The organism is Mesorhizobium sp. C372A, from assembly GCF_030323245.1.
Taxonomy (GTDB): Bacteria; Pseudomonadota; Alphaproteobacteria; order Rhizobiales; family Rhizobiaceae; genus Mesorhizobium.
On record NZ_CP100475.1, the window covers coordinates 690,576 to 915,110 of the forward strand.

The following is a 224,535-nucleotide window of genomic DNA, read 5'->3' on the forward strand; positions in this document are numbered from 1 at the left end:
TGGCGGCCGCCCATGCGGTCGTGGAAGGCGAAAGCGCCAAAGCCTCCAGTCCATCCCTCGCGACCAGATGGACCGGCAAGGCAGTGCTTAGTGTCTCGATGAGTTCGACAGGCATTCGATGGTCTCCGGGAGGCTTGCAGGCCGTCCTCAGTCAAGTGACAGGGACGTCGGATGATTTCAACATCTATGCACAGAGGCCGGACATTGGACATGCCAGGCCAAAGGCTTCCGGCGGGCCGTTCACCGATCCGACGGCTCGCTTTTTAACTGTCCGTTAGGGTTAACAGAATATTTCTGCGGGGATGAAGATGGCCACGTGAATGGCCACGCGCAGGAATGGAGAGCCCCGTGCCGATGCCCACCAACCGCAGGATGAACGTCACGGGCAAACGGTTGGTCACCACGGCACTGCTGATGGCGCTGGCGGCCGGTGTTGCCGGGTGCGGAACCAGCAAGCTCACGACCGGCTCGATCGGGCGCACCAGCGGCAAACCGCTGGAAACCATGTCGGCCAGCGAGTTGCACGGGGCGACCGGGCGGCTGGGCGAATCCTACGCAAAGAACCCCAACGACAAGCGGCTGGCGACAAATTTTGCGGCGGCGCTCCAGATGGACGGCGATGCCGACCAGTCGCTTGCCGTGATGCGCAAGCTGGCGATCGCCTACCCCAAGGACCGCGACGTGCTTGCCGCCTACGGCAAGGCGCTGGCCGCCAACGGCCAGTTCGAGCCGGCGCTCGACGCCGTGCGCCGGGCGCAGACACCGGAATATCCGGACTGGCGGCTGATGTCCGCCGAGGCCGCCATTCTCGACCAGCTCGGGCAGAAGGATGAAGCGCGCCAGAACTACCGCAAGGCGCTGGACCTCAAGCCGAACGAACCCTCGATCCTTTCCAATCTCGGCATGTCCTATGTGCTGGAAGGCGATCTGCGCACCGCCGAGACCTATATGCGCTCGGCAGCCCGGCAACCGAATGCCGACAGCCGGGTGCGCCAGAACCTTGCGCTGGTCGTGGGACTGCAGGGCCGCTTCGACGAGGCCGAGAAGATCGCGTCGCAGGAGCTTTCACCCGAACAGGCGCAAGCCAATGTAGCCTATCTTCGCCAGATGCTTGCCCAGCAGAACGCCTGGAGTCAGCTCAAGGATCAGGACAAGGCAAAGCCGGCGACCAACTGAGCGCCGCATGGGCGCCGGCTCCGCACAGCGCAAATCCGTCCACGCATCAACGCTGAAAACCAAGAGCCGCACTGCATTGGCAGTGCGGCTCTTTTGTACGGCTGCAACCGAGGCCTACTGGCTTGAGGAATTGTGCTGGTCGCCGAAGATGCCGCGCTGACTGACCTGAATGCCGGCTGGGCCTAGAATGATGGCGAACAAAACCGGCAGGAAGAACAGGATCATCGGCACGGTAAGCTTCGGCGGCAGGGCGGCGGCCTTCTTCTCGGCGGCATTCATGCGCATGTCACGGCTTTCCGAGGCCAGCACGCGCAATGCGTGCGCCACGGGTGTGCCGTAGCGTTCGGCCTGGACCAGCGCCTGGGACACTGACTTCACCGACTCCAGGCCGGTACGAGCCGAGAGGTTTTCATAAGCCTGCTTGCGCTCCTGCAGATAAGAGAGTTCGGCGTTGGTCAGCACGAATTCCTCCGCCAGCGCCACCGACTGCGAACCGATCTCCTCGGAGACCTTGCGCAAGGCGGCCTCGACCGACATGCCCGATTCGACGCAGATCAGCATCAGGTCGAGCGCATCCGGCCACGCCGCCTGGATCGACTGCTTGCGCTTGGCGGCACGATTGTTGACGTAAAGGATTGGCGCGTAGAAACCGGCGTAGGCGACAAGGATGCAGACGAACAGTTTCACGAAGGCCGGCCGGTCAGGCAGTCCGCCGAGCACGAACAGATAGATCGCTGCCAGCGCGAAACCGACAAAAGGCAGGATCAGGCGGAAGAACAGGAAGCGGGTCAGCGGGTTCTGGCCACGAAAGCCCGCCACCTTGAGCTTCTGCAACGTGCCTTCATCGGCCAACGCACGCCGCAGGTCCAGCCTGTCGACGATGTTGCGCATGCCGATCGACTGCTCTTCGCGCAGCCCCTTGCGGCGACGATCGGCTTCATTGGCAAGCCGCGCGCGCTGCTTGGCGCGCAATTCGTCACGCTCCAGCGCCACCGATCTCATGCGAGTCTTGAGCTGATTGCCACCAAGGGCCGGCAGCACCGTGAAGACGGTCGCGAACACCGCAATGCCAACCAGCAACGCTATCAGGAAGGCAGGATCGGTCAGCGATTTTACGACTTGGTCGGTCATTCGTTTTCAGTCTTTTCGTTTCGAGCTTTCCAAGGTCGGCCTAAACTTCAAAGTTCATCATCTTGCGCATCACCAGAATGCCGATCGACATCCAGACGCCGGAACAGCCGAGGATCAGATTGCCGGTGCTGGTGGTGAACAGCGGCATGATGTAGTTCGGGCTCGACAGATAGACGAGAAGGGCGACGACAAAAGGCAGCGCGCCGATGATGACGGCCGACGCCTTGGCTTCCATGGAAAGCGCCTGGACCTTGGCCTTCATCTTCTTGCGATCGCGAAGCACGCGCGACAGGTTGCCAAGCGCCTCGGAGAGATTACCGCCGGCCTGTGACTGGATCTGGATAACGATGCCGAAGAAGCTTGCCTCGCTGCACGGCATGGTTTCAGCCATGCGCAAGGTGGCATCGGGGATGGACATGCCAATCTGCTGTGAATCGACGATCCGGCGGAACTCGGTCTTGACCGGCTCCGGCGATTCACTGGCGATCAGGCGAATGGCGTCGTTGAGCGGCAGGCCGGATTTGACGGCGCGCACGATGATGTCGAGGGCGTTGGGAAATTCGTTGAGGAACGCCTTGACCCGGCGCGCGCGGCGAAACGAGACGAACCAGCGCGGCAGGCCGAGCGCCCCCGCCAGCAGCGCGCCCGGCAGGACCAGAAGCGGCGCGCCGGCGAGATAGGCAAGCACCGTCAGCGCGATGCCGCAAATGACGGAGTAGATATAGAAACGCTCGATCGAGACCTGCATGCCGGCCTGACGAATCTGGGCCTTTAACGGCGGCTTCTTGACGGCGAGTTCGTTGGTTTTCTGCTTTTCGTCGAGCTGTTTCAGCGTGTCCTGGACAGATTTACGCCGCTTGACCGCCTCCGCGACACGGTCGCGCGAAGCCTTGACGACCGAACGATCGGTCTCGGCGGCCTTGATCGTCTCGAGCCGCTTGCCGGCCTGCTTCTCGTTGCTCATCTTGGTGAACAGGAAGGCATAGGCGACCGCACCGGCGCTGAAGCCGGCGAGCACGATGAACGCCAGTACGGTGGTGTCAATTCCGAACATCGACCTCGGTCCCCAGCGCATATCGCCGTTTCAAGGAAACGGCGATATGCGCTATCGCTTTGTTTTGACGCAATTCCCAAGGGAAAGCGCTACGCGCTTTTCCCGGGAAAACCGCTTCACACTTTTCCTGGAATTGCTTCCAACCTCGATATGCGTCAGTCAGCGCGTTTCTCCATCGATTCCAGCGCATTGGCGAGGCGCTGTTCCTCGCCATAGTAGCGGGCGCGATCCCAGAAATGCGGACGGCCGATGCCGGTCGACACGTGCTCGCCAAGCAGCCTTCCATTCGAGTCCTCGCCCTTGATGTTGTAGAGCACAATATCCTGCGTGATGATGACGTCGCCTTCCATGCCGATCACCTCGGTGATGTGGGTGATGCGGCGCGAGCCGTCGCGAAGGCGTGCTGCCTGGATGATGACATCGATGGAGCCGACGACGATTTCACGCACGGTCTTCTGCGGCAGCGAATAGCCGCCCATGGCGATCATCGATTCGATACGGTTCAGGCATTCGCGCGGGCTGTTGGAGTGGATCGTTCCCATCGACCCGTCATGGCCGGTGTTCATCGCCTGCAGCAGGTCGAAAACCTCCGGTCCGCGCACTTCGCCGACGATGATGCGTTCGGGCCGCATGCGCAGGCAGTTCTTGACCAGGTCGCGCATGGTCACCTCGCCTTCGCCCTCGAGATTGGGCGGGCGGGTTTCGAGACGCACCACGTGCGGCTGCTGCAGTTGCAGTTCGGCCGAGTCCTCGCAGGTGATGACGCGTTCCTCGCGGTCGATATAGTTGGTCAGGCAGTTGAGCAGCGTCGTCTTGCCAGAGCCGGTACCGCCGGAGATGACGATGTTGCAGCGGACGCGGCCGATGATCTTGAGGATCTCGGCGCCCTGCGGCGAGATGGCGCCGAACTTGACCAGCTGATCGAGCGTCAGCTTGTCCTTCTTGAACTTGCGGATGGTGAGCGCGGTGCCGTCGATGGAGAGCGGCGGGGCGATGACGTTGACGCGGGAGCCGTCGGGTAAGCGGGCGTCGCAGATCGGACTCGATTCGTCGACGCGGCGGCCAACCTGGCTGACGATGCGCTGGCAGATGTTGAGCAGTTGCTGATTGTCGCGGAAGCGGATGCCGGTCTGTTCGACCTTGCCATTGACTTCGATGTAGACGTTCTTGGAGCCGTTGACCATGATGTCGGCGATATCGTCGCGGGCGAGCAGCGGCTCCAGCGGGCCGTAGCCCAGCACATCGTTGCAGATGTCCTCGAGCAACTCTTCCTGCTCGGCGATCGACATTGCGAAATTTTTGATGGCGATGATGTCGTTGACGATATCCCGGATTTCCTCGCGCGCGCTCTCAGGGTCGAGCTTGGCGAGTTGCGACAGGTCAATGGTGTCGATGAGCGCGGAGAAGACCTGGCTCTTGGTGTCGTAGTAGGTTTCACTTTTTTCGCGCTGGATCTTTTTTGGCGGCTCCGGCGCCATCGACGGCGCCTCAACGGCACGGCGAGTTGGCGGGGTTCCCGGCGCTCCAGGCGGCGCTGCCGCGGGCCGGGCAAGTACCGCCATGTCCGCAGGCGTTGCAGTGGCCGGCGCCGCTGGCGCCGGTGCTGGCTGACGGAACTCCGGGGTGAACCGGCCGCCGTCGTCGGAGCCTCTTTTACCAAACATGATCGACTACCAATTCCGTCCAGAACATGATGCCGAAGCGGTTTTCGAACGACATCATGCTCTACTTCTTGATTTGGAGGGGAGCGTCATTTCTTGTTACGCGAGAGCTTGCCGAGCAGGCCGCCAAGGCCTGCCTTCTTCCTGGCCTTGATTTCGCTGCGACCGGTCAGGACATGCGCGATTTCGTTGATCATGCCGACGACCGGGCTCCTGGCATCCATCTCGCCCAGCATGCGGCCGTTGTTGGCGGCATTTCCAAACAACAACGGGTCGAAGGCGATGACCGACATCGGCGTGAGGCTGAGCGGCTCGGCGAAGTCGGAAGCGGAAATCTCGGGCCGTTTCGGCACGCCGGCCTGGTTGATGATCAGCTTCGGCGGCGGATCGTTCGGGCGAAGCCTCGTCAGCATATCGACCAGGTTCTTGGTGTTGCGCAGATTGGCCAGTTCCGGCGTCGCCGTGATGACGATCTCGTCGGCCTTGATCAGTGTGTTCTTGGTCCAGCCCGTCCAGATATGGGGGACGTCGAGCACCAGCAGCGGCACGCTGCGCTGGGCGGTATCGATGAGTTGCGTGAAGGCATCGGGATCGAAATCATAGACACGTTCCAGTGTGGAGGGCGCGGCGAGCAGCGACAGATGTTCGGCGCACTGGGCAAGCAGACGGTCGAGATAGACCTCGTCGACGCGTTCGGGCGAAAATACGGCTTCGGCGATGCCTTGCGCAGGGTCCTGGTCGAAATTTATGTTGGCCGTCCCGAAAGCCAGGTCGAGATCGGCGACGACCACTTCCGACTTGAACAGCGATGACATCGCCCACGCTACATTGTGGGCGATGGTCGAGGAGCCGACGCCGCCCTTGGCGCCGATGAAGGCGATCGAGCGGCCGATCGGCTCGGCTTCCGGATCGACGAAGATCGATGACACCACGGAGACGATATCGGCCATCGACACCGGTGCGATGACATATTCGGAAATACCGAAGCGAATGAGTTCGCGGTAGAGACCGACATCGTTGTAGTGGCCGATCACCACGACTTTGGAGGAGGGATCGCAATATTCTGAAAGCTGCGCAAGCTGCTCCAGCAATTGCTTCGGTTCGCTGCGCGATTCCAGCAGGATGAGGTTCGGCGTCGGCGCCGATTGATAGAATTCGATCGCCGTGGCGATGCCGCCCATATGCACTTTCAGATGCGCCTTGGCCATGCGGCGATCCTCGCCGGCCCGCTCCACCGGATGCGCGACACCTTCCGTCTCGCAAAATGCCTGGATAGAAATACGCGGCACCGGCCGCAGCGCCTGCATCGCTGCAACATCCGATTGGGAGCTGTCGCCGCCGTCTCCGGGCGTGTCGTAGGCAAGATTGCTCATCGTCATGCTCTTTTCCGTGACTTCTCGTTCCGGTCTCTACGCGGGACCGGCGCTCCTAATACGTCACTTCCGAACTGCCGAGGAACTCGTCCGAAATACCTCTGCCGCGATAGACGTCGATCACCGCGCCGCGGTTCTCGGCGTCGATATCGGACGACTTTCTTGGCCCGAGCAGATCGGCCGGATTGGCGAGTTGCGCAGCGAGGTTGTTTTGAGAGGAGCAGCCGTAATCGGCGTAGTGTTTGTTTTCGGAGGTTGCGAGGATGTCTTCGGGCCAGCGCCCGCATTTGTCGGTCTGGGCTCTCACCGAAATATAGGAAACGCGGATAGGCGCCGAGGCTTCCGGGGAAACCGACTGGTAGGAGGTCACCACGATCCGGTTTCGCTTGATGCCGCCGGCAACCGCCAGCCTGGCGAAATCGCGCGCCGCGGCAGTCGCCGCCACCTCATTGGCCGAGCCGATCGGGATTGCGATCGTCAGCGCCGGGGCAGCGCTCCTGTCGTAGCCGTCAAGGAAGCCCAGAAGCGTGTCGCGCTGCGAGCCGGTCATGCCACGATCGCCGGCGCCGACCGGGAGGTCCAGCTTCTGGTTCTTCTCGGCAATCACGATCGGATGCGTGGTGCGATAATCATCGGGAATCGCCCCAACCGTGATGCTGTCGCGCTTGGCGCAACCGGCGAGCGAGGCGGCGATCGTGATCGCCAGGATCGGCATTGCCGATCGGCTGATCCGGGCACGGCCGGACCGCACTGTCGCGGCGACCGCCATTGCCTTCGATGCTGACTGAGACATGTCCGCTCCCCGCTTACTTGTAGATGAAGCCGACAACGCCGTGGTAGCGGCCGTTGGGCTTGTCTGTCTGCATGGTGCCGTAGACGCGGTTGACGCGGCCAAGGAACATGGCCGGGCCATCGCCGGCGGCGTTGAAATTGTCATCCGGCTTGGCCAGGTCGTTGCGCGCCACGGGCCGCGCCAGATAGGGCGTGATGATGATGACCAGCTCGCTTTCGTTGCGGACGAAATCGCGGCTGCGGAACAGCGTGCCGAGCACCGGGATCTTGGTCAGTCCGGGCAAGCCGTTTACGGCCTGCCTGACGTCGTCGCGGACGAGGCCGGCTATCATCATCGATCCACCCGAAGGCAGTTCCACGGTCGTGTCGGCCAAACGTTTGCGCAGCGATATGACGTTGGTGTCTCCGAAAGAGACCGCGCCTTCGGTGGTCGGTTCGGAAACCGACGTCCTGACCTTCAGGCTGATGCGACCGGGCGACAGCACCACAGGCTGAAATTCCAGGCCGATGCCGTATTCGATTTTCTGAGCCGTCCAAACCCTGTCGGCATTCTGATTGGCATCCGACTTGGCATTTGTAACGGCGCTGACCATATTGTACTCGCCGCCGACCTTGAAGGTCGCCTTCTCACCGGAGACGGCCGTCAAAGTAGGCTCGGCCAGCGTTTTCATGACGCCGGACTGCTCCATCGCAGTGATGTAGCCCTGCAGAGCAGAGGTGGCGAAATTGACCCCCGAACTCGACAACGGCTTGCCTAGGCCGGGGAAGGTGTCACTGGTCGCATTGAAGCTGATGCCGTTGGAGCTGCCTTTGCCAACCATGTTGACGCCGAGCTGCTTCATCACCGAGCGGCTGACTTCGGCCACGGTCACCTTCAGCGTCACCTGGTCGTCGCCGATGATCTGCAGCAGGTTGACGACCTTCGAGACCCGGCGTTCGGCATCCGGATTGTTGATGTCGACGCCGCCATTGGCATTGCCGCCTGCCGCGGTCTGCGAATACTGACCGGTCGTCGCTTCACCGCCGGACACGAAGATGGTTGCCAGATCGACGGCGCGCTTGGCATCGAGCGGCGTGTCCACCGTCCCGGTCAGGACGACGTTGTCGTTCAGCAACTCGACCTTGATCTCGGCATTCGGAAGGAAGCGCTTGAGATAATCTTCCAATCCGGCGACGTCGCGTTCGACGGCCAGATCCAGGCTGGCGATCTGCTCGCCATTGGGACCGAAGACGAAGATGTTGGTTTCGCCCACCGACTTGCCGAACAGATAGATCCGCCTTGCGGTGCGGGTCACCGCATCGGCGACCGCGGGGTTGGCGACCAGGATGTCGTAGGCGTCGCTCGGCAGATCGATGACCACCGATTTGTTGAGGCCAAGCTTGACACGTTGCGTGGCCGACGAGGCCGTGACCCCGACGCTCTTTCCGGCGGCCTTGGCGTCGACAAGGCCACTTGCATGGGCTCCGAGAAAAAGAAGGCCGATGGCCGCAGCCGTGGTGACCGGCAGTCTAGCGACTAACCTCATTTCCTTGCCCCTACTTCGGAAACTTCGCCCGATTTGATCAACCGCACCGTTCCGCGCCGCCCATTGCCGGAAACGAGGTAGTCGGCTTCATCGGTACCCTTTTCCTTGTTGTCGGTGATCGAGCGCAGCGCCAGCGTCAGGCGATCGGCCATCTGCTGGGCGACGGTGATGATCTCGGCCTGCTGCGGCGTCAGCTCCAGCGTCGCCGTCTGTCCGACCCTGGTCTTCTTGCCTTCCTCGTCCTCCTGGATGGTCTGATCGATCGCCAGGACGCGGATGTTCTTGAGGATGGTCTCGGTGGTGAATCCGCTACCGGCGTTGCCGGTGTCGGATCTGCGGGTCATGATGACGTCGACAAAATCGTTAGGCAGGATAAAGCCGCCTGCCGACGTGTCGGCCGAGATCGCGGTGGCGACGGCACGCATGCCGGTGGGCAGGATCGAAGACATGAAGCTCTGCCCCTCGCCGATCAGCTTGGAGCGCCGCAGCGGCTCACCGGTGTACATCGCCATGCGGGCGACGGAGCCCTTCAGCTTCTCCCGCGCTTCGGGTTCGGCGGCACGGGTGATGAAATTCGCATTGATGCCATCGGACGGCCAGGACTCCCAGCTGAGATTGTTCTCAAGCGGGCTTCCCATCGGCACGTCGCCGGAAAGCACGAGCACATCCTGCAAGGCGATGGCCGGTGCCTGCGGGGCATCGACGACGACCTGCTGGGGCGGGACCGCCACCATATTCTTGGCAACATAACCTGCACCACCCGCCGCAGCCACCGCCACGCCCAGAATGATCAGTCGGGATGCTGGCATCTGTCCGAACCCTCGCCTTTAGGCAACCACCTAGCCAGGCCGGACTTTGCAGCGGCAATCGTCAAAACAAGGTTAATACAATGCTTACGATCGTGATTAATTCAAGGTTTACATAATTACACGACCATGCTCCGACAAATGAAAAAGGCGGCCAAGCCGCCTCTTTTCAGGATCGATGCCGGAAGGGCAGAGGAGGTTCGCTACATCAGGTCGCCAACCTTGCCAATGCCCATTCCATCAAGGGCGAATCCGGATAGGTCAGCAGCCCGCCAATGCCGAGTGCGATGCCATAGGGAACGCCATTCATCTCGTCGGCGAAATGGCGCAGGACCGGATTGTGACTGGTGTAGGTCGCCAGCGGCGATTTCCGATAGAGGAGAATGGCGAGCGTCAGCAGGCCACCGATGAACGTCGAAGCCACGAGGTAATTGACAAGGTGAATGTTGAGTCCCATCCAGATGGACGTGGCTGCCAAAAGCTTGGCATCGCCGCCGCCCATGCCGCCGAGCGCAAACAGACCGAAAGTCACGGCCAGCACCAGGCCGCCGGCGGCGAAATGCCAGCCATAAGTTGCCCAGTCCATACCCGTCAGTGGCGCAACCACGGCAAAGACGGCCACAAGCAGCACCGGCACCCGATTGGAGATTGTCATCGACAGCGCGTCGGAGATCGCCGCAAAAAGCATGCAAAACGGAAAGACAACGAAGATCAGTGCGTTGAGCATCGGTCTCTCATGGAAAGGCAACGATGGCTGCAGGTTAGGCGGCTTGGGTTAAGGATTGGTGAGTTCTGCTCATCCGGGTCAAATCCCGGGAAATGTCAGCGCGCTAAGCGGCGCAGCAAGACCAAAGCCAAACGATCTTCAAAAGACAAAAGGGCCGCCAGCGAGGCGGCCCTTCCAGTCTACCGGTCGAAACAGGATGCTAGATCATTACTTACAAGCAGCGTTCGTCGGATCGTTCACGCAATCCGCGATGGTCGTGAACTTGGCGTTCAGGGCATTGCCGAGCTGACCAGCGCCAACCATGATGGCAAGCGCGATGAGAGCGGCGATCAGACCGTATTCGATAGCGGTCGCGCCGGATTCGTCCTTCGCGAAACGTGCGATGAGATTAGACATTCGAGAGCTCCTACTCCACGTGTTACAGCACTTCCGTCAACTTCTGTGGTGGTTGATCGGATGCTGCCAATCTACGGAGAAGCTCTTTCAATCGGCTTAATAAACAGCCTTACCGATTCCTTTCCCGCTTCGAACAGCTTGCGTGGTTAACCGTAAACTAAACGCTGGACAGTAGCTCGCCTGCCCGTGAAGAGCTGTAATTTCACGGCTATCGGCAGGATGCATTGTTATATTAGCTGGCAGCAGGATTGGTGCGAATACCCCGGCGCCGGTCAAGGGTTTAACCGTTGGTTCACCAATCTCCTTCATGTTTCTTTGAACAAGTTTTGCCGCTGTGGAGCGCCTTGATGACTGCCATGAAATCGTCATTCCTGCTTGTCGCGCTTCTCGCCGTCCCGGCTTTTGTGCTGCCGGCCAAGGCCGGAGCCGGCATCGAAGTGACGATGAATCAGGCCAAGATCGTCAAACTGACACGCCCCGCCGACACCATAGTCGTCGGCAATCCGGCGATTGCCGACGCCTCCGTCCAGGATGCATCGACGATCGTACTGACCGGCAAGGGGTTCGGCGTCACCAATCTGGTTGTCCTCGACCACGATGGCAGCCCGATCGTCGACGAGCAGGTGACCGTGGTGCGCCAGGACGCGTCGTCCGTGCGTATCTACAGGCGCGCCTCGGTACAGACCATGTCCTGCACGCCCTATTGCGAAAGCTCGTACAAGAGCGACTCGGAAAAGTCGTCCGAAGCCGAGATGAGCGCTGGGCAGTAAGCGCCTCAGTTGGCTCGATTGTCTCGAGAAAGCCGCGTCGGTTAGCGGCCGGTTAATGTCGCCTGGTCGAATTTAACGGTCATTCAAACCGGAGCTAAATGGGTTCTTGATAGTGGTGCTGACGGTACCGCATCAGGATCGGCAGGAACGGGATATGGGCGACGTTTTGGACGAGGATTCAGAACGCGAGATCTGCAAAGCCAAGGCAGGGCGCGTGACGTTTGCCCGTCTTTTCCTTCGTGATCGGCGCGGCAGCACGGCGATAGAATTCGCGATGCTTGCGTTACCGTTTGCGGCTCTCGTCTTCGCCATCCTCGAGAGCTGCGTTTCATTTGCCGGACAAGAGGTGATGGCCAACATCACCGATGATATCGCCCGTCAGTTGCGTACTGGCCAGTTGAGGCAAGCCGATGTGACGGAAGAGAAGCTGAAGGGCTTGGTCTGCGCCAGACTCGAGATCATTGTCGCGAAGGGTTGCCCCGGTTTGCTGGTGGATCTGCGCCCGTTCAAGACCTTTGCCGGGGCAGCCAGTGCGGGTTTCACGATTTCCGGCTCGACCATCACGCTGACGGGCAAGGATCCGGATACAGGCAAGGACCCGGCTTTCGGGACCCCTACAATAGGTCCGGCAGAATCAAAGAACATGCTGCGGGTCTTTTACCCCTGGCCGGTCATGACCGATTTCATGGCTCAATACATGTCGAATATGGATGGCGGCAAGACTCTGCATTACGCCACGACAACGTGGCAAAACGAGCCATTCGACAACTGAAATTGCACGTGTAAGCAAAAGGAAAAGTGCATGTTTCGTGCGGGGGCACATCCGGGGATGTCGGTTGTCTGGAAGAGAGCGGCGTGGTTTTTTTCCGATCGGCGCGGCATAGCGGCCGTCGAGTTTGCCCTCATCGTGCCTGTCTTGCTGATCATGTATTTCATTACGATGGAGGCCTCGCAAGCCATCGAGGCCAGCAAGAAGGTCAGCCGCATCAGCTCCATGGTTGCCGACCTCGTCACGCAGCAAACGTCGGTGGTCAACGCAGATCTCACCGACATCATGAAGATCGGCAACTCCAGCCTTCAGCCTTACAACCGCTCGGTCGCCAATATCTCCATTACGGCAATCGACATCAGAACCGACCCGAACAATCCAATACCGCAAGCAAAGGTGGCGTGGTCCTGGAGCGTGCTGGATGGGAAGACTGGCCGCGACTCCAAACCGACAACTTCCACCACCGTTCCGGCGACGCTCAATGTTGCGGGGACTTTCCTCATTCGTGTCAAAACCACTCTAGCATACCAACCGATCATCTCCTGGTCGGAAGGCTCCGAAAAGCCGCTCGGATTTATCTCGGCCTTCAACGAAGGCAAGATAACGATGAGCGAAACCTACTATCTCAGGCCGCGCCGGGCCACGTCGATCCCCTGCAGCGATTGCTGAAGCAGTTCTACCCATTCAACCCGGTTCATTGCGCGCTGCTGTCGGTGCTGGCTGACACCAGGCGCACGATGGAAGCGGCCATCGCATAGTCACTCGCAGCGGCGAGCGTGAACCCTCCCGAATGTCTCGATTCCACGAAATCGTAGACTTCCGGCGACTGCGATCTGAGATTGGTGAGGAAGACGGTCAGTCGGCGTTTGGCTTCGGGGTCGAGATCGCTGCGTACGGCGTGAGGGCCGTATCTGAGCACGCCGGAAGTCCAGATGATCTGGAGCGCGGCTTCTGGAATCCCCGCCGCCTCCAGCCGCGCCGCCGTGCCGTCCGGATCAGCCGGCTGATCGCCAGCAATCGCCGTCCGGTTTTCCGCCGTGGCCCGCTCCCAGCCGAATACGGCATCGGCCTGGCCATCGGCCAGCATCGCTTCTGCGGCGGCAGCCGAGCCGGCATGAACGAGGAATGGCGCATTCTGGCTGATCTTGATGCCGTCGGCCGCCAGCCCGGCGAGCGGTAGAAGCGAACCGCCGACATTGCCGGACGGCGCCATGGCGATGCGGTGCGTTTCCAGGGCCGCGAGATCGGAAAGCCTGCCGTCGCGCGTCAAAAGCACGGAGCGGATGCCCGTGGCACCGTCGGCATCGACCGGCGCCACAAGAGGTTCGACGCAGGCGCAGCGCTCCGAGGCGGTGGCGTAGGCGGTCGCCGAATAGACCGCGTACTGAATCCGGCCATTGGCCTGTGCCTCTATCAGCGCCGCATAGTCATGCGCGACGACGAATTCCACCTTCATGCCGAGCGCCTTGCCGTAGGCGTCAGTCAGCAAGGCCAGACCCGGAACCGTGTTGCCGGCGCCCGGGTCGGCAACGATGCCGATGCGAAACGTGCCGATCTGGTCGCGCCAGTCGGCGTGCGCGGCGAGCTGCGAGGCCAGGAGCGCTACAGTGGTCGCCAGTGCACTCCAACCGAGGTCAGCCCGTCTCATCGATCCATGCCCCGCACACCGTTTCCTTGAAGCGCATCGCATGTCTCAAGGATGCGTACAGCGCGCCTGCCCGACCTCGCGACCATCGCGTCAGGCCGTTGCCGCCTGGTTTACGATTTGCCAATGCCGCGACGGGACCTTATGTCTGGTCAACCAGACTGGCAATGACGGCACCGATGTCACGCGCTTTCCTCTTCGTTCTCGATTCTTTCGGCATTGGCGGCGCCGCCGATGCCGAACGCTATGGCGACGCCGGCTCGAACACGTTCGGACATATCGCGCTGGCCTGCGCGGAAGCCCGCGCCGATCGCGAGGGCCTGCGCGAGGGACCGCTGAAGGTGCCCACCATGGTTTCGCTCGGTCTCGGCCGCGCAGCAGAAACCGCAACCGGCTTCCAATTCGACAGCAAAGCCGCCGTTTCAGCCTCCGCTTTCCACGGCGCCGCGCAGGAGATTTCGAGCGGCAAGGATACGCCGTCGGGTCACTGGGAAATCGCCGGGCTGCCCGTGCGGTTCGACTGGGGCTATTTCCCCGATAAGGTGCCCGCCTTCCCTGCCGAACTGACCGAAGCGATGATCCGCGAGGGCAAGGTGCCGGGCATTCTCGGCAACTGCCATGCGCCCGGCACCGAGATCATCGAGCGCTTCGGCGAGGAGCATATCCGCACCGGCCAGCCGATCTGCTACACCTCGGTCGATTCAGTCCTGCAGATAGCAGCGCACGAAGTTCATTTCGGCCTGGAGCGGCTCTACGAGTTCTGCAAGACGGTACGCCGGCTGGTCGATCCGCTGAAGATCGGACGGGTGATCGCACGGCCTTTCCTGGGCGAAACATCGGCCACCTTCGAGCGCACCTACAACCGCCATGACTACGCCGTGCCGCCGCCTGAGCCGACGCTGCTCGACCGCTTGACCGGGCGCGGCAGCCGGGTGATCGCGGTCGGCAAGATCGGCGACATCTTCGCCCACCGCGGTATCTCGGAAGTACGCAAGGCGCCCGGCAACATGGCAATGTTCGACAAGGCGCTGGGTGCGATGGACGATGCCGGCGACGGCGACCTGGTGTTCGCCAATTTCGTCGACTTCGACACCGATTTCGGCCATCGCCGCGACGTCGCCGGCTATGCTGCAGCGCTCGAAGCCTTCGACCGCCGGCTGCCCGAGGCACTGGCAAAGCTGAAGCCGGGCGATCTGCTCGTCCTCACCGCCGACCATGGCAACGATCCGACATGGCGAGGCACCGACCACACGCGCGAACGCGTCCCGGTCATCGGCACCGCACCGGGTCTCACGGGCGGCGACATCGGGCTCAGGACCACCTTCGCCGATATCGGCGAGACGGTCGCCGAACACCTCAAGCTGGCGCGCGGCCGCCACGGCGCTTCCTTCCATGCGGCGATAGGCGGCCATGCCTGAACTGCCCGAGGTCGAAACCGTCCGGCGCGGCCTGCAGCCGGTTCTGGAAAGCGCGCGGATCGTACGCGTCGAGGCGCGCCGGCCCGATCTCAGATTTCCGTTTCCGGCGAAATTTGCGCAGCGGCTGACCGGCAAGACGGTCATCGCGCTTGGCCGCCGCGCCAAATATCTCACCATACACCTGGACGATGGCCCGGTGCTGATCTGCCATCTCGGCATGTCGGGCTCGTTCCGCATCGAGACCGCCGATGAGAAAGAGACGCCCGGCACGTTCCATCAAGAGCGCTCGAAGGATGCCAAGCACGACCATGTGGTGTTCCATGTCGTGTCGCCTGTCGGCGTCCAGTCTCGCGTGGTCTTCAACGACCCGCGTCGCTTCGGCTTCATGCTGTTTGCGGAAGGCCTGGCCGACGCGCATCCGATGCTGGCGGGACTGGGCGTCGAGCCGACCGGCAATGCGCTGGAAGGCGCCCTGCTCGCCTCTCTGCTGAAGGGCCGCAGATCGCCGTTGAAGGCGGCGCTGCTCGACCAGAAGCTGATTGCCGGGCTCGGCAATATCTATGTGTCGGAAGCGCTGTGGCGCGCCGGCCTTTCGCCATTGCGCGAGGCAGGCACCATCGCCGGGACCAGCAAGAAGGCCAAGGAACAGAGCGAACGACTGGCCGGGGCAATCCGTTCGGTGATCGCCGATGCGATCGCCGCCGGCGGGTCTTCGCTGCGCGACTATGTGCACACAGACGGGTCGCTGGGCTATTTCCAGCATTCCTTCGCGGTCTACGATCGCGAAGGCGAGCCCTGTCCGACGCCCGGCTGTCGCGGCCACATCGAGCGCATCGTGCAAAGCGGCCGCTCGACCTTTTATTGCCGGACCTGCCAGCGGTAAGCTAGACGGTCCTTCAGTGCCGCAACCAGGAGGCCAGCCCATGAGCTATGAAACCATCATCGTCGAGACGCGCGGCAAGGTCGGCCTGATCACGTTGAACCGGCCTAAGGCGCTCAACGCGCTGAACGCGCAGGTGCTGGCGGATTTGCTGACGGCGGCAAAGGGGTTCGACGCCGATCCCGGCATCGGCGCCATGGTCATCACCGGTTCCGAGAAGGCTTTTGCGGCGGGCGCCGACATCAAGGAAATGCAGGCCGTCACCTACGCGGAGGCCTATGTGCAGGATTTCTTCGTCGGCTGGGAAGAGTTTACCCGTGCGCGCAAGCCGATGATCGCCGCTGTCGCGGGCTATGCGCTGGGCGGCGGCTGCGAACTGGCGATGATGTGCGATTTCATCATTGCCGCCGACACGGCCAAGTTCGGCCAACCCGAAATCACGCTTGGCGTCATTCCCGGCATGGGCGGCTCGCAACGGCTGACCCGCTTTGTCGGCAAGTCGAAGGCCATGGACATGTGCCTGACCGGTCGGATGATGGATGCCGCCGAAGCCGAGCGCAGCGGCCTGGCCTCGCGCGTCGTGCCGGCCGGCGAGTTGATCGAGGAGGCGATGAAGGCCGCGGCCAGGATATCAGAGTTTTCACTGCCATCGGTGATGATGGCCAAGGAGGCAGTCAACCGCGCCTACGAGACGACGCTGGCGGAGGGACTGCGCTTCGAACGCCGGCTGTTCCACTCGCTGTTTGCGCTCGACGACCAGAAGGAAGGGATGGCAGCCTTTGCCGAGAAGCGGAAGCCGAATTTCACCAATCGCTAGAGTGGCGGCGGCGAGGACCAAAAAGAAGCCAAAGCGGCGTTGACGCGCCGGAAAAGCTGAACTATAAGCCGCTCCAACCGAGGCGGCCGTTGGCTGCCCGTTTGTTTTTTGCGCCCTGCGGCATCCCGCATGCGCCCACCAGATCAGAAGAGAGGCATCATGGCCAATACCTCCTCGGCCAAAAAGGCAACGCGCAAGATCGCCCGCCGCGCAGCGATCAACAAGAACCGCCGCTCGCGCGTGCGTACATATGTCCGCCAGGTCGAAGAGGCACTGGCTGCCGGCGACAAGGCAGCCGCGCTGGAAGCCTTCAAGACCGCAGAGCCGGAATTGATGCGCGCCGCGACCAAGGGCGTGATCCATAAGAATACGGCATCGCGCAAGGTGTCGCGTCTGGCTCACCGCCTCAAGGTGCTGTCGGCCTGATTGACCGTTCCTGAACTGTCGTTCTTTCAAACCCGGCCAATCGTGCCGGGTTTTTTCGTTTGCCGGCAAGCACTTAAAAAGAACGGCCGCAAAGCACGCCCGAGCCGCATTCCAGAGTCTGGAATGCTTTGCCGGCACATACACTCCCACTGATATTCCAATCCGCCGAAACGGCCCACGCCAATAAATTTGGCTGTCACAAATTGCTGATATTTTTCAACGACTTGCTGGAAGTGATCCACAGCTTGTTCACATCGCCTGTGGGCGATAGGCAGCAAGTTGGTGTCAAGCGAATTATTTCAGAAAATTTCAAACCGCACAGCCATTTTCATATTCGCGGCAAAAGGGTTTGAATCCCAATGGCTTTGTCAAAATATGCGCTTCCAGCACGGAGCCCGAACCGTTGTTCACTAACCAGATTCCTTAAAAATCCGTTAGAGGTGGCCTTGCCCTATCCACAGCGATTTCGGTAATGTCGGTCTATCGAAAGGGACGGGCCATTAGCCCTTAACCCAGCCTGAATCGGCCAGCTAACAGTGGCAGAATTCATGACGTGGATCAATTCCGCGAACGGGTATGGCTTGCCTTTTCGATACGATAGGGGACTGGCGTAATTGTACATGGCAGCTTGATGGCGCACCGGCGTTTTCGCCGGGTAGCACCGCTTTGCCCGAACATGTCAGACGGACTGGCTTTAAGCAGCCGGGACCCATCCCATTCTGACGAGGCAACGTCATCCGCCGGCGGCGGCGGTGGTGTTGTAGCGAAGATACGGTCGCCGGAAACATGGGTGCAGGAGGCGCACTCCCGGCGGAAAAAAGGTACAAAGGAAAAGGGACGCACAATCATGCAGAGCGGCATCGAGCGGGAGCTTACGGGCGACCTGCCATTTCCCGGAACATTGGTCGGAGCGCACGATATGGCGGCTTCCAGCGACGCGGAACAGAAGTTCGACCGGGTCAAGGCCCAGTTGAAGGCGCGCCTGGGAACCGAGGTCTATTCGAGCTGGTTCGGCCGTATGAAGGTGGCTGAGGCTTCCCGGGGCATTGTACGCATCTCGGTGCCCACGGCCTTCCTGCGCTCGTGGATCAATGGCCATTATCTCGATCTCATCGCCGATCTGTGGAAGCACGAGGATCCCGAAATCCTCAAGATCGAGATGGTCGTGCGCACCGCGACCCGTCCTGCCCGCAATGGCGTCGAACCCGAGGCCGTGCCGGCGCGCAAGATGACCAAGCATACGCAGACCGCATTGGCGGCCGGCACGGTCGGCCCCGGCAGGGTGGAGCGGGCGCCCGCCCCTCGTCCCGGCACGCCGATCGAGAGCGAATTCCGGCACAATGTGCTGGGGTCGCCGCTCGACCCGCGCTACACGTTCGGCTCCTTCATCGAAGGCCCGTCGAACCGGGTGGCTTTCGCCGCAGCCAAAGCCGTGGCGGAATCGCAGTCGAGCGCGGTGCGCTTCAACCCGCTGTTCCTTCATGCGACCGTCGGGCTCGGCAAGACGCACCTTTTGCAGGCGATTGCGGCCGAATCCCTGAAACAGAACCCGAAATCGCGCGTCGTCTATCTGACGGCCGAATATTTCATGTGGCGCTTCGCCACCGCGATCCGCGACAACAATGCGCTGACGCTGAAGGAACAGCTGCGCGACATCGACCTCTTGATCATCGACGACATGCAGTTCCTGCAGGGCAAGTCGATCCAGCACGAATTCTGCCATCTCATCAACATGCTGCTCGACAGCGCCAAGCAAGTGGTGGTTGCCGCTGACAGGCCGCCGTCGGAACTGGAATCGCTGGAACCGCGGGTGCGCTCGCGCCTCAATGGCGGTGTCGCGCTGGAAATGTCGGCGCCGGACTTCGCCATGCGCATAGGCATGCTCAAACTTCGGCTTGCCACCGCCAAGGTTGACGATGCATCGCTCAATATTTCGGAGGAGATCCTCAACCATGTCGCCCGCACGGTGACCGGCAGCGGTCGTGAGCTGGAGGGCGCGTTCAACCAACTGCTGTTTCGTCAGTCGTTCGAGCCGGCGATCACCATCGACCGCATCGACGAGATCCTGGGGCACATCTATCGCTCTGGCGAGCCGAAGCGGGTGCGCATCGAGGACATCCAGCGCATCGTGGCGCGCCACTACAATGTGTCGAAGACCGAGTTGCTGTCCAACCGGCGCACGCGCACCATCGTGAAGCCCAGGCAGGTCGCCATGTACCTGTCGAAGGTATTGACGCCGCGCTCGCTGCCGGAGATCGGCCGGCGGTTCGGCGGGCGCGACCACACCACGGTGCTGCATGCGGTGCGCAAGATCGAGGACCTTTCCGGCGTCGACAACACGCTGGCGCAGGAACTGGAACTGTTGCGCAGGCTGATCAACGACCAAGCCTGATCGGCGCGGCAAACGGTCGTCGCGCTTTAAATTTTCTTGTTTTGATGCATGTCGTTGTCCCAAAACCGCTGCGCAGTTTTCGGCGACATGCATCGGTTGCCGGCCAACGTCCGCTTTATCCCCAGAAAGCCCGCTTAACCGGCGCGAACCGGTGGCCCGGACTTGCGTTTGCTGGCTTTTTCCTGTCAGTTTGCATAGATTCTGAGCCTGTTCAGACCTTTCGCGGGGCGCCGCCCACTGGTGACCCGTCCATTCATTCAAGCGAGCCTGTTTCGTCATGCGTGTTATCCTGGAACGGTCCAATCTCCTGAAGTCGCTCAACCACGTTCATCGCGTGGTCGAGCGGCGCAATACCATACCGATCCTGTCGAACGTGCTGCTCAGCGCCGAGGGCGCCAGCCTTGAAATGAAAGCCACCGACCTCGACCTCGAAGTGACCGAAGCGACGCCGGCAAAGGTCGAGCGCGGCGGGGCGACGACGGTTCCGGCGCACCTGCTCTACGACATCGTGCGCAAGCTGGCCGACGGCGCCGAAGTGATGCTGAAGACCGACGAGGACGGCAACGCCATGACGGTAACGTCGGGCCGCTCGAGCTTTCGCCTGCAATGCCTGCCGCAGTCCGATTTCCCGGAGCTTTCGGCGGGATCCTTCTCACACATCTTCCGGCTCGATTCCGTCGCCCTGAGAGGCCTTATCGAAAAGACCCAGTTCGCCATCTCCACCGAAGAGACGCGCTACTATCTCAACGGCATCTACCTGCACACGCATGAAACTGGCGGCAAGCTGAAGCTGCGTTCGGTGGCGACCGACGGCCACCGCCTGGCGCGCGCCGAGATCGACGCTCCGGCCGGGTCCGAAGGCATGCCGGGCATCATCATTCCGCGCAAGACGGTCAGCGAATTGCAGAAGCTGGTCGACGATCCCGATGTCGCGGTGACCACCGAATTGTCCGACACCAAGATCCGCTTCACCATCGGCAGCGTGGTTCTGACCTCGAAGCTGATCGACGGCACTTTCCCGGACTACCAGCGCGTCATTCCGACCGGCAACGACAAGAAGCTGATCATCGACCGCCAGAGCTTCGCCGCCGCCGTCGATCGCGTCTCGACCATTTCCTCCGAGCGCGGCCGCGCGGTGAAGCTTTCGATCACCGAAGGCCAGGTGACGCTTGCCGTCAACAATCCGGATTCGGGCAGCGCCACCGAGGAACTGGCCGCTGATTACTCCTCAGACCCGATCGAGATCGGCTTCAACGCCAAATATCTGCTCGACGTCGCTGCTCAACTGACCGGCACGGAAGCCAAGTTCATGCTGGCCGATGCCGGTTCGCCGACGCTGATCCACGACATGGCCGATGAGACCGCGCTCTACGTGCTGATGCCGATGCGGGTGTAGCAGCCGCACTGCGGCACACTGCAGCATAATTGATTGCGGCGACTTCTACAGGCGGATAGCGGTTGCCGGAACAAAGTCACATAAGGAAGCTAACACTTACGAATTTCCGCAACTATGCGGCGCTGTCGATCGGCTTTTCCCCCGGCCCTGTGGTGTTTTCCGGCGACAATGGCGCCGGCAAGACCAATCTTCTGGAAGCCATCTCCCTGCTGACGCCGGGCCGCGGCCTGCGCCGTGCGCCCTATGTCGACGTGGCCCGCGAAGGCGGCGATGGCGGCTTTGCGCTCCACGCAAGGCTCGACGGGCCGGAGGGACAGGTCGAGATCGGCACCGGCATCACCGGGGGTGAAGCGGCCGGCGAGGGCGGTCGCAAGGTGCGCATCAATGGCGCGCCGGCACGGTCGGCAGACGCCATGCTGGAATGGCTGCGCGTCGTCTGGCTGACGCCGGCCATGGACGGCCTGTTCCCCGGACCTGCCGCCGACCGGCGGCGCTTTCTCGACCGGCTGGTTTTGGCTGTCGATCCCGGCCACGGCCAGCGTGCGCTCGATTACGAGAAGGCGATGCGCGGACGTAACCGCTTGCTTACGGAAGGCTCGCGCGACGGCGCCTGGTTCGACGCCATCGAGATGCAGATGGCCGAAACCGGCGTGGCGATCGCGGCTGCGCGCGCCGAACTGGTACGCCTGCTTACCGCCATGATCGACAGGCTGCCTTCCAGCGGGCCGTTTCCGCAGGCCGACATCAGCCTCTCCGGCGACCTTGAAAGCGACGTCGCCACAGCACCCGCCGTGGATGTCGAGGAACGCTATCGCGCCGCCCTTGCCGACGGCCGCGAGCGCGACCGCGCCGCCGGACGCACGTTCGATGGCCCGCACCGTTCGGATCTGCTGGTGCGCCACCGCCCCAAGGCGATGCCGGCCGAACTCTGCTCGACCGGAGAGCAGAAGGCGCTGCTGGTCGGCATCGTGTTGTCGCACGCAAGGCTGACCGGCGAGATGTCGGGGATGACGCCGATCCTGTTGCTCGACGAGATTGCCGCGCATCTCGATGCCGGCCGGCGCGCCGCGCTGTTCTCGATCCTGGAAGAGCTGAGCTGCCAGGCCTTCATGACCGGAACCGACGCCGCGCTGTTTTCCAGCCTGAGGGGACGCGCGCAGTTCCTCAACGTCGACCACGGCACGGTTGGGCCAACCGAAGAGACCTGACAAGCTTTTTGCTCCGCTATATGGTCCGGCAATGACCCCTGCCGCCCTCACCGACGAAGAGCTCGAACGCTATGCCCGCCACATCGTGCTGCCCGAGATCGGCGGCGCCGGCCAGCAGAGGCTGAAGCGGGCGCGGGTACTGGTGATCGGCGCCGGCGGCCTCGGCGCGCCGGTGCTGGAATATCTCGCTGCCGCCGGCGTCGGCACGCTTGGAATCGTCGACGACGATATTGTCTCGCTGTCCAATCTGCAGCGGCAAGTGATCCACGCCACCCATACGGTCGGCACGGCGAAGACCGAGAGCGCCAAAGCAGCGATCGCCCGGATCAATCCCCATGTCGCGGTGGAATTGCACGATTTCAGGCTGACGGCCGACAATGCTGCCGTTCTCGTCGCGCGCTACGACGTGGTCGTCGACGGCTCCGACAATTTCGAGACGCGCTATGTGGTGGCGGATGCCTGCGCGGCGGAAAAGCGGCCGCTCGTGCATGCCGCCGTCGGCCGCTTCGACGGCTCGGTGACGGTGTTGATGCCGTTCGGGACCGGCGCCGACGGCAGACCGAACCCTGGATATCGCGACCTCTTTCCTGAAGCGCCGCCGGAAGGACTGGTGCCGTCCTGCGCGGTGGCCGGGGTCGTCGGTGCGCTGACCGGCGTCATCGGCACCTTGCAGGCAATGGAAGCCATCAAGCTGATCACCGGTATCGGCGAACCACTGGTCGGCCGGCTGCTGCTCTACGATGCGCTGTCGGCGCGCTTCGACACGATCCGCTACAAGAGAAGCTGACCGCATGGATCAGCCTGCCAGTGTTTTGGTCACGCAGTTCGCCCCCGGCTTCGACCGCTGGGACGAACTGCTCAGCCTGATCATGCGCGCCTTTGCACCGATGGACGGCGTCATCGACCCGCCCTCCTCTGCGCATCTGCTGTGCGTCGAAAGCCTGAGGGACAAGGCTGGGCGGGAAACGGTGTTCGTGGCTCTGCAGGGCGGCCAGATCGCAGGCTGCGTTTTTGCGCTGGAGAGACCCGATGATTTCTATATCGGCAAGTTCGCCGTCGAACTCGGGCTTCAGGGCCAAGGCATCGGCAGACGATTGATGCAGGCTGTCGAGGACCTTGCCCGCAACCGCAACAAACCCGCCATCGAACTGCAGACGCGGGTCGAGCTCACGGCAAATCACGCAACCTTTGCGCGTCTCGGCTTCCGCGAAACCGCGCGCACGGCGCATGACGGTTATGACCGGCCGACCTCGATCACCATGCGCAAGGAGTTCGCGTGAGCCTCGCCCTCAGCGCACAGGAGCAGACAATCGCCTCCGGCCATGACGGGGCGGCGATGGCGATGCGCATCGTTGCCGAAAGCGCTGCGCTGCTCGGCGCGCCGCGACTGATCCCGATCGCCTCGACGCATATAGACGGCGCGCTCTATCACGGCGATTCCGGCACGCTGTTTGCCGAAAGGCTGGTCGATGGCGGCGCCAGGGTCGCGGTGCGCTCGACGCTCAATGTCGGCGCGCTCGACCTGATGGGCTGCTCGCGCGTGCGCCTCGAAGAGCCGGCGCGCGGCATGGCGCGACGAATGATGGAGGCCTACCGCAAACTGGGCTGCGAGCAGAGCTGGACCTGCGCGCCCTATCAGGCCGGCCACAGGCCAGCGCTTGGCAGCGATGTCGCCTGGGGTGAATCCAACGCGGTGGTGTTCTGCAATTCGGTGCTGGGGGCACGCACCAACCGCTATGGCGACTTCCTCGACATCGCCTGCGCCATATCGGGCCGCGCGCCGGATTACGGCCTGCATCGCCCCGAGAACCGGCAGGCACGGCTGGTGTTCGATGTGTCCGGCCTCTCCGCCTCGTTCCTTGGTTCGGAGATCGCCTGGCCGGTGCTGGGCAACCTCTACGGCCGTGAGGTCGGCAACGCGGTCGGCGTCGTCACCGGCATATCCAGCCATCCCGGCGAGGATGCGCTGAAGGCCTTCGGCGCGGCGGCGGCATCGTCGGGCGCCGTCGGCCTGTTCCATATCGCTGGGGTAACGCCAGAAGCGCCCGACGCCGAGACCATCCTGGTGGGCGGCAGGCCGGAAACGATGATCCGCGTAACGCCGGAGATGGCCATGAAGGCCCGCGCCGGCCTGTCCACCGCAGCCACGCAGACCGCCATCGATGCCGTGGCGATCGGCAGTCCGCATCTGTCTTTGGCCGAATTCGATGCACTTGAGCGGCTGATTGGCGGGCGGCGGCTCAGCGTGCCGATTTACGCCTGCACCGGCCGCCACGTGCTCACCAGGCTGGAGCAGAACGGCAAGCGCAAGATGCTCGAAGCCAGCGGCGTCATCATCGTCGCCGACACCTGCGTGGTGGTGACGCCGATCCTGCCGAATCTGGCCGGCGGCGTGCTGATGACCAATTCGGGAAAATTCGCGCACTACGCGCCGGGCAATACCGGTTACGCCGTGCTTTACGGCTCGCTGGCCGACTGCGTGGAAAGCGCGGTTGCCGGTAAGCCCAGGTTTACGGATATCGCCGCATGAGCGCCATCGCTGAAATCCTGGTGCCGGGCAGCGGAGGCGAAGGGCTGGCCTTGGTGCTGATGGCGCCGATCAGCTTCTGGGGCGGCGTCGATCCGAAGAGCGGCCGCATCGCCGATGTCCGTCACCCGCAGCATGGCGAGACCATTTCCGGGCGTGTGCTGTTCCTGCCCGGCACGATCGGCTCGTCCTCAGCGTCAGCCGTGCTGTTGGAACTCGTCCACAATGGCCATGCGCCGACGGCACTCGTGCTGCACGAGCCGGACGCGATCCTGCTGCTTGGCTTGATTGTGGCCAGGGAAATGGGCTGGCCGACGCCGGTAGCGCTCAGGCTCAGGCGCGACGCTTTTGAGGCCTATCGCGGCAAGCGTGTGAGTGTCGCGGCGGATGGCGCCCTCACAACCGCATCCTGAACGCGGCCCGCTTCAAGTCCGTAGCGGCAGCACGCGGTCCGGCGGCCGGTGGCCGTCGAAGAAGGCGCGGATGTTGATGATCACCTTCTCGCCCATGTCGATGCGGCCCTCGATCGTCGCAGAACCCATATGCGGCAAAAGCACGACTTTGTTCTTGGCGGCAAGCTTCAGCAGTTTCGAGTTCAGCGCCGGTTCGTGCTCGTAGACGTCGAGGCCGGCGCCGGCGATCTTGCCGTCCTGGATCAGCTTGACCAGCGCTTCCTCGTCGATGATGTCGCCGCGCGCGGTGTTGACCACATAGGCGGTGGGCTGAAGCAGAGCTAGGCGCCGCGCCGAAAGCAGATGAAAGGTCGCCGGCGTCGACGGGCAGTTGATCGAGATGATGTCCATGCGGGCAAGCATCTGGTCGAGGCTTTCCCAATAGGTCGCCTCCAGCCCTTCCTCGACCGCCGGCAGCACGCGATGGCGGTTATGGTAGTGGATCGACAGGCCGAAAGCCTTGGCGCGCCTCGCAACCGCAGTGCCGATGCGGCCCATGCCGACGATACCGAGGCGCTTGCCCCAGATGCGCCGGCCGAGCATCCAGGTCGGCGACCAACCGGCCCATTTCTTGTCGCTGGTGAGCACATTGGCGCCTTCGGCCAGCCGCCGCGGCCCGGCCAGCATCAGCGCCATGGTCATGTCGGCCGTATCTTCGGTCAGCACGTTCGGCGTGTTGGTGACGGTAATGCCTTTCTTGGCCGCCGCCGCCACATCGATCTTGTCGACGCCATTGCCGAAATTGGCGATCAGCTTGAGATTGTCGCCGGCCTGGGCAATCAGCGCCGCATCGATCTGGTCGGTGATGGTCGGCACCAGCACATCGGCTTCCTTGATCGCCGCGACCAGCTCCGGCTGCGTCATCGGGCGGTCCTCGACATTCAGCCTGGCGTCGAAGAGTTCGCGCATGCGGGTCTCGACCGGATCGGGCAGCTTGCGCGTGATGACGACGAGAGGCCGTTTTTTGCCTGCCATTGTTTCCTCGAACCCGATCTCGTTGAGACCTCTTTAACCAAGACAGGCGAAACTGAATACCGGTCGCGGTGCCTGCCACTCCTGTAACAAGCGGTGCCGCCGAAGACAAAGAAAAAGGGGCGCCCGGACCAAAGGGCACGCGCCGAAAGGAATGAAAGTGTCTGGTTTCGCGTCGCTTCGCCTGATCCTCAGCGCAGCGCTTCTCGGCGCTCTCCTGCATTCCCCGCAAGCCGCGGCGCAAGGTGCCGCCGCACCTGTGCAGACGGTCACGCTCGGGCCGAGCGGCCTGCCGCTGCCGCGTTTCGTCAGCCTGAAATCGGCTCGCGTCAACTCGCGCGTTGGCCCCGGCGCCAACTATTCCGTCGACTGGATGTACACAAAGGCCGGCCTGCCGATGGAAATCATCCAGGAATTCGATACCTGGCGGCGGGTGCGCGATGCCGATGGCTCGGAGGGTTGGATCAACCAGTCGCTGCTGTCCGGCCGCCGGACCGCGATCGTCGCCCCTTGGCAACGCACCAAAGGTGGCCGAATCAATCTGCTCGACGATGCCGATAAGGACGCCAGCGTCATCGCCATCATCGAGCCGGGCGTTACGGGCACGATCAAAACCTGCGATGGCCAGTGGTGCGAAATGACCTTCGACGGCCACACCGGCTGGATCGCCCAGTCGCAGGTGTGGGGCGCCTATCCCGGCGAGCACGTCAAGAATTGAGATTGCTGGAGGCCTAACGGCCGATACGGCCGAGATGGGTGTCCTGAAAACCGGTCGACAGTTTGAGACCGTAGCCGAGCGCGCGGTCGACGGCGATGTGGATGATCCAGATCAGACCAATCGCGGTCGCCGTCGAATTGGCCAGAACATATCCGGCGAGGGCCAGCAACAGCGGGACGATCAGGATGTGCAACGCGTTGTAAGCGACAGCGCCGATCCGTGCCCCGGCGAGATAGCCCAGCATCGACAGGTCGGGCGCCAGAATAAGCAGGGCGAACAGCCACCAGGAAACGCCTGACGCGGCATAGGCGACTATAGCCACGACCGCGACCGCAACCCATTCGAGCCGGATTGCAAAATCGACAGGTTTCACGGGTTGGGGCTTAAACGCTGCGCTTCGGGCGCAGCCTCACCACGATGTCGACATTGGCGATCTCCATGCCTGCGGGTGGCTCCGGCAGGTTGGAGACGGTCACCGGACCGCTTTCTATATCGAAGATCCTGTTTTCGCCTTCGATGTAAAAATGATGGTGATCGGAGGTGTTGGTGTCGAAATAGGTCTTGGACCCCTCGACCGCCAGGATGCGCAGCAGGCCGGCCTGGGTGAACTGGTGAAGCGCGTTGTAGACGGTGGCGAGCGAGACCGGCACGCCGGCGGCGACCGCCTCTTCATGCAGTTCCTCGGCCGAAAGGTGGCGGTCGCCCTTGGCAAACAGCAGATCGGCCAGCGCAATGCGTTGGCGTGTCGGCCTAAGGCCGGCTTCGCGAACCCGCTTGTCCACAGCGACATTTTCCTTCCGGCCGCCCAGATCCATCTATCCGTCCAAGCCCACAGTTCTGCCTCAAGACACGCCCAGAGTGGCGAAAAAACGTCATCAACCGAAACTGGATACCTCCCGACATATATTCTGTTGGCGGAATACGATCAATAGAGCGACGTGCGTCCAGTTGGACGCACTAAGTGCGCTCTATCGCTTTTTTGGCGTCGCATCGTGCTTTCCGGAATCGAGATCGATTTCGGGCCGATGCGAGAGCGCGCATTGACCCGGGCAGACGGGCGGGTTAAGCGCAAACGCCGGTTTCCGGACCGAAAGGGATTGTGTTAGGAAACCAACGACAAGGGCGCCCCACCGCCCGGGACATTATGGGGACGAGACATATGGCGGGTTCGAAATCCAGCTACGGTTATGAGGAATTGCTTGCCTGCGCCCGCGGCGAGCTGTTTGGGCCCGGCAACGCCCAGCTGCCCTATCCGCCGATGCTGATGTTCGACCGCATCACCGAGATCAGCGAGACCGGCGGCGCCCACGACAAGGGCTTCATCCGCGCCGAATTCGACATCAAGCCGGACCTGTGGTTTTTCGCCTGCCATTTCATCGGCAATCCGATCATGCCGGGGTGCCTGGGCCTCGACGCCATGTGGCAATTGACGGGTTTCTACCTCGGCTGGCTCGGTGAGCCGGGCAAGGGCATGGCGCTGTCGACCGGCGAAGTGAAGTTCAAGGGGATGGTGACGCCTTCGGTCAAGAAAGTGGAATACGGCATCGATTTCAAGCGCGTCATGCGCGGACGCCTGGTTCTCGGCATCGCCGATGGCTGGCTTAAAGCCGACGGCGAACCCATATACGCGGCGACAGACCTCAAAGTGGGGCTGTCCAAGCAATCGGCCGCCTGACCGGCGCCACTGCAGCAGGGCGTTCCCGGACGCGCAACGACGCTGCGGCATTTTGGTTTTGCGTATGATCGCCGGCGAAAACCGACTAGGGTTTCGGGATCATCCGCTGGAAGGAGTTGCGAATGAGAAGGGTCGTCGTCACAGGCCTCGGCATCGTATCGTCGATCGGCAACAACGCCAACGAGGTGCAATCCTCGCTCCACGATGCCAAATCAGGCATCAGCTTCTCCGATTCCTTCGCCGAACACGGCTTCCGCTGCCAGGTCTGGGGCGCGCCGACGCTCGACCCGACCCCTATGATCGACCGGCGCGCCATGCGCTTCCTGAGCCAGGGCGCGGCCTGGAACCATGTCGCGATGGACCAGGCGATCGCCGACGCCGGGCTTGGCGAAAGCGACATCACCAATGAGCGCACCGGCATCGTCATGGGCTCGGGTGGCCCCTCGACCCGCACCATCGTCGAGGCGGCCGAGACCACGCTCAAGAACAACAGCCCCAAGCGCATCGGTCCGTTCGCGGTGCCGAAGGCGATGTCGTCGACCGCGTCGGCGACGCTCGCCACCTGGTTCAAGATCCACGGCGTCAACTATTCGATCTCGTCGGCCTGCTCGACCTCGGCGCATTGCATCGGCAACGCCTACGAACTGATCCAGTGGGGCAAGCAGGATGTGATGTTTGCCGGCGGCCATGAGGACCTCGACTGGACGATGTCGGACCTGTTCGATGCCATGGGGGCGATGTCGTCGAAGTATAACGACAAGGCGTCAACAGCTTCCCGCGCGTATGACGCCAATCGCGATGGCTTCGTCATCGCGGGCGGCGCGGGCGTCCTCATCCTGGAGGAGCTCGAACACGCCAAGGCGCGCGGCGCCAAGATCTACGCTGAGATCGTCGGCTATGGCGCGACGTCGGACGGTTACGACATGGTGGCGCCGTCGGGCGAAGGCGCGGTGCGCTGCATGCGCCAGGCTCTGGCGACGGTGTCCGCGCCGGTCGACTACATCAACACCCACGGCACCTCGACGCCGGTCGGCGATTCCCGGGAAATGGGCGCCATCCGAGAGGTGTTCGGCGACACGATGCCGTTCATCACCTCGACCAAGTCGCTGACCGGCCATTCCCTTGGTGCCGCCGGCGTACAGGAATCGATCTACTCGATCCTGATGATGCAAGGCGGCTTCATCGGCGAGAGCGCCCATATCGAAAACCTCGATCCCGAATTCGAGGGCATGCCGATCGTGCGCAAGCGCATCGACGACGCCAGGATCGACACGGTTTTGTCCAACTCGTTCGGCTTCGGTGGCACCAACGCAACGCTGATTTTCCAGCGCTATTCCGCATAAGGCTAGCGTTTTATTGTAGGGGGATTGCCGGCCATGGACGGACTGATGAAGGGCAAGCGCGGGCTTGTCATGGGCGTCGCCAACGATCATTCGATCGCCTGGGGCATCGCCAGGAAATTGTCCGAACACGGGGCGGAGCTTGCCTTCACCTATCAGGGCGACGCCTTCGGGCGCCGCGTCAAGCCGCTTGCCGAGAAACTTGGGGCGTCACTGGTGGTGCCGTGCGACGTCGAGGACAGCGCATCGGTCGCCGCCACCTTCGAGACGCTCGGCAAGGAATGGGGCGGGCTCGACTTCGTCGTCCACGCCATCGGCTTTTCCGACAAGAACGAGCTCAAAGGGCTCTACGCCGACACCAGCCGCGACAATTTCGTCCGCACCATGGTCATCTCCTGCTACTCCTTCACCGAGGTCGCCCGCCATGCCGCCCCGCTGATGAGCGAAGGCGGCGCGATGATCACGCTGACCTATGCCGGCTCTGTCCGCGTCATGCCGAACTACAACGTCATGGGCGTCGCCAAGGCCGGGCTGGAAGCCAGCGTGCGCTATCTCGCCAACGATTATGGCCCGCGCGGCATCCGGGTGAACGGCATATCGGCGGGACCGGTGCGTACTTTGGCCGGCGCCGGAATCTCGGACGCCCGCCACATGTACTCCTACCAGCAGCGCAACTCGCCGCTGCGCCGCACGGTGACCATCGACGAGGTCGGCGGCTCGGCGCTCTATCTTTTGTCCGACCTCTCGTCAGGCGTCACCGGCGAAATCCATTATGTGGATTCCGGCTATCACATCGTGTCGATGCCAACCCTGGATGAGTTGAAGCAGACCGACAGCGTACGCGATTAACTCACCAGTAAAATTAGATGCATCGGCGGAAACTCATTTTAAGGAGATATCCGCTAGAAGTCTTATGGGCTTGGGCTCTGCGCGTTCTTGCTGGGCGCAAAGGATGCTTTAGCCTTTATGAATTTGCGCTTGATATTTCCGAAAGTCGAGTTGATTTCGGGATCATGCGACAGGGACTGAGCAATGCCTGCTGTCAGCAACCCGAAGCGAACACCTGTGTTCCGGCTGCTCACCGTCGCCAGTTCGGGCCTTGGCAGTTTCATCCTTGGGCTTTGGGGCCTCCGGCATGGTTTCGGGGACGGCTTTGCCGGCATGCAGGCGGAAACCATGATCGGCATCGCGTCGGCGCTATGCGCGCTGGCCGCCGCCGGTGCTGCCTTGTCCTTCTTCGCCGGCGTAGATGAATCGGTGGACTACGTTTTCAACGAAACCCATTTCGACAAGCTGACCGGGCTTTTTGCGCGGCCGGCGATGGTCGGCAGGATTGCCGACGCGGCGTCCGCGACGATCAGGACCGGTGAGCCGGTGTTCCTCATCGACATCGACATCGACCGCTTCAAGCAGATCAACGACGCCATCGGCTACAGCCATGGCGACGAACTGATCCGCGGCTTCACCAAGCGGTTGAAGGCCTGCATGCCCGAAGGCGCGGTGATGGGGCGCATCGGCGCCGGCGAGTTCGCTATCCTTGTCTGGGAACACCAACTCCAAAGGTCCATGGAAAGCACCGTCGAAACCATGATCGAGGAGATGCTGAAGCCGTACCAGCTCGATTCCCACCTGCAGTCGGTCGGCCTGTCGGTCGGCATCGTGGCGATGCCAAAGGATGGCGTCGATCCGGTCCTCATCCTGCGCCGCTCCAACCTGGCGCTGCAGAATGCCCGCGCCGGCGGCGTGGGCAACTGGTCGGTCTTCCATTCCGACATGGGCCAGGTCGCCGACTACCGCCACTGGATCGAATCCGAACTGCACATCGCCTTCGTCCGTGGCGATTTCGACCTTCACTACCAGCCGCAGCTCGACCTGCCGACCGGCCGTATCGTCGGCTACGAGGCGCTGATCCGCTGGAAGCACCCGGAACGCGGCATGATCCCGCCGATGGAATTCATTCCGATCGCCGAAGAGACCGGCATGATCCACCCGATCGGCAATTGGGTGCTGAACAAGGCCTGCAGCGATGCCCGTCATTTGCCCGAGGACTGCTTCGTTGCCGTCAACATCTCGCCGGTCCAGTTCATGACCAAGGATTTCGTCGGCATCGTGCGCGATACGATGGCCAGCACCGGCATCAAGCCGTCGCGGCTGGAGCTCGAAGTGACCGAGACGGCGATGATGCAGGACCGCGACCGCGCCGCCACCATCCTGCAGCAGCTTGCCGACATGGGCATTTCGGTGGCCGTCGACGATTTCGGCACCGGCTATTCCAATCTCAGCTACCTGATCGACTTCGCCTTCGGCAAGCTGAAGATCGACCGCTCCTTCGTCAGCCGCATCGACACCGATTCGAATTCGGGCGCCGTCGTCTCTACCATCGTCGGCCTGTCGCGGGCGCTCGGCGTCGGCATCATCGCCGAAGGCGTCGAGACCGAGAACCAGGCGACGCTTTTGCGAGCAGCTGGTTGCGAGATGGTGCAGGGCTATCTGTTCGGCAGGCCGGCGCCGCTCAAGATCAAGCCTGGCGATATCAGACCGACCATTCCCGTCCACGAGCCGGCGCGCATCGTCAGCATGCATTGAGGCGACCGGCACCGTCCTATCGGCGCGCGGAGAAAACCTTGAACATGCCGTCGCGGGCGAGCTCGGCATGGCTGGAGAAGACGGCCTTCAGAACCGGTTCGTAAGGCAGCTGACGGTTCGCCACCATGAACAGCCGCCCGCCCGGCTTCAGCGCCTTGCCCGCCGCCTGGATCATGCCGGCGCCGATTTCCGGCTCGGCCGCCCGGCTGCGATGGAAGGGCGGGTTCATGACGATGGCATCATAGCGCCGCTCGACCGGCTCGCTCAGCAGATCGGTCCAAAAGAAGCCGGGCTCGAAGCCTGTCTGGCCGATATTGCCCTTGGCCGCCTCAAGCGCGTCGAAATCCGCTTCGTAAAGGTCGAGCCCCGTTATACCGGATGAACGTGCCGCGACCTCGGCGGCGACATAACCCCAGCCGGCGCAGAAATCAGCAATGTTGCCGCGCAGGTCTTTGGGCAGGTTGTCGACCAGAAGTTTCGAGCCGGCGTCGATCCGGTCGAAGGAGAACATGCCCGGCGCAGTGCGGAAGCGGTCCTCTACGACCAAGGCAGGATTGGCGACGCGCAGTTTTTCCGCAGGCGCCAGATCGACCGGACGGCGAAGCCAGAAGGCGATGCCGTGATATTTCGGCAGATGCCCTTCGATGGGGACAAGCTCGTCGATGCGCTTGCGCAGGCTGGCGATGCCTTCGTCCTTACCGCCGGCGACAATGATCAGACCGCCCGGCGTGACGCGTTCGATCGCCTCGGCAATACGCATCTCGTTTAGCCCACGATGGCGGCCGGCAAGCACGAGCGCTGCATCGAATGCATCGCCTTCCGAGCGGGGCGTTACCTTGTGACCGGCACGCTCCAGCGCTCGGAGATGCGGCCGGAAACCCTGTGCAAGATGGAGCTCTGCCTCGAAGCCTTCCGGCAAGCGGAAGCCGGGCTCCGCACCCAGGAACAACACACGCTCGCCCTTTTGCGGCAGAGGGAGCCCCTCGGCCTCGAAGGGATGGAACAGTGTCTTCAGCGGCTCAGCGGCCATTCTTCGATTCTCATGTCGTAGACGGGTATTAAACGAAAACGGGCGCGACATAAGCCGCGCCCGTTCAACTCTATTGTCAGACCACTCAGGCGGCGTTTTCTTCGCCTTCGGCCTTCTTGTCGCGGGCGATTTCCTTGCCGGTGGCCTGGTCGACGACCTTCATCGACAGGCGGACCTTGCCGCGCTCGTCGAAGCCCATCAGCTTGACCCAGACCTTGTCGCCTTCCTTGACGACGTCCGAGGTCTTGGCGACCCGGTCGTTGGCAAGCTGCGAGATGTGGACGAGGCCGTCACGCGGACCGAAGAAGTTGACGAAAGCGCCGAAGTCGGCGGTCTTGACGACCGTGCCTTCGTAGATTTCGCCGACTTCCGGCTCGGCGACGATGGTATGGATCCACTTCTTGGCCGCCTCGATCTCCTTGGCGTTCGACGAAGCGATCTTGACCGTGCCGTCGTCCTCGATGTTGATCTTTGCGCCGGTCTTCTCGACGATCTCACGGATAACCTTGCCGCCGGAGCCGATCACGTCGCGGATCTTGTCGGTCGGGATGTGCATGACCTCGATGCGCGGTGCGAACTCACCGAGTTCGGGGCGGGCGCCGGTCAGAGCATGCGCCATCTCGCTGAGGATATGCTGGCGGCCGTCCTTGGCCTGGTCCAGCGCGATCTTCATGATCTCCTCGGTGATGCCCTCGATCTTGATGTCCATCTGCAGCGAGGTGATGCCGCCTTCGGTACCGGCAACCTTGAAGTCCATGTCGCCGAGGTGATCTTCGTCACCCAGGATGTCGGACAGAACCGCGAAGCGCTCGCCTTCCTTGATCAGGCCCATCGCGATACCAGCAACCGGCTTGGCCAGCGGAACGCCGGCATCCATCAGCGCCAGCGATGTGCCGCAGACGGTGGCCATCGACGACGAACCGTTGGACTCGGTGATCTCCGAGACGACGCGCAGCGTGTAGGGGAACTGGTCCGCGCTCGGCAGCATCGGACGGATGGCGCGCCAGGCGAGCTTGCCGTGGCCGATTTCGCGGCGGCCCGGCGAACCCATGCGGCCGGTCTCGCCGACGGAGTAGGGAGGGAAGTTGTAGTGAAGGAGGAACTTCTCCTTGTACATACCGGTCAGCGAATCGACATACTGCTCGTCCTCGCCGGTGCCCAGCGTGGCAACGACCAGCGCCTGGGTCTCGCCGCGGGTGAACAGCGCCGAACCGTGCGTGCGCGGCAGGACGCCGACTTCCGAGACGATCTTGCGGACAGTCTTGAGGTCACGGCCATCGATGCGCGAACCGGTGTCGAGGATGTTCCAGCGCACGACCTTGGCCTGGAGTTCCTTGAACACCGAACCGATCTGCTCGGAGGTGTACTTGGCGTCTTCGCCTTCAGCCGGGGCAAACGCAGCCTTGACCTTCGCCTTGACGGCGTCGACGGCAGCGTAACGCTTCTGCTTGTCGACGTTCTTGTAGGCATTGCTGAGCTCGTCGCCGACGATCTTCAGCATTTCGGCTTCAAGCGCGGAGTAGTCCGGCGCCGTGAAATCGCGCGGCTCCTTGGCGGCAACTTCGGCCAGCTTGATAATGGCGTCGATCACCGGCTGGAAGCCCCTGTGGCCGAACATGACGGCGCCGAGCATCAGCTCTTCGCCGAGTTCCTTGGCTTCGGACTCGACCATCAGCACGGCGTCGGCGGTGCCGGCGACAATGAGGTCGAGCCTGGATTCCTGCATCTCATCGACATGCGGGTTGAGCACGTATTCGCCGTTGATGTAGCCGACTCGGGCGCCGCCGATCGGGCCCATGAAGGGAACGCCCGACAGCGTCAAAGCGGCCGAGGTGGCGACGATCGACAGGATATCGGGATCGTTCTCGAGGTCATGCTGGACGACGGTGACGACGATCTGGGTGTCGTTCTTGTAGCCGTCGGCGAAGAGCGGGCGGATCGGGCGGTCGATCAGGCGGGAAACCAGCGTTTCCTTTTCGCTCGGACGTCCCTCGCGCTTGAAGTAGCCGCCGGGGATCTTGCCGGCGGCGTAGGTCTTTTCCTGGTAGTTGACGGTCAGCGGGAAGAAATCGAGGCCTGGCTTCGGCTCCTTCATCGAAACGACGGTGGCGAGAACCTTGGTTTCGCCGTAGGTCGCAAGCACCGCGCCGTCAGCCTGACGTGCGATCTTGCCGGTTTCCAGGATGAGCGGACGGCCGCCCCATTCGATTTCCACTTTGTGGTAGTTGAACATATCTTGTCCTTAATAAGCGGAAAGGGCCGCGCCGTTTCACGGTGCGCGGATGCCCTTTCCCTTGCTTCCTTTCTCGGGCAGCCACGGGCAAGACAACGGGAAGCTCGGGTAGATTTCGGCACTGGTTAGCGCACGAGCGTCCTGCAATCCTGCCCCATGACCGTCCATGGGCGGTTTCGAGTGGCCTCTGCGCGCTCGAAACCGGGTCTAGCCAATCGATGCGACTGGCAGAATGCGCGACCGGCGGGCTCTCCTTCGAAAGCCCGCCGGTCAATTCGTCAACGGCGCAGACCGAGCTTCTCGATCAACGTCTGATAGCGCGCGTCATCCTTGCGCTTGAGATAATCAAGCAGGCTGCGGCGCTGGGAGACGAGAGCGAGCAGACCACGGCGGGAATGGTTATCCTTCTTGTGGTCCTTGAAGTGGTCGGTCAGGTTCTTGATGCGCTCGGAAAGGATGGCCACCTGGACTTCCGGAGACCCGGTATCGCCCTTGGCGGTTGCGAATTCACCCATCAATTCCTGTTTGCGCTCGGCAGTAATCGACATCGTGTTTTTCCTTATCTGTTTGAGGAAACGGGTCGCCCTCAGCCGGGATGTCGTCCAGCAGGGGCCGGTGCAAGCAAAGCGACATGGCGCGATGCTGCGGCGCATATAGGGCAATTCCCCGGAAAACACCAGCCCATTCATAAAGCCGGCTTGTCGCAGCCCTTTGCTCGGGAATCCAGGATTCCCCTGACACCGAAACCTTACAGCCACTTCTTGCTTTTGAAGAAGACGATCAGCCCGACAGCAACGGCCAGCATGAACAGCAGCGAAGCCGGGTAGCCATAGTAGGCTTTCAGTTCCGGCATGTTCCACGGCGAGCTCTCGGGATCGAAATTCATCCCCCAGATACCGACCAGGAAGGTTAGCGGCATGAAAATCACCGAGACGATGGTGAGATAAGAGATCACATCGTTGGTGCGTGCCTGGCTCAGCGACAAATGCATTTCGATCAAGCCGGTCAGCATATCACGCTGGTTCTCGACCAGCTCGATCAGCCGCAATGCGTGGTCGAGCGTGTCGTTGAAGAAGATTTTCGTCTCCGGCTTCACATAGGGCACGTCGTTGCGGATCAGCGTCGCCAGCGCGTCGCGCATCGGCCACAGCACGCCCTTGAGCACATTGGCGTCGCGCCGCAATTCGTGCAGCTGGCGCATCTGATGCTTGTGAGGCGTGTTGAGCATCTCGTCCTCGATGCCATCGACCTCCTCGCTAGCGGCCTCAATCGGCGGGAAATAGCTGTCGACGATGGAGTCGATGAGCGCATAGGCCAGATAGTCGGCGCCGCGCATCCGCAAGCGGTTGGGCAACGCTGCGGCGATGCGCTTGCGCACGGGGTCGAACGGATCGCCTTCGCGCTCCTGGAAGGTGACGACGAATTTCTTGCCGAAGAACACCGCGATCTGCTCATAGCGATGCACCTTGACGTCGTCGATCATGCGCATGACGACGAAGGCGTGGTCCTCGAAGAAGTCGACCTTCGGCCGCTGGCCGGTGTTGACGACATCTTCCAGAGCCAGTGGATGCAGGTTGAAGATCCGGCCGATCTCCTCGATCAGCTGGATGTTGGCGAGACCGGTGCAGTCCAGCCAGACGACCGGCCAGTTGTCGCAATGGGTGTTGAGATCGTCGATGCTGGCATCGTTGATGGTCTTGAATTTTTCAGGCGAAATCAGCGTCAGCCGCAGCTCGGACCGTCGCGCCGCCGGATCGGCGATCAGCGTGCCGGGCGAGGCGCCAACCGGCGGCCGGCGCGTTGTCACCGGCGCCCGCTTCTTCACCGCCTCAGCCTTTGCCATGTGCCCCTCGGATGTGACGTCGACGTAAGACTAGACGAGAGTGGTCAGCCGACAAAGACCCGCTTCGGCTTGAACATGCCTTGCTCGATGGCGCCGATGGCGACAAGCTTGCCGCGCGCGGTGGCGCAGGCTTCCTCGGCTTCCACGGGCGCGTCGCGGCCGCGGATGATGACGGGATTACCAAGGCGGATTTTCGTCGCCGCTTCGTCGCTGATGGCAATCTGCGGCAGGCAGTCGAGCGCGGCAGCCGTGTCGACGAGCAGCGCATCGATTGCGCCAAAGTCGATCGGCGCGTCGGCAACATCGGCGTCGCCCTCTTTGTCAGCTTCGCGCTGTTCGCCGAAACGGGCGGCTTCCAGTTCGGCGACGGTGACGAAATCCTCCTGGGTGAACGGCTCGACCTCGACCCTGCGCAATTCAGCGATGTGGCCGAAGCAGCCGAGGTCGCGGCCCATGTCGCGGGCCAGCGAGCGCACATAGGTGCCTTTGCCGCATTCGACCTCGAACAAGGTGTGGCCGGCAGCGTGCTCGACGATGTCCAGACGGCCGATCTCGATCTCGCGCGCGGGGATGTCGACTGTCTCGCCCCCACGGGCGAGATCGTAGGCGCGTTCGCCTGATATCTTGATGGCCGAGAATTGCGGCGGTGTCTGCATGATGACGCCGGTGTAGTTCGGCAGCAGCGCCCTGACATCGTTTTCCGCCGGACGGCGGTCGGAACTTTGCGTCACCAGGCCTTCGAGATCGTCGGTCGAACGCTCCTCGCCCCAGGCGACGGTGAACCGGTAGATTTTGGCGCCGTCCTGCACATAAGGCACGGTCTTGGTTGCCTCGCCGAGCGCGATCGGCAGCATGCCAGAGGCCAGCGGGTCGAGCGTGCCGGCATGGCCGGCCTTTTCGGCCTGGAAAAGCCATTTGATCTTGGAGACGGCTTCGGTCGAACCCATGCCAACCGGCTTATCCAGCACCACCCAGCCGGAGATCGGCCGGCCCTTCTTCTTGCCGCGGCGCCCCACTATTTCTCGTCCTTGTCGTTGTCTTCGCCATCGGCACCCAAGTCTCGCGCGACTTCGGGCGATTTCAGCAAATCGTTGATCCTGGCGAAATTGTCGAAGGACGTATCGAGCTTGAAGCGGAACTCCGGCATGAATTTCATCTGGCGGAGCGCGCCGGAGACGCGGCCACGGACGAACTTCGCATGCTTGTTGAGCGCGTCGATGACCGCACCCGTGTCCTTGGCGCCGAGCGGCGAAACGAAGGCCGTTGCGACCCTCAGATCAGTCGACATGCGCACTTCCGAGACCGAAACCACGGTGTTCTCGATCAGCGGGTCGATAATCTCGCCCCGCTGCAAGGTTTCCGACAGCGCATGGCGCACCTGTTCGGCGACGCGAAGCATGCGCTGGGATGGGCTGGAGGCGGTTGGACGGGGCATTTTTCTCAATCCGGAAAGCGTGAGGCGCGGGATGGGACGTGCCGCATGTCTCATACTTGTTTCTATGCATGTCGTTTATCCCGCACTTTTGGGCGACAGGCATTAAAGTTAGGGCGGCGGTCTTTCGACCACCGCCCGGTCGTATCGACAGTATACGAACTCAGAGCGTCCGGGTCACCATCTCGACGCGGAAGCACTCGATGATGTCGCCAACGCGCATGTCCTCGTAGTTCTGGAAGGCCATGCCGCACTCCTGGCCGCCCGGAACTTCCGCGACTTCGTCCTTGAAGCGCTTGAGGGTCTTCAGCGTGCCTTCATGGATGACGACGTTGTCGCGGATCAGGCGCACGCCCGCTCCACGCTCGACCTTGCCTTCGGTGACACGGCAGCCGGCGATCTTGCCGACCTTGGTGATGTCGAAGATCTCGAGGATCTCGGCATTGCCGATGAAGGTCTCGCGGCGTTCCGGCGACAGCAAGCCGGAAAGTGCTGCCTTCACATCATCGACAAGGTTGTAGATGATCGAGTAGTAGCGGATTTCGATGCCCGCGGCCGCCGCGGCCGCACGTGCCTGCACGTTGGCACGGACGTTGAAGCCGATGATCGCGGCCCCCGAGGTCTCCGCCAGCGACACGTCGCTTTCGGTGATGGCGCCGGCGCCGGCATGAACGATGCGCGCACGCACCTCGTCGGTGCCAAGCTTGTCGAGAGCGGCGTTGATCGCCTCGATCGAACCCTGCACGTCGCCCTTGATGACCAGCGGGAATTCCTTCAACCCGCTCGTCTGCAACTGCGACATCATCTGTTCAAGCGAGCCGCGCTGGCCGGCATGGCGAGCCACTGCCTTCTCGCGCGCCAGACGCTGGCGATATTCGGTGATCTCGCGGGCGCGGGCCTCGTTGTTGACGACAGCGAAGCGGTCGCCGGCTTGCGGCGTGCCTTGCAGGCCGAGCACCTCGACCGGCATTGCCGGCGGCGCCTCCTTGATCTGCTCGCCACGGTCGTTGACCAGCGCGCGCACCCGGCCCCATTCGTTGCCGGCGACGAGGATGTCGCCCGGCATCAAAGTGCCGGTCTGCACCAGTACGGTGGCGACGGGGCCACGGCCCTTGTCGAGCTGGGCTTCGATGACCACGCCCTCGGCGGTACGGTCCGGATTGGCCTTGAGGTCGAGGATTTCGGCCTGCAGCAGGATCGCCTCGAGCAGCTTGTCGAGGTTGGTGCCCTTGGTCGCCGACACTTCGACGTCCAGCACTTCACCGCCCATCGATTCGACGAACACCTCATGGCGCAGCAGTTCCGACCGCACCTTCTGCGGATCGGCATCATGCTTGTCGATCTTGTTGATCGCCACGATGATCGGAACGCCGGCCGCCTTGGCATGGCTGATCGATTCGATGGTCTGCGGCATGACGCTGTCGTCGGCCGCCACCACCAGGATGGCGATGTCGGTCGCCTGAGCGCCGCGGGCGCGCATCGCCGTGAAGGCGGCGTGACCGGGCGTGTCAATGAAGGTGATCTTCTGACCGTTCTTCTCGACCTGGTAGGCGCCGATATGCTGGGTGATGCCGCCGGCTTCGCCGGAGACGACATTGGCATTGCGGATGGCGTCGAGCAGCGAGGTCTTGCCGTGGTCGACATGGCCCATGATGGTCACGACAGGCGGCCGCGACACCAGGTCCTCGGGATTGTCGGCAATGTTGAACAGGCCTTCCTCGATGTCGGACTCGGCGACGCGGCGGACCGTGTGGCCGAATTCGGTGGCGACCAGCTCGGCCGTGTCGGCGTCGATGATGTCGCCCGGCTTCAGGATCTGGCCCTGCTTCATGAAGTACTTGACCACATCGACAGCGCGCTCGGACATGCGCTGCGCCAGTTCCTGGATGGTGATGGTTTCAGGCAGGATCACTTCGCGCATAACCTTCTCGCGCGGCTCATTATGCATCGCGCGCTTGAATTTTTCCTGGCGGCGACGCATCGACGACAGCGAGCGGGCGCGCGCGTCCTCGTCGGAAAGCGCCGTGTTGAGGGTCAGCTTGCCGCGACGACGGTCTTCCTCGGCCTTGGTCGGCTTGGCCGGGCGCGCCACTTCGGGCGTAACCGGACGGCGTACCGGGGCGCCGGCGGCGGTGCGCTTCGGCTTGACCTCTTCCTCGTCGTCCGATGCCACAAGCTCGGCAGCCTGCGGCGCGCGGCGGCGCGCTTCTTCCTCGGCGCGGCGGCGGGACTCGGCCTCGGTCTGCAGGCGGGCTTCTTCCTCGGCCTGACGGCGCGCGGATTCCTCGCGCTCGCGCTTGCGGCGTTCCTCATCCTCGTTGCGGCGCTTGGCCTCTTCGATGGCGCGTTGGCGGTCCTCGACGTCGCGAACCTTGGAGCCTTCGAGCGCCCTGCGGCGCGCTTCCATTTCATTGCGCGACAGTTCGTTCAGCACCATGCCGCCGCGTTCGGCCGGGGGCGGAGGCGGCGCCTTGGGCGCTTCCTGCACGACGGGGGCTGCCACTACCGCGGGCTTGGGCGTAAATACGGGTGCAGCCACCGGCTCCGGCTTGTCGCCGGGCATGGAGAATTTGCGCTTCTTGATCTCGACCTGGACCTGCTTGGTGCGGCCATGCGAGAAATTCTGTCGCACGACGCTCTGCTCGGTACCGGGGCGCTTCAGCGTCAAGGTCTTCTTCGGTGTAACACTCAACGTCTTGTCGTCGCCCGATTTCGTATCGCTCATTCCATATCCTCTGCAGCATCATCTTCGTCAGCAACGGCCGCAAGCATTGCCAGATCGTCGGGGGTTCCGCCCCGATATCGGTCGAGCGCAACCATGCGCCTCTCAACCGCCTTGCCCGCGTCTCCCGCGAGAACGGCAGCATGTATCACATTTGTACCCCCCAATGCCAAGCTCAACTCGGCCTCGGAGAAAAGTTTGTAGGCAAGGACTGCAGGCCCGCCGAGGTGGACAGTTGCCCGCCGCGCCTGACTGATCTTGCGCACGCCATCGTCGGATGCCTCGCTCGCGTGGAGCACGAAAAGCGCCAACCCCGAGCGCACCGCGCTCTCGACCTTGGTTGCGCCGAGTGCGATCGAGCCAGCCTTGCGGGCAAGGCCAAGCATACCCAAAGCGGATCGTGCAAGCAGTCCGTCGACCATGCCGCCGAGATCGGGCGGCACGACGACCTGCGCCTTGAAGGCGCGGGCAAACAGGTTCTTCGCCGCCGCCTTGTCGATATGTAGGCGGTCGGCGCTCACCCAACAACCACGGCCGGGCAGATTTCTCTTCAGGTCAGGAACGACGGCCGAATCCGGGCCGACGACGAAACGGATCAGCTCATCCGGCTCGGCTTGCTTGCGCGTGACGATGCAGGTGCGATCGTTCATCTCGTCCTGGGGCGGGTTGTGTGCGATGCGGTTTCACCTCACGCACCAACGGCTTCGTCAGCCGGGACCTGTTCGGCTGCAAGCTCGTCTTCGGTGATCCAGCCGGCCTTGAGGCGGGCTGCCAGAACCATCTGCTCGGCGTCGGCGCGCGACACGCCGTGATTGGCGAGCACACCCGGGAATACCTTGGTCTCGCCGTCCTTGCGTTCCTTCCAGCCGGTCAGGTCGTCGGCGGCATAGCCGGCGAAATCCTCGATCGTCTTCACGCCATCCTCGCCGAGCGTCACCATCATGGCGGTGGTGACCCCAGGGATCTCGCGCAGTTCGTCGGTGACGCCCAGCGCCTTGCGCTTGTCGTCATGCTCGGCTTCGATCTTCTCCAGATATTCGCGGGCGCGGGTCTGGATCTCCGAAGCGGTGTCTTCGTCGAAACCGTCGATCGAGGCGATCTCGCCCGAATCGACGTAGGCAACTTCCTCGACGCTGGTGAAGCCTTCGGAGGCCAACACCTGGCCGACCATCTCGTCGACATCAAGGGCTTCCATGAACAGCGACGAGCGTTCGACGAATTCCTTCTGGCGGCGCTCGGACTCCTCGGCCTCGGTCAGGATGTCGATGTCCCAGCCGGTGAGCTGCGAGGCAAGACGCACGTTCTGGCCGCGACGGCCGATGGCCAGCGACAGCTGGTCGTCGGGAACCACCACTTCGATGCGCTCGGCATCCTCGTCGAGCACCACCTTGGCGACTTCCGCCGGCTGCAGCGCGTTGACGATGAAGGAGGCGGCCGAAGGCGACCACGGAATGATGTCGATCTTTTCGCCCTGCAATTCGCCGACCACGGCCTGGACGCGGCTGCCGCGCATACCGACGCAGGCGCCGACCGGATCGATCGACGAGTCACGCGAAATGACGGCGATCTTGGCGCGCGAGCCCGGGTCGCGGGCGACCGACTTGATCTCGATGATGCCGTCATAGATTTCCGGCACTTCCATGGTGAAGAGCTTGGCCATGAACTGCGGATGGGTGCGCGACAGGAATATCTGCGGGCCGCGCTGTTCGCGGCGCACGTCGTAGACATAGGCGCGGACGCGGTCGCCGTACTTGTAGTTTTCACGCGGGATCAGCTCGTCGCGGCGGATAATCGCCTCGCCACGGCCGAGATCGACGATGACGTTGCCATATTCGACGCGCTTGACGGTGCCGTTGACGATCTCGCCGATGCGGTCCTTGTATTCGTCATACTGGCGGTCGCGCTCGGCCTCGCGCACTTTCTGCACGATGACCTGCTTGGCTGACTGGGCGGCGATGCGGCCGAAATCCATTGGCGGCAGCTGTTCGGCGATGAAGTCGCCAAGCTGGGCGTCCGGATTGCGCTCGCGGGCCGAGGAAATGGCGATCTGGGTGGCGTAGTCGTCGACCTTCTCGACCACTTCCATCAGCCGCTGCAGCTTCATCTCGCCGGTGTTGGCGTTGATGTCGGCGCGGATGTTGGTTTCCTGGCCGTAGCGCGAGCGCGCGGCCTTCTGGATCGCATCAGCCATGGCGGCAATGACGATCGACTTGTCGATCGACTTTTCACGCGCCACCGCGTCGGCGATCTGCAGCAGTTCAAGTCTGTTGGCGCTTACAACCATCTTATTTCTCCCGAGCTTGTTGCCGAGCTTTTAGGCCCGGCCGCTCATCATAGTTCCTGTTCGATTTCGTCTTCCGCGCCGCCTTCAGCACCTTCGGGTGCATCATCAGCTTCGCCGCGGCGTTTCTTGGCTTCCTTGCGTTCCCGGTTGTCCTTCGAAAGGGCATCGCGAATAAGGTCGTCGGTGAGGATCAGCCGCACATCGGCGATCGCGTCATAAGGAATGCGAACCGTCGGCTCTTCGCCGTAGGCGGCCTTGTCGCGCTCGAGCAGCATGTCGTCTTCGCCGGCTTCGGCGATCTTGCCCTTGAAGCGCTTGCGGTCGGCGACCGGCACCGAGGTTTCCATCTTCACCAGATGGCCGGTCCAGGTGACGAAATCCGACTTGCGTACCAGCGGCCGGTCGATGCCCGGCGACGACACTTCGAGATGATAGGCCTTCTCGATCGGGTCATCGACGTCGAGCGCCGGCGACACAGCGCGGCTGACCTCTTCGCAATCCTCGACGGTCATGGTGCCGTCCTCGCGTTCGGCCATGATCTGCAGCGTCAGGCCGTTCTGGCCCGACAGATGCACCCGCACGAGGCGGAAGCCAATGCCTCGCAACACCGGCTGAACGATCAGCGCGATGCGCGCATCGATACCGCTTTCGCGGATGATGCGGTCGTCGGCTTCGCTTGCCGTTGCAGTCATGCGGTTCCTGTCGTTCTCTGGATCAGGATGATCGTCGTCCCGAACCATCTCTTTGCTGATGGCTGACCGGCAGGTAATAAAAAAGAGCGGGACCGGGTGGACCCACTCTTCGTCATACCGACCAAGAATTTGAGGCTGATATAGACGATCCCGGCCGGTGTTTCAAGTCTGTTGACGGGCCGGGCAGAGTGCAGCCGGGGACGGCTGGCAGGATTGCGCGCGGCGCATGCCGGCTATGCGGTAACGGCCCTGTGATCCCGGATTTCACATCCCTATCTATGTTGCACTGCACAAATCAAAGATGAGCGCGCGGTGGCGCGCGAAAGGTCAAGACAATGAGCAACCGTACCGTGTTTTCCGCCATAGGCGACGCCTTTGCCCTGTTCGGCAGCGCCGTTGCCGCCTCGCGGGCCGTCGAAGCCGGCCGCAAGCCGCGCGCCAACGATCTGCGCCGGCTCGGCATGGACCCGACCGCTTTCGGCAAGATCGGCCGTTTCTGAAGCCAGACCGGCTGTCGATGCGGGACACTTTCCCGCATCGAACTATTTTCTGATGAAGGTGAGATAGGCCGGCCGTCGGCCCTCGCGAATGGCTTTTGCCTCGTAGCGTGTGCCCGGCCAGCCTTCATAGGGCCGATGCCAGTCGGCCCCATCTTGCACCTGCCAGAGGAGCCCGCCATGCGCCCGGCAGTGCAACAAGGTCCAGTTCACATAGGTGTCGATGTCGGAGGCGAAGCGGAAGCTTCCGCCCGGCTTCAGCACGCGCGCGAACCGATCGAGGTTGAGCGGGCTGACAAAGCGCCGCTTCCAGTGCTTTTTCTTCGGCCAGGGATCGGGATAGAGCAGATCGATGCCGTCGAGCGACGCCTGCGGCAGCCAATCGAGCAGGCGCGTGGCGTCGTCGTCATGGACGCGAAGATTGGCAAGCGGCTTTTCCCGCACCGCCATCATCAGCTTGGCCATGCCGTTGACGAACGGCTCGGCACCGATGAAGCCGGTCGCCGGTGCCTCCGTGGCACGGTACAGCAGATGCTCACCGCCGCCGAAGCCGATTTCCAGCCGAACCGTTGAAACATCCGCTGAGAATAGCGCGCGCAATTCTGCCGGTGCCTGGACGGAGAGGTCGAGGCCATACGCCCCAAGACCGCTTTCCAGCGCCGCCGCCTGCTGCGGGCGAATGGTCTTGCCGTGCCGGCGGCCGAAGAACCCTTCGGTCGCGCGGCTCCGCCTGTCCTGTGGATCCATGGCCTGGTCGCGCCGCGCTTAGATTGAGATGAGATTTGGGATTGAGATGAGATTTGGCTGAAATCTCATCTCAATCTAATCCTTTGTTGGAGCATGATCTTTTCCAAAAAACCGGTACCCACTTTTTGGAATCATGCCTAAGCAGCGATCGCGTCCTTGAGCGCCTTGGCCAGATCGGTCTTTTCCCAGGAGAAGGACCCGTCTCGGCCGGCCTTGCGGCCGAAATGGCCGTAGGACGAGGTCTTTGCGTAGATCGGCTTGTTGAGGTCGAGATGCCTGCGGATGCCGGATGGCGACAAATCCATCACCGTGCGCAGCGCTTCCTCGAGCTTGGCCTCGTCGACCTTGCCGGTGCCGTGCAGGTCGACATAGACCGACAGCGGCTGGGCAACGCCGATGGCGTAGGACAGCTGGATGGTGCAGCGGTCGGCGAGCTTGGCCGCCACCACATTTTTGGCGAGATAGCGCGCCGCGTAGGCGGCGGAGCGGTCGACCTTGGTGGTGTCCTTGCCGGAGAAGGCGCCGCCGCCGTGCGGGGCAGCACCACCGTAGGTGTCGACGATGATCTTGCGGCCGGTCAGGCCGGCGTCGCCGTCCGGCCCACCGATGACGAACTTGCCGGTCGGGTTGATGTACCACATGCAATCGTCGGCGATCTTGAGGTCGCCGAGCGCCTCACGGATGTAAGGCTCAACGACCTTGCGGACCTTCTTGGAATCCCAGGTCGCGTCGAGATGCTGCGTCGATAGCACGATCTGAGTCGCTTCGGCGGCCTTGCCATCGACATAGCGAACGGTGACCTGGCTCTTGGCGTCAGGCCCGAGCTTGCCGGCTTCGCCGTTGTTTTCGTGACGGGCAGCGGCGAGCAGTTCGAGAATCTTGTGGCTGTAATAGATCGGCGCCGGCATCAGGTCCGGGGTCTCGCGGCATGCATAGCCGAACATGATGCCCTGGTCGCCGGCACCCTCTTCGCCCTGGCGGTCGGCGGCGTTGTCGACTCCCTGGCCGATGTCGGGCGACTGGCCGTGCAGCAGAACCTCGATCTTTGCCGTCTTCCAGTGGAAGCCGGCCTGCTCGTAGCCGATTTCGCGGATCGCCTTGCGGGCGACCGACTTGAACTTGGCCGGGTTGACGACCGAATGCCCGGCGGCGTCCTTGAGGATGTTGCCGGCTTTGTCCCGCTTCAGCAGAGTATCGGGAACCCTTACTTCGCCGGCGATGACGACGCGGTTGGTGGTTGCGAGCGTCTCGCAGGCGACGCGGACTTTCCATGGGTCCATGCCGGTCTTCTTGGCTTCGCGATAGACCAGATCGACGATCTCGTCCGAGATGCGGTCACAGACTTTATCGGGATGACCCTCGGCCACGGATTCCGAGGTGAAGAAGTAGTTCTGCCGCGTCACGGGTGTCCCCTCTTGAAAAAACGATCGGCAGGGCTGCCGATTTTGGCGCGCCACGTGTTAACGGTGCCGGGCGCCGCTCGTCAAGCGGTGCCGCGGTTCTGGCATGAGTGCCGCAGCAATATATCTTGTACCACCGGCGGCTTGGCGCCGCCGGCAGTCGAGCCTCTGGGCTACTCGGGCCAGGGGATTACTGGGGCCAATGGGTCAATCGACCCACCGAATCACTCGGCATCTTCGGCAGAAAGGGACTTCACAAGGTCGATAATCCGGCGGCGCACCTTCACATCCGCGATCTTGACGAACGCGCGGTTGAGCTGAAGCCCTTCCGGACTGCCGCAGAATTCGACGGCGAAAGCCATCGAAGTGTCCTCGGCAAATCCTCTATTACCCACCGGCTCCTGCCCTGGCGCATCCTCGAAAAAGAAGGCGACAGGCACGCTGAGTATCGAGGCTATTGCCTGCAGACGGCTGGCGCCGACGCGGTTCGTTCCTTTTTCATATTTTTGGATCTGCTGAAACGTAATACCGAGATTTTCACCAAGCTTTTCCTGGCTCATTCCAAGCATATTGCGCCGAAGGCGGACGCGACTTCCGACATGGATGTCGATCGGATTCGGTTTCTTCTTGTTTTCTTCTGTCATTTTTTCCTCGCCGAATTTTTCCGGCCTTTTCTATTTTTCTCGCCCAAACGAAGCCGGAGCCAACTGCCCCAACAGAAACACCAACCGACTTCGAGAAAATTAGGCGGTAACAGTATGAGTTTCTAATGTGTCGACTGTCAATTCACCCGTAGCCGTTGCCTTACGTTCAAGCTGAAGGCGATTGCGGCAAACACCAACATGATCAGCATTCCGTTAATGCGCCGCCCCGCGGCGGAGATGAAGGCTTGGCCGGAGATCGGCACCCGCACGTCGATGGCGCCACGTGCATCGACCGCCAATGCGTCGACGATGCGTCCCCGCGTATCGACAACGGCGGAAATGCCGTTGTTGGCGGCGCGCAACAGCGGCAATCCGTTTTCCACCGCGCGAATCTGAGCCTGCCTGAAATGCTGGTACGGCCCAGGCGTGTCGCCGAACCATGCGTCGTTGGTGACGTTTACAATAAGCTGGGATGACGTTGCGTCAACAGCCACAAGATCAGGAAAGATCACCTCGTAGCAAATAAACGGCAAGGCGCTGATGCCGCCGGGCAGAGCGATCGGATGGCGCTCGTTGCCGGCGGCGAAGTTCATCGGCCCGGCGACGAGCTGTCCGATGCCGAAGCGGCTGAGCAGACCGGAAAACGGCAGATACTCGCCGAACGGCACCAGATGGACCTTGTCGACGGCATCAGCGATTTCGCCCTTGTCATCGATCGCCACCACCGAATTGTAGTAGCGGCTGTCGGCATCCGCCCCGGATCCGCGCTCCTCGCGCACGACGCCGGCAATCAGCATCTGACCAGGCTGCAGCATGTCGCCGAGCGCGGTCAGAGCGTCCGGACGCTCGGTGAACAGGAAGGGTACCGAGGTCTCCGGCCACAGGATCAACTGCGGTTTGTTATTGCCGGGATCGGGCGCTGCGGCCGACAGGCCCATCATCGTGGCGAAGATGCGGTCGCGCACCGAGGCGTCCCATTTTTCGCTGAGGTCGACATCCGGTTGTACGATACGGACATCGAGAGTGCGGGTTGCCGGCTTGTCGGGGGTCGCGAGCCTGACATAGCCGAAGCCAGCATGGGCGGCGACGAGAATGGCAAGCAGGACCACACCGAGACGGACATGCCGGCGTGCTGCAAGCAAGGCCGGCATGGCGAAGACAAATACCGCCAGCGCGTTCATGCCGACCATGCCGGTCACCGACACGCTTTGCATCAACAGCGGCACGGGCATCGCCGCATAACCGACGGCATTCCAGGGAAAGCCGGTGAACAGGAAGCCGCGCAGCCATTCCGTCAGGCCAAAAGCAAAGGCAAGGGCGGCAATGCGGCCAATGTCGTTGGTCCATAACAGCCGCGCGACGACGGTGGCGAGGCCGTAGAAAAATGCCAGCGCCAAGGGAATGCCGACGACCGCGAAGGGTAAGGCCCAGGCGAAACTGTCGGCCTCGACCAGAAGCGCCTCGCCTATCCACCACAGGCCGGCGAGGAAATAGCCGAAGCCGAACCACCAGCCAATGGCAAAGGCCGGCCGCAGGCGCCTGAGCCAGCCGTCGGAAGCCTCGCCGGTGGCGCCGTCGAGCAGCCAGACCAGCAGTGGAAACGAGACGAAACAGACGGCGAAGAAATCGTAAGGCGCCTGGGCGAGCACCGCCAGCGCCCCGGCAAGAAACGCCACCAGCGCGCGCCGCCAGCCCCAAAGCAGAATTATCCGGCCGGCAAGGCGCTCCATACAGACTTCCCAGGTCGCGCGAATCAAGAGCCAAGATTTATCAGATTTATTGAAACGCGAACCGGCCGATCGCTGCGCTATCGGTGCCATCCCTCGATGGTTAGCCCGCTCAGTTGCTCGGCCTCCTCGCGCGGCACGGTGCGCAAGGTCTGGGAGAAGGTCCAGACATGGCCTTCGGGGTCGCGCGCCCGATACTGCCGTTCGCCGTAGAAATGGTCGGCAGGCTCCTCGACGATTTGGGCTCCAGCCGCCATTGCCCGCTCACAATGCACGTCCAGGCCGTCTTTCAGACGCACACAGACCGACTGAGTGTTCTTGCCGCCGACGCTTACCGGACTGGCAATATGATCGGCCCATTCGGAATCGACGATGATGTAGCCGTCGCCAAAACGCATTTCGGCATGGACCAGCCGTCCGTCGGCATCGCTGACCACATGCTCGGCTCGAAGCCGAAGGCCGTTTCGAGCCATTTCAATGCGGCTCGCGGGTCCTTGTAGAAGACACCGGAGCCAAAGGTTGAGTGCTTGAAGGGATCGTCGATCGTCATGTACCGAGCGACGTTCTGCACTAGGCCTGCTCGGTGCGAGCGGTAGCGCGGCGGCGACGCTCGCCCTTCTGGTTCTGGACGATGCGCACCCGCTTGACGCGGCGCGGATCGGCGTCGAGCACGTGGAATTCGAAGCCGGGGATGGCTTGCACAACCTCACCACGCGCGGGCACGCGGCCCAGCGTGTTGAAGATCATGCCGCCGATCGTGTCGACATACTCGCCATGCTCGCCGGCGGTAAAGTCCTCGCCGATCATCTTGGCGACCTCGTCGATCTCGGCCTTGCCGTCGACGACGAACACGCCCTCGCCGGTCTGGGTGATCAGCGGCTCGTCCTCGTCATGCTCGTCCTCGATATCGCCGACGACCATCTCGACGATGTCTTCCAGCGAGGCGAGACCATCGGTGCCGCCATATTCGTCGATGACCAGCGCCATCTGGGTTCGCGTCGTCTGCATATGGCCCATCAGGTCGGAGGCAAGCATCGAGGGCGGCACGAAAAGCACCGGGCGGATCAGATTGAGGTCGCCGATGGTGCGGCCGAGATCGACCTGGGCGAGGTCGAGAAGCGTCGTTGCCGGCGTCTTCCTGGATGTTCTGCCCTTCTTGACGCGGGCAACCTTGGTGATGTGGGCTAGCACGTCGCGGATGTGAACCATGCCGCGCGGATCGTCGAGTGTCTCGGAATAGACCGGCATGCGGGAATGGCCGGACTGCTCGAACAGACCGAGCAGATCGCCCAACGTCGTGGTGATCTCGACGGCCTCAATATCGGCGCGCGGCACCATGACGTCCTCGACGCGTACCTCGCGCAGGCGCAATATGTTGTTGAGCATGGCGCGTTCGCCAGGCGAGAAAGACCCGGCATCGCTGGTCGTCTCGGCAAGCGCGCCGGCGATTTCCTCGCGCAGGCTGGTGCCGTTCCGCTGCCTGAAAAGGCCCAAGACGCGGTCGAACAGGGACGGACCGGCAGGCGATGGCTCGCTGGCAATACTACCAGAAGCGAGGCTGCCGGAACTGGGACTCGGACTCGATCCCTCTTCCGTCGTATCGGAAGGCTTTGTCGCACTGCCAGCCTCGGGGCGGGCGGCAGTTTCTGGTTTGTCGTTCATCGTCGTCCGGTCAATTGGTCTTTTGTCATTACGTGTAGGGATCGGGAATGGCAAGCCTTGCGAGCGCTGAGCGCTCGATGGCTTCCATCTCCTCGGCCTCTGCATCGGTCTCGTGATCGTAGCCCAGCAAATGCAGCAGGCCGTGGATGACGAGATGGGTGATATGGTTCTCGAAGGGCTTGTCTTCCAGGGCTGCTTCGCGCGCCACCGTCTCGGCGGCCAGCACGATGTCACCCAGCATGGGCGGCAGCTTGCCACCCCTGGGGAACGGAAAAGCCGGGAAAGACAAGACGTTGGTCGCCTTGTCCTTGCCGCGCCAGCCGACATTGAGGGTACGGATATGGGCATCGTCGGAAAAGACGATGCTGAGTTCGGAAGGACCGGCAGCAGCGGTTTCGGCAAAGGCAGCCGACACGGCGCGATCGACCAGACGCGTCAGCGCCGCCTCATCGGGCCAGTCGCCGGCCTCGACCGACATATCGATCTCGACGGGAACCGAACTGTCCCCGCCGCCAGGTCTTATGTCTTCAGGCATGAGCCCGCATCGTCACATCAGCTCTCGGCGCCGAGGCCGCGTGCCAGCTTGGCGTCGCGGTCATAGGCCCTGACGATTTCGGCCACCAGCGGGTGGCGCACAACGTCGACATCGTTGAAGCGCACGGTTACCGCGCCGGCCACGCCGTCAAGGACACGCAAGGCTTCGACGAGGCCCGACTTGGTGCTTGGAGGCAGATCGATCTGCGTCGGATCGCCGGTGACGATCATGCGCGAATTCTCGCCGAGGCGGGTCAAAAACATCTTCATCTGCATCGGCGTGGTGTTCTGCGCCTCGTCGAGGATGACGGCGGCATGCGCCAGCGTGCGGCCGCGCATGAAGGCCAGCGGCGCGATTTCGATGACCTCGGCAGCGATAGCACGTTCGACCTTGTCGGCCGGCATCATGTCGTAGAGCGCGTCATAGAGGGGCCGCAGGTACGGATCGACCTTTTCCTTCATATCGCCGGGCAGAAAACCCAGCCGCTCGCCGGCCTCGACCGCTGGGCGTGACAGGATGATGCGCTCGACCATGCCGCGTTCGAGCAGCATCGCCGCATGCGCCACCGCCAGATAGGTCTTGCCGGTGCCGGCGGGGCCAATGCCGAAGACAAGTTCCGAACGCTCCAGCGCCCGCATATAGGCGTCCTGGTTGAGCGAACGGGCATAGATCGTCTTCTTGCGGGTGGAGATCTGGGCGGCCGAAACCTTGCCCTTGCGTTCCAGCGTCGGCAGCGTCAGCTGGTCGTCGGCGGCAATCGCCATGCGCACGGCGCCATCGACGTCGGACTGGCCGATATCGGTGCCCTTCTGGAGAATGCCGTAGAGATTGTCGAGCGCGCGGCGCGCCTGCTCGGCCGCCGAGGCCGAGCCCTTGATGGTCAACTGGTTGCCGCGCGAGCGGATGTCGACGCCGAGCTTCTGCTCAAGCCGGGCCAAATTCTCGTCGAACTGACCGTACAGGGCGCTGGCAAGCTTGTTGTTGTCGAAAGTCAGAACGATGTGCGCCATGTCAGAGGCCCCGGATGTCTGGTTCTGGGGCAGAGTCTTCACTTCAGCAGCGCTCAACCGTCTCTCCTCATCTGCCGAGGCCATCAAGCCAACTCGGCGAACAGGCTATTGTAGCCCGTCTTCGTGATTCGCACCCGGATAATGTCACCGATTTCCCCGGCCTTTTCATCAACAATAACCGGCTGCAGCCAGGGCGAGCGGCCGACCTTCTGGCCGGCCTGACGTCCGGGCTTCTCGATCAGCGTGTCGATGGTGCTGCCGAGCAGGCTCAGGCCGAAATCCTGCTGTTGTTTCAGCAGCAGCGCCTGCAGGCGTTGCAGACGCTCGTCCTTGACCGCTTCCGGCACGTGATCGGGCATATCGGCGCCCGGCGTGCCGGGACGCGGCGAATATTTGAACGAGAAGGCCGAGGCGTAGTTCACCTGGCGCACCAGACCCATCGTCGCCTCGAAATCCGCCTCGGTTTCGCCGGGGAAGCCGACGATGAAGTCACCGGACAGCGCGATGTCGCCGCGGGCCGCGCGGATGCGCTCGAGCAGCGCCAGATAGTCCTTGGCCGTGTGCCTGCGGTTCATCGCCTTGAGGATGCGGTCTGACCCGGATTGCACCGGCAGGTGCAGATAAGGCATCAAAGCCGGGAGATCGCGATGGGCAGCGATCAATTCGTCGTCCATGTCGCGCGGATGGCTGGTGGTGTAGCGCAGCCGCGCCAGGCCAGGAATTTCGGCCAGCCGGAACAGCAGGCGACCAAGCCCCCATTCCATGCCATCCTCACCATTGCCGTGCCATGCATTGACGTTCTGCCCCAGCAGCGTCACCTCGCGCACACCGGCATCGGCCAGCCGCTCGGCTTCGGCGACGATCTGCGCCACCGGCCGCGACACTTCCGAGCCCCTGGTATAGGGCACGACGCAGAAGGTGCAGAATTTGTCGCAGCCTTCCTGCACCGTGAGGAAGGCGGTGACGCCGCGCTTGATCATTTCGGCGCGCTTCGGCTGCGGCAGATGCTCGAACTTGTCCTCGATGGCGTATTCGGTCTCGACGATCTTCTCGCCGCCACGCACCCGGGCCAGCACATCGGGCAGCCGGTGATAGGTCTGCGGGCCGATGACCAGATCGACAGCAGGCGAACGGCGGATGATTTCCGCGCCTTCGGCCTGCGCGACGCAACCGGCGACGCCGATCAGCATTTCGCGCCCAACTGCTGCGCGTTCAGCCTTCATGTCGCGGATGCGGCCGAGCTCGGAATAGACCTTTTCCGCCGCCTTCTCCCTGATATGGCAGGTGTTGAGCAGCACCAGATCCGCGTCGGCGATGACATCGGTCGCGGTGTAGCCGTCGGCGGCCAGCGCATCGGTCATGCGCTGTGAGTCATAGACATTCATCTGGCAGCCATAGGTCTTGACGAAGACCTTTTTGGCCGGGGCGGACGCCGCAGCAGCGCTTTGCAAGGCGCTGTCGGTTTCGTTCCGCTCTATCGTGTTCAAATCCATCCGGCGGCTTCTAACGCCTTTCCGTGACAAAAAACAGACGATTCTCCGGCATCGGCCTGTAGGCGCTCGGCCTGCGCTAGCGGCTCGGTCGGGGATCGGCGAGCGCGGCCTGCATCATGGCGCGCACCTTGCTTTCCATCATCCTCGACGTTTCCTTGCGGTTCGAGCCCTTGGAAAAGGCGATGGGCTCGCCGAAATGCACCTCGACGTCAATGGCGCCTTCGGCCATCAGCACCTTGAGATGCGGCATCAGGTCCTGATCGCCGATCCAGGCAGCGAGCGGCCGGTGGCGACGGCCGAGAGGCACGCCGTGCACCCGCGTGTAGGCAATCGCCAGCGGCTGGATGAAGACCTGCTCGGCCGCGCCTTCCGAAATCGCCATCGAGGCGGCGCCGAACAAGGTGCTCTTGAACGGCAGGATGGTGTTGCCGTCGCCGGTAGAGCCCTCGGCAAACAGCACCATGGCGTCGCCCTTGGCCATGCGGCTGGCGATCTCGCTGGCCTGGTCGCCAGCTGTCCGCTTACGCTCGCGTTCGATGAAGACCGTACGCTGCAGTTTCGACAGCCAGCCGATCAGCGGCCATCCCTCCATGTCCGCCCGAGCGATGAAGGTCACATCGGCAAAGGAGCCCAGCACCATGATGTCGGTCCAGGAGATATGGTTCGAGGCGACCAGCAGCGGGCGCTGGCTGGACAGCGCACCTTTGACATGGATGCGCAGGCCGAGCGTCCGGACGATGAGGCTGTGCCAGGCCTTCAGAATGACCGTCTCACGCCAGATTCCAGTCTTCATCGACAGCAGCTGCAAAGGCACAAGGACCAGCGAACCGATGACAACGAGGCTCAGCGCCAGGAAAATCCTGATTTTTCCGATCATGCAGCTTGGCCCTGCCCCAAAACTTTGGCTAGCGAAGATCGCGGCGCATGACAAGCGCGCCGGTAGGACCATGTTCGGTCGAGCGGTAATAATTGGCGCGGTGGCCGACCTGGCGGAAGCCCAGCCGCCGGTAGAGGGCGATGGCAGCGACATTGGTCTCGTCGACCTCAAGGAACAGCGCCTCGGCGCGCTGCGCATGCAATTCGCGCAGTACGGCGTCCATCAATTGCCAGCCGAGCCCCTGGCGGCGATGCGAGCGCGCCACCGCCACGGTCAGAATCTCGCCCTCGCCGGCTGCAAGCCTGGCCAGCACGAAGCCGACCGGCGGCTTGGCGCCCTGGCCGATTTCGCGCGCGGCATAGCCGAACACGGTTTCCTGTTCGAGCAACGCGGCGAACTCGCCATCGGTCCAGGGCCGGACGAAATCCTCGCGGTGCAGCACCGACGCTGCCGGGCTGTCGGCGATGGTCAGCGGCTCGAGCGCATAGTCCCTGCGGCGCGGCTGGAGGAAAGGGATGCGCATCACTTTTCCTGCCTCAACAGGATGAACCCGGCCTGCGCCTTGGCATCGGCGCCGCGCAGATAGAGTGGCTTCGGCTTGTCGCCCTCGCCTTTTGCAGCGGCGAGCCGGGCGTAGACGGCAATGTCGGCGGTGGCAGCCGTCGGGCCGATATCGAAATCGCGACCGGCCGCGGCTGCGATCTGCACGGCGGCCGTGCCGGCAAGCACCGGACGATTGTCCGCCGCCATTCCCGCGGCTTGCGCAAGTGTGGTCACCGCCGGACCATAGCGCAAAATCGCTTCCGCATCGGAAAGCGCGGCATGGATTTCCTCGCGGCCGGCATCGAGAGCGGCCAGGACCGGGCGGCCGGGAAATGCCGCCCTCGCCTCGGCCGCCAGCGCCTCCAGTGTCGTTACCCCGATCGCCGGGATCTTCAGCGCCAGCGCCAGGCCGCGCGCCGCCGAGACGCCCACCCGCAGGCCGGTGAAGGAACCCGGACCGATGGAAACCGCAACGGCGCCAAGGCCGGCATAATCGGTGCCGTCCGCTTTCAGCGCTTCGTCAATGACAGCCATCAGGTGTTCGGCATGGCCTTTGCCGAGATCGAGTACCGAGCGGCCAAGTTCTCTGCCGCCCGATGCGTCATAGACACAAGCGGCGCAGAGATTGGCGGCACAGTCGATGGCGAGCAGTTTCATGGGCGACCGGTTCGAAAAACAGTCTCCCTCTGCCCGCCACGGCGCGCCGCCGCAAGAGCCAGCGCGTAAATTGTTAAGCGGCTTCGCTTCGGTGCAGGCCGGACGGCTTACGCCGCCGGCGCGATGCGCAGCATGTGGTTGTCCCAGACATAGTCGGGCTCGGAGCGCGTCGCGCCGCTGCCTTCGATGATTTCGCCGGCACCCGTGGTTGCCATGAAGCCCGGGCCGTCGGGCGCCAGGCCGCAGACCTCGACCAGCGCCTTGGTGGCGACGATCTTGCCGCTGGCGGCGTCGATGACGGCCAGCGAATTGCCTTCCGGCGAAGACACCGCGACCGTGCCGGCAATCGGGTTGGCGGCGACCGAGCCGATGTAATTCCGGAAGCCGGATAGCACGTCCTGCGGCATGTCGAGCAGCTGCAGCCCCTTGCCGCGCGTGGCGCGGCCGACCAGCGGTGGCCGCTCGGTGCCCGGCCCGCGGTACTGGCAGCCGAACCAGATGGTGCCTGTGGGGTCGGCATCCATGTGGCGAATCGACAGCTGGTGCAGAGCCGGCGGCAGTTCGTGCTTTTCGATGAGATCGCCGGTTGTGCGATCGACCAGCACATAGGACGGCTTCATGGTGGCGATGTTGAGCTCGGCGCGGCCATAGTCGGGATGGGTCTCGATGCCGCCATTGGCGATGGCGATCGTCCGGCCGTCTCCGAGCAGCAAGAGCTCATGCGGCCCCATGCCATAGGTCGGAAACTCGCCGATGCGGCTGAACTTGGCCCGTGCGTCGTAGATCCCGACCACGCCGGCGGCATTGTCGAAATTGTTTTCGGTGGCGTAAAGCAGCGCGCCGTCGGTGGAAAACACACCGTGGCCGAAGAAATGCCGACCGGTGATGCTGGCGATGGTCAGCGGCGGCTCGCGGCCGGCATGGTCGAAGACCACGGCGAAGGTGCCGGGTTGCCGGGCGAAGACCACGGAGCGCTTCGAGACCGGATCGAAGGTGACGTCGTGGCCACGGTCGGGCAGGTCGATCGCATGCAATACTTTTCCGGCTTCCGACAACACAGCGGCGCCAAAGCTGCCGTCGCGCTTGACGAAGGCGGTGGCAAAGACGGCATCGGCGGCAAGCGTGTCCGCCCAGGCCCGCGGCGCCATTGACGCGACCAAGCCGGCGCCGGCAGCCCTGAGAAAATTGCGGCGGTCGATCAGTGGCGTCCTCATGATCAGTCTCCGTCGAGCGAGGAGAAGCCGGCGGTCAGGCCGAACTCGGCGGTCAGCCTGGTGCCGATCAGGCCCGACAGGCTGGAGGTGATCAGCGCGAAATGCTCGAGTTTTCCGCGCTCCGCGGGATCGGCCAGCGTCTTGTCGATCGGACCCTGGATGGATTTGGCAGTGGCAACGCCATTGATGAGCTGGATATGGATGGATTCCGCCATCCATCTGCTATCCTCGGGCAGCGCGTCGCCGAGCTTCGAGGCCTGGAACAGCGCATCAATGCCGGAGAGGTTGCCGGCTAATGACAGGCCGGTGTTTTGCGACCGCCAGTAGATCGCCTGCCTTGGCTTGTCAGCCTCCGGCTTGGCGCCGAAAAAACCTTTGAGGCGCACGTCGCGGACCATTTCCAGCTCGTTGATGAAGACGCCGACCAGTTCGGTCACCGCTTCGGTGCCGTCGCGGTAAAGCGCATTGTCGGGTCCGGGATTAGCCCACAAGGCTGCAAAACCGTCCGGTTTTTTCCAGGCCGCGTCGACATCGGCCGCCATGGTCTCGATGTTCTTGGCGACTGCCGCGCCATAGGCGCAGCGATAGGGCTCGTCCTTGCCGACGAGCGTCTCGGCGCCGTCGCCGTAAAGCACGAACTCCAGCGCCCCTAATCCCTGCATCGCGACACTCTTGCCCGCCAGCTGCGCCGGATCGGTGGCGGTCGGATCCTTGCCGGCCAGCGCCGCCTGCACCTGCTTCAGGCCGATGCTCTTTCGGTCCGGCCAGTAGAGCATGCGCTCCAGCCGGTTGTTCTCCTTGATTGGCCCGAAGCCGATGATTTCAGCCGACGACCAGGCTGCGACCGTGGCCGAGAATCCGGCATGCGCGGCATCGAGGTTGCCCTGCGACGGCGCCTGGCAGAGCGCGTCCATGGCCTTCGCCAAGGTGCCGGCATGGCCATGCAGGCTGGCATAGGCGGGGCGGACAAATCCGTCGATCGCTCTTTGAATGACATCGGAGGCTTTCACCGAGGCCGATGCCGGGGACGCACCGAACAGAGCCAATGGGAGGAGTAGAACAGGCAAAACCCGCTTGAGCATCAGAATGACTCCAGGAATTTGATGAGAGCATCGCGGTCGGCCGTATTGGCGGCGGCAAAGCGATCGCGCGCCTTCTGCCCCTCGCCGCCATGCCACAGGATCGCTTCGGTAAGCGTGCGCGCACGCCCGTCATGCAGGAAGAAAGCGTTGCCGTTGACGGTCTTTGTCAGGCCGATGCCCCATAGCGGCGGGGTGCGCCATTCACTGCCCGTGGCATCGCCCACCGCCTGGCCGTCGGCAAGGCCAGGCCCCATGTCGTGCAGCAGAAAGTCGGAATAGGGCCAGATCAGTTGGAACGCCTGCGCCTTGTTCCCGCGCATGGTGACGAATTTCGGCGTATGACAGGCAATGCAGCCCATCTCGTAGAACAGCTTCTTGCCGGCGAGCACGGCGGGTGCGCCGACATCGCGCCGCGCCGGCACGGCCAGGTTCTGCGAATAGAAGGTGACGAGGTCCATCACCGGTGGTGGCGCCTCGACCGGGCCGAGCCGCTTCTGCACGCCATTGGGCATGTCGAGGCAGGCCTTTTCTGCGGCGGTGCAATCGCCCCAGTGACTGGGCTCTTCCGGCGTCGAAATGCCGATGTCGCCGGCAAAGGCGTCCGCCGCCTGCTGGGGGATCGATGCGGTCTGCGCCTTCCAACCGAAGCGGCCAAGCGTCAGTTGCCCGCTGCTGAGGTCACGCACCATGTTGGGCTTGCCGGAAATGCCGTCGCGGTCGTCGGGATCGGCATGGGCAAGGATGTCGGCCGGCGCGATCTGTTCGATCAGGCCAAGGCCGATCATGGGCGGGGTCAGACGTGGCGACAGCGTGGTGCGCGGGTCAAGCGGGCCGTAGCCAAGCCCGTCGACCGAATAGCTCGGCTTGCGCAGCGAAACGATGCTACCGTCGCCGAGCGTGACCTTTTCCTCGCGATAATCGACATACATGCGGCCTTCGCCCTTGAGGCCGGGCACCGCCAGTTCCTGCAACTGCGCGCCGTAGACCGGATCGGGGAAGTTCAGCACCTTGTGCGCGGCGATCTCGGTCTTTTCCTCGGCCGTGCTCGCATCGCGCGCCAGCCGCAGGAACATCGACGTGGTGCGGCTGTCGGCGGCCGGCGGGCGGCCGCGGCCATCCTTCAAATGGCAATTCTGGCAGGCGCGCTCGTTGAACAGGGGTCCGAGACCGTCCGAGGCCTGGGTCGAGGATGGCGACGACACCCAGTTCTTGCGGAAAAGCGCATTGCCGAGCTTGAAATTGCCCTGTTCCTCGAAGGTGATGTTTTCAGACGGTTGCGAGAAGGCGTCGCGGTCGACCTGCTTGCGCGACGTGCCGGCGCCGCCTTGCATCGTTTCGAAGGATTCGGGCTTGGAGAAATCATGGGTTGGCCTGGTAACGGCAAGGACGCGGGACCGGTCCTTCGGCGTCAGGTCGGTGCGGCTCGTGGCGAGGCCGACCGGTTCCGACGATCCGGCCAGGGCCGGGGCCAAAATTGCCGCCAGGATTACAACCGAAAGCCCACGAAACGCCTGGCATCGCGGGTTTTTGAGGAGCAGCGGGCCGTTAGCCCGCCCCAAGCGGCGCAGAATATCTAGGGGGCGCCGCATTCCTGCATGGTCCTATTCCGCCTCGTCCGCCGATGCGGCGTTGAGCTGGCCGTATTTTTCCTCGCCGATCGAGGCAAGGAGGTCGAGCTGCGTCTCGAGGAAGTCGATGTGACCTTCCTCATCCGCCAGCAATTCCTCGAACAGCTTCATCGTCACGTAGTCGCCGGCTTCGTTGCAGATCTCGCGCGAACGCTTGTAGGCGGTGCGTGCGTCATATTCGCCGGCGAGATCGGATTCGAGCACTTCCTTGACGTTCTGGCCGATGCGCAACGGCGCCACGGACTGCAAATTGGGATGCCCTTCGAGGAAGATGATACGGGCCACCAGCCGGTCGGCATGGTGCATCTCCTCGATCGATTCGGCGCGTTCCTTCTTTGCCAGCTTGGCATATCCCCAATCTTCGAGCAGGCGGAAATGCACCCAGTATTGATTGACGGCGCCAAGCTCCAGGAACAGAGCCTCGTTAAGCCGCTCGATGATCTGCGGTTCGCCTTTCATGGATTCTGCTCCCATATTGGACGCGCAGGCCTCTGACGCGATCCAGGTGTGAAACGATGTCCACGCCGCTCGCCTCCGAACGGGTGTGGTAATTTTCGGTGACCCGAATGATCGTTTCGACCACATTTGGGAAGCAGCCGCAACAGCGACCGCGCTTTTGCATCGTGTGATAGACCTTCGCCGGCACGATCAGTTGCCAGGGGTCCTGATCCAGCAGATCGACGATCGTCTGCTCAATCTCCTTTTCGGTGATGATGTTGCAATGGCAGATCAGCATGGATTGGCTCTGGCTGACGGCGCCCCTCCGCGCCGTTTGGCTGGTGGTTGGTTGGGGTGCTACTTGAACACCTTGTCCGGTGCGTCGAGGCTGTCGGACCCCTCGAAGGCTATGTTGTTCAGCTTCAGCGCGCCGACGGCGCGTTCGATCGACTTGGTCTGGTCGACCAGCGCGTCGATTGCCGCCTGCACGGTAGCATTGCCTTCGGTGTTGCCCTCGGCGATCTGCTGGTCGTAGGCCTCGCCGGCCACTCCCCGCGCCTTGATCGCCTCCATCTTGGCGACCGAGACATCGAGCTTGTCGGACAGTTCCTTGTCGATCGCCGGATCGGCCGCCTTGACCATATCGTGCACCGACGGGCCTGAAACGACGGTGCCGTCGATGCGCGTGTAGCTGGCGAGATAGGCGGCGCGGATGCCGATAGCGTCATAGAGATGCGAGTTGTAGGTATTATCCGAGAAGCAGTCGTGCTCCTCTTCGGGATCGTGCAGCAGCAGGCCGAGTTTCATGCGCTCCCCGGCCAGTTCGCCGTAGGACAGCGAGCCCATGCCGGTGAAGATCACCGAGATAGCGGTGTTCGGCTGGCCATCGACGAGGTTCTTGCGGGCGGCGCCGTCTTCCTTCCAGTTGCCGACCATCTCCTGCAGGTCGGAGACCAGAAGATCGCTGGCCGACTTCAGATACTCGGCCCGGCGATCGCAATTGCCGCCGGTGCAGTTCTTGAGGTCGTAGTCGGTGTACGGACGCTCGCCGGCGCCCGGGCCGGTGCCGTGCAAATCCTGGCCCCAGAGCAGGAATTCGATGGCGTGATAACCGGTGGCGACATTGGCCTCGATGCCGCCGGCCTCCTGCAGCGTGCCGGAGAGGAATTCCGGCGTCAGCCTGGAGGCGTCGACCTTCTTGCCGTTGATGTCGATTTCCTTGTTGGCGATGACATTGGCGGTGTAGAGCGCGTTGGCGTCGGACTCGGTGCCGTAGCTCTTGGCGACGTAGTCGATCAGCCCTTCGTCCAGCGGCCAGGAGTTCACCTTGCCTTCCCAGTCGTCGACGATCTTGTTGCCGAAGCGGTAGACCTCGGTCTGCTGGTAGGGCACGCGCGACGCCTTCCAGGCATCGCGGGCGGCATTCAGCGTGTCCGCCGACGGGTTGGCAAGCAGCGCGTCGACAGCCTTGTCGAGCGCCTGCGCCGTGGTCAGCGAATCCTCGTACTTGGCCAGCGCGATGTCGGAATAGGTCTTGATGACCGCCTTGGCATCGATCTCCGCCGCCTTGGCCGGCAGAATGAAAACCGCCGCCGTCAACATTGCCGTGGCACCGATCGCAGCCAGCCTGCCGCCATATCGCGCTGTCATCATCATTCTCCAGTTCAAAGGGGATTCGGTAAAAGGCGCACGTGCCAAACGGTGCCGGGACATAGGCATGCCGTAGGACACCACAGATGCCGCGCCATTGCGCGGCTCACGGAAGAAAGACACCAAATGCCTCCAATCGAACGGGTTCAAGGCCCAAACATCAAAGGGGTGCGCTGACGCGCGAGCCTCCATAAAACGATGGCGAGGCCGGAAGTCAACTGGTCAACCCTAGAAAATTCAATTGAAACAACAGTTTAGAATTATTCTAAACTGGGACTGTCAACTTTCAATCGTATAGCCAGCAGCCAAGGTGAGAGACGCCGCGATTGACAAGCGACCGTTCCGGGTGCGACCCGGACCGGGGCTCTTGCGACGGCGGCAGACAATCGCCATCTGGCGGAACGGCTCACAATCAAAACATGATGTCGTCCGAAAACCGCTTCACACTTTTCGGCATCATGCTCCAGATTTGAAACAGGAATTCGGGTTGCGATGAAGAACGGGGTCGTCATTGTCGGTGCGGGTCATGCGGGCGTGCAAGCGGCCGCCAGCCTGCGCGAGGAAGGCTATGACGGGCCTGTCATACTGATCGGCGACGAAACCGATCTGCCCTATCACAAGCCACCGCTGTCGAAGACCTTCATCAAGGACGCCGATGCCAAGCCGCAACCCTTGCGCGGCGAGGCCTTTTACACCGGCAGCGCCATCGACTTCAGGCCGGGCGTCCGAATCGACAGCATCGATACGGCAGGCCGCAAGCTGGACATAGCAGGCGGCGGCGTGCTGCCGTTCGACCGGCTCATCCTGGCCACCGGTTCGCGGCCGCGGCTCCTGCCGCTGCCGGGCGCCGACCTCTCGGGCGTGCTGTCGCTGCGCTCGATCGCCGATGCGCGGCTGATCCGCCAGCTCAGCGCCCAAAGCGAAGACGTGGTCATCCTCGGCGGCGGCTTCATCGGGCTGGAGATCGCGGCTACGCTGAGGGCCGCCGGCCGCAACGTCACCCTGGTCGAGGCTGTCGACCGGCTGCTTGGCCGCGCCGTGGCGCCGGTGGTGGCGAGCCATGTCCGCCAACGGCTGGAGGCGATCGGCGTGCGTATCCTCACCGGCACCACCATTGCCAGGCTGGAAGGGGAAAACGGCCATGTCTGCGCTGCCATCACCTCCACCGGCGAAAGGCTGCCCGCGCGCATGGTCATCGTCGGCATCGGCGCCGTGCCGAATGTCGAACTTGCTCAGGCTGCCGGACTGACTGTCGCCAATGGCATCCGCGTCGACCAACAGATGCGCACCTCAGTGCCTGATATTCTGGCCATCGGCGACGCCGCTTCCTACCGCCACTGGTCGACCGGCGGCGACGTGCGGCTGGAATCGGTGCAGAACGCCACCGACCAGGCGCGGCTTGCCGCACGCACGATCACCGGCCATACGGACGCCTATGCGGCGGTGCCGTGGTTCTGGTCTGACATCGGCGACATGAAACTGCAGATGGTCGGGCTGACCTCGGGCGGCGACAGCCATGTCGTGCTGGGCGACCTCGCTGAGAACAAGTTCTCGATCTACCACTATGCTGGAAGCCGGCTGCTCGGCATCGAATCCGTCAACAGGCCGGGCGACCATATGCTGGGCCGCAAGATGCTCGGGGCCGGGTTTTCGCCGATGGCGCAGACTGTTGCGGAAGGGCCTGATGGGCTGAAGGCGGCGCTGGCCGCGTTCCAGCAGGATGAGCCGGCACGGGCTGCGGGCTAGACGCACTTACCCTCCCCCTTGTGGGGAGGGTCGCTGCGAAGCGGGGTTGGGGTCGGCGCGAGGCCCCCCACCCGGACCTGCGGTCCGACCTCCCCACAAGGGGGAGGTAGGGTTTGCGCTAGGCAGCGCAGACTTCGCGGATCGAGCTTTCCAGAATGTCCAGCGCCTCGTTCATGACATTGTCCTGGATGGTGATCGGGGCGAGGAAACGGATGACGTTGCCGTAGACGCCGCAGGTCAGCAGGATCAGTCCCTTGTCGAGCGCCTTCAGCCGGATCGCATTGGCGATCTCGGCCGACGGCAGGCCCTTCTTGACGTCGTTGAACTCGACCGCGTTCATGAAGCCGAGACCCCTGATGTCGACAATCTCGGGCACATCGTCGCGGATCGACTGCAGCCGCTGTTTCAGCCGGGCGCCCAGCGTATTGGCGCGGTCGCACAGCTTTTCTTCCTCGATTACGTCGAGCACGGCGTGTGCTGCGGCGACACCGATCGGGCTGCCGCCATAGGTGCCGCCGAGCCCGCCAGGACCGGGCGCATCCATGATCTCGGCGCGGCCGGTGACCGCCGCCAGCGGGAAGCCGCCGGCCAGGCTTTTCGCCATGGTGGTAATGTCGGCCGCGACCTCATGATGATCCATGGCGAACATCTTGCCGGTGCGGGCAAAGCCGGTCTGCACCTCATCGGCGATCAGCAGCATGCCGTGCTGGTCGCAGAGCTTGCGCAGCGCCGTCAGGAATTCGCGCGGCGCGTCGTAGAAGCCGCCCTCGCCCTGGACCGGCTCGATGATGATGGCGGCAACGCGAGCCGGATCGACATCGGCCTTGAACAGTTTGTCGAGTGCAGCCAGCGAATCGGCTGTAGACACGCCGTGCAGCGGCACCGGAAACGGCGCGTGGTAGACGTCGCCCGGCATGGCGCCGAAGCCGACCTTGTAGGGCACGACCTTGCCGGTCAGCGCCATGCCCATGAAGGTGCGGCCGTGGAAGCCGCCGGCAAAGGCGATGACGGCTTGGCGGCCAGTGGCGTTGCGGGCGATCTTGATGGCGTTCTCGACGGCTTCAGCGCCCGTGGTGACGAAGATGGTCTTCTTCTCGAACTTGCCGGGCAGCATGCCGTTCAGCCGTTCGGCCAGCCGCACATAGCTCTCATAGGGCACGACCTGGTGGCAGGTATGGGTGAAGCGGTCGAGCTGTGCCTTGACCGCCTCGATCACCCTGGGATGGCGGTGGCCGGTGTTGACGACGGCGATGCCCGAGGAGAAATCGATGTATCGGCGGCCTTCTACATCCCAGATCTCCGAATTCTCGGCGCGGTCGGCATAGATCTGCGTTGTCATGCCGACGCCGCGCGAGATCGACTGGTTCTTGCGCTCGGAAATGGCTGCGTTCTTCATTTCGTCCCTCATTGGGCCGACGCCCGTTCTCGTTAGATGAATGCCAAGGCCTCTTCTGACCTTATTTCACGTTTTCCTCAAGTTGGCACCGCCGCCGGGCGATTGGGCCTGTCGTCGATGCGGGCCACTTCGACAGACCGGTCTTAACCAGCCGACCGATACACGTACGGGGCAGTCCGTGACAGCTCACCCGTCACCGGGAACGGCGAAGCGATCCCGCTCGCGGCAGCGGCGACTTCCGCTACGACCTCGAACAGCCGACGGTGTGGTGGCGCAACCGCATCCCGACGATCACCGTTCGCGCGGGCCTCGTTGGCGACGTGCTGCCGGCCACCGTCGTCAACGAATTGATGAAGCCGTCGGTCGACGCCTTCATCGCCAAACTGCCGCCCGCTATTCCGTTGCAACCGCCGGCTCGGTCGAAGAAAGCGCAAAAAGCCAGGGACAGATCGCAGCGGTGGTGCCGCTGATGCTGTTCGTGATGGCGACCATCCTGATGATCCAGTTGCAAAGTTTTCAGCGCCTGTTCCTGGTGGTGGCGGTGGCGCCGCTCGGCCTGATCGGCGTGGTCGCGGCCCTGGTGCCGAGCGGCGCACCGCTCGGCTTCGTCGCCATTCTGGGCGTCCTGGCGCTGATCGGCATCCTGATCCGCAACTCGGTGATCCTGATCGTGCAGATCAAGGATCTGGTGGCCGAGGGCCAAGACCGCTGGGAAGCCGTATCGAAGCGACCGAGCACCGCATGCGGCCGATCGCGCTGACGGCCGCGGCCGCCAGCCTGGCGCTGATCCCGATCGCGCGCGAAGTGTTCTGGGGCCCGATGGCCTACGCCATGATGGGCGGCATCATCGCCGGCACGGCGATCACGCTGCTATTCCTGCCGGCGCTTTATGTGACGTGGTTCAGGATCAAGGAGCCTAAGCAGGGGGACGAACCATCTGTTCCGGAGAACGGCGAACTGGCGCAAAGCTCGACTTAGCCCTGCTGCATCACTCGTTGTCGTTGGAGGGTACAGGGAGTGATTTAGCGCGCTGCCAGGGGGACAATTTTGAATCGCGCCAAGCATGCCAGCCTTTTGGCAAATCGGCCAATTCCAGGATGCTCTCATCCCGCTGAACCACATTCTGGAGGCTGACGAGCATTATCTCGGGTTCATCTCGATTTTTCTTGTCGCTGCTATGAAATTGCCAACTGCCACCCTCATCGTTGTGGTTATCGTCGTCATCAGCTTCGTGCACAACGTATGCGATCCAGTCACCACGTTTAAATATGCTTGTGTCCGACAACACCGCGACGTTGGGTGGGTCTTCGAACTTCCATTCCGCCATAGGAAACCCCAGATTCAAGCGGTCCGCACAAACCCCTCGCTCGCCCTCAACAGATTGCGCGTATAATCCTTCTCCACCCGATGCCCGATCAGCTGGCCCGCGGTGAGATTTTCCACCGCTTCGCCATTCTGCATCACCATCAGGCGCTCGCACATATGGGTGATGATGGCGAGGTCGTGGCTGACCATCAGGAAGGTCAGCTTGCGCCGCCGGCGAATTTCTTCGAGCAGGTTGAGCACTTCGGCCTGCACCGAAGCGTCGAGCGCCGATGTCGGTTCGTCGAGCAGCAGTATCGACGGTTCGAGGATGAGCGCCCGCGCGATCGCCACGCGCTGACGCTGACCTCCGGAGAGCTGGTGCGCGTAGCGGAAACGGAAACCGTTGCCTAATCCGACCTCGTCAAGGGCGCGCTGGATGCGTTGCTCGCCATCGGCAAAGCCGTGAATGGCGAGCGGTTCCTGTAGCAGGCGGTCGACGGTCTGACGCGGGTGCAGCGAACCATACGGGTCCTGGAAGACCATCTGCACTTCGCGATAAAAAGCCTTGTCGCGGCGCGCTCCCAGCGTCTTGCCATTGACCGTGATAGTACCGGATGCGACAGGCACCAGGCCGGCAATGGCTTTGAGCAGCGTCGACTTGCCGGAACCGCTCTCGCCGACCAGGCCGAAGGATTCGCCAGACTTCACCTCGAGGTTCGCCCCTTTCAGCGCGCGAAAACGGTCGAACACCACCTCCAGCCCTTCAATCAAAATGGCTGGCGTCATGCCGCCCACTCCGGCTTGCGGTCGAGCACCGGCAGCGGGTGGCGTTCGTAACCGATCCTGGGCATGCAGTTGAGCAGGCCGCGCGTGTAGGGATGCTGGGCGTCGCGCAGCTCCGACGCCTTGAGCTGCTCGACCACCTTGCCGGCATACATGACGATGACGCGGTCGCAGAAGGAGGCGACCAGCCGCAGATCGTGCGAGATGAAGATCAGGCCCATGCCGCGCTCACTGACCAAGCGGTCGAGGATGCCGAGCACATCGAGCTGCACGGTGACGTCGAGCGCCGAGGTCGGCTCGTCGGCGATCATCAGTTCCGGTCCGGCGATCAGCATCATTGCGATCATGGCGCGCTGGCCCATCCCGCCGGACACCTCGTGCGGATGCAGGTCGAAGACACGCGAGGGATCGCGGATCTGCACAGCTTCCAGCATGGCCAGCGCCCGCTCGCGCGCTTCGGCCTTGGAGACCTTTTCATGCGTGCGCAGCGTCTCGACGATCTGGCGGCCGATGCTCATCACGGGGTCGAGCGAATATTTCGGATCCTGCAGGATCATGGCGATGCGTTTGCCGCGCAGCGCCCGGCGCTGACGGGCCGGTATGGCCAGAAGGTCGATGCCGTCGAGGGCGAGCTTCTTGGCCGACACTAGCGCCTGCGGCGGCGTCAGGCCCATGATGGCGCGGCCGGTCTGCGACTTGCCGGAGCCGCTTTCGCCGACAATGCCCAGCCGCTCTCGGCCAAGCGAAAAAGTGACGCCGCGCACCGCCTGGATGAGGCCGGTCCGAGTCGGGAAGGTGACGCGCAGGTCGTCGACATCGAGAAGTGCACCGCTCATTGGTCACCACTCATTGATCGCCACTCCGGGGATCGAGCGCATCGCGCAGGCCGTCGCCAAGCAGGTTGAAGCCGAGGCTGACGATGAGGATGGCGAAGCCCGGCGCGCCGGCCACCCACCATTGGTCGAGCACGAAGCGGCGGCCGGACGCGATCATCGTGCCCCATTCCGGCAGCGGCGGCTGGGCGCCCAGGCCGAGGAAGCCGAGGCCGGCGGCGGTGAGGATGATGCCGGCCATATCGAGCGTCACCCGGATGATGAGCGAAGAGATGCAGAGCGGCATGATGTGGCGCAGCACGATGCGGAACGGAGAGGCGCCCATCAATTGCACCGCCTTGATGTAATCCGAATTGCGCACGGTCATCGTCTCGGCCCGCGCAATTCGGGCGTAAGGCGGCCACGAGGTGATGGCGATGGCCAGCACCGCGTTTTCGATGCCGGGGCCAAGGGCCGCGACAAAGGCCAGTGCCAGGATCAGCTTGGGGAAGGCGAGGAAGATGTCGGTAATGCGCATCAGAATGGCATCGGTCCAGCCGCCGGCATAGCCGGCGACGGTGCCGACCAAAAGGCCGATGGGGGCTGCGATGACAGCGACAAGAATGACGACATAGAGGGTCCAGCGCGAGCCAAAAAGAATGCGCGAATAGATATCGCGGCCGAGATCGTCGGTGCCGAACCAATGCGCCGCACTCGGCGCCAAAAGCCGGGCATTCTTGAGTTCGCCGATAGTCGGCGAATAGGGCGCCAGCACATCGGCAAAGGCGGCGACCAGCAGCAGCGCGATGATGATGAGCAGGCCGAGAAACGCCAGCCGGTTGGCGGAAAAGCGCCGCCAGGCGACATAGGCGCGGCCGAGCCTTGCCTGCATGCGCGAGGCCGGCCGATCGCTGAGCAGCCAATCGCGGCGCGTTTGGATTGCTTCGGCGCTCATCCTGTCTTCGTCCTCGGATCGAGCACCTTGTAGAGAACATCGGACAGGAGATTGATGCCGATGAACACCGAACCGATGACGATGGTGCCGCCGAGCACGGCGTTCATGTCGGCGTTCTGCAGCGAATTGGTGATGTAGAGGCCGATGCCGGGCCAGGAGAACACCGTCTCGGTCAGCACCGAACCTTCGAGCAGCCCGGCATAGGACAGCGCGATCACCGTGACCATCGGCACCGCGGCGTTGCGCAGCGCATGGCCCCAGATGATTCGCGTTTCAGACAGGCCCTTGGCGCGCGCGGCGACGATGTATTCCTGCGACAGCTCGTTCAGCATGAAGGAGCGCGTCATTCGGCTGATATAGGCGAGCGAGAAATAGCCCAGCAGCCCTGCCGGCAGGATGATGTGGCGGTAAGCGTCGTAGAAGACATCCCACTGGCCCTGCAGCGCGGCGTCGAGCAGGTAGAAGCCGGTGATCGGTGTGAATGTGTACTCGTAGACGATGTCGAGGCGGCCGGGAAAAGCTACCCATTGGAGCTTGGCGTAGAACAGGACAAGCCCCAGAAGCCCGATCCAGAAGATAGGCACGGAATAGCCAATCAGGCCGACAATGCGAACGATCTGGTCGATGAGACTGCCGCGTTTTACCGCTGCCAGCACGCCGAGCGGCACGCCGATCAACGAGCCTATCAGAGTGCCCAGCGTCGCCAGTTCGATCGTTGCCGGAAAGGCGCGGCGGATGTCGGTCATCACCGGATTGGTGGTCAGCACCGAGGTGCCGAAATCACCGTTCAGCGCATGCTTGAGATAGATATAGAATTGCTCGATCAACGGAAGATCGAGCCCCATCTCGCGGCGGGTGCGCTCGACGACATTGGCCGGTGCGCGGTCGCCGAGCACCGCCAGCACCGGATCGATCGGGATGACGCGGCCGATGAAAAAGGTCACCGCGAGCAGGCCGAGATAGGTGGTGACGGCGATGACCAGGAAGCGGCCGATCGCCAACAAGATAGCGACGGCGCGGGCGCTTCCCTGCCCCGCCGTCGCCTGGTTTTCAATCGCGCTCATCAGGGCGCGTCCGCCGGCGCTATTCCTTGGAGACCGGGCCGACGAAGTTGGTGTCGAAGCTCGGACCGAGCGCAAAGCCTTTCAGGTTTTTGCGCAGGCCTGCCACTTCCAATTGCTGGTGGATGATGACGAAGGGGCTGGTGTCGAGGATCGTCTTTTCAAGGCTCTTGTACATATCGGCGCGCTTGCCGGCATCCTTCTCCAGCAAGGCTGCTTCGGTCTGCTTTGTCAGGTCCGGGATGTCCCAGGCATTGCGCCAGGCCAGCGTCTTGGTCTTGCCTTCATCCGAATTGTCCGGGTTTGAGGCAAAGGTCTGGGCGTTGGAGTTCGGATCGAAATAGTCCTGGCCCCACTGGCCGATATAGATGTCATGATTGCGGGCGCGGTATTTGGTCAGCGTCTGCTTGCCGTCGCCGGGGATAATTTCCAGCTTGATGCCGGCTTGGCCAAGCGTCTGCTGGATCGATTCCGCCATGCCGGTGGTCGGCTGTCCCGTGCGTACGTCCATGGTTACACTGAAGCCGTCGGCCAGGCCGGCCTTGGTCAGCAGTTCCTTGGCCTTGGCGACGTCGAACTTGAACGGATTTTCGTCCAGTTCGCCCAGAACGCCCTTGGGCAGGAAGGTCTGGTGAATCTCGCCAATGCCCTTGAGGATGGTCGTGCTCAGCGCATCGTAGTCGACCAGATATTTGAACGCCTGGCGAACCTCGGGCTTGGCGAGGTTCGGATTCTTCTGGTTGAGGCTGATATAATAGACCGTGCCCTTCGGCGCGCTGGTCGTGGTGAGATCGGCATTCTTGGCGATGGCGTCGAGATCGTTCGGCTCGAGGTTGCGGGCAACGTCGATGTCGCCTGCTTCGAGCGCCAGGCGCTGTGCCGAGCTTTCCTTCATGTTGCGGTAGATGACGCGGGCGAGCTTGGCCTTCTCGCCATTGTAATTGTCGTTGCGCTCGAGCACGACGACCTCATTGGCCCGCCATTCGCGCAGCTTGTAGGCGCCGGAGCCGGCATAACCGGTCTTCAGGAAGGCGTTGCCGAAATCGTTGTCCCATTTGTAGTCGGCACTCGGCGTCACCGCGGCGACATGTTCCTTGACCAGCTTTGCGTCGACGACCGAAGCGACCGTTGCCGACAGGCAGTTTAACACGAAGCTCGGCGCATAGGCCTTGTCGACGGTGAACTGGAAGGTGGTGTCGTCGACGGCCTTGGCCTTGTCGGCGACGTTGTCGCCGCTGATGCCGAACTGGTTGATGATGAATGCTGGCGGCTTGTCCAGCTTGATGGCGCGCTCGAAGGAATAGGCGACATCGCCGGCTGTCAGTGGATTGCCCGAAGCGAACTTTAGGCCGGGCTTGAGCTTGAACGTATAGACCAGGCCGTCGTCGGAGACGGTCCAGCTCTCGGCAAGGTCGCCCTTGACCTTGGAGGTGTCGCTGAGGTCGAGGCGGACCAGCAGATCATAGGTGTTGCCGGTGACTTCGGCGGTCGACAGTTCGAACGCCTCGCCCGGATCCATGGAGATGATGTCGTCGATGGCAAAACCTTCGACCAGCGTGTCGGCGGGGGTCACGGCAAAGGCCGGCGCGACGCCAATGAGCAGAGCGGACATGGCAGCACCTGCGAGCCAGACGCGCGAACGTAGAGCAAACTTTTCCATCATCATGATGATTGTTCCCTGTTTTGTTGATTGTTGACCCCGAGTTCCCGGCTCAGGGCTGCAGTAATCTTTTTCGCGGCCGGAGGACGACCGTTAGACCCCATACCGTGTTGATTTTTTTCCAGTTGGTCAACACCCTATCCGGCAGCCCTCCAACCGGCAACGGGCATTTTTGCGAGCCGGCATACTGGACCGGAATATGCTGTGCGCGTCGAAGCATGGGCGAGCCAATTGCAGCCGCCGATGGGGAAAAATCTGCTCTTTTCGGTGTTACTTGATGGCAGCAACCAGATCGGCGTCGGGGAAGCAGGTGGCGGGGCGGCCGTTCTTTTCCTGCCAGGAGCCGATCGAGCGGCGGGTCTTGAAGCCGGGCAGACCATCGGCGCTGCCGACATCGTAGCCCTTGGCCTCCAGCGCCCGTTGCAGCGCGGCGATGTCGGAACGTTGCAGGCCGCCGACCGCACCCCAGCTGCGGACAAAATCAGCATCGCCATGGGCGATGCGGTCAGCGCCATGGCCGATGAACAGGGCGTAGAGGTCGCTGGTGTTGTATTGCTTCAGCACGTAAAAATTCGGCGTGGCGATGAAGGCCGGACCGCTGCGTCCGGCCGGCATCAACAGGAACCCTTCCGCCTTCAGTTCGTTGGCCGGAAAGGCTTTGCCGCCGACGCGGCTGATTCCCATCGCCGCCCAGGTTGAGATCTTCTTGCCCTGGTCGGGACCTTCGAGCGAGCAGGAAACGCTTTCCGGAACCGTCACCTCGAAACCCCAGCCACGCCCCTTCACCCAGCCATAGTGGACGAGAAAATTGGCGATCGAGGCCAGCACGTCCGGCGTCGAATTCCAGATGTCCGGGTGCCCATCACCGTCGTAGTCGACGGCGTGCTTCAGGAACGAGGTCGGCATGAATTGCGGCTGGCCGAGCGCGCCGGCCCAGGACGATTTCATGGCGCCGACCGGCGCCAACCCATGCTCGACGATCTCGAGCGCCGCCAGCACCTCGGTGCGGAAGAAGTCCTTCTTGGTCGACATGAATGCCTTGGTGCCGAGCACCTCGAAGGCGTCGTAGGGCATTTTCGCCGCGCCGAAGCCGGTCTCGCGGCCCCAGATCGCCAACAGTATCTCGCCCGGGACACCGTAGCGCTTTTCGATCGCAGCCAGCGTCTTGGCGTTGGCCGCCTCGCGCGTGCGCGCACCTGACGTGACGGCGCGCACCGTCTTTTCGGCGAAATAGGCGCCGGGCGAACCGAACTCGGCCTGATGCTGTTTTTGCGGGGTTTTGGGTTTCTCGCCGGGCAGGACGAGGTCGGGCAATTTGAGGTTCGGCTTCACGCCGTCGAAAGCGGCGTCGAAAGTGGATTTGGAGATGCCTTTGGTCTGGGCTTGCGGCCAGAGATCGGTTTGCAGCCAGGCGCGGAACTGGTCATCGATTTTGGCAGCGGAGGCGGGGGCTACAAAAAGCAGGGCAACAAGGGATGCGAGGAGCGCAACGAGCGCCAATCCGAAAGATCCGCGTTCTGTCGCGCCCCCCTCTGTCCTGCCGGACATCTCCCCCTCAAGGGGGGAGATTGGCTGTCGCTTCGGTTTTCGCCAACCACCAGCGTTGAAAGAAGAATGCCGCCCGAGAAGCTGCTGATCTCCCCCCTTGAGGGGGAGATGTCCGGCAGGACAGAGGGGGGCCCGAAGGAATGCTGCCATCTCCGGAGCATCCCCGCCAATTGCGTCAAAACGCCGTCCGCGATCGCAACGCGGCTGCCAGCGTACCCTCATCCAGATAATCAAGCTCGCCGCCAACCGGCACGCCATGGGCAAGTCGTGTCACCTTGACCTCGAAGCCCGACAACTGGTCGGTGAGATAATGCGCCGTCGTCTGGCCCTCGACGGTGGCGTTGACGGCGAGGATCACCTCCTTCACCTCGCCGCCGGCGACGCGGTCGACCAGCGAGCGGACATTGAGCTGGTCGGGGCCGATGCCGTCGAGCGGCGACAGCGTGCCGCCGAGCACATGGTAGCGCACATTCATGGCCGCGGCCCGCTCCAGCGCCCAGAGGTCGGAGACATCCTCGACGACGATCAGCGTCGAGGCATCGCGGCGCGGATCGGTGCAGATCATGCAAGGGTCGGAGGTATCGACATTGCCGCAGGTCGTGCAGATGCGCACCTTGTCGGCGGCTTCAGCCATGGCGGCGGCGAGCGGCGACAAAAGCTGCTCCTTCTTCTTGATGAGGTGCAGTGCCGCACGCCTGGCCGAACGCGGCCCTAGCCCCGGGACCTTGGCCAGGAGCTGGATCAGGCGTTCGATCTCGGGACCGGCGATTCGCTTCGACATCGCACTGATCTAGGATTTTTCCGCGCGCTTTGAAACATGCGCATACGCACCGAGCCCGCCATGCTGCCATGGCGGGCTCGGAAACTGTTTTAGGCGTCAGTAGGCTGAGAGCGGCCGGGTTTGATCGACGATCATTGCGCCGATAGCGTCGGTGTTCTCAGGCGTCGACTGGAAGCCCATCGACGCTTCCTGCGTTGCCGATGGAACCGAGGTGATGTAGCGGGCGTTCAGCGTGCCGCCGAAACGCGAGGCATCGGGCTCGGCCATCGGCTCCTGCATCGCCACCTCCGTCTGCTTGGCGGCGACGCGGGCGCTCTTGGCGGGCGCCGCGGAAGCCGTCACATAGGTCTGCTCGGCCGGGGCACGTGTCGCCTTGGCTGCGCGAACCGCCGCGGCCTGCTTGGCCGGATCTGGACGGACAATGGTCTTCACCACCGGCTCGGCGTAGGCAACCTGCAACGGCGCTTCAGGCACAGGCGCGCGCGGCTGCGCCGAGGCAACCATGGTCGTGGATTCATCCGGCAGCGGCTGCCAGTTGCGACCGCGCTTCTCGTAGAAGGCGTTGCCGCCGGCAACCATGGTGTAATGCATGTTCTTGTAGGGGAACCTCAGTCCGGCGGTGTGGAAGTACATCGTGTTCTTCAGCTTGGCCTTGCGCTCGCCCTTGAGCACCGCATCGGCGGCCTCCTCGACATCGGGCATCGCTTTCGAATTCATCGCCCGCGTCATCACGCCGGGCGCGAACTGGCCCGGTTCGCCAACCACTTGGCAAATGGTGCTGCCATGATTGCCGGAGCGCAGCCGGTTCATCACCACCGTGCCGACGGCGATCATGCCGTCACGGCTCGAGCGGTTGGACTCGAAGAACATCGCCCGCTCCAGGCATTCCTTCTCCTTCGGCGTGTTGCGGTAGGCGCGCGTCGAAAGGAAGCTGGGCGTGATGGCGTCGGTCAGGCTGGCGACCGACAGGCCATGCGAAGACGTGGTCTGGCTGCAACCGGCCAGGAACACAGGAGAGAAGATAATGCCGAGCAGAAGCGGCGTCTTCCATCGCGTAGCGATCAACAAAAATGCCTCATTGTCCAGATGCCAGCTCGCCCCGAGATGTGGCAAGAATGAGACTCTTAAAGGCAAAAAGATGGCTAAAGGATTAGCTTTCGTGCAGCATAGGTAAAACTTTATAAATGCCCGGATATGTCCGTGAGCAAAGCCCGAGAAAGTCTTAACAACAGCCTCCGCAGCCGATTTCCCTTCATAATCAATTAACTGGTTGGGCCGGCTCAGAACGGCAATTTCATTCCGGGCGGGATCGGCAAGCCTGCCGTCAGCGCCTTGGTCTTCTCCTGCATAATCTGCTCGACCTTATTTTTGGCGTCATTGTGAGCGGCCAGCAGCAGGTCTTCGAGAATCTCGACCTCGTCCTCCTTGAACAGCGACGGATCGATCTTCAGCGACTTCATTTCGAACTTGCCGGTCAGCGTGACATTGACCAGCCCGCCGCCCGCCTGCCCGCTTGCTTCAATCGTCGCGATCTCGTCCTGCATGGCCTGGAACTTGGCCTGCATTTCCTTCGCCTTGCCCATCAGGCCGAGAAGATCTTTCATGGTCGGGTCCTTTGCGGATTCGTGGCTATGGTCAGGTTTCGTCGTCGTCGGATGGCGGCTCGACCGGCGCTTCGGCCTTGTCGGTGTCGACTTCCGGCGCGTCGGGAATGCGCACGTCGATAATCTTGGCGCCGGGAAAGCGCGCCAGGATGGCGGCCACAGCCGGATCGCTTTTCGCGTCGGAGAAAGCAGTCTCGCGCCTGGTCGATTCCATCTCGGCCAGCGTTTGGCCGCCCTCTTCCTTCGACAATGACACCAGCCAGTTGCGGCCGGTCCAGGCGCGCAGCTTCGTCGTCAAGTCGTTGAGCAGCATCTTGGGCGCATCGGCGGTCAGGCCGACGTCGATACGGCCGGGCTCGATGCGCACCAGGCGAATACAGCTCTTGACCAGCACCTTGAAGGCGATGTCACGCTGCGCGTCGGCAAGAGCGACAATATCGGCCAGCGATTTCAGCGGCGGCGATTGCGGCTCGACGACCGGCTGCGGAGGCGCGACAAAGGCGACCGGGGGCGCGTCGACCAATCGCATGGTTTGCGCACCGGCTGGCCCGGACGGCATCCGGGTCTGCGCTACCGCGCTGGCGCCGCCGCCATTGCCGGCATTTACCGGCGCATCATTCGGGCGTGATGCACCACCGGACGCCGGAGCGCCGCTCTCTAGAGATTTCAGCGCCTCGTCCAGCGTCGGCAGGTCGGCGGCATGCGCCAGCCGGATCAGCACCATCTCGCCGGCGCTGACCGGTCGGTTGGACGACTGCACCTCGGGAATGCCTTTCAAGAGCATCTGCCAGGTTCGCGACAGAACCTTGACCGACAGCGTGCTGGCGAAGTCGGCGCCGCGGCGGCGCTCATCCTCGGACAGGGAAGCGTCGTCAGCAGCCGTCGGCACGAAGCGCAGGCGGGTGACGAGGTGGTTGAATTCGGCCAGATCGGTCAGCACGGCAGCCGGATCGGCGCCGGTGTCGTACTGGTTGCGGAATTCGGCAAGGGCGGCCGCCACATCGCCCTTCATGACATGTTCGAACAGGTCGACGATGCGGGCGCGGTCGGCGAGACCCAGCATGGCGCGCACCGCTTCGGCGCTGACGGCGCCGCCGCCATGGGCGATTGCCTGGTCGAGGATGGAGAGCGAATCGCGGGCCGAGCCTTCGGCGGCGCGCGCGATCATCGCCAGCGCGTCGTCGTCGACCGATATGCCTTCCTTGCCGGCAATCGAGGAGAGGTGCGCGACCAGTGCGCCGGCATCGATGCGTCTCAGGTCGAAACGCTGGCAGCGCGACAGCACGGTGATCGGCACTTTGCGGATTTCGGTGGTGGCAAAGATGAATTTGACGTGCGGCGGCGGCTCTTCCAGCGTCTTCAACAGGCCGTTGAAGGCCTGGGTGGAGAGCATGTGCACTTCGTCGATGATGTAGACTTTGTAGCGCGCCGACACCGGGGCATAGCGCACGCGCTCGATAATGTCCCTGATGTCGTCGATGCCGGTATGCGACGCGGCGTCCATCTCGATGACGTCGACATGGCGGCCTTCCATGATCGCCTGGCAGTGCTCGCCCAGGAAGGCGAGGTCGACCGAGGGATGGTCGACCGTCGGCGTCTTGTAGTTGAGCGCCCGTGCCAGGATGCGCGCCGTCGTGGTCTTACCGACGCCGCGCACGCCGGTCAGCATCCAGGCCTGGGCGATGCGGCCTGTGGAGAAAGCGTTGGTCAAAGTGCGGACCATCGGCTCCTGGCCGATCAGTTCGGAGAAATTCGACGGACGATATTTGCGCGCCAGCACGCGATAGGCGACGGCCTTTTGCTTCTCCAGGTTTTCGGGGTTCGAATTTCCGGCTTCGCTCATTCGCCCGTAAAGCTCCAAAAGGCCGCGTCTCAGCGTAGCCGATTCCTGCTAGATCGTTTCACCGTCTTCTGAAACGGCAAACCGCTCTACCCTTTGCTTTAACGCAATTCCGGACGGGAAACCGCTCACACTTTCCCTGGAATTGCTCCAATAGTCTCGCCCGCGCTGCAATGCGTCGTCAATGTCGCGAGAGGGGCCGATGAGGTGGGAGGCTGGAACAATGACCCGTTCCGGGCTCGTTAGGGCTGCTTCCTTCCGGACCTGACCCGGTTGGCGAGTGGATCGTCCACCACCAACCTCCCGCGTTCCATATCGGCAATTCAGCGATCAAATGCAAGGGTGCATTGAGAATCGGATGCCCGTGAACTCCGCCGCTCAATGAATCGCTTGCAGCCCCCGTGCAGCCGCTCTAGCGTCATGAGTTTGGGAGTAATGTGAGAAGCGCAAGGGAAACGCCAATGCTACCGGGCCTCAAGGCCGGATTCACGCTCGACTCCAGGCTGGAGGCGGATAGCGAGCAGCTGATGTGGCTCGGCCTGTGCGAGCTCAGGGTGATGAACGATAGCCGCTGGCCATGGCTGGTCCTGGTGCCGCAGCGGCCGGGGGCCGAAGAAATCCACGACATGACGCCGCTCGACCAGGCGATGTTGACCTTCGAAACCAACATGGTGGCGCAGGCGCTGAAAAGAACCACGGGCTGCACCAAGATCAACACCGGCGCGCTCGGCAACATCGTTCGGCAATTGCATGTCCATGTCATCGCCCGCTCGGAAGGCGATCCGGGCTGGCCGGGGCCGGTGTGGGGGCACGGCATGCGCGAGCCCTATGAGCGTTCAGGCATCCGCCAGTTTGCGCAACAGATCAAGGCGGCGCTATAAGCCGCCTGTGTCCATTCCTAGACGTTCGAGCTTCCATGACCTTTCGCCTTTTTGACGCGCCCTTGCGCGAACCGAGCCAGTTCGTCGGCTTCGCCGGAAACACGATTGATCGGCAATCCGAGAACCGCGCCGACGATTCCGTCGAAAAGGCGTTGGCCGATCCCTCGGCACGTTTTTTGCCGATGCATGGCGGACGGCTGTATCTGAAATTGCACGATGGCAGCTTCGACCCTTGGTTCGATCTGGCTGAGGGCCAGAAGCTGCAGCCATCACTCGCACAAGGCGTGCTGCTTGGCTTTGCCGAGAGCGGCCCGGTACTTGCCGTGCCGGTCGGCCTCGATCCCGAACAGCTACCGGAGACCATGAAGGCGATCGATTATCGCTCGGTCTATATGCAGGGGCTGATCGACGAGGCGGCAGCGGGCGCGCTGGCGCAAGGCGCCGCCCTGCTTGCCTGGCATGCCACCCATCGCTTCTGCAGCAAATGCGGCCATGAATCGCACATGCGGGCCGGCGGCTACAAGCGCCATTGCCCAAATTGCGGCACCGAGCACTTTCCACGCACCGATCCGGTGGCGATTATGCTGACGGCGACGCGGGAAAAATGCCTGCTCGGCCGCGGCCGGCATTTCGGGCCCGGCATGTACTCGGCGCTTGCCGGCTTCATCGAGCCGGGCGAGACGATCGAGGCGGCGGTGCGCCGCGAAACGCTGGAGGAAGCCGGCATCCGGCTCGGCCGCGTCGTCTACCATGCCAGCCAACCCTGGCCGTTCCCCTATTCGCTGATGATCGGCTGTTTCGGCGAACCGCTCAATGACGACATCCAGGCCGATCTCAACGAGTTGGAAGATTGCCGCTGGTTTTTTCGCGACGAGGTGCGTTCCATGCTGGAGAGGACGCACAAGGACAATCTGGTCACGCCGCCGAAAGGCGCGATCGCGCATCATCTGATCCGCGCCTGGGTCGACAGCGAATAAGACTTGTTATTTTACGCAATTCCGGACGGAAAACCGCTTCACACTTTTCCTGGAATTGCTTAACGGGAGCAAAAAATGATCCGTCACACCGTGGTTTTCACCCTGAAGCACCCGCAGTACTCGCTGGAGGAAAAGCGGTTCCTCTCCGATGCCAAGCGCATTCTCAGCGCAATCAAGGGCGTCACCCATTTCGAGCCGCTGCGGCAAGTCAGCCCGAAGAACGACTACCACTTCGGCTTCTCGATGGAGTTCGTCGATCAGGCCGCCTACACCAGATATAACGAGCATCCCGACCACGTTGCCTTCGTGCGCGACCGCTGGATCCCGGAAGTCGAAACCTTCATGGAAATCGACTATGTGCCGCTGACCCTTCTGGTTTAGGGGAACCTTAGTCCGCGACCTTCCACTGCTCGCGCGACTCGCTGGCGGGATAGACACCCAGAATGCGCACTTCGCGCGAGAAGAAGCGCAGTTCGTCCAGCGCCAGCTTGACCAGTGGATCGTCGGGATGGCCCTCGATATCGGCGTAGAACAGCGTCGCGGTGAAGGCGCCCAGTTGATAGCTCTCCAGCTTCGTCATGTTGACGCCGTTGGTGGCGAAACCGCCCATTGCCTTGTAGAGCGCAGCCGGCACGTTGCGGACACGGAACATGAAGGTCGTCATCATCTTGGTGTCGGCCGAGGGCCGTTCGGCCAACCGCTTGTCCTTGGTCAGGACGACGAAGCGGGTGACATTCGAGTCCGTGTCCTCGACATTCTTCTCGATGATGTCGAGGCCATAGAGTTCTGCGGCGAGCGCAGGCGCCAGCGAGGCCATGCTGCGGTCCTTGAGCTCCGAGACCAGCTTCGCAGAGCCCGCCGTGTCGCCGGCGATCACCGGCTTCCAACCGTTCTTGCGGATGTATTTGCGGCACTGTCCCAGCGCATGGATATGGCTGTGCACGGTCTTGATCTCTTCGCGTTTGACGCCTGGCAGCACCATCAGCTGGAAGTGGATCGGCAGAAAATACTCGCCGACGATGTGGAGTTTCGATTCCGGCAAGAGATGATGAATGTCGGCGACGCGGCCGGCGATGGTGTTTTCGATCGGGATCATGGCGAGGTCGGCCTTGTTGGTCTCGACCGCGTTGAAGGCATCCTCGAAGGTGGGGCACGGCAACGGCTCCATCGAAGGGAACATGTTGCGGCTGGCGGTGTCGGAATTGGCGCCCGGTTCGCCTTGGAAGGCTATTCTGTTGGTCTTGTCAGGCATGCCGATATCTCAGGTTGAAGGTCTCAGGAAAGAATTTGTCGGGCGCGTTCGAGGTCTTCCGGCGTGTCGACGCCCAGCGGCAGCGATTGCACGATCTCGGCATCGATGCGCATACCGGCCTCCACCGCCCGCAACTGCTCCAGCCGCTCGCGCCGTTCGAGCGGCGAAGGTTTTAGCGCGACGAAGCGTTCGAGGGCTGAGCGCCGATAGGCGTAGAGGCCGACATGGTGATAGAGCGGCCCCTCGCCCCAGGGCGCGGTGGCGCGGGTGAAATAGAGCGCCTTCAGCCGCGTCGCCGACAACGGCGAACCGACGATCTTGACGACGTTGGGGTTGGCCTTTTCCTCGTCGCGGACGATCTCGACGCCGAGCGTGGCGATGTCGACCGCAGCGTCCTCGAACGGTTTCAGCGCCGCACCGATGATCTTGGGATCGATGGTCGGCAGGTCGCCCTGCACATTGACGATGGTTTCGACCTTGCGATCGGGGTCGAGGGCGGTCAGCGCCTCGAAGATACGGTCGGAACCGGATTCGTGGTCGGTGCGCGTCATCACCGCCTCGAAACCGTGCGCGCGCACCGCTTCGGCCACGTTGCGCGTGTCGGTTGCCACCACTACCCGGCCAAGCCCAGCCTCAGCGGCGCGGCGGGCGACATGGACGATCATCGGCGCGCCGGCTATGTCGGCCAGCGGCTTGCCCGGCAGGCGCGTCGAGGCCATGCGGGCCGGGATCAGGATGAGCGTGGACATCGAGGTTGCAAGGCGTTCGAAAGAGGATGGGGAAAGTGGCAAAAGGTCTCACTGGAAGCGCCCTTATAGGTGTTGCAACGCCCAAGCAAAAGACCTAGTTTCCGCCCGATTTGACCGGCTCGACGGGGTGGGTCACGATACCGACGGACGGAGTGGACGGAGAGGTCCGCCGGAAAAGGGAGCCCTGGGGCGTATGGATTCCAACGAAGTCAACAAACTGCTCGCCGGGTTGCTTGGAACCTGTTTCGTCGTCTTCTCGGTCGGTTTGGTGTCCGACGCCCTGTTTGCCTCGCCGGCGCCGGAAAAACCCGGCTTTGCCATCGAGGCGACGGAGCCTGCCGAAGGCGGCGCCGCCGGACCCGCAGCAGAGGCGAAGCCGATCGCCGACCTTTTGGCCACCGCCAATGTCGAGCAAGGTGCGGCCGTCTTTAAGAAATGCCAGGCCTGCCATTCCGGCGAAAAAGGCGGCCCCAACAAGGTCGGCCCGGATCTCTGGGACATCGTCGACCGCCCCGTCGCCGAGCATGAGGGCTTTGCCTATTCGGCCGGCATGAAGGAGTTTTCCAAGGGCGGCGCCGAGAAGTGGACCTATGACAATCTCAACCACTTCATCACCTCGCCGAAGAAATTCGTGAAGGGCACGGCGATGGGCTTTGCCGGCCTGCCGAAGGACGAGGACCGCGCCAACGTCATTGCCTATCTGCGCACGCTGTCGGATAGCCCGAAGCCGCTGCCGACGCCAGGTGCCGCCGCCGATGCAACGGCGCCGGCCAAGCCGGCCGAGGGTGCCGCTCCGGCCAAGCCGGCTGAAGGTGCAGCTCCAGCCCCTGCGACGCCGGCACCGGCGCTCGCCAAATAACCGAATTGTCATCTCCATGACCTCAAAAAAGCCGGGTTCAGCCCGGCTTTTTGTTAGGAAAATCGCATATGCGGCGACAAAGCCGCCGCATGGCGGTTTTCACCGGCGTCAAATCATTTAGGATTGCCGGGCATCGCGACGAGGAGAACGCATGACGGTTGGCCGAACGCTTCTGAGGTCCTTTCTGGTTGTGGGCGCCCTCGCAGGCGGCCTGCAGGCATCCTTCCCCCAGGAATGGCACACCACCTCTTCGCTGATCGGCCCCTCCAAATATGGCGAGAACTTCCAGCGCTACGATTATGTGAATCCGGATGCACCGAAGGGCGGTACCTACAATTCGGTCGTTTCCGGCACGTTCGACAGCTTCAATCCCTACGTCGTGCAGGGCTCGCCGGCGGCCGGCCTGCAGCCATTTGGCGGCGGCCTGCTCTACGACACGCTCATGGATCAAGCGACTGACGAAGGCAGCGTCAGCCACCCGCTCATCGCCGATGCCTACAAGTACCCTACCGACTATTCCTCGGCCACCTACCGGCTCGACCCACGGGCGAAATGGCATGACGGACAGCCGATCACCACTGACGACGTGATCTGGTCGTTCCAGGTGCTGAAGGCCAACAGCCCGATGTACAGCCGCTATTTCGAAAACGTCACCGACGCCGTCGCTGTCTCGGACCGTGAGGTCGAGTTCCACTTCGACCAGAAGGGCAATCGCGAACTGCCCAAGATCCTCGGCGACCTTGTCGTGCTGCCCAAGCATTGGTGGGAAGGCACCGACGACAATGGCAAGAAGCGCGACATCACCAAGGGGACGCTGGAGCCGCCGCTGGGCTCGGCTGCATACAAGATCGCCAGCTTCAAGGCGGGGTCGGAAATCGTCTGGCAGCGCGTCCCCGACTATTGGGGCGCCAAGCTGGCTGTGAAGATCGGCCGGGAGAATTTCGACACGCAGCACTTCACCTACATTCTTGACGACAACGCCTCCTGGGAGGCGTTCAAGAAAGGTGGCCTCGACGATATCAAGCCGGAAAACAGCTCGAAGCGCTGGGCGACATTTTATGATTTCGCGGCGATCAAGGCCGGCGATGTGATCAAGCAGGAGTTCAAGACCACCTCGCCCGAGCCGATGCAGGCTTTCATGCTCAACCAGAGACATAGGTTGTTTGCCGATCGTCTGGTCAGGGCCGCGCTCACCTACCCGTTCGATTTCGAATCGATGAACCGCACGCTGTTCTTCGGTTTCAACACTCGCACCCACAGCTATTTCCAGGGCACGGACCTAGCCTCTAGCGGCTTGCCGCAAGGCAAGGAATTGGAGATCCTGGAGAAGTACCGCGACAAGCTGCCGCCGGAAGTATTCACCCAGGAATTCAAGTTGCCGGTCTACGATTCGCCGCAGGCGGAGCGCAAATATCTGAAGCAGGCGGTCGACCTGTTCGCCCAGGCCGGCTGGGTGATCAAGGGCGGCAAGATGGTCAACGCCAAGACCGGCGAGCCATTCAAGTTTGAAATCCTAGGCTCGAATGAAACCGACCAGGTCATTTCCAGCCCCTGGATCGCCAATCTGCGCAAGATCGGCGTCGATGCGACACTGCGCATCGTCGACCCGAGCCAGTACACCAACCGCGTCAGAAATTTCGATTACGACGTCATCACAGGACAGCTCCAACAGTCGGAATCGCCCGGCAACGAGCAGCGCGATTTTTGGAGCTCCAAGTCCGCCGGCACACCGGCATCGCGCAATTATTCCGGCATCAAGAACCCGGTCGTTGACGCCCTTGTCGACCGCATCATTTTTGCCACGGATCGCGATGACCTCGTCGCCACCACCCATGCGCTCGATCGCGTGCTGCTGTGGAATTACTATGTGGTGCCGCAATACTATCGCGCCGTTGTGTGGCTGGCTTACTGGAACAAGTTCGGCATTCCGGAAAAGCAGCCCGGCTACCGTGGCGCCGATATCGATTCCTGGTGGATCGATGCGGACAAGGAAAAGGCCCTGGCCGCCAAGTACAAGGGCAGCAATTGATGGCGGGGCTCCCTCGCCGCGATTTCCTGGCCCTCAGTGGCGCCGCGGCTGTTGCTGCGCTGCTGCCGGGCAAGGCTTTCGCCGCCAGCCCAACCCGCGTGAAACTGCATGGACTGTCGGCTTTCGGCGACCTCAAATACAAGCCGGACTTCACTCATTTCGACTATGTCAATGTCGATGCGCCGCAAGGTGGCGTCTTCAACTTCCTGCCGCGCAACTGGCTTGCCAACCAGACGCCGCTGACCTTCAACACGCTGAATTCGTTCGTCCCCAAAGGCGATTCGCCCCAGCGCACGGAGATGTGCTTCGATTCACTGATGGTGAGAGCGTACGACGAACCTGACGCCGTTTACGGGCTGATCGCTGACGGCGTGACGATTTCCGACGACCGCAACGACTTCACCTTCTCGCTGCGCCCGCAGGCCCGCTTCCATGACAGCACGCCATTGACCGCAGAGGATGCCGCCTTCACCTTCAAGCTGCTCAAGGACAAGGGGCACCCGTACTATTCCCTGCCGCTAACGCATCTGGATGACGGGATTGCCGTGGATGCCCACACGCTGCAGCTTAGGTTTTCCGGCAAGCAGACAAGCCGCACCATCCTCAACGTCGTCGAGTTCCCGGTCCTGTCGAAGGCGTTCTACACGACCAACCCGTTCGATTCCTCGCAGATGAACCCGCCGTTGGGGTCAGCCGCCTACAAGGTCGGTCGCTGGTCGGCAGGGGCCTGGATCGAATATGAGCGTGTGGCTGATTATTGGGGCAACGACCTGCCGGTCAATCGCGGCCAGAACAATTTTCAGCGGATTCGCGTTGAGTTCTATCAGGACCGTAGCGTTGCCTTCGAAGCGTTCAAGAAGGGAGAAATCCTCTACAGGGAGGAATTCACCTCGCGCGTCTGGGCGACCGGCTACGACTTCCCAGCCTTCACTGCCGGCAAGGTGGTGAAGCACGAATTCCCGGCCGAAACGGTGCCTTCGATGCAGGGCACCGCCGTCAACCAGCGGCGCGAGCAGTTTCGCGACTCGCGCGTGCGGCAGGCGATCGGGCTGTGCTTCGACTTCGAATGGACGCGGCGCAATTTCTTCTACGGTTCCTATGAGCGCTCGCAATCCTGCTTCGAGAAATCCGAATTTCGCGCCGAGGGCAGACCGTCGCCACAAGAATTGGCTCTTCTTGAGCCGCTGCGTGAGCAGATTCCCGCCGAGGCTTTTGGCGAAGCCGTGATCCAGGACGCGTCGAACGGCTCCGGCCGCGACCGGCAGTTGCTTGGCAAGGCGGCCAAGCTTCTGGCCGAGGCCGGCTGGAAACGGTCCGGCAATTTCGTCGTGAACGACAAGGGTGGTCGGTTGTCCGCAGAGTTTCTTGTCGACGACGAAGTCTTCGAACAGGTCTACTCGCCCTGGGTCGAAAACATGAAGGCGGTCGGCATCGATGCCTCGATCCGGCTGGTGGATGCCGCGCAATATCAGCTGCGGCAGAATTCGTTCGACTACGACCTCGTCTCGGTCGCGGCCTCGTTTCCGGCGACGCCAACCCGTGATGACCTCGAAACCATTTTCCATTCGCGAGCAGCTACCGTATCGGGCTCTCGCAATCTGCCGGGAACGTCGAGCCCGGCCATCGACGCCCTGGTTGACGCCGCAGGTGCCGCCGAGGGTCGCGAAAGCCTGACAATTGCCATGCGCGCGCTCGACCGGGTCTTGCGTGCACGGAGGGATTGGATTCCAAGTTGGTTCCTGGCGAATCATCGAAGCGCCTATTGGGACATGTTCGGTTTTTCCGAGCGGAAACCCGATTTCGACTTCCCGGTCGAAGCGCTGTGGTGGGTCGACAAGGGCAAGGCGGCAAAAATTGGCAAAGGGTAGGCTGTTGCGCGGCACTTTACCCTCCCCCTCGTGGGGAGGGTCGGTGAGCACTTCGTGCGCAGCGCGAATGGCGAACCGGGGTGGGGGTGTGACGGCGTACGCCGGATCGAGACTACCCCCACCCCGCTCCGCTTCGCGGATCGACCCTCCCCACAAGGGGGAGGGTGAAAGCTGATGGGCGCCTACATACTGCGCCGTATCCTGCTGATGATACCGACCCTGTTCGGCATCATGGCTGTTGCTTTCGTCGTCACTCAATTCGCACCGGGTGGACCGGTCGAGCAGGTCATCGCCAGCCTGACCAACCAGGGCGGCAGCGACCGCCTCGGCAGCGGCGGCGGCGATGCAGGAGGCGGCGGCAATTTCGATGTGGCCGGCGATGTCGGTTCGAAGTACCGCGGCGCGCAAGGGCTCGATCCTGAATTCATCAAGAAGCTGGAAAAGCAGTTCGGCTTCGACAAACCACCGCTCGAACGCTTCGGCATGATGCTGTGGAACTATGTCCGCTTCGATTTCGGCGACAGCTATTTCCGTGACATCTCGGTGCTCGATCTGATCCTGGAAAAGATGCCGGTGTCGATCTCGCTTGGGCTGTGGATCACGCTGTTGTCCTATCTGATCTCGATTCCCCTTGGCATCCGCAAGGCGGTCAAGGACGGCTCCGCCTTCGACGTCTGGACCAGCGGCGTGATCATCGTCGGCTATGCCATACCGGCCTTCCTGTTCGGCATATTGCTGATGGTGCTGTTCGCGGGCGGCTCCTTCTGGGACTGGTTCCCACTGCGCGGCATCGTCTCCGACAATTGGGACCAATTGTCGTGGCCTGACAAGATCGTCGATTATTTCTGGCACATGACCTTGCCGCTGACGGCGCTGGTGCTGTCGGCCTTCGCGACGACGACGCTGCTGACCAAGAACTCCTTCCTGGAAGAGATACGCAAACAGTATGTGGTGACGGCCCGTGCCAAGGGCCTGTCGGAGCGGCGGGTGCTTTACGGACATGTGTTCCGCAACGCAATGCTGATCGTCATTGCCGGCTTTCCAGCGGCCTTCATCTCGGCCTTTTTCACCGGCTCGCTTTTGATCGAGAACATCTTTTCCCTCGACGGTCTCGGGCTGCTCGGTTTCAGGTCCGTGTTGGCGCGCGACTATCCGGTCGTGTTCGCCAACCTCTATATATTTTCGCTACTTGGCCTGTTCGTGACGCTGTTGTCCGACCTGATCTACACATGGGTCGATCCGCGCATCGATTTCGAGCGGAGAGACGTCTGATGACGCAGGCTGCAGCCGAGATCACACCGACAAGGATCGCCCGCCCCTGGCTGTCGCCGCTCAACAAGCGGCGCTGGCAGAACTTCAAGGCCAACAGGCGCGGCTACTGGTCGTTGTGGATATTCCTCGCTCTGTTCGTGCTGTCGCTGTTTGCCGAACTGATCGCCAACGACAGACCGATCGTCGCCTACTACAAAGGCGAGATCCTGTTCCCGGTGGCGGTCGCCTACCCCGAGGAAAAATTCGGCGGCTTCTACGCCGTCACCGACTATCGCGACCCGGTCATCCGCGACGAGATCAACGCCAATGGCTGGATGATCTGGCCGCCAATCCGCTATTCCTACCGCACCGTCAACAATGCGATCCCCGACGCCGCTCCCGCAAAACCGTCATGGGAATACGACGCGCAGAGGCGATGCAGCCAATATCCGCAAGGCGCTGCCGATCCTGACTGCATTGTCGGCAACTGGAACTGGCTGGGTACCGACGACCAGGCGCGCGACGTGCTGGCGCGCATCATCTACGGGTTCAGGATTTCCGTGCTGTTCGGGTTGATCCTGACCGCGGGTTCGTCGGTTATCGGCGTCGCCGCCGGCGCGCTGCAAGGGTATTTCGGCGGCTGGACCGACCTTCTCTTTCAACGCTTCATAGAAATCTGGTCGGCGATACCGCTGCTGTATCTGCTGCTGATCGTCGCTGCCATCCTGCCGCCGGGCTTCTTCATCCTGCTCGGGCTGATGCTGCTCTTCTCCTGGACGTCGCTTGTCAGCGTGGTGCGCGCCGAATTCCTGCGCGCGCGCAACTTCGAATATGTCAACGCGGCCCGCGCGCTTGGTGTGTCCAACCGCACCATCATGCTGCGCCATCTTCTGCCCAATGCCATGGTGGCGACGCTGACCTTCATGCCTTTTCTGGTCAGCGCCTCGATCTCGACACTGACCTCGCTCGACTATCTCGGCTTCGGCCTGCCGCCCGGCACCGCGTCGCTCGGCGAACTGCTAAAACAGGCGCAGAGTAACCTCAATGCCCCCTGGCTCGGTATATCGGGCTTCATCGTCATCTCGCTGATGCTGTCGCTGTTGGTGTTCATCGGTGAAGCAACGCGCGATGCTTTCGACCCGCGCAAGGCGTTCCGATGAGCAGCGAACTCCTGCTCTCCGTCCGCGATCTCAGCGTTGCCTTCACCCAAGGCGGCAACGAGTCGACCGCCGTCGACCACATCTCCTTCGATCTCGCCAAGGGCGAGACGGTGGCGCTTGTGGGCGAATCCGGTTCCGGCAAATCGGTCTCGGCGCTGTCGGTGCTGAAGCTTCTGCCCTACCCGACGGCCAGCCATCCCTCGGGCAAGATCCTGTTCCAGGGCGCCGACCTTTTGGCGATGAACGAAAAGCAGTTGCGCAGCGTGCGCGGCAACAAGATCACCATGATCTTCCAGGAGCCGATGACCTCGCTCAATCCGCTGCACACGATCGAGCAGCAGATCGTCGAGATCCTGGCGCTGCATCAGGGCATGGGCGACCGCCAGGCCAAGGCGCGCACGCTGGCGCTGCTCAACGAGGTCGGCATTCGCGAACCGGAAAAGCGGCTCGACGCCTATCCGCACCAGCTGTCCGGCGGCCAACGCCAGCGCGTCATGATCGCCATGGCGCTGGCCAACGAGCCTGAACTGCTGATCGCCGACGAGCCGACGACGGCGCTCGACGTCACTGTCCAGGCGCAGATCCTCGAATTGCTGGCGGGGCTGAAGAGCCGCAAGGGCATGTCAATGCTGTTCATCACCCATGATCTCGGCATTGTCAGAAAGATCGCCGACCGCGTCTGCGTGATGACCAAAGGCAAGATCGTCGAGACCGGGCCGACCAGGGACATCTTCGCCAACCCGCAGCACGCTTATACCAAGCACCTCCTGGCCGCCGAGCCGAAGGGCAAGCCGCCGGCCGCCAACGACGCCGCCAAACCGGTTATGACCGGCAAGGACATCAAGGTTTGGTTCCCGATCAAAAAGGGTTTCTTTCGCACCACCGTCGACAATGTGAAGGCTGTTGACGGAATCGACGTCACCGTACGCGCCGGCCAGACGCTAGGCGTCGTCGGCGAATCCGGCTCCGGCAAGACGACGCTCGGGCTGGCGCTGGCGCGGATGATCTCATCGACCGGCACCATCCAGTTCAATGGCAGCGACATCAACCAGCTTTCCTTCAACGCCATGCGGCCGCTGCGCCGCGAGTTGCAGATCGTTTTCCAGGACCCGTTCGGCTCGCTCAGCCCGCGCATGTCGGTCTCGGAGATCATCGAGGAAGGCTTGAAGATCCACGAGCCGAAGCTGTCGCCCGATCAACGCGACGACAAGGTCGTCGCCGTGCTGAAGGAGGTCGGGCTCGATCCGGCGACCAGGAACCGCTATCCGCATGAATTCTCCGGCGGCCAGCGCCAGCGCGTCGCCATTGCGCGCGCCATGGTGCTCAATCCACGCTTCGTCATGCTGGACGAACCGACCTCGGCGCTCGACATGAGCGTGCAGGCGCAAGTGGTCGACCTCTTACGCAATCTGCAGGCCAGGCACGACCTTGCCTATCTGTTCATCAGCCACGATCTGAAAGTCATTCGCGCCCTTGCCAATGACGTCATCGTCATGCGCAATGGCAAGATCGTCGAAGCCGGCCCTTCCGAACAGATTTTCGAGCGGCCGCAGACCGACTATACGAAGGCGCTGATCTCGGCCGCGTTCAAGATCGAGACGGCGCCGGTCGGTATCGTCAGCGAATAACAGGGAATACAATCCGCAAATGGAAAAAGGCAAAATCCTGCTTGCCGTCACCGGCTTTCATCCGCAGCGCTGGCGCGAGCTGCTGTCGGCCGAGCGCGAAGTGGTGCTGGAGCCGGACGGCGCTTCGGATCCGTCGATCACCTATGCGGTGGTGTGGAAGCAGAAGCCGAACCTACTGAAATCGCTGCCCAATCTGCGCGCAATCTTCTCGATCGGCGCCGGCGTCGACCACATCTTCGCCGATCCCGGCCTGCCCGATGTGCCGATCGTCAAAGTGGTCGCCGAGAACCTGACGCAGTACATGACCGAATATGTCGTCTGGCGCGTGCTCGACCATCACCGCCAGGGCATGCTCTATCGTGCGCAGCAGCCGAAGAAGACCTGGCACGAACCGCCGCAGCGGCCGGCCGGTGACATCTCGGTCGGCATTATGGGGCTCGGCAATCTCGGCCGCGCGGCGGCATCGGTGCTGTTGTCGCTCGGCTTTGCCGTCAATGGCTGGTCGCGGAGCGACAAGGCCATGAAAGGCGTTGCGACCTATGCCGGAGAGGCCGGGCTGATCCCCTTCCTCAACGCCACCGACATACTGGTGGTGCTGTTGCCGCTGACGCCGGACACGCACGGCATCATCAATTACGGCGTGCTGAAGGAATTGCGCAAGCGAAACGGCCTCGGCGGCTCGGTGCTGATCAATGCCGGGCGCGGCCGGCTGCAGAAGGACGCCGACATCTTGCGAGCGCTGGACGACGGCACGCTGAAGGAGGCGAGCCTCGACGTGTTCGAGGTCGAGCCGCTGCCGAAGACCAGTCCGCTTTGGAGTCACCCGAAAGTGTTCGTGACGCCGCACGCGGCGGCGACCTCCGACCCTGTCCACCTGGCGCCGAGCATGTTGCGGCAGATGGATGCCTTCGAGCGCGGCGAAAAGCTTGATAACGTGGTCGACCGCAAGGCGGGGTACTGAGGAAGTTCAGGTTCAGCTCGGCAGGGTGAACTTCTTCTGTTTGTTGGGCTTGCCGCAGTCGCGGCGGACGATCGAGCGGTTCATGGCGTCGATCTTGCCACTTGCCAGGTCGGTATCGCGCTTGCTTTTGGAGCGCATATCCGGCGTGAACGGGCCGAAGCCCATCGCCGGATTGGAGAAGCTCGGCTTGGCGTCCGTCGACAGATGGTATTGCTGCGCCAGTTCGTTGCGCTGCGCCAGCAACTGGTCGCAAGGCACGTTGTCATATTGCAGCGACGATTGCACGTCCTGGTCCTGCCGCTCCGACATCGAACTGCCCATGCAGCCGGTCATTGCCAGGCAAGACACCAAGACCATCATGTTCCAGCGCATGTGTTCCTCCTCAATGCCTGCCGAGGGCTTTTCCCGGCTTGTATCCTACCTGATGCCGCGCCAGCCGCAAAAATCCTATTCACGTTTTCGAACAAGACGAGACATCAACCCTTGGACGAGGGCACCGCCAGCGCGGCAAGCCCGTCGACCGGCTGGCGGCGATCCCAGCGGATGACGGTCGGCTGCATCGACAGCACCGACAGGCCGTTTGCGGCAAGCACCCGCTCGACATAGGCTTGAGAATGGGCGTAGCGACGAGACGGCTGCAGCGCGAAACCGGCGTCGCCGCCCGCCCCGCCCTTGGCTGGCTTTTCGACGGAAAAGGCAAACAGGCCATTGGTGGCCAGAATGCCCGCGACGGTCTTCATCACGCGATCGAGCGCGCCGACATAGATGAACACGTCGGCCGCCACCACCAGATCGGCTTTCGGCCCGGCATAGGCAAAATGCTGCAGATCGGCCTTGGCGAGCAGATCGTAGACGCCTTTGGCGCGGGCCTTTTTCAGCATGGCGGCGGAGATGTCGTAGCCCTCCAGCCGTTCGGCGACCGGCCGCAGTTTCTCGCCCATCAGGCCGGTGCCGCAACCAAGGTCGAGCGCCAGCGAAAAGCGGCCCGCCCTTGCCGCTCGAATGGCGCGATCGAGAAACTCCGGCAGCCGGTAGCCGAGCTTGCCGACCAGCGAATCCTCGAAAGTTTCGGCATAGTGGTCGAACAGCGTTTCGACGAAGGCGCTGGGTGGCGCCGCGGCAGCCGGCGCCTTGCCGATGAGTTGCAGCTTCAGCGCAGCGCCAAGGCGATCCGCCGGGTCGAGTTTCAGCGCCGTCGCCCAGGCTTGAGCCGCCACGTCGAGCCGCTCGGCCGTCTCCTGCATCTCGCCAAGACGGAACCAGCCCGCCGCCCATTGCGGCGCCAGTTCCAGCGCGCCGAGCAGCAGCTCCGCCGCTGCCGCGTGCTCGCCCGAGCCGAAAAGCATCTCGGCATAGTCGGCGCGACGGTCGGCGGTCAGGTCGCCGGACGAGATTTTCAGCGGTTGCATGGCGATGGCCCCGCCGGCTGATGCGGCCGGTGGCTGGCTGTAGGCCGAGTCAGCAGTCTCTTGCAACAGGCTTCCCGCGCTGGAATTAGCCACTATCTTGACTGGATGCGCGCCAGCGACCTGCTCCATCCCCGGCCTGAAGGCCTTTATTGCCCATGCGGCGATTTCTTCATCGACCCGGTGCGGCCAGTCAACCGGGCGTTGATCACGCATGGCCATTCCGACCATGCCCGATCCGGCCATCGTTCGGTGCTGGCGACGCAGCAGACGCTCGACATTATGGGGTTGCGTTATGGCGAGGATTTTGCCGGGACAACGCAAGCGGCCGTGCTTGGCGAAGCGATGGCGCTGAGCGATGTCAGCGTCACCTTCCATCCGGCCGGCCATGTGCTGGGCTCGGCGCAGATCGCGGTCGAGCACAAGGGCAGGCGCATCGTCGCCTCCGGCGACTACAAGCGCCAGAAGGACGCGACCTGCGCACCGTTCGAACCGGTCCAATGCGACGTCTTCATCACCGAGGCGACCTTCGGCCTGCCGGTGTTTCACCATCCGCCCGACACGGAGGAGATCGCCCGGCTGCTCAAATCGGCGGCGCAGTTTCCCGAGCGATCGCATCTGGTCGGCGCCTATGCGCTGGGCAAGGCACAGCGGGTGATGCGGCTGCTGCGCGATGCCGGTTATGACAGGCCGATCTATATCCACGGCGCGCTGGCCAAGCTCAGCGAATATTACCAGAGCCAGGGCATCGACCTCGGCACGCTGGAGCCGGCAACCGTCGACAGCGGCGGCAAGCAGGATTTCACTGGGGCCATCGTTGTCGGCCCGCCATCGGCCTTCGCGGACCGCTGGGCGCGGCGCTTTCCCGACCCGATCTCATGCTTCGCCTCGGGCTGGATGCGCATCCGCCAGCGCGCCAAGCAAGGCGGCGTCGAACTGCCGCTGATCATTTCCGACCATGCCGACTGGGATGAACTGACCGCTACCGTCAAGGAGACGGGCGCCGGCGAAATCTGGGTGACGCACGGCCGCGAGGAAGCGCTGGTGCGCTGGTGCGAGCTGGAAGGCATCGCCGCCACGCCACTGCACCTTGTGGGCTATGAGGACGAGGGCGATTGATGGTGATTTTTGATCCAGAAATCGCCGGCGCGGCGATCCTTCCCACCCCCCTCTGGCCTGCCGGCCATCTCCCCCGCAAGGGGGGAGATCAGATGTCACCTCCGCTTTCGCCAATCGCCAACCTCGCAAGATGGGCGGCAAGATCAAGGCTGCCAATCTCCCCCCTTGCGGGGGAGATGTCCAGCAGGACAGAGGGGGGTGTGCCAGAGCGCAAACCTCTGCCGTCAACGCGGTCCTTGCATCCATGAACCGCTTTGCCGAACTCCTCGACCGCCTGGTGCTGACGCCGTCGCGCAATGGCAAGCTGACACTGCTCGTCGATTATTTCCGCAGCGTCGAGGACCCCGACCGCGGGCTGGCGCTGGCGGCTATCACTGGCGACCTCAACATTGCGGCGGTCAAGCCGGCGATGCTGCGCACGCTGGTCACCGAGCGCATGGATCCGGTGCTGTTCGGCTATTCCTACGACTATGTCGGCGACCTTGCCGAAACCGTCTCGCTGGTCTGGCCGCAAACGCCGGGACATATCCCCAACCGGGAGCCGACGCTTGGCGATGTCGTGGCGACGCTGCAGGCGGCGAGCCGCTCCGACGGACCCAAGGTGCTGGCCGGGCTGCTCGACAGCGCCGGCATTTCGGCGCGCTTTGCCATCATCAAGCTGGTCACCGGCGGCTTGCGCATCGGCGTTTCGGCGCGGCTGGCCAAACAGGCGCTGGCCGATTTCGGCAAGGTCGATGTCGCCGAGATCGAGGAGCTGTGGCACGGGCTGACGCCGCCCTATATCTCGCTGTTCGCGTGGCTGGAAGGCAAGGCCGAGAAGCCGAAGCGGACCGCACTTGCCCTGTTCAGTCCGGTGATGCTGTCGAACCCGGTCGGCGACGGCGACCTCGAAAAGCTCGATCCGGCCGCCTATGGCGCGGAATGGAAATGGGACGGCATCCGCGTTCAGGCGGTGTGCGAGGGCGGCGTGCGCCGGCTCTATTCGCGCACCGGCGACGATGTGTCCGGCGCATTCCCCGATCTCGCCCAGGCGATGAATTTTTCCGCCGCGCTCGACGGCGAATTGCTGGTCGGCGAGCCCGCGGCGACCGGCACGTTTTCGGACCTGCAACAGCGGCTCAATCGCAAGAGCGTGGCCCCGAAGATACAGCAGCAATACCCGGCCTTCATGCGCTGCTACGATGCGCTGCAGATCAACGGCGAAGATTTGCGCGCGCTACCTTTCCGCGAGCGGCGGGCCCGTCTTGAGGCCTTCATCACAACGCTGGACCCGCACCGTTTCGATCTGTCGCCATTCGTCGAATTCCGGGATTGGCAAACGCTGGAGGAACTGCGCCGCGCGCCGCCGCACCCGATTATCGAAGGCGTGATGCTGAAGCGCTGGGATTCGCCCTATCTCGCGGGACGGCCGAAAGGGCCGTGGTTCAAGTGGAAGCGCGATCCGCACACGGTCGATGCTGTGCTGATGTATGCGCAGCGCGGCCATGGCAAGCGGTCGAGCTTTTATTCCGACTATACGTTCGGCGTCTGGTCGGGGCCGGAAGGCGCGGAGGAATTGGTGCCGGTCGGCAAGGCCTATTTCGGCTTCACCGACGAGGAGTTGAAGCAGATCGACAAATTTGTCCGCGACAATACGGTCGAGCGTTTCGGCCCGGTGCGCTCGGTGCGCGCCGACCGCAGCCAAGGCCTGGTGCTGGAGGTGGCGTTCGAAGGTCTCAACCGTTCGACTCGCCACAAATCCGGCGTTGCGATGCGATTTCCCCGCATCTCACGGCTGCGCTGGGACAAGCCGACCGCCGAAGCCGACCGCATCGAAACGCTGCAGGCGCTGCTTGATCGCTAGGCGGCGCTTACGGTTCGATCGAAACGCGGATCTCGTAGATGTCGACCGCCTTGCCCTGCTTGTCGAAGTCGGAGTTGATGGCGATGCTGCCGGCCGCGCCCGGGGGCTTGTCGGGGAATTTCACGTCGAACAGATATTCGTTACGCTGCTGGCCGACCGCATAGCGCTTGCGGCCGCAGTCGCCGAGATCGCCGAAATTGCAGTCGACGGAGATCTGCGTGTCCTTGCCGTCCTCGGCGCGGGCGACGATGTCGAACACGGCATGTTTGCCGGCAAGCTTCTCCAGCACGCCCTGCCCGACATCGAAGCTGATGGCCGAGCCGGAAGCACCGGAGCGGATGCGCAGGAAGGAGCCGGTGTCGTCCTGCACGACATCGGCCTTGGCGTCGGACGGGGTCGCCACATGCGTTGGATCGGTGGGTGTAAACACGTTGATCCAGTCGCGCGTCTGTTCGGCGACACCAGGCTGCTGCGGCGCGCCAGGCTGCTGCGGCTCAGTTGTATCGGCAGGCGGCGTGAAGTCGTCATCGTCGACGGTCGGCGGCGCTTCGGGCGGCGCCGTGTCGAGCTGCGCCGGCGTCTTGAAGACCCCGGTCTGCACGGCGAAATAGAGGCCGATGCCGGCGGCGGCGAGCAACGTCACGCCAAAGAAGATCGCCGTCAGCGGCAGGCGGCGGCCCCTTATCCGCCTTTCATCACGGTCAGGCGCCACTTCCGCCGCGGCCTCGGCCGGCGCGGAATCGGCCATATCGATCGCCGGGGCGCCGGGCAGCGTGGCGTCAGGCATGATGTCGGGGACGACCGGCAGCACGCGCGAACGCGGCGCGTCGGATGCCTCGGGCTGAACCGGTTCATCAACGACGATCGCCGGCGACGGTCCGACCGCGACACCTGTCGGGGCATCGACCGCGGGCGCTTCGGTGGCGCCTGGCGCTTGCGCGGCGTCTTGCGGCTGCGCAACGCGTTGCGTCAGCGCGGTATCTTGTGTCTGCGCAGCGCTCTGCGTCGGCGCGGCGCTCTGCGTCGGCGCGGCGACATCGGGGACCGCGGGCAGGAATTCGGATTCGATCTCGGCGATCTTTTCCTGGACCGCCTTGCGGCGCTTGATGGCGGCTTCCACCGTCACGCCGGGATTGGCCTGGAGCACGCGGTCGAGCGCCGCGAAAGCCGACCGATAGACCCTCTCGCGAAATGCCCGGTCCTCGGCGTTGCCTTTCTCGAAGGCGTTGCGGATCGCTTTTTCGATCGCGTCCAAGCGAATTTCCCCTGTCCGTTCGCTTACATTGCCATGATCGTTAGCCGCAGGAGACCAATCAATCAACGGGCGAGCGCCCGCATTCTGCCTTACAGGCCTGTTCAAGGCCCATTTCGATGCGTTTTGGCAATAAAATCAGTCGGTTTTGCCGCCTTGCCGGACAGTTTGTGCGCAGTCCACCGCGACGTCTCCGCGTAGCCGAAAAAGCAAATGAGGCGGTGGCTCATTGCGCGCCAATGGAAAATGCCGGGACGAATTGCCGGATGCCGGCTCGAAATCGCGGTTGCCCATCTTGAATTAGCGGCCGGTTGAGTCTATCACCCAGCCGATCCTGGAACCTCGCGCTTCCCGGGCCGCTTTAGCTCAGTTGGTAGAGCACATCATTCGTAATGATGGGGTCAGGTGTTCGAGTCACCTAAGCGGCACCAGTTCTCCATCCGACGCAAGCGTGACGGCAGGTGCAAGGCTAATGCACGTCACTCCCTACGCCAACACCGGCACTTCCTGTCTGCCTCGTCGACATGCGCCATATGGCCGCCGCCACTGGATTGCGTCGTCAGACGCTTGACCATCGACTATGCTGCATCGCGCAAGATCGACAACCTAGAGAACCCGACACTACAAGCATAATTTATAAGATACAAAACCACTGCCTTAGAATAATCTTCGTCAATTTTGACCTATATCAGACACTCCGGATTATAGTTGTGTAATTAAACCGTATCTTTTCTGACATGGTACCACTTCTCGTACAGCATTGCGGACGTGAAAAACCCTCAGCGACGCAACGCACTCGCAAATCATACCCATTTTTAGCACTAACTCACACAAATATTACAGCTCGATAGATATTTTGTGTTGCACTGCACCATTGCCCGGTTGCACCATTTCTTGGGGGATTTGGTACTGGGAAGTGCGCCGTGGAGGATTCCGCCAAGTTGATCAGCTTGAATTTTTCGCTGGCCAGCACCGATTTCGAGGCTGCCCCGCGCAAAAGGCGCGGGTTTGATGTTGTCGGCGCACTCTCGACGCTGGCAGGCCTCGACCTGAGGCCCGGAATGCAGGGCCGCTGGCTTCATCGGAGATTTCAGACCGGCGGAAATGGCTGATGGCGGTCGCGCGTGACAATCAGTTGGACGCTCTGCGCGCCATCGCTGTCACGATGGTTCTCTATTCCCATTTCCTTGCACCCAACGGGTCCTCCTTTTGGGGCCACATCGGGGTGCGGCTTTTTTTTGTGCTGAGCGGCTTCCTGATCACACGACTGCTGCTCGAAGCGCGCGCCGCGGCCGAATTCAAAGCCGGCCCTGCATTGAGTTCCTTCTACATCAGGCGCGCGCTGCGCATATTCCCGCCCTATTTCGCCGTGCTTGGGTTCGTCTGGCTGACCGATCTGGAGCAGTCCAGTGGATCGCTCGTCTGGCATGCGCTTTACCTGTCGAATTTTTGGTACGCGCTGCGCAACGAATGGACGCCCTGGCTACTCTGCCATTTCTGGAGCCTGAGCATCGAGGAGCAGTTCTATATCGCCTGGCCGCTGGTCGTGCTTCTCGCACCCCGCCGGCGGGTGGAAGCGATCACTATCGGCGTCATCCTGTTGTCGCTGGCCTATCGCTTCTACTGGCCGATCACCGCCACCCCGGCGCTAGCGCGCGACCTGCTGCCGCCAGCATCGATGGACGCGCTGGCGTTTGGTGCTTTGCTTGCCTGCCGGCGGACCAGAGGCGCCGGCCTGCCGCAATGGATGCGGCTAGGCTGGCCAGCCCTTGCGGCTGTCTTCCTGGCGATTGAGTGGCTTATCCCTGCGCCGGCCGATCCTATGCTGGAATGGGCCCGCTGGGCGTTGCTGCAGATCCTGCCCCTAGTGCCGCTGGTGGCCGTTGTGGCCGCCTGTTCAGCCGGCCTTGGCGGCGTCCTCGGCAGGGTTTTCGAACTGCCACCGCTGCTGTCACTGGGCCGCATCAGCTACGGCGTCTATCTTTACCATCCGATCCTTCTGTCGCTCGCCGTCAAGTCACAGCCCTGGATCCCGCTCAATGTCTCGGAGCAGGGGCCAGGGCGTTTCCTGGTCGCGAGCGCCGCCACGATCGCCGTCGCTTCGATCTCGTGGACGGCTTTCGAAAAGCCGCTCAACAGCCTCAAGCGCCGCTTCCCCTATGTAGCGCGCCGCCGCTCCCAGGCACGCTCTGGCGATGCCGGCTGGCTCGGCAGGGCGGCGGACGCCTATCCCGGCGGATCCCCCGATGGCCGCGCCGCACTCGAACTCCGGCGAACGGATGCGCAGAGATGACCACCGCGCCGCTCGTCTCCGTCCTGCTGCCGGTCTACAATGCCGGGCCTTATCTCACCGCTGCGCTGGAGAGCATTCTGCGGCAAGACTACGATCGCCTGGAGGTCATCGCTATCGATGACGGATCGACTGACAACTCGCTCGAGATTCTCGAACGATACCGCCGGGCAGACAATCGCGTTTCTGTCATCTCGCGTGAGAACCGCGGCCTCGTCGCCACCCTGAATGAAGGGCTACGACTGGCCCAGGGCGAGCTTGTTGCGCGAATGGATGCGGACGATGTCGCCTATCCCCGGCGCCTCTCGCGCCAGGTCGCACTGTTCGAGCGGCGGCCCGATCTCGGCTTCTGCGGCGCCTGCGTCGATACCTTGCTTCACGGCCGTATCGCCAAAGGCAGGCTAGACCCGGTGTTCCGGCTCGGCCGGCTCGACATATTGTCGATGTTCTTTACGATATTCTTACATCCGACGGTGATCTACAACAGGAATGTCATTGGGAACAACGATCTCTATTACGATCCTAAATATAGACATGCCGAGGATTTTGATCTCTTCAGACGGCTTGCCGGCCGTTTCCCGGCGACCATATTGCCCGATAGCCTGCTCGTCTATCGCATCCATGCGGGAAGCGTGACCATGCGGCATGCCAAGGAAATGCGCAGGACGCATTTGCGGATCGTGGCCGAAAATCTCGAGCGTGAGGGGCTTGCGGAAACCACAGCTGATCTGCGCGACATCGGCGACGCCGTCTCTTTCGACACGGTTTCGCGCGCAGCCGATTTCATCCGTGCGCTCGAAGAGCGGATTTCCGAGCTGCCGACCGACACACGGCCAAGCTTCGAGGCAGGCGCGCTGAACCTGTTTTATTTCCTCTACCAACTCGTCGGCGACGAAGGAGAACCGCCGCTGACCCACGAATTGCTCACGCGGACGGCGAGATGGAATTTCATCCGGCGCCGCGAACAATATGCGCTGCGTCCCGGCGTCTGGGCGCCTTGGCTCAGCCTGCTCTCGATAAGGGCCGGAAAGCGGGCGGACGCGGTGGCCTACTTCTTCAAAACCACGCCGGCCGAAGCGGTGCTTGCGCGTTATCAGCGGGGACTGGTATGACCGACAGGCCCCACCCGCTCCTGCGCGATCACCAGTTTGCGAGTGCGCCTGTCCCGACATCTCCCCGATCGGAGCGGCCGTCGCTCGAGGTCAGTTTCATCGTCTGCACGCGCGACCGCGCCGCTGTGCTGGAGGCTTGCATAGCCTCGATCCAGGCGGCATGCCGGGTGCACGCCACCTTCGCGGCAGAGTTGGTGGTGGTCGATAATGGTTCACGGGACGGCACGTCAAAGCGGCTGGCCGCTATCGCCGAAACTTCCGACATCCCAGTCACAGCCGTCTCGGAGACTCGCCCCGGACTAGCCGCTGCCCGCAATGCCGGATTGGCGCGAGCGCGAGGCCGCGTGCTGGTCTTCGTCGACGACGACTGCAAGCTCGACCGCGACTATCTCCGCGACCTGGAGCGGCACTACCGGAGTGGCGAGAAGTGGCTGATCCGCGGCGGCCGGGTCGAGCTCGGTGATGCCCAGGACCTGCCCTTCACCATAAAGCTCTACGAGGCAAGCGAGCGGCTGACCCCGGCGGTCCACCCCGGCGGCTTCGTGCTCGGCTGCAACATGACCATGCACCGCGACGTCGCGGCCCGCATCGGGTCGTTCGACGAACGCTTCGGCGCTGGCGGCCCGCTACGCTCGGCTGAAGATACTGATTATCTCGTGCGGGCGATGCTGCTCGGCATGCCGGTCGAGTATGTGCCCGACATGACGGTCTTGCATCATCACGGCCGGCGAGACCGCAAATCGATCGACAGGCTGCACCGCGACTATAGCCTCGGTAATGGTGCGCTGTGCCTGAAACATGTCCGCCACGCCCCTTGGCTGCTTCGCCATGTCTATTGGTCCGCGCGGGCCGCGTTCAGGGAACTGGCGGGCCGTCCTCGCTTTGACCGCGACCTCGATCTGTCGCACTGGCCTATTGTCGTTATGAATCTGGCAGGTGCCGCCAGATTTGCGCTGCTCGTCATGATGGGATGGCCAAAACGGCTGCCGCTGCGCCACGACCGAGAAGCCAGCGAAGCCAATGCGGAGGCCAGAGCGCGATAATGTCACTGATTCCGTCAGCCCTGCCAATGCTGCGCCGCGCGCTTGGTGGCAGGCTGTTGCGGCTCGTTCCCGTCGTGGTGGGGCTCGGGCTTGCAGGCGCCGCGCTGGAAGGCCTCGGCATCGGTCTCATCATTCCGCTGCTCGGCATCATTATGGGACGTGGCGAAACATCAGGCATGGCCGGTTTCTCCGCCCTCCTCCAGCAGGTTGGAGCGGACCTCGGCGAGCGCCAGCGGCTGATCGCCATTTCGGCCGCGATCCTCGGTTCGATCGTACTGAAAAATGTCTTTGCCTTCGCCAACACTCTGCTGACCAGCTACATCTACGGCAAGGCAGGTTATTCGATCCGTAGCGCACTGTCGGAGCAGTTGCTCAGGGTCGGCTACCCCTTTTTCCTGCAGCAAAGCCCCGGGCGGCTGCTCAACATCATCTCCAACGAATCCTGGCGAGCATCCGACGCTATCCAGGCCCTGCTCGGCGCGATCGTCAGTGCCTCGGCCGCCGTCATCCTGCTCGCCTTCCTCCTGCTCCTCTCTTGGCAGATGACGCTGCTGGTGACTCTAGGGCTGGCGCTTGTCCAGCTGGCGCACGGGGTTTTGTCGTCCAATCTGAAGGCGCCGAGCCGCAGCGTCGTCTCGCGCAACAGCGCACTGGCGTCGCAGATGCTGCATCTGGTGCATGCCGGGCGCCTGATTCGCATCTTCGGGCAGGAGAACCGCGAAAAGGCGGTCTTCGCCAAAGCGTCCGACGGGGTGCGGCGGGCGGCTTTCGTGCTTTCAATCCGCCAGGGCGTCTTGCCGCCACTGACCGAGGTATTGCACGCAATGCTGTTCCTGGCGGTGGTGATCGGAGCCTGGCTGGCGAATGTAAGCTTCCCGCTGACCGTCGCCTTCCTCATCCTGCTCTACCGACTGCAGCCGCATATGCGCGCCTTGCAGATGTCCTGGAGTCAGTTGCAAGGCATGAGCGGCTCGCTGGAGGAGGTACAATGGCTGCTCGATCCTTCCGACAAGCCCGAGGCGCCGCAGGGCAGCCTGCCGTTCGACGGCTTGCGCCAAGGGATCAGCTTCGATGATGTGAGCTTCGCCTATTCCGGTCCCCTGTCAGGCCCCGACGCGCGCGAGGCGGTGCTGCATAAGGCGGTGTTCGACATCCGCAGCGGCCGCTCGACTGCGCTGATCGGCCGCTCGGGCGCCGGCAAGACGACGATCGTCAATCTCCTGTGCCGCTTCGTCAAACCCGACAGCGGCAGGATCCTCGTCGATGGGGCACCGCTCGATGAAGTCGACCCAAGCCAGTGGCGGCGGAACATTGCCCTGGCCAGTCAGGAGCTGGAACTGGTCGATGGCACCATTTTTGAAAACATTATCTACGGCTACGACACGGCCTCGGCCAGCGACGCCATGCGCGCCGCAAGGCTGGCCGAGGCACATCAATTCATCGAGCACCTGCCGCAGGGCTACGCGACACTGGTCGGATACCGGGGCATCAACCTGTCAGCCGGACAAAGGCAAAGGATCGCCCTGGCGCGGGCGCTGGTGCGCGATCCCGATATTCTCATCCTCGACGAAGCCACCAGTGCGGTGGATGGGTTGTCAGAAGCCGCTATTGTCGAGACGCTGAAATCGCGGGCCGGCCGCCGCACCACCATTGTCATCAGTCATCATTACAGCACCATATCGTTCTGCGACGACGTGGTGATCTTGAGCCGCGGTCGGGTGAAAAAACAGGCCCCCTTCGCAACCCTGGCAATGCTCAGCATGGACGAGCTTTACCAGCACGGAGCGGGTGAGTGATGGGGCGCACCCCAACCTGCGACGCGGCTTGCGCCCGGCAGCTCGCAGATCGCGATCAATCCTGCCGGCAAACCACCGCCGCGACGCATTTCCGATTGTTCAAAAACAATTCTCGGTGAGAGGTCAGGCGGCCTTCTTCTTCGCCAGCCGCGCCTTGATCGAGGCGACGTCGGCGCGCGGCGTCGCGGCGAACAGCGTCCTGGTGTAGTTGTGCTTGGGGTCGGCGAAGACCTCCTCGCGCGAGCCGTATTCGACGGCTTCGCCGAAATACATCACCATCACATCGTCGGCGATGTAGCGCACGACCGACAGATCGTGGCTGATGAAGACATAGGTCAGCTGGAATTCGTCCTGCAGGTCGGCGAGCAGGTTGAGCACCTGCGCCTGCACCGAAAGATCGAGCGCGGAGACCGGTTCGTCAAGCACCAGCAGGCTCGGGTTCAGCATCAGCGCGCGGGCAATGGCGATGCGCTGGCGCTGGCCGCCCGAGAACATGTGAGGATAGCGATTGTAGTGCTCGGTTCCGAGGCCGACTTTCTTCAGCATCCTCATGGCGAGGTCGCGCCGCTCTTCGGCCGGCTTGTCGGTGTTGATGAGCAGCGGCTCGCCCAGCACATCGCCGATCTTTTGGCGCGGATTGAGCGATCCGTAAGGGTTCTGGAAGACGATCTGCACCTTGCGGCGCATCTCCCTGGTCAGGCCGTTCCTTGCGATGTCGACCTTGTTGCCGTCGATGAACAGTTCGCCCGACGTTGCCGGATCGATCAGCGTGATGATGCGCGCCAGCGTTGACTTGCCGCAGCCCGATTCACCGACGATGGCCAGCGTCTTGCCCTTGTCGACGCTGAACGAGACGCCCTTGACCGCATGCAAGGTGCGCGCGCCGCGAAACAGGCCGCCGCCGACGTGATAGTCGCGCACGATGTCCTTGCCTTCGACGACCTTGATGCTCATCAGACGCCCCCGGCAGCTGGTTCGAACAGCATGTCCGAGACGGTCGGCAGCCGGTCGCCGACGGCATTATCCGGCAGCGCCGACAACAGCGCGCGGGTGTAATTGCTCTTCGGCGATTCAAACAGCGACAGCACGTCGGCCTCTTCCATCTTGCGGCCCTTGTACTGGACGATGACGCGGTCGGCCGTCTCGGCGACCACGCCCATATTGTGGGTGATCATGATCAGGCCCATGCCGTATTTAACCTGCAGCGACACGAGCAGGTCGAGGATCTGCTTCTGGATGGTGACGTCGAGCGCGGTGGTCGGCTCGTCGGCGATCAGAAGCTTCGGATTGCAGGCGATGGCGATGGCGATCATCACGCGCTGGCACTGGCCGCCCGACATCTGGTGCGGAAACGAGTTCAGCCGTTCGGCCGGCTCGGCAATGCCGACCTGCGTCAGCAATTCGATGGCGCGCTCGCGACGCTGGGCCTTGTCCATGCCCATATGGAAGCGCAGCACCTCCTCGATCTGAAAGCCGACGGTGAAGCACGGATTGAGACTGGCCATCGGCTCCTGGAAGATCATCGACATGTCCTTGCCGACGATCTTGCGCCGGTCGGCCGGGCTCATCTTCAGGAGATCGCGGCCGTTGAAGCTCATCTCGTCGGCAGTGACCGTCGCCGTCCACGGCAACAGCCCCATCACAGCCAACATCGACACCGACTTGCCGGAGCCGGATTCGCCGACGATGGCCAGCACTTCACGTTCGTTCACATGGAGCGAGACGCCATCGACCGCGCGGAACGGGCCGGATGCGGTCTGGAACTCGACGACGAGATTGCGGATGTCGAGCAGCGCCATTACGACCTCCTCAGCTTCGGATCGAGCGCATCGCGCAGACCGTCGCCGATCAGGTTGATGGCAAGCACGGTGATGAGGATGGCCAGACCGGGGAAGGTCACCACCCACCAGGCGCGCAGGATGAATTCACGCGCCGAGGCGAGCATGGTTCCCCATTCCGGTGTCGGCGGCTGGGCGCCAAGGCCGAGAAAGCCGAGAGCGGCCGCCTCCAGGATGGCGTTGGAGAAGGACAGCGTGCCCTGGACGATCAGCGGCGCCAAGCAGTTGGGCAGGATGGTGCGCAGCATAAGCCTTATATGGCCGGCGCCGGCGACCTTGGCGGCGACCACATATTCGCGGCTCTTTTCGGCCATGACGGCAGCGCGCACCAGACGGGCAAAGTGGGGTTGCAGGACAAGCGCGATGGCCAGCATGGCGTTGAACAGGCCGGGGCCGAGGATGGTGACCAGAACCAGCGCCAAGAGCAGCGACGGGAAGGACAGGATCAGATCCATGACCCGCATGATCGCCACGTCGACCCAGCCCCGGAAATAGCCGGCCAAAAGGCCCAGCGTGATGCCGCCGACAAGCGCCAGCGTGACCACGACGGCGCCGATGAGCAGCGAGAAACGCGCGCCATAGAGCAGGCGCGAGAGCATGTCGCGGCCGACGGCGTCGGTGCCAAGCAGATATTCCATGCTGCCGCCTGCCTGCCAGGCCGGCGGACGCAGGAAAGCTGTCTTGTCCTGGATGTCGGGCGCATAGGGTGCCAGCAGCGGTGCAAAGAGCGCGGCCAGCACCAAAAGGATGAAGACGAACAGGCCGATGACGGCGCCGCGGTTTACCGAGAAATAGTGCCAGAAGGTCCTGAAGCCGGTCAGACGGTCAGGGTTGCCGGCGGCCATCGGGGCGATTTCGGTCGACTGGCTCATCACGCCGCCCTGATGCGCGGGTTGATGACGGCATAAAGCACGTCGACAATCAGGTTCACCGCCATGACGATAAAGGCGATCAACAGCAAGCCTGACTGCACGACGACATAGTCGCGCTTGGATATGGATTCGACCATCCACTTGCCGATGCCCGGCCAGGCGAAGATGGTTTCTGTGAGAATGGCGCCGGCGAGCAGGGTACTGACCTGCAGGCCGATGGTGGTGACCACCGGGATCAGCGCATTGCGCAGCGCATGCACGCCGATGACGCGGGACGACGACAGGCCCTTGGCGCGGGCGGTCCGCACATAGTCTTCGCCCAGCACTTCGAGCATGGCCGAGCGCGTCTGGCGCGCGATCACCGCCAGCGGGATGGTGCCGAGCACAATTGTCGGCAGCACCAGGTGACTCAATGCCGAGCGGAAAGCATCCCACTTGCCGTAGAGCAGGCTGTCGAGGGTCAAGAAGCCGGTGATCGGCTTGATAAAGAACTGAAGGCCGATGCGGCCTGAAACCGGGGTCCAGCCGAGATAGCCGGAGAAAAAGATGATCAGCAGCAGGCCCCACCAGAAGATCGGCATGGAATAGCCGACGAGGGCGGTGCCCATAAGCCCCTGGTCGAACCAGGAGCCGCGTTTGACCGCAGCAATGATGCCGGCCGGGATGGCCAGCACCATGGCGAAGATCATGGCGAAGACTGAGAGCTCGATGGTTGCCGGGAAGAGCGTCATGAAATCTTCGATGACCGGCCGCTTGGACGAAATCGACACGCCGAAATTACCGGTCGCGGCATCGCGAACATAATGCGCGTATTGCTGCCAGATCGGCAAATTGTAGCCGAACTGTTCCTTCAGTTCCGCGTAACGCTCGGGCGACACGCCATGCTCGCCGGCCATGGCAAGAATGGGATCGCCGGGCAGCAGCCTGACGAAAGCGAAGGCGCAGATGGTGATGCCGATCAGCGTCGGCAGCACCAAGACGATTTTGTTTAGGAGATATCGGAGCATCTTGAAAAGCGGGCGGCGCCTGATTGCGCGCCGCCCGCCTAACAGTTCTATTCGGCCTTGTCGACGCCGTCGAAGCGATGAATGCCGAGCGGGTCCATCATGAAGCCGCTGACATTCTTGCGCACGACTGCGTAGACTTGACTGTGTGCCATGAGGAAGGCCGGAGCCTGCTTCTGGAAGACAACCTGCGCCTCTTCATAGAGCTTGGTGCGTTCGGCCTGGTCGCTGGTCTTCTTGGCCTTCTGGATCAGATCCTCGAAGTCCTTGTCGCACCAGCTGGAGTAGTTCGACACGCCGATGGCCGAGCAGGCGAACAGCGTGGCGAAGAAATTGTCCGGATCGCCATTGTCACCGGTCCAGCCGATCTGGAAGGCGCCCGGGCGCTCCTTCTTCTTGCCTTCTTCGCGGTACTTCGTCCACTCGTAGCTGACGATCTCCGCCTTGACGCCGACCTTGGCCCAGTCAGCCTGGATCAGTTCCGCGGCGCGCTGGAAGTTCGGGTTGTAGGGACGGACGCGGTCGGAGGCCCAAAGCTGGATCTCCTTCAATCCGGCATCGGCCAGCACCTTCTTGGCTGCTTCCGGATCATAGGCGTCGGACTTCACGTCCTTGTTCCACGACCACATGGTCGGCGGGATCAGGTTTACGGCCGGCGTGGCGCCGGCGTCCTGGAACAGCGACTTGATGAGCGATTCCCGATCGATCGCCTGGTTGAGCGCATGGCGCACTTCAGGCTTGTCGAGCGGCGGGATGGTGGTGTTGTAGCTCATATAGCCGATGTTGAGGCCAGCCTGATCCATCAGGGTCACGTCGGCGTTGGCCTTGATCGTGCCGATGTCGGCAGGATTCGGATAGGGCGCGATATCGCATTCGCCGGCGAGCACCTTCTGGATGCGGGCGGTGGCATCAGGCGTGATCGCGAAGACGAGATCGTCGATCTTTTCCTTGCCCTTGAAGTAGTCCGGGTTGGCCGCATAGCGGATGACCGAATCCAGCTGGTAGTCGACGAACTGGAACGGACCTGTACCGACCGGCTTGGTCGAGAAGTCGGCCATCTTGCCGTCTTTTTCCAGCTGGTCGGCATATTCCTTCGACACGATCGAGGCGAAGTCCATGCCGAGATTGGCCAGCATCGGCGCGTTCGGCTCGGTCAGCGTCAGCTTCACGGTCAGGTCATCGACCTTTTCCCACTTGGCGACGTATTTCGGCATGTCCATGCCGGTGTAGTAGTCCCAGGTCAGGTTCGGCAGGTACTTCTCGCCGTTCCAGGGGTTTTCCTTGTTGAACTGGCGATCGAACGAAAAGACGACGTCGTCGGCATTGAAATCACGCGTCGGCTTGAAGAAATCTGTCGTCTGGAACTTCACGCCCGGATGCAGGTGGAAAGTATAGACCAGGCCGTCGTCCGAAATCTCCCATTTGTCGGCGAGACCGGGCACAACTTCGGTGCCGCCATGCTTGAACTCGACCAGGCGCGAATAGACGGTGCGCGACGAGGCGTCGAAGTCGTTGCCGCCCGTCGTGGTACCCGGGTCGAAGTTGGCCGGCGAGGCCTCCGAGCAATAGACCAGCGTCTTGGCATTGGCCACACCGCCGAGGACGCTTGCAGCCAGCAACGCGGCTGCAAAAGTCAGTTTCTTTTTCATTGAGCACTCCCTGATGTTCTTCCAAGCCCCTCTATAGGCTCGCGAAGCGCGCATATAAGCACCGTTTTTCCGGCTTTGGAACACCCTGTTTGCCTACCCCACCGTAAGCAGAAAATATTTCTCGGTCTTTGACGAACTGCAGAAACAAATAGCAAAATCTGCTAATCACGGGATTGTTAACGACCGCATTTTTTCATTGATCGCAGCAATCGTAAGCCAAAAATCCACAAGCCTGGGTTTCGCCACCGACACGACAGGACGGCATTGCCGAGCCGGCGTCGCGGGAAGGATTTCGACGGCAAATCTTTGCCGTCCTGCCGCTGGGGCAAGACTTGCACGGCCGCCGATAGTCGCAATAGATAGATGACACGCTGGATTTTCCGGGATCCGCGACATCGCTGCAGCGGAGGACGCCTCACCACATCGAGGCGGCGCAGCATGGAGCAGGCAACAGAACGACTTAGGGAGGCTAGAGGTGGCGAAAGCAACAAAGTCAACGGCCCCGGCGAAAGCAAAAGCGGCGAAAGCTTCAAAACCGGCCGCCGCTGCCGCCAAGTCGAAAGCGCCACCGGCCAAAGCCACTCCCGCCGTCAAGCCAACGGCAACCTCGACGCCGGCGAAGGCAAGCGCCAAGCCGGCAGCGAAACCTGCGGTCAACCGCGCTGCGAAGACAGCACCCGCTGCAAAGCCCGCCCAGCCGCCAGCCGCCAAGACAGCCGCGGCGAAGCCCGCCTCGAAGCCGTCGACGGGCGTGGCCAAAAAACTGCCGAATACGCTGACGGCGCTTGCCGCGGGCTTGCCGGAAAAGCCATGGCTAAAAAGCTATTCGAAAGTCGTGCCGGCGGAGATCGGCGCCCTGCCCTACAGTTCGATCGGCGACTTCCTCGTCGGCGCCTGTAAGCAGTTTTCCGGCCAGCCGGCATACGTCTGCATGGGCAAGTCGATCTCCTATGCCGAACTCGAGCGGCAATCGGCCGCCTTCGGCGCTTATCTGCAATCGAAGGGCCTGCAGAAAGGCGCACGCGTGGCGCTGATGATGCCGAATGTGCTGCAATATCCGGTGGCGATGATGGCCGTGCTTCGCGCCGGCTATGTCGTGGTGAACATCAATCCGCTCTACACGCCGCGCGAGCTCGAACATCAGCTCAAGGATTCCGGCGCGCAGGCGATCGTCATTCTGGAGAATTTCGCCAGCACCCTGGACGCGGTGATTGCCAGGACGGCGGTCAAGCATGTGGTGGTCGCGGCGATGGGCGACATGCTCGGCGCCCTCAAGGGCACGATCGTCAACCTCGTCGTGCGCCGGGTGAAGAAGATGGTGCCGGCCTGGTCGCTGCCCGGCCATGTCAAGTTCAATGCGGCGGTGAAGGCCGGCGCCGGCATCGCCTTCAAACCGGCCAAGATGGAGGCCGGCGACATCGCCTTCCTGCAATATACCGGCGGAACCACGGGGATTTCCAAAGGTGCTGTGCTGCTGCACTCCAATGTGCTGTCCAATGTCGCGCAGAACACGCTATGGCTGCAGGACGCCTACGCGATCAAGCCGAAACCGGCGCATCTCAACTTCATCTGCGCGCTGCCGCTCTACCATATCTTCGCGCTGACGGTGAACGCGCTAATGGGCATGCAGCAGGGCGCCCAGAACGTGCTCGTTCCCAACCCGCGCGACATTCCCGGCTTCGTCAAGGAGCTGCAGAAATACCCGATGCACATTTTCCCAGGCCTCAACACGCTGTTCAACGCGCTGCTCAACAACGAGGATTTCCGCAAGCTCGACTTCAAGCCGCTGATCATGACGCTGGGTGGCGGCATGGCGGTGCAGAAGGGGGTTGCCGAGCGCTGGAAGGCGCTGACCGGCAATTCGATCACCGAGGGCTACGGGCTGTCGGAGACCTCGCCGGTGGCCACCGCCAACAAGTTCAGCGACAGCAATTTCACCGGCACGATCGGCCTGCCGCTGCCGTCGACCGAGATCGTCATCCGCGACGATGACGGCAACAATCTGCCGCTCGGCGAAGTCGGCGAGATCTGCATCCGCGGGCCACAAGTCATGGCCGGTTACTGGAACCGGCCGGACGAGACCGCCAAGGTGATGACCAAGGACGGCTTCTTCAAATCCGGCGACATGGGCTTCATGGACGAGCGCGGCTACACCAAGATCGTCGACCGCAAGAAGGACATGATCCTGGTCTCCGGCTTCAACGTCTATCCCAACGAACTCGAGGAAGTCGTCGCCCAGCATCCGGGCGTGCTCGAAGTGGCGGCGGTCGGCGTGCCGGACGAGCATTCGGGCGAAGTGCCGAAGCTGTTCATCGTCAAGAAGGATCCGGCGCTGACCGTTGAGGCAATCACTGCGTATTGTCGCGAGAACCTGACCGGCTACAAGCGGCCGAAATACATCGAGTTCAGGACCGAGCTGCCGAAGACGCCGGTGGGCAAGATTTTGCGCCGGGCGCTGCGGGAATAATTTGAACGGCGAGCCTGGCGACGGCGGGATGGCGGACGATAGTCGGCGTCCCGATGCAGTAGTGTTCATCAAGGCGAACCTGCGGCTTGCGCCCGTTCCCGCCCTTCGTGAAATCCAGCTCTATACGGCTCATTCCGGCAGCGGCCTGAGGCGGCTTGTCGAGTGGCGAGCTCATGGACCGGAAGACGGCAGCCAGACCGAGGAGCACGAAGCTGAGCCGCAGCCGCCCTACTGGGCCTATGCCTGGGCCGGCGGCGCCGTGCTGGCGCGCTATATACTCGACCATCCGCAAATCGTGGCCGGTCACCGCGTGCTCGACCTCGGCGCCGGCTCGGGCCTCGTCGGCATCGCCGCCGCCAAGGCCGGCGCCAGCGCGGTGATCGCCGCCGAGAGCGATCGCAACGGCGTCGCCGCGATCGGCCTCAACGCGTTGGCCAACGGCGTCGAGATCACCATTGTCGACCAGGATATCACCACGGGCCCGCCGCCAGCGGTCGATCTCGTGCTTGCCGGCGACGTGTTCTACGGCCGCGAGGTTGCTCTGCGGGTGATCCCGTTCCTCGACCGCTGCCTGGCAGCCGGCATCGAGGTGCTGGTCGGCGATCCCCGCCGCGCCGATCTGCCGCTGTCGCGGCTACGATTGCTCGCCGAATATCAGGTGCCGGATTTCGGCGACGCAAAGGGTGATGTGACCAAGCCGAGCGGTGTGTTTTGGTTCGAGCCGGAAGATTGCTAGCGCGACGCGGCAAAGCCCAGTCGCTCTGAATGGCCGGATTCTACTCATTGTGGACAAACCTCAAGGGGCAGAAAATAGATTGGATTAGCCGTTGATAGGAGAAGTCGAATGGCGTGGATTAAAGTTGTTCAACGTATCGGCTTCATAGTTTGCCCAAAGTGCGAAAATCGCGGCTTCGAGCTTCAGCCTGGCGAAGACATCGATAACGCAAGCGCCAAGATCAGGTGCGGCAGATGCGGGTACGTTTGCTCTGCTGATGAGTAGCCCACTATGTCCGAAAACAAACCAGAAGCTCCATAGTTTCATGGCTGCTTCCCCCAACTCGGCCATTGGCGGGGAAATCCCGAGCCGAATTGAGTTTGCCCCAGGCCCCCGTCAGACCGTCTCCTTGACCCGCGCCGACAGAAAGTCCGGCAAGTCGGCAACCGAATCCAGAACGACATCGGCGATCGACGCCAGCGATTCCCGCGTGCCGGTGCCGGAGAGCACGCCGACCGCCAGGCCGCAGCCGCCGGCACGCGCCATCTCCAGGTCGTGGCGGTTGTCGCCGACCATGGCGATCTCGGACGCCTTCAACCCGGTCAGGTCGCAAAAGGCGACGATCGTGTCCGGCGCCGGTTTCGGATTGGCGACCGCGTCATAGCCATAGGCGGCGGTGAACAGCTGCGCGACGCCGAGCGTGACCATGGTCTTTTCGGCACCGGCAGTCGAATCATTGGTGGCGACGCCGAGCCGGTAGGATCGCTTGTGCAGAGCCGTCAGCGCCGCGACGATGCCGGGCAAGGCCACCGCCATCGATGAGCCTTGCACCGAGGTGATCTCGTTGAAGCGGGCGACGGCCAGCATCTGGTCCTCGTCGGACAGGCGCGGGAACCATAGTTCGACGACATCCATGTTGGTGCCCGAGGCGAAGATGGAATCCGGCTTGAAACGCTTGGCGACAAAATCGAAGCCCGCCGCTGAAAGCAGCCTGTCGGCTTTCCAGCGATCGCCCTCGGCAGCATCCATGGCCATGAAATCGGCGATGCCGAGCCAGGTCGCGTTGAAATCGACAAGCGTGCCGTCCTTGTCGAACAATATGCCCTTGATGTCGGCCGGATTTTTCATTGCGCCCCCCGCAGTTGCTGGATGCGCGCCACCAGCCCGGCCGTCGATGCGTCGCGCTTGGCGGCGCTCTCCTTGCCTTCCACGACTGGCAACAGGCCGGTCGCCAGCTCCTTGCCGAGCTCGACGCCCCATTGGTCGAAGGAATTGATGTTGAACAGAGTGCCTTCGACGAAGACGCGGTGCTCGTAAAGCGCGATCAGCCGGCCGAAGGTGCGCGGGTCGAGCTTGCGGTAGAGGATCGTCACCGAGGGGCGGTTGCCGGAGAAGACGCGGTGCGGGGCTATTCTGTCGACATCGGCCGGCTTCATGCCCTTGGCCAGCATCTGCGCGCGAGCCTCGTCCAGCGTGCGGCCCTTCATCAACGCTTCCGATTGGGCCAGGCAATTGGCAAGCAGTAGATCGTGCTGGTGCTTCAGATCCGGCTCATGGCCGACGGCAGCGGCAAGGAACTCGACCGGGATGGAATCGGTGCCCTGGTGCAGCAGCTGGAAGAAGGCGTGCTGGCCATTGGTGCCGGGCTCGCCCCAGACCAGCGGTCCGGTCGGCGTCGTCACCGGCGTGCCGTCGAGGGTGACGCCCTTGCCGTTCGATTCCATGTCGAGCTGCTGCAGATAGGCCGGCAGCCTGGAAAGGCGCTGGTCATAAGGGATGACCGCACGCGCCGGATAACCGCAGATCACGCGATGCCACCAGCCGACCAGCCCCAGCAGCGCCGGCAGGTTCTTCTGCAGGGGTGCGGTGCGGAAGTGCTCGTCCATCTCATGCGCGCCATCGAGGAAGGCGCGGAAGTTGCGCGGGCCGATGGCGATCATCACCGGCAGGCCGATGGCGCCCCACAGCGAATAGCGGCCGCCGACCCAGTCCCAGAAGCCGAACACGCGATCCGCTTCGATGCCGAACTTGGAAACCAGGTCGAGCGCGGTCGAGACGGCGGCGAAATGCTTGCCGACAGCTTCCTTGCCGAGCGCCTTCTGCACCCATTCGCGCGCCGTCTCGGCATTGGTCATCGTCTCGACCGTGGTGAAGGTCTTCGAGGCGATGATGAACAGGGTGGTTTCGGCCGACAGGCCCTTCAGCGTGTCGTGGATATGGGCGCCGTCGATGTTGGAGACGTAGTGCGCGCGCGGGCCGTCGTGATAGGGCGCCAGCGCCAGCGTCGCCATGGCCGGGCCGAGATCGGAGCCGCCAATGCCGATGTTGACAATGTCGGTGATTTTCTTGCCGGTGGCGCCGGCGGCCTTGCCGGAGCGAATGGCGTCGGCGAAAGCGCCCATGGCGTCGAGCACGGACAGCACATCCGCCTTGACGTCCTGGCCATCGACGGCGACGCCCTTGCCCGAGAGGTTGCGCAGCGCCGTGTGCAGCACGGCGCGGTCTTCGGTGATGTTGATTTTCTTGCCGGAAAACATTGCGGCGCGGCGACCTTCGAGATCGGCGGCGGCGGCGAGCTTCTCGAGCAGTTCCATCGTGCCCTGGTCGACCGCGCATTTCGACCAGTCGAGCAAAAGGTCGCCGTCGCTGGCCGAGAACGTCTCGAAGCGCTTGGGGTCGGCGGCAAAAGCCTCGCGCATCGTACCCGATGCCGCCGCGCGCGCAGCACGCAAGGCGACAAGCTGTTTGTCGAAGGAGGAATGATCCACTTTCGGCTCCTGATCGTTTTTCACGACATCTTATCAGACCGGATGTTTCCGGCGCGTGTCGTCGCGCTGATCTTATTGAGCCGAATTCCGCATGTTTCAATGCGTGGGGATGACGCAGTGCAGCATAGTGCGATGTGATGGAGCTATGACGCTGCGCGCCGCGCTGGATGATTTGATGGGAGTAGCGACGACGCTGCGCGTCGCGCTGGGGATAATGAGGCGCGACGACGCTTCGCATCGCGCGGGCGTCCGCGCTGCGGGATGACGCAAGCGTCACCCGGGGATGCGACGACGCTGCGCGTCGCGCATAGATCACTGGCATAAATCCCAGCGATCAGAAAAATTGATTGGCGCAACCCCTTGTGCCACGGTTACCTTCCGCTGGTCCAGCCAAGCAAAAAAGACTGGCCATCGAGGAACACCTTCCATGCCACAGCGTAACGACACGGCCATATGGTCCGGCCTGTTCCGGATTTCGGCGGAATCGGGCCAGACCCTGCAGGCGCAGATCCGTCAGGCGATCGTCGCCGCCATTCTCGACCGGCAGATCGCCGCTTCGATGCCGCTTCCGTCCTGCCGCATCCTGGCTGAAAAACTCGGCGTCGCACGCGGCACTGTGGTGCTGGCGTTCCAGCAATTGGTCGACCAAGGTTTCCTGGTGGCGCGCGAACGGCGCGGCCATTTCGTCAATCCGGATGTGCTGGCCACCCCCGCCAAGCCGCACCAGAAGGCGCCGGACCAGCAAAACGAGATCGACTGGAAGGCACGAAGGCAGATCGCCGCCAGCGACATGCCGCCACCGGCCAAGCACGACAACTGGATCAAGTCCTCCTACCCCTTCGTCTACGGCCAGTTCGACCCGGCGCTGTTCCCGACAGCCGAGTGGCGTGAGTGCAACCGCATGGCGCTGGCCGTGCTCGAAATCCGCAACTGGGCCTCCGACATGGTCGATCGCGACGATCCGCTCTTGATCGAGCAGATCCAGGCGCGGCTGTTGCCGCGGCGCGGCATCTTCGCCAATCCGGACGAGATCATCGTTACGCTGGGCGCCCAGAACGCGCTCTATATGCTGGCGACACTGCTGATGACAAAGGGCTCCAAGGTCGCGATGGAAGACCCGGGATACCCCGACGCGCGCTCGATCTTCCGCCTGGCAGGCGCCGAAATCCAGCCGGTTCCGGTCGATCAGTCCGGCATCGTCACCTCGTCCATCCCCAACGATTCCGGCTTTGTCTTCGTCACCCCCAGCCACCATTGCCCGACCATGGTGCCGCTGTCGGCAGAGCGGCGGCAGGACCTTCTGGCGCGCGCCAACCGCCACAACCAGATCATCATCGAGGACGGCTATGACAGCCAGCTTCTCGACGAGGCGCCGCAGCAGGCGCTGAAGAGCCTCGATCGCTCGGGTCGCGTCGTCTATGTCGGCTCGATGTCGAAGACGCTGGCTCCGGGCCTGCGGCTTGGCTACATCGTCGCTTCGGCTGGACTAATCTCCGAGCTTAGGGCGCTGCGCCGCTTCATGCTCAGGCACCCGCCGGCCAACAACCAGCGCGCGGTAGCGCTGTTCCTGTCGCTCGGCCATCACGAGGCGCTGGTGCGGCGGCTGTCGTCGGCCTTCGACGAGCGGCGCAAGCGTCTGGTCCATGCGATTTCCGCATTCCTGCCGGAATGGCGCTCGACCGATTCGGCCGGCGGCACATCGCTCTGGCTGGAAGGCCCGCGCGGCACCGATTCACGTGGACTGGCCGAGGCCGCGGCCTCGCGCAGCGTCATCATCGAGCCGGGCGACCGCTTCTTCGATCGCACCGAAAAGCCGTCGCGTTTCATGCGCTTGGGCATTTCCTCGATCGCACTGCAGCACATCGAGCCGGGTATTCGCGAGCTCGCGACCGCCGCCGGACGCAGGCCCGCTGCAGCCTGATTTGCCTGTGCCGGGGCTTTGAACAGCCCCGGCCCTAGGCATGATCACCAACATTCTGCACTAGCTCTCTGGCATACTCGGCTGCGTTGACTGGCCCATAGGCTGGGCCAATGGCAACGGCATAGTCGGCTGACAGAGGGACGAAGCAAGCCGACGGTGGACCAATCATCGCGTCGTGTTTCGCAAGCTAAAGGTGGAGTGCCCCCCATGTCAGTGGCTGTTGAGAAGCAGGATGCGGCTCCTAAAGATGCATCAGCCGACCAGCGTTCGCGCCGATCCGGCGGGCGCGAAGCGCGCCGCGCCATGCGGGCCGCACCGCTTGCCGACGATATCCGGCCGGTGCGCGCCGGCCTCGAAGGCGGCAGCTACGGGCCGCTCAACCAGAACGACCAGGAACGCATCCATGAAGCGGTGCTGACGCTACTGGAGACCGTCGGCTTCGCCAATGCCATTCCCTCCTGCATCGAGGCTCTGACCGGGGTCGGCGCCGTCTATGGCGATGACGGCCGCGTCCGTTTCCCACGTGGGCTTGTGATGGACACGATCAGACGAGCCGCGCGAAATTTTACGCTGCACGGCCAAGACCCCAGGCATGACATGCTGATCCAGGGCAAGCGCGTGCATTACGGCACGGCGGGTGCGGCGGTGCATCTGGTCGATGTCGAAAAGCGCGAATACCGAGAGTCGCTGGTGCAGGACATTTACGACGCCGCCCGCCTCGTCGAAGGGCTCGACAACATCCATTTCTTCCAGCGGCCCATGGTGCCGCGCGACATTCCCGATCCGCTCGAAATGGACTTCAACACGCTCTACGCCTGCGTGATGGGGACGTCGAAGCATGTCGGCACCTCGTTTACGGTGCGCGAGAACGTGCAGCCGGCGCTGGAAATGCTTTATGCGATCGCCGGCGGCGAGGAGAATTTCCGCGCCCGGCCGTTCGTGTCGAACTCCAATTGCTTCGTCGTGCCGCCGATGAAGTTTGCCGAGGACGCCTGCGGCGTGCTCGAAGCCTGTGTCGAAGGCGGCATCCCGATCCTGCTGCTATCGGCCGGCCAGGCCGGCGCCACCGCTCCGGCGGCAATTGCCGGCGCTGTGGTGCAAGCGGTGGCCGAAGTGCTTGTCGGCCTCATCTACGTCAACGCCATTAAGCCCGGGCACCCGGCGATCTTCGGCACATGGCCGTTCGTCTCCGACCTCAGGACCGGTGCGATGTCGGGCGGCTCGGCCGAGCAGGCAGTGCTGACTTCGGCCTGTGCGCAGATGGCGCAGTTCTACGATCTGCCGGGCGGTTCGGCCGCCGGCATGACGGATTCGAAACTGCCCGACATCCAGTCCGGCTATGAAAAGGGGATCACCGATGTGATGGCCGGCCTTGCCGGCCTCAATCTGGTCTATGAATCGGCGGGCATGCACGCCTCGCTGCTCGGCTTTTGCCTGGAGAGCCTGATCATAGACAATGACATGCTGGGCCACTGCCTGCGCTGCGTGCGGGGCATCGAAGTGACCGACGAAGCGCTGTCGATCGACACCATCACCGAAGTCTGCATGAATGGCCCAGGCCACTATCTCGGCAACGAGCAGACGCTGCGCCTGATGCAGACCGAGTATTTTTATCCGGCCGTCGGCGACCGCTTTTCGCCCAAGGAATGGAACGAGAAGGGCCGGCCCGACATCTTGCAGCGGGCGATCATCGAAAAGAAGCGCGTGCTTGCCGAGCGCTTCCCGCGCCATGTGCCGAAGCTGCTCGACGACAAATTGCGCGCCCGCTTCGGCGAGATGATCAAGCTGCCACGCAGCGGCATGGGCGGGTAAGCTTCCCCTTACGTAGGTCAGTCCGCACTTAACCCAAAGCGCTCGACCACTTCGGCGCTGATCAGCTTGCCATGCAGCGCCATCAACACGATCTGGGCATCCAGGCTGTCGCCGGTTTCAAGCGCAGCCTCGATGCGGCGTTCAGCGTCCAGCCGCCGCTCCGGCCCATTGGCCTGCTCGAAGGTTTGTGGGCCCGCGATGCAATAGCCAAACAGCTGCGCCACGGACCGGTAGGCGTCCGGCGGCGGCTCGTCCGGCCAATAATCCTTCATCAAATTGACGATGGTGAGCTTTACCCCCTCAGGGACAAGCGCCGGATGCAGATCGGCGCCGCGCAGCGCGGTGTCGAGTTCCCGCAAATCGCCGGAGCGGCCGAACATGCCGAGGAAACCGAGGGAAGAGCGCCGCTTCGTCATTGATGGGTGTTATCCCTCGTGCAGGACCTATCGAGACGACGTATCTGTAGACTTGGCCCAATCGATACAAGAGCGTTGCCATGAGAAAAGGCGGCCTGCCCGATGGCAAGCCGCCTTCGATTTCACCAAACTTGCAACGCTTAGTGGTTGTCCCTCGGCACGCCGCTGGTATGGGCGACGTCCTGGTATTTCACCGCCGGCTTCAGCACCATGCCCTCCGAGAACTGGTCGACCATGGAGCGCTGGATTTCCTGCCATGGCGTCTGGTGCTTGGGATAGTGATAGCCGCCATCGTCCTGCAGTTCGGCACGGCGGCGCGTGATTTCCTCGTCGGAGACGAGGATGTTGGCAGTGCCTTTGCGTAAGTCGATGCGCACACGGTCGCCGGTCTTGAGCAGCGCCAGGCCGCCGCCAATGGCGGCTTCCGGCGAAGCGTTGAGGATAGACGGCGAGCCGGATGTGCCCGACTGGCGGCCATCGCCGATGCAGGCCAGCGCGTGAATGCCCTTCTTGATGAGATAGGCCGGCGGCTGCATGTTGACGACCTCGGCGCCGCCGGGATAGCCGATCGGGCCGGCGCCGCGCATGAACAGGATGGTGTGCTCGTCGATGCCTTGCGCCGGATCGTCGATGCGGGCGTGGTAGTCCTCGGGACCATCGAAGACCATGGCGTTGCCCTCGAAGGCTTCCGGGTCGTTCGGGTTGGAGAGATAGCGTTCGCGGAATTCCGGCGAGATGCCGCTCATCTTCATGATTGCGGAATCGAACAGATTGCCGCTGAGATTGATGAAGCCGGCATTGGCCTTCAGCGGCTCGGCGACGGTGCGGATGACGTCGGTGTTCTCGTTGGCGACATCCTTGCAATTGTCGCCGATCGATTTCCCGTTGACGGTCATCGCTTCGGGATAAGGCAGCAGCTTGGCCTTCATCAGTTCGGCCACCACAGCCGGCACGCCGCCGGCATGGTGATAGTCCTCGCCGAGATATTCGCCCGATGGCTGCAGATTGACGATGAGCGGCACATGGAGGCCGACCGTCTGCCAGTCGTCATTGGTGAGTGGCACGCCGAGATGGCGGGCAATCGCGTTGAGGTGGATCGGCGCGTTGGTCGAGCCGCCTATCGCCGAATTGACGACAATGGCGTTCTCGAAGGCCTTGCGCGTCATGATGTCGGACGGCTTCAGATCCTCATGCACCATCTCGACGATGCGCTTGCCCGTCTCATAGGAGATCTGGCCGCGCTCGCGATAGGGCGCCGGGATGGCAGCCGAGCCCGGCAATTGCATGCCGAGCGCCTCGGCCAGCGAGTTCATCGTGGTGGCGGTGCCCATGGTGTTGCAATAGCCGGTCGACGGCGCCGATGAGGCGACGATGTCCATAAACTCGTCATAGTCGATCTCGCCGGCGGAGAGCCGCTGGCGCGATTCCCAGACGATGGTGCCGGATCCCGTGCGCTTGCCTTTGTGCCAGCCATTGAGCATCGGTCCGACCGAAAGTGCTATGGCCGGAATATTGACGGTGGCCGCCGCCATCAGCAGCGCCGGCGTGGTTTTGTCGCAGCCGATGGTCAGCACGACGCCGTCGAGCGGATAGCCGTAAAGCACTTCGACCAGGCCGAGATAGGCAAGGTTGCGGTCGAGTGCCGCGGTCGGGCGCTTGCCGGTCTCCTGGATCGGATGGCACGGGAATTCGAAGGGGATGCCGCCCATCGAGACGATGCCTTCGCGCACGCGCTTGGCGAGTTCGATATGGTGGCGGTTGCACGGCGACAGATCCGAGCCGGTCTGGGCGATGCCGATCAGCGGCTTGCCCGACATCAACTCGGCCCGCGTCAGGCCGTAGTTCAGGTAGCGCTCGAGGTAGAGCGCGGTCATGCCTGGATTGTCGGGATTGTCGAACCACTCCTGCGAGCGAAATTTCTTCTTTCCGGTGGGGGCGCCTGCCATCATGGTCTCCGTATTTGTAAGACAAATCGATATGGCAACGCGCGGAAGCAGGCAAGAGGGCGCACCGTCGCAACCGGACTTTGGTGCGATAGACACAGACCAGACCGTGCGTTAGGCCTTCGAAGTCTGTCCGGGAGGTGTCGATGGCTTTGGTGATCGAAGGCGAGGAACGCATTGCCGCCCCCCTGCAGAAAGTGTGGGACGCGCTGAACGATCCGAAGGTTTTGCAGGCGACCATTCCCGGCTGCCAGCACCTGGAGATGAAATCGCCGACCGAAATGGCGGCGACGGTGGTGTTGAAGATCGGACCGATCAAGGCGACATTCAACGGCGAGGTGACGTTGAAGAACCTGAAGCCGCCGCACTCCTACACCATCCAGGGCGAGGGCAAGGGCGGTATTGCCGGCTTCGCGAAGGGTGGCGCCGACGTGAAGCTGACGGCGGACGGGCCGGATGCGACGGTCCTCAAATACGCGGCCAAGGCCGAAGTCGGCGGCAAGATCGCCCAACTCGGCAGCCGGCTGATCGAATCGACTTCGAAGAAGCTGGCCGGGCAGTTCTTTTCAAGCTTTGGCGAGAAGGTGGGCTCCCCTCCCCCTTGAGGGGAGGGTGCCTCGTGAAGCGAGGCGGGTGGGGTCGCCTCAACTGCCTCAACGTGAGTTGAGCTGCCTCGACTTGTAAAGAAATAGCGTCGAGCGTGTCACCGCGGACCCCACCCGGCCCTTCGGGCCACTCTCCCCTCAAGGGGAAGGGATATCCGAGCTACTCGAACACGATGTTCGGCACCGCCGCTTCGGCCGCGCCGCGTTCTTCGTTGACCCGGTCCCAGACCTTCGAAGCAATGCCGCGATAGATCTTCGCCTCGGCGCTGTCTGGCTTCGACGCCACCACCGGAGCACCTTCATCAGAACTTTCGCGAATGCCCATTTCCAGCGGCACTTCGCCGAGGAAGGTCACGCCGAGTCGCTCGGCCTCGCGCCGCGCCCCGCCATGGCCAAAGATGTCGTAGCGCTTGCCGGTATCGGGGGCGATGAAATAGCTCATGTTCTCCACGATGCCGAGCAGCGGCACGTCGACCTTCTTGAACATATTCAATCCTTTGCGGGCGTCGATCAGCGCCAGGTCCTGCGGCGTCGAGACGATGACGGCGCCGGCCAGCGGCACCTGCTGGGCCATGGTCAACTGGGCGTCGCCGGTGCCGGGCGGCATGTCGACGACGAGCACGTCGAGGCGGCCCCATTCGACCTCGCGCAGCATCTGCGTCAGCGCCGACATCACCATCGGACCGCGCCAGATCATCGGCGTCTCCTCGTCGACGAGGAAGCCCATCGACATCACCTTAAGGCCGTAATTCTCCATCGGTTTCAGGATCTTGCCGTCGACGGTCTGTGGCCGGCCATGGATGTTGAGCAGCCTGGGCATGGACGGGCCATAAATATCGGCATCGAGCACGCCGACACGCAAACCGTTGGCGGCGAGGCCAAGCGCGATGTTGACAGCGGTGGTCGACTTGCCGACGCCGCCCTTGCCGGACGCCACCGCGATGATCGCCTCGATGCCGGGCACGCCGCGCTTGCCCGAGCTTTGCGAGGCCGGGGCGTGCGGGGCTGGGGAGTGTGGAGCTGGGCGCGGCGCGGCGGGCGCGGCCGTCGGTGCCGGCCTGGGCGCGGGGCGCGACGCAACCGGAGCCTCCATGCCGCCGCCCTTCTTCTCCGCCGTCAGCGCGACGACGGCGCCGGCGACACCAGGGATCGCCTTGACGACACGCTCGGCTGCAGCGCGCAGCGGCTCCATCTCCTGTGCGCGGGCGGCGGGAACGGTGATCGAGAAAAACACTTTCGAATCGGCGATGAAAATCTCCGAAACCATGCCGAGGTCGACGATGTTGCCGGTGAAGTCCGGCCCGTTGACCGTCTTTAGACGCTCGGTGACGATTTCCTTGGTGACGGACATGCATTATTCCCTAAGGCGTTTGGCTGCGGCTCAGATAGTGCAGATTGGCAGCGACTCCAAGCACCACGGTGTCCGCCTCACCTTGCCAGGCCAACCGCAAGGTAGGTGAGCGCCGAAATTGCAGCCGTGGCCGGCAAGGTGACGATCCAGGCGATGACGATGTTGCCGGCAATGCCCCAGCGCACGGCCGAGACGCGGCGGGCGGCGCCGACACCAATGATGGCCCCGGTGATGGTATGGGTGGTCGACACGGGGACGCCGAGCCAGGTGGCGGCAAACAGGGTGATGGCGCCGCCGGTCTCGGCGCAGAAGCCCTGCATCGGATTCAGCCGGGTGATCTTCGAGCCCATCGTGTGAACGATGCGCCAGCCGCCGAACAAAGTGCCGAGCGCCAGTGCTGTCTGACAGGTGAGGACGACCCACAGCGGCACGTAGAACGTCCCGCCGAGCATACCTTGCGAATAGAGCAGCACGGCGATGATGCCCATGGTTTTCTGGGCGTCGTTGCCGCCGTGCCCTAGCGAATAAAGCGAGGCCGAAAAGAACTGCATGACGCGGAAGGTGCTGTCGACGGCGAACGGTGTCTGGCGCACGAACAGCCAGGAAACGGCCAGGATCAGGACCAGCGCCAGAACAAACCCTGTCGCCGGCGACACGACGATTGCGGCGACCGTCTTGCCAAGCCCGGTCCAGACGATGGCGCCGGGCCCAGCCTTTGCAACGCCGGCGCCGACGAGCCCGCCGATCAGGGCATGCGAACTGCTGGACGGGATGCCGGCAATCCAGGTGACGATGTTCCAGACGATGGCGCCGACGAGCGCCGAGAAGATCACCGCCGGCGTGACGATGCTGACGTCGACGATACCTTTTCCCACGGTTTCAGCCACGTGAAGGCCGAAGAACATGAAGGCGATGAAATTGAAGAAAGCCGCCCACAGGACCGCATATTGTGGTCTCAGCACGCGGGTGGAGACGATGGTGGCGATGGAGTTCGCCGCATCGTGCAGGCCGTTGAGAAAATCGAAAAACAGCGCGACGGCGACAAGGCCGATCAGCACGGGAAAGGCGATGGTGGCTTCCATTGCCTAAACGTTCTCGATGACGATGCCGCTGATCTCGTTGGCGACGTCCTCAAAGCGGTCGACCACCTTCTCCAGCTGGCCGTAGATCTCCGAGCCGATCAGGTAGGCCATCGGATCGCTGCGGCCATGCCGCTTGAACAGGTCCTTCAATCCCTGCTCATGCAGATCGTCGGCGCGGCTTTCGACGCGCATGACCTCTTCGGCGATGGCGTTGAGGCGTACCGTGTGCGTGCCGACCTTGCTGAGCAGCGGGATCGCTTCGGCAACCAGCTTGGAGGCGGCAACGATGACGCCACCCATCTCCTGCATCAGCGGGTCGAATTCCTTCTTTTCGAACAGCTTCACCGTCTTGACGGTCTTGTGCATCATGTCGATGGCGTCATCCATCGACTGGATCAGGTCCTTGATGTCGCCGCGATCGAAGGGCGTGATGAAGGAACGCCGCACCGCCAGCAGCACTTCGGCCGTGATATGATCGGCCTCGTCCTCGAGATCGATGATCTTCTGGCACCAACGATCGATGTCCTTGCCCTGCAGGAGCTGCTCCAGCGCCTCGGCGCCGCCGACCACGGTGCGGGAATGCCGTTCAAAGAGGTCGAAGAAGCGATCTTCGCGCGGCAAAAGCTTGCGGAACCAGCCCAGCATGTCCGATCTCCTCGTATTCCATCCAACCACATAGCGCCGTGTTCGGCCGGGGGAAACAGCCAGCCGGCCCAAAGATGTGGATGCATGGCCAATTGCGGGTAGAGCTTGCGGCGAAAGGCAATTTCTCCGACCTTGCGCGCAACGAATGGACGGATGGTATGATCGACAAGCTCGAATTCTTCATCACGCTGGCCAAGGAGGAGCATTTCGGCCGGGCGGCGGAAGCGTGCGGCGTCACGCAGCCGACCTTGTCGGCCGGGATCAAGCAGCTGGAGGGCCAGCTCGGCGTCATGCTGGTCAATCGCGGTTCGCGCTTTCAGGGGCTGACGCCGGAAGGCAAGCAGGTGCTGGTGTGGGCGCGTCGCATCGTCGGCGACTCCAGGACCATGCGCGAAGAGATGCGGGCGGCGCGACATGGCCTGTCCGGGCGTATCCGTATTGCCGCCATCCCAACCGCCCTCGCCATGGTGGCGCGGCTGACGACGCCATTTCGCGAGAAGCACCCGGGCGTCACCTTCTCTATCCTGTCGCGCACCTCGATCGAGGTGTTGTCGCTGCTCGGCAATTTCGACGTCGATGCCGGCATCACCTATCTCGACAACGAGCCTCTCGGACGGGTGACGAGCGTGCCGCTCTATGACGAGCGCTACCAGCTGATCACGGCGGTCGGAAATCCCTATTCGGATCGCGACAAAGTGACATGGGCCGAAATCAGCCAGCTGCCGCTCTGCTTGTTGACGCCGGACATGCAGAACCGCCGCATCATCGACCAGCATCTGGCCGAGGCCGGCGTGCAGGTGCGGCCGACACTGGAATCCAACTCGATGATCGTGCTGTTCTCCCACATACGGACAGGCAAATGGTCGTCGATCATGCCGCTCAACCTGGCGGAAACATTCGGTTTTTCCGAACCGATCCGGGCCATTCCGATCGTCGAACCGGATGCCAGCCACACTGTCGGGCTGGTCGCCGCGCCGCGCGAACCGCACACGCCGCTGGTGCAGGCGCTGCTGGACGAGGCGATGGCGCTGGCAGACGATTTCCGCGCCAATCGCTGAGCTAGTCATAACTGGTCAATCAGCGCGATAGAAATTTTCTATCGTGCAACGAAACCGCTTTATTGATTTCAAAGGTTTTCTCTGATTTCTTAAGCACTTAGCGATTAAGCGGCGTAGGCATGTCGTTGTTCCAAAACTGCTTCATGCTTTTGGACGATTATATGCATCGATCGCTACGATAGGGAGGGCGCTGCGTGACGATGCAGCCTGCAAGTACCGAGATACAGTCGCGCACGGCGGCGATCATCCAGGAGTTGAAGGGCCTCGAAGGCCCCCTGCTGCCGATCCTGCACGAGATCCAGGAAGAATTTGGCCACGTGCCGCAGGACGCCGTGCCCGTCATCGCCGATGGGCTGAACCTGTCGAGGGCCGAAGTGCATGGCGTCGTGACCTTCTATCATGATTTCCGTGCCCGGCCGGCTGGCCGGCATGTGCTCAAGCTTTGCCAGGCGGAAGCCTGCCAGTCGATGGGTTCGGATGCGATCGCCGCAAAGGTCAAGCAGTTGCTCGGCATCGATTTCCATGAGACCACCCGCGACGGATCGGTTACGCTTGAGCCTGTCTATTGCCTCGGGCTGTGCGCCTGTTCACCGTCGGCGATGCTGGATGGTGAGGTGATCGGGCGGCTCGATGACGAGAAGATCGAAGAGATCGTCGCGGAGGTACGCTCATGATCCCGCGCATCTACATTCCAGGTGACTCCGGCGCGCTGGCGCTCGGCGCCGAAAAAGTCGCCAAGGCTGTTCGTGCGGAACTGGCCGAACGGGGTGTCGAGGCCAAGATCGTCCGCAACGGCTCGCGCGGCGCCTATTTCCTCGAACCTATGGTCGAGGTCGCGACCGAAAAGGGCCGCGTCGCTTACGGGCCGGTCAAGCCATCGGACGTCAAGAGCCTGTTCGACAGCGGCTTTCTCACCGGCGGGCATCACAAGCGCTGGCTGGGCGCGCCCGACAAAATCCCGTTCCTGGCCAAGCAGACGCGCCTGACCTTTGCGCGTTGCGGCATCAACGACCCGCTATCGCTCGATGCCTACAAGTCACTGGGCGGGCTCAAGGGCCTGCAGAACGCGGTGGCCATGGCGCCGCTCGACATCGTCAAACAGGTCACGGAATCGGGCTTGCGCGGCCGAGGCGGCGCCGGCTTCCCGACCGGCATCAAGTGGAAGACGGTGCTCGATACGACATCTGACCGCAAATACATCGTCTGCAATGCCGACGAGGGCGACAGCGCCACCTTTGCCGACCGCATGATTATGGAGGGCGACCCCTTCGTGCTCATCGAAGGCATGACGATTGCCGGCATCGCCACCGGCGCGACCAAGGGGTTCGTCTATATCCGCTCGGAATATCCGCATGCGGTGGCTGTCATGAACAAGGCTGTCGAGGTCGCCCGCAAGGCAGGCGTGCTCGGCGTCAGCGTGCTGGGTTCGCCCAACGCCTTCGACATGGAAATCCGCGTCGGCGCCGGCGCCTATGTCTGCGGCGAGGAAACTTCGCTGCTGAACAGCCTTGAAGGCAAGCGCGGCGTGGTGCGAGCCAAGCCACCGCTGCCGGCAATCCAGGGTCTGTTCGGCAAGCCGACGGTGATCAACAACGTCATCAGCCTGGCCTCCGTGCCCATCATCATGGACAAGGGTGCTGCCTTCTACAAGGATTTCGGCATGGGCCGCTCGCGCGGCACGATCCCGATACAGATCGCCGGCAACGTCAAGTTCGGCGGCCTGTTCGAGGCGGCGTTCGGCATGACGCTGGGCGAGATCGTCGACGATATCGGCGGCGGTACGGCCACTGGTCGCCCGGTGAAGGCGGTGCAGGTCGGCGGCCCGCTCGGCGCCTATTTCCCGCGCGGCCTGTTCGACACGCCGTTCGACTACGAAGAGTTCGCGAAGCGCGACGGACTGATCGGCCATGCCGGCATCACCGTGTTCGACGACACGGCCGACATGCTGAAGCAGGCGCGCTTTGCCATGGAGTTCTGCGCCATCGAAAGCTGCGGCAAGTGCACGCCCTGCCGCATCGGCTCGATACGCGGGGTGGAGACCATCGACCGGCTTGCCGCCGGCATCGAGCCGGAGAAGAACCTGGCACTGGTCACCGATCTCTGCAACACGATGAAGTTCGGATCGCTCTGCGCGCTGGGCGGCTTCACGCCCTATCCGGTGATGAGCTCGATCACCCATTTCCCCGAAGATTTCAAGCCCGCGCCGGCGCGCGTGGCTGCTGAATAGGAGCTGGCAGATGAATATCAAGGCCGACTTCCCGACACTCATCGAAGAACTCGATTACGGAACCCCGGAATCGAAGGCGCAAAAGCAGGTTACGCTGATCGTCGACGGCCGCAGCATCAGCGTGCCGGAGGGTACGTCGATCATGCGCGCGGCGATGGAAGGCGGGGTCGAGATCCCAAAACTCTGCGCCACGGACATGCTGGACTCGTTCGGCTCCTGCCGCGTCTGCCTGGTCGAGATCGACGGGCGCGGCGGCACGCCGGCATCCTGCACGACCCCCGTCGGCGAAGGCATGGTGGTGCGCACGCAATCCGAGCGGCTCGACGCCATCCGCCGCGGTGTCATGGAGCTTTACGTCTCCGACCACCCTACCGGCTGGAACGAGAAGGCCGGCACCGGCGCCAGCGAGTTCGACGTTGTGGCGAAATCGGTCGGCCTGACCGAGAACCGCTTCGGCATTGAGGGCCGCAACCACGTCAAGCAGGAAAACGGCGTCGCGCCCGGCCATGGCTCGCTGGCGGTCGACTACATCGCCCGCGACGAGTCCAACCCCTATTTCACCTATGATCCGGCGCAATGTATCGTCTGCTCGCGCTGCGTGCGGGCCTGCGAGGAGGTGCAGGGCACCTTCGCGCTGACGATCGAGGGCCGCGGTTTCGAATCGCGCATGGTCGCCGGCATGCACGAGGATTTCATCGCCTCCGAATGCGTGTCCTGCGGCGCCTGCGTGCAGGCCTGTCCGACCGATGCGCTGCGTGAAAAGACCGTGCTTGAGAAAGGCATGCCCGAGCGTTCCGCTGTCACCACCTGCGCCTATTGCGGCGTCGGCTGCTCGTTCAAGGCCGAAGTGAAGGACGACGAAGTCATTCGCATGATGCCCTACAAGGACGGCAAGGCGAACCACGGCCACTCCTGCGTGAAGGGCCGTTTCGCCTATGGCTATGCCACCCACAAGGACCGCATCCTGTCGCCTATGATCCGGGAAAAGGTCAGCGATCCCTGGCGCGAGGTGAGTTGGGAAGAGGCCATCGCCCATACGGCCAAGGAATTCCGCCGTATCCAGTATCAATACGGCCGCACCTCGATCGGCGGTATCACGTCCTCGCGCTGCACGAATGAAGAGACCTATCTCGTCCAGAAGCTGGTGCGCCAAGGCTTCCGCAACAACAATGTCGACACTTGCGCGCGCGTCTGCCACTCGCCGACCGGCTACGGCCTCGGCCAGACCTATGGCACCTCGGCCGGCACGCAGGATTTCGATTCCGTCGATTTCACCGATGTCGCCGTCATCATCGGCGCCAATCCGGCTTCCGCGCACCCGGTGTTCGCCTCGCGGCTGAAAAAGCGGCTGCGCCAGGGCGCCAAGCTGATCGTGCTCGATCCGCGCCGCACCGAAATGGTCAAGTCGGCGCATATCGAGGCCGACTATCACCTGCCGCTGAAGCCCGGCACCAACGTGGCGGTGCTGACGGCGCTGGCGCATGTCATCGTTACCGAAGGGCTTTTCGACGAAGCCTTCATCCGCGATCGCTGCGACTGGGCGGAGTTCCAGGATTGGGCTTCTTTCGTCGCCTTGCCGGAAAACAGCCCCGAAATCGTGGGCAAGCTGTCCGGCGTCGATCCCGAACTGATCCGAGGTGCTGCGCGGCTCTATGCCAAGGGCGGCAATGGCGCGATTTATTATGGCCTTGGCGTCACCGAACACAGCCAGGGTTCGACCACGGTTATGGCTATCGCCAACCTTGCCATGGCGACGGGCAATATCGGCCGTCCCGGCGTCGGCGTGAACCCGCTGCGCGGCCAGAACAACGTGCAGGGTTCCTGCGACATGGGCTCGTTCCCGCATGAACTGCCGGGCTACCGCCACATCTCCGGCGAGGCGGTGCGCGACATCTATGAGACGTTGTGGGGGGTGAAGCTCGACGACGAACCGGGCCTGCGCATCCCCAACATGCTGGATGCCGCCGTCGACGGCTCCTTCAAGGGCATCTACATCCAGGGCGAGGACATCCTGCAGTCGGACCCTGATACCAAGCATGTCGCGGCCGGCCTGGCGGCGATGGAATGCGTGGTCGTGCACGACCTGTTCCTCAACGAGACCGCCAACTACGCGCATGTCTTCCTGCCGGGCTCGACCTTCCTGGAGAAGGACGGCACTTTCACCAATGCCGAGCGCCGCATCAACATGGTGCGCAAGGTTCTGGAGCCGAAGGCGCGCTACGCCGACTGGGAAGCGACACAGGAGCTTGCCCGTGCGATCGGGCTGGACTGGAACTATCAGCATCCCTCCGAGATCATGGACGAGGTTGCAAAAACGACGCCGAGCTTCGCCGGCGTGTCCTTCGAGCTGCTCGACCGTGTCGGATCCGTGCAATGGCCCTGCAACGAGAAGGCGCCGCTCGGCACACCGATCATGCATATGGATGGCTTCGTGCGTGGCAAGGGCAAGTTCATCCGCACTGAATATGTCGCGACCGACGAGCGGACCGGGCCGCGTTTCCCGTTGCTGCTGACCACCGGCCGCATTCTCAGCCAGTACAATGTCGGTGCACAGACAAGGCGCACCGAAAACGTCATGTGGCACTCGGAAGATCGGTTGGAGATCCATCCGCACGACGCCGAGAACCGCGGCCTGCGCGATGGCGACTGGGTGCGGCTGACCAGCCGTTCGGGCGAGACGACGCTGCGTGCGCTGATCACCGACCGGGTGTCGCCGGGCGTGGTCTACACCACCTTCCACCATCCGGACACGCAGGCCAACGTCATCACCACCGACTTCTCCGACTGGGCGACCAATTGTCCAGAGTACAAGGTAACCGCAGTGCAGGTCGGCGCGTCGAACGGACCTTCGGACTGGCAGCGCGACTATAACGAGCAGGCCGAGCAGAGCCGCCGCATCGCTCCGCTACAGGCGGCGGAGTAGTCTTGCCACGGCGTTCGACAATAAGAGCTTCAATCTTGACGGTTGGTCGACCCCCACTCCGTCAGGAAGGAGAGCTTAAGCCGCCTGGCGCCTTTCTTCTCCCTCCGGAGGGGGGAGAGGTGGCGCCGCGAAGCGGCGACGGAGTGGGGGAAGCCGGCCCCGCAACACGCAGCCGTCGAAAGTCGGGCACAACCCAAAGAGCAGGCAAACCGGCCTATCTGGCGAGCAGTCGACCCCCACTCCGTCAAGCTTCGCTTGACACCTCTCCCCCGGTCGACGGGGGAGAGGAAAGGCGCGAGCCTCCACAGCTACTGCTAAGGACGAACAGGGCAGAGGGGCGCGCCTCGTGACCCGAAAACGCCAAGCCACCACCCAAATCTCTCGCCTTGCCCACCGCGCCAGCGGCACGACATCGGCCAACCGCATGGTGCCGGAGGAGACGCCGGTGGCGTTCTCGTTTGCCGGCACCACACATGCGGTGATGATGGCGAGCCCCGCCGATTTCGAGGATTTTGCGCTCGGCTTCTCGCTGACCGAAGGCATCATCGCGTTGCCTGACGAGATAGAGGCGATCGAGGTCGAGGACCATGGCGCCGGGATCGATATCCAGATCCGGTTGAAGGACCAGGCCAATACGCGCTTCGAGGCGCGACGCAGGCGATTGGCCGGTCCGGTCGGCTGTGGGCTATGCGGCATCGAATCGATCGAGGAAGCGATGCGCTCGGTCGACAAGGTTGGTGCGTCCAAGCTTACGCTTGAAGCTGACGACATCGTTCGCTCGGTCAAGCTTTTGTCGAAGGTGCAGCCGCTGCATTCGGAAACCGGTGCAGTTCATGCAGCGGGCTTCTACATCCCCGGCAAAGGCATCGTCATGGCGCGCGAGGATGTCGGCCGGCACAATGCGCTGGACAAACTGGCCGGCGCGCTGGCCAAGGCCGGCATTGACAGTGCATCGGGCGCGGTGGTGGTGACATCACGCGTCTCGGTGGAGATGGTGCAGAAAACGGCGGCGATCGGCTCCGCCTTCATCATCGCCGTGTCGGCGCCGACAGCCCTTGCCATCCGCACCGCCGAAGAGGCCGGCATGACGCTGGTGGCGCTGGTGCGCGGCGACGATTTCGATGTTTTCACCCACCCGGAACGGGTGGTCTTGGGAGTTGCCCAGCATGTCGCATGACGAAGAACACATCACGAGCACCGGGGAAAAGCTGGTGCGCATGGCCAACCAGATCGCCGCCTTCTTCCATTCAAGGCCCCGCGAGGAAGGTGTGGCGGGCGTGGCCGAGCACATCAACAAGTTCTGGGAGCCCAGGATGCGCCGGCAGTTCTTCGAGATGCTGGACAGTGGCGGCGAAGGTTTTGACGAACTCGTCGTCGTGGCCTCGGCCAGGATCAAGCGGCCGAAGACCGAGGAGCAGGCCGATGTGAGCATCGGCTACGTCCAACCCACGGGTGCAGAGAGAGCCGCTCCCCAGAAATAGCCTCCCCCAGAAATGGCGGGCGAACACGGTTCGCCGCGGGCTATATTCCTGTCTTCTAAAGTTTGGCTGCCGCATCCGCCGGGCGTCTGCTATGGTCGGCGATCAGAAATCGTCTGGCCGGGCGGGATAGCAACGTGAGGCCGATCGAGACGCGATATGCCCTCAGCGGCGACGTGCGGATCGCCTATCAGGTGGTCGGCCAGGGATCGTTCGACCTGGTTTTCGTGCCCGGCTTCATCTCCAATCTCGACCTGCATTGGGAAGACGAGGGCTACGCCAGGCTCTTGAAACGGCTCTCGGCGTTCTCGCGGCTGATCCTGTTCGACAAGCGCGGCACCGGCCTGTCCGACCGCGTCGACCCACGCCACCTGCCCAGCCTCGAAACCCGCATGGACGATGTGCGCGCGGTGATGGATGCCACCGGCAGCGGCCGCGCGGCCTTGCTCGGCGCTTCGGAAGGCGCGCCGATGGCAATGTTGTTTGCCGCCACCTATCCGGAACGGACACGAGCGCTGGCGCTCTATGGCGGTTATGCGCATTTCCACAAATGGGTGATGTCGCCGGAGCGCCTCGAGGCCTTCATCGCGACGGCCGGCACGGAATGGGGCACGGGCGCCACACTGCCCAACTTCGCTCCCGGCCGGGTAGATGATGCGCATTTCACCCAGTGGTGGGCCCGCTTCGAGCGGCTGTCGGCCAGTCCTACGGCAGCGGCCGCTCTTGCCCGAATGAATGCCGGGATCGACGTGCGCGGCGTGCTTTCGGCGATCGGCGCACCGACCCTGCTCATCCATCGCCGCAACGACGCGCGGGTCGACCCCGGAGCCAGCCGCTTTCTGGCGAAAAACATCTCGAATGCGCGACTGGTCGAGGTCCCCGGGCGCGACCACCCGATCTGGACCGGCGATGTCGACCGGGTGGCCGACCTGATCGAGGAGTTCCTGACCGGCGAGCGTGCCGTGGCCGAAGTGGAGCGCGTGCTTGCCGCTCTTCTGGCGACACGCATCTACGACACGGCGAGGGTTGGCGACCGCATGTGGAGCGAACGCAGCGAGCGCTTCCAGGAGAGCTGGCGGCAGCTGGTCGGCCGTCATGGCGGACGCGTTGCCGGCATCCATGGCGAATTGATGATCTCGCGCTTCGACGGGCCGGCGCGGGCCATACGCTGCGCGGCGGCACTGCGCGATGCGGCGCAACATATGGGCATTGCAAGCGCCCAGGGCGCCCATGTCGGCGAGGTCGAAATGCGCGGGCCGCCGGTGGGGCTGATGGCACGGGTGACGATGCAGATCGCCGCCCATGCCGGGCGCGGCGACATTCTGGCGTCGCGGCTGGCCGCCGATCTGGCGGCGGGGTCCGGCCTGTATTTCATCGATGCCGGGCGTGTCACGGTGGATGAGCTGGACGAGCCGCTGGCGCTGGTCCAGGCGACGTCGGAACAGCACCTGGAGCCGGCCTGCCGCCCCAAGGCGAAACCCGCCGAGCCGGCTCAACTGACGGCGCGCGAAAGCGAGGTGGTGATCCTGATCGCCGACGGCAAGAGCAATGCCGCGATCGCCGCCGAGCTGAGGCTCAGCGAGCATACGGTCAAGCGTCATGTCGCCAACATATTGCTGAAGCTCGATTTGCCGTCACGGGCGGCGGCAGCGGCATTTTCCGCCAGGCAGGCTGGCCCGGACGGGCCATAGGGACCATGGCGCTTTCGGGCGAAGCGGCCAGGTGGGGTCGAGGCGTACCAATTCTCTCCATGCAGGCCAGGCGGATGTCGCCGGGAAAGGCACTGCGGATGGAGGATGCAATGCTGAAGTCAAACAGGTCGATCAAATCGCTGGTGATAGCGGCAGGCGTTGGCGCGCTGTTCACGATCGCTCCCGCCAGGGCCGAGGATGCCTCGGCGGCCGCCGCCTACAAGGACATCGAGGCGACGCTCGGCTCGGTGCCGGACATGTTCAAGACGCTGCCCGATGTCGCGGTTGCCGGCGCCTGGGCCGAGATCAAGGGCGTGCAGCTCAACCCCAAGACCGCGCTAGACGGCAAGACCAAGGAACTGCTGGGGCTGGCCGTCGCCTCGCAGATCCCCTGCCAGTACTGCATCTATTTCCACACCGAGGCCGCCAAGCTCAATGGCGCGACCGATGAGGAGATCAAGGAGGCGATCGCGATGGCGGCCATCGTGCGCCACTGGTCGACGATGCTCAACGGCAGCCAGGTCGATTTCGCGACCTTCAAACAACAGACCGACGGTGTGTTCGCAGCCGTCAAAGCCAAGTCGCAGTGAAAGAAAATGCCGGGCGGTGCGCCGGGCATTGCTTGTGATCATTCAACCGCCCGATCAACGGGCCATGGAGGAAAAGATGCTGACCAAGACGCAGAGCGTGGACGGCGCGGCGATCAAGAAAGCGATCGAAGGACGGGAAGGCAGGATGCTCGCTAGCTTCTATGCCGACGACGCACTGGTGCGGGTGATCGACCGCAACAATCCGCCGAGCAAGCCGCGCGAGATCCGCGGCCGGGCGGCGATCAGCACCTTCTGGGACGACATCTGCAGCCGGGCGATGACCCACAAGGTCGACACCACCATCGCCGATGGCGACAATCTCGCCTTCACCCAGGCCTGCGCCTATCCGGACGGAACGAAAGTGTTCTGCGCGGCGATGCTGGAGCTGAAGAATGGGCGGATTGCACGACAGACCGTCGTGCAGGCCTGGGACGAGTAGTTCCACCGCGGAAAGATCAACCGCGGTTTGGGCCGCAAAACTGGAGGAGACAAAAATGTTCAGCGCCAGATGGCAGATCGACGCCAAGTTCGGGCACAAGCAGACCGTACTCGACCTGTTGAAGAAATGGGAACGCGAGATCGGCTCTCAGGTCGGCATTGCCGATCTCGAATTCCAGATCATGACCGGTTCGATCGGAGCTCGGGAAGCGACGGTCGAATCGCATCATCAGGTCGAAAGCCTTGCCCAGTTGGAGGGATTCTTCGCCAGGATCGGCAAGATCGACGCGCACGCCAAATGGGGCAAGGAGATGGAGCCCTACGTCGTTTCAGGCACCAGCCTTTGGAACATCTACCGCATCGTGGAGTAGCCGTGGCAGGTGCAGCAGTTTTCGGCCATCAGTTGCGGCGGCCGAAACTCGTCCGCTGCCCGGAAAACCGCCCTTCCCTGGCCAATCCGGCAGCCGCGACACGTGCCGGCTGATTGGGCAATGTGGCCTGCTTGGCCAGGGCCGCCGCTATCAAGGCGTCGGCCTGGCGCGCGCGCTGGTCCGCGCCGGCATCTCCGGCAGGGTTGCCCGCCACGGCGGAGGTCGACATCCGCCGGCGGGGTTTGAAAGCAAGATAGAGAAGCAACGCGCCGAGCAGTCCAGCCCCAATGACGATCGTCAAACGGGTGCCGGTCATGCCGGTGCGTTCGATCTGGGTGGGGTTGGCGGGGTTCTGGACGACGGTGAGCTTGTCGCCGACCTGCGGTTCGCGGGCACCGTTCTTGTTCAGCTCCATCGTGGCCTCGACGGCGTCGGCGCCGGTGCCGACGCGCAAGGTGCCGGTGAATTTCTGGGTCACCTTCCACTCTTTGTCAGCATGGACCGTCTTGAACGCATCCACCAGTTCGCACGGGATCGTGGCGGTGCTGACGGTCTTGTAGACAATCTTGTGGGTGGTCGATTCCATGTCGCATTCGACATTGACCGCGAGGATTTCAGCAGGCGCCTCGGGCCAGCCGCTCTTCTTGATCATGTCCTTGCCGCCGAACACAGCGATCAGCAGACAGAAGCCGGCAATGAGTACCAGCTTGATCTTGGTCGTGTTCATGCGCAAACCCCTCGCCGCGCGGTTTCCCGGCAAGAGGCTGCTCGTTCAGGTTGAATATTCAGTAAATCGTGAACTCCCGCCGTACCGCAAAAGTAACTCACGATTAATATACAGAAAACGCGGTGGCGAATATTTTAGAGATAGTGGCGGCCTCTACCCATGCGCCACCATCACATGACGAACGGCGGTATAATCCTCCAGCGCATAGAGAGACATGTCCTTGCCGTAGCCGGACTGCTTCAACCCGCCATGCGGCATCTCGTTGGTCAGCATGAAATGGGTGTTGATCCAGGTGCAGCCATATTGCAGACGGGCGGCCGTCGCCATGGCGCGCGAGACGTTCTTGGTCCACACCGAGGATGCCAGGCCGTAGTCGCTGTCATTGGCCCAGTTCACGGCTTCATCGACTTCGGAGAAGCGGGTGATGGAGACGACCGGACCGAACACTTCGCGGCGCACGATCTCGTCTTCCTGCAGCGCGCCGGCAACCACCGTCGGCTGGTAATAGAAGCCGGAGCCTTCGCCCGGCTTGCCGCCGGTGGTGATCTCGATGTGCTTCAGTTCCGAAGCGCGCTCGACGAAGCTCGACACGCGATCGCGCTGGCGGCGCGAGATCAGCGGCCCGATCTCGTTTTCGGTGTCGTCGGGCTGGTTGTATTTGATGGTCGAGACGGCAGATGAGAGATCGGCGACGAGCTTGTCGTAGATCTTCTTGCCGGCATAGATGCGGCAGGCGGCTGTACAATCCTGCCCGGCATTGTAGTAGCCGAAAGCGCGCAGGCCGTTGACCACGGCGCCGAGGTCGGCATCGTCGAAAACGATGACCGGCGCCTTGCCGCCGAGTTCCAGATGCGTGCGCTTGACCGACTTGGCGGCGGCCTGCAGCACCTTCTTGCCCGTGGCGACGTCGCCGGTGATCGAAATCATGTTGACCTTGGCGTGATTGATCAGCGTGTTGCCGACGCTGTCGCCGCGGCCGAGCACGACATTGACGACGCCCTCGGGCAGCACCTCGGCCAGGATCCTGGCCAGCTTCAGCGCCGTCAGCGGCGTCTGCTCCGACGGCTTGAAGACGACGGTGTTGCCGCCGGCAATGGCCGGCGCCAGCTTCCAGGCCATCATCATCAGTGGATAGTTCCACGGCGCGATGGAAGCGACGATGCCGATCGGGTCGCGCCGCACCATCGAGGTGTGGCCGGGCAGATATTCGCCGGCGACCACGCCCGGCATCGAACGTACCGCGCCGGCAAAGAAGCGATAGCAGTCGACGATCGCCGGGATTTCGTCATTGAGCACGGCGTTGATCGGCTTGCCGCAATTCAGCGCCTCGAGCGCCGCGAACTCCCGCGCGTTGGCCTCGATGCGGTCGGCGATCTTGAGGAGATAGCCGGAGCGCTGCGCCGGCGTTGTGCGTGACCACAAGACGAACGCTCGCTCGGCGGCAGTAACAGCCGCCTCGATCTGCGCCTGGCTGGCTTCAGGCAGGTTGAGAATGGTCGCCCCGGTCTTTGGATTCAGAATCGGCTCCTCGGTCTCGGTGCCGTTCTCGAAGCTCGAGCCGATCAGCATCTGGGTGTCCATGCAGGTTCTCCTCGGTCAGGAGCGAGTAGCGAATAGCGAGTAGCGAATAGGGCTGGTCGTGCAATCTCCCCTATTCGCTATTCGCTACTCCCTATTCGCTGTTCTTCATTTGCCCGAACCGGCGATCTGGTCGCCGTCGCGGGTCAGGTAATAGGCGGCAAGGATGGGCAGCAGCGTCACCAGCACCACGACCATGGCGACGACATTGGTGACCGGACGCTGGCGTGGGCGGATCAGCTCTTCCAGCATCCAGATCGGCACGGTCTGCTGCTGGCCGGCGGTGAAGGTGGTGACGATGACCTCGTCGAAGGACAGCGCGAAGGCGAGCATCCCCCCGGCAAGCAGAGCGGTGGCGATGTTGGGCAGCACGACGTGCCGGAAGGTCTGGAAGCCGTCGGCGCCGAGATCCATCGAGGCCTCGATCATTGAGCCGGAAGTGCGGCGGAAACGGGCGACCGCATTGTTGTAGACGACGACAACGCAGAAGGTGGCGTGGCCGAGCACGATCGTCCAGAACGAGAACGGGATGTCGGCTAGCGAGAAGGCCGAGCGCAACGCGATGCCGGTGATGATGCCGGGCAGCGCGATCGGCAGGATGACGAGCAGTGAGATCGTCTCGCGGCCGAAGAATTTCGTCCGTGACACGGCGGCGGCGCACAGCGTGCCCAGTATCAAGGCAATCGCGGTCGAGATTGCGGCGACGCGGACCGAAAGCGACAGCGCCTGCCAGACATCCGGCCGGTTCCAGGTGACGGCGAACCATTGTGTGGTCAGCCCCGGCGGCGGCCAGACGAAGCTCTTCTCTTCCGTGGTGAAGGCATAGACGAAGATCAGCAGGATCGGCAGGTGCAGGAAGAGCAGGCCGCAAGCGGCTGCGATCTTGAGGCCGAGCGGGGCGGATTGCGAACCGTCAGAGCGCATCGAAGGCCCCCATGCGCTTGGCGCCCCAGAGATAGAAACCCATGATGACGATGGGCACGACGGTGAAGGCGGCGGCGAGCGGGATGTTGCCGGCGGTGCCCTGCTGCGAATAGACGGCCTGGCCGATAAACAGCCGCGACGTGCCGATGATCTGCGGGATGATGTAGTCGCCCAGCGTCAGCGAGAAGGTGAAGATCGAGCCGGCGACGATGCCGGGCAGCGCCAGCGGGAACAGCACGTTGCGGAAGGTCTGGCCCGGCGATGCGCCGAGATCGGAGGACGCCTCGACCAGATTGCCGGGCACGCGCTCCAATGCCGCCTGCACCGGCAGGATCATGAACGGCAGCCAGACATAGACGAAGGCGATGAAGGTGCCGGTGGCGGAGACCGACAGCGAGTTGCCGCCGACGACCGGCAGCGACAGCCAGCCGTCGAGCACCCAGAGCAGATGCAATTTGGCCAGCAGCCAGGTCAGAATGCCTTCCTTGGCGAGGATCAACTTCCAGGCGTAGATTTTCACCAGATAACTCGACCACAGCGGCAGCATGATTCCGAGATAAAACAGCGCCTTCCAGCGGCCCCGGGCATAGCGCGCCGCATAATAGGCGATCGGGAAGGCGATGGCGGCGGAGGCCAGCGTGACCAGCACCGCCATCGTCACCGTGCGCAGGATGATGTCGAGATTGGCGGGCTGGAACAGGTCGCCATAGGTCTTCAGCGTGAACTCATGGTTGATGAGGCCGGAAAATTCGTCGATCGAGAAGAAACTCTGTGCCAAGAGCGCGAACAGCGAACCGATATAGACGACGCCGAGCCACAGCACCGGCGGCGCCAACATGAGGAACAGCAGCAGTTGCGGCTTGCGCCAGAACAGGTCGGACAGCGCACCGCGCACGCCGCCGCTGCCGGGCAGGATGGCGGGGGCGGAGGTTGAGTTGAGCGCGGCGATGGTCATGGGGAGACCGCGTGCTGAAGGAACCCTGAGAAGCCGGGTTCCTTCACACCCCCCTCTGTCCTGCCGGACATCTCCCCCTCAAGGGGGGAGATCAGCAGTTTCGCTGCCTCGCCAAATCCCCAAGGTTGAAGATTGGCGAAACCGGGAGGAACAGCCAATCTCCCCGCTTGAGGGGGAGATGTCCGGCAGGACAGAGGGGGGTGCTTGGCGCAAACCTCAATCATGCCGGCTCGTCCATCAAATGCAAATGCTCGCGGTTGAACGTCAGCACCACCGCTTCGCCTTCCGCCGGCAGCTTTGTCCCGGCCGGCACGATGGCGTGCAGCCTCAAGCCGTCGGCGTCGAGCGCCAGCCTGGTCGTGGCGCCGAGATAGTTGGTTCCGACCAGGCGCGCGGCAACCCCTTCGCCTTTCGCAATGCTGCCGATGCGGATCGATTCGGGGCGCAAGCTGCCCCAGCGGTCCTGGCCGGAATAACGCTGGACGAAATCCGGCGGCAACACATTGGAGGAGCCGACGAAATCGGCGACGAAGCGGGTCTTCGGCCGCTGGTAGATGTCTTCCGGCGTGCCGATCTGCATGATCTTGCCGTCATTGAAGACGGCGACGCGGTCGGCCATCGACAGCGCTTCGCCCTGGTCGTGGGTGACGAAGACGAAGGTGATGCCGAGCGCCTTCTGCAGCGACTTCAGCTCTTCCTGCATGTTCTCGCGCAGTTTGAGATCGAGCGCGCCGAGCGGCTCGTCGAGCAGAAGCACCTTGGGCTGGTTGACCAGCGCACGGGCCAGCGCCACGCGCTGGCGCTGGCCGCCGGAGAGCTGGCCGGGACGGCGGGCGCCATAGCCTGGAAGCCGCACCAATGACAGCGCCTCTTCCGCCGCCTTCTGCCGCTGCGGCTTGGCGACGCCCTTGACCATCAGCCCGTAGGCGACATTGTCCAGCACGTTCAGATGCGGGAACAGCGCGTAGTCCTGGAACACGGTGTTGACGTTGCGACGATAGGGCGGCATGCCCTCGGCGCGGTCGCCGAAGATCGAGATCGAGCCCGAGGTCGGCTGCTCGAAGCCGGCGATGAGGCGCAGGCAGGTCGTCTTGCCGGACCCCGACGGACCGAGCATGGCGAAGAACTCGCCGGGCACGATATCGAGATCGACCGCATCGACAGCGCGCACGCTGCCGAAATGGCGAGAGACTTTCTGGAAGGAAACGGCCGATGTCATGGGCTGTCCGTCTGTTGCCGGTTTGTGTTCGTCGAAATAGCTCTTGCCGCCACCAATCAGGCCAGCGGGCACGGCACTTCACCTCCCCCTCGATGGGGGAGGTCGCGGCGAAGCCGCGGGTGGGGTGACTAGCACCGGACGTCAGCGTTGCCCCCACCCCGACGCTGCGCGTCGACCCTCCCCACAAGGGGGAGGGTTAAGGGAGCTCACCGCCCGCCGATGACGCCGATATAGTCGGACACCCAGCGGTAGTAGGGCACGCACTGGTCGTTCTGGGTGGCGCACTTCGAGACCGGCGTCTTCCAGAACTTGATCTTGTCGAAGTTCTCGTAGCCGTTGGTCTTGCAGCCTTCCTCGCCGAGCAGCTCGTTGCCCTTGCAGGCAGCGGGCACCACGGGGAGCGAGCCGAACCAGGCCGAGACATCGCCTTGCACCTTGGGCGACAGCGAATGCTCAAGCCACATATAGGCGCAGTTGGGATGCGCGGCGTCGGCCTCCATCATGGTGGTGTCGGCCCAGCCGGTGACGCCTTCTTCCGGCACGGTCGAGGCGACCGGCTTCTTGGCGGCAACCAGCGTGTTGACCTGGTAAGGCCACGAACCGGAAGCGACGACGCCTTCGTTCTGGAAGTCGTCGACCTGGATGGCGGCGTCATGCCAGTAGCGGCCGACCAGCGTCCGCTGAACACGCAGCAGCTCGAGCGCTGCCTTGTACTGGTCTTCGTTCAGTTCGTACGGGTCCTTGATGCCGAGTTCCGGCTTGTGGAACATCAAATAGTTGGCGGCGTCGGCGATGTGGATCGGCCCGTCATAGGCCTGGACGCGGCCCTTGTTGGACTTGCCGTCCGGCAGGTTCATTTCCTCGAAGACGACGTTCCAGCTCTTGGGCGCTTCCTTGAAGACATCGGTGTTGTACATCAGGATGTTCGGGCCCCACTGATAGGGAACGCCGTAATGCACCTTGTCGACGGTGAACCAGGGCGCATCCTTCAGACGGTCGTCTACCGCCTTCCAGCTCGGGATGAGATCGGTGTTGATCGGCTGCACGCGCTTGCCGGCAACGAGGCGCAGCGATGCGTCACCCGAAGCGGTGACCAGATCGAAGCCGCCCTCATTCATGAGCGAGACCATCTCGTCGGAGGTGTTGGCGGTCTTGACGTTGACCTTGCAGCCGCTCTCCTTCTCGAAGGAGGTCACCCAGTCATAGCCCTTGTCGGTTTCGCCGCGCTCGATGTAGCCCGGCCAGGCAACGATGCTGACCTCGCCTTCGCCCTTGCCGAGCTCCTTGACCTGGGCGACAGCCTGACCGGAAAAGGTTAGCGCGACCGTCAAGGCGGTGCACGTCTTCAGAAATGAGTACATCGTCAATCTCCCATTTTGGCGCCTGACTGCGAAGCGAGTCGCCGCCGCAGTCAGCCGCAGGCTGAAAAGCGTCAGTTCATCCGATGCCACGTTGCCGCTCTGATGGCGGCTTTCGTCCCTGACATGAAAAGTGCTCGGAAAATTCCGGTTTCGCAAATTCATTTATCAGAAACGCGATATCGGTTTTTCCGATAGACAACCACACACCGTATCAACGCTGCTGGCGTACCATACGCTGCGACTGGGCAAGGCCGATGAAGTCGCGCGACGCCTGCGGCAGACCGGAGCCGCGGCGCCAGACCATGCCGACCTGGACGACCGGCAGGGAACCCGAAATGTCGCGCGATTCGATGCGGTCGCCTTCCAGCGACCACGGCCGGTAGACTAGGTCGGGCAGCAACGCCACGCCCGCTCCTGTGGCGACGAGGCTGCGAACGGCTTCGACCGAGCGGGTGCGAAAGGCGACATGCGGCCTGGCGCCGATCGCCGCCAGAAGCTTGCCGGTGTTCTCCTCGATCTCGTCGACGGTCAGCATGATCAGCGGCTCGCCGGCAATGTCGCCTATGCCGATAATGTCGGCGCTGGCCAGCTTGTGGCCGAGCGGGACCCACAGCCGGTAGGCCGAGACCTCAAGGATTTCCGACTGTAGGGCAGTGCGGTCGCGCAGGTTAGAGGTGACCATGACGGCAATGTCGAGCTTGCCGCCGATCAGCAGATGTTCGAGATAGTCGCCATTGTCCTCGATAGCCGAGACATCAATGCCGGGATAGGCGCGGCGGTAGCGCGCCAGCAGATCGGACAGCACATAGCCCGCGACCAGCGAGGTGACGCCGAGCTGCAGCCGCCCGCCGGCCACCACCTGGTCGTCGGAAAAAGCGCGGCGCGCGTCGGAGACGTCGGCCAGGATCTTGGTCGCATGGCGCAGGAACTGGTGGCCTTTGTGAGTAATGTTGAGGCCACGTGGATGGCGCTCGAACAATTCGACGCCGAGATCGCTCTCCAGCTCCTTGATCGCCTCGGTGACCGAGGATTGCGAGATGGAGAGGTTTTGTGCGGCGCCCGACACCGTGCCTTGCTCGGCGACGGCAATGAAGAACTGCAACTGGCGGATGGTGAAAGCCATGGCCGGACTAAACACCGGCGCGACGGGGAAGGAAAGCCGAAGGCGGGCCTTATACCCATACGGCTTGAGGCGCCTCCTGGTCAGCGGAATCCGAGGCGCCGCCGGCAGGCTGAACCGTAGCGCAGCGCGAGCATAAACGCCGTCTCCAGCGCCAAAACGATGACGATGATGCGAAAGCCGATGGCATAGGAATCCCGGCCGCTGCCGCGCATAAGGTAGCCGGTGACGAGGAAGCCGGTGTTCCATAGCGTGGCGCCGAGCAGCGTCGCCGCCGCGAAGGGCAAGAGTGGAAGACGGAGCGCGCCGGCCGCGATCGGCAGATAGTTGCGAACCGTCGGGATGAACTGCGCCAGCAAGGAGACCCGGACATGATGGCGGCGATAGGCCTGACCAAGCTTGCTGTAGGTCGCATAGCGCAGGCAGACATATTTGCCGAACCGCTCGACCAGCCTGTCGGCACGATCCAATCCAATCCTACGGCCCACACTATACCAGACAAGGCAGCCTGTGATGGCGGACAGCGTCGTCACCAGGAGCAGGATAGCGAGCGCCGGGAGATCGGGGGCTGCCGTCATGCCGAGGAACAGCAGCAGCACATGCGAGGGCGGCAGCGGCAGGATCTTTTCTGTGAAGGCGAGACAGCCGACACCGAGCAGGCCGAAGCCCAGGATCGCCGACAGTGGATCAGTCATGCGAAGCGCCAGTCATAAGTTTTGAGGTTCTTGATCCTGGACACCTTATACACCGTCGCCGGCGGAAAGTTGCGGAATGTCCGGCCAGCCGGGTCCGCTTCCAGGTCGGAGCGCGCAAGCGTCCAGGCCGTAGGAAAGACAAGGCATCGTTTGCAGCATGGTGGCCTCATTGCTGATGCGGGCGATTCGCCCGGCCCGCATTTCGACGAGGCGCTGTTTGCGGCTGCCAAGTTGCATGGACATTGCGAAGAGCGGGATGATTGATGTAGCGCGCAAAATCGTTTGGCACCTCCGCGCAACTTCATTTGGCACCAGCTTTGTAAGGCTCACTTCGGATAATCCGCCTTGACGACGACCCTGGTATAGGCCCGCTCGACGGCATAGACGGCTTCGTCCTTCGTTTCGACCCTGCCGCTCGACGAACCCGAAAACCAAGACCAGATGCCCGCCGATGGCCCATGAAGCCCTTTCATGATCCGGCCAGCCTTCTCATCCTGAAACCTCGCGGCGAAGTCGAAGGGGGCCGTCTGCCCGCCAATGACAGTTCGCGACCACACCAGATGAACACGAGCGCCCCGGTCGACCAGGAACTGGAAAGCACCCTCTTTGGTGTCGAAAGTCTGCAGGATGGTGCTCCCATCCACGACTTGCCAGCCGCGCTGGTAGGCAAGCCGGACTGTCAGCCGTTCCCCGCTCATATCATCCGATCGAACAAGATGGGCTTCCATTGGTAGGCGGCTGCGGTCGCAATGGCCATTTCCAACTCGATGTCAGTCGAGCTGGTGGCGCTGACCAAGCGCAGCTGCTGGATGCTCTGCGCGATAGAGACAGAGCCCGGCATAGCCGCCACGATGTCGGCGATGATCTTGTCGACGGGGTTGAGCATGGGCAAACCATAGCTGACGTCCAGCGGATCAAAAAGGCCGTCTCCGGGCCACCCGAGACATTTGCTCCGCGTGGAATGTTGGTTTAGCGTCCCCTGGGCTTGACGGGGGGAGACAATCGTATGCGCGCGCTGCTGGCCTTGATGCTGCTGACGGGGACTGCGCACGCTGGCTGCAATGACAAGCTGCTGGCCTTCGGCGAGTGGAGCGTGGTGCCGCTCGGTTACGACCAGGTTCAGATGAGCGTGGCCTTCAAATCGAACGCCGACAAGCCCATCACGATGATCAATGCCAAGGCCGGCTACGTCGACGCTCTCGGCCATCCGGTGGTGTCATTCCACCTGGACAAGGACGTCGAAATCCCGGCTGGTGGCACCTACGCCGAGGTGAAAAACTATGACAGAGGCCCATTCGAGCGCATGCTGATCCTCAAGCACGCCGAGGTAGCGACCTTCGTTTGCGTTGAAGGCGTCCTCTACGGAGACGGGACCAAGCAGGCTTTTTAGCCATCAATTGCTCTCCCTGTAATCCATCAGCCTGGCATGCCTGAGCTTCTCCTCGCCCTTGAGGAACCTCACCCGGCCGACCAGACCAGGCTTCAGCCATTCGGCCTTTTCCTTCTTCAGGCCCTTCGGCACCGGCCCGCCAGCCTTGCCCTGGACGCGATCCCATAGCCGCTGTCGCTTGTCGGCCTTGAAGTTGACGAACGCTCCACCTTTGTAGTGGCCCTTGTCCGCCATCAGAACCATCGCCGGCTTGCCGGCTTCGCGCTGCACCCCGATGATGTCCATCTCCTTTTCGTCGAAGCACTTGATCTTGCGCCAGTTCATGGTCGGACCGCTGCGATAGATGCTGGTGTTGCGCTTCGAGACCATGCCTTCCAGCCCGGCCTGGTCGACCAGATGGTAGACGGCGTCGCCCGTGCCCGGCAGCGCCTCGCTGAACTGGATGCGCCCGCCGGCCGGGATCATGGCCTGCAGGATCTCGCGGCGGTCCTCGACCGGCATTTCGCGCAGATCGTGTCCGTTGAGGTGGAGGAGGTCGAACGCGACGAGGTAGAGATCGCGCGATGGCGTGCGCCTGGTCACTGCCGCCTGCAAAGCGTGGAAGTCGGACAGGCCTGCGTCGTTGATCATGATGGCCTCGCCATCGAGGATGAAGGTCTCGGCCTCGATCGCGCCGGCCTCCTCGGCGAGGTAGCGATAGCGGCCGGTCCAGTCGAAGCCGTTTTTGGTGTAGAGCCGGATGCCTGCGGCGTCCTTGATCACCTGGGTGCGGTAGCCGTCGAATTTGATCTCGTGCAGCCAGTCGTCGCCTTCGGGCGGCTTGTCGACCAGCTCGGGCTCCATAGGCGGGATGAACTTCAGCCGATCTCCGGCGTTACGCATGCACTCGTTACTCCGACCGCGATTGAAAGGCGCCTGGCTCGGTTTGGTTGCATTTTAGCGAAATCGAATGTGGAAATCGCTTATGAAAATCGACGCGGCAGAGTGCCGGATGGCTTTGAGCATGATCAGACGGACGATCGAGGACCACTGTCCGCCGGGCGTGCTGCCCGCCGAAGAGATGGTCAACGGGCTCTACGGCCCCGAGCTGATGGCCGAGGCCGAGGCGATCTCCGCCGCGATCGTCGCCACAATTGAAAGGCTGACGGCCGGAGATTCGACAGAATAGCCCCTTTCTGGTTTAGTGATCCGGGGGACTTCCACATGCGGTTGCTTTCATCTGTGCTGCTGGCCGGCGCCTGTGCTTTGGCGGGCTGCGCGGACTATATGAGCCACCGCGACACCGTCACCCTCGGCGCCGGCGACGCGATGCTGGCAAATCAGGCGCTGCACACGGTCGATCCCTTTCCCCCGGATGCCCACAACACCAAGATCGAGGGCGACGGCCGACGCGTCGCCGCAGCGATGGGATTTAGACAGAAGCCCGCTGCTGGTGGTGGCACGGCCGAGCTGGACTGTGCCGGCGGCAGGGGCAACAATCCGGTCGCCCCTGCGAACGTCGATGTCAGCGCGGGCGATCCGAACAAGCTGGACGGGGATGGCGACGGCATTGGCTGCGAAAGCAGATAGGCCATCATTATCCCGAAACAATCAGCTCCTTCGCTGGCTGGCCTGCGCCGCCGCTGATCGAGTAGAGCAGCTCCGCCTCCTGCATGTCGAAGCCGGCGAAAGCCGTCCGGATCTCGGCCACGTCATTGATCGACAGGATGAACCGGCCCTTCAGCGTCCTCAGCCTCGCGGCGATCGCCTCGAACTGGTCGCGGCCGAACAGCTCCTTGCCGTAGTCGCTTTCGCTGCCAAAGTAGGGCGGGTCGAGATAGAACAGCGTGCCTGGCCGATCATAGCGGTCAATGAACGCCGACCAGTCCAGTTGCTCGATTACGACGCCGGCAAGGCGCTCGTGGATCTCCGCCAGCATCGGCTCAAGCGTCGTCAGGTTGAAGCCGGCCGACGAGCGGGGATCGACACCGAAATTGCGCCCCGCCACCTTGCCGCCGAACGCCAGCCGCTGGAGGTAGAGGAAGCGGCCGGCGCGCTCCAGGTCGGTCAGGGTCGCCGGGTCGCTCGCCTTCAGCCTATCGAACTCGCGCCTGCCGGAGAGCTGGAAGCGCATTGTCTCCATGAACTGCGGGTAGTGGCGCTGCAGGATGCGGAACAGGTTGGCGACATCGCCGCTACGGTCGTTGATGACCTCGGCGCGCGGCCGGCTTCGGCGCCGGAGGAACACGCCGCCCATGCCGACGAACACCTCCGCATAGGTCGAGTGGGGAACGCCCGCAATCAGCTTCACCAGGCGCTCTGCCAGGCGGCGCTTGCCGCCGATATAGGCAGCTGGCGGCCGGACCGGATCAATGCCTGTGAATGGGTCTTGAAGGGTCATTTAAGGGCATCCGAGAATCAGTCACCGTGCCTGCGCCCGAAAGGGCACCAGGTGCGGCGGTTATCTCTTGATGCTGCCGGGCGGGTCGGTCGCCAAACTAGGCCCGCTTCTCGGGAATTACCCCGAGCACCTGTCGCGGGCCTACCCGGTTCGACGTGAAATGAGAATCCTGCATCCCCGTCATTGCTGACATTAATGTGCATGCTGCTGCCAGCGGAAGGACGTGCCGGTGAGCTACTGCCAGCAGTGAAGACGCCCCTTCACCTGCTCGCATGCATTCAGGGGCAATGGCCCTTGCCCACTGGCCCACGCGGCCGTAGCGATGGCGCCTACCACCGCGAGGGCCGCGCCGGCCACAACCATGGAATGCGTGGTCCGCCGGCTCTCCACCTGCTGGGTGGTTGGCCGCGCAATTATGCCACGTATGACGGACAGATGGCTGGCGGCGCAGGCCAGCGCGACGACTGCACAAAGGCCGACACCAAGGGCGGGAAAGCCGCTGAAATCCGGTGTCCAGTCAATCGGCGACGCCGCGCCGATGCCGCTCGCGTTGGTGCCAGCCGAAAAGACACCTGCTCGGCCCATCGACATGAAAAGCATCAGGAAAGCAAGATGCGCATGCACAAATCGCGCCCTGCCGGCCGGACGGGAAGAGACAGCGATCACCGCGCCGGCGAGTGCGGCGATTGCGAATACGACGAAGGCAACGGCATAGCCGGACAGCCCGGTAACCAAATAGACCGGCTCGCGGACCAGCGGGGCAAGAGCTAGAAAACCCTGCCAGGCTGCCGGATCGGCGGGTGACGCGCCAAGCCGATAGGCTGCAGCGACGAACGCCGCGCCGAGGCCGAAGGTCAGCGCGGGCGCAAGGTAGATCAATCTGGCGGCATATTTCAGCATCGGTTGTCCCGCAACATTCTTGCTAAGAAAGATGAATGCCTTCCGTTAAGAATTGGTTCCGCGCTGAAGCCAACGAGCAACTACCTCCCGCGCACGGGCAGGTTCTAGATAACTGGAGTTGTGCTAAGTGTTTGCGGGGCTTGGGTGGGGGTTCGTATTGAGCATGGATATTCTCGGGCTAAAGTCGCTGCTGATTTGCTTCGTGATCTTCGTTCCGCTGGAGCGGCTTCTAGCCGTGCGTCCCCAGAAGATACTGCGCAATGGCTTTGGCAACGACGTCATCTATGCTGTTCTGAACAGCACCCTCACCAAGGTTTTCATCGTCATGGTCGCGGCTGCTGCAATGGGCGCGGCGGGCTTGCTAGTGCCGCGTGGCCTGCTGCTGGCGGTCAGCGGCCAACCCATCTGGCTTCAGGTGATCGAGATGATCGTCATCGCCGATCTTGGCGTCTACGCCGCGCACCGTATGTTTCATGCTGTCCCGGCCCTCTGGCGCTTCCATTCGATCCACCACGGGATCGAAGAACTTGACTGGCTCGCCACCTTTCGCGCCCATCCGGTCGATCAGATCATCACAAAATCCGTCTCGCTGGCGCCTATCTTTTTCCTTGGATTTTCAGGCGAGGCGATCGCGACCTATTTCATCATTTACACCGGCCACGCGTTGCTCCTGCACGCCAATGTCAGGATCAACTTCGGCCCACTCAAGTGGCTGATCGCCAGCCCTCAGTTCCACCATTGGCATCACGCCGACCATCGAGCGGCTTACGACAAGAACTTTGCCAGCCAGATCGCGCTCTTTGACGTGGTGTTCGGCACCTTTCATATTCCGGGTTCCGAGATGCCGGAGAAGTATGGTGTGGAGGAGCCAATCCCGGCGACCTATCTCGGGCAGTTCGCACACCCGTTTCGTCAGGAGCGCGGGAACGCCGCAGTCGGTACGGTGAAGCCGGCGTCCGACCCGTAACGGGTTATGTTGCTGATGCGCAGCTCATCGACCCAGCCATTCATGTCGAAGGTGGTGAACCCGCCTGGCCTCAAGCTGCCGATCGCCAGCACCGCGCTTGAGTTGTTGATTGGCACGCTGTAGCCGGTGGTCTTCACCTGCATGACGCCGTCGACATAGATGCGGGCAACGTTGGATGCGTCGCGATCGATGGCGATATGATACCATGTGTTCAGCGTCGGCGACCATGTGTACGAGCCGGTATCGGTGGTCGACGAATTGCGGAAAAAGAGTTTCCCGGCAGAGAACCAGAACGCCCAACCGCCTGTCCATTGGGCGACAAGAATGGCGTTGGTCGGGGCTGCGGCGAACCGGAAAAAGCCTTCGATTGTGAACGTTGTCCCGAAGGCCCAGTCGGCGGAGTCCGGGAAGGTGACATAATCCCCGCTGCCGTCGAGCAGCAGCGAGGAGCCGCCGAATTTCGACTGAGCCGTATCCAGCTGGGCATTGCCGACGAAGGTGGCCGCGCCGTGCGCCACGCCGCTTTCGTCCGATGTTGCCGTTGCCGCATCGACACCGTCGAAGCCGAGCAGCAGCTTTACGCTGGAGAAATTGGGATCAGTCACGCCGGCCTTGGTCAACGTCGCGGCCGTGCCTGTCATGGCGTAGCTGCCCGCCGCCGCCGTGACCTTGTAGCCGCGCAGCAGCCCGCCGGTAGTTCCGGTGAGGGCAAACGAGCCGGCAGCCGCGGCCACCTTCCTGCCGTAGGCGAGGCTAGCGGCGGTGCCGGTGTGCGCGTAAGAGCCCAAACCTGCTGCAAGTTTCAGCCCGCGCTTCAGTGTGGCGGCGGTGCCGCTTAGCGCGAACGAGCCGGCGTCGGAGGCAAGAACCTTGGCGGCGCTCGACGGGACCAGGCTGGCCGAGCTTCCGGTCAGCGTGTAGCTGCCTGACGTGCCCGCCACCAGCAGGGCACGCCGCAAGGTCGCGCTGCTGCCGGTGAGCGTGAACGAGCCCGCAGCCGCCGCCGTCTTCAAGGCACGCCGGAGCGTCGCGGCAGTGCCCGTCAGGCTGTAGGAACCGGCATCTGCGGCGAGCGTCAGCGCGCCGCCGCCGGCGGCCCAGATCTCGACGGCGCCGAGGTAGAGCTTGAGCACCGGATCGGCGCCCAGATAGAGCGCGGTCGGTGTGGTGCTGCCCAGCTTCAGGTCCATCGAAACGCCCTATCTCCTCACAAAGCCCTCAGGCGACTTCCCAGTACGGCCTGACGTCGCCGCCACCGACGCAAAAACGTCTGTGTTGCTTCCCGCAGGTGCAGTGGAAGATGTAGATGTCGGGAACGCCGCCGGCAGGGTCGGGGCTGCCGTCCGGCTTCTTCTTGTCGCGCCAGTTCTCGCTCGAATAGAACGCCTCGATCTCGTGGTCTTCAGGGTGGCGGCAGCAGGACGCGATCTGCTGGTTCTGCTCAAGCGCCTCGATGTATTTCGGCGGGAGGAGATCGAAGAGCTTGGCAACGGGGTAGCGCGCGCAGGCAAGGACATGGGCCATAGCGGTCACTGCATCGCATGAACGGATGCGCCGAAATCCAGCGTGAATGTCTCGCCATCCGCGACGGTGAAGGTGGCACCGTAGTCATAGCTCCAACCCAGATTGTCGCCGGCCGAGGTGTCGTCGTACACCGAGACATAGCGGCCGGTGGTGCTTGAGCCCAGATTGCCTCCCGCCGCTGTCCAGACGACATCGGCGCCTGTCGCGGTGACGATCCCGCCGGTGCGGGTCGAGTTGTAGGTGATGTTCGCGCCGCCGGTGGTATAGCCGTTGTTGCCCGCGATCTGGGTTAGGTCGGAGACGGCGTTGTCAGTGGCAACCGTTGGCGCATCGGTATGGATGACAGCCTTCCAGGTGTCTGTCGAACCGAAGGCGTCGATCAGCTTATTCATCAGGTTTTCGATGAAGGTCTCGTATTTCACAAAGGCGGCCATGGTCAGGGTTCCTAGCTGTTGATGACGTAAAACGTGGTCGCGTCGGGCGTCCCGAGCGCGTCGTAGGCGGCCTGGCTGAGGGCAATCCAGCGATTGACGCCGAGCGTGATGACGGCCTCGACCGAGACGTTGGTGCCGTCGATGCGCAGCGCACCTTCGCCGCCGGCCGGAATGACCGGCGCCGGGCCAGGCTGGGAGTCGATCGTCACGGTGACGTCCTTTGCGGTCGTGTTGACGAACTTCACCGGCCCGCGCTCCTCGGCCGGCACGGTCAGCGTGAACGGGCCGGACGGCGCGCCGGTCAGCGCGATCAGCGAGCCGTCCCACAGCTCGGCCGAAGTCATCGTGTCGGCGGTGCCGACCAGGGCGAAGCTCGACGCGCCGTGGTTGGCGGTCTCCTCGCGGTTGACGCGGTCGTTGACGGCGGCGACGCCATTGTTGATCTGGCTTGCCGCCACCGGCGTCGCGTTCGGGTTCTTCCGTTCGATCGTCATCTTTCCCTCAAAGCGTGATCGTCGCCTGCGCCAGGTGGCCGCGACCAACGGTTGCGCTCATCTTGGCAAGGCGGAATGTCAGGGTGGCCGGCAGCGCGCCGAAGTCGGTGACGATATCGGCGTCGGCATAGGTCACGGCCGGGTCGGTGCTTTCCAGCGTGCGCAGAACCGTGTCGCCGTCCATGATGTCCCATTCGAAGGCGTCGATCGCCTCGCCGCTGTCCGGATCGGCGGCAAACATTTCCCAGGGCGACAGGCGGGAACGCGCGTCGGCAGCAAGGTCGATGTCCGAGCCGTCGACCGCCGCCCGCAGGTTGACGGAGGCGTAGGGCTTCTCGGCAGCGCCAGTCGAGACATGCGCCTCGGTGACCACCGTTCCGAGCGACACCAGCGCTGTCGCCGCCTTGTAGAGGCGGCTTTCGCCCAGGCCGCCGGCTGCGGTGGTGAAGCGCGAATACTTCGCCGGGTCGAGCGGCACGAACAGGTCGCCTGGCGCCAGGTCGCCGATGAACACCTCCGAGCCCTGCGCGCCCCATATGATGGTCGACAGAACCGCGAGGCCGTCGCTGACGGCCGCGTCCTGGTAGTGGATCAGCACCCAGGCGCCCGGCCGGCCGATGGCGGCCAGATTGGCGCCGTTGTAGAACGCCTCTGCCGAGACCGACTGGATCGAGGCCGGTTCACCAGTGCCGATGGCGACATGGATGGTGTTGGCGAAATCGGTCGAGAACGGGTCGGTGGGCGTGCCCGAGATCGCGGTGATGACGCCGGCGACCGGTGTCATGTCGGAACGCTCCGAGATCAGCGTGAAGATCGCGCCGTCGTCGGACCGATAAAGCAAGGCGCTGGCGAGAGCCGCCGTGCCGTAACCGGTCATCTGAGCATACTGCACCAGGCCGGTACCGCCGAGGTCGTGGGCGCGCGAGAGCAGCGGCGTGTCGAGCCAGATCAGCCTGGCGTGCAGCGAGATGGCGGCGATCTGCGGCGGCGTCAGCGACGCGCCGTCATAGGTCGCCTCCGAATATTGCAGGTACTGGTAGGCTAGGCACTCCTGCGTGTAGTCGTCCTTAAAGGTCGCTTCGCGGATCCTCGCCACGGTGCGGAAACTGCGGAAGTCGAAGGCCACGGTATCGGCCGGCTCGACATGCGCCATGCCCTGCCGCAGCCCGAAGGCGTAGGTCTCGTTGCCAAGCACCGAACGGAAGACGGCCAGCGTCGCCGCCCGCAGCGCCTGGCTTGCCGTCATCGACAGCAGCGACGGGATGGTGCGGCGCTTCTTCGAGCGGGTCACGTCGAAGACGCCGCGCGGCCGGTCGAAGGGCTGTTCGAGCTTCTGGTAGTCGGCGTCCTGGTCGTAATAGCCGAACGTCACGCCGGCATATTCGTCCTCACCGGCGTTGATGGTCTTGATGTTGGTCTGAGTGCCGGTCTCTACGAAGTCCTGGTGCGCCAGCTCCTGGTCGACGGCAAACGAGCCATCGCGCGGCGGCCAGAAGTATTTCCGCTTGCCGTCGCTCTCGACGATCTTGACGTCGAAGGCGGCGGCGATCGACTGCTCAACATCGTCAATGGTGGTGTCGTTCGCAAGGTTGAAGCCCTGGCATTCATTGCCAGGAAACCCGATGAAGACCAGATCCCCCGCGTCGAAGCGGCCGTCACTGGTGGCGAGCTGGGTGAAGATGTCGACCAGGTCGACCTGGCCAGGCGTGGCGTCGCCAGAGGTGATCAGACTGATCTGGCCGGCCGTCGACACCCAGTCGCCATACTCGGCAATCCAGCCGTTGATGCCGTCGACGTGGAACACGTCTGACCAGCCGATGAACTCGAAGTCGTCGAGATCCGCCCGGATGGCGATCGAGCCGTCAGCCAGGTCGATTGCATAGATGTCGCGATTGTCGGCATCGAGCGCGAAGGCGTGGCCCGGTCGCGCGACATATTGGCAGCACCAGCCTGAGATGTAGAGCTGCAGGTTCAGTCCGAGATTGGTGACGGCGTGCGGCCCGGCCGTATAGACGGTGGCGCCGTCGCGGATCTTGCGGATCGAGCCGTCCTCGCGCAGCACCACGATGCTGTCGTCAGCCTCGTCATAGGCGACGCCCTGCGGGTATTTGCCGCCCTCACTCTCGCTGTAGGCGATGGCTTCCGAAAACCCGGTGGCCGAAGCTATGCCCTTGCGTACATCGGGTAGAAAGCTGCCGAACCCAAAGTCGCTACGGTCCTGCTCGGTCCAGTAGAACGTAGCCGCGCCGTCCTCGACCGGGCCGATCGCCAGCGACACTACGCGGGCATTGGGGCCGCCGGCCGGGCTGTCGAACGGATCGACGATCCAGGAGATCGACAAGTTGGTGATGTCCACGACGGCTATGGCGAGACCGGACCGCACCGTTGTGTCCTCGAAGCAATCGCAGAACACCAGGTAGCGGGTCGCCGCGCCGCTTTCGATCAGCGCGCTGGCAATGACGATACGGCCGTTGATCCCCAAGGGTGCCGAGCGCATGACGATCTCGCCGGACATCGCGTTGACCAGAAGCAATTTGGCCGGCGTCGTATGCGACGGCACACTGCTCATGTCGTCATTCGACACGACGAAGTAGTCCGAGCCCTGCAAAGCGACAATGTCCTCGAAGCGCCGCCAGCCGGCGCCGGTGCGGTCGAACAGCGGCGCGCGCGAGATCTCGGTGTTGGAGGCGACGTCGACGACAACGACCCAGCCGAGCGTCTCGGGCGTTCCCGACACCAGGCGCGGGTGCACGACAACGTAGATCTGGCCCTTGGCGAAGTCGGCGGCCGACGCCTTGCTCTCGGCACGATAAAAGCCTTCGCCAAAGTGTGGATCGTAAGTGGCCCAATCCTCGAAGGTGATGGTGGAGAGTTCGTCCGAGCTCGGCTGCGCCGTCACCACGCCCGACAGCACCGCCCGGATCAAAGGGACGTGGTTGCCGTAGGGCGTGCAGTCGAAATCCTCGAACACGGCATAGGCCAGGCCTGGCCATGAGGAGACCTTGTCGGCGCCGAGCTTGGCCAGCAGCAGCGGGTCCGGCGTCGTCTGGGTGCCGTCGTGGAAGCGTATCTTCTGGGTGGACTGCCGCAGCGGCGCCGTGTTGGAGACGATCAGTTCCTTGTCGGCGTAGAGCTTGAGCAAGCCAAAGGACGGCGCGAACAGGCAATCCTTGAACAGCACGGCGAAGGATGCCGTGACCTTGCCTTTCTTGGGCGTGAAGTCGCTCCACCAGACGATCTGGCCGTCATAGGCCGAGGTGCCGCTGCCTGCGGGGATCGTCCTGCCGGCCGGCGAGGAATTGTCGCCGGGCGAGTTGTAGTCCTGGGCGCGCGATGAGATCGGCTCCGAGGCCTTGTCGTAGAAGAACCCGCCGCCGGTCGGTCTGCCCCATCCTGTTGAAAACAGCGCCATCAGGCTGACCCCCAGCCGGTCGAGAAGCGTGGCAATGGCGGATTGCTGACCACGGCGGGGGCATCGCCGGCATAGGTAAACTTGGCGTCATCTGCCGGCAGACGGTCGAAACCCTGGTAGCGGTTGTTTGCGAATTTGGCGCAGCCGCCGGCGCCGCGCTTCTTGTTACAGCCGGCATGGATCAGCGCGGTGTCGCCAGCCTCGATCGGCGCCGGCAGCGGCTCCCACAGCTTGACGGTGGCCGTGTCCTGGTCCCAGGAGCGCACGGTGAAAGCGCGCCCGGCGAGCTGGCCGCTGTTGAACTTGATGGCGCCGCGATCGAAGAAGCCGTCGACCGCCGCCGGGCGGGCGCCGTCGATCGAGAAAGAGACGGCGTCGTACCAGTCGACGATCGTCACCTCGTCCGTCCAGGCGCCAGGCACGTCGACGCCGCAGCGTGTCGAGCCGAGGTCGACGCGGCAGCCGGGCCCGATGGTCTTCAGCACCAGCTCGCGGCCGATGCGGCTGTCATTGCGGAAGGTGAAGCTGGCCTTGCCGTCGTCGGTGATGTCGGTCTTGCCGATCGACCATTTGAAGCCGAACGGCGGCGACACCTCGCCGGCCTCGAAGTCGATGATGCGGGTGACGACGGCGGCGCCCTGGTAAAGGCCGCGCGTCACATCGTCCGGTGTCACCGGGCCGCCGGCGAGCAGCGGGATCTGTATGTCGATCGAGCTCTCCGAGCTGTCGGTGACGCGGCCGCTGACCCAGACGAAACCCGGATTGCCGCGAAAGACATGGCCGTCGAAGGTGATGTCGACACCGGTCGTGTTGAGGTAGATGACCGGCAGCCCGATCGGCGCGACCAGCAACAGCCGGCCAGGCGCGTTCGGCCGCGCGCCGAGCGCCGTCTTCAGCTCGGGGGAAAAGGCCCGGCTCATGTCCGATCCTCGGTCGCTGAGACGGAGCGCATCGAGGCGCGGCGCGGATGGTCGATCGTAACGGGGTAGCTGTCGGCGTCGAAGAAGACCTTGTGGTAGAACTCGACCGTGACGCTGATCTCGTCGTCGGCGACCAGCGGCAGCATCGGCGCCAGGAAGGTCAGGAAGCCGGTGGCGTTGACCGTGTAGTCGGTGGCGAGCACCAGCGGGTCGCCGTTCTTCTTCACCGACAGCGTGCCCGCCTTGAGGTATTTGCGGTCGAGCGACAGCAGATTGTTGGTGCCCCATGTCTGCTTGACCTGGGCGCTTGCCTCGCCGCCGGCGGCGGTCAGGATGACCTCGTCGGTCAGCTGGAAGTTCATGTGGTCCTTGAGCAGGAACGGAAAGGCGCGACCACGCACGTCGTCGACCATCTTCATGACGGCGCGGATCTCGTCCTGGGTGGCGTCGACCAGCGAGAAGATGAACTGGCGCTTCGGCAGCGCGTGGATCTGCGAGGGGAAAACGATCCCGCCGCCGCCGATCACGACCGATGTGTTCCAGCCGCCGGCGCTCGACTGGAAGCCGTAGGAGACGTGCTCGTCCATGATAAGCAGCGCCATCAGAGCGCCCTCATCTGTTCGCTCAGGAAGGCGCGAAACTGGTCCATCATCTCGCTCTGCGACTGCGGCGATGGTTCCGGATTGCCGGGCGCGGCGTGATAGTGGAACTCGGCGTTGAGCACCCTGCCGCCGGCTCTCCCGGTCGCCGCATCGGCCGACCTGGTGTCGCGCCGATCCTCGAACTGGTCAGGGCGCGCAATGATCACGCGCTCGTTGGGGTTCTTGAAGAACTCGACCTTTTGCGTATCGCCGGGATGGATCATGCCGCCGGTGTCGAAGCCGGTGCTGCTTCCACCATGCGTGTTCTGCCACATGATCCAGTCCCGGTAATTGAAGCCGCCATTGCCGGGATAGAAGACGCCACCGACATAGTCGAATGGATTGGCTTGGCTGCCGCCGCCGTAACCGCTGCCGGAACCTCCGCCCGACGACGAGGAGCCGCCGGAATAGGAGCTTCCCGACGGCGCTGCGCCGGCCGAGCGCAGGGAGCGCAGCAGCCCGATCGCGGTCTGGCCATCGTCGACCAGCGTCGAGAGATAGCCGACCGAGCGCCGGACCTCCTCGGCCACCTGGAAGGTGTTCTCCTCGATCCTTGACAGAACGCCGGCGCCACCGGCCAGCAGCGGCATGACCCCATCGACAGCGCCGCCGGCGGCGTGGCCCGGTACGCCGCGACGGATCGCTTCGAGGTTGGCAACGCCGATCGCCGCCGTCGACCTGGCGTCAAAGACGTATTCCTGCCCATGCACGAAGCCGGCGACCCGATCTGTCGGCGAGTGGCCCGTAAAGCCGCCACTCGCGAACTGGTCGAGCGACGGAACGCTGTCGTAAAGCGACGGGATGTCGAACGGATTAGGGTCCATGCCGCCGATCTTGGCAACCGGATTGGTCGCCCGCCCGCCAGGCCCGCTATAGGGCCGCTGGACGCCGATCGGGCCGCCGGACGTCTGGTAGACCGTGGTGATCGTGACGGTCTTGTCCTGGATCTGGTTGATGGCCCGTTTGAGCAGCTCGACCCTGTTCGTGGTAGCGTCAAGGCCCATCTGTGCCGCCACCAGGGCGTCGATGAAGGCGTTGACCGGCGCGACGGGAAGCCCACCCTGGATGAGGGCGTTGCGCACCATCTCGATGCCCTCGGCGACGAGCTGGGCGCTGGCGCCGCCGGCGCGCATGGAAGCGAACAGTTTCTGGATCGTGCCGGTGGCAGAGCTGAGCGCACCCTCGGCGCCCTTGATGTTGGAGACATCGCCGAAGAACTGGCCAATCGAGCGAGTGCTGGCGGCGCTCGAAATGGCGGCCTGGATGCTGGTCAATTGGAGTTCGGTGCTGCGCAATTCATTGTTGTAGCCGACGAGCGTCTGCAGCTGCTGCCGGTTCGCCGCGGCCGATGCCTGCGCCATTGTCTGCAGCGAGCGCACATTCGGGTCGATGCCCCGCAGCGACCCGCCGGCCGACTTGATGTCGCCGAGCAGTTTTGACACCGCATCACCGCTGCCGGAGGCATCCGCGCTAATGCTTTTGAGGCCCCTCGACAAATCGAACAGCGTCGCCTGCGCCTGCTTGCCATCGACGACGATCGACTTGATGCCGAGCGTGCCCTCGATATCCGCCGCCGTTTTGGCTGCCTCATTGGCGCCCTTCTGCAACGTCGTGAAGAAGTCGCGGGCGGCCTGTGAGAGGGACGGATCGATGCGCATGTCACCAAGCGCGGCCTGCAATTCCTTCGCGGAAATCCTGTTGTGGTCGAGGCCGTCTTCAAGCTGCCGCAGGACCGTGTAGGCCTTGTCGCCGAAATTGGAGAAATCGCCTCTATCCCCTGTCAGGGGGTTGATCGTCGCGAGCCTGATCCGCTCCTGGATCGAGGCAAGCGATGCCTGGAGCGTCTTTTGCTCTTCTTTCAACCGATCCGTCGTATCGGCTCCGACCACGGAGCGCGGCAGCCGGTTGGCTTCTTCCTCGTAGGCTTTCGCGGCAGCGGCAGCCGCCGGATAAGAGGCCGCAATTTCGTCGATCAGCTCCTTGTGTTTCTTGAGCGAAACGTCGGCGGTCTCGATGCCTTCGCGCGTGGCCAGGACATAGGCAGCCACGCCGGCGGCAGCGGCGACCGCTCCGGCTGCGATGCCGGCCGGTGTCACGAGAAAGGCGAGAAATGCCTGGCCAGCCGCCCGCGCGGCGATGCCGATCCCTTGCAGGGAGCCACGAAGGCCGCGCGGCCCGCTTTCCAGCGCATCGTAGATCTGGCCGGCCTGCGACGCGAAGATCATCATCGGCGAGGCACCGAGCGCGAACATGGTGATGACGTCGTTGCCCTGCCGGGACAGGTTGAGGAGCTGGTTGGAAGTCAGGCGCGCGGCGCCGCCAACGATCCCGAGGCTTCCGGCTGTCTGGGTCGATTGCCGCGTAAGCAGCGTGTAGCGCGTGTTGAGCCCGTCCAAGGCTGTCTCATGCTCGGCCGAGGAGATCGCGCCCAGACGGTGGGCCGCGTTAAGATCGTTGAGTTCGGTCTCGTATTGCTTCGAGGCAGCGAACAGCGGGTTGTAGCGGGCGCGTAGTTGATCAAGCGAATGGCCGTAGGCTTCGATGTCGGCGGAGCGGAAGCTGTTGTTGGCAAACGGCGTGCCGACCATGGCCACGTTGGAGCCGATGCCCAGTCGTTGGTCGATGGCCGTTCGCAGGTTGCGCTCGGCAGCAGCCTGGGTGGCGATCGCCTCGGTTGCCGCGCGCGCCGATGACACGACTTGCTCGTTCGCGGCCCCTATGGCGGAAGACGTTTCGCGTGCCTCCGCGCCCAGTGCCCTGACGCCAGCCGTCGTCTCGGCGGTGGCCGCCTTGGCTCCAGCAGCTTCACCAGTGATGACCAGGGCAAGGTTCAACGTCATCAGCCGACCTCGCGCCAGGCTTCAAGCGCGGCGAGTTCCATCACCTGGATGTCGCCAAGCAGCTGGCGCTCGCGAACACGGTCACGACGGGCGAAGACCGGGTGTGCCGAGGCGTAGTCGATGCCGAGCCAGACCAGCCGGTGGCCGTCGCCGGCTGGAGCCGCCAGCGACCGCCATTGGGTCTCGCAGCGGAAGAAGGCCATCACCGATTGCAGGTTGATCCGCCACACGTCGATCGCCTCTTCCTCGTCGTCCGCCTCGACCGTCACGTTGAGCGTGGCCCATTGCTCGGCGAGATCCTTGTCAATCATCAGAGGCCTCTGCGGGTCAGTCTGCCCGGCGCGGGCGAACGCCCATTCCCGCGCGACCTCTCTCAGTTTCCCCTTCGCGCCTCGTCCGGCGTCAGGGATTGCGCGTACGCCTTGTAGAGGCCTCGGCTGAACCACGAATGCTGCAGGCAGGCCTTCAGCGCCGCCTCGGTGAACGGCACCTGCTCGCCATTTTCATCGGTCACGTCGCGCCAGTCCTTCGAGGACCGGAGAAGCTCCTCGTGCTGACGTGCCAGGCGCTCTTCGGGTGGCAGGGCCTGGATCTCTTTGATCAGTGCCGCGCTCTCGTCGCCGCTGATGGGCTTGAACTGTATGGTGAAGGACTGCTTGACGACTTTGCCCGGCTTGTCAGGGTCGGGCAGATCTACGGTGACGGGCCACCAATAAGTGTAGTCTTCGACCAGCTTGAACTTCATCTGCAGGGCCTTTTCAAAGAGGTTTCAGGGGGCGTTGAAGGGGCGCTGGCGCGCCCCACTATTTGACGGTGATCTTCAGCTCGTCGTCGCCTGCGTCGGTGCAGAGCATCAGCGGCAGCGAATAGTTGATGATCTTCTGCGTCTGGCCCTCGCTCGGGCGCCCGATCTCGACGGCCGGCGCATCGATCTTGACGATGTTGCCGGCGACCGTTCCGTGCTGCGCGGCAAGCGCACCGCGTGTCCTCGCCAGGGCACGCGAGAACCAGTTGGTCGTTGCCAGCAGGCGCGCCTCGACAACGCAGGTGCCGCTCGGATTGCGATCGACGATCTGGACGCTTTCCGCACCGATCAGAAAGCGCGGTTCGACCTGGTTGCCGAGGTCGGCCGCCACGCTCTCAGCCACGGCAGCGGTTCCGTGCAACGAAAGCGTGGTGTTGGCCTTGTTGACGGGCACAGGCACCTGGAAAGCGGTGTAATCGACGCTTGGCAGGGCGGTGTCGGAGATCGTGCCCAGCAGGCCGGTCAGCGTGAAGGTGAAGTGCGGGATCTGCTTGGGCGTGAGGTTGGCCGATACGTTGCCCTTTGCGCCAAGCAGGATGTGACGGACGCCGTCATGGTTGAAATACAGCGTGCCGGACTCGAAGGCGCCCGAGATCGGGTCATACTGGACGTCGGTGTCGGGGTCGACAGTCTCGGCCAAGCCGCACATGCGCAGCAGCACGCCGTAGCCTGGAACGTCGCCGGCGGCACCCGCACCGGCGATCTCGACCTGTCCGGAGAGCGTCGCATAGGTGCCGGTCAGGATCACGCCCTGCTGGCCGAGATAGGGCAGCAGCAGGTCACGCGACACCTGGTCGCCGGCGAGCGGCGTGATCGTGACGTTGTTCATCTGGATGGCATTGGCCATGCCGGTCGGCACGGCGTCGGTGCCTTCGACGGTTTCGATCTTCGCCAGGACGGCGAGCTTGCGGTAAAAACGGGCCATCGCTATTTGCCTTTCCCGGCCGGACGCCCGGCGCCAGTGTCATCGGCCGGCTTGGCGGCCGGCGTGCGGATCGGCGGCGCGGCCGGCTTGGCCTCGCCCTCCGGAATGGTGAAGTCGCCATCTCGGACAAGCTTGCCCGACGCCTGGTCGATGATGTGCCGGCCCGCCGGGCGCGGCTCGTAGGACTTGGTCATGGTTGCTCCTCGAGGTAGTAGGCGGCGGCGAACAGCTCGCGCTGCCAGACGTTGCCGGACTTGGCCTTCAGCAGGTTTCCGGAAACATGGGTGATGGGGTCGCTGCCCAGGCCTGACGGCACGAAGCCCATCAGCGCACCGCGCACCTTGGCTTTCAGCGCCTCGATTTCTTCGGCAGCGGCGGCACCGGTGTTGTCCGAAACGTTCCTGGTGACGATGATGACGGCGACATCGGCTTCGACGCGCTGCAGCACCGGCCCTGTCATGCGGGCGTTGTCCTCGCTCTGCTCTTCTTCGACCAGGACATAGGCTGCGGGCGTCGCTTTAGGCTCGCCGGCCAGAGCAGCGAACTCGGCCGCGCCGCCAACTATGCGGAACACCGGCGGGTCGATGTTGTCGAGAAGGCTCCGCAGCTCGGAAACGATGCTCATGGCCGCGCACCTGATGCCTGGTCGGCCTCGGCGCGGAACGCGTCCTCGGCGATACGCAGGATCTCGGCCCGATCGGCCTCGTTGAGGTAGAGCGCCTGGCGGGCCGGAATGGTGATGGAGTGCGCGCCGATTTTGACCCGCATCATTTCCTTGCGCTTCGCCGACGCCTTGACGAAGCGCCGGCCGCGATTGGTCTTGCCCAGGTGGATGTCCTGGTCGCGGGCAGGCATCTGGATCGTGGCGCCCAGGAACTGCGCGGCGGCATATGCGACATTGGTGCCGACAGCTGCGGTGTTGTCAGTCGATTCGCCGGTGATCGAGCTGTAGAGGCGGTTCTTGACCCGCAGTATGTGTGCATAGCCGCGCTGGCTGCGACCGATGCGCTTGGCGGCAGTGCGCGGGCTGAGGGGCTGCCATTTGCCGCCAGGTCCGGTCTCGGTCTCGAAATGGCGCTGGACCATCGGAACCAGGGCGGCCGCGATCGCTTCCATGATCACGCTGGGCGCCGTGGCGACGCGCTCGATGCGGTCCAGTGTGGCAAGCACCTGCTGGTCGACGACGCGGAGCTGGATGCCCTCGGCCGCCATCACATGTGCCTCAGGCTGTTGCGGGTGAAGACCCGGTTCGGCGCGCTGGTCTTGATGGCGCCGCCGCCGGCTTGCTCCGGGATCTCGCCGCCGGCGTCGATCGCGACCAGACCCTTGGCCACGTCCTTCAGCCAGGCGATCGCAGCATTGTAGTTGCGGGTTACGATGCTGTCCTTGTCGGCCGCCTCGCCGTGTAGGAAGTAGCGCGCGAGATCCGCCGCGACCTTGGTCAGCACCGGCGGCACCACAGATAGCGGCAACGCGTACTGCTTGGCGATGTAGCCGTCGATCACGCCGTCAGCGTCGGCCAGCGCCCGGCCGACCACGACATCATCGATCGTCGTCGGTGGCACGTTGGTCCGGTCCGTGAGCTGGATCAGCTCGGTGGCGCCGAAGCGGTCGACCAGATCCTGTTTGACGGCATAGCTCACGCGCCACCTGCCACGACAAGCCAGATGAGGTAGGCGAGCCAGACCAGGAGCGTGGCGGCCGAGGCGGCGGAAAAGCGGACTAGCGCCAGAACGAGGGCGCGCAGCTGATAGGAGACGCCTTCATCTGCGCTCGGCCAAAAGATCGCGGCGACCCAGATCAGGACCGTCAGCGATAGGGGCACGAGCCAGATGGGCAGGACGACGTGCACGGTCAGATCAGCTCAACAACGAGGTTGGGTTCGGCGAAGAGGGCCTCCAGCTGCTCGGGGCCTTTGAACGCCTCCATTCGATGCTCGACCGGCGCCTTGGAATGGGCGATGCCGGCGCGGCGGAAGCCGTCGATCTTCGAGCGGATGCGAACACCGGCCGGCACTTCACCATCGGCGCTTGATGCCTGCCAGGCGTCGATCGCGGCGGCCATGCGCGGGAATTTGGAGCGGAACTCGTCTTCAACCGTTCCCAGCCGCTTGTCCAAATCCTGAAGAGTGAGTGGCTCGGCGGAGCCGGCCCCATTGCCGGCTCCGCCCTGGTCATCGCTCTTCGGGGGGTGATCGGTGGAATTGGTCCCCGTCGCCGCCCCCGACGACGGGGCATCCTGGCCTTGTGCAGCTTGCGCCACTTCCGGGCCGGATGTTTCCTTGGCCGCGCCAGCCTTCAGTTTAGGAGCCTTGGCCTTCGCCGCGCGCAACGCTTTTGCCATCGTTCAATCCTCGTTTTCGGGTCTTTGAAAAGGAGCCTGGTGGCTGCTTGTCGAAGACCCGCCAGCCGAAGCCGGCGGGGTAATGGGCAGGGCCTGCGGTCAGTCGGGGGCCGCTCGGCCATCGTCGGGCAGGCGCCAGATGTCGTAGAAGGCGGGTGCGTCATGCCGGCGCGCGGAGGTGCGCCTGGCGGCGATGGCGACGGTCAGCCAGGCAAGGCCGAGACCAAGCAAAGTGGCCATGGCGACGCCGGTCGCTACGAGCACCGCCAAGGCATCGCCGCCGGCGATCGGCGCGGCATAGGCGGGCAAGGCTTCCGCCAGAGCAGTCGTTGCGATCAACAGCGGCAACATCACGACCGCCAACAGGGCGAGGCAGGCCAGCGAGAAGAGAGGTCGGAAACGAAGGTTCATCGGATTTCCTCTGAGGAGTTGCGGAGGTTCCAACTGTTCCGAAAAACCTGCCGGCACCCGTTGGGCGGTGCCGGCAGGCAAAGGGTGGCAGGACCGATCAGGCCAGCCACGGAACCTTGAGCAGCTCGGCCGTGCCCTTCCACTCGTTGGTCTCGCCGCCGGCGGCCAGCTCGCTGTTGACGATCTTGAGACCAGCGCTTTCGAGCGACGGGGGCACGACCAGAAGGTCGGGAGAGACGCCGATCGGCCGGCCGTAGTCGCCCTTCATGGAGCCGAGCGCAGCGCGGGCGATGGCGTAGTTCGCGGCGGTAAGCGGCTGCTTGGAGCCCCAGCACCACTGCCAGAAGCCGAACCCGGCCGCCCAGCGGCCGTCGGCGCCATACAGGAACTGCTTGTTCATGAAGACATTGTCGTCGGTCGGAGCGTCCTTGCTGACGAACTGCGCCTCCTTGCGGATCTGCAGGATCAGCGGGTTGATCGGCTGCTTGCTGTCGATCAGGAACCAAGGCGTGCCGGCGCCACCATCGGTATTGGCGACGGAAGTCTCGGCGCCGTTTTCATCGAGCACCACATGATCGGTGTCGAAGAAGTTCTGGCCGTCGTAACACAGGGTTGCGAAGCCGGCCTTGAGAGCCGCGAAGATGAGAACGTCCTTGCTGGAGGCCACCGCCCGGCCCATCGCCGTGAAGCGCGGTGCGTAGATGCCGAGATTGTCGTCCTCGACATCGTCGCGATCGACCCCGATCGTCTCTTCGTAGGGCTTGTTCTTGATCTCGTAGTCATACTGCTTGAGGCCGTGGATCTGGCGCGGGCCGATCCATTCGCGCATACCCGGCAGGTCGCCCAACCAGCCATATTTGTTCGCGCTGGTCGAAGACATGAACTTCGTGGCGATGCGCTGCCACTGGCTGGGCGCCTGGCCAAGGCCGGCCTGGAAGGCGGTCGAAAAGCCGACGCGCAGGGCGTCGAGGTTGGCGGCATTGACGAGCATGGATCAGGTCCTTGTGGGTTGACGTGGTTAGCGAGCGCGCGACTAGGCGCGCTCGATTTCGAAGAAGGCGTTGGCGACGGAGGCCGTGGCGTTGGTGCCGCCGACCGTCAGCGACAGCTCGTCGCCGACAGCAACGGTGTTGGCGGCGGTGGGCTGGGCGTAGTCCTTGTCACCGGCGGCCGATCCGGCCTGGGTGATGGTGAGGACGCCGGTGGTCACCGCAACGCCGGCGATCTTGGCGGTCAGCGTCGCGTCGCCGGTGGTCAGCACGCCCTCGATGACCGAGCCGATGTTGACGATCTTGCCGGCGACCGGCGAGATAACGCGGTAGACGCCGGCGCCGACCAGGGTGGCGACACGGATCGGCACGAAGGCGCGGCTGCCGACAAGGACCGCGCGCAGGATCGCCTCGTTGAAGAGGACGTGCACGCCGCTGGTCTCGACGCCGACGATGATGCCGGCGGCCGACCTGGTGGGAACGCCGGCGGTCAAGCCGTTGGTCTTGGCCACCGTCTGGTCGTCGACGGCGTAGCAGGGCTTGCCGATGTCGGCGATAGTGATGGCATCGGCCGCCGCCGAGTTCGCCAACTTGAAGACGCCCTGGGCGACATCGATCACCTCGTCGCCGGCCGCGCCATCGGAATTGTCGACGCGGTGGTTGGCGATGCCGACACCAGCCAGTCCGAGGGCCGTCTGGCCCTTGGTGGCGTAGCCGGTGGCGTTGCGCATGACGATCGAGCCGGCATAGATCAGCGTGGCGGCGGCCACGCCGAGCGACAGAATGGTGCCGACGAGCTGGGATGTGTTGCGGTCCTGGGCAAGAGCGGTCATGAAATCAGGTTCCTTCAGGTGGGGACGTCGCCCCGGTTGATCAGATCAGCGGGAGGGCTAAGCCTTGGCCTCGGCCTTCAGGGTTTTCTTGAAGTCGTCGACGGTGAGGCCCATCGCCGAGCAGACCGCGAGCTGGGCCTCGGTCAGTTCGGCGGCTTCGCCATCCTTCTTCGGCGTCTGAAGCTGTGGCGCGGTCAGGACGGGCGCCGAACCGACGAACGTCTCAAATTTGGCCTTGTCAGCCTTGAACAGGGCCAGACCCCAATCCTTCAGGGCGGGGATCAGCTTGCCCGCCTTCATGGCGGAGTTGACGGCTTCCTCGGCCTTGTCGTCGACAACGGCGCCTTCCAGCGTGTTGAGCCTGGTCTGCAGCTCGGTCACGGCAGCGATCGGCACGAACTTGGTGGGATCGACCTTGCCGGCGATCGCCGACTGGACAGCCGTGACGATCTCGTCGGTCTTGGCCGTGGCCGCCAGTCCGGCGGCCTGGGCGAATTTGGTGCGATCGGCGACAATCGAATTGACGGCCGCCAGGATATCTTCCGACTTGGCCGTCTCGGTCAGGCCGGCAGCCTTGGCAATCGCCGTGTTGCTGGTCAGATACGCATTGATGGCGGCAACGACGCCGTCTTCATTGGTGCTCTTGGCGAGACCAAGAGCCGTCAGGATCTTATCCATGTTGGTTCCTTCGTTGAAATTCTGAATGAGGGTGCTCGCCGCGACCGCGACCAGGTCGAGGTTCGGCGTGTTCGTCAGGCCAGCCATGCGGATGGCAATGACCCGGCCGGCCTTGGTGTGCAGGAACACCGGCGACAGGTAGCGATACTCACCGGCCTTGATTGCGGCGGCGGCGGCCTCGGTCCATTCGACGCGACCAAAAATGCCTTCGTCGCGAACCTGCAGCTCCTTGATCCAACCTGCCGCCTTGGCGGTCCCGCCGACGCCGGGCACGGCCGCGAATACGCTCTGGTGGTCGTAGTCGACAACGAGGTCGGTCGAGCCGGCGAGCTGCCGGGTCCGGGCGACGATATGATCCATCTCCGACTTGTCGCCGGCATCGTAAGGGCCGCGACCGTCGCGACCGGAAAAGGAGCCGGCCGGCAGCACCTGCACCCACGCGCCGGCCGCATCCGCCGCCGTGAGCGAAGCGGCATGGCTAGCGACCAGGGCGGCCGAAAGGAGGGCGGCAAGTGCTTTGTGCATCGCCGGACATTGGCCCGGCCGATGCCGTCAAATCATGCCCGCCATGGCGGGCGGCGGTCGATGCTTGGGGGATCGAACTGGCGGGACTGGTGCTGACAGGTCCGGCCGCCGAATTCGCAGCTAAACGGTAGCCGACAGGCGGCCGACCGGCAAGCTTTCAAACAAAACGTTTCGCGATTGCCTCGCTCGCCGCCGAATAGGCCTTAAAATCGGTTTTGAACGGGTCTACAGCGCGAAACGCCTATCCAAGTGGCCGTTGCCGCCGCTGAGCCTACGTCAACTAGCAGGGCGCCGCTTAATCGTGTTCCCATTCCTTCGCCACCTTTGGCTCGCGCATAGCTATGGCGCTGTCCGTGATCGCGTCTAACACGGCTTCGATTTTGGAATAGTCATAAGAAGACTGCCGAGATCGTTGGCCAAGGAAGTCGCGCATATAACGAGTCTTACCCTCCAGTTCGCCCTGGTAGGTATCCTGCTTGGAGCTGTAACTCGTCCAGCGAACGCGAGCCTCATCATCAAGGTCCAAATAGCACTCGATGGCCGCACCACGGCCATTGATATCTGCCTCGTATTCCCCGCCTGGTCCGATTGCCTTGAAGCGGCGAAAGGCCGGCAGATCGGGCAGCTTCAGAATGCGCATGTTTGGCAAAACCTTCAGTCCTCTGCACCGTTCGTAGTTTGCTACACCCTCCGCATCGTTATCGAAGAGGACCAACACCTGGTTCTGTACCGATATGCTGATGAGGCCTTGCACGAAGCGGTACACATTCCCGGTCCCTGAGAAAGGATAGCCTTCCTCCATGTCGACGAAGTCAAAGAAATCCGCGACATTCGGGCGCAGAATCTTCCAGGCATGCCGAAGGATGGCCGCGTCCGAACTACCCTCCGTGACAATCAAGAAGCGGCGTTCAGGATCAAGCGGGCGGACGAAGGTTTCGCGGCCGGCATAGCCACCTTGCTCAATGTCATTAAATGCCCACTGCACCGGCAGCTCGGACGCGCGACCATTTCGTGCCAGCAAATGTAGAACGGTATAGGCGCTTAGATTTTCCATTGCCTCTGAAACCGCTCTATGTTCCAGGGGATCACCTTCGAGGTGCGACTTGAGACCGAGACGCGGCGAAAGCTCGCGTCGAAAAAACTTTCCGGAGTCCTCGCCTCCCTCGCCATAGTCGGCCGAAATCGTGTTCACATCGACAGTGCCGAGCGCATCGCACAGATGCTCAAAGGTGAAACGGGTACTATCGAACACATTGAAGCTTGCAAGGTAAGAAAATTCCCGTTCGCACTGCGCGTATGTGTGTCCAAGCAAATTAAGACGCTGGATCACCTGGGCCAGCGGTTTCGATAGCCCCTCCTTCAATTCCACGATAGGCGCATACCTCGTTTCGCCATCGGTGGCATGTTCCTCTTCCTCGCCAACATAGTAATAGGGGACATTCGAAACATCGCTCTCGCCTTGGAAGAGCGCGGAATGATCCTTAAAACCGAAGTTCTTTCCCCACTCGATTTCGAGGCGGCCCACAGCCAAATATATCATCGAGCCCATGCTTCAATCCTACGAAGTCCAAACGCTACCGGAACACGTATCGCAGCCGGAGCACCGCCACCTTATCCATCCGGGCTGCGAAGCGGTACTACGTGTGTGATCTGACCCACTCAGACACCGCAGTGTCTTGAGCCAGTCGTTGCTCGACGACACCAAGGTAGCCGGCCTTGCCCGGATTGTAAGCCCAACCCGGATCGATGCCGTCGGGAAAAGTGGTAACTTCGCCGGTGCGCTTGTTGACATACTTGCGCATCGTGCCGGCTATCGGCTCGAATTTCAGCTTTTCGCCTTCGCGCTGCAGCCGGTCGATATCGCGCTGCGAGAGGCCCTGCAGCGTGCAGTGGCAGTTCCAACCATTCGGGCAGGCATGCGTGTTCCACCAGGGATGGTCGACCGGCAACACGGTGTTGTGCCAAAGCGCATGAAGTGGACGCGGATGCTCCTGGCCTTCGAGATGGACATAGCGCACGAACGGTCGCGTCGCCTTGTTGCGCTCGAAGGTCGACCAGTGGCCGGCGGCGTAGCTCACCCGCATGTTCACGTCGAAGATGGTCGCCAGGCGCCTGGTGCTGCCAAGCTGCGACCAGAACGTCTCGCCCGTCAGCGGATCGAAGGCCGGCTGCTGGCCCCACCATCCCTTGGCCTGTAGCAGCGGCGTCAGCTCGGCGGCGAACTGGCGGAAGGTCTTGCCCTCCGACAGCGCCTGCAGCAGGCTCTGGTAGATGTCGTCGAGAATATCGAAGCCGGCCGACTTGGCGACGGTGAAGGCGCGGGCATGGGCTTGTTGCCAGGTGTCGAGCCAGGAGAATTCGGGATCGAGCCGCTGGCCGCGCGCGAACAGTGCTGCGATCGCGTCGCGTGGCGGCAGTGGGGTGAGGACGGCCTCCATGCTTCAGCCGATGCGGCCAGACCACCAGAGAGCGGCAGCTATCCAGATGACCAGCATGACGGCACTGTAAGCTATGCCATGCCCGTTGCGCTGCAGCGAATTGTAGAGCGTGCCGGCCAGCGCGCCGAAAGCGAGAAAAAGGAAAAGGTACGCCATCGAGATTTCCCCTAGAGCTGATCGTCGACCTCGCCCGCCAGGCGCGCGGCAAAGGCCGAGTTGGCGAGCAGCTCGGTCATCGCAGCCGCGTTGAGCCCGGCGAAGCGTTTGGCAAGCAGCGCCTTCACATCCTCGACCGAGGAGGCCGCGGCGATCTCGGCTTCGAGGCCGGCGACGATCGGCGAGACCAACGGCATCCAGTCGCCAAGCATGGCGTCGGCCGCGCGCTCGATGGCGTCGCGCTTGGCACCGGCAACCGAGTTGACGGCCTGACCGGGCTTCGGCGGCAGCTGGTCCGGGTTGGCGGCCGGATCTACAGGCGCCGCTGCCCTGGGCGCGACCAGCAGCTCCTCGCCGGGCTTCGGCTCGGGCAGGCCGATCTTGTCGAGCATGGTCTTCTTGCTGACCGGTAGGCCGAGCGGCACCAGGGTGGAGACGTTCTTGACCAGCGCCTCGATGTCGACCTCGTCCGGCCGGCCGATGCAGATCCTCGGGTACTTCTTCTGCGGACCATGGTTGAGGTCGACCAGGGGGCGCACCAGGTCGCGATTGAGCGTGGCGCGCAGCGACTTGGCGTCGGCCTTCTCGATGTCGTCGCGCACGCCGTCATGCACCTTGCCGACCGCGTAGCTGCCCTTCTGTGCGTCGGTGGTCGACGTCTGGCCGAGCACCAGCTTCGACGTCTGGCGGTCGAGCCAGTCGGCGCGCTTCTCATAGAGATCGTGACTGCCGGCGAGATCCGCCTTGATGAACTCGATCGCCATCGACACCGGCACGATTGCCGAATAGTCGGTGCCGATGCTGGTCACCGCTTCCAGCAGCTTTTCCTTGTCCGCCTCGCTGGCGCCGGCATCATATTTGCCGAGCCGCAACGGCTGGCCATAGGCTTCGCAGAAGATCGCCCAGTCCTTGATCGTGAAGCTCTTGAACAGAAACGTCCACGCGACGCCGCGCGCCAGGCCGCCGCGAATGGGCAGGCCGGACTTGGCCTTGAAGGAATGGTAGATCCAGCCGAACGGCTTCAGCGGGTCGTTGCTGCCACCATTGCGCAGCAGCGGCGTTTCCCCGTCGACCTGGTCGAACATGAACCAGCGCGGATCCCGCCAGGCGAGCCGCTTCGGACGCCACTGATTTTCCGAGGTGTCCCACAGGATCTCGGTGCAGGAAAAGCCCTTGCCAGTGGCGTCGAGAATGTCGCGCAGTTCAACCTCGAACTCGTCGCGGGAGATGAACTCGCGGACCATGTCGGCGATCTCGACACTCTTGGCATCATCGCCGGCGGCCTCGACAGTGATATCGAGCCCCGCCACCTGTGCCTTGCGGGTGAAGAGCACCGATCCGTAGTGCGGATCGCGCTCTTCCATGTCCTCGGCCAGCGCCAGGTAGTTTTCCGGGTCGCTATCGATCGACGAGCGCAGGATCTGGGCGAGCCGTCCCGGCGTCAGGCCGGCGGCCGGGTGCAGCGCGTCGTGACGGCGCACGCTGCCGATCGTCGGCGCGGCCTGCTCCTGCTTCAGGGCAGCAGTGTCGACCTTGCGGCCAAAGGCGTCGTACCAGGTGAAGGCGGCCATCAGAAAATCCCCGGATTGCGGCGAAGCGATCCCAAACGGAAGGCGCCGGATTTTTCGTTGGCCCGATCGCGCCAGCCGTCGCCGCCGCCATCGGCGCGTTCCTCGAACCGGCTCTTGGCGATCGGCGCCGGCACATAGGCATATTCGTGCCACTGCATGCGGCTGGCGAAGTAGGCGAGCACCAGGGCGACCGCAAAGTCGCCATGTCGCTTCGCCCCGGCCGTGCCGACGCGCTCCGGCGGAATTGACGGTATGCCCCGGATGATCTTGACCAGGCGAAGATCCACGGCGTGTTCGGCGTCCCTGGTCAGCGCGATGTTGGCGTCTTCAAAGGCCGTTTTAAGCGGCGGGAAATTCTCATTGTACCAGTTTTGGCTGAGCGTCACCGACCAGACCAGGCCGCCCGGGGTCTCCTCGGTGTGCAGGCCGAAGATGCGGCCGAGATCCTCGGCGAGGTTCATGCCGACGCCGGTAGCGTCCACGGCAGCCCCGCAAAGGCGCGGCGACCCTTTCAGGATCAGCGTCGCCATTTCCTTCTGTTCCTGGAAAGGCACGTTGCGCAACTCGACGGTCAAGGCCGACTTGCGCCGCAGCACCTTGTCGATCGACAGCAGCGTCATGATCGCCGGATCTGCCTTGCGCGCCGGATCGTAGCCGAAGGCGTGCTGGCGGTTTTCGTCCAGGCCGTCGAGCGCTTCCTTGATGGCGTCCAGGTGCGGCGCCATGAGGTGTTGGCGCTCCAGGGCAGACAAATGCAGGAAGTCGAGTGGCAGGTTGATGCGGATGACCGGAGCCTCGTCCGGCGTCATCGTCATGCGCGCTTCGATCAGAGGGCTCGTCAGCCAGGCGCCGGAGCCCATGGACGGAACGCAGAACAGCTCTTCGTCCGCACCGTCGCTATAAAAGTCGATGATGTCCTGGCGCCACTGCGCCTCGGCCTCGGGCGACCACTCGCGCCCGGTCACCAGGCAGATGCGCTGGTAAAGCCCTTCCAGCAGCGCCTGGTCGAAGTCGACCTTCAGGTGGCTGTACTTCGACCGGCCTCCAAGAATGTCCTGGACCTGGACGTTGAATTCGTTGTCGGCGCCGTTGTGGGTCGAGCAGACCACGACCTGGCCGCCCCACATCAGGTTTGCCAGCGCCGCCTTCAGCAACTCCTTCAGGCTGTCGACGAAGGCCGCCTCGTCGATGATGACCAGGCCCTGCTTGCCGCGAAGGGTGCGTGGCGCCGACGACAGCGCCAGGATCTCGAAGCCGGACGCGAACTGGATGCGGAAGGCCTTGATCTGCCGCGTCTCGCTCGGATGGGCCGGATCGGTGTCGTCGAAGAGAAATTCTTCTTGGGCGATCGCCGCCTGAGCGAAAGCCCGAGCCCACATGGCGCAGGCGTCGATGAACTCGCGCGTCATCTCCTGCGAATAGGAGATGTACATGGCGTCCATGCCGCCGGCATCCTTGGCCCGGCCGGCGCGCAGCACGGCATAGGAGGCCAGCGCCCAGGTCTCGCCGATGCGGCGGCTCTTCTCGATGAACAGTACGCGGACGGCGGTGCTTTCGAGCAGCGAGACGGTGCGCCCCTGGTAGCCGAGCAGCACGCTGGGCAGCCCGACGCTCTCGATGACATGGTCGAGGTTCGCCATGCTCTCGCGGCGAACCTTTTCCCATTCTTCCTTTGAGATCGGGCCGGTCATATTCCAGCGGCCCTTTCGATCGCCACGACCTTGCAGCGTTCCCACAGCTTGCCGCAAATACGATCCAGCTTGATCGCCTGGAAGCGCTTCGGCGAGCCAGGCGGGAATGTCCAGAACCCGGCATTGCCGAACAGCCGCCGATACCGCCGATCGAACTTGCACTTACGCCGCCGCAACATCGTCGGGATCGCGATCCAGTGCTTTCCGCAAATCCACTCCCGGCAGTCAGGCTTGCGGGTACGACGGCAGAACGGAACTAGGCAATGCAACCGGGCTGACATCAGCTCGCCCTCACGCCGAGGATCTGCGCCTTGATCGCCTCGGCCGTGTCGGCCGACATGCCCTTCGCCTTGGCCACGGTGTCGACGGCCTTCTCGACATCGGCCTTGAATTCCTTCGCCACCTTAGCCCGGCGATCGCTGGAGACGCTCTGCGCCTGGGTCGCCATCTTCAGCGCCGTGGCGAGCTGCATGGCGCCGATCGGCGCCAGGCCGCTCTCCTGGGCGTCGGTCAGTAGCTCGAACACCAGCGTCTTGATCGTCTCGGCCGCGATCAGAGTGAGATCGTCGGAGCTTTGCGCGTCGAAGCGCTTGGAGATGGTCGCGGCAATCTCGCGGGTGTCTTCCAGCCGGCGGGTCATCATCGCCAGCTTGATCGAATAGCGGTTGAACCCCGAGAACGACGGAATGACGAATTCCAGCTCGCCCTTATGCTCGGCCTGCAGGGCCTGCATCTTCAGGAAAAATTCTTCGTAGATCTCGGTCTGGGTCCGATCACGGTTCTGCAGCTCGGTCGCCGCCCAGTTGATGATCGGGCCGCACTCTTCCGGCAGGCGCTCGATCAGGGAAAGTTGCCCACGGCCTTTGCGCGCCATCTCAGGCCTCCGGCGAGGGTCGCGCCACGCCTTCGATGATCGACCGCCGTTCCACATGATCGACGCCGCTGCGGGTGACGGCCGCAACCATCACGGAACCGACCTCCGTTACCGTGACCGCGCCCAGCTCGGCGAGCTTGCGCAGCTGGGTGCGGACCCATTCGCGCGATCGATTGTGGCCGAAGCCGTCGAGCGCCTTCGTCAGCATCACCTCATTGAGGCGACCGTCCGTCTGATGGTTCAGCTCGCGCAGGATGACCAGGCGGGCATCGGCGGTCAGATAGTTGTCGAAGTCGGTCATGCGGCGCTCTTGTTTCCGGTTAGCAGGAAGTTCTCCATTCGGTGAACCGTGCGGGCGATACCGTTGACCACCTCGGCTTGTTTCCCCGCTTCGCCCTTGATCTCCGATACCGCTAGGCGCAGATCGGTGAACGCCTCGACGCTGGGAAGGTGCTTCATGTCGCTCTCGATCGACTGGACGCGCTTGCCGTGATCGTCGATCGAGGCGCGGATCTCCTCCAGGTCTTTAGCGTTGGACGACTTGAACTCGTCGATATCGGTCTGAGCCTTCTTCGACCCGGCGGTCAGGAAGACGTAGACGATCGTCGCCAGCGACAGCATGGGCGAGGCAAGCGAGATCCAGGTGGACAAGTCTTCCATCAGGCACGTCTCCGGCTCTGTCGTTCGATGAAGGTTTCGCAGTCGAAGCACCTGGTGGCAGTCGGTACAGCCTTGCGGCGGGCGTCGGGGATGCGCTCGCCACAGTCGCAGAACGGCGACACCTCGTCGCCATCGGTGGCCTGGTATTGTCCCCGCGCGGCTTCCTGGACACGCCGGATGCCGGCCGCACGCTCTTCCTCGGCCCGGCGATCGGCCAGCTCGAAGGCGAGGTTGGATACGCTCATTTCGGCTCCCTCGCGGCCTTGGTCACGTCGTACCAGACGGCGCAGGCGTCGGTCTGCTGGTTGGCGTTGCCAAGCGCGATGTCGGCCTTCTTGTTGGCGACGCCCAGCTTGTCGCGGAGCACCACGCCGCTGAAGTGATGGCGACGGCAGCGCGCCGGATAATCGGGCATGCGGCGCGCCTCGGCGACCGCCCGATCGGCGGCACTCAATGCGTCGCCGACGACGCCGGCCCTTGCCTTGTCGGCATAGGCCTTGTCCAATGCGGCCTTATCGGTTGTGCAGGCTGTCAAGCAGCTGCTGATCAACCAGGCCGTCATCGCGAGCTTGAAGCGCTGCGAGTTCATCCTCGGCTTTCCTTTTGTCGGCGTCCGTCAGGGCGAGAGTGGTTTCGAGGGTTACGCGGGCAGAGCGTTCATCGGCGGCGATCTTGCTGGCCTGGTCGGCCTTGCCGTCGCTCCAGGCGCGCAGCCGGCGCTGTTCCGTCAGTTCGGCCTGGATCGCGTCGAGCTGGGCGCCGGCGACAAGCTCGGTCACCGCCTTGTCGACGGCGTGACGCACGGCAGACGCCTTGTCGAGCCAGAGCCAGGCGCCGGCCGCCAGGAAGATCCACACAGGCAGCGTGATGCCGAAGACCAGGATCGGCCGGATCACCTTCCATATCGTCAGAAGGATCGCGCTCATCGCCACACCATCCAAAGCGCCAGGGCTACGGCTAATATGATCAGGTAGGGCACCGCCCGCTCTAAAACCTCGGATAGGTTGTCGGCAATGAACTGCTTCAGCCCTTCCATCAGTCGAGCCCCGACATGCAAAGCTCGCCTTCGCCGATGCGGGTGGCGTCGCCCATCTCGCGACGGTGCGCCAGGCCGATTATGAACCGGCCACCGGCCTTGTTGTAGAGCGTAGCGGCCTTGCAGCTGGCGACGTAATCGGGGGTCTTGCCCTTGGCGACCGCAACATTGACGATCCCGGCCGCGCCGGAATTGCACGCTGCCCTGGAGCCGATGTTCCAGGCCAGGCTGTCCATCATCGAGCGCCACGAAAGCGGCTGCTTTTTGAAGCCCGGAACACACTTGACCAGGGCCGGCCGGAATTCCTTGGTCATGCGCCGCTGGAGACGTGCCTTGCAGCCCTTCGGTGTCTCCACCATGTCGGGCTTCACGTTCTTGGTGTCGCCGGCACAGACCGTCCAGACGGGCGGCTTGGCGATCTTGTCCAGGTAGGCTTTCAGGACTTCGCCTTCCCACGGCTCGACCAGGGCGGTCGACGCCAGGACGATGTCATCAGGGACGCCGCTGATGTAGGTGACACCACCGATGGTGATGCCGGTGAGCGCCAGCACGGCGGCGATTGCCTGCTTTGCGCGCGAGCTGGGCATGATCGTGGCCATGGGGATCGACATTCCGCCTGTGAAATCGGCCGGGAGTTGTCCCGGCCATTTCACAGCACCATGCCTTTGGCGGCGGGCGGCAATCATGCCCGCCATGGCGGGCGGCAGGCAGTCAGTTGCTGGAGAAGAGGTCGGTCTGGCGCGGGTCTCTGCTGCCCTTGACGGGCTTGTCCGGCATGCGCCGGAAGAGTTTGTCGACGCCGGTCTCGGTGATGCCGAGGCGGCCGGCTATGTCGCCGTTCGATGCGCCGGCCTCGCGATACTGCCGCGCCCGCAGCTCGCGGGCAAGAGGCACCCGGATATACGAGCCGGAATAGCGGCGGGCAAGCTTCTTGGCCGCCGTCGCGCCGAGGTCTTTTGCCAGCGCGGTATCGTCACTGGACGCCGGCACGTAGAGCCGGCGTCCGCCATAGGTTTCGGCGAGGCGCACGAAGTCCGCCTGGCCAAGCAGGTGGAGCAGCTCGGCGGACCGCAGCTCGTCGCTCACACGGCCTCCGCTTGGCTATCGCGGATCAGGCGCACCAAGGCGTCATAGCTGGGCACGCTGCGACCCTCGATCACGGTGACGATGCGTCCATTGACGAGGAGGAACCGCGCGCCAAGGGTGCGCACGCAGGGCGCGCGCTGGTGGCGGCGCGTGCCTTCGGCGATGTGGGCGCGCAGCTGCTCGATGTCCATGCCGAGCACTCGCTCCATGTAGCGGATCAGCGCGTGGTCGGAGACGTGGGCGAGGTCATTGCTCATGCCGGCTCCCATTCAATTAACTGGCCCTCAAACAAGCCGGCCCCATGCTCGGCTTCCCAAAAGGCGCCCATGTTCCAGCGCGCTGAGCCTTCACGGCCGATACGCAACCAGCGCCAGTCGTCGACATGCTCGATGCCGAAGCCGTCCGCCGTGGCGAAGGCTTCGATCTCGTCGCGATGAAGCGAGCGGCCGCCGATGACAATGGAGGCGATGAAATCCTCCAGGAGCGGCGTGGTGAGAATGGCGATCGGCCGGACGCGAACACAGACCGGGTCGGGATCGACCAGCTTGACGCAGTTGCGGGTGCGCATGCCTTGGTAGAGCTGAACCGCCTCGCCCGGCCGGGCGTGGCGCTTGCGATCCGCGCGGACGGTGTGGAGCTTCGTCAGGCCCGACACCTGCGGGGCGAACATCGGTTTGAAGCTGTACGCGACCATCACCGCGCCTTCCTGATCTGTTCGCCGAGGGCGTTCATCACCGTCGGCCAGTCACGGTCGTTCATCTGGTCGAGCGGCTTGGCCTTGTCGAAAACGAACTTGCGAAAGCCGGCGGCATCAACGGCCCGCAGGACAGACAGAACCTGCCATTGGGCGAGTGCAATCTTTGCACCCGTTGGCCGCAGCCACGAGGCTGTGGAAACGCTCTGGCTCCAGTCAACCCCGGCCTCTCGCGTCATCCACGCCTTGAGGGCGTCGATCGCCTTGGCGGCGTCATCGGCGTCCAGGAGAAAGCGGGTGTGCTCGATGCCGGTCTGCCGCTTGACGAAGGACAGCATGGCGGCATCGTGCCGGTCGCGGACAATGCCGAGGTTCCAGGCGGCGATCCACAGCGCCTGGAGCTTCTTTGCGAAAGGCCCTTGAAGGCCCTTTTCAGTGGGCTTGAAACCGCGCTGGCGCTGCTCGGTGATGATGAGCTTCAGCTCGCGGTCGTTCATCTCGCGAAGGCTGCGCTTGCCGGTGATCCGCTGATAGAGATCGCGGGCCGTGTCCTCGTCGAGGCCGAGCTGCTTGTTGGCCACATGGATGGCTGCCAGGGTGCTCATTGCGCCTTTCCCATGTTCGGCACGATTGCGGACGACGAAGGGAAAGAGCAAAGTTGATCGTATTGTAATGTGGGGTTCAAAGTATGCGGCCAGACAACCTTAAGAGCTTGACCTACTTCCTTCTTAGCTTGCCGCTCGTGACGATCATCTTGGTGATAGCATTGAGCGCGCCGGAAGCCCCTTTCGCCCTCTGGCTTTATAAGTGGGCGACGCTCCTCGCTGGGATACTGGCAGTTGCCGCTGCACTTCTGACCGTAAATCAGATGCAGAAAATTGACGATCAGCAAGCAAGGCGCGTTCAGGAAAGTGAGGAACGGCAGCAGGATCGACACGCACACAATGTTCGGCTGACGCTCAGAGCGGATAGCCTTCGAGCTGAACGGGCTGCGTATCCTCAAGCCACCGACATGAGACAGTGGCTCGAGTATTTTGAACAGGTGGTGAAAGACTATGGGCCGATTATTGGAGGCGGATTGCCTCCCAGCGAGGAGGAAGGCCGACATATCTATGATTTGGCCGACAAGATCACTCGGATCTTTGACCGGCCTGCGCTCGAAGAGGCTGCCAACCTGCTCGAATCTCGTTCGTACTACGTTTACGGCACAATCATGCGAGACGTGCGCAGATTGCGAACCCGCATGGAGGAAGCCGAAAGTGCTGTCGAACGCTCTAACGATGCCGCTCTGGCTGTGGTGTCGGAAGATATGATGGTTGACCTTACGGGGATGCGGTCCTTCGTGAAGGAATTTGCGGGTACACTTATTTCTCTCGACCAGTTTTATAAAACGTAGCATGTTCACCATCATTCATGCTTTCGCCAAATCGACAGTAATCGTCATCCAGTCGTGCTTGACGCTCCCACGCATCGCAAACCGGACGTATTCCTTTGAACTGCGCGGTCGCTGGGCGTCTCGAATGGCATCCATCGCCTGCAGCCAGCGCGGATCGGTAATGGCGAGCCGCAAAAGCATAAGGATCTCGGAGCGGTTCACCTTGCCTTCCTGATCGGTGTTGAAGGCGCGCGTAACGATGGTCTGGATCTCGGGACGGCTGTCTGCCGCCCATTCGGTCAGGCACTCGTCGATTAGGGTTTTCGCGATCTGCAGCTCCGAGCCGAAGTCCATGAACTCCGCGACCTGAACGGTGACCTGGAGAAGGCCGTCATAGCTCATGTATGTGCGGTTGCCCTTGCCCTTGTTGCCGCGCTTGACGAAGCCGTACTGCTCGGCGACCAGCTGGTCGAGCGCAGCCAGGTCGGACATGGTGTGGATCTTGAAGCGCGCCACCTGGGCGGATAGGTCACGGGCGAACTTGAGGATCTTGCGAACGGTCTGGTCTTCCAGCTTGTCCTTGGGCTTCACCAGCTCGTCGGAGGTGTAGCCGCCCTGGTGATTGATCCAGAACAGCTTGTTATTGATGATTTCTACGCCTGCTTGCGAGCCGGCTTCAACGATGTCCATCGGTGTTCTCCTGTTGGGTTGGGATCGGGCTGAGTGGGGTGAGAAGGTCGCGGATTGCTGCCATCTGGATCGCCACATGCTCGTGGTGCTCGGCGTCAGTGCTCTCCCAGGGCATTGCCCTTTCGAGCGCGTTGACCAGCAGCGTGGCTTCGAGAGCGATCGCCCAGAGGCCCTCAGTTGCCATCGCCAGGGCGTAGATCTCGGCGATTGTTGCTCTGGGCGCGTTGCGCTCAGGCTTGGTGATGATGCGGCTGCAAAGCTCGATCATGTCGAGCCGGGAAACCGCGGCTAAAAGCGCCTCACTTGCGGGCATGCTTGGCCTCCCGCAGATCGATCAGTTTGCGGAGGTTTCTCGCAGAGGTTTCGAGCGCGATCCGCGCCCGGCGTTCGGCGGCACCGTTAGAGAACTTGCAGCCGTCGTAGTGATCGACCGCCCGCCCGACGTCGCCGCAAGCCGCCATGATTGCTTCTTCTTGCGGCGTTAGCGGCCTAGGCTGCGGCTTCTTGATGAACTCGGCCGTGAGGGCGGGCACCAGCTGGCTGACGATCTTGGCGGCGCGGGCTTCGGCTTCCTGCAAGCTGCTCATGCCGCACCGCCTGGCCGGCCGTCCGAGAACGGGCGCGGGATCACCGGGAACAGGCAAATGTTCGATCCCGGCTGGAAGGCCGCCTCGGCTACGCGCTCGGCCTCGGCATCGCGCTCGATGCGCGCGGCGTCGTTCCAGAGCTTTGCGCTTAGCCGGTTCTCCAGGACGCGGGCTGCATAGCGAAGCTGCTTGAGACGATCGCTCAGAATACGGGCGTCGTACGGATCGAGGACGCGGGGTTCGTGTTTGAACTCGTCAAGCAGGCCGTCGATTTCGGCCAGGCCGTCCGACAGTTCGAGGGACAATCTCTCGCCCATGGCTATTTTCTCCTTTGGGGGCAGGTTTTGCAGGCGTGGAAAAGCTGGGCGCGGTGCCGCGAGGTGGCGCGGAACGGCTCCTTCTGTTCGGTAAGGCAGCGGTCGCGGCCGATCTCGCCCAACACCGGGCAGTCGACCGTCATCGACATGAGGGCGCCGCGCACCATCTGCTCGACGCGCCCGAGGTCGCCCTTGTATTTGCCGCTGACGATGGTCGAGACGGCGGACGGGCTGTAGTCGATCCGCTGGGCTGCAGCCTTCAGCGACGTGGCGTCAGCCAGATTTGCCAACTCCTCGACCCAATCGGGCAGCGGCGTCCAGGCCTTGGTCGCGTTCGAGATGTAAGAGCCGAAAACCGGCCGTTGTTCTTTCGCCGGCCCCCGGTTCATGGCTTCACCTCAAAGGTGATCGATGGGCCGACAACGACCTTCTTGTTCGGGTCGTAGACGAGCTTGGTGGCCAGTATCTTGGGCGCCTGCAGGCCGAGGTTGCGAACAAGGCGATAGGCAGCCGGGGTGCCCGCAACAATGCCAGCGGCTGACAGCGCCTGCAGATAGGCCTTCACCGTACCCGGCGCGACGTCAGGGCAATGCTCTGCCAGATCGGCAGGGCTGAACACCTTGGCCATCTTCATGGCACGCCAGAGCTGCTCTATGCCCAGCTCAGGCCTTACCTTACCGTCCGGCGAGATCCGAGGGGCGAGGAGCGGACGCTTGGCCAGACGGTAGATGACGGCTGCAGGAAGATTGCCGCCACCCACATTGCAGGCGGTTCTCGTTTCAACGATCTGGGCGATGCCAGCGAGCTTCAGCCGTCGCACGTACCTGCCGACCAGGCTGGTGCTGACGTTTGTCCGGTCGCAGATCTGGCGCACCGTCCAGGGGCCGCCGACATCTAGGTCGCGAATGATCGACCAATAGCCGGCCTCGCCACGCGGAACGTCGATGCTGATCTGCACCATGTCCACAATACCGCGAACGCTCATGCCGCCCGCCTCGCGCTGAATTTAGGCGTCGCGTTTATGACGCCGGCACCGCCGAAGGCCCCAAGGTCGACCGTGGTCGCACCCGTCAGCTGCGCCACCTTGGTGACGGTTGCGAGGTTGATGACGATGCGCCGCGTGTTGCCTTTGGTCTTGTCGAGGATCGCGGCGGCGAGATCCGGCGCGACGGTGACACCGTTGCAGCGGTTCTTGACCAGCAGCTCGAAGTCGACGGCATCGCAGGGAACGGCCGGCAGCCATTCCAGGACGCGGTTGTGGACACGCTCGAAGGCCTCCAGGAGGCGCGGCAGGTTCTCCTCGCCAATCATGATGACCGGTGCACCCGACTTGTCGGACAGCTCGCGCATGAGGTCTACGAACCGCTTGTGGGCGATGAAGTGGGCTTCGTCGATGATCAGCGGCCGGCGCGGGTCGGACACCATCACCATGATGGCCTTGTTCTTCAGATCCTCGATCGTGCCGCGCGGGTTGGGCTCGCCAAGTTCCCTGAGAATGTCGCAGAGCAGCGAGCGGGCCGTGGTGAACTGGCCGCACTCGACATAGGCGGCGCGGTAGCGATTGGCGCCATAAATGGCGGACTCCGTCTTGCCCCAGCCGGACGGGCTGAAGAAGGCCCCCAGGCCGGGCAGTTTCGGGTCGCGCTCGACCATCGTCTGGAGCAGCGTGGCGAAGGCGGCGACATTCTTCAGCGGCGCCGGCCGATTGACTTTTGTGGGTTCGTTCATCATTTTCCTCGTTGTGCTGTGCCGCTTCGGCGGCGCGTTCTTGCGGAGAGCCCGGTTTGCAGACCGGGCTTTTCCGTTACTCAGGACAGGTACGCGTCCCCAAAATCCTCATGGATCATCGACTGGGTTTTGAACTCGGGCGACTTGACGTAGCCGCCGAGCCACATGGCGTCGGCTGCGGACAACTCGCCGGCCTGCATGCGATCGCGGAACAGCAGCGCGCGGCGATAGCGCTCCATGGGCGTTTCCGGTAGGGCTACGACGTTGTCCCGAAAATTCGCAGTGCGCTCGGCCTCGATTTCGGCCTGGCGAGCCTTCAGGATCGCGTCTGTGCTCGCCACCAGTTCGGCTTCGTCCTCGGCGCGCATGTCGTCGATCAGCCGGCGATGCGCAGCTGCGGCAGCCTGGTCTAGCGGTGCGACTGGATTGAGTTGTTCCGACATCGCCGCGATCGCGGCGTCAATCTGTGCAGTCGAGTGCGCTTCCTCGCGGCGTGGCAGCGGGATGACGTTCGGCGCGTCGCGGCGGGCGACTTCCAGGGCACGCTCGATCAGCGGCTTGCCCTTTGCCAGGCGCTTCATGTCTGACTTGAGGTCGCGCGCCTGTGCGTTGACCAGGTCGGCCCGGATTTCCTTGGCGGCGCGGTGGAAGGTCTCGGGATGGATGCCGGCGAGATCCGGGCAAGTGGCGTCGCCGAGGAACTCGGCGCCGTCCTGGGCGAAGGCGTAGGCCCGGCCGGCATCGTTCGGGTCCATGCGTACGAAAACAGCGATGCCGGGCATGATGGACGGCGTTTGATAGTAGTTGTCGGCGATGCGGACGCCACGCTTGGTGACGATGCGCTGGCCGCTGTCACCGGCCACCGGCATCAGCAACAGGTCGAGGGCGCGCTGGTCGACCTTTCGCGCCGGCTTCGACGAGGCGAGCGCAGTGGCGAAGGGCGTTGCGCCTTTCAGGCCGGCATGCGGGCGGTGCTGATAGATCGTGCTTGCCCAGTCGTCGACATGCTTCTGCAGCTGCGGGCCGGTCAGCGTGACGCCGAAAACCTCGGCGTCGGTTTCGCCGAGCCGCTGCGAAAACGACTTGCGGCTCTCGATCGCTTTCCGATCCGAAACGTTGTGGCCAACAAAACCCGGCAGCAGGGTCGCCATGTCGTGCTGGAAGGTCTTGATGACGCGCTCGACGTGGCCCTTTTGCTCGGGCGAATAGGCGTCAGACGTTTCGGCCTCGATGCCGAGCGAGACGAACAGGCGGCTGGTGTCCTTGGCGACGAAGTCGGAGCCGTTGTCGGTCTTGACGACCTCCGGGACACCCCATTCCAGGATGGCCTTGCGGATGAGCAGGGCCACCGCCGATGCACGCGGCGTCCGCGACAGCAGCCAGATGCTGCGGCGGGTGGCGATGTCGATGCAGGCATAGACCGAATGGCGACCATCGGTGCAGAGCGCGTCGACCGGCGAGGCGTCGATCTGCCAGAGCTGGTTCGGCTCTGTGACATGGCGCAGCATGCCGACGCCGGCCGGCGCCATGTGCGACCGATATCGGTCGGGATTGGTGAGCTTGAGCAGCTCGACCTTGTGGCTCTCCTTCAATCCCTTCAGCGCATGCTGGAAGGTGCGGACCGGCGGCATTGGAATGGCCGTTTCAACGCCCTTTGAAAGCGCCTTCAACGTGTCGCCGAACTCGGAACGGCAGATCGTCCTGACGTGGTGCCCCGACAGATGCGGTTGCTGCGCGATCAGCGCCAGCATGAAGGCGCGGACAGCGCCTCCATTGGCGGTTTCGAGCACGCCTGTTCCCTTGCGCGCCTGGGCGGGATCGTGCGCCAGCGCATTGACCCTGCCGTCGCGCTTTTGGCTTTGCCAGCGGGCGAGCGAGCGCTTGGAGAGGCTCGGGATAATGTCCCGCGCCCACGGCTCGATGTTGAGCGACCCGGCATTGTACTTGTCGGTGAAGACCTGGACGCGGGTGGCGTAGCCAAGCTGCATGCCGCGCGAGAATTTCTCGAAGGCGGCGACGATCGCCAGTCGTGCGTCGCGCTCTTCTAGCGCGCGCGCCGACAGGCTGGCATCGGGCGAGGCCTTGGCCGGCTTGACCGGCAATTCGATGATGATGTGGCGCTGCTGGTAGGCGACCTGGGCGAGCGTCGGAAACAGCGAGACGTGATATTCGGTGGCGCCGCCTCGGCCGGCTCGCGGGCGTGCCTGGGTGAGACGATCGGCCCAGCCCTCACGGTCGGCCATGCGAATGACAGCGCTTTCAGTGCGCGGCATGTCCGGCAAGGCCTCGGCGGCGATCTCGCGGGCGGTCAACCAGTATTTCATGGTGACACCGTGCGTGTGGCTATGTTCGGCGATGTCAGAGGCGTGGTAGAAGAGCGGATCCGATCTGCGGTAGACCGCAAATCTGAAGCTGGCATCTCTAGGTGCAACAAAGACAGGAGGACGATTGCTATGAATTCAGACGTCAAAAAGGGACAAGGCCCCAGACAGCCTGCTACGCCCGGAGGCGTAGGGGGATCGAGTGGGCCGAGGCAGCCCTCGCCACCACCACCACCTCCGCCGCCGCCCTCAAAGAAGTGATCGGGATTTTGGGAGATGAGCAGAGAAATTGCACACAAAGGCGTCCGGAACCCAGACCTTCCCACGAAGGCAGAGGCGAAGCCTAAGCCTCCACCGCCGCCGCCGCCGCCCAAGCCAAAGCCCCCTAAATAAGGGATCTGATCGACATGATGACTGTTGAACTGGTTCGATTTAATGCTTTGCGAAACGCGCTGTACCACACCGGCCGTCGCATGACGTACGAGCGATGGAACCGGATTTTCAATTTCGCAGTCGTCGTACTTGGCACAGCGGCGAGCGGCGGGATTATCACCTATGTGGGTTTCAATCCCATTTGGCCAGCGGCCGCAGTAGCCGTGGTAGGTGCTGCCCAGTTGGTGTTCGACTTCGGAAGGTCGGCCAGAGACCACCAATCCCTGCAGAAGGAGTATTATAACCTGCTGGCTGATGTGGAGGCAGTGGTCATCCCGAATGACGAACAGATAGCAACTTGGAATAGCCGAATGACACGAATTGCAGGGGATGAACCTCCAACTCTGCGAGCCCTGGATGCCAAGGCGTACAACGACGCGCTGGACGCTCTCGAATTTGACAGAGGCGAACGCCTGAAAGTGCCGTTCTTCCACTGGCTGCTGGGCGGGATTTTCGCCTTCAACGGGCACACCTACAACAAACTGTCGGCTCTGCCTGGCTACAAGCGGCCGGCCGAAATCGCGCCGAGCTAGAGCATTCGTCATAGGAGCCGTCCTTGAGATTGGCTGGCGCCCGCCGCCGGCTCAGTGGGGGAGCGGCGGGCGCTGTCGAGGGCGGCTTGGGAGCTGCGCGCCTCGGGGGGATGGGGAAGCTTGCTGATTACGACGTTGATGTAGGCGGCCAGCTGCTCGTCCAGATGCTTCTTTGCGTCGGCATCTGCGCAGCGACTGCACTCGATCTTCATCCGCGTGAGCAGGCCCGTGTAGACCTTCGGCAGCTGGAAATAGTGGTCGACGCAGAAGATCCCGTGGCGGCCTGGCGCATCGTTCCGGCATGCGGGTGCAGCGCATTTCGTCATGACCAGATCCACCCCTTCAGAACATGCTTGCGCACGCGGCGGCGGAACACGGCGCCGGCCGCGAGGCGCGGGCCTTGCTGGCGGGTGAAGAACAGGTGCAGACCGATCAGGAGCAGGCCGTAGAAGCCCGATCCGACCGCGAAGCCGAGAAGCCAGAGAGCATTCATGTGCAGGCCCTTTCAGCGTTTGCTTTTTGAGCGCGCGATCAGCGCCGTCTTGCGGGCGGCGATGTCGCGTTCGTGTTCTTCGATCAGGCTGATTTCGATGATGTCGGCGTACTTCTCGGGCACCACCGCGTAGCCGAACTTTTCCGGGACGAAGCCGAGCAGGCCGTCAGCCTGGCTGGCGTCGATCAGGGCGATGAAGGCGTCGAGCGGGATGCGGTGCTCGTCGCTGCTTTCCGACGACCACTTGTTGAGCATGCCCTCCGACACCTGGCGGCCGAGGTAGACCGTCATGCTCCGGGCGATATCGGCGCGCGAACCCTTGCCCTCGTCCCGGCAATCGCGGAGCGCACGGCTCACCAGACGGGAAATCTGGTTGTCGAGATCGCCACGGCCGGCGACATCGGCGGCATAGCCGACGGCGACCTTCGGCGGTTCCCATTCGAACAGGTCGGCCGTTAGTTGATCGCGGCGGGAGCGGACCATCATTTCCGCTCTTTCAGCCACCGCTGGATGGCGGCTTCGTGCAGGGTGAAGAAGCGATCCTGTTCGCTCTCCTTCAGCTTGGAGAACTCGCTGGCGACCTTCTCCCACTTTGGCGCTGTCGCCGGTTTGGATGTCCGGTCGATGACGGCGATGGCGTCGCTGACCGTCTGCGGCGCGTTGGCCGCTGCCATGGTCAGGAGGCGCGCGATGGCGGCCTGTCGCTCCGGCGGTTCGGCCGCCAGCTGCAGCAGGTCGGTCTGGCTGTTGGCGACCGCGTGGAGCGAGATGTCCTGGCGGATCGGCTCCGGGATGGTGGCGATCTTCAACGCGTGGAACACGCTGCGGCGGGATATGCCGAGCACCGCCTGCGCGGCCTCGGAGAAATTGAGTGCAAACTTTGCACTCAATTCGTCATCTTCGACGACCTCGCGGGATTTCTTGCGCCCGGTTTTGCCGGTGCCGTGCTCGGCGTCGTAGATGTCGCGCCAGTCGGCTATGTCCTTGGCTCGGTCGAGAACCGACAGCTGGCGCCGGATCAGGTTCTCGGCGATCTCGCGCTTGCGGATTTGCGTTTCGGTGGCGACGTCCTTGGGATCTTTGACGAAGGCGTCGATCTCATCCAGGCCAACGCCCGCAACGGCGGCGAGACGGTGCCCGCCGAAGATCAACCGGTATTCATAGCCCCCGGTCTTCTCGGGCACGACTTCGATCGGCACCATGTGACCGTTGCCGCCCTGAATGTCGGCCATGATGGTCGCCACCCAGGCCGGGTCGAGCCGGCGCCGGTTCGCGGGTACCCGGATTTCGGCAATCTTGATTTTGGTAGAAGTCGTCACGTCCGCAGGCCCCCTGATTGAAATCCGCCGTCTGCGCATGCTCTCGCGCTAGACACCGGGGTCAGGGCGCCCCGGATGCGTTGTCTAAAATGAGTGCAACTTTTGCACTTCCGCTGTTGATGGCGGTGCTGGTAGTCTCCACCTCGTCATGACGGCCTCTTGTGTAGAGAGTCGGGAACAGGGTTCGGAACGGGATATCCAGGGCGGCGGCGATGGCCTCGGCGCCTGGGCGGCTCAATCCGATGATGCCTTGCCTGCAGGCGCTGGAATAAAGGCCAGCATCTTGGGCGATCCCGGTCAGGTTCATGCCACGGCGCCGAAGCTCGGCGTTGATGGCGTGACGATCCCACACCTGAGGCGTGTTCATGGCGGCTCCACCGATCGTCCGGCCCTTTGCAGAGGTCCGGATGGTTAAAGGTTTAAACAACACTAGTCGCGACTAATGTCGCACGATTGGGTGAATGCATCAACCCTACGGCGCAAATAACTGCGCGTCAGAGTTCGACTATTCGCCTGATTGGGCAAATTGACGCTAAGTCGCTGATGTTGCGAGGCTTTCTTGGCTGAGGGAATGGAAACTGGAACTCTGACGCGTGGTCAGAGTTCGGAGGAGGCGGATACGTCCTTCGCTGAGAGGCTGAGGGTCGCACTATCCGGCGAATCACCTCATGCCTTCTCAAAACGCTCCGGGATCGGTGACTCGACGATGCGGAAGTATCTGCTGGGATCGATGCCTGGCCTAGACAATTTGCTGATCATTGCGGAGGCCGCGAACGTCACGCTCGATTGGCTGGCGGCCGGCAAGGGGCCGATGCGCCCAGGCGCGACCCTCAGCTTCATGGTGTCCGGCGGCACGCCTGAAGGCTTCGTTTCTGTGCCAAAGATCGACATACGGCCAAGCGCGGGCGCGGGCAGCCTTGATCTCTATGAGGAAAGCGAGCCAGATATCTTCGCCTTTCGTGAGGAATGGCTGCGGCGGATAGGGGTTACTCCAAAGTCTGCTCGGCTGATGGTCGCGAAGGGCGATTCTATGCGCGAGACGATCAACGACGGCGATTTGATGATCGTTGACGTCTCGATCCGCGAGTTCATCGACGAAGCGATCTATGTGCTGGTTTACGGCGGCCTGGTCAGGCTTAAACGGTTGCAGATGCTGCGTTCCGGCCTTTTGCTGCTAAAGAGCGACAACCCGCTCTACCAGACCGAGGAAGTGCCGTTGGCCGAACAGCCTGAGCTGATCATCGGGGGCCGCGTCCGCTGGGCTGGCGGCGCCATCTGAGGGAAGCGGGCCACATCAAACGATGTGTTCGGAGGTGCCAAACGATCTTGCGCGGTCGCCGCCGCTGCCCCGGTTTGGTGCCAAATGAAGTTGCGCGGCCGGTTTTTGGGCCGGCGCCGCTCCGGTCCCTTCAATAGCCGTTGAAAGCCTTGTTTTCCGGCCTTCTCGCGGCTCTTCCCGCCGATTATCACCTTTTCCCAGCATTAGCCGGCAGATGCCATCCGATCTTGCGCGTTACAATTGAAAAACAATTTTTCACCAGAACGACATCTTATGCGGCCGGCGACGCGGCGCGCATGATGCACAACATCGCCTTCGTGGTATCGGGTGGCGGCATGGCCGGGATCGCGGCGCGCCAGTCGCTGGTGTTTGGCTAGGCCGCAGCAATGCTAAGGCGCGCTCCAGCCTCGGCAAGTGCCGAGGCAATGTCGCGCGGCGGCGGCTGGTCGGTGGCGAGTTCGGAAAAACCGTCGAAGCCGCAGACCTGGACCAGACCCTGGCGACCGAACTTGGTGTGGTCGGTGATGACCAGCGAGCGCTGGCCGCGCGACAGCACCATGCGGGCGAACTCCGCCTCTTCCAGATCGTAGTCGGCAAGGCCTGCGGCGGCATCGACGGCGCCGATCGAAATCACCGCATGGCTGACCGAGAAGCGGCTGACGAAATCGATCGCCGAGGCGCCGAAGGCGGCTCCGGAATCGCTGCGCAATTCGCCGCCGGCCATATAGACCTTGTTGCCGTTGACGGTGGCCAGCGTGCGGGCGATGTCGGATGAATTGGTGACCACGGTCAGCCGCCGGTGGCCGAGCAGTTCGCGGGCCAGGAACGACGTCGTGGTGCCGGTGTCCAGCATGACCGATTCACCGTCGCGAATGGTGGCAGCGACCATGCGGGCGATCAGCCGCTTGGCCTCCGCATTGTCGCGCATGCGCCGCTCGAACGGCGCTTCGCCGGCCATCGACGGCAGGCCGATGGCGCCATGCATCTTGAGCACCGAGCCATTGCCGGTCAGTGGCTTGACATCCCGGCGCACCGTTTCAAGCGAAACCCCCAGCCGGTCGGCGAGGCTGGCAATGGTGACGGTGCCCTCTTCCTTGAGGAGGCGGAGGATTTCGCCATGCCGTTTCGAATGGATCATCTGGCTTCCTCAATTTGCGGCCTGCCCGGTTTTAGGGCAATGCCGCCGTTTTTAAAGGAATTGCTCGTGGTTTCGGGCAAAACACCCAAAAAAAGTCACAACATTTCATTGACAGTTAGGTAGCACTGGCGTGACATTGACGGCGTGACAGCTTCGGAACTGCCACGGGAGGGTGATGGCAGAGCCGCAATTCACGGACCGGACCGTCTGGCCAGACCGTCTGGGTTTGAACTGGCACAAAAGTTTCTCAAATCCGCGGGGGCGGAGACCGGGTATCAAAACCTGGCCAGAGGGGCTCGTCGGTGCGGCGCGGGATAGGAGTTCCTGCGTCCCGCACCGACGAGATTTTTTGCGTTTCCCAACGCTCGTTGCGCGGCGCATGGCGCCCAGGAAAGCTCCGCAAAAGTCAGGGATGGCCCCGTGACTGCTGAAGACCGCATCCGGGCCTTGCCTTGCTGGAATGGCAGCATCGACATTGCGCCGCTGCCGGGCGGCCTCAGCAACGCCAATTATCTGGTCAAGGACGCGGCCGGGCGGCATGTCGTGCGCTTCGGCCAGGACTATCCATTTCACCACGTCTTTCGCGACCGCGAGGTGATGACGGCCCGCGCGGCGCACGCCGCAGGCTTCGCGCCGGCGGTCCGCCATTCCGAACCCGGCATCATGGTCACGGAATTTCTCGGCGCGAAAACCTATGTTGCCGAGGACGTGCGCGCCAATATCGGCCGCGTCGCAGCCCTTATGCGCGGGTTCCATCGCGAGATGCCCAATCACATCTCCGGCGCCGGCTTCATGTTCTGGGTCTTCCATGTCATCCGCGACTATGCGCGAACGCTGAGCGAAGGCGGCAGCCGCAAGCGCGACGAGCTGCCCAGGCTGCTGGCTCTGGCCGACGAGTTGGAGCGGGCGCAGAAGCTGCTGCCGATCGTGTTCGGCCACAATGATCTTTTGCCGGCAAATATTCTCGACGATGGCGACAGGTTGTGGCTCATCGATTTCGAATATGCCGGTTTCAACACCGCGATGTTCGATCTTGCCGGCGTTGCCTCCAACGCCGAGATGAGCGACGCGGAGTCCTTCACTTTCCTCACGGCGTATTTCATGCGCGAGCCGGATGAGGCGATCCGCCGCTCGCACGCCGCCATGCAATGCGCCTCGCTGCTGCGCGAGGCGATGTGGAGCATGGTTTCCGAACTTTACCTCGACGCGCCCGGCATCGACTACGTCGCCTACACCGCGGAGAACCTGACGCGGCTCGACGCGGCGCTGGACAATTACCGCACGAAGTACGGGACACAGTCATGACATTGCCTACACATGCCGGCATCGTCGTCATCGGCGGCGGCATTATCGGCTGTTCGACGGCCTATCACCTGGCGCGCGACCACAAGGCCGATGTCGTGCTGCTGGAACAGGGCAAGCTGACCTCGGGTTCGACCTGGCATGCGGCCGGGCTGGTCGGCCAGTTGCGCTCGTCGGCCTCGATCACCCGCGTGCTCAAATATTCGGTCGAGCTCTACAAGGGACTGGAGACTGAGACCGGGCTCGCTACCGGCTGGAAGATGACCGGGTGCCTCAGGCTTGCGACCAATGCCGACCGCTGGACCGAATATAAACGGCTGGCGACGACGGCCAGGAGCTTCGGCATGGACATGCAGTTGCTGTCGCCGGGGGAGGTCAAAAAGATGTGGCCGCTGCTGGAGACCGGCGACCTCGTCGGCGCCTCCTGGCTGCCGACCGATGGGCAGGCCAGCCCCTCCGACATCACGCAGTCGCTGGCCAAGGGCGCGCGCATGCATGGCGCCAAGCTGTTCGAGGACGTCCGCGTTACCGGCTTTGACATGACGGACGGGCACATCACCGCGGTGAAGACCAACAAGGGCGACATTGCTTGCGACAAGGTGGTGAACTGCGCCGGGCAATGGGCACGCCAGGTCGGCGCGATGGCCGGCATTTGCGTGCCGCTGCAACCGGTCAAGCACCAGTACATCATCACCGAGAAGATCGACGGGCTGGCGACCGACGCGCCGACAATCCGCGATCCCGACCGCCGCACCTATTTCAAGGAAGAGGTCGGCGGGCTGGTGATGGGCGGCTATGAGCCGAACCCGCAGGCCTGGGCGACCGGCCTGCCCGGCGGCGATGTCCCCGATGACTGGGAGTTCCGCCTGTTCGACGACGACTACGATCATTTCGAACAGCATATGAGCCAGGCGATCGCGCGCGTGCCGGCGCTGGAGACGGTCGGCGTCAAGCAGATGATCAACGGGCCGGAGAGTTTTACGCCGGACGGCAATTTCATCCTCGGTGTCGCGCCCGAATGCGCCAACATGTTCGTCGGCGCCGGCTTCAACGCCTTCGGCATCGCTTCCGGCGGCGGCGCCGGCTGGGTGCTGGCGCAATGGGTTGTCGATGGTGAAGCGCCGCTCGACCTTTGGGTGGTCGACATCAGGCGCTTTTCCAATTTGCACCGCGACCGGCAATGGGTCAGCGATCGCACGCTGGAAGCCTATGGCAAGCATTACACGATCGGCTTTCCGCATGAGGAGTATCTGTCGGGCCGGCCGCGCATCGTCTCGCCGCTCTATGACCGGCTGAAAGAGCATCGCGCGGTGTTCGGCTCCAAGCTCGGCTGGGAACGGCCGAACTGGTTCGCACCGCAGGGCACCAAGCCCGAAGACTTCTATTCGATGGGCCGGCAGAACTGGTTCTCAGCCGTCGGCGACGAGCACCGGCATGTCCGCGAAAAGGTCGGCATCTTCGACCAGTCCTCCTTCGCCAAATACGAAATGACAGGCGTCGATGCAGCCAAGGCGCTGGACTGGATCTGCGCCAACGATGTCGCCAAGCCAGTGGGACGGCTGACCTACACGCAGCTTCTCAATACGCGCGGTGGCATAGAGGCCGATTTGACGGTGGCAAGGCTCGCCGAAGACAAATTCTACATCGTGACCGGCACCGGCTTCCGCACGCATGATCTCTCCTGGATCGGCGACCATGTCGGCAAGGGTCTCGACGTGACGCTGAAAGATGTCACTGAGGATTTCGGCACGCTGTCACTGATGGGACCGCGGGCCCGCGACGTTCTGGCTGCCGTGACCGATGCCGATGTCTCGAACGCCGCCTTCCCGTTCGGCCATATCCGCGAGATCACGACTGCCGGCCATACGGTTCGGGCGCTGCGCGTCACCTATGTCGGCGAGCTTGGTTGGGAATTGCATGTGCCGATCGCCGCCACCGGCGAGATTTTCGACACGCTGATGGCGGCAGGCAAGCCGCACGGCATCCGGCCGATCGGCTACCGGGCGCTGGAATCACTTCGGCTGGAGAAAGGCTACCGCGCCTGGGGCTCCGACATCACCCCCAACGACACGCCTCAGGAGGCCGGCCTCGGCTGGGCGGTGAAGCTGAGGAAGAACACCGATTTCGTCGGCCGGCGGGCGCTCGAAAAGATCAGCGGCGCCGACCTGAAGAAACGCTTTGCCGGCTTCACGGTCGACGATTCCGATATCGTGCTGGTCGGGCGCGAGACGATTTTGCGCAATGGCGAACCGGTCGGCTATCTCACCAGCGGCGGTTATGGCTACACGCTGGCTAAGAACATCGGCTATGGCTATGTCCGCAACGCCGATGGCGTCAGCGACGATTTTCTCAGCTCAGGGGACTATGAGCTGGTGGTCGCGATGGAACGGACGCCGGCCAACATTCATCTCGAACCGATGTACGATTCTTCGATGAGCAGGATCAAGGCGTAGACGAAACCTGGATTAGCTCACACGGAGTACAAGGCCGCGGCTGGGCACGGTGTCAGCCTCGCCCGGCATCGAAACATAAGGCGCAGTCTCCTCGGCACGAACGACCCTGACCTCAGCCTCGAGCGCAGCGATGCGATCGGCAAAGCCGGCGTTCCACAGCGTGTTCTTGATGGTCAGCACGATGACGCCACCGGGACGGCAGACGCGGATCAGTTCGTCCAGCCCCTCGGCGCCGACATGGCCGGAGGTGAAAACGCCGGCCGAGACGATGCCGGCATAGGCATTGTCGGCAAAGGGCAGTGGCCCGCCGAGCGCCAGGCAATGCAGCGCCGAATAGACGCCCTTTGCCGCCGCTTTAGACAGCATGCCTTGCGAAATATCGAGCGCTTCGACCTGGGGATAGCCGGTGATGGCCAGCCACTCGCCGATCAGCCCGGTGCCGGCGCCTGCGTCGAGAAGCGGTGCGGCGCCGCGCGGCAGATGGCGGGCCAGCAGGGCCAGGCAGATCGTCGGATGGCGGTAGCCGGCGGCCGACATGTCGGCATCGTAGGTTTCCGACCAACTGTCATAGATCGCGGCGACGTCCTCGGGCCGTTGCGCCGCATAGGCGGCGCCAAGCCCGCCATGATCCTTGTTGCCCGCCATGGCTGTTTCTCCGCCAGCTCGCTGCTCACCCTCGATCGGGATGATAGCCAAACGGCGAAAACTGTGGAACCGTTGTCGCAAGAAATAACACGCCAGGGGCAACAGGCATGGGGACCGACGAGGCACGCGCAACACTTGCGGCGATTCCGGCATTGGCGGGCTATGACGGACCGCTGGAGCGGCTCGGCGGGATGACCAATCTCGTCTTTCGGGCCGGCGATATCTGCCTGCGTATCCCCGGCAAAGGCACGGAGGAATATATCAACCGCGCCAATGAAGCGGTGGCGGCGCGTGAGGCGGCCAAAGCCGGCGTCAGCCCCGAAGTGCTGCATGTCGACCCTGCGACAGGCGTGCTGGCGAGCCGCTTCGTTGCCGGCGCCGTGACGATGTCGCCGGAAAAATTCAAGCTGCGCGCCGGCAGCCCGGCCCGCGCCGGCGAAGCCTTCCGCAGGCTGCACGCGTCCGGTGCGGTGTTTCCGTTCCGCTTCGAGCTGTTTGCAATGATCGACGACTATCTCAAGGTCTTGTCGACCAAGGACGTCGCCTTGCCGCCGGGCTACCACGACGTGGTGCGCGAATCCGACACCGTGCGTGCCGCCCTTGCTGCCCATAGACTGCCTATTGCCGCCTGCCATTGCGATCCACTGTGCGAGAATTTTCTCGATACGGGCGAGCGGATGTGGATCATCGACTGGGAATATTCGGGGATGAATGACCCGCTCTGGGACCTCGGCGACCTCTCGGTCGAAGGCCGGTTCGACACCACGCAAGAGGAAGAGATGATGCGCGCCTATTTCGGCGGCGAGGCAAAACCGGCCGAGCGCGGCCGCGTCGTTATCTACAAGGCGATGTGCGACCTGTTGTGGACGTTGTGGGGGCTGATCCAGCTTGCCAACAACAACCCGGTCGAGGACTTCCGCGCCTATGCCGACGGCCGCTTCGCCCGTTGCAAGGCGCTGATGGAAACGCCTGAGTTTTCACGGCATCTGGCGGCGGTGCGCCAAGGTTAGGTCAATTCACGCCTTTCGGCACGTTCTCCGGCGGCACGACTGTTTCGACCACCTTCTGGCGGTGGAAGATGAACAGGCCGGCGAGCACGACGATGGCCGAGCCGATCAGGATGCGCGGTCCCGGCACGTCGCCGAAGAATGCCAGGCCGAAGATCACCGCCCATAGAAGCAGGCTGTAGTGCAGCGGCGCCAGCGTCGAGGCAGGGGCCAGTTTCAGCGCCCTGGTAATCATCAGATGCGCGCTGCAGGAGACGATGCCGAGCAGGAGCATGGCGCCGAAATCGAGTGCCGAGGGCGTCTGCCAGGCACCTATGGTCATCACGCCGCCGACCAGCAGCGTGCCGATAGTCTGCCAGGTGACCAGCGTTGTGTCGCTGGTGCCGCGCAGGCGGCGGCTGAGGATGATGGCGAAGGCGAAGGCAATGCTGCCGACCAGTGCGAACAGCGAGGACTGCGAGAACGCCGCCGAAGACGGCTTCAAGATGATCAGCACGCCGCAGAAGCCGACCAGGATGGCCGCCCAGCGGCGCCAGCCGACCTTTTCGCCGAGCAGGAAATGCGACAGCGCCGCCACATAGATCGGCCCCGCCATGTAGAAGCTCATCACATCGGCCAGCGGCAGATAGACGACGGCCGCGTAAAACAAGGCTGTGTCCACCGTGGTCGCCAGCACGCGCAGAATCTGGAGGACCGGCCGCTCCATCTGGAACAGTCTGCCGGCGCCCTGGTTGGCGATCATCGGGCCGAGCACGATGAAGGCGCCGATGGATCGGATCAGCACCACCTGGCCGACCGAGAAGCTGGCGACCAGCCATTTGCCCATCGCGTCGTTCAGCGCGAACATGAAGTCGCCGGCCAGCATCAAAAGGATGCCGGCCAAAAGCACGTTCCTGATGGTAAAGGTGCGGACGAGCGACTGGGCCATGCGGCTCCCTAGCTGCAAGCGGCCGCTTTGACGAGGCAAATCGGTAAGACCAGCGGCGGAAATCGGCTGTTTCTACGCAGTTTTGTGCCGCCGGTTCACCTGTCCGGGACGACCGGCGATCGACAGCCGTGTCTCCTGCTTCGTGCGCTCGGCCACCACCTTGCCCCTGGCGACGACGCACAGCCGTTCGGCACGTAACCTCAAGGCCTCGATCGGGTTGCCGGCATCGAGAATGACGAAGCTGGCGCGCTTGCCCACGGCAAGGCCGAGATGATCGAGGCCCATGATGGCGGCGTTGACGTTGGTGACCATGTCGAAGCAGCGCGCCATGTCGGCAGGGCTCGACATCTGAGCGACGTGAAGCCCCATGAAGGCGACGTCGAGCATGTCGGCGGTGCCCAGCGAATACCAGGGGTCGAGAACGCAATCCTGGCCCCAACCGACGCGGATGCCGAGCGCCAGCATCTCCTTCACCCGGGTCATCCCGCGGCGTTTGGGAAACGTGTCATGGCGGCCCTGCAGCATGATGTTGATCAACGGATTGGGGATCGCCGACACACCGGCCTCGGCAATCAGCGGCAGCAGCTTGGAGACGTAATAATTGTCCATCGAGTGCATGGAAGTCAGGTGCGAGCCGGCCACCTTGCCCTGCAGGCCAAGGCGGTGGGTCTCATAGGCAAGCTGCTCGATGTGGCGCGACAGCGGATCGTCGGTCTCGTCGCAATGCAGGTCGACCATCAGCCCGCGCTTAGCCGCGATTTCGCACAATTCGGTCACCGAGCGCGTGCCGTCGGCCATGGTGCGTTCGAAATGCGGGATGCCGCCGACGATGTCGACGCCCATGTCGAGCGCGCGCAGCGTGTTCTGCCGCGCCGTCGGCGAACGGTAGAAGCCATCCTGCGGGAAAGCGACCAGTTGCAGATCGATATAGGACGCAACAATCTTCTTGACGTCGAGCAGCGCCTCGACCGCCAGCAACCTGTCATCGCAGACATCGACATGGGTACGGATGGCGAGCAGGCCCATCGAGACCGCCCAGTCGCAATAGGCGAGCGCCCGCTCGCGAACCGCGTCATGCGTCAGGAGCGGCTTCAGCTCGCCCCATAGCGAAATGCCTTCCAGCAGCGTACCCGAAGCGTTGATGCGTGGAATGCCGTAGGACAGCGTCGCATCCATATGGAAATGCGGATCGACGAAGGGCGGCGAGATCAGATTGCCACGGGCGTCGATCGCCGTGCCGGCGCTGACATGCAGTTCGGGCTCGATGGCGACGATCGTCTCGCCGATGATGCCGAGGTCGGCGACGGTGCCGTCGGGCAGCGTTCCGCCGCGCACAACAAGGTCGAAATCCATCTGCCGTCATCTCCCTGAAGCTCGAACGCCGTAATCGTGGCGCAAAAGACGCCTTGCCGCAGCTGTTTGCCCTCGCGGCAGCGAAAGGTTCCATCCAGCCACAACTCGCTCTATAAGCCGCCTTTCGCCCCGGTGGCGAATCCGAAATTCGTCTAGTCAGGCATGGGATCTGCCATTTGTTTCGCTTCTTCCGTTCGACGGAAAACCAGCGCCTTGTCGCAAGGCTGCTCAGGGAATCCTTTCACCAGCACAAATTCGGCTATGGCGCCGCCATCCTGTCGATGTTGGTGGTGGCTGCCACCACCGGCGCCAGCGCCTGGATCCTGAGCGTAATTACCAATGAGTTCGTGATCTACAAGAGAGTCGAGCGCGTTAACTGGATTGCCTTGGCAGTCGCCGCGATCTTCATCGCCAAGGGTATCGCCAATTTCGTCCAGGCCTATTTTATGAGCCGCGTCGGCAACGCCATCATCGCCGACCGGCAGCGCAAGATTTATGACCGCATCCTGGCGCAGGGCATCGAGTTCTACCACGCGACCTCGTCGTCCGACCTGATCACCCGCATGACCAATAATGCGCAGGCGGCACGCAACGTGCTCGACCAGATAGTCACATCCTATGTGCGTGATCTGGTGACCTTGATTGCCCTGTTGGCGGTCATGGTTTGGAAGCAGCCGGCACTGTCTGTCATCTGCTTCGTCATTGGGCCGGTGGCGATCTACGGTGTCAACCGCATCCTGAAGCGCGTGCGTCAGATCTCCAAACAGGAATTCCGCTCGCTCGGTCAGATCGTGCATGTGATGCAGGAAACGGCAATTGGCGTGCGCGTCGTCAAATCCTTCGGTCTCGAAGGTGCGATGCGCAAGCGCATGTACAAGGCGGTGTCGGATGTGGAGAACCGCGCCAACAACATCGCCACGCTGGAGGCCGCCACCAGCCCGGTGATGGAAACGCTGGCCGGACTTGCGATCGCCGGGGCCGTCTTCATCAGCGGCTTCCTGGTGCTGCAGGGCGGCCAGATGCCGGGAAACATCATGGCCTTCATCGGGGCGCTCCTTTTGGCCTATGAGCCGGCAAAGCGTGTTGCTCGCGTACGAATCGCCCTGGAAAGCGGCATTGTCGGCGTACGGATGATGTTCGAGCTCGCGGACCGGCCGCTGACGCTGGCCGAAAAGCCGGATGCAAAGCCGCTGCGGGCCGGGCCGGGCGAAATCCATTTCGACAATGTCAGCTTCGCCTACCCCGAAAGCTCGCCGGTGTTCGAGGGACTGGACCTGACGCTTGCCGCCGGCAAAATGACGGCGCTCGTCGGGCCCTCGGGCAGTGGCAAGTCGACCATCCTCAACCTGATCATGCGCATGTACGACCCGCAGGTCGGCAAGGTGATGTTCGACGGGCAGGCCATCTCGGATGCCACGCTCGTCTCGGTTCGGGAGAAGATTGCGTATGTCAGCCAGGACACGTTCCTGTTTGCCGGCACGATCATGCACAACATCCGGCTCGGGCGCGAGGGCGCCACGGACGAGGAAGTAATGGCCGCCGCAAGGGCCGCCAATGCACATGACTTCATCAGCGCCCAGGCGAAAGGCTACGACACGGATGTCGGCGAGAATGGCGCGCTGCTGTCAGGCGGCCAGCGCCAGCGCATCTCGATCGCGCGCGCCATGCTGCGCAATGCGGAGATCCTGCTGCTCGACGAGGCGACCAGCGCACTCGACGCCGAATCCGAGGCGCTGTTCCGCGACGCGCTGCAGCAGCTGACGGTCGGGCGAACCACCATCGTCATTGCCCACCGCCTGTCGACCGTGCACCAGGCCGACACGATCGTGGTGCTGGAGGCCGGCAAGGTGGTGGAAAGCGGCGCGCATCGCACGCTGCTCAACCAAGGCGGGCTGTATCAGAAGCTTTATGAATATCAGCTGATGCCGTGAGCTTTACCCTCCCCCTTGTGGGGAGGGTCGCTGCGCAGCAGCGGGGTGGGGGTCGGCGCCGCACCCCCTCACTCCGGCACGTGCCGCACCGCGCCCTTGTCGGCGCTGGTGGCGAAGGCGGCGTAAGCGCGCAGCGCGGTCGTCACCTTGCGCTTGCGCTTTTCCTCGGGCTTCCAGGCCATGGCGCCCTTTGCCTCCATGGCCGCGCGGCGCGCATCTAGCTCGGCGTCACTGACCGCCAGACGTATGGTGCGGTTGGGGATGTCGATCTCGATCGTGTCGCCCTCTTGCACCAGCCCGATCAATCCGCCTTCGGCCGCCTCCGGTGAGGCATGGCCGATCGACAGGCCTGATGTGCCGCCCGAGAAGCGGCCGTCGGTGACCAGCGCGCAGGCTTTGCCGAGGCCTTTCGACTTCAGATAGCTGGTGGGGTAGAGCATTTCCTGCATGCCGGGGCCGCCACGCGGCCCTTCATAGCGGATGACGACGACATCGCCGGCCTTGATCTCGTTGGACAGGATCGCTTTGACGGAAGCGTCCTGGCTTTCGAACACGCGGGCCGGGCCGGTGAACTTCAGGATCGACTCGTCGACCCCGGCGGTCTTCACGATGCAGCCGTCGAGCGCGAGATTGCCTTTCAGAACCGCAAGCCCGCCGTCTCTGGAGAACGGCGTTTCGGCCGAACGGATGACGCCCTTCTCGCGGTCGAGGTCGAGCTCGTCCCAGCGGCGGTCCTGGCTGAAGGCGACCTGTGTCGGCACGCCACCCGGAGCGGCGAGAAAGAAGTCGCGGACGCTCTGGCTCGAGGTGCGGGAGATGTCCCAATGGTCAAGCGCTTCGCCGAGGCTTGCCGTATGCACCGTGGGCAGGTTGCGGTTGAGCAGCCCGGCATTGTCGAGCTGGCCGAGGATCGCCATGATGCCGCCGGCGCGGTGGACGTCTTCCATATGCACGTCGGACTTGGCCGGTGCGACCTTGCATAGCACCGGAACCCGCCGTGACAGCCGGTCGATGTCTTCCATGGTGAAGTCGACTTCTCCCTCGTGCGCGGCGGCAAGGATATGCAGCACGGTGTTGGTCGAGCCGCCCATGGCGATGTCGAGCGTCATGGCGTTCTCGAAGGCGCCCTTCGACGCGATGCTGCGCGGCAGCGCCGTCTCATCATTCTGCTCATAATAGCGCTGGGCGAGATCGACGATAAGGTGACCCGCCTCGACGAACAGCCGCTTGCGGTCGGCGTGGGTTGCCAGCGTCGAGCCGTTGCCCGGCAGCGAGAGCCCCAGTGCTTCGGTCAGGCAGTTCATCGAATTGGCGGTGAACATGCCCGAGCACGAGCCGCAGGTCGGGCAGGCCGAGCGCTCGATGACCTTGACGTCCTCGTCGGAGATCTTGTCATCGGCGGCGGCAACCATGGCGTCGACCAGGTCGAGCGCTTGTGTCTTGCCGGCGAGCACCACCTTGCCGGCTTCCATCGGCCCCCCGGAGACGAAGACGCTTGGGATATTGAGGCGCAAGGAGGCCATCAGCATGCCGGGCGTGATCTTGTCGCAATTGGAGATGCAGACCATGGCATCGGCGCAATGCGCGTTGACCATATATTCGACCGAGTCCGCGATCAGCTCGCGCGACGGCAGCGAATAGAGCATGCCGTCATGGCCCATGGCGATGCCGTCATCGACGGCGATGGTGTTGAATTCCTTGGCGACGCCGCCGGCCTTCTCGATCTCGCGCGCCACCAGCTGGCCAAGGTCTTTCAGATGGACATGACCCGGCACAAACTGGGTGAAGGAATTGACCACCGCGATGATCGGCTTGCCGAAGTCCGAATCCTTCATGCCGGTGGCGCGCCACAGGCCGCGGGCGCCGGCCATGTTGCGGCCGTGGGTGGTGGTGCGGGAGCGATAGGCAGGCATGAATTTTCCTTGGCTGGCTGGCTGCGCTCAACGCGGAGCGTGGCGGCGCTGGATTTGGATCGCAGGGTTTATAGACCGGCAAGTATGGTCTGGCCACATTTTTGCAATGCGCCAGAGTCTCGCTGAAATCAGGGTTTCGAAAAAGATTGCCGGCCAGTGTCGGATCGCTAGCCCGGCATCCGTCCTTGGGACGACGGCAAGGGAATGGCACCATTTCAATAAGTCAGCCGCTTCACCTGTAACCGCAACCAAACACCCGAGGAGCATGACATGCAAAAGATCACCACCTGCCTGTGGTTCGATGGCCAGGCCGAAGAGGCGATGAATTTCTACGTCTCCATCTTCAAGAATTCGAAGGTGCTGAGCGTGCTGCGTTGGCCCGAAGGCCATGCCGATGCCGGCAAGGCGCTGGTGACCACGTTCGAACTCGACGGCGTGCAGTTCCAGGCACTCAACGGCGGACCGCAATTCAAGTTCAACGAGGCGATGTCACAGTCGATCGACTGCAAGACCCAGGCAGAGGTCGATTATTTCTGGGACAAGCTCATCGAAGGCGGCGGCGAACCGTCGCAATGCAGCTGGCTGAAGGACAAGTTCGGCGTCTCCTGGCAAGTCGTGCCGGAGCAACTGCCGCGCCTGCTTCTGGATCCGGACCGGGCCAAGGCCGGGCGGGTGATGTCGGCGATGATGCAGATGAGCAAGATCGATATTGCGAAGATCGAGGAAGCTGCGGAGGGGTGAGAAGGGGTCCGCGTAGCGGACGAAAAGCCAATTGCTTGGCTTTTCGAGCTTCGAACGCCCTGAGCCATGCGAAGGGCCGGCGCGCGTTGGAGCCAATTGACCCTTCAACGTCGGCGCTGCCCCTCATCCGCCCTTCGGGCACCTTCTCCCCGTAAGCGGGCAGAAGGAAAAGGGGCGCCTTAGGCCGCCTTGTCGCGGACCTGGTAGTCCTTGACGGTTGCGAAGCGGATCGCCTTCCAGCGTTCGGCTTCGTAGTTCAGCGAGAAGGCGTGCTGGGCCAGAAACACCGGGTCGTTGTCGAGGTCGCGGGCGATGTCGCCGCGATGCGCCTCAATGAAGCGAAGCGTTTCGGCCTTGTCGTCGGCAGAGATCCAGCGGCAGACCGAGAAGCGCGACATTTCGAATTCGACCGGCAGCGTGTATTCGAAATTCAGCCTTTCCTTCAAGACGTCGAGCTGCAGCGCGCCGACAACGCCGACGATGGCCGGCGAGCCGTCTTCCGGCGAAAACAGCTGCACGACGCCTTCCTCGGCCATCTGGTGCAGCGCTTCCTTGAGTTTTTTCGCCTTCATCGCGTCGCCGAGGCGCACACGGCGCAGGATTTCCGGCGCGAAGTTAGGTACGCCGCGGAACAGTATCTCCTCGCCTTCGGTCAGCGTATCGCCGATACGCAGCGTGCCGTGGTTGGGAATGCCGACGACATCGCCGGCAAACGCTTCGTCGGCGGTGACGCGGGTGCGAGCGAAGAAGAACTGCGGTGCCGACAGGCTCATCGGCTTGCCGGTGCGCACCAGCTTGGCCTTCATGCCGCGCTCGAGCTTGCCCGAACAGACGCGCACGAAGGCGATGCGGTCGCGATGGTTGGGGTCCATATTGGCCTGGATCTTGAACACGAAGGACGTCATCTTCTCCTCCGTCGCCTCGACCTTGCGGGTGTCTGCCTCCTGCGCGCGCGGCGGCGGGCCGAAGGCGCCGAGCGCCTCGATCAGGTCGCGCACGCCGTAATTGCGCAGCGCCGAGCCGAAATAGACCGGCGTCAGATGGCCTTCGCGGAAGGCGTCGATGTCGAGCGGGCGGCAGGCTTCGCGCGCGAGTTCCAGCTCCTCGATGAAGGCTTCGCGCTCGTTTTCCGGCAGCAGGCCGGCGACGCGGTTGGAGTCGGGGCCGTTGACCGGCGTGCGGTCTTTCTCTGCATCGCCCCTGCGCACAGCGTTGAGCGCCAGGTGGTAGGTGCCGGCAAAAGTCTTGCCGCGGCCGATCGGCCAGGTGATGGGGGCAGTGTCCAGCGCCAGCTTCTGCTCGATCTCGTCCAAAATCTCGAAGGGGTCGCGGCTTTCGCGGTCCATCTTGTTGATGAAGGTGATGATGGGGATATCGCGCAGCCGGCAGACCTCGAACAGCTTCAGCGTGCGCGGCTCGATGCCCTTGGCGGCGTCGATGACCATGACGGCCGAGTCCACCGCCGACAGCGTGCGGTAGGTGTCGTCGGCAAAATCCTCGTGGCCGGGCGTATCGAGCAGGTTGAAGACATTGTCCTCGTATTCGAAGGTCATCACCGAGGTGACGACCGAAATGCCGCGCTCGCGCTCGATCTTCATCCAGTCGGACCGCGTCTGGATGCGGTCCTTCTTGGCCTTGACCTCGCCCGCAAGCTGGATGGCGCCGCCGAACAGCAGCAGCTTTTCGGTGAGCGTCGTCTTGCCGGCGTCTGGGTGGGCGATGATCGCGAAAGTGCGGCGGCGCGATACCGCCTGTTCGATGTCTTCAGCCAATTTCTGGAATCCTGTCTGTGGCGCGGGCTTCTAGCAGCGCATTGCTGGCCTGTCGACAGTTTCGGGCCGGCAGGCCGACCACACTTGAGCTTGAATCGTTACGGTGGCATCAGAGGAGCCCATTCTGAGAGGTCCGGTATGAGCAGCGCTAAAGAAGTCATCGTCATTGGCGCCGGCATTATCGGGGCGTCCATCGCCTGGCACCTGACCAAGGCCGGGGCGCGGGTGACTGTGATTTCCGATAGTGGTGCCGGCGGCGTCGCCACGCCAAACTCCTTTGCCTGGATCAACGCCAGCTGGGGCAATCCCGAAATCTATTTCCGGCTGCGCATCCGTGCGATGGCCGAATGGAAGCGGCTGGCAAACGAGCTGCCCGGCCTGCCGCTCGCCTGGTGCGGCGGGCTGTGCTGGGATCTGCCGGCCGACAGGCTCGAAGCCTACGCGGCTGAGCACGCTTGCTGGGGTTACGGCATCGAACGCGTCGACGCCGGGCGGGCAGCGCAAATCGAGCCCAATCTCGTCGAGCCGCCGGAATTCGCTGTCTATGTCGCGGAGGAAGGCGTGGCCGAACCGGTCGCAGCGGCCAAGGCGCTGCTGGCCCACGCAGAACGGCAAGGTGCGCGCGTTCTCTCCAGTTCTGTAACCGCACTTGTCCAGACCGATGGCAGGATTGCCGGTGTCGATACATCGCATGGGCTGATGCCAGCCGAAGAGGTGGTGATCGCAGCCGGTGTCGGGGCGCCCGATATTGCCGCTACCGCCGGCATCAAGCTGCCAATCGAGACGCCGCCCGGTCTGATCGTCCACTCGCAGCCCTACAAGAAGCTCCTCAACGGGCTGGTGCATGCCGAAAAGCTGCATATGCGCCAGACGGCGGAGGGCCGCATCATCGCCGGCTCGGATTTCGCGGGGAGCGATCCCGGTGAGAATCCCGACGCCACGGCGCGCGAGCTGTTTGCAGCAATGAAGGCGGCTTTGCGCGGCGCCGACGAACTGGAATTCGATTTCCACACGGTTGGCTACCGGCCGACGCCGATCGACGGCTTTCCGATCATCGGCCGCGCCGAGGGCACGGAAGGTCTCTATGTCGCCGTCATGCATTCCGGCATAACGCTGGCGCCCGCGGTCGGGCTGTTCGCCACGCGCGAAATTCTCGACGGCGAGCGTGATCCGCTGCTGACGCCTTATGGGTTGGGTCGGTTTGCTCAGTAGCCCGGCGGACGCTTGAAGCCGCCGGTCAGCGCTTCGATCGCCTTGGCGATGCCGAGCAGCCGCGATTCCGACCAGCGCTTGCCGACCAGTTGCAGGCCGATAGGCAGGCCGTCGCGGTCTTGCCCGCAGGGCAGCGAGAGTGCCGGATGGCCGGAATAATTGAAGACCGCGCCATAGGCCGGTAGCATCCAATAGCTTTGCTCCTTGCCGTCGACTTCGATCGGCGTGCCGGGCTCACAATGCGCGAAGGCCGTGGTCATGGCGACCGGGCACAGCAAGGCATCGCAGGTTTCGAAGAACCTGTCCCAGGCCAGGATCGAGCGGTCGCGGCGAGCGAGCGCCTCGAACCAATTGGTGATCGGCGTTGGCTGCTCCGGCGGTTCGGGCTGCGCTGCCTCCAGCATCATGCCGATCAGATCGCCGCCCTGCTCCAGATCGTCATGCAGATCGATCTCAGGCAAGTTCGCTTCTTCCACAATCACCCCTGCTGATTGCAACCGCTTGGCCAGGCTTTCGACCGCGGCAGCGATTTTACCAGCCACCGGAAAGCCGGGGAAGGACGGCGCGACGGCGATGCGCAATGTCTTGAGGTCGAGCCTGGGCATGGCCTCTACGGGCACCGGCGCGAGGTCGGTGTCTGCTCCGTCCGGGCCGGCGATGATTTTGTAGATCAGCGCAAGATCGTCCACGCTGCGCGCCAGCGGACCGAGGCAGGACATCAAGCGCACGCTGCGCGCCGCGCCGTTCGGATCGGGGAAGGCGTCGGCCAGGGACACGCGGTGCTCGGTCGGTTTCAACCCGTAGACACCGCAAAAAGCCGACGGCAGGCGGATCGAATCCTGCATGTCGGTGCCGACATCGAACGGCGTCATGCCGGTCGCCACCGCTGCCGCTGCGCCACCGCTGGACCCGCCTGACGTGCGCGAGCGGTTCCACGGATTGCTGGTGCGACCGAACAGCGGATTGTCCGATTGCCAGTCGCCCAGCATCGTCGCGACATTGGTCTTTCCAATCAGGATGCCGCCTGCGGCTTTCAATCGGGCGACGACCGGGCTGTCTGCCTTTGCCACATAGTCGGCGAATGGTGCGAAACCAACCGTGGTCTTCATGTCGGCCGTTTCGTGCGTATCCTTCAGGGTGAAGGGCACGCCATGCAGCGAGCCGAGCGCATCGCCATGCGCCAATGCCACGTCGGCGTTTTCAGCGCGCTCACGGGCGCCTTCGCGGTCGAGATTGACGATGGCGTTGACGGCCTCGTTGTGTCGGTCGATTTGGACCAGATGGGCGTCCAGAGCTTCGACGGCGGAGATCTTTCGCGCCGCGATTGCGGCGGCGAGATCGATGGTAGAGGAAAAGGCGAGGTCCATGATTGCTCCGGCTGCTGCCAAACGTATCGCGGTTTAAAACCAAGTTCAGCATTCGGAGATCATCGGCGCTTGATCAAAATTGCGCTTGCCGGTCGGTTGAGGTTGGCGCTCTACGGCGCCCCCCTCTGTCCTGCCGGACATCTCCCCCACTTTGGGGGGAGATTGGCAGCTTTGGCTTCGGCGCCCCTTTTCCTGCGTTGAAAATTGGCGAAGGCCGCCGTGACCTCCAATCTCCCCCCTCGTGGGGGAGATGTCCGGCAGGACAGAGGGGGGCGCGAAGGAATGCGGCTTAGACTAGGGCCTAGACGACCAGTGCCAGCCTTGCCACAGCCGGCACGAACGGCCGAATGCTCATCCCATCGCCAGTGATCGTGACAAAACTCGCCGGCGGGATCGCCTGCCAGTCGCCGCCTTCGCGGTCGAAGGGTTCGGACACGATGCAACGACCGCCGTTGCGGAGCGACGTGTACAGCGTCGGTGCGTGGGCATCGCTTGCGTAGCGCACGGCATAGAGCGCGCGCCCATCCGAAAGGGCCGCAGTGAGTTTCAAGGCCGGTTCGAGACCGGCGTGGCGTGACGCCTCCAGAACCCGAGCGGTGGCGCGCGATACTGCCCCTTGCGGGTCGCCAGCAAGACCCTCGTCGATCATCAGCAGGAAAAACAATTCGGAATCGGTGGTGCCCTCGCGCTGGTCGAAGACGGCGTCAGAGAGCGAGTTCTCCAGCGCGCGGCGGATCTTTTCGAAGCCGCCGATCTGGCCGTTGTGCATGAACGACCAGTTGCCGGAGATGAAGGGATGGCAGTTCATGCGGCTGGTGGCGCCGCCGGTCGACGCCCTGACATGGGCGAGGAACAGGCCGGATTTGATCTGCCGGCACAGGCTTTTCAGATTGGGATCCGACCAGGCCGGCAGGATGTCGCGGTAGAGGCCGGGCTCGGGCCGGTCGCCATACCAGGCAAGGCCGAAACCGTCGCCATTGGTCGGCGACTTGGCTTCCTGGGCGCAATGGCTCTGGGCGATCAGCGAGTGGCAAGGTGCGGTGACGACGTCTTCGAGGAAGACCGCTTCACCCAGATAGGCCGCCCATCGGCACATGGCTTCTAACCAATCCTAGGCGCGATCCAAGAGAGCCTGGGGCTCCTTGACCGCGTGCGAGCCTCTGTTGTGCGTCCGCTCGTAGAGTTCGCGAACGATTCGGCTTGCCGTAGTTTCGAAGAGAAACGGCAAGAAAGCGTGAACGAGTGCCGCACCAGCGGCCATCAGGAGGCGCGAGCAGAACCAGGCGGCAAAGGCCATATGGCTGAAATAGGTCTCGCCCACCTTGGCCGGGTGAGAGGTGAACAGCTTCGAAAACAGCGTCGTCATGGTGATCCCTCCTGCCGGGATAAGCCCCGATGTGGGTATCCTGCCACGGGGTAAAGGTTCATCGGTCTCAATTTGTCCTTGTCTAACGCCGTGGTTCGGGACATTCATCCCACATGGCGCTCGAATTTGATGAAATCGACCGAAGATTGCTGGCCGAGCTGCAACGCGACGGCACACTGTCGGTCGATCAGCTCTCCGAAAAAGTGTCGCTGTCGCGCAACGCCTGCTGGCGCCGGGTCAAGCGACTGGAAGAGGACGGCGTCATCACCGGGCGGGTGGCGCTGGTCGATGCCGACAAGCTCGGGCTCGGGCTTTCGGTGTTCATCCTGATCCGCACGTCCAATCATGACCCGGACTGGCTGCAGAAGTTTCGGGCGGCGGTGACCGGTTTTCCCGAGATCACCGGAGTCTATCGCATGTCCGGCGATCTCGACTACGTGCTGCGCGCCCGCGTCGCTGACATGAAGGCCTATGACCGGCTCTATCAGCGGCTGATCGCCAAGGTGGCGCTGTCGGACGTTTCGGCCTCCTTCGTCATGGAGGAGATCAAGGAGACGACGGTCGTTCCGGTGGAATTGCGCTAGGTCACACTGACGCCCGAAAGAAAGCCGTTGATAGGCCTGCGGACGAGTTGACCGAATCGCCGTTCGCGCCGATAGGATCGATTTTATGCGCGCAGCCCTCCACAATTCCTCCGTCATCGGTCCAACCGTCGGCTTCGTCAGGTTGCCGCATGGCGATGGACTTCCCCTTCCCGCTTACGAAAGCACCGGCGCCGCCGGCATGGATCTGCGCGCCGCGGTGCCGGAAGACCGGCCGCTGCTGATCCTGCCTGGCAAGCGCGCCTTGGTGCCGACCGGTCTGATCCTGGAAATTCCCGAAGGAATGGAAGGCCAGGTGCGGCCGCGCTCCGGCCTTGCCTTCAAGCATGGGCTGACCGTCCTCAATTCACCAGGCACGGTCGACAGCGACTATCGCGGCGAGGTTAAGGTGCTGCTGGTCAACCTCGGCGACGAGGATTTCGCGGTGACGCGCGGCATGCGCATTGCCCAGATCGTCTTTGCCGCGGTGACGCAGGTGACGGTTGAGGAGCGCTCGCTGGCCGGCGCCACGACGCGCGGCGCGGGCGGGTTCGGATCGACCGGCACCGCCTGAATGAGCATACCGAAACTGGTCATCTTCGACTGCGACGGAATCCTGGTCGACACCGAGAACCTTGCCAACCGGCGGCTTGCCGAGTGGTTTGTTGCCGCCGGTTATCCCACCACATTCGAATATTGCCGCAAATATTTTTCCGGCCGCAGCATGGCTTCGGTGCAGAAGGAAATCGAAGAGACGACCACGGTGCGGCTCGGCGCCGATTTCGTCGATCGCTGGAATGCCGGCCTGCCCGATCTGTTTGCGCATGGCGTCGAGGCGATCCCCTATGTGCGCGACTTCATCGAGGCGGTTCGCGCGGCCGGCATTCCCTATTGCGTCGCCACTTCTGCGCGTATCTCGAAGATGCACATCACGCTCGGCCAGACCGGGCTGCTGCCGCTGTTCGAGCATGCCATGTTCTCTTCGACCATGGTCAGCCGCGGCAAGCCGTTCCCGGACCTGTTCCTGCATGCGGCAAAGACCATGGGCTTTGTGCCCGCCGACTGCATCGTCATCGAGGACAGCGTTGCCGGCACGCAGGCCGGCATTGCCGCCGGCATGCGTGTCTATTCCTATCATGGCGATCCCTATTCCGACCGCGATGGCCTGGCCAGCGCCGGCGGCGTCCTGTTCGACGACATGCGCGAACTTGCCGGGCTGGTGCCGATCCACTGAAGCTGTGTTAGGTTCCGCGCGGCCAGCCTGAGGCGCCCATGCCAACGAACCTGCTTCGCTCCATCCTAAAGCGTTTCACCGTTTCATGGAAACGGCGAACCGCTCTATCTTTTTGTTTTGTCGCAATTTCCGGCCGGAAAACCGCACACACTTTTCCTGAAATTGCTCTAGCGCTTGTGCTGCTGCCGTGGCTTTGGACCGCAGCCGGCGCGCAGGCCGTCAGCTTCCCGGAATTCGGCAGCGCCATCCCCGGCCACATGGATGTGACCTATCTGGACCTCGCAAGGATGGTCATTCCCGGCCTCGCAGGTAACAGCAACGGTTTCTACCGGGGTGGATTGCCGATCGAGATGCGCCACATCGAGGGACCGGATGGCGGCGGTTCGCCGCCTGAGACATCGGGCCTCTCCAACGCCGGCGTGCTCGCCATCAAGGCCGGGGGCAAGGACCGGCTGGCGATGCTCTACGACCTCGGCGACTCTCCCGACAGCGCCGAAGGCTATGCCGTGCTGGCGCTCTACGACATCACAGACAAGCCGAAGCTGCTCGACGCCGTCAATGTCGCGCTCGACCGCGGCACCTATTTCCGTGAACCGGGCAAGCTTTCCGTTGGGCCGAACGACGACATCGTGATCACCATGAGCGCGCATTTCAATTCGAGCCAAAACTACGCGATCACGCCGCTGATCATGCTGCGCGACGACAAATTCCAACTGATCGACATGATCTTCACCTTCGATGAGAACCTGTGCGCCTACAGCCGCAAGCAGGACGTTGCTTTCCAGACGATCGCTGACGGGCAGCCTTATGCCGCGGTCAAAGTGACGGTGACCGACGCCACGGTGCTCAACGGCGAGAGCTGCGACGGCCAGCCGCCCAAGCCTGAAGCCCACGCAATTTCCGTTGCCTATCATTGGGACAAGAAGACGTTGCACTACGTCAAGGATACCGACGCGCTGGACAGATTGGCAGGAGAGAACGCCAAACGCTTCTGAGCCAACCGCATTCGTTTGCCCGGTGCATTTCTGCACGATAGAATCTGCCGATATTCCGCATCTGAAGGGAGCACTCATGGACAAGGGCAAGATCTTTCGCGACCTGCACGCCTCGACCTTCGTCATGCCCAACCCCTGGGATGTCGGCACGACCAAGCTCCTGGCCTCCTTCGGCTTCAAGGCGCTGGCGACGACCAGCGCCGGTTTTGCCTTCTCGCGCGGCCTGCCCGATGGCGCAGTGACCTTCGAGGCGATGATCCACCATTGCCGCGAGCTGACGGCGGCGACTAGCCTGCCGGTGTCGGCCGACCTCGAGAAAGGCAAGGGCGACAGCGCGACGAGTGCCGCCGAGACGGTTTTTGCGGCCGAAGCGGCAGGTCTCGCCGGCTGCTCGATCGAGGACCATACCGGCGATCCCGACAAGCCCATCTATGAGTTTTCACACGCCGTCGAGCGCGTTGCAGCTGCTGCTGAGGCCGCACGGGCGCTCAAGCATGATTTCGTCTTCACCGCACGGGCCGAGAATTTCCTTTGGGGCAAACCGGATCTCGACGACACGATCAAGCGGCTGCAGGCCTTCGAAAAGGCCGGCGCCGATGTGCTCTATGCGCCCGGCCTCAAAGATGTCGAGACCATCCGGAACATCTGCTCGGCGGTGAGCAGGCCGGTCAATGTCATGGCACTCCCGGCCTTCACCATCGCCGACCTTGCCATGGCCGGGGTCAAGCGCATCTCGCTCGGTCCGTGGCTGACCAATTTCGCCTTCGGCATGCTGGAAACCGCGGCGCGCGAGATCCAGCAGGACGGCACGTTCGGCTTCACCCGGGCCGCCATCCCGTTCGGCAAATTGCAGGCGCTGTTTTCCAAATCCTCAGGCTAGGGGGTCCCGGCGCATGACGCTCACCGTCGTCGACATGCACACCGGCGGCGAGCCGCTCAGGATCGTCACCGGCGGCTATCCAGACATTCCCAAAGGCACGATCCTGGAAAAGCGCGCCTATGTGCGCGACCACCTCGACCATTTGCGCAAGCTGCTGATCTTCGAGCCGCGCGGCCACTACGACATGTATGGCGCGCTGCTGGTGGAGCCCGACCTGCCCGGCGCCGAGCTGGCCGTGCTGTTCATGCACAACGAGGGCTATTCGACGATGTGCGGCCACGCCATCATTGCGCTTGGCCGCTACGCCGTCGACGAAGGCCTGGTGGCGAAACAGGAGCCAATCACCATGGTCAACATCGAGGCGCCGTGCGGCTTGGTCGTCGCTTCGGTGGAGGTCAAGGACGGCAAAGCGGGATCGGTGTCGTTCGAAAGCGTGCCGGCCTTTCTGTTTGCCCATGACCAACAAATCGAATTGGGGGGATACGGCAAGATTGCGTTCGACATCGCCTATGGCGGCGCCTTCTACGCGCTGGCCGACTGCCATCAATTCGGCCTGGAGTTCGGCCGCAGCCGGGTGCGCGATTTCGTCGACGCGGCAACCGCGCTGACCGAGCGGCTGAAGGCGGCGTTCCCTCTATCGCATCCCGACCATGCCGATCTCGCTTTCCTCTACGGCACCATCCTCACCGATGGACGAGATGCGTTCTCCGGCAAGGCAACAAAAAACATCTGCGTCTTTGCCGATGCCGAGGTCGACCGCTCGCCGACCGGCTCCGGCGTCACCGCGCGGCTGGCGGCAATGCATGCCAAGGGTGAGATCAACCCTGGTCAGGAGCGGTCCTTCGAAAGCATCGCCGGCTCGCGCTTTTCCGGAGCGGTGGCGCGCACGACCATGGCCGGCCCGCATGATGCGATCATCGCCCGCGTCGGCGGCCGCGCCTACTATTCGGGCCGGGCGGAATTCACCGTCGAGCCGGATGACGAATTGGGACGCGGTTTTCTTCTGCGTTGATAGGCCTATCGCCCGGCGCTCTCCCGCGCGCCGACCGCCTTGTGCAGATGCACCATCATGGCGGCGGCAAAGAGCGGCGTCAGCAGGTTGAGCAGGGGCACGGCGAGGAAGGCAGCGATGAGCAGCCCGGCCAGAAAGACGGTGCCGGCATATTTCTGGCGCAACGCCCTCGCCTCATCTTCCGGGCGGAAGCGCATGGCGGCGAATTCGAAGAATTCACGTCCGAGCAGATAGCCGTTGACGATGAAGAAGGCGGCGATGTTGACGCCTGGAACCAACAGAAGGAGCAAGGCGACGATGTTGCCCAGGATGACGACGCCGAAGAATTTCACCGACAACACGAGCGAGCGCAGCGCCGGCATGACGCGTCCGACGGGATCGGCCGGATAGTCGGTGCGCTCGACCACTTCGGCGATGTCGTCGAGAAACAGGCCGGCCACGATTGCCGTCACCGGCGCGATCAGCAGCGCCATCCCGAAGGCAAGCGCGATGGCGGCGATGATGCCGCTCAGCCATCCGGCCCAGGACGGCAGGCCGGGCAGCAAGGAGTGAACCCATGGCAGCGCCAGCCAATCGACAAGCCCGGTCAAGACGAACCACAACGCGACCAGCGCCAGCACGGTCAAGCCCAGCGTCTTCAGGAAAACCGCGCGGAATTCGGGAGAAAACAGCCGGCTGAAGGCGGCGCGGGCAGCGTTGAAGATCACGGCGTTTCACCCCCAGGAACGAACGGATATCTCCGACATAGGCTGAGACCCTGTCAGCCGCAAGCCTGCCGGAGCGGGCGCAATTCCGGACGGGAACTAGAGCATGATCCCAAAAAGTGGGTACCGGTTTTTGGAAAAAATCATGCTCCAACAAAGGGTTAGATCATGATGAGATTTCAACCAAATCTCATCATGATCTAGCGCGCCAGCGCCCGGGAGCGGGCTGGGATGGTCATTGCCGCAACGCCGACGACGACGCAGCCCATGCCCCAGAGCGCCGTCGGCCCGATGCTTTCGCCGAGGAACAGGACACCGATGCCGACGCCGATCGGCACGCGCAGATAGGCCTGCGACGTCGTGCCGACCGAACCCAGCGTGTGGATGAGGCGAAAAAAGATGCAGAAGGCCAGCGCCGTGGAGAACACCGACAGTGCCAACAAGGCCAGTATCGACGCCATTGAAGGCGACAGCGTCCACGGGCGGTCGAAGGCCAGGCTCAAGGGGACGAGGATGACTGCGCCGCACAGCATCGAGCCGGCGGCCGGCAGCATCGGGTCGAGTCCCCTAAAGCCGCGGCCGAAAATGGCGGCGCCGGCATAGCAGACCGTGGCGGCAACGGCGGCAAGCTGCGCCCACAATTGATGGCCGAGCCCGCCAAGCGCCTGGGTGCCGACGATCAGGCAAATACCGGCGATGCCGGCACCGACGCCGAACAGCTTGCGCGCGGTCACGGATTCGTGGCGGGTGATGAGCGCGGTCAGCAGGAAGGTGAAGATCGGCGAGGTCGCGTTGAGAATGGTGGCCAGGCCGGCATCGATGGAACGCTCGGCGGCGGCGATCAGCGTGAACGGCACGACGCTGTTGAGGCAGGCCTGGACCATGAACCGCCACAAGGTCGCGCCGTCCTTGGGCATGGAAAGGCCGCGCCAGCGGATCAGCGCGAGCAGGATGGCGCCGGCGATCAGGGTGCGAGCAGCGATGAAGGTTATCGGCGGGATCGTCTCGACACCGATCTTGATGAAGGTATAGGACGCGCCCCACAGGGCGGCCAGCACGCCAAGCAGCGCCAGTTCGGTGGTCATGTCGGTCTTTGCTTGCATGCGGGTGCTTCCAGCGCTTGATTTGAGGCCAAGCTTGTAGGCGACCCGGCGGTCAGATGCTTCGGCCACGGTCGAACTGTGATGGAGCCTCGTCCCAGGCGCGCGCCGGCCTGGCCCGGCAAAGGTGGAAATCGGTTGCCATTTTTCGGGGTGATGCTGTAGACCCGCCCGGGCGTGGCAGAAAGCCGGCAGGTTCCAGGCGGAGACATTGATGCCCGATTATGACGTGCTTTGCATCGGCAATGCCATTGTCGACATCATCGCCCAGTGCGACGACGCTTTTCTCGAGACCAACGGCATCATCAAGGGTGCCATGAACCTCATCGATACCAAGCGCGCCGAGCTGCTCTACAGCCGCATGGGGCCGGCGATCGAGGCCTCCGGCGGCAGCGCCGGCAATACGGCCGCCGGCGTCGCCAGCTTCGGCGGCCGCGCCGCCTTCTTCGGCAAGGTGTCGAACGATCCGCTCGGCGAAATCTACGCCCACGACATCCATGCCCAGGGCGTTGCCTTCGACACCAGGCCGCTCGAGGGCCAGCCGCCGACGGCGCGCTCGATGATCTTCGTCACCCCCGACGGCGAGCGCTCGATGAACACCTATCTCGGCGCCTGCATCGAACTCGGGCCGGAAGACGTCGAGGCCGACAAGGCGTCGGGCGCCAAGGTCACCTATTTCGAGGGCTATCTGTGGGATCCGCCGCGCGCCAAGGAGGCGATCCGGCAGACGGCGAAGCTCGCACACGAGGCCGGGCGCGAAGTGTCGATGACGTTGTCTGATTCGTTCTGCGTCGACCGCTACCGGGACGAGTTCCTCGAGCTGATGCGCTCGGGAACTGTCGACATCGTCTTTGCCAACAGCCACGAGATCAAGTCGCTCTACCAGACCAAATCCTTCGACGAGGCGCTGGCGGCGATCCGCAAGGACTGCAGAATTGCCGCCGTCACCCGCTCCGAAAAAGGCTCGGTGATCGTGCGCGGCGACGAGACTGTCACCATCCAGGCGACGACGATCCGCGAGCTGGTCGACACCACCGGCGCCGGCGACCTCTACGCCGCCGGTTTCCTCTACGGCTACACCTCGGGGCGCAGCCTGCAGGATTGCGGCGATCTTGGCTCGCTGGCCGCCGGGCTGGTGATCCAGCAGCTCGGGCCACGGCCGCGGCAGAACCTGCGCAGCGCGGCCCAACTGGCGGGGTTGCTATAGGGCCGTCTTTCGGCGCGCAGCGCCCAGCCAGATGAGGGGTGCCCGCCGGTTCAGGCTGTCCGGCGCTCCGCTCAGGCGGTGCGGCGAAGGTCGTCGGACGTAGGCCCAGGTTCCAACGCCCCGGCGGTGACCAGCCGGTTGCGGCCGCTCTTTTTGCCGATGTACATCAGTCGGTCGGCGAGCGTTATCAGCGCCTCCGAATCGGACGCTTCCGCCGGGTAGATGGCGACGCCAACGGTGCAACCAACATGGATGGCTCCATTCGGCGTCGGCACCTTGATCCGCAGCTTTTCCAGGATACGTTCGGCGACGCCCACGGCCTTCTGTCGGGCCCGGCTAGCCTCTCCTGAAAACAGGAATGCGAACTCGTCTCCACCGAGCCGCGCCACGAAATCAGCGCTGCGCAGGATGGTGCGAAGCTGACCCGCCACCTCCTGCAGCAGCGCGTCGCCGGCCTCGTGGCCGAGCGTGTCGTTGACCTTCTTGAACCTATCGAGGTCGATGAACAGCAGGCCGGCCGCCTGGCCGGTGCTGTCGCAGCGGTCGATCACCGACCTCAGCTCGTTGTGAAAGGCGCGCCGGTTGGGCAGGCCGGTCAATGCATCGTGGTTGGCCGAATGATCGCTCTGCTGCTTGGCCAGCTCGATCTCGCGCTTTTGTACGGAGAGTTCCTCATTGGCGGCCTTGAGTTCGAGCAGCAGTTCGGCATTGAGATCCTCGACTACCTTACGGTCGCTAATGTCGACGACGAAACCTTCGAGGAATTCGAGTTCGCCGGCACCATCCCAGACCCCGCCTCCGATCTCGCGCACCCAGAGCGGCTCGCCGACCTGTGGCACGATGCGGTAGTCGACGTTCCAGTTGCAGCGCGCCTCGAGCGCGGTATCGACGGCGGCATAGACCGCAGCGAGATCATCCGGGTGGATCGCCGAGACATAGTCGCGCACGGCATTTTGAATGAAGTCGCTCGGCCGATAACCGCTGACGGTTAAAATGCCGTCGCTGATGTAGAGCATGGTGTAGGACGCATCGTTGCGGCAACGGTAGAGATAACCGTCCATGCGGCCGGTGATGCTCAGCAGCGCATCCAGGCGCTCGTCGTGATAGACCCCCTGGCCGACCACAGATGCCGTGTCATGCTTCATGGCCGCACCCCCGTTTTGGCGGTCTGAGCGCGCCGCCAATGCCATAAGGCCATAGGGGGCGAGAACGTTCCCTATAGCAGCCGAATATTATCAATCTCTTATGGGTTGGCTATTTTGCCGCCAATCAGGCTCCCGCGCTATAGGCCGCGATCGCAGCCATGTTGACGATGTCCGAATCCTTGGCGTTGAGCGAGACGATCTGGACCGGTTTGTTCAAGCCGACCAGCAGCGGGCCGATGACGGTGGAGCCGCCGAGTTCCTGCAGCATCTTGGTCGAGATCGAGGCCGAGTGGAACGCCGGCATGATCAGCACATTGGCAGGGCCGGTCAGCCGGATGAACGGATATTGCGCCATGGCGCGGGCATTGAGCGCGACGTCGGCGGCCATTTCGCCGTCATATTCGAAATCGACCCGGCGTTTGTCCAGGATACGCACCGCTTCCTGCACCCGCTCGGAACGTTCGCCCTGCGGGTGGCCGAAGGTCGAATAGGCAAGCATGGCGAGCCGCGGCTCGTAGCCCATGCGGCGGGCGAAGCCCGCGGCCTCCTCGGCGATATCGGCGATCTGCTCGGCATTGGGCATGTCGTGCACGGCGGTATCGGCGACGAGCACGGTCTTGCCCCTGGCGAGCACGATGGAGACGCCGATGACGCGGTGTCCGGGCTTGGCGTCGATGACGCGGCGGATATCGTCGAGCGCCGTGGAATAGTTGCGGGTGACGCCGGTGACGATGCCGTCGGCATCGCCCAGCGCCACCATGCAGGCGGCGAAATGGTTGCGGTCGTTGTTGATCAGCCGCTGGCAGTCGCGGAACAGGAAGCCTTTGCGCTGCATGCGCTCGTAGAGATAATCGGTATAGATGCCGTTGCGGCGCGACAGCCTGGCATTGATGATCTCGATGCCTTGCTTGTTGAGGTCGATGCCGGCGTGCCTGGCGTTTTCCTTGATGACATCGTCGCGGCCGAGCAGGATCGCGGTGCCGAGCTTCTGGTTCACATAGGAGACGGCGGCGCGCATCACCTGTTCTTCCTCGCCCTCGGCAAAGACGATGCGCTTGGGCTGGCGGCGGACGCGGTCGTAGATGCGCTGCAAGGTCGAGGCGATCGGGTCGCGGCGGGCCGACAGTTCCTGCGCGTAGCGGTCGAGGTCGAGGATCGGCTTGCGGGCGACGCCTGACTCCATCGCCGCCTTGGCCACAGCGAGCGGGATGGCCGAGATCAGGCGCGGATCGAACGGCACCGGGATGATGTAGTTCGGGCCGAATTTCGGCCGGTTGCCCTGATAGGCGGCGGCGACATCGTCGGGCACGTCCTTGCGCGCCAGGTCGGCCAGCGCTCTCGCTGCGGCGATCTTCATGTCGTCATTGATGGTGGTGGCCCTGACATCCAGCGCACCGCGGAAGATGTAGGGGAAGCCCAGCACATTGTTGACCTGGTTGGGGTAGTCGGAACGCCCGGTGGCCATGATGGCGTCGGTGCGGATTTCGGCCACTTCCTCCGGCGTGATCTCCGGGTCGGGATTGGCCATGGCGAAGATGATCGGGTTCTTGGCCATCGACTGCACCATCTTGGTGGTCAATGCGCCCTTGGCCGACAGGCCGAGGAAGACGTCGGCGCCGTCCAGCGCCTCGGCCAGGCTGCGCGTGTCGGTCTTGACCGCATGCGCCGACTTCCACTGGTTCATGCCTTCGGTGCGGCCCTGGTAGACGACGCCCTTGGTGTCGCACAGGATTATGTTCTCGGGGGCAAAGCCCATCGCCTTCATCAGTTCGATGCAGGCGATGCCGGCGGCGCCGGCGCCGTTGCAGACCATTTTCGTGGTCTTCATGTCGCGGCCGGTGATCTCCAGCGCGTTGATCAGCCCGGCGGCCGAGATGATGGCGGTGCCGTGCTGGTCGTCATGGAAGACCGGGATGTCCATCAATTCACGCAGGCGCTGCTCGATGATGAAGCATTCCGGCGCCTTGATGTCTTCCAGGTTGATGCCGCCGAAGGACGGGCCGAGAAAGCGCACGCAATTGATGAATTCGTCGGCATCCTCGGTGTCGACCTCGAGATCGATGGAATCGACATCGGCGAAGCGCTTGAACAGCACCGCCTTGCCTTCCATCACCGGCTTGGAGGCCAACGCGCCGAGATTGCCGAGGCCGAGAATGGCGGTGCCGTTGGAGATGACGGCGACCATGTTGCCGCGCGTCGTGTAGTCGAAGGCGCGGCTGGGGTCTTCGGCGATGGCCAGCACAGGAACCGCGACACCCGGCGAATAGGCGAGGCTCAGATCGCGCTGCGTCGCCATCGGCTTGGTGGCGACGATCTCCAGCTTGCCGGGGCGGCCCATGGCGTGGAATTCCAGCGCCTCCTCGGCGCTGACGGAGGGGCCGCTGTTTTCGGTTTTCTTGGCCATGATGCTTTTGATTTCCTCGCCGGTGTCGCCCCCTTGAGACGGGTGCGTGTTTTTGAAACGTCTGAATCAAGGCTACACGCCACCGCTGTAAATCGCCAAGCGATCTTCACGCCCGCAGCGAAATCTCCCGAGGGTCGGATGGCGTCACGTCGGCTCTGGCTCGCTGACGAAGGCAGCGATTTCGCGCACCGTTCCCCGTCGCATCATGCCGTCTGTGCCGGGGAAAGGCCACGTCTCGATGGGTGGCGCACGGCTTCCCTTGCGCCGCAGCAATGCAGTCAGGAACGCCATGAGTTCGATGCGCTGGGCGTGAACCTTCTCCAGCGTGCGGCGGCGGATGTGCTGACGCGGTATGGCACGATCTCGCAGCGTCTCGACGGCGCGGCGAATGGCAGCCGGTTCCGGATCGGCGACGATGCAATAATCCGGATCGAAATAGACGTCGCGACCGCCAAGGCTCGGCGTACTGACGATCGGCAGGCCGGCCATCAGATATTCCATCGAGGAGTACATCGCTCCTTCCACGGCCGACAGGCACAGCCCGACGGCGGCCTGGTTGTAGACGTGGTTGACCTGTTGCGCCGTCAGCTTGCCCGGCCAGCCGTCGACGAGCGGATTGGCGATCTGGTGGAGCGGCGAACGCGCCTGCAGTCGTCGAACAAAGGCGCGGGCGGCAACCGGCGGCAATTCGCCGATCGAATAGGTGATGTGGGCCAGCCGCTCTATGTCGAAGGCCAGGTGATGGCGTTTGATCGGCGAGATGCGGCCATTGTAGACCGCGTCGAATTCGACCGGCACGTCCGGCAGCGGCCGGAATATATCCTCCGACACCATCAGATTGTGGTTGGAGAAGATGGCATTGCCGCCCGCAGCCGCGACGAGACGGCGCTCTTCCTCGGTGTTGCACAGGAAGATGATTTCGTGCAGCGGAAACCGGCCGGCATACCAGGCGAGATCGCGGCCCATCCGGGCGATGACAGCCGGCCGCTCCATGGTCCAGGTCTGCATCGTCAGGAAGGTGACGCGCCGTCCCGCCAGGCGCCGGCCAAGGGCCGCCAGCGGATAGAGCGGACGGGCTCCGCCGATCGGGACATAGAGCACCAGCGGGTCGCGGCTGAGTACATGCAGCGACATCTCGATGCCGCCATCGAGATCGGACAGCGGTCCCCGTGTCGGCAGGAGGAAGGGAACGCGTTTGCGCACCGACCCGCGCAGCTTGCTTTTGGTCCGATGCACGCGCCGCGCCGCCAAAAGCAACAGGCGCGTGGCGGTCGATCCAGCCGGACCGACCAGTTCCTCGAACCCTTCCTGCTTGTCCTGATCCATGCCGCCTATCCCCGCCAGGGCGATCATAGGGTCTGGTTGTCGCCCGAAGCAACCAACGGCTTCACCCGGCGTAGAGGGAGCACAAGCCGCCGTCGAGGCCGGTCGTCCCCTGCTTTTCGAGCCGCCGGCATTAAACCCCGCACCCACATCTGCTAGCGTGCGGGCATGAACATGCACACTTCAGCAGAAACCGACGCCCCAGAGGTGACACCGCCTGCGCCCGTCGGCAGCGTCACGCCGATGATGGAGCAGTTTATCGAGATCAAGGCGGCGAACCCGGATTCGCTGCTGTTCTACCGCATGGGCGATTTCTACGAGCTGTTCTTCGACGACGCCGAAAAGGCGAGCAAGGCGCTGGGCATCGTCCTGACCAAGCGCGGCAAGCACCAGGGTAACGACATTCCGATGTGCGGCGTGCCGGTGCATGCGGCCGACGACTATCTGCAAAAGCTGATCGGCCAAGGTTTTCGCGTTGCCGTCTGCGAGCAGATCGAGGACCCGGCGGAAGCCAGGAAGCGCGGCGGCAAATCGGTCGTACGCCGTGACGTGGTGCGGCTGGTGACGCCAGGCACCATCACCGAGGATAAATTGCTGGCGCCGTCGGAATCGAGCTTCCTGATGGCGCTAGGGCGGGTGAAGGGCGGCAACAGCGGTGACGCCTTCGCCATGGCCTGGATCGAGATCTCGACCGGCGTCTTCCGCGTCGCCGAAACCACGGCCGACCGCCTGCTGGCCGATGTCTTCCGCGTCGACCCGCGCGAGCTGATCGTCGCCGAGCCGGTGTTTTACGATCCCGAGCTGAAGCCGGTGTTCGACGTCATCGGCCGCGTCGCCAGCCCGCAGCCGCCGTCGCTTTTCGATTCGGCTTCGGCAGCGGGGCGGATCGCGCGCTTCTTCGAAGTGGCGACGCCTGACAGTTTCGGTGCCTTCTCGCGCGCCGAATTGTCGGCGATCTCGGGCGCCATCGCCTACGTCGAAAAGACGCAGAAGGCCGAGCGGCCGCCTCTGTCGCGTCCCGAACGCGAGGAGCAGGGCTCGACGCTGTTCATCGATCCTGCGACACGCGGCAATCTGGAACTGTTGCGCACGCTGTCGGGCAGCCGCGACGGCTCGCTGTTCAAGGCTATAGACCGCACGGTCACCGGCGGCGGCGCCAGGCTGCTCGCCGACCGGCTGATGGCGCCGCTGACCGATCCGGCGGCGATTGCCGCCCGGCTTGATTCGGTATCGTTCTTCCGCGCCGAGACGCGGCTCTGCCAGGCGGTGCGGTCAAGCCTGAAGAGCGTCGCCGACATGCCGCGAGCGCTGTCGCGGTTGGCGCTCAACCGCGGCGGCCCGCGCGACCTCGGCGCGCTGCGTGCCGGCTTTGAAGCGGCGGGCGCCATTGCCGAAATCTTCGCCGCAACAGCGCTGCCCCATGAATTGACGGAGGCACTTGCCGCGATAAAGGCGCTGCCGCGCGCGCTGGCCGGGCATCTGACCCAGGCTCTTGGCGAGGAACTGCCGCTGCTGAGGCGCGACGGCGGCTTCGTGCGCGGCGGCTACCATGCCGAGCTCGACGAGATGCGGGCGCTGCGCGATGAGTCTCGCAAGGTGATCGCCGGGCTGGAGCGCTCGCTGATCGAGGAGACTGGCATCCGCTCGCTGAAGATCCGCCACAACAATGTGCTGGGCTATTACATCGAGGTGACCGCCAACCATCATTCGATCATGACCGGCAGCGATGGCGCCAAGGCACGCTTCATCCACCGCCAGACCATGGCCAATGCCATGCGTTTCACCACGACGGAACTTGCCGAACTCGAGACCAAAATCGCCAATGCCGCTGACCGGGCGCTGAGCATCGAGCTTGCCGCTTTCGATACGCTGACGGCTGAGGCGGTCGGCGAGGCGCAGAAGATCCGCGCCGGCGCCGATGCGCTTGCCGTACTCGACGTGTCGGCGGCGCTCGCGCTGTTGTCGGAGAGCGAAGCCTGGTGCCGGCCGCTGGTCGATTCCAGCCTCGCCTTCGACATCTCGGGCGGACGCCATCCGGTGGTCGAACAGGCGCGTCGCCGTTCGGGCGAAGGGCCGTTCGTCGCCAATGATTGCGATCTGTCGCCGCAAGACGGTGCCAAGGCCGGCGCCATCTGGCTGCTCACCGGTCCGAATATGGGCGGTAAGTCGACCTTCCTGCGGCAAAACGCACTGATCGCCATCCTTGCCCAGACCGGCTCCTTCGTGCCGGCGACATCGGCCCATATCGGCGTCGTCGACAGGCTGTTCTCGCGCGTCGGCGCCTCGGACGATCTGGCGCGTGGCCGCTCCACCTTTATGGTCGAGATGGTAGAGACGGCCGCGATCCTCAACCAGGCCGGTGAGCGGGCGCTGGTGATCCTCGACGAAATCGGCCGCGGCACCGCCACCTTCGATGGCCTGTCGATCGCTTGGGCGGCGGTCGAGTATCTGCACGAGAAGAACCGCTGCCGGGCGATCTTCGCCACTCATTTCCACGAAATGACGGCACTCTCCGGCAAGCTGCCGCGACTGCACAATGTCACGATGCGGGTCAAGGAGTGGGAAGGCGACGTCGTCTTCCTGCACGAGGTCGGCAAGGGTGCCGCCGATCGCTCCTATGGCGTTCAGGTCGCTCGCCTTGCCGGTCTGCCGGAAGCGGTGGTCGGCCGCGCCAAAGAGGTGCTGCATCAGCTCGAGGAAGGCGATGTCTCCGGCAAGGCCAACCGACTGGTCGACGATCTGCCGCTGTTTTCGGTGGCAATGAAGCGGGAAGCGGCAAAGCCTGCGGAGAGCGACGCATTGGGCGCAGCGCTGGGTGAGATCAATCCAGACGAGATGACGCCGCGCGAGGCGCTGGAAGCGCTCTACCGGCTGAAGGGGCTGGCGGGGAAAACCTAGCCCGATTTCGGCCTTGACCAATTGTACCGATTGGTACAATGCTCGCCATCGCCTTTGCCGATGGGAGAATGACATGAGCCGTCCGCCGCTGCCGCCCTTCACCGCCGAGACCGCCGCGCAGAAGGCTCGGCTTGCCGAAGACGCCTGGAACAGCCGCGATCCCGAACGGGTTTCGCTCGCCTATACGCAGGACAGCACCTGGCGCAACCGCGCCGAGTTCGTCTCGGGCAGAAATGAGATCGTCTCCTTCCTCACGCGCAAATGGGCTCGCGAGCTCGACTACCGCCTGATCAAGGAGGTCTGGACCTGGAACGACAACCGCATCGCGGTGCGCTTTGCCTATGAATGGCGCGACGACAGTGGCCACTGGTTCCGCTCCTACGGCAATGAGAATTGGGAATTCGACGCGGCCGGGCTGATGCGTAGGCGCGTCGCCAGCATCAACGACCTGCCGATCGCCGAGGGTGAGCGCAAATATCACTGGCCGCTCGGCCGCCGACCGGACGACCATCCCGGCCTGTCCGAACTCGGATTTTAGAATATGATCCCTAGAGCTGTGTCGCGGTTTTCGGCAAAGATCATGCTCAAGCGGAAAAACTAGCGCATGCGCAGGATCGCGCCCGATCGCGCCGATTTGCTCTCCATCATCGGCGAGGTTTTCCGCGAACACGGCTATGAAGGGGCGAGCCTGGCGCGGATCGGTGCGGCGACCGGCCTAGGCAAAGGCAGCCTTTACCACTTCTTCCCCGGCGGCAAGGAAGAGATGGCGGCGGCTGTCATTGCCCATATAAATGGCTGGTTCGAGGAGAATGTCTTCGTGCCGTTGCAGGACAGGGCCTACCCTCGCACGGGTATCGATCGGATGTTCGAAGCGACCGACAGCTATTTCCGCTCGGGACGCCGGGTGTGCCTGATCGGCGCCTTCGCGCTGGACGAATCCCGCGACCTCTTCGCCATTGCGATCAAAAGCTATTTCGGCCGCTGGGTGGCGCATCTTGCCGAAGCGCTGACCCGAAGCGGGCACAGCGCTGCCAGGGCGGACGAACTCGCCGAAGAAACGGTCGGCGCCATCCAGGGCGCGCTCACGCTGGCGCGCGCCTTCGACGACACCGCAGTGTTTTCGCGCGCGTTGCGACGGGCGCGGGCGGCG

General features: G+C 63.2%; 228 protein-coding genes, 1 tRNA gene, 1 other RNA gene and 2 pseudogenes (2 of these 232 running past the window's edge). 80 read left to right on the forward strand and 152 right to left on the reverse strand.

The features are described from left to right. On the reverse strand, nt 1–115 hold the 5' end (the start) of the coding sequence (locus tag NLY42_RS03115) for a leucyl aminopeptidase family protein (protein WP_023755150.1). 1,247 nt of this gene lie to the left of the window's left edge; 115 of the gene's 1,362 nt are visible here — the first part of the coding sequence; it begins with the start codon at nt 113–115; its stop codon lies beyond the left edge, outside the window. Between the two features lie 239 nt (nt 116–354). Here NLY42_RS03115 and NLY42_RS03120 point away from each other — a divergent pair, with 239 nt between their 5' ends. Beyond that, complete coding sequence (locus NLY42_RS03120) at nt 355–1,176, forward strand: tetratricopeptide repeat protein (RefSeq protein WP_023755151.1); 822 nt, start codon at nt 355–357, stop codon at nt 1,174–1,176. Nucleotides 1,177–1,290: 114 nt separating this feature from the next. On the opposite strand, the gene NLY42_RS03125 is transcribed toward NLY42_RS03120, so the two are convergent. The 9 genes from NLY42_RS03125 to NLY42_RS03165 all read right to left on the reverse strand — a co-directional run bounded on the left by NLY42_RS03125 (nt 1,291) and on the right by NLY42_RS03165 (nt 10,642). Then, nucleotides 1,291–2,307, reverse strand: a complete 1,017-nt coding sequence (locus NLY42_RS03125) for a type II secretion system F family protein (protein ID WP_023696714.1) — start codon at nt 2,305–2,307, stop codon at nt 1,291–1,293. Between the two features lie 40 nt (nt 2,308–2,347). Further along, on the reverse strand, nt 2,348–3,361 hold the full coding sequence (locus tag NLY42_RS03130) for a type II secretion system F family protein (RefSeq protein ID WP_023669592.1): 1,014 nt from the start codon (nt 3,359–3,361) through the stop codon (nt 2,348–2,350). A gap of 155 nt (nt 3,362–3,516) precedes the next feature. Beyond that, nucleotides 3,517–5,025 carry a TadA family conjugal transfer-associated ATPase gene (locus NLY42_RS03135; protein ID WP_023688717.1) on the reverse strand — a complete coding sequence of 503 codons (1,509 nt, stop codon included), beginning with the start codon at nt 5,023–5,025 and terminating at the stop codon, nt 3,517–3,519. Between the two features lie 86 nt (nt 5,026–5,111). Further along, nucleotides 5,112–6,395, reverse strand: a complete 1,284-nt coding sequence (locus tag NLY42_RS03140) for a CpaE/TadZ family protein (protein ID WP_023692561.1) — start codon at nt 6,393–6,395, stop codon at nt 5,112–5,114. Nucleotides 6,396–6,450: 55 nt separating this feature from the next. Continuing rightward, nucleotides 6,451–7,188 (reverse strand): CpaD family pilus assembly protein, encoded by a 738-nt coding sequence (locus NLY42_RS03145; RefSeq protein ID WP_023755152.1) that lies wholly within the window; start codon nt 7,186–7,188, stop codon nt 6,451–6,453. A 13-nt stretch (nt 7,189–7,201) separates the two neighbouring features. Beyond that, a complete protein-coding gene (locus tag NLY42_RS03150; protein WP_023755153.1) occupies nt 7,202–8,713 on the reverse strand; it encodes a type II and III secretion system protein family protein in 1,512 nt (503 codons plus the stop codon). Next, nucleotides 8,710–9,522, reverse strand: coding sequence for a Flp pilus assembly protein CpaB (cpaB, locus tag NLY42_RS03155; protein WP_023688721.1), 813 nt, complete (start codon nt 9,520–9,522; stop codon nt 8,710–8,712). The genes NLY42_RS03150 and cpaB overlap by 4 nt, the downstream gene beginning before the upstream one ends. Nucleotides 9,523–9,727: 205 nt before the next feature. Next, nucleotides 9,728–10,246 carry an A24 family peptidase gene (locus NLY42_RS03160; protein WP_023688722.1) on the reverse strand — a complete coding sequence of 173 codons (519 nt, stop codon included), beginning with the start codon at nt 10,244–10,246 and terminating at the stop codon, nt 9,728–9,730. 207 nt (nt 10,247–10,453) lie between these two features. Continuing rightward, on the reverse strand, nt 10,454–10,642 hold the full coding sequence (locus tag NLY42_RS03165; RefSeq protein WP_023692564.1) for a Flp family type IVb pilin: 189 nt from the start codon (nt 10,640–10,642) through the stop codon (nt 10,454–10,456). A 347-nt stretch (nt 10,643–10,989) separates the two neighbouring features. Between NLY42_RS03165 and NLY42_RS03170 the strand changes: the two genes are divergently transcribed. The 3 genes from NLY42_RS03170 (at nt 10,990) to NLY42_RS03180 (ending at nt 12,850) form a co-directional block, all read left to right on the forward strand. Beyond that, nucleotides 10,990–11,412: a pilus assembly protein N-terminal domain-containing protein gene (locus NLY42_RS03170; RefSeq protein ID WP_023681988.1), complete on the forward strand. Its 423-nt coding sequence runs from the start codon at nt 10,990–10,992 to the stop codon at nt 11,410–11,412. A gap of 154 nt (nt 11,413–11,566) precedes the next feature. Next, entirely contained in the window at nt 11,567–12,184 is a 618-nt protein-coding gene (locus NLY42_RS03175) for a TadE/TadG family type IV pilus assembly protein (RefSeq protein ID WP_050589301.1), read from the forward strand. Between the two features lie 153 nt (nt 12,185–12,337). Then, nucleotides 12,338–12,850, forward strand: coding sequence for a TadE/TadG family type IV pilus assembly protein (locus NLY42_RS03180; protein WP_502882207.1), 513 nt, complete (start codon nt 12,338–12,340; stop codon nt 12,848–12,850). 25 nt (nt 12,851–12,875) lie between these two features. Here NLY42_RS03180 and NLY42_RS03185 read toward each other — a convergent pair whose 3' ends face one another. Next, nucleotides 12,876–13,829 (reverse strand): PhnD/SsuA/transferrin family substrate-binding protein, encoded by a 954-nt coding sequence (locus NLY42_RS03185; RefSeq protein WP_023755155.1) that lies wholly within the window; start codon nt 13,827–13,829, stop codon nt 12,876–12,878. A gap of 176 nt (nt 13,830–14,005) precedes the next feature. On the opposite strand from NLY42_RS03185, the gene NLY42_RS03190 reads away from it, so the two are divergent. The 4 genes from NLY42_RS03190 (at nt 14,006) to rpsT (ending at nt 17,367) form a co-directional block, all read left to right on the forward strand. After that, nucleotides 14,006–15,244 carry a phosphopentomutase gene (locus NLY42_RS03190; RefSeq protein WP_023751933.1) on the forward strand — a complete coding sequence of 413 codons (1,239 nt, stop codon included), beginning with the start codon at nt 14,006–14,008 and terminating at the stop codon, nt 15,242–15,244. Next, on the forward strand, nt 15,237–16,127 hold the full coding sequence (gene mutM, locus NLY42_RS03195) for a bifunctional DNA-formamidopyrimidine glycosylase/DNA-(apurinic or apyrimidinic site) lyase (protein ID WP_023726851.1): 891 nt from the start codon (nt 15,237–15,239) through the stop codon (nt 16,125–16,127). Before NLY42_RS03190 ends, mutM begins: the two co-directional genes overlap by 8 nt. A gap of 40 nt (nt 16,128–16,167) precedes the next feature. Further along, nucleotides 16,168–16,941, forward strand: a complete 774-nt coding sequence (locus NLY42_RS03200; RefSeq protein WP_023681994.1) for an enoyl-CoA hydratase — start codon at nt 16,168–16,170, stop codon at nt 16,939–16,941. Between the two features lie 159 nt (nt 16,942–17,100). Further along, nucleotides 17,101–17,367 (forward strand): 30S ribosomal protein S20, encoded by a 267-nt coding sequence (gene rpsT, locus NLY42_RS03205; protein WP_023681995.1) that lies wholly within the window; start codon nt 17,101–17,103, stop codon nt 17,365–17,367. 26 nt (nt 17,368–17,393) lie between these two features. Here rpsT and NLY42_RS03210 read toward each other — a convergent pair whose 3' ends face one another. Beyond that, nucleotides 17,394–17,609: a hypothetical protein gene (locus tag NLY42_RS03210; RefSeq protein ID WP_155923752.1), complete on the reverse strand. Its 216-nt coding sequence runs from the start codon at nt 17,607–17,609 to the stop codon at nt 17,394–17,396. Between the two features lie 605 nt (nt 17,610–18,214). Here NLY42_RS03210 and dnaA point away from each other — a divergent pair. The 7 genes from dnaA to NLY42_RS03245 all read left to right on the forward strand — a co-directional run bounded on the left by dnaA (nt 18,215) and on the right by NLY42_RS03245 (nt 25,303). Then, entirely contained in the window at nt 18,215–19,759 is a 1,545-nt protein-coding gene (dnaA, locus tag NLY42_RS03215; RefSeq protein WP_031195619.1) for a chromosomal replication initiator protein DnaA, read from the forward strand. A gap of 277 nt (nt 19,760–20,036) precedes the next feature. Then, on the forward strand, nt 20,037–21,155 hold the full coding sequence (dnaN, locus tag NLY42_RS03220) for a DNA polymerase III subunit beta (RefSeq protein ID WP_023669575.1): 1,119 nt from the start codon (nt 20,037–20,039) through the stop codon (nt 21,153–21,155). 62 nt (nt 21,156–21,217) lie between these two features. After that, the gene (gene recF, locus NLY42_RS03225; protein WP_023681997.1) at nt 21,218–22,363 is read left to right on the forward strand and encodes a DNA replication/repair protein RecF; all 1,146 of its coding nucleotides are present in this window, start codon (nt 21,218–21,220) and stop codon (nt 22,361–22,363) included. Nucleotides 22,364–22,394: 31 nt separating this feature from the next. Continuing rightward, nucleotides 22,395–23,150: a molybdopterin-synthase adenylyltransferase MoeB gene (locus tag NLY42_RS03230; protein WP_023681998.1), complete on the forward strand. Its 756-nt coding sequence runs from the start codon at nt 22,395–22,397 to the stop codon at nt 23,148–23,150. A 4-nt stretch (nt 23,151–23,154) separates the two neighbouring features. Further along, the gene (locus NLY42_RS03235; RefSeq protein ID WP_023755156.1) at nt 23,155–23,643 is read left to right on the forward strand and encodes a GNAT family N-acetyltransferase; all 489 of its coding nucleotides are present in this window, start codon (nt 23,155–23,157) and stop codon (nt 23,641–23,643) included. Continuing rightward, on the forward strand, nt 23,640–24,893 hold the full coding sequence (locus NLY42_RS03240; protein WP_023682000.1) for an aconitase X: 1,254 nt from the start codon (nt 23,640–23,642) through the stop codon (nt 24,891–24,893). The genes NLY42_RS03235 and NLY42_RS03240 overlap by 4 nt, the downstream gene beginning before the upstream one ends. Further along, nucleotides 24,890–25,303 carry an aconitase X swivel domain-containing protein gene (locus NLY42_RS03245; protein ID WP_023755157.1) on the forward strand — a complete coding sequence of 138 codons (414 nt, stop codon included), beginning with the start codon at nt 24,890–24,892 and terminating at the stop codon, nt 25,301–25,303. The genes NLY42_RS03240 and NLY42_RS03245 overlap by 4 nt, the downstream gene beginning before the upstream one ends. A 12-nt stretch (nt 25,304–25,315) precedes the next feature. Here the strand turns inward: NLY42_RS03245 and NLY42_RS03250 are convergent, their stop codons facing one another. Beyond that, entirely contained in the window at nt 25,316–26,317 is a 1,002-nt protein-coding gene (locus NLY42_RS03250; RefSeq protein ID WP_023703476.1) for a 2-hydroxyacid dehydrogenase, read from the reverse strand. Nucleotides 26,318–26,474: 157 nt separating this feature from the next. On the opposite strand from NLY42_RS03250, the gene NLY42_RS03255 reads away from it, so the two are divergent. Then, nucleotides 26,475–27,032, forward strand: coding sequence for an SH3 domain-containing protein (locus tag NLY42_RS03255; RefSeq protein ID WP_023669569.1), 558 nt, complete (start codon nt 26,475–26,477; stop codon nt 27,030–27,032). Between the two features lie 13 nt (nt 27,033–27,045). Here the strand turns inward: NLY42_RS03255 and NLY42_RS03260 are convergent, their stop codons facing one another. Together NLY42_RS03260 and irrA are read right to left on the reverse strand one after the other, a co-directional pair. Next, nucleotides 27,046–27,405: a DUF4260 domain-containing protein gene (locus tag NLY42_RS03260; RefSeq protein ID WP_023669568.1), complete on the reverse strand. Its 360-nt coding sequence runs from the start codon at nt 27,403–27,405 to the stop codon at nt 27,046–27,048. 10 nt (nt 27,406–27,415) lie between these two features. Next, nucleotides 27,416–27,847, reverse strand: coding sequence for an iron response transcriptional regulator IrrA (gene irrA / locus NLY42_RS03265; RefSeq protein ID WP_031193300.1), 432 nt, complete (start codon nt 27,845–27,847; stop codon nt 27,416–27,418). 344 nt (nt 27,848–28,191) lie between these two features. Here irrA and fabA point away from each other — a divergent pair, with 344 nt between their 5' ends. The 4 genes from fabA (at nt 28,192) to NLY42_RS03285 (ending at nt 32,633) form a co-directional block, all read left to right on the forward strand. Next, entirely contained in the window at nt 28,192–28,707 is a 516-nt protein-coding gene (gene fabA / locus NLY42_RS03270) for a 3-hydroxyacyl-[acyl-carrier-protein] dehydratase FabA (protein WP_023669566.1), read from the forward strand. A 122-nt stretch (nt 28,708–28,829) separates the two neighbouring features. After that, a complete protein-coding gene (gene fabB, locus NLY42_RS03275; RefSeq protein WP_023669565.1) occupies nt 28,830–30,050 on the forward strand; it encodes a beta-ketoacyl-ACP synthase I in 1,221 nt (406 codons plus the stop codon). Between the two features lie 33 nt (nt 30,051–30,083). After that, nucleotides 30,084–30,896 carry an enoyl-ACP reductase FabI gene (fabI, locus tag NLY42_RS03280; protein WP_023669564.1) on the forward strand — a complete coding sequence of 271 codons (813 nt, stop codon included), beginning with the start codon at nt 30,084–30,086 and terminating at the stop codon, nt 30,894–30,896. A gap of 183 nt (nt 30,897–31,079) precedes the next feature. Further along, nucleotides 31,080–32,633 carry a putative bifunctional diguanylate cyclase/phosphodiesterase gene (locus tag NLY42_RS03285; protein ID WP_023669563.1) on the forward strand — a complete coding sequence of 518 codons (1,554 nt, stop codon included), beginning with the start codon at nt 31,080–31,082 and terminating at the stop codon, nt 32,631–32,633. A gap of 16 nt (nt 32,634–32,649) precedes the next feature. On the opposite strand, the gene NLY42_RS03290 is transcribed toward NLY42_RS03285, so the two are convergent. From NLY42_RS03290 to rimP, 10 genes are all read right to left on the reverse strand, one after another. Further along, nucleotides 32,650–33,663, reverse strand: coding sequence for a class I SAM-dependent methyltransferase (locus tag NLY42_RS03290; RefSeq protein ID WP_023715304.1), 1,014 nt, complete (start codon nt 33,661–33,663; stop codon nt 32,650–32,652). Between the two features lie 85 nt (nt 33,664–33,748). Then, complete coding sequence (gene pnp, locus NLY42_RS03295) at nt 33,749–35,896, reverse strand: polyribonucleotide nucleotidyltransferase (RefSeq protein ID WP_023682005.1); 2,148 nt, start codon at nt 35,894–35,896, stop codon at nt 33,749–33,751. A 278-nt stretch (nt 35,897–36,174) separates the two neighbouring features. Continuing rightward, complete coding sequence (gene rpsO / locus NLY42_RS03300) at nt 36,175–36,549, reverse strand: 30S ribosomal protein S15 (protein ID WP_280790898.1); 375 nt, start codon at nt 36,547–36,549, stop codon at nt 36,175–36,177. Nucleotides 36,550–36,644: 95 nt separating this feature from the next. Next, on the reverse strand, nt 36,645–37,739 hold the full coding sequence (gene corA, locus NLY42_RS03305) for a magnesium/cobalt transporter CorA (protein WP_023682006.1): 1,095 nt from the start codon (nt 37,737–37,739) through the stop codon (nt 36,645–36,647). 44 nt (nt 37,740–37,783) lie between these two features. Next, a complete protein-coding gene (gene truB, locus NLY42_RS03310) occupies nt 37,784–38,755 on the reverse strand; it encodes a tRNA pseudouridine(55) synthase TruB (protein ID WP_023755158.1) in 972 nt (323 codons plus the stop codon). Continuing rightward, nucleotides 38,755–39,174, reverse strand: a complete 420-nt coding sequence (gene rbfA / locus NLY42_RS03315) for a 30S ribosome-binding factor RbfA (protein WP_023669558.1) — start codon at nt 39,172–39,174, stop codon at nt 38,755–38,757. Before rbfA ends, truB begins: the two co-directional genes overlap by 1 nt. Before the next feature lie 160 nt (nt 39,175–39,334). Further along, nucleotides 39,335–41,896, reverse strand: coding sequence for a translation initiation factor IF-2 (gene infB / locus NLY42_RS03320; protein WP_023755159.1), 2,562 nt, complete (start codon nt 41,894–41,896; stop codon nt 39,335–39,337). Continuing rightward, the gene (locus NLY42_RS03325) at nt 41,893–42,543 is read right to left on the reverse strand and encodes an RNA-binding protein (protein ID WP_023755160.1); all 651 of its coding nucleotides are present in this window, start codon (nt 42,541–42,543) and stop codon (nt 41,893–41,895) included. Before NLY42_RS03325 ends, infB begins: the two co-directional genes overlap by 4 nt. Nucleotides 42,544–42,581: 38 nt before the next feature. Then, nucleotides 42,582–44,177, reverse strand: coding sequence for a transcription termination factor NusA (gene nusA / locus NLY42_RS03330; protein WP_023669555.1), 1,596 nt, complete (start codon nt 44,175–44,177; stop codon nt 42,582–42,584). A gap of 47 nt (nt 44,178–44,224) precedes the next feature. Further along, the gene (rimP, locus tag NLY42_RS03335) at nt 44,225–44,869 is read right to left on the reverse strand and encodes a ribosome maturation factor RimP (protein WP_023669554.1); all 645 of its coding nucleotides are present in this window, start codon (nt 44,867–44,869) and stop codon (nt 44,225–44,227) included. A gap of 335 nt (nt 44,870–45,204) precedes the next feature. Here rimP and NLY42_RS03340 point away from each other — a divergent pair, with 335 nt between their 5' ends. Further along, the gene (locus NLY42_RS03340) at nt 45,205–45,369 is read left to right on the forward strand and encodes a hypothetical protein (protein WP_023669553.1); all 165 of its coding nucleotides are present in this window, start codon (nt 45,205–45,207) and stop codon (nt 45,367–45,369) included. A 42-nt stretch (nt 45,370–45,411) separates the two neighbouring features. Here NLY42_RS03340 and trmB read toward each other — a convergent pair whose 3' ends face one another. The 18 genes and pseudogenes from trmB to NLY42_RS03430 all read right to left on the reverse strand — a co-directional run bounded on the left by trmB (nt 45,412) and on the right by NLY42_RS03430 (nt 62,673). Further along, nucleotides 45,412–46,113, reverse strand: coding sequence for a tRNA (guanine(46)-N(7))-methyltransferase TrmB (gene trmB, locus NLY42_RS03345; RefSeq protein ID WP_023755161.1), 702 nt, complete (start codon nt 46,111–46,113; stop codon nt 45,412–45,414). A gap of 137 nt (nt 46,114–46,250) precedes the next feature. Continuing rightward, on the reverse strand, nt 46,251–47,516 hold the full coding sequence (metK, locus tag NLY42_RS03350) for a methionine adenosyltransferase (RefSeq protein WP_023669551.1): 1,266 nt from the start codon (nt 47,514–47,516) through the stop codon (nt 46,251–46,253). 221 nt (nt 47,517–47,737) lie between these two features. After that, nucleotides 47,738–48,157: a helix-turn-helix domain-containing protein gene (locus NLY42_RS03355; RefSeq protein ID WP_023669550.1), complete on the reverse strand. Its 420-nt coding sequence runs from the start codon at nt 48,155–48,157 to the stop codon at nt 47,738–47,740. Between the two features lie 137 nt (nt 48,158–48,294). Next, nucleotides 48,295–49,887, reverse strand: coding sequence for an apolipoprotein N-acyltransferase (lnt, locus tag NLY42_RS03360; RefSeq protein ID WP_023755162.1), 1,593 nt, complete (start codon nt 49,885–49,887; stop codon nt 48,295–48,297). 77 nt (nt 49,888–49,964) lie between these two features. Continuing rightward, nucleotides 49,965–50,434 (reverse strand): annotated as a pseudogene (locus NLY42_RS03365) (VOC family protein). Nucleotides 50,435–50,454: 20 nt separating this feature from the next. Next, nucleotides 50,455–51,546, reverse strand: a complete 1,092-nt coding sequence (locus NLY42_RS03370) for a hemolysin family protein (protein ID WP_023755163.1) — start codon at nt 51,544–51,546, stop codon at nt 50,455–50,457. 28 nt (nt 51,547–51,574) lie between these two features. Further along, entirely contained in the window at nt 51,575–52,081 is a 507-nt protein-coding gene (gene ybeY, locus NLY42_RS03375) for an rRNA maturation RNase YbeY (protein WP_023755164.1), read from the reverse strand. A 17-nt stretch (nt 52,082–52,098) separates the two neighbouring features. Beyond that, on the reverse strand, nt 52,099–53,091 hold the full coding sequence (locus NLY42_RS03380; RefSeq protein WP_027049340.1) for a PhoH family protein: 993 nt from the start codon (nt 53,089–53,091) through the stop codon (nt 52,099–52,101). A gap of 83 nt (nt 53,092–53,174) precedes the next feature. Next, entirely contained in the window at nt 53,175–54,476 is a 1,302-nt protein-coding gene (miaB, locus tag NLY42_RS03385; RefSeq protein ID WP_245263567.1) for a tRNA (N6-isopentenyl adenosine(37)-C2)-methylthiotransferase MiaB, read from the reverse strand. Nucleotides 54,477–54,660: 184 nt separating this feature from the next. Then, a complete protein-coding gene (gene olsA / locus NLY42_RS03390; protein ID WP_023669543.1) occupies nt 54,661–55,461 on the reverse strand; it encodes a lyso-ornithine lipid O-acyltransferase in 801 nt (266 codons plus the stop codon). A gap of 28 nt (nt 55,462–55,489) precedes the next feature. Beyond that, nucleotides 55,490–55,984 (reverse strand): ribosomal protein S18-alanine N-acetyltransferase, encoded by a 495-nt coding sequence (gene rimI / locus NLY42_RS03395; RefSeq protein ID WP_023669542.1) that lies wholly within the window; start codon nt 55,982–55,984, stop codon nt 55,490–55,492. Beyond that, nucleotides 55,984–56,661 (reverse strand): tRNA (adenosine(37)-N6)-threonylcarbamoyltransferase complex dimerization subunit type 1 TsaB, encoded by a 678-nt coding sequence (tsaB, locus tag NLY42_RS03400; RefSeq protein ID WP_023755165.1) that lies wholly within the window; start codon nt 56,659–56,661, stop codon nt 55,984–55,986. Before tsaB ends, rimI begins: the two co-directional genes overlap by 1 nt. A gap of 107 nt (nt 56,662–56,768) precedes the next feature. After that, nucleotides 56,769–57,875: a DUF1513 domain-containing protein gene (locus NLY42_RS03405; RefSeq protein WP_023688748.1), complete on the reverse strand. Its 1,107-nt coding sequence runs from the start codon at nt 57,873–57,875 to the stop codon at nt 56,769–56,771. 2 nt (nt 57,876–57,877) lie between these two features. Further along, nucleotides 57,878–58,957 (reverse strand): imelysin family protein, encoded by a 1,080-nt coding sequence (locus NLY42_RS03410; RefSeq protein ID WP_023730920.1) that lies wholly within the window; start codon nt 58,955–58,957, stop codon nt 57,878–57,880. Beyond that, nucleotides 58,957–60,546, reverse strand: coding sequence for a di-heme oxidoreductase family protein (locus NLY42_RS03415; protein ID WP_023755166.1), 1,590 nt, complete (start codon nt 60,544–60,546; stop codon nt 58,957–58,959). The genes NLY42_RS03410 and NLY42_RS03415 overlap by 1 nt, the downstream gene beginning before the upstream one ends. 12 nt (nt 60,547–60,558) lie before the next feature. Then, a complete protein-coding gene (bfr, locus tag NLY42_RS03420) occupies nt 60,559–61,044 on the reverse strand; it encodes a bacterioferritin (protein WP_023669537.1) in 486 nt (161 codons plus the stop codon). Then, nucleotides 61,010–61,321: a (2Fe-2S)-binding protein gene (locus NLY42_RS03425; RefSeq protein WP_023669536.1), complete on the reverse strand. Its 312-nt coding sequence runs from the start codon at nt 61,319–61,321 to the stop codon at nt 61,010–61,012. Before NLY42_RS03425 ends, bfr begins: the two co-directional genes overlap by 35 nt. 59 nt (nt 61,322–61,380) lie before the next feature. Continuing rightward, nucleotides 61,381–62,673: an imelysin family protein gene (locus tag NLY42_RS03430; RefSeq protein ID WP_023755167.1), complete on the reverse strand. Its 1,293-nt coding sequence runs from the start codon at nt 62,671–62,673 to the stop codon at nt 61,381–61,383. A 492-nt stretch (nt 62,674–63,165) separates the two neighbouring features. Between NLY42_RS03430 and NLY42_RS03435 the strand changes: the two genes are divergently transcribed. After that, on the forward strand, nt 63,166–64,419 hold the full coding sequence (locus NLY42_RS03435; RefSeq protein WP_286489062.1) for an NAD(P)/FAD-dependent oxidoreductase: 1,254 nt from the start codon (nt 63,166–63,168) through the stop codon (nt 64,417–64,419). Nucleotides 64,420–64,537: 118 nt separating this feature from the next. On the opposite strand, the gene NLY42_RS03440 is transcribed toward NLY42_RS03435, so the two are convergent. Further along, nucleotides 64,538–65,815 (reverse strand): 4-aminobutyrate--2-oxoglutarate transaminase, encoded by a 1,278-nt coding sequence (locus NLY42_RS03440; protein ID WP_023755169.1) that lies wholly within the window; start codon nt 65,813–65,815, stop codon nt 64,538–64,540. Between the two features lie 201 nt (nt 65,816–66,016). Here NLY42_RS03440 and NLY42_RS03445 point away from each other — a divergent pair. Beyond that, nucleotides 66,017–66,793, forward strand: a pseudogene (locus NLY42_RS03445) (efflux RND transporter permease subunit); the annotation flags it as partial. A gap of 10 nt (nt 66,794–66,803) precedes the next feature. Here NLY42_RS03445 and NLY42_RS03450 read toward each other — a convergent pair. The 12 genes from NLY42_RS03450 to ffs all read right to left on the reverse strand — a co-directional run bounded on the left by NLY42_RS03450 (nt 66,804) and on the right by ffs (nt 78,468). Beyond that, nucleotides 66,804–67,142, reverse strand: a complete 339-nt coding sequence (locus tag NLY42_RS03450; protein ID WP_023755172.1) for a DUF2185 domain-containing protein — start codon at nt 67,140–67,142, stop codon at nt 66,804–66,806. A 14-nt stretch (nt 67,143–67,156) separates the two neighbouring features. Then, nucleotides 67,157–67,906: an ABC transporter ATP-binding protein gene (locus NLY42_RS03455; protein WP_023755173.1), complete on the reverse strand. Its 750-nt coding sequence runs from the start codon at nt 67,904–67,906 to the stop codon at nt 67,157–67,159. Further along, nucleotides 67,903–68,739, reverse strand: coding sequence for an ABC transporter ATP-binding protein (locus NLY42_RS03460; protein ID WP_023682023.1), 837 nt, complete (start codon nt 68,737–68,739; stop codon nt 67,903–67,905). The genes NLY42_RS03455 and NLY42_RS03460 overlap by 4 nt, the downstream gene beginning before the upstream one ends. Before the next feature lie 10 nt (nt 68,740–68,749). After that, a complete protein-coding gene (gene nikC / locus NLY42_RS03465) occupies nt 68,750–69,670 on the reverse strand; it encodes a nickel transporter permease (RefSeq protein ID WP_023738173.1) in 921 nt (306 codons plus the stop codon). Next, complete coding sequence (locus NLY42_RS03470; protein WP_023669524.1) at nt 69,667–70,734, reverse strand: ABC transporter permease; 1,068 nt, start codon at nt 70,732–70,734, stop codon at nt 69,667–69,669. The genes nikC and NLY42_RS03470 overlap by 4 nt, the downstream gene beginning before the upstream one ends. Before the next feature lie 19 nt (nt 70,735–70,753). Continuing rightward, nucleotides 70,754–72,397 (reverse strand): ABC transporter substrate-binding protein, encoded by a 1,644-nt coding sequence (locus NLY42_RS03475; RefSeq protein ID WP_023708185.1) that lies wholly within the window; start codon nt 72,395–72,397, stop codon nt 70,754–70,756. Between the two features lie 264 nt (nt 72,398–72,661). Continuing rightward, complete coding sequence (locus NLY42_RS03480; RefSeq protein WP_023755174.1) at nt 72,662–73,939, reverse strand: lytic murein transglycosylase; 1,278 nt, start codon at nt 73,937–73,939, stop codon at nt 72,662–72,664. A gap of 175 nt (nt 73,940–74,114) precedes the next feature. Continuing rightward, nucleotides 74,115–74,720: a recombination mediator RecR gene (gene recR, locus NLY42_RS03485; protein WP_023669521.1), complete on the reverse strand. Its 606-nt coding sequence runs from the start codon at nt 74,718–74,720 to the stop codon at nt 74,115–74,117. A gap of 96 nt (nt 74,721–74,816) precedes the next feature. Continuing rightward, nucleotides 74,817–75,785 carry a cell wall hydrolase gene (locus NLY42_RS03490; protein ID WP_023669520.1) on the reverse strand — a complete coding sequence of 323 codons (969 nt, stop codon included), beginning with the start codon at nt 75,783–75,785 and terminating at the stop codon, nt 74,817–74,819. A gap of 215 nt (nt 75,786–76,000) precedes the next feature. After that, nucleotides 76,001–76,324, reverse strand: coding sequence for a YbaB/EbfC family nucleoid-associated protein (locus tag NLY42_RS03495; RefSeq protein ID WP_023669519.1), 324 nt, complete (start codon nt 76,322–76,324; stop codon nt 76,001–76,003). Nucleotides 76,325–76,355: 31 nt separating this feature from the next. Continuing rightward, complete coding sequence (locus NLY42_RS03500) at nt 76,356–78,167, reverse strand: DNA polymerase III subunit gamma/tau (protein ID WP_023755175.1); 1,812 nt, start codon at nt 78,165–78,167, stop codon at nt 76,356–76,358. Between the two features lie 204 nt (nt 78,168–78,371). Further along, nucleotides 78,372–78,468, reverse strand: an RNA gene (gene ffs, locus NLY42_RS03505) — signal recognition particle sRNA small type. 157 nt (nt 78,469–78,625) lie between these two features. Here ffs and NLY42_RS03510 point away from each other — a divergent pair. The 3 genes from NLY42_RS03510 (at nt 78,626) to NLY42_RS03520 (ending at nt 80,403) form a co-directional block, all read left to right on the forward strand. Beyond that, complete coding sequence (locus NLY42_RS03510; RefSeq protein WP_023682032.1) at nt 78,626–79,045, forward strand: HIT domain-containing protein; 420 nt, start codon at nt 78,626–78,628, stop codon at nt 79,043–79,045. Nucleotides 79,046–79,080: 35 nt separating this feature from the next. Next, nucleotides 79,081–80,022 carry an NAD(+) diphosphatase gene (gene nudC, locus NLY42_RS03515; RefSeq protein WP_023755176.1) on the forward strand — a complete coding sequence of 314 codons (942 nt, stop codon included), beginning with the start codon at nt 79,081–79,083 and terminating at the stop codon, nt 80,020–80,022. A 75-nt stretch (nt 80,023–80,097) separates the two neighbouring features. After that, nucleotides 80,098–80,403 carry a Dabb family protein gene (locus NLY42_RS03520; protein ID WP_023669515.1) on the forward strand — a complete coding sequence of 102 codons (306 nt, stop codon included), beginning with the start codon at nt 80,098–80,100 and terminating at the stop codon, nt 80,401–80,403. A 7-nt stretch (nt 80,404–80,410) separates the two neighbouring features. Here the strand turns inward: NLY42_RS03520 and NLY42_RS03525 are convergent, their stop codons facing one another. Both NLY42_RS03525 and NLY42_RS03530 read right to left on the reverse strand, forming a co-directional pair. Then, nucleotides 80,411–81,274: a prephenate dehydratase gene (locus tag NLY42_RS03525; protein ID WP_023696750.1), complete on the reverse strand. Its 864-nt coding sequence runs from the start codon at nt 81,272–81,274 to the stop codon at nt 80,411–80,413. Between the two features lie 23 nt (nt 81,275–81,297). Beyond that, nucleotides 81,298–82,023, reverse strand: a complete 726-nt coding sequence (locus tag NLY42_RS03530; protein ID WP_023669513.1) for a 3-deoxy-manno-octulosonate cytidylyltransferase — start codon at nt 82,021–82,023, stop codon at nt 81,298–81,300. Nucleotides 82,024–82,216: 193 nt separating this feature from the next. Between NLY42_RS03530 and NLY42_RS03535 the strand changes: the two genes are divergently transcribed. The 7 genes from NLY42_RS03535 (at nt 82,217) to NLY42_RS03565 (ending at nt 91,779) form a co-directional block, all read left to right on the forward strand. Beyond that, the gene (locus NLY42_RS03535; RefSeq protein WP_023755177.1) at nt 82,217–82,882 is read left to right on the forward strand and encodes a c-type cytochrome; all 666 of its coding nucleotides are present in this window, start codon (nt 82,217–82,219) and stop codon (nt 82,880–82,882) included. Nucleotides 82,883–83,033: 151 nt separating this feature from the next. Then, on the forward strand, nt 83,034–84,911 hold the full coding sequence (locus tag NLY42_RS03540) for an extracellular solute-binding protein (RefSeq protein ID WP_023725788.1): 1,878 nt from the start codon (nt 83,034–83,036) through the stop codon (nt 84,909–84,911). Then, nucleotides 84,911–86,779 carry an extracellular solute-binding protein gene (locus NLY42_RS03545; protein ID WP_023755178.1) on the forward strand — a complete coding sequence of 623 codons (1,869 nt, stop codon included), beginning with the start codon at nt 84,911–84,913 and terminating at the stop codon, nt 86,777–86,779. The genes NLY42_RS03540 and NLY42_RS03545 overlap by 1 nt, the downstream gene beginning before the upstream one ends. Before the next feature lie 174 nt (nt 86,780–86,953). Beyond that, a complete protein-coding gene (locus NLY42_RS03550) occupies nt 86,954–88,051 on the forward strand; it encodes a microcin C ABC transporter permease YejB (protein ID WP_023712587.1) in 1,098 nt (365 codons plus the stop codon). Next, nucleotides 88,051–89,190: an ABC transporter permease gene (locus NLY42_RS03555; protein WP_023682037.1), complete on the forward strand. Its 1,140-nt coding sequence runs from the start codon at nt 88,051–88,053 to the stop codon at nt 89,188–89,190. Before NLY42_RS03550 ends, NLY42_RS03555 begins: the two co-directional genes overlap by 1 nt. Then, nucleotides 89,187–90,818, forward strand: a complete 1,632-nt coding sequence (locus NLY42_RS03560) for an ABC transporter ATP-binding protein (protein ID WP_023688772.1) — start codon at nt 89,187–89,189, stop codon at nt 90,816–90,818. The genes NLY42_RS03555 and NLY42_RS03560 overlap by 4 nt, the downstream gene beginning before the upstream one ends. 19 nt (nt 90,819–90,837) lie before the next feature. Beyond that, nucleotides 90,838–91,779, forward strand: a complete 942-nt coding sequence (locus NLY42_RS03565; RefSeq protein WP_023696755.1) for a 2-hydroxyacid dehydrogenase — start codon at nt 90,838–90,840, stop codon at nt 91,777–91,779. Nucleotides 91,780–91,791: 12 nt separating this feature from the next. Here the strand turns inward: NLY42_RS03565 and NLY42_RS03570 are convergent, their stop codons facing one another. Then, complete coding sequence (locus NLY42_RS03570; protein ID WP_023669505.1) at nt 91,792–92,151, reverse strand: hypothetical protein; 360 nt, start codon at nt 92,149–92,151, stop codon at nt 91,792–91,794. Nucleotides 92,152–92,255: 104 nt separating this feature from the next. Next, nucleotides 92,256–93,188: a class I SAM-dependent DNA methyltransferase gene (locus NLY42_RS03575; RefSeq protein ID WP_023755179.1), complete on the reverse strand. Its 933-nt coding sequence runs from the start codon at nt 93,186–93,188 to the stop codon at nt 92,256–92,258. Nucleotides 93,189–93,293: 105 nt separating this feature from the next. On the opposite strand from NLY42_RS03575, the gene NLY42_RS03580 reads away from it, so the two are divergent. Together NLY42_RS03580 and NLY42_RS03585 are read left to right on the forward strand one after the other, a co-directional pair. Next, nucleotides 93,294–94,304: a ligase-associated DNA damage response exonuclease gene (locus tag NLY42_RS03580; protein WP_023669503.1), complete on the forward strand. Its 1,011-nt coding sequence runs from the start codon at nt 93,294–93,296 to the stop codon at nt 94,302–94,304. 244 nt (nt 94,305–94,548) lie between these two features. Then, nucleotides 94,549–96,147: a cisplatin damage response ATP-dependent DNA ligase gene (locus NLY42_RS03585; RefSeq protein ID WP_023755180.1), complete on the forward strand. Its 1,599-nt coding sequence runs from the start codon at nt 94,549–94,551 to the stop codon at nt 96,145–96,147. Between the two features lie 7 nt (nt 96,148–96,154). Here the strand turns inward: NLY42_RS03585 and NLY42_RS03590 are convergent, their stop codons facing one another. Next, a complete protein-coding gene (locus NLY42_RS03590) occupies nt 96,155–97,402 on the reverse strand; it encodes a hypothetical protein (RefSeq protein WP_023755181.1) in 1,248 nt (415 codons plus the stop codon). A 352-nt stretch (nt 97,403–97,754) separates the two neighbouring features. Between NLY42_RS03590 and NLY42_RS03595 the strand changes: the two genes are divergently transcribed. From NLY42_RS03595 to NLY42_RS03620, 6 genes are all read left to right on the forward strand, one after another. Next, a tRNA-Thr gene (locus NLY42_RS03595) sits at nt 97,755–97,830 on the forward strand. 492 nt (nt 97,831–98,322) lie between these two features. Next, on the forward strand, nt 98,323–98,511 hold the full coding sequence (locus NLY42_RS03600; protein ID WP_023669500.1) for a hypothetical protein: 189 nt from the start codon (nt 98,323–98,325) through the stop codon (nt 98,509–98,511). Next, nucleotides 98,511–99,692, forward strand: a complete 1,182-nt coding sequence (locus NLY42_RS03605) for an acyltransferase family protein (RefSeq protein WP_023755182.1) — start codon at nt 98,511–98,513, stop codon at nt 99,690–99,692. The genes NLY42_RS03600 and NLY42_RS03605 overlap by 1 nt, the downstream gene beginning before the upstream one ends. Further along, a complete protein-coding gene (locus tag NLY42_RS03610) occupies nt 99,689–100,801 on the forward strand; it encodes a glycosyltransferase family 2 protein (RefSeq protein WP_023755183.1) in 1,113 nt (370 codons plus the stop codon). The genes NLY42_RS03605 and NLY42_RS03610 overlap by 4 nt, the downstream gene beginning before the upstream one ends. Continuing rightward, entirely contained in the window at nt 100,798–101,844 is a 1,047-nt protein-coding gene (locus NLY42_RS03615) for a glycosyltransferase family 2 protein (protein ID WP_023755184.1), read from the forward strand. Before NLY42_RS03610 ends, NLY42_RS03615 begins: the two co-directional genes overlap by 4 nt. After that, nucleotides 101,844–103,640: an ABC transporter ATP-binding protein gene (locus NLY42_RS03620; RefSeq protein WP_027049321.1), complete on the forward strand. Its 1,797-nt coding sequence runs from the start codon at nt 101,844–101,846 to the stop codon at nt 103,638–103,640. The genes NLY42_RS03615 and NLY42_RS03620 overlap by 1 nt, the downstream gene beginning before the upstream one ends. Nucleotides 103,641–103,763: 123 nt before the next feature. On the opposite strand, the gene NLY42_RS03625 is transcribed toward NLY42_RS03620, so the two are convergent. From NLY42_RS03625 to NLY42_RS03645, 5 genes are read right to left on the reverse strand one after another with little or no spacing between them, the layout of a single operon-like run. Then, nucleotides 103,764–104,594: a dipeptide ABC transporter ATP-binding protein gene (locus NLY42_RS03625; protein ID WP_023669495.1), complete on the reverse strand. Its 831-nt coding sequence runs from the start codon at nt 104,592–104,594 to the stop codon at nt 103,764–103,766. Then, nucleotides 104,594–105,439, reverse strand: coding sequence for an ABC transporter ATP-binding protein (locus NLY42_RS03630; protein WP_023696764.1), 846 nt, complete (start codon nt 105,437–105,439; stop codon nt 104,594–104,596). The genes NLY42_RS03625 and NLY42_RS03630 overlap by 1 nt, the downstream gene beginning before the upstream one ends. Next, a complete protein-coding gene (locus NLY42_RS03635) occupies nt 105,439–106,323 on the reverse strand; it encodes an ABC transporter permease subunit (RefSeq protein WP_050485757.1) in 885 nt (294 codons plus the stop codon). Before NLY42_RS03635 ends, NLY42_RS03630 begins: the two co-directional genes overlap by 1 nt. Before the next feature lie 26 nt (nt 106,324–106,349). Beyond that, the gene (locus NLY42_RS03640) at nt 106,350–107,357 is read right to left on the reverse strand and encodes an ABC transporter permease subunit (protein ID WP_023755185.1); all 1,008 of its coding nucleotides are present in this window, start codon (nt 107,355–107,357) and stop codon (nt 106,350–106,352) included. Nucleotides 107,358–107,404: 47 nt separating this feature from the next. Then, nucleotides 107,405–109,003 (reverse strand): ABC transporter substrate-binding protein, encoded by a 1,599-nt coding sequence (locus NLY42_RS03645; RefSeq protein ID WP_023669491.1) that lies wholly within the window; start codon nt 109,001–109,003, stop codon nt 107,405–107,407. A gap of 475 nt (nt 109,004–109,478) precedes the next feature. On the opposite strand from NLY42_RS03645, the gene NLY42_RS03650 reads away from it, so the two are divergent. Together NLY42_RS03650 and NLY42_RS03655 are read left to right on the forward strand one after the other, a co-directional pair. Further along, nucleotides 109,479–111,470, forward strand: coding sequence for a long-chain fatty acid--CoA ligase (locus tag NLY42_RS03650; protein WP_023755186.1), 1,992 nt, complete (start codon nt 109,479–109,481; stop codon nt 111,468–111,470). A 28-nt stretch (nt 111,471–111,498) separates the two neighbouring features. Further along, nucleotides 111,499–112,206 (forward strand): class I SAM-dependent methyltransferase, encoded by a 708-nt coding sequence (locus NLY42_RS03655; protein WP_031198174.1) that lies wholly within the window; start codon nt 111,499–111,501, stop codon nt 112,204–112,206. A gap of 84 nt (nt 112,207–112,290) precedes the next feature. Here the strand turns inward: NLY42_RS03655 and NLY42_RS03660 are convergent, their stop codons facing one another. The 3 genes from NLY42_RS03660 to pgi all read right to left on the reverse strand — a co-directional run bounded on the left by NLY42_RS03660 (nt 112,291) and on the right by pgi (nt 114,953). Beyond that, on the reverse strand, nt 112,291–112,512 hold the full coding sequence (locus NLY42_RS03660; protein ID WP_155922478.1) for a hypothetical protein: 222 nt from the start codon (nt 112,510–112,512) through the stop codon (nt 112,291–112,293). A gap of 69 nt (nt 112,513–112,581) precedes the next feature. Further along, nucleotides 112,582–113,313, reverse strand: a complete 732-nt coding sequence (locus tag NLY42_RS03665) for an HAD family hydrolase (protein WP_023688783.1) — start codon at nt 113,311–113,313, stop codon at nt 112,582–112,584. Next, nucleotides 113,310–114,953: a glucose-6-phosphate isomerase gene (pgi, locus tag NLY42_RS03670; protein ID WP_023755187.1), complete on the reverse strand. Its 1,644-nt coding sequence runs from the start codon at nt 114,951–114,953 to the stop codon at nt 113,310–113,312. The genes NLY42_RS03665 and pgi overlap by 4 nt, the downstream gene beginning before the upstream one ends. Nucleotides 114,954–115,380: 427 nt before the next feature. On the opposite strand from pgi, the gene pdxR reads away from it, so the two are divergent. Together pdxR and NLY42_RS03680 are read left to right on the forward strand one after the other, a co-directional pair. Continuing rightward, a complete protein-coding gene (pdxR, locus tag NLY42_RS03675) occupies nt 115,381–116,874 on the forward strand; it encodes a MocR-like pyridoxine biosynthesis transcription factor PdxR (RefSeq protein ID WP_023669484.1) in 1,494 nt (497 codons plus the stop codon). A gap of 207 nt (nt 116,875–117,081) precedes the next feature. Continuing rightward, nucleotides 117,082–118,686 carry a trimethylamine methyltransferase family protein gene (locus NLY42_RS03680; protein ID WP_023755188.1) on the forward strand — a complete coding sequence of 535 codons (1,605 nt, stop codon included), beginning with the start codon at nt 117,082–117,084 and terminating at the stop codon, nt 118,684–118,686. 17 nt (nt 118,687–118,703) lie between these two features. Here the strand turns inward: NLY42_RS03680 and NLY42_RS03685 are convergent, their stop codons facing one another. Beyond that, nucleotides 118,704–119,102 carry a hypothetical protein gene (locus NLY42_RS03685; RefSeq protein ID WP_023755189.1) on the reverse strand — a complete coding sequence of 133 codons (399 nt, stop codon included), beginning with the start codon at nt 119,100–119,102 and terminating at the stop codon, nt 118,704–118,706. Nucleotides 119,103–119,242: 140 nt separating this feature from the next. Further along, the gene (locus NLY42_RS03690) at nt 119,243–121,048 is read right to left on the reverse strand and encodes an IlvD/Edd family dehydratase (RefSeq protein WP_023755190.1); all 1,806 of its coding nucleotides are present in this window, start codon (nt 121,046–121,048) and stop codon (nt 119,243–119,245) included. 143 nt (nt 121,049–121,191) lie between these two features. On the opposite strand from NLY42_RS03690, the gene NLY42_RS03695 reads away from it, so the two are divergent. Next, nucleotides 121,192–121,650 carry an SRPBCC family protein gene (locus tag NLY42_RS03695; protein ID WP_023755191.1) on the forward strand — a complete coding sequence of 153 codons (459 nt, stop codon included), beginning with the start codon at nt 121,192–121,194 and terminating at the stop codon, nt 121,648–121,650. Between the two features lie 160 nt (nt 121,651–121,810). Here the strand turns inward: NLY42_RS03695 and NLY42_RS03700 are convergent, their stop codons facing one another. The 3 genes from NLY42_RS03700 to NLY42_RS03710 form a co-directional block, all read right to left on the reverse strand. Beyond that, nucleotides 121,811–123,001 carry an Mrp/NBP35 family ATP-binding protein gene (locus NLY42_RS03700; RefSeq protein WP_027049316.1) on the reverse strand — a complete coding sequence of 397 codons (1,191 nt, stop codon included), beginning with the start codon at nt 122,999–123,001 and terminating at the stop codon, nt 121,811–121,813. A 77-nt stretch (nt 123,002–123,078) separates the two neighbouring features. Next, nucleotides 123,079–124,083, reverse strand: coding sequence for an inorganic phosphate transporter (locus tag NLY42_RS03705; RefSeq protein ID WP_023688789.1), 1,005 nt, complete (start codon nt 124,081–124,083; stop codon nt 123,079–123,081). A gap of 3 nt (nt 124,084–124,086) precedes the next feature. Then, complete coding sequence (locus NLY42_RS03710) at nt 124,087–124,728, reverse strand: DUF47 domain-containing protein (RefSeq protein WP_023755757.1); 642 nt, start codon at nt 124,726–124,728, stop codon at nt 124,087–124,089. Nucleotides 124,729–124,886: 158 nt separating this feature from the next. Here NLY42_RS03710 and NLY42_RS03715 point away from each other — a divergent pair, with 158 nt between their 5' ends. The 10 genes from NLY42_RS03715 to NLY42_RS03760 all read left to right on the forward strand — a co-directional run bounded on the left by NLY42_RS03715 (nt 124,887) and on the right by NLY42_RS03760 (nt 135,504). Then, nucleotides 124,887–125,786 (forward strand): LysR family transcriptional regulator, encoded by a 900-nt coding sequence (locus NLY42_RS03715; protein WP_031204308.1) that lies wholly within the window; start codon nt 124,887–124,889, stop codon nt 125,784–125,786. A 194-nt stretch (nt 125,787–125,980) separates the two neighbouring features. Next, nucleotides 125,981–126,460, forward strand: coding sequence for a formate dehydrogenase subunit gamma (locus tag NLY42_RS03720; protein ID WP_023738147.1), 480 nt, complete (start codon nt 125,981–125,983; stop codon nt 126,458–126,460). Further along, entirely contained in the window at nt 126,457–128,013 is a 1,557-nt protein-coding gene (locus NLY42_RS03725) for a formate dehydrogenase beta subunit (protein WP_023673426.1), read from the forward strand. Before NLY42_RS03720 ends, NLY42_RS03725 begins: the two co-directional genes overlap by 4 nt. Nucleotides 128,014–128,023: 10 nt before the next feature. Further along, on the forward strand, nt 128,024–130,936 hold the full coding sequence (gene fdhF, locus NLY42_RS03730; protein ID WP_023755756.1) for a formate dehydrogenase subunit alpha: 2,913 nt from the start codon (nt 128,024–128,026) through the stop codon (nt 130,934–130,936). Nucleotides 130,937–131,282: 346 nt separating this feature from the next. Continuing rightward, on the forward strand, nt 131,283–132,113 hold the full coding sequence (gene fdhD / locus NLY42_RS03735) for a formate dehydrogenase accessory sulfurtransferase FdhD (RefSeq protein ID WP_031244879.1): 831 nt from the start codon (nt 131,283–131,285) through the stop codon (nt 132,111–132,113). Continuing rightward, on the forward strand, nt 132,103–132,417 hold the full coding sequence (locus tag NLY42_RS03740; RefSeq protein ID WP_023755754.1) for a formate dehydrogenase subunit delta: 315 nt from the start codon (nt 132,103–132,105) through the stop codon (nt 132,415–132,417). Before fdhD ends, NLY42_RS03740 begins: the two co-directional genes overlap by 11 nt. Before the next feature lie 134 nt (nt 132,418–132,551). Further along, nucleotides 132,552–134,105 carry an alpha/beta fold hydrolase gene (locus tag NLY42_RS03745; RefSeq protein ID WP_023755753.1) on the forward strand — a complete coding sequence of 518 codons (1,554 nt, stop codon included), beginning with the start codon at nt 132,552–132,554 and terminating at the stop codon, nt 134,103–134,105. A 110-nt stretch (nt 134,106–134,215) separates the two neighbouring features. Then, nucleotides 134,216–134,695, forward strand: a complete 480-nt coding sequence (locus NLY42_RS03750) for a carboxymuconolactone decarboxylase family protein (RefSeq protein WP_023688798.1) — start codon at nt 134,216–134,218, stop codon at nt 134,693–134,695. A 76-nt stretch (nt 134,696–134,771) separates the two neighbouring features. Then, nucleotides 134,772–135,134, forward strand: coding sequence for a nuclear transport factor 2 family protein (locus NLY42_RS03755; RefSeq protein WP_031244880.1), 363 nt, complete (start codon nt 134,772–134,774; stop codon nt 135,132–135,134). Between the two features lie 55 nt (nt 135,135–135,189). Continuing rightward, nucleotides 135,190–135,504: a hypothetical protein gene (locus NLY42_RS03760; protein WP_286489065.1), complete on the forward strand. Its 315-nt coding sequence runs from the start codon at nt 135,190–135,192 to the stop codon at nt 135,502–135,504. A 28-nt stretch (nt 135,505–135,532) separates the two neighbouring features. On the opposite strand, the gene NLY42_RS03765 is transcribed toward NLY42_RS03760, so the two are convergent. From NLY42_RS03765 to NLY42_RS03810, 10 genes are all read right to left on the reverse strand, one after another. After that, entirely contained in the window at nt 135,533–136,231 is a 699-nt protein-coding gene (locus NLY42_RS03765) for a DUF3592 domain-containing protein (RefSeq protein WP_023755750.1), read from the reverse strand. A 153-nt stretch (nt 136,232–136,384) separates the two neighbouring features. Then, nucleotides 136,385–137,812 (reverse strand): gamma-aminobutyraldehyde dehydrogenase, encoded by a 1,428-nt coding sequence (locus NLY42_RS03770; protein ID WP_023692629.1) that lies wholly within the window; start codon nt 137,810–137,812, stop codon nt 136,385–136,387. 105 nt (nt 137,813–137,917) lie between these two features. Next, nucleotides 137,918–138,733, reverse strand: coding sequence for an ABC transporter permease (locus tag NLY42_RS03775; protein ID WP_023673416.1), 816 nt, complete (start codon nt 138,731–138,733; stop codon nt 137,918–137,920). After that, on the reverse strand, nt 138,723–139,688 hold the full coding sequence (locus tag NLY42_RS03780; RefSeq protein WP_023692630.1) for an ABC transporter permease: 966 nt from the start codon (nt 139,686–139,688) through the stop codon (nt 138,723–138,725). Before NLY42_RS03780 ends, NLY42_RS03775 begins: the two co-directional genes overlap by 11 nt. Before the next feature lie 220 nt (nt 139,689–139,908). Next, entirely contained in the window at nt 139,909–140,907 is a 999-nt protein-coding gene (locus NLY42_RS03785; protein ID WP_023755749.1) for an ABC transporter ATP-binding protein, read from the reverse strand. Nucleotides 140,908–141,113: 206 nt separating this feature from the next. Next, the gene (locus NLY42_RS03790) at nt 141,114–142,268 is read right to left on the reverse strand and encodes an ABC transporter substrate-binding protein (RefSeq protein WP_031244882.1); all 1,155 of its coding nucleotides are present in this window, start codon (nt 142,266–142,268) and stop codon (nt 141,114–141,116) included. Between the two features lie 211 nt (nt 142,269–142,479). Beyond that, nucleotides 142,480–143,391: a LysR family transcriptional regulator gene (locus NLY42_RS03795; RefSeq protein WP_023715588.1), complete on the reverse strand. Its 912-nt coding sequence runs from the start codon at nt 143,389–143,391 to the stop codon at nt 142,480–142,482. Nucleotides 143,392–143,471: 80 nt separating this feature from the next. After that, a complete protein-coding gene (locus NLY42_RS03800) occupies nt 143,472–144,083 on the reverse strand; it encodes a DedA family protein (protein WP_023755747.1) in 612 nt (203 codons plus the stop codon). Nucleotides 144,084–144,409: 326 nt separating this feature from the next. After that, nucleotides 144,410–144,781, reverse strand: a complete 372-nt coding sequence (locus tag NLY42_RS03805; RefSeq protein ID WP_023755745.1) for a hypothetical protein — start codon at nt 144,779–144,781, stop codon at nt 144,410–144,412. Further along, nucleotides 144,778–144,969, reverse strand: a complete 192-nt coding sequence (locus tag NLY42_RS03810) for a hypothetical protein (protein ID WP_023755744.1) — start codon at nt 144,967–144,969, stop codon at nt 144,778–144,780. Before NLY42_RS03810 ends, NLY42_RS03805 begins: the two co-directional genes overlap by 4 nt. 120 nt (nt 144,970–145,089) lie before the next feature. On the opposite strand from NLY42_RS03810, the gene NLY42_RS03815 reads away from it, so the two are divergent. After that, nucleotides 145,090–145,473: a hypothetical protein gene (locus NLY42_RS03815; RefSeq protein WP_023755743.1), complete on the forward strand. Its 384-nt coding sequence runs from the start codon at nt 145,090–145,092 to the stop codon at nt 145,471–145,473. Nucleotides 145,474–145,476: 3 nt separating this feature from the next. Here NLY42_RS03815 and NLY42_RS03820 read toward each other — a convergent pair whose 3' ends face one another. Beyond that, entirely contained in the window at nt 145,477–146,355 is an 879-nt protein-coding gene (locus tag NLY42_RS03820; protein ID WP_031244885.1) for an ATP-dependent DNA ligase, read from the reverse strand. Between the two features lie 82 nt (nt 146,356–146,437). Here NLY42_RS03820 and NLY42_RS03825 point away from each other — a divergent pair, with 82 nt between their 5' ends. Together NLY42_RS03825 and NLY42_RS03830 are read left to right on the forward strand one after the other, a co-directional pair. After that, nucleotides 146,438–146,641: a hypothetical protein gene (locus NLY42_RS03825; protein ID WP_031244887.1), complete on the forward strand. Its 204-nt coding sequence runs from the start codon at nt 146,438–146,440 to the stop codon at nt 146,639–146,641. Nucleotides 146,642–146,676: 35 nt separating this feature from the next. Beyond that, nucleotides 146,677–147,042: a hypothetical protein gene (locus tag NLY42_RS03830; protein ID WP_023755740.1), complete on the forward strand. Its 366-nt coding sequence runs from the start codon at nt 146,677–146,679 to the stop codon at nt 147,040–147,042. 7 nt (nt 147,043–147,049) lie between these two features. Here the strand turns inward: NLY42_RS03830 and NLY42_RS03835 are convergent, their stop codons facing one another. Next, a complete protein-coding gene (locus tag NLY42_RS03835; protein ID WP_023755739.1) occupies nt 147,050–147,853 on the reverse strand; it encodes a DNA adenine methylase in 804 nt (267 codons plus the stop codon). A 234-nt stretch (nt 147,854–148,087) separates the two neighbouring features. After that, on the reverse strand, nt 148,088–148,753 hold the full coding sequence (locus tag NLY42_RS03840) for a hypothetical protein (protein WP_023755738.1): 666 nt from the start codon (nt 148,751–148,753) through the stop codon (nt 148,088–148,090). 163 nt (nt 148,754–148,916) lie between these two features. Here NLY42_RS03840 and NLY42_RS03845 point away from each other — a divergent pair, with 163 nt between their 5' ends. Then, nucleotides 148,917–149,720 carry a sterol desaturase family protein gene (locus NLY42_RS03845; protein ID WP_023755737.1) on the forward strand — a complete coding sequence of 268 codons (804 nt, stop codon included), beginning with the start codon at nt 148,917–148,919 and terminating at the stop codon, nt 149,718–149,720. Here the strand turns inward: NLY42_RS03845 and NLY42_RS03850 are convergent. The 38 genes from NLY42_RS03850 to NLY42_RS04035 form a co-directional block, all read right to left on the reverse strand. Further along, nucleotides 149,666–150,910 (reverse strand): LamG domain-containing protein, encoded by a 1,245-nt coding sequence (locus NLY42_RS03850; RefSeq protein WP_023755736.1) that lies wholly within the window; start codon nt 150,908–150,910, stop codon nt 149,666–149,668. The two genes, NLY42_RS03845 and NLY42_RS03850, sit on opposite strands and share 55 nt — an antisense overlap. 28 nt (nt 150,911–150,938) lie before the next feature. After that, the gene (locus NLY42_RS03855) at nt 150,939–151,244 is read right to left on the reverse strand and encodes a hypothetical protein (protein ID WP_023755735.1); all 306 of its coding nucleotides are present in this window, start codon (nt 151,242–151,244) and stop codon (nt 150,939–150,941) included. A gap of 5 nt (nt 151,245–151,249) precedes the next feature. Continuing rightward, nucleotides 151,250–151,678, reverse strand: coding sequence for a hypothetical protein (locus NLY42_RS03860; RefSeq protein WP_023755734.1), 429 nt, complete (start codon nt 151,676–151,678; stop codon nt 151,250–151,252). An 11-nt stretch (nt 151,679–151,689) separates the two neighbouring features. Further along, nucleotides 151,690–152,172 carry a phage upper tail fiber protein gene (locus tag NLY42_RS03865; RefSeq protein ID WP_023755733.1) on the reverse strand — a complete coding sequence of 161 codons (483 nt, stop codon included), beginning with the start codon at nt 152,170–152,172 and terminating at the stop codon, nt 151,690–151,692. A 7-nt stretch (nt 152,173–152,179) separates the two neighbouring features. Continuing rightward, complete coding sequence (locus NLY42_RS03870; protein ID WP_023755732.1) at nt 152,180–155,584, reverse strand: phage tail protein; 3,405 nt, start codon at nt 155,582–155,584, stop codon at nt 152,180–152,182. Next, nucleotides 155,584–156,504, reverse strand: a complete 921-nt coding sequence (locus tag NLY42_RS03875) for a phage/gene transfer agent baseplate hub protein (RefSeq protein WP_023755731.1) — start codon at nt 156,502–156,504, stop codon at nt 155,584–155,586. The genes NLY42_RS03870 and NLY42_RS03875 overlap by 1 nt, the downstream gene beginning before the upstream one ends. After that, nucleotides 156,501–157,106 (reverse strand): DUF2460 domain-containing protein, encoded by a 606-nt coding sequence (locus NLY42_RS03880; RefSeq protein ID WP_023755730.1) that lies wholly within the window; start codon nt 157,104–157,106, stop codon nt 156,501–156,503. The genes NLY42_RS03875 and NLY42_RS03880 overlap by 4 nt, the downstream gene beginning before the upstream one ends. Then, nucleotides 157,106–159,985 carry a phage tail length tape measure family protein gene (locus tag NLY42_RS03885; RefSeq protein WP_023755729.1) on the reverse strand — a complete coding sequence of 960 codons (2,880 nt, stop codon included), beginning with the start codon at nt 159,983–159,985 and terminating at the stop codon, nt 157,106–157,108. The genes NLY42_RS03880 and NLY42_RS03885 overlap by 1 nt, the downstream gene beginning before the upstream one ends. Continuing rightward, nucleotides 159,985–160,296, reverse strand: a complete 312-nt coding sequence (locus NLY42_RS03890; protein ID WP_023755728.1) for a DUF1799 domain-containing protein — start codon at nt 160,294–160,296, stop codon at nt 159,985–159,987. Before NLY42_RS03890 ends, NLY42_RS03885 begins: the two co-directional genes overlap by 1 nt. Nucleotides 160,297–160,358: 62 nt before the next feature. Next, nucleotides 160,359–160,730: a hypothetical protein gene (locus NLY42_RS03895; protein ID WP_023755727.1), complete on the reverse strand. Its 372-nt coding sequence runs from the start codon at nt 160,728–160,730 to the stop codon at nt 160,359–160,361. A 58-nt stretch (nt 160,731–160,788) separates the two neighbouring features. After that, the gene (locus NLY42_RS03900; RefSeq protein WP_023755726.1) at nt 160,789–161,715 is read right to left on the reverse strand and encodes a phage tail tube protein; all 927 of its coding nucleotides are present in this window, start codon (nt 161,713–161,715) and stop codon (nt 160,789–160,791) included. 2 nt (nt 161,716–161,717) lie between these two features. Beyond that, nucleotides 161,718–161,909: a hypothetical protein gene (locus NLY42_RS03905; protein ID WP_023755725.1), complete on the reverse strand. Its 192-nt coding sequence runs from the start codon at nt 161,907–161,909 to the stop codon at nt 161,718–161,720. After that, the gene (locus tag NLY42_RS03910; RefSeq protein WP_023755724.1) at nt 161,906–162,340 is read right to left on the reverse strand and encodes a phage tail terminator protein; all 435 of its coding nucleotides are present in this window, start codon (nt 162,338–162,340) and stop codon (nt 161,906–161,908) included. Before NLY42_RS03910 ends, NLY42_RS03905 begins: the two co-directional genes overlap by 4 nt. Next, a complete protein-coding gene (locus NLY42_RS03915; RefSeq protein WP_023755723.1) occupies nt 162,337–162,927 on the reverse strand; it encodes a phage virion morphogenesis family protein in 591 nt (196 codons plus the stop codon). Before NLY42_RS03915 ends, NLY42_RS03910 begins: the two co-directional genes overlap by 4 nt. Next, the gene (locus NLY42_RS03920; protein ID WP_023755722.1) at nt 162,927–163,358 is read right to left on the reverse strand and encodes a gp436 family protein; all 432 of its coding nucleotides are present in this window, start codon (nt 163,356–163,358) and stop codon (nt 162,927–162,929) included. Before NLY42_RS03920 ends, NLY42_RS03915 begins: the two co-directional genes overlap by 1 nt. Next, nucleotides 163,355–163,567, reverse strand: coding sequence for a hypothetical protein (locus NLY42_RS03925; RefSeq protein ID WP_023755721.1), 213 nt, complete (start codon nt 163,565–163,567; stop codon nt 163,355–163,357). Before NLY42_RS03925 ends, NLY42_RS03920 begins: the two co-directional genes overlap by 4 nt. Before the next feature lie 2 nt (nt 163,568–163,569). After that, nucleotides 163,570–164,058: an HI1506-related protein gene (locus NLY42_RS03930; protein WP_023755720.1), complete on the reverse strand. Its 489-nt coding sequence runs from the start codon at nt 164,056–164,058 to the stop codon at nt 163,570–163,572. A gap of 99 nt (nt 164,059–164,157) precedes the next feature. Beyond that, nucleotides 164,158–164,469, reverse strand: a complete 312-nt coding sequence (locus NLY42_RS03935; protein ID WP_023755719.1) for a hypothetical protein — start codon at nt 164,467–164,469, stop codon at nt 164,158–164,160. Nucleotides 164,470–164,566: 97 nt separating this feature from the next. Beyond that, on the reverse strand, nt 164,567–165,460 hold the full coding sequence (locus tag NLY42_RS03940; protein WP_023755718.1) for a Mu-like prophage major head subunit gpT family protein: 894 nt from the start codon (nt 165,458–165,460) through the stop codon (nt 164,567–164,569). A 42-nt stretch (nt 165,461–165,502) separates the two neighbouring features. Continuing rightward, entirely contained in the window at nt 165,503–166,291 is a 789-nt protein-coding gene (locus NLY42_RS03945) for a hypothetical protein (RefSeq protein ID WP_023755717.1), read from the reverse strand. Between the two features lie 57 nt (nt 166,292–166,348). After that, nucleotides 166,349–167,494 (reverse strand): phage protease, encoded by a 1,146-nt coding sequence (locus NLY42_RS03950; protein ID WP_023755716.1) that lies wholly within the window; start codon nt 167,492–167,494, stop codon nt 166,349–166,351. Between the two features lie 295 nt (nt 167,495–167,789). After that, on the reverse strand, nt 167,790–169,043 hold the full coding sequence (locus NLY42_RS03955) for a HEPN/Toprim-associated domain-containing protein (protein ID WP_023755715.1): 1,254 nt from the start codon (nt 169,041–169,043) through the stop codon (nt 167,790–167,792). Between the two features lie 88 nt (nt 169,044–169,131). After that, nucleotides 169,132–169,932 carry a phage head morphogenesis protein gene (locus NLY42_RS03960; protein ID WP_023755714.1) on the reverse strand — a complete coding sequence of 267 codons (801 nt, stop codon included), beginning with the start codon at nt 169,930–169,932 and terminating at the stop codon, nt 169,132–169,134. Nucleotides 169,933–169,935: 3 nt separating this feature from the next. Continuing rightward, nucleotides 169,936–170,088: a hypothetical protein gene (locus NLY42_RS03965; RefSeq protein WP_023755713.1), complete on the reverse strand. Its 153-nt coding sequence runs from the start codon at nt 170,086–170,088 to the stop codon at nt 169,936–169,938. An 11-nt stretch (nt 170,089–170,099) separates the two neighbouring features. Then, nucleotides 170,100–171,659: a DUF935 domain-containing protein gene (locus NLY42_RS03970; protein ID WP_023756526.1), complete on the reverse strand. Its 1,560-nt coding sequence runs from the start codon at nt 171,657–171,659 to the stop codon at nt 170,100–170,102. Continuing rightward, nucleotides 171,659–173,350 carry a terminase large subunit domain-containing protein gene (locus NLY42_RS03975; RefSeq protein ID WP_023755711.1) on the reverse strand — a complete coding sequence of 564 codons (1,692 nt, stop codon included), beginning with the start codon at nt 173,348–173,350 and terminating at the stop codon, nt 171,659–171,661. Before NLY42_RS03975 ends, NLY42_RS03970 begins: the two co-directional genes overlap by 1 nt. Further along, the gene (locus tag NLY42_RS03980) at nt 173,347–173,631 is read right to left on the reverse strand and encodes a hypothetical protein (protein WP_084779871.1); all 285 of its coding nucleotides are present in this window, start codon (nt 173,629–173,631) and stop codon (nt 173,347–173,349) included. Before NLY42_RS03980 ends, NLY42_RS03975 begins: the two co-directional genes overlap by 4 nt. Beyond that, the gene (locus NLY42_RS03985) at nt 173,631–174,224 is read right to left on the reverse strand and encodes a DUF3486 family protein (protein WP_023755709.1); all 594 of its coding nucleotides are present in this window, start codon (nt 174,222–174,224) and stop codon (nt 173,631–173,633) included. Before NLY42_RS03985 ends, NLY42_RS03980 begins: the two co-directional genes overlap by 1 nt. Before the next feature lies 1 nt (nt 174,225). Beyond that, entirely contained in the window at nt 174,226–174,525 is a 300-nt protein-coding gene (locus NLY42_RS03990) for a VpaChn25_0724 family phage protein (RefSeq protein WP_023755708.1), read from the reverse strand. Beyond that, the gene (locus tag NLY42_RS03995) at nt 174,522–174,884 is read right to left on the reverse strand and encodes a DUF2730 family protein (RefSeq protein WP_286489070.1); all 363 of its coding nucleotides are present in this window, start codon (nt 174,882–174,884) and stop codon (nt 174,522–174,524) included. The genes NLY42_RS03990 and NLY42_RS03995 overlap by 4 nt, the downstream gene beginning before the upstream one ends. Next, nucleotides 174,884–175,129 carry a TraR/DksA C4-type zinc finger protein gene (locus tag NLY42_RS04000; protein WP_023755706.1) on the reverse strand — a complete coding sequence of 82 codons (246 nt, stop codon included), beginning with the start codon at nt 175,127–175,129 and terminating at the stop codon, nt 174,884–174,886. Before NLY42_RS04000 ends, NLY42_RS03995 begins: the two co-directional genes overlap by 1 nt. Then, entirely contained in the window at nt 175,126–175,389 is a 264-nt protein-coding gene (locus NLY42_RS04005; RefSeq protein ID WP_023755705.1) for a hypothetical protein, read from the reverse strand. The genes NLY42_RS04000 and NLY42_RS04005 overlap by 4 nt, the downstream gene beginning before the upstream one ends. Nucleotides 175,390–175,396: 7 nt before the next feature. Next, complete coding sequence (locus NLY42_RS04010) at nt 175,397–175,810, reverse strand: hypothetical protein (protein ID WP_023755704.1); 414 nt, start codon at nt 175,808–175,810, stop codon at nt 175,397–175,399. Nucleotides 175,811–175,919: 109 nt separating this feature from the next. After that, nucleotides 175,920–176,519, reverse strand: a complete 600-nt coding sequence (locus NLY42_RS04015; protein ID WP_245263589.1) for a glycoside hydrolase family protein — start codon at nt 176,517–176,519, stop codon at nt 175,920–175,922. A 112-nt stretch (nt 176,520–176,631) separates the two neighbouring features. Continuing rightward, the gene (locus tag NLY42_RS04020) at nt 176,632–177,006 is read right to left on the reverse strand and encodes a hypothetical protein (protein WP_023755701.1); all 375 of its coding nucleotides are present in this window, start codon (nt 177,004–177,006) and stop codon (nt 176,632–176,634) included. Continuing rightward, entirely contained in the window at nt 177,003–177,263 is a 261-nt protein-coding gene (locus tag NLY42_RS04025) for a hypothetical protein (protein ID WP_050591149.1), read from the reverse strand. Before NLY42_RS04025 ends, NLY42_RS04020 begins: the two co-directional genes overlap by 4 nt. Further along, complete coding sequence (locus NLY42_RS04030) at nt 177,260–177,700, reverse strand: hypothetical protein (protein WP_023755699.1); 441 nt, start codon at nt 177,698–177,700, stop codon at nt 177,260–177,262. Before NLY42_RS04030 ends, NLY42_RS04025 begins: the two co-directional genes overlap by 4 nt. Further along, nucleotides 177,700–178,305: a regulatory protein GemA gene (locus NLY42_RS04035; RefSeq protein ID WP_031244899.1), complete on the reverse strand. Its 606-nt coding sequence runs from the start codon at nt 178,303–178,305 to the stop codon at nt 177,700–177,702. The genes NLY42_RS04030 and NLY42_RS04035 overlap by 1 nt, the downstream gene beginning before the upstream one ends. Before the next feature lie 107 nt (nt 178,306–178,412). Between NLY42_RS04035 and NLY42_RS04040 the strand changes: the two genes are divergently transcribed. Beyond that, a complete protein-coding gene (locus NLY42_RS04040; protein WP_156933838.1) occupies nt 178,413–179,096 on the forward strand; it encodes a hypothetical protein in 684 nt (227 codons plus the stop codon). 15 nt (nt 179,097–179,111) lie between these two features. On the opposite strand, the gene NLY42_RS04045 is transcribed toward NLY42_RS04040, so the two are convergent. The 8 genes from NLY42_RS04045 to NLY42_RS04080 form a co-directional block, all read right to left on the reverse strand. Further along, nucleotides 179,112–179,765, reverse strand: coding sequence for a DUF3164 family protein (locus tag NLY42_RS04045; protein ID WP_023755696.1), 654 nt, complete (start codon nt 179,763–179,765; stop codon nt 179,112–179,114). Continuing rightward, the gene (locus NLY42_RS04050) at nt 179,752–180,078 is read right to left on the reverse strand and encodes a hypothetical protein (protein ID WP_023756527.1); all 327 of its coding nucleotides are present in this window, start codon (nt 180,076–180,078) and stop codon (nt 179,752–179,754) included. Before NLY42_RS04050 ends, NLY42_RS04045 begins: the two co-directional genes overlap by 14 nt. Next, nucleotides 180,065–180,352 carry a hypothetical protein gene (locus NLY42_RS04055; protein ID WP_023755694.1) on the reverse strand — a complete coding sequence of 96 codons (288 nt, stop codon included), beginning with the start codon at nt 180,350–180,352 and terminating at the stop codon, nt 180,065–180,067. Before NLY42_RS04055 ends, NLY42_RS04050 begins: the two co-directional genes overlap by 14 nt. Then, nucleotides 180,349–180,669 (reverse strand): hypothetical protein, encoded by a 321-nt coding sequence (locus NLY42_RS04060; protein ID WP_023755693.1) that lies wholly within the window; start codon nt 180,667–180,669, stop codon nt 180,349–180,351. The genes NLY42_RS04055 and NLY42_RS04060 overlap by 4 nt, the downstream gene beginning before the upstream one ends. A 2-nt stretch (nt 180,670–180,671) precedes the next feature. Beyond that, nucleotides 180,672–181,058 carry a transcriptional regulator gene (locus NLY42_RS04065; RefSeq protein ID WP_023755692.1) on the reverse strand — a complete coding sequence of 129 codons (387 nt, stop codon included), beginning with the start codon at nt 181,056–181,058 and terminating at the stop codon, nt 180,672–180,674. Further along, complete coding sequence (locus tag NLY42_RS04070) at nt 181,055–181,654, reverse strand: helix-turn-helix domain-containing protein (RefSeq protein ID WP_023755691.1); 600 nt, start codon at nt 181,652–181,654, stop codon at nt 181,055–181,057. Before NLY42_RS04070 ends, NLY42_RS04065 begins: the two co-directional genes overlap by 4 nt. Further along, on the reverse strand, nt 181,651–182,397 hold the full coding sequence (locus NLY42_RS04075) for an AAA family ATPase (RefSeq protein WP_031244902.1): 747 nt from the start codon (nt 182,395–182,397) through the stop codon (nt 181,651–181,653). Before NLY42_RS04075 ends, NLY42_RS04070 begins: the two co-directional genes overlap by 4 nt. An 80-nt stretch (nt 182,398–182,477) precedes the next feature. Next, complete coding sequence (locus NLY42_RS04080; RefSeq protein ID WP_023755689.1) at nt 182,478–184,721, reverse strand: TnsB C-terminal domain-containing protein; 2,244 nt, start codon at nt 184,719–184,721, stop codon at nt 182,478–182,480. A gap of 404 nt (nt 184,722–185,125) precedes the next feature. Between NLY42_RS04080 and NLY42_RS04085 the strand changes: the two genes are divergently transcribed. After that, nucleotides 185,126–185,683 (forward strand): hypothetical protein, encoded by a 558-nt coding sequence (locus tag NLY42_RS04085; RefSeq protein WP_023756528.1) that lies wholly within the window; start codon nt 185,126–185,128, stop codon nt 185,681–185,683. An 8-nt stretch (nt 185,684–185,691) separates the two neighbouring features. On the opposite strand, the gene NLY42_RS04090 is transcribed toward NLY42_RS04085, so the two are convergent. The 5 genes from NLY42_RS04090 to NLY42_RS04110 all read right to left on the reverse strand — a co-directional run bounded on the left by NLY42_RS04090 (nt 185,692) and on the right by NLY42_RS04110 (nt 187,862). Next, entirely contained in the window at nt 185,692–186,009 is a 318-nt protein-coding gene (locus tag NLY42_RS04090; RefSeq protein WP_023755687.1) for a hypothetical protein, read from the reverse strand. After that, nucleotides 186,006–186,176, reverse strand: coding sequence for a hypothetical protein (locus NLY42_RS04095; RefSeq protein ID WP_023755686.1), 171 nt, complete (start codon nt 186,174–186,176; stop codon nt 186,006–186,008). The genes NLY42_RS04090 and NLY42_RS04095 overlap by 4 nt, the downstream gene beginning before the upstream one ends. A 12-nt stretch (nt 186,177–186,188) precedes the next feature. Beyond that, nucleotides 186,189–186,662 (reverse strand): hypothetical protein, encoded by a 474-nt coding sequence (locus NLY42_RS04100; RefSeq protein ID WP_023755685.1) that lies wholly within the window; start codon nt 186,660–186,662, stop codon nt 186,189–186,191. Beyond that, on the reverse strand, nt 186,659–187,495 hold the full coding sequence (locus NLY42_RS04105) for a ParB/RepB/Spo0J family partition protein (RefSeq protein ID WP_023755684.1): 837 nt from the start codon (nt 187,493–187,495) through the stop codon (nt 186,659–186,661). The genes NLY42_RS04100 and NLY42_RS04105 overlap by 4 nt, the downstream gene beginning before the upstream one ends. A gap of 61 nt (nt 187,496–187,556) precedes the next feature. Next, nucleotides 187,557–187,862 (reverse strand): helix-turn-helix domain-containing protein, encoded by a 306-nt coding sequence (locus tag NLY42_RS04110; RefSeq protein ID WP_023756529.1) that lies wholly within the window; start codon nt 187,860–187,862, stop codon nt 187,557–187,559. Nucleotides 187,863–188,054: 192 nt separating this feature from the next. Between NLY42_RS04110 and NLY42_RS04115 the strand changes: the two genes are divergently transcribed. Together NLY42_RS04115 and NLY42_RS04120 are read left to right on the forward strand one after the other, a co-directional pair. After that, nucleotides 188,055–188,774 carry a LexA family transcriptional regulator gene (locus tag NLY42_RS04115; protein ID WP_156933839.1) on the forward strand — a complete coding sequence of 240 codons (720 nt, stop codon included), beginning with the start codon at nt 188,055–188,057 and terminating at the stop codon, nt 188,772–188,774. A gap of 140 nt (nt 188,775–188,914) precedes the next feature. Then, nucleotides 188,915–189,151: a hypothetical protein gene (locus tag NLY42_RS04120; protein WP_023756530.1), complete on the forward strand. Its 237-nt coding sequence runs from the start codon at nt 188,915–188,917 to the stop codon at nt 189,149–189,151. Here the strand turns inward: NLY42_RS04120 and NLY42_RS04125 are convergent. Further along, complete coding sequence (locus NLY42_RS04125) at nt 189,148–189,912, reverse strand: DeoR/GlpR family DNA-binding transcription regulator (protein WP_023685103.1); 765 nt, start codon at nt 189,910–189,912, stop codon at nt 189,148–189,150. The genes NLY42_RS04120 and NLY42_RS04125 overlap by 4 nt on opposite strands. A 420-nt stretch (nt 189,913–190,332) precedes the next feature. On the opposite strand from NLY42_RS04125, the gene NLY42_RS04130 reads away from it, so the two are divergent. Both NLY42_RS04130 and NLY42_RS04135 read left to right on the forward strand, forming a co-directional pair. Further along, nucleotides 190,333–191,217, forward strand: a complete 885-nt coding sequence (locus NLY42_RS04130; RefSeq protein ID WP_023703531.1) for a phosphotransferase family protein — start codon at nt 190,333–190,335, stop codon at nt 191,215–191,217. Next, on the forward strand, nt 191,214–193,667 hold the full coding sequence (locus tag NLY42_RS04135; RefSeq protein WP_023755680.1) for a GcvT family protein: 2,454 nt from the start codon (nt 191,214–191,216) through the stop codon (nt 193,665–193,667). The genes NLY42_RS04130 and NLY42_RS04135 overlap by 4 nt, the downstream gene beginning before the upstream one ends. Before the next feature lie 12 nt (nt 193,668–193,679). Here NLY42_RS04135 and NLY42_RS04140 read toward each other — a convergent pair whose 3' ends face one another. Continuing rightward, on the reverse strand, nt 193,680–194,312 hold the full coding sequence (locus NLY42_RS04140; RefSeq protein WP_023692639.1) for a class I SAM-dependent DNA methyltransferase: 633 nt from the start codon (nt 194,310–194,312) through the stop codon (nt 193,680–193,682). A 107-nt stretch (nt 194,313–194,419) separates the two neighbouring features. Between NLY42_RS04140 and NLY42_RS04145 the strand changes: the two genes are divergently transcribed. Then, the gene (locus NLY42_RS04145) at nt 194,420–195,322 is read left to right on the forward strand and encodes a phosphotransferase family protein (RefSeq protein ID WP_023755679.1); all 903 of its coding nucleotides are present in this window, start codon (nt 194,420–194,422) and stop codon (nt 195,320–195,322) included. A gap of 1 nt (nt 195,323) precedes the next feature. Here NLY42_RS04145 and NLY42_RS04150 read toward each other — a convergent pair whose 3' ends face one another. Together NLY42_RS04150 and NLY42_RS04155 are read right to left on the reverse strand one after the other, a co-directional pair. Further along, on the reverse strand, nt 195,324–196,247 hold the full coding sequence (locus NLY42_RS04150; RefSeq protein ID WP_023755678.1) for a DMT family transporter: 924 nt from the start codon (nt 196,245–196,247) through the stop codon (nt 195,324–195,326). Nucleotides 196,248–196,319: 72 nt separating this feature from the next. Beyond that, complete coding sequence (locus NLY42_RS04155) at nt 196,320–197,600, reverse strand: amidohydrolase family protein (protein ID WP_023755677.1); 1,281 nt, start codon at nt 197,598–197,600, stop codon at nt 196,320–196,322. 176 nt (nt 197,601–197,776) lie between these two features. Here NLY42_RS04155 and NLY42_RS04160 point away from each other — a divergent pair, with 176 nt between their 5' ends. Continuing rightward, nucleotides 197,777–199,531 carry an ABC transporter ATP-binding protein gene (locus NLY42_RS04160; RefSeq protein ID WP_023755676.1) on the forward strand — a complete coding sequence of 585 codons (1,755 nt, stop codon included), beginning with the start codon at nt 197,777–197,779 and terminating at the stop codon, nt 199,529–199,531. A 68-nt stretch (nt 199,532–199,599) separates the two neighbouring features. On the opposite strand, the gene ilvD is transcribed toward NLY42_RS04160, so the two are convergent. Next, the gene (gene ilvD, locus NLY42_RS04165) at nt 199,600–201,444 is read right to left on the reverse strand and encodes a dihydroxy-acid dehydratase (protein WP_023755675.1); all 1,845 of its coding nucleotides are present in this window, start codon (nt 201,442–201,444) and stop codon (nt 199,600–199,602) included. A 270-nt stretch (nt 201,445–201,714) separates the two neighbouring features. Between ilvD and NLY42_RS04170 the strand changes: the two genes are divergently transcribed. After that, entirely contained in the window at nt 201,715–202,185 is a 471-nt protein-coding gene (locus tag NLY42_RS04170; protein ID WP_023755674.1) for a VOC family protein, read from the forward strand. Nucleotides 202,186–202,364: 179 nt separating this feature from the next. Here NLY42_RS04170 and NLY42_RS04175 read toward each other — a convergent pair whose 3' ends face one another. Then, nucleotides 202,365–203,957, reverse strand: coding sequence for a peptide chain release factor 3 (locus NLY42_RS04175; protein WP_023755673.1), 1,593 nt, complete (start codon nt 203,955–203,957; stop codon nt 202,365–202,367). 138 nt (nt 203,958–204,095) lie between these two features. On the opposite strand from NLY42_RS04175, the gene NLY42_RS04180 reads away from it, so the two are divergent. After that, entirely contained in the window at nt 204,096–205,169 is a 1,074-nt protein-coding gene (locus NLY42_RS04180) for an NAD(P)/FAD-dependent oxidoreductase (protein ID WP_023672884.1), read from the forward strand. Here NLY42_RS04180 and NLY42_RS04185 read toward each other — a convergent pair. From NLY42_RS04185 to NLY42_RS04195, 3 genes are all read right to left on the reverse strand, one after another. Further along, nucleotides 205,163–206,536, reverse strand: a complete 1,374-nt coding sequence (locus NLY42_RS04185; RefSeq protein ID WP_023755672.1) for an amidase — start codon at nt 206,534–206,536, stop codon at nt 205,163–205,165. The genes NLY42_RS04180 and NLY42_RS04185 overlap by 7 nt on opposite strands. A 301-nt stretch (nt 206,537–206,837) precedes the next feature. After that, on the reverse strand, nt 206,838–207,632 hold the full coding sequence (locus NLY42_RS04190; RefSeq protein WP_023685116.1) for a class II glutamine amidotransferase: 795 nt from the start codon (nt 207,630–207,632) through the stop codon (nt 206,838–206,840). A gap of 15 nt (nt 207,633–207,647) precedes the next feature. Further along, nucleotides 207,648–207,902 (reverse strand): DUF6356 family protein, encoded by a 255-nt coding sequence (locus NLY42_RS04195; RefSeq protein WP_023685117.1) that lies wholly within the window; start codon nt 207,900–207,902, stop codon nt 207,648–207,650. 113 nt (nt 207,903–208,015) lie between these two features. Between NLY42_RS04195 and NLY42_RS04200 the strand changes: the two genes are divergently transcribed. The 6 genes from NLY42_RS04200 (at nt 208,016) to NLY42_RS04225 (ending at nt 212,604) form a co-directional block, all read left to right on the forward strand. After that, complete coding sequence (locus NLY42_RS04200) at nt 208,016–208,486, forward strand: Lrp/AsnC family transcriptional regulator (RefSeq protein ID WP_023690042.1); 471 nt, start codon at nt 208,016–208,018, stop codon at nt 208,484–208,486. Between the two features lie 85 nt (nt 208,487–208,571). Then, entirely contained in the window at nt 208,572–209,057 is a 486-nt protein-coding gene (gene dut, locus NLY42_RS04205; RefSeq protein WP_023690041.1) for a dUTP diphosphatase, read from the forward strand. After that, nucleotides 209,058–209,717: an HAD family hydrolase gene (locus tag NLY42_RS04210; RefSeq protein ID WP_023755670.1), complete on the forward strand. Its 660-nt coding sequence runs from the start codon at nt 209,058–209,060 to the stop codon at nt 209,715–209,717. It begins immediately after the preceding gene. 176 nt (nt 209,718–209,893) lie between these two features. Further along, nucleotides 209,894–210,712, forward strand: a complete 819-nt coding sequence (locus tag NLY42_RS04215) for a hypothetical protein (RefSeq protein WP_023755669.1) — start codon at nt 209,894–209,896, stop codon at nt 210,710–210,712. 76 nt (nt 210,713–210,788) lie between these two features. Continuing rightward, nucleotides 210,789–211,592 carry an isocitrate lyase/PEP mutase family protein gene (locus NLY42_RS04220; protein WP_023732504.1) on the forward strand — a complete coding sequence of 268 codons (804 nt, stop codon included), beginning with the start codon at nt 210,789–210,791 and terminating at the stop codon, nt 211,590–211,592. Nucleotides 211,593–211,605: 13 nt separating this feature from the next. After that, on the forward strand, nt 211,606–212,604 hold the full coding sequence (locus NLY42_RS04225; RefSeq protein ID WP_023755668.1) for a proline racemase family protein: 999 nt from the start codon (nt 211,606–211,608) through the stop codon (nt 212,602–212,604). Between the two features lie 5 nt (nt 212,605–212,609). Here the strand turns inward: NLY42_RS04225 and NLY42_RS04230 are convergent, their stop codons facing one another. Further along, a complete protein-coding gene (locus tag NLY42_RS04230; RefSeq protein WP_023755667.1) occupies nt 212,610–213,311 on the reverse strand; it encodes a sulfate transporter family protein in 702 nt (233 codons plus the stop codon). A gap of 197 nt (nt 213,312–213,508) precedes the next feature. Beyond that, nucleotides 213,509–214,411, reverse strand: a complete 903-nt coding sequence (locus NLY42_RS04235) for a DMT family transporter (RefSeq protein WP_023755666.1) — start codon at nt 214,409–214,411, stop codon at nt 213,509–213,511. Nucleotides 214,412–214,622: 211 nt separating this feature from the next. On the opposite strand from NLY42_RS04235, the gene NLY42_RS04240 reads away from it, so the two are divergent. Continuing rightward, nucleotides 214,623–215,615, forward strand: a complete 993-nt coding sequence (locus NLY42_RS04240; RefSeq protein ID WP_286489075.1) for an adenosine kinase — start codon at nt 214,623–214,625, stop codon at nt 215,613–215,615. Nucleotides 215,616–215,686: 71 nt separating this feature from the next. On the opposite strand, the gene NLY42_RS04245 is transcribed toward NLY42_RS04240, so the two are convergent. The 3 genes from NLY42_RS04245 to NLY42_RS04255 form a co-directional block, all read right to left on the reverse strand. Then, nucleotides 215,687–216,760 (reverse strand): sensor domain-containing diguanylate cyclase, encoded by a 1,074-nt coding sequence (locus tag NLY42_RS04245; RefSeq protein ID WP_023732507.1) that lies wholly within the window; start codon nt 216,758–216,760, stop codon nt 215,687–215,689. Between the two features lie 124 nt (nt 216,761–216,884). Further along, a complete protein-coding gene (locus NLY42_RS04250) occupies nt 216,885–219,164 on the reverse strand; it encodes an NADP-dependent malic enzyme (protein WP_023685127.1) in 2,280 nt (759 codons plus the stop codon). Between the two features lie 144 nt (nt 219,165–219,308). After that, complete coding sequence (locus NLY42_RS04255) at nt 219,309–220,490, reverse strand: glycosyltransferase family protein (RefSeq protein ID WP_031204317.1); 1,182 nt, start codon at nt 220,488–220,490, stop codon at nt 219,309–219,311. A 165-nt stretch (nt 220,491–220,655) separates the two neighbouring features. On the opposite strand from NLY42_RS04255, the gene mutS reads away from it, so the two are divergent. From mutS to NLY42_RS04270, 3 genes are all read left to right on the forward strand, one after another. After that, complete coding sequence (gene mutS, locus NLY42_RS04260) at nt 220,656–223,385, forward strand: DNA mismatch repair protein MutS (protein WP_023755662.1); 2,730 nt, start codon at nt 220,656–220,658, stop codon at nt 223,383–223,385. A gap of 73 nt (nt 223,386–223,458) precedes the next feature. Beyond that, nucleotides 223,459–223,923 carry a nuclear transport factor 2 family protein gene (locus tag NLY42_RS04265; RefSeq protein WP_023685130.1) on the forward strand — a complete coding sequence of 155 codons (465 nt, stop codon included), beginning with the start codon at nt 223,459–223,461 and terminating at the stop codon, nt 223,921–223,923. A gap of 66 nt (nt 223,924–223,989) precedes the next feature. After that, nucleotides 223,990–224,535: the 5' portion of a TetR/AcrR family transcriptional regulator gene (locus tag NLY42_RS04270; RefSeq protein ID WP_023755661.1), read on the forward strand. 9 nt of this gene lie beyond the right edge of the window; only the first 546 of its 555 coding nucleotides appear in the window; the start codon lies at nt 223,990–223,992; the stop codon falls past the right edge of the window.

Coding starts and splice junctions, on each gene's coding strand:
- ilvD (WP_023755675.1), bottom strand. CDS start 201,444: ATGCCTGCCTATCGCTCCCGCACCACCACCCACGGCCGCAACATGGCC.
- NLY42_RS03740 (WP_023755754.1), top strand. CDS start 132,103: ATGTCGCATGACGAAGAACACATCACGAGCACCGGGGAAAAGCTGGTG.
- NLY42_RS03725 (WP_023673426.1), top strand. CDS start 126,457: ATGATCCCGCGCATCTACATTCCAGGTGACTCCGGCGCGCTGGCGCTC.
- NLY42_RS04035 (WP_031244899.1), bottom strand. CDS start 178,305: ATGAGCACCCTGGCAGCCATCCATGTGGCCAACAAGCAGCTCGGCCTC.
- corA (WP_023682006.1), bottom strand. CDS start 37,739: ATGGCAAAGGCTGAGGCGGTGAAGAAGCGGGCGCCGGTGACAACGCGC.
- NLY42_RS03175 (WP_050589301.1), top strand. CDS start 11,567: ATGGGCGACGTTTTGGACGAGGATTCAGAACGCGAGATCTGCAAAGCC.
- NLY42_RS04055 (WP_023755694.1), bottom strand. CDS start 180,352: ATGAGCAGCTTGCAGGAAGCCGAAGCCCGCGCCGCCAAGATCGTCAGC.
- NLY42_RS03970 (WP_023756526.1), bottom strand. CDS start 171,659: ATGGCCGCCTTCACCTGGTACGACGCCTTTGGCCGCAAGGTCGACACT.
- lnt (WP_023755162.1), bottom strand. CDS start 49,887: ATGGAGCGCCTTGCCGGCCGGATAATTCTGCTTTGGGGCTGGCGGCGC.
- NLY42_RS03620 (WP_027049321.1), top strand. CDS start 101,844: ATGTCACTGATTCCGTCAGCCCTGCCAATGCTGCGCCGCGCGCTTGGT.
- NLY42_RS03705 (WP_023688789.1), bottom strand. CDS start 124,083: ATGGAAGCCACCATCGCCTTTCCCGTGCTGATCGGCCTTGTCGCCGTC.
- NLY42_RS04195 (WP_023685117.1), bottom strand. CDS start 207,902: ATGACGACGCTGTTTTCGAAGCTGTTCACCTCTCACCCGGCCAAGGTG.
- fabA (WP_023669566.1), top strand. CDS start 28,192: ATGGCGGGTTCGAAATCCAGCTACGGTTATGAGGAATTGCTTGCCTGC.
- NLY42_RS03580 (WP_023669503.1), top strand. CDS start 93,294: ATGCGCGCCAGCGACCTGCTCCATCCCCGGCCTGAAGGCCTTTATTGC.
- NLY42_RS04235 (WP_023755666.1), bottom strand. CDS start 214,411: ATGCAAGCAAAGACCGACATGACCACCGAACTGGCGCTGCTTGGCGTG.
- rpsT (WP_023681995.1), top strand. CDS start 17,101: ATGGCCAATACCTCCTCGGCCAAAAAGGCAACGCGCAAGATCGCCCGC.
- NLY42_RS03845 (WP_023755737.1), top strand. CDS start 148,917: ATGGATATTCTCGGGCTAAAGTCGCTGCTGATTTGCTTCGTGATCTTC.
- NLY42_RS03250 (WP_023703476.1), bottom strand. CDS start 26,317: ATGGCAGGCAAAAAACGGCCTCTCGTCGTCATCACGCGCAAGCTGCCC.
- NLY42_RS03550 (WP_023712587.1), top strand. CDS start 86,954: ATGGGCGCCTACATACTGCGCCGTATCCTGCTGATGATACCGACCCTG.
- NLY42_RS03415 (WP_023755166.1), bottom strand. CDS start 60,546: ATGCGGCGCCCCCTAGATATTCTGCGCCGCTTGGGGCGGGCTAACGGC.
- NLY42_RS03965 (WP_023755713.1), bottom strand. CDS start 170,088: ATGGCGTACCTTTTCCTTTTTCTCGCTTTCGGCGCGCTGGCCGGCACG.
- NLY42_RS03765 (WP_023755750.1), bottom strand. CDS start 136,231: ATGAACACGACCAAGATCAAGCTGGTACTCATTGCCGGCTTCTGTCTG.
- NLY42_RS04255 (WP_031204317.1), bottom strand. CDS start 220,490: ATGGATCAGGACAAGCAGGAAGGGTTCGAGGAACTGGTCGGTCCGGCT.
- NLY42_RS03290 (WP_023715304.1), bottom strand. CDS start 33,663: ATGGCCGCTGAGCCGCTGAAGACACTGTTCCATCCCTTCGAGGCCGAG.
- NLY42_RS03525 (WP_023696750.1), bottom strand. CDS start 81,274: ATGCCTGACAAGACCAACAGAATAGCCTTCCAAGGCGAACCGGGCGCC.
- NLY42_RS03380 (WP_027049340.1), bottom strand. CDS start 53,091: ATGGCGCACATCGTTCTGACTTTCGACAACAACAAGCTTGCCAGCGCC.
- NLY42_RS03285 (WP_023669563.1), top strand. CDS start 31,080: ATGCCTGCTGTCAGCAACCCGAAGCGAACACCTGTGTTCCGGCTGCTC.
- NLY42_RS03480 (WP_023755174.1), bottom strand. CDS start 73,939: ATGTCCGGCAGGACAGAGGGGGGCGCGACAGAACGCGGATCTTTCGGA.
- NLY42_RS03425 (WP_023669536.1), bottom strand. CDS start 61,321: ATGCTGATCTGCCATTGCAACATCATCACCGAAAAGGAGATTGAGCAG.
- NLY42_RS04030 (WP_023755699.1), bottom strand. CDS start 177,700: ATGGTCGCGTACAGCTTCAAACCGATGTTCGCCCCGCAGGTGTCGGGC.
- fabI (WP_023669564.1), top strand. CDS start 30,084: ATGGACGGACTGATGAAGGGCAAGCGCGGGCTTGTCATGGGCGTCGCC.
- NLY42_RS03410 (WP_023730920.1), bottom strand. CDS start 58,957: ATGCTCAAGCGGGTTTTGCCTGTTCTACTCCTCCCATTGGCTCTGTTC.
- NLY42_RS04070 (WP_023755691.1), bottom strand. CDS start 181,654: ATGAGCGTTCGCGGTATTGTGGACATGGTGCAGATCAGCATCGACGTT.
- NLY42_RS04110 (WP_023756529.1), bottom strand. CDS start 187,862: ATGAACACGCCTCAGGTGTGGGATCGTCACGCCATCAACGCCGAGCTT.
- NLY42_RS03430 (WP_023755167.1), bottom strand. CDS start 62,673: ATGACAGCGCGATATGGCGGCAGGCTGGCTGCGATCGGTGCCACGGCA.
- NLY42_RS03795 (WP_023715588.1), bottom strand. CDS start 143,391: ATGGCTTTCACCATCCGCCAGTTGCAGTTCTTCATTGCCGTCGCCGAG.
- NLY42_RS03325 (WP_023755160.1), bottom strand. CDS start 42,543: ATGAACGATCGCACCTGCATCGTCACGCGCAAGCAAGCCGAGCCGGAT.
- NLY42_RS04225 (WP_023755668.1), top strand. CDS start 211,606: ATGACGCTCACCGTCGTCGACATGCACACCGGCGGCGAGCCGCTCAGG.
- NLY42_RS03460 (WP_023682023.1), bottom strand. CDS start 68,739: ATGAGCGGTGCACTTCTCGATGTCGACGACCTGCGCGTCACCTTCCCG.
- tsaB (WP_023755165.1), bottom strand. CDS start 56,661: ATGAAACTGCTCGCCATCGACTGTGCCGCCAATCTCTGCGCCGCTTGT.
- NLY42_RS04145 (WP_023755679.1), top strand. CDS start 194,420: ATGGGGACCGACGAGGCACGCGCAACACTTGCGGCGATTCCGGCATTG.
- NLY42_RS04125 (WP_023685103.1), bottom strand. CDS start 189,912: ATGATCCATTCGAAACGGCATGGCGAAATCCTCCGCCTCCTCAAGGAA.
- rbfA (WP_023669558.1), bottom strand. CDS start 39,174: ATGCCCCGTCCAACCGCCTCCAGCCCATCCCAGCGCATGCTTCGCGTC.
- NLY42_RS03985 (WP_023755709.1), bottom strand. CDS start 174,224: ATGGCGCGCAAAGGCCGTGGGCAACTTTCCCTGATCGAGCGCCTGCCG.
- NLY42_RS03935 (WP_023755719.1), bottom strand. CDS start 164,469: ATGAACCTTCGTTTCCGACCTCTCTTCTCGCTGGCCTGCCTCGCCCTG.
- NLY42_RS04245 (WP_023732507.1), bottom strand. CDS start 216,760: ATGAAGCATGACACGGCATCTGTGGTCGGCCAGGGGGTCTATCACGAC.
- NLY42_RS04090 (WP_023755687.1), bottom strand. CDS start 186,009: ATGACGAAATGCGCTGCACCCGCATGCCGGAACGATGCGCCAGGCCGC.
- NLY42_RS03875 (WP_023755731.1), bottom strand. CDS start 156,504: ATGAGCCGGGCCTTTTCCCCCGAGCTGAAGACGGCGCTCGGCGCGCGG.
- NLY42_RS03435 (WP_286489062.1), top strand. CDS start 63,166: ATGAAGAACGGGGTCGTCATTGTCGGTGCGGGTCATGCGGGCGTGCAA.
- NLY42_RS03475 (WP_023708185.1), bottom strand. CDS start 72,397: ATGATGATGGAAAAGTTTGCTCTACGTTCGCGCGTCTGGCTCGCAGGT.
- NLY42_RS03635 (WP_050485757.1), bottom strand. CDS start 106,323: ATGGCCGCCGGCAACCCTGACCGTCTGACCGGCTTCAGGACCTTCTGG.
- NLY42_RS03880 (WP_023755730.1), bottom strand. CDS start 157,106: ATGGCGCTGCTTATCATGGACGAGCACGTCTCCTACGGCTTCCAGTCG.
- mutM (WP_023726851.1), top strand. CDS start 15,237: ATGCCTGAACTGCCCGAGGTCGAAACCGTCCGGCGCGGCCTGCAGCCG.
- NLY42_RS03500 (WP_023755175.1), bottom strand. CDS start 78,167: ATGAGCGAAGCCGGAAATTCGAACCCCGAAAACCTGGAGAAGCAAAAG.
- NLY42_RS03690 (WP_023755190.1), bottom strand. CDS start 121,048: ATGGCAGGCGCCCCCACCGGAAAGAAGAAATTTCGCTCGCAGGAGTGG.
- NLY42_RS03940 (WP_023755718.1), bottom strand. CDS start 165,460: ATGCTCGTCAATGCCGCCAACCTCGACGCCCTGCGCGTCGGCTTTTCG.
- NLY42_RS03685 (WP_023755189.1), bottom strand. CDS start 119,102: ATGACGAAGCGGCGCTCTTCCCTCGGTTTCCTCGGCATGTTCGGCCGC.
- NLY42_RS03895 (WP_023755727.1), bottom strand. CDS start 160,730: ATGAAGTTCAAGCTGGTCGAAGACTACACTTATTGGTGGCCCGTCACC.
- NLY42_RS04240 (WP_286489075.1), top strand. CDS start 214,623: ATGCCCGATTATGACGTGCTTTGCATCGGCAATGCCATTGTCGACATC.
- NLY42_RS03770 (WP_023692629.1), bottom strand. CDS start 137,812: ATGGACACCCAGATGCTGATCGGCTCGAGCTTCGAGAACGGCACCGAG.
- NLY42_RS03930 (WP_023755720.1), bottom strand. CDS start 164,058: ATGGCAAAAGCGTTGCGCGCGGCGAAGGCCAAGGCTCCTAAACTGAAG.
- NLY42_RS03160 (WP_023688722.1), bottom strand. CDS start 10,246: ATGCTCAACGCACTGATCTTCGTTGTCTTTCCGTTTTGCATGCTTTTT.
- NLY42_RS03750 (WP_023688798.1), top strand. CDS start 134,216: ATGCTGAAGTCAAACAGGTCGATCAAATCGCTGGTGATAGCGGCAGGC.
- NLY42_RS03760 (WP_286489065.1), top strand. CDS start 135,190: ATGTTCAGCGCCAGATGGCAGATCGACGCCAAGTTCGGGCACAAGCAG.
- NLY42_RS03950 (WP_023755716.1), bottom strand. CDS start 167,494: ATGCACAAAGCACTTGCCGCCCTCCTTTCGGCCGCCCTGGTCGCTAGC.
- NLY42_RS03355 (WP_023669550.1), bottom strand. CDS start 48,157: ATGACAGAAGAAAACAAGAAGAAACCGAATCCGATCGACATCCATGTC.
- nudC (WP_023755176.1), top strand. CDS start 79,081: ATGACCTTTCGCCTTTTTGACGCGCCCTTGCGCGAACCGAGCCAGTTC.
- olsA (WP_023669543.1), bottom strand. CDS start 55,461: ATGATCGGAAAAATCAGGATTTTCCTGGCGCTGAGCCTCGTTGTCATC.
- NLY42_RS03665 (WP_023688783.1), bottom strand. CDS start 113,313: ATGAAAAATCCGGCCGACATCAAGGGCATATTGTTCGACAAGGACGGC.
- NLY42_RS03170 (WP_023681988.1), top strand. CDS start 10,990: ATGACTGCCATGAAATCGTCATTCCTGCTTGTCGCGCTTCTCGCCGTC.
- NLY42_RS03120 (WP_023755151.1), top strand. CDS start 355: ATGCCCACCAACCGCAGGATGAACGTCACGGGCAAACGGTTGGTCACC.
- NLY42_RS03140 (WP_023692561.1), bottom strand. CDS start 6,395: ATGAGCAATCTTGCCTACGACACGCCCGGAGACGGCGGCGACAGCTCC.
- NLY42_RS04065 (WP_023755692.1), bottom strand. CDS start 181,058: ATGAACCGGGGGCCGGCGAAAGAACAACGGCCGGTTTTCGGCTCTTAC.
- nikC (WP_023738173.1), bottom strand. CDS start 69,670: ATGAGCGCCGAAGCAATCCAAACGCGCCGCGATTGGCTGCTCAGCGAT.
- NLY42_RS03245 (WP_023755157.1), top strand. CDS start 24,890: ATGAGCGCCATCGCTGAAATCCTGGTGCCGGGCAGCGGAGGCGAAGGG.
- NLY42_RS03180 (WP_502882207.1), top strand. CDS start 12,338: ATGTATTTCATTACGATGGAGGCCTCGCAAGCCATCGAGGCCAGCAAG.
- NLY42_RS03165 (WP_023692564.1), bottom strand. CDS start 10,642: ATGTCTAATCTCATCGCACGTTTCGCGAAGGACGAATCCGGCGCGACC.
- NLY42_RS04220 (WP_023732504.1), top strand. CDS start 210,789: ATGGACAAGGGCAAGATCTTTCGCGACCTGCACGCCTCGACCTTCGTC.
- NLY42_RS03455 (WP_023755173.1), bottom strand. CDS start 67,906: ATGACGCCAGCCATTTTGATTGAAGGGCTGGAGGTGGTGTTCGACCGT.
- NLY42_RS04100 (WP_023755685.1), bottom strand. CDS start 186,662: ATGATGGTCCGCTCCCGCCGCGATCAACTAACGGCCGACCTGTTCGAA.
- NLY42_RS04010 (WP_023755704.1), bottom strand. CDS start 175,810: ATGAGCGCGATCCTTCTGACGATATGGAAGGTGATCCGGCCGATCCTG.
- pdxR (WP_023669484.1), top strand. CDS start 115,381: ATGCCACAGCGTAACGACACGGCCATATGGTCCGGCCTGTTCCGGATT.
- NLY42_RS03910 (WP_023755724.1), bottom strand. CDS start 162,340: ATGAGCATCGTTTCCGAGCTGCGGAGCCTTCTCGACAACATCGACCCG.
- NLY42_RS03235 (WP_023755156.1), top strand. CDS start 23,155: ATGGATCAGCCTGCCAGTGTTTTGGTCACGCAGTTCGCCCCCGGCTTC.
- NLY42_RS03560 (WP_023688772.1), top strand. CDS start 89,187: ATGAGCAGCGAACTCCTGCTCTCCGTCCGCGATCTCAGCGTTGCCTTC.
- NLY42_RS03660 (WP_155922478.1), bottom strand. CDS start 112,512: ATGAAACTATGGAGCTTCTGGTTTGTTTTCGGACATAGTGGGCTACTC.
- NLY42_RS04075 (WP_031244902.1), bottom strand. CDS start 182,397: ATGAACGAACCCACAAAAGTCAATCGGCCGGCGCCGCTGAAGAATGTC.
- NLY42_RS03715 (WP_031204308.1), top strand. CDS start 124,887: ATGATCGACAAGCTCGAATTCTTCATCACGCTGGCCAAGGAGGAGCAT.
- NLY42_RS04180 (WP_023672884.1), top strand. CDS start 204,096: ATGAGCAGCGCTAAAGAAGTCATCGTCATTGGCGCCGGCATTATCGGG.
- NLY42_RS03340 (WP_023669553.1), top strand. CDS start 45,205: ATGAGCAACCGTACCGTGTTTTCCGCCATAGGCGACGCCTTTGCCCTG.
- NLY42_RS03645 (WP_023669491.1), bottom strand. CDS start 109,003: ATGAAAAAGAAACTGACTTTTGCAGCCGCGTTGCTGGCTGCAAGCGTC.
- NLY42_RS03785 (WP_023755749.1), bottom strand. CDS start 140,907: ATGACATCGGCCGTTTCCTTCCAGAAAGTCTCTCGCCATTTCGGCAGC.
- NLY42_RS04135 (WP_023755680.1), top strand. CDS start 191,214: ATGACATTGCCTACACATGCCGGCATCGTCGTCATCGGCGGCGGCATT.
- NLY42_RS03510 (WP_023682032.1), top strand. CDS start 78,626: ATGCTACCGGGCCTCAAGGCCGGATTCACGCTCGACTCCAGGCTGGAG.
- NLY42_RS04155 (WP_023755677.1), bottom strand. CDS start 197,600: ATGGATTTCGACCTTGTTGTGCGCGGCGGAACGCTGCCCGACGGCACC.
- NLY42_RS04185 (WP_023755672.1), bottom strand. CDS start 206,536: ATGGACCTCGCCTTTTCCTCTACCATCGATCTCGCCGCCGCAATCGCG.
- NLY42_RS03680 (WP_023755188.1), top strand. CDS start 117,082: ATGTCAGTGGCTGTTGAGAAGCAGGATGCGGCTCCTAAAGATGCATCA.
- NLY42_RS03975 (WP_023755711.1), bottom strand. CDS start 173,350: ATGACCGGCCCGATCTCAAAGGAAGAATGGGAAAAGGTTCGCCGCGAG.
- NLY42_RS03450 (WP_023755172.1), bottom strand. CDS start 67,142: ATGGCGGAATGGAAGTTCGAAGACCCACCCAACGTCGCGGTGTTGTCG.
- NLY42_RS04170 (WP_023755674.1), top strand. CDS start 201,715: ATGCAAAAGATCACCACCTGCCTGTGGTTCGATGGCCAGGCCGAAGAG.
- bfr (WP_023669537.1), bottom strand. CDS start 61,044: ATGAAAGGCGAACCGCAGATCATCGAGCGGCTTAACGAGGCTCTGTTC.
- NLY42_RS03190 (WP_023751933.1), top strand. CDS start 14,006: ATGTCACGCGCTTTCCTCTTCGTTCTCGATTCTTTCGGCATTGGCGGC.
- NLY42_RS03135 (WP_023688717.1), bottom strand. CDS start 5,025: ATGTTTGGTAAAAGAGGCTCCGACGACGGCGGCCGGTTCACCCCGGAG.
- NLY42_RS03990 (WP_023755708.1), bottom strand. CDS start 174,525: ATGACCGACTTCGACAACTATCTGACCGCCGATGCCCGCCTGGTCATC.
- trmB (WP_023755161.1), bottom strand. CDS start 46,113: ATGGATCCACAGGACAGGCGGAGCCGCGCGACCGAAGGGTTCTTCGGC.
- NLY42_RS03640 (WP_023755185.1), bottom strand. CDS start 107,357: ATGCTCCGATATCTCCTAAACAAAATCGTCTTGGTGCTGCCGACGCTG.
- NLY42_RS03605 (WP_023755182.1), top strand. CDS start 98,511: ATGGCGGTCGCGCGTGACAATCAGTTGGACGCTCTGCGCGCCATCGCT.
- NLY42_RS03145 (WP_023755152.1), bottom strand. CDS start 7,188: ATGTCTCAGTCAGCATCGAAGGCAATGGCGGTCGCCGCGACAGTGCGG.
- NLY42_RS03905 (WP_023755725.1), bottom strand. CDS start 161,909: ATGACCAAGTCCTACGAGCCGCGCCCGGCGGGCCGGCACATCATCGAC.
- NLY42_RS03700 (WP_027049316.1), bottom strand. CDS start 123,001: ATGTCCGTCACCAAGGAAATCGTCACCGAGCGTCTAAAGACGGTCAAC.
- irrA (WP_031193300.1), bottom strand. CDS start 27,847: ATGGATCTGGGCGGCCGGAAGGAAAATGTCGCTGTGGACAAGCGGGTT.
- NLY42_RS03200 (WP_023681994.1), top strand. CDS start 16,168: ATGAGCTATGAAACCATCATCGTCGAGACGCGCGGCAAGGTCGGCCTG.
- NLY42_RS03520 (WP_023669515.1), top strand. CDS start 80,098: ATGATCCGTCACACCGTGGTTTTCACCCTGAAGCACCCGCAGTACTCG.
- NLY42_RS03530 (WP_023669513.1), bottom strand. CDS start 82,023: ATGTCCACGCTCATCCTGATCCCGGCCCGCATGGCCTCGACGCGCCTG.
- NLY42_RS03440 (WP_023755169.1), bottom strand. CDS start 65,815: ATGAAGAACGCAGCCATTTCCGAGCGCAAGAACCAGTCGATCTCGCGC.
- NLY42_RS03815 (WP_023755743.1), top strand. CDS start 145,090: ATGCGCGCGCTGCTGGCCTTGATGCTGCTGACGGGGACTGCGCACGCT.
- NLY42_RS03980 (WP_084779871.1), bottom strand. CDS start 173,631: ATGTCAGCCCGGTTGCATTGCCTAGTTCCGTTCTGCCGTCGTACCCGC.
- NLY42_RS04080 (WP_023755689.1), bottom strand. CDS start 184,721: ATGAAATACTGGTTGACCGCCCGCGAGATCGCCGCCGAGGCCTTGCCG.
- NLY42_RS03955 (WP_023755715.1), bottom strand. CDS start 169,043: ATGGGCTCGATGATATATTTGGCTGTGGGCCGCCTCGAAATCGAGTGG.
- NLY42_RS03870 (WP_023755732.1), bottom strand. CDS start 155,584: ATGGCGCTGTTTTCAACAGGATGGGGCAGACCGACCGGCGGCGGGTTC.
- NLY42_RS03125 (WP_023696714.1), bottom strand. CDS start 2,307: ATGACCGACCAAGTCGTAAAATCGCTGACCGATCCTGCCTTCCTGATA.
- NLY42_RS03755 (WP_031244880.1), top strand. CDS start 134,772: ATGCTGACCAAGACGCAGAGCGTGGACGGCGCGGCGATCAAGAAAGCG.
- NLY42_RS04150 (WP_023755678.1), bottom strand. CDS start 196,247: ATGGCCCAGTCGCTCGTCCGCACCTTTACCATCAGGAACGTGCTTTTG.
- NLY42_RS04050 (WP_023756527.1), bottom strand. CDS start 180,078: ATGCCCGCAAGTGAGGCGCTTTTAGCCGCGGTTTCCCGGCTCGACATG.
- NLY42_RS04095 (WP_023755686.1), bottom strand. CDS start 186,176: ATGAATGCTCTCTGGCTTCTCGGCTTCGCGGTCGGATCGGGCTTCTAC.
- NLY42_RS03565 (WP_023696755.1), top strand. CDS start 90,838: ATGGAAAAAGGCAAAATCCTGCTTGCCGTCACCGGCTTTCATCCGCAG.
- NLY42_RS03840 (WP_023755738.1), bottom strand. CDS start 148,753: ATGCTGAAATATGCCGCCAGATTGATCTACCTTGCGCCCGCGCTGACC.
- NLY42_RS03885 (WP_023755729.1), bottom strand. CDS start 159,985: ATGACGTTGAACCTTGCCCTGGTCATCACTGGTGAAGCTGCTGGAGCC.
- rimI (WP_023669542.1), bottom strand. CDS start 55,984: ATGCGCATCCCTTTCCTCCAGCCGCGCCGCAGGGACTATGCGCTCGAG.
- NLY42_RS03695 (WP_023755191.1), top strand. CDS start 121,192: ATGGCTTTGGTGATCGAAGGCGAGGAACGCATTGCCGCCCCCCTGCAG.
- NLY42_RS03540 (WP_023725788.1), top strand. CDS start 83,034: ATGACGGTTGGCCGAACGCTTCTGAGGTCCTTTCTGGTTGTGGGCGCC.
- pnp (WP_023682005.1), bottom strand. CDS start 35,896: ATGTTCAACTACCACAAAGTGGAAATCGAATGGGGCGGCCGTCCGCTC.
- NLY42_RS04140 (WP_023692639.1), bottom strand. CDS start 194,312: ATGGCGGGCAACAAGGATCATGGCGGGCTTGGCGCCGCCTATGCGGCG.
- mutS (WP_023755662.1), top strand. CDS start 220,656: ATGAACATGCACACTTCAGCAGAAACCGACGCCCCAGAGGTGACACCG.
- NLY42_RS03800 (WP_023755747.1), bottom strand. CDS start 144,083: ATGACTGATCCACTGTCGGCGATCCTGGGCTTCGGCCTGCTCGGTGTC.
- NLY42_RS04210 (WP_023755670.1), top strand. CDS start 209,058: ATGAGCATACCGAAACTGGTCATCTTCGACTGCGACGGAATCCTGGTC.
- NLY42_RS04015 (WP_245263589.1), bottom strand. CDS start 176,519: ATGGCCACGATCATGCCCAGCTCGCGCGCAAAGCAGGCAATCGCCGCC.
- NLY42_RS03185 (WP_023755155.1), bottom strand. CDS start 13,829: ATGAGACGGGCTGACCTCGGTTGGAGTGCACTGGCGACCACTGTAGCG.
- NLY42_RS04060 (WP_023755693.1), bottom strand. CDS start 180,669: ATGGGCGAGAGATTGTCCCTCGAACTGTCGGACGGCCTGGCCGAAATC.
- fabB (WP_023669565.1), top strand. CDS start 28,830: ATGAGAAGGGTCGTCGTCACAGGCCTCGGCATCGTATCGTCGATCGGC.
- dnaN (WP_023669575.1), top strand. CDS start 20,037: ATGCGTGTTATCCTGGAACGGTCCAATCTCCTGAAGTCGCTCAACCAC.
- NLY42_RS03780 (WP_023692630.1), bottom strand. CDS start 139,688: ATGACCATCGCCGCGCTCAACTCAACCTCCGCCCCCGCCATCCTGCCC.
- NLY42_RS03960 (WP_023755714.1), bottom strand. CDS start 169,932: ATGGAGGCCGTCCTCACCCCACTGCCGCCACGCGACGCGATCGCAGCA.
- NLY42_RS03470 (WP_023669524.1), bottom strand. CDS start 70,734: ATGAGCGCGATTGAAAACCAGGCGACGGCGGGGCAGGGAAGCGCCCGC.
- NLY42_RS03150 (WP_023755153.1), bottom strand. CDS start 8,713: ATGAGGTTAGTCGCTAGACTGCCGGTCACCACGGCTGCGGCCATCGGC.
- cpaB (WP_023688721.1), bottom strand. CDS start 9,522: ATGCCAGCATCCCGACTGATCATTCTGGGCGTGGCGGTGGCTGCGGCG.
- NLY42_RS03370 (WP_023755163.1), bottom strand. CDS start 51,546: ATGAACGACAAACCAGAAACTGCCGCCCGCCCCGAGGCTGGCAGTGCG.
- NLY42_RS03810 (WP_023755744.1), bottom strand. CDS start 144,969: ATGCTCAACCCCGTCGACAAGATCATCGCCGACATCGTGGCGGCTATG.
- NLY42_RS03945 (WP_023755717.1), bottom strand. CDS start 166,291: ATGACCGCTCTTGCCCAGGACCGCAACACATCCCAGCTCGTCGGCACC.
- NLY42_RS03865 (WP_023755733.1), bottom strand. CDS start 152,172: ATGACGATCGAACGGAAGAACCCGAACGCGACGCCGGTGGCGGCAAGC.
- NLY42_RS03825 (WP_031244887.1), top strand. CDS start 146,438: ATGAAAATCGACGCGGCAGAGTGCCGGATGGCTTTGAGCATGATCAGA.
- NLY42_RS03610 (WP_023755183.1), top strand. CDS start 99,689: ATGACCACCGCGCCGCTCGTCTCCGTCCTGCTGCCGGTCTACAATGCC.
- NLY42_RS03625 (WP_023669495.1), bottom strand. CDS start 104,594: ATGAGCATCAAGGTCGTCGAAGGCAAGGACATCGTGCGCGACTATCAC.
- NLY42_RS03495 (WP_023669519.1), bottom strand. CDS start 76,324: ATGAAAGATCTTCTCGGCCTGATGGGCAAGGCGAAGGAAATGCAGGCC.
- NLY42_RS03575 (WP_023755179.1), bottom strand. CDS start 93,188: ATGCAACCGCTGAAAATCTCGTCCGGCGACCTGACCGCCGACCGTCGC.
- NLY42_RS03790 (WP_031244882.1), bottom strand. CDS start 142,268: ATGTACTCATTTCTGAAGACGTGCACCGCCTTGACGGTCGCGCTAACC.
- NLY42_RS03130 (WP_023669592.1), bottom strand. CDS start 3,361: ATGTTCGGAATTGACACCACCGTACTGGCGTTCATCGTGCTCGCCGGC.
- recR (WP_023669521.1), bottom strand. CDS start 74,720: ATGTCGAAGCGAATCGCCGGTCCCGAGATCGAACGCCTGATCCAGCTC.
- NLY42_RS03860 (WP_023755734.1), bottom strand. CDS start 151,678: ATGGCCGCCTTTGTGAAATACGAGACCTTCATCGAAAACCTGATGAAT.
- NLY42_RS03630 (WP_023696764.1), bottom strand. CDS start 105,439: ATGGCGCTGCTCGACATCCGCAATCTCGTCGTCGAGTTCCAGACCGCA.
- infB (WP_023755159.1), bottom strand. CDS start 41,896: ATGAGCGATACGAAATCGGGCGACGACAAGACGTTGAGTGTTACACCG.
- NLY42_RS04190 (WP_023685116.1), bottom strand. CDS start 207,632: ATGTGCCGATGGGCGGCCTATCTGGGTGAAGCGGTCTTCCTCGAAGAC.
- NLY42_RS04025 (WP_050591149.1), bottom strand. CDS start 177,263: ATGAGCAATGACCTCGCCCACGTCTCCGACCACGCGCTGATCCGCTAC.
- NLY42_RS03405 (WP_023688748.1), bottom strand. CDS start 57,875: ATGAGGACGCCACTGATCGACCGCCGCAATTTTCTCAGGGCTGCCGGC.
- NLY42_RS04045 (WP_023755696.1), bottom strand. CDS start 179,765: ATGGACATCGTTGAAGCCGGCTCGCAAGCAGGCGTAGAAATCATCAAT.
- fdhF (WP_023755756.1), top strand. CDS start 128,024: ATGAATATCAAGGCCGACTTCCCGACACTCATCGAAGAACTCGATTAC.
- NLY42_RS03820 (WP_031244885.1), bottom strand. CDS start 146,355: ATGCGTAACGCCGGAGATCGGCTGAAGTTCATCCCGCCTATGGAGCCC.
- NLY42_RS03855 (WP_023755735.1), bottom strand. CDS start 151,244: ATGGCCCATGTCCTTGCCTGCGCGCGCTACCCCGTTGCCAAGCTCTTC.
- nusA (WP_023669555.1), bottom strand. CDS start 44,177: ATGGTTGTAAGCGCCAACAGACTTGAACTGCTGCAGATCGCCGACGCG.
- NLY42_RS03830 (WP_023755740.1), top strand. CDS start 146,677: ATGCGGTTGCTTTCATCTGTGCTGCTGGCCGGCGCCTGTGCTTTGGCG.
- dut (WP_023690041.1), top strand. CDS start 208,572: ATGCGCGCAGCCCTCCACAATTCCTCCGTCATCGGTCCAACCGTCGGC.
- NLY42_RS03775 (WP_023673416.1), bottom strand. CDS start 138,733: ATGCGCTCTGACGGTTCGCAATCCGCCCCGCTCGGCCTCAAGATCGCA.
- NLY42_RS03545 (WP_023755178.1), top strand. CDS start 84,911: ATGGCGGGGCTCCCTCGCCGCGATTTCCTGGCCCTCAGTGGCGCCGCG.
- NLY42_RS03615 (WP_023755184.1), top strand. CDS start 100,798: ATGACCGACAGGCCCCACCCGCTCCTGCGCGATCACCAGTTTGCGAGT.
- dnaA (WP_031195619.1), top strand. CDS start 18,215: ATGCAGAGCGGCATCGAGCGGGAGCTTACGGGCGACCTGCCATTTCCC.
- NLY42_RS03555 (WP_023682037.1), top strand. CDS start 88,051: ATGACGCAGGCTGCAGCCGAGATCACACCGACAAGGATCGCCCGCCCC.
- rpsO (WP_280790898.1), bottom strand. CDS start 36,549: ATGCGCCGCAGCATCGCGCCATGTCGCTTTGCTTGCACCGGCCCCTGC.
- NLY42_RS03995 (WP_286489070.1), bottom strand. CDS start 174,884: ATGGAAGACTTGTCCACCTGGATCTCGCTTGCCTCGCCCATGCTGTCG.
- NLY42_RS03655 (WP_031198174.1), top strand. CDS start 111,499: ATGGCGGACGATAGTCGGCGTCCCGATGCAGTAGTGTTCATCAAGGCG.
- NLY42_RS04265 (WP_023685130.1), top strand. CDS start 223,459: ATGAGCCGTCCGCCGCTGCCGCCCTTCACCGCCGAGACCGCCGCGCAG.
- NLY42_RS03585 (WP_023755180.1), top strand. CDS start 94,549: ATGAACCGCTTTGCCGAACTCCTCGACCGCCTGGTGCTGACGCCGTCG.
- NLY42_RS03710 (WP_023755757.1), bottom strand. CDS start 124,728: ATGCTGGGCTGGTTCCGCAAGCTTTTGCCGCGCGAAGATCGCTTCTTC.
- NLY42_RS04250 (WP_023685127.1), bottom strand. CDS start 219,164: ATGGCCAAGAAAACCGAAAACAGCGGCCCCTCCGTCAGCGCCGAGGAG.
- NLY42_RS04000 (WP_023755706.1), bottom strand. CDS start 175,129: ATGAGCGTATCCAACCTCGCCTTCGAGCTGGCCGATCGCCGGGCCGAG.
- NLY42_RS03805 (WP_023755745.1), bottom strand. CDS start 144,781: ATGAGCGGGGAACGGCTGACAGTCCGGCTTGCCTACCAGCGCGGCTGG.
- NLY42_RS04200 (WP_023690042.1), top strand. CDS start 208,016: ATGGCGCTCGAATTTGATGAAATCGACCGAAGATTGCTGGCCGAGCTG.
- NLY42_RS04085 (WP_023756528.1), top strand. CDS start 185,126: ATGATGACTGTTGAACTGGTTCGATTTAATGCTTTGCGAAACGCGCTG.
- NLY42_RS03535 (WP_023755177.1), top strand. CDS start 82,217: ATGGATTCCAACGAAGTCAACAAACTGCTCGCCGGGTTGCTTGGAACC.
- miaB (WP_245263567.1), bottom strand. CDS start 54,476: ATGAATGTCTATGACTCACAGCGCATGACCGATGCGCTGGCCGCCGAC.
- NLY42_RS03900 (WP_023755726.1), bottom strand. CDS start 161,715: ATGGCCCGTTTTTACCGCAAGCTCGCCGTCCTGGCGAAGATCGAAACC.
- NLY42_RS03890 (WP_023755728.1), bottom strand. CDS start 160,296: ATGATTGACAAGGATCTCGCCGAGCAATGGGCCACGCTCAACGTGACG.
- NLY42_RS03915 (WP_023755723.1), bottom strand. CDS start 162,927: ATGGCGGCCGAGGGCATCCAGCTCCGCGTCGTCGACCAGCAGGTGCTT.
- NLY42_RS03835 (WP_023755739.1), bottom strand. CDS start 147,853: ATGACCCTTCAAGACCCATTCACAGGCATTGATCCGGTCCGGCCGCCA.
- NLY42_RS03230 (WP_023681998.1), top strand. CDS start 22,395: ATGACCCCTGCCGCCCTCACCGACGAAGAGCTCGAACGCTATGCCCGC.
- rimP (WP_023669554.1), bottom strand. CDS start 44,869: ATGACTGCAACGGCAAGCGAAGCCGACGACCGCATCATCCGCGAAAGC.
- ybeY (WP_023755164.1), bottom strand. CDS start 52,081: ATGCCTGAAGACATAAGACCTGGCGGCGGGGACAGTTCGGTTCCCGTC.
- NLY42_RS03850 (WP_023755736.1), bottom strand. CDS start 150,910: ATGGACCTGAAGCTGGGCAGCACCACACCGACCGCGCTCTATCTGGGC.
- NLY42_RS03570 (WP_023669505.1), bottom strand. CDS start 92,151: ATGCGCTGGAACATGATGGTCTTGGTGTCTTGCCTGGCAATGACCGGC.